The organism is Pseudomonas sp. Teo4, from assembly GCF_034387475.1.
Taxonomy (GTDB): Bacteria; Pseudomonadota; Gammaproteobacteria; order Pseudomonadales; family Pseudomonadaceae; genus Aquipseudomonas.
In genome coordinates, this window is record NZ_JAXCIL010000001.1 from 2,283,112 (window position 1) to 2,513,797 (window position 230,686).

Annotated in this window: 183 protein-coding genes and 7 pseudogenes (1 of these 190 cut by a window edge); 96 read left to right on the forward strand and 94 right to left on the reverse strand. The window is 59.2% G+C overall.

Features of this window, described 5'->3' with window-relative positions; all coding sequences use genetic code 11:
* From PspTeo4_RS10335 to PspTeo4_RS10375, 9 genes are all read left to right on the forward strand, one after another.
* Positions 1–584, forward strand: the 3' portion of a protein-coding gene (locus PspTeo4_RS10335; protein ID WP_322363632.1) for a class II aldolase/adducin family protein. 172 nt of this gene lie to the left of the window's left edge; 584 of the gene's 756 nt are visible here — the last part of the coding sequence; its start codon lies beyond the left edge, outside the window; its stop codon occupies positions 582–584.
* Entirely contained in the window at positions 581–1,546 is a 966-nt protein-coding gene (locus tag PspTeo4_RS10340; RefSeq protein ID WP_322363633.1) for a glyoxylate/hydroxypyruvate reductase A, read from the forward strand. The genes PspTeo4_RS10335 and PspTeo4_RS10340 overlap by 4 nt, the downstream gene beginning before the upstream one ends.
* A gap of 16 nt (positions 1,547–1,562) precedes the next feature.
* The gene (locus PspTeo4_RS10345; RefSeq protein WP_322363634.1) at positions 1,563–2,894 is read left to right on the forward strand and encodes an amidohydrolase; all 1,332 of its coding nucleotides are present in this window, start codon (positions 1,563–1,565) and stop codon (positions 2,892–2,894) included.
* A 77-nt stretch (positions 2,895–2,971) separates the two neighbouring features.
* Positions 2,972–4,501, forward strand: a complete 1,530-nt coding sequence (locus PspTeo4_RS10350; RefSeq protein WP_416196949.1) for a flavin monoamine oxidase family protein — start codon at positions 2,972–2,974, stop codon at positions 4,499–4,501.
* On the forward strand, positions 4,498–4,902 hold the full coding sequence (locus tag PspTeo4_RS10355) for a cytochrome c (protein WP_322363637.1): 405 nt from the start codon (positions 4,498–4,500) through the stop codon (positions 4,900–4,902). The genes PspTeo4_RS10350 and PspTeo4_RS10355 overlap by 4 nt, the downstream gene beginning before the upstream one ends.
* Before the next feature lie 15 nt (positions 4,903–4,917).
* A complete protein-coding gene (locus PspTeo4_RS10360; protein ID WP_322363638.1) occupies positions 4,918–5,418 on the forward strand; it encodes a RidA family protein in 501 nt (166 codons plus the stop codon).
* Between the two features lie 58 nt (positions 5,419–5,476).
* Positions 5,477–6,364 carry a LysR family transcriptional regulator gene (locus PspTeo4_RS10365; protein WP_322363639.1) on the forward strand — a complete coding sequence of 296 codons (888 nt, stop codon included), beginning with the start codon at positions 5,477–5,479 and terminating at the stop codon, positions 6,362–6,364.
* Between the two features lie 202 nt (positions 6,365–6,566).
* Positions 6,567–7,430 carry a hypothetical protein gene (locus tag PspTeo4_RS10370; protein ID WP_322363640.1) on the forward strand — a complete coding sequence of 288 codons (864 nt, stop codon included), beginning with the start codon at positions 6,567–6,569 and terminating at the stop codon, positions 7,428–7,430.
* Between the two features lie 718 nt (positions 7,431–8,148).
* Positions 8,149–9,411, forward strand: a complete 1,263-nt coding sequence (locus tag PspTeo4_RS10375; protein ID WP_322363641.1) for a hypothetical protein — start codon at positions 8,149–8,151, stop codon at positions 9,409–9,411.
* 401 nt (positions 9,412–9,812) lie between these two features.
* Here the strand turns inward: PspTeo4_RS10375 and PspTeo4_RS10380 are convergent, their stop codons facing one another.
* The 11 genes from PspTeo4_RS10380 to PspTeo4_RS10430 all read right to left on the reverse strand — a co-directional run bounded on the left by PspTeo4_RS10380 (position 9,813) and on the right by PspTeo4_RS10430 (position 20,226).
* A complete protein-coding gene (locus PspTeo4_RS10380; protein ID WP_322363642.1) occupies positions 9,813–10,211 on the reverse strand; it encodes a GIY-YIG nuclease family protein in 399 nt (132 codons plus the stop codon).
* A gap of 359 nt (positions 10,212–10,570) precedes the next feature.
* On the reverse strand, positions 10,571–11,125 hold the full coding sequence (locus PspTeo4_RS10385; RefSeq protein WP_322363643.1) for an XRE family transcriptional regulator: 555 nt from the start codon (positions 11,123–11,125) through the stop codon (positions 10,571–10,573).
* Between the two features lie 125 nt (positions 11,126–11,250).
* Positions 11,251–12,609 carry an aspartate aminotransferase family protein gene (locus PspTeo4_RS10390; protein WP_322363644.1) on the reverse strand — a complete coding sequence of 453 codons (1,359 nt, stop codon included), beginning with the start codon at positions 12,607–12,609 and terminating at the stop codon, positions 11,251–11,253.
* Positions 12,610–12,677: 68 nt separating this feature from the next.
* Positions 12,678–13,451, reverse strand: coding sequence for a gamma-glutamyl-gamma-aminobutyrate hydrolase family protein (locus PspTeo4_RS10395; RefSeq protein WP_322363645.1), 774 nt, complete (start codon positions 13,449–13,451; stop codon positions 12,678–12,680).
* Positions 13,452–13,535: 84 nt separating this feature from the next.
* Positions 13,536–14,882, reverse strand: coding sequence for a glutamine synthetase family protein (locus tag PspTeo4_RS10400; RefSeq protein WP_322363646.1), 1,347 nt, complete (start codon positions 14,880–14,882; stop codon positions 13,536–13,538).
* Positions 14,883–14,909: 27 nt separating this feature from the next.
* On the reverse strand, positions 14,910–15,464 hold the full coding sequence (locus PspTeo4_RS10405) for an XRE family transcriptional regulator (protein ID WP_322363647.1): 555 nt from the start codon (positions 15,462–15,464) through the stop codon (positions 14,910–14,912).
* Between the two features lie 67 nt (positions 15,465–15,531).
* Positions 15,532–15,711 carry a hypothetical protein gene (locus PspTeo4_RS10410; RefSeq protein WP_322363648.1) on the reverse strand — a complete coding sequence of 60 codons (180 nt, stop codon included), beginning with the start codon at positions 15,709–15,711 and terminating at the stop codon, positions 15,532–15,534.
* Positions 15,712–16,093: 382 nt separating this feature from the next.
* Positions 16,094–16,498, reverse strand: coding sequence for a DUF6632 domain-containing protein (locus PspTeo4_RS10415; RefSeq protein ID WP_322363649.1), 405 nt, complete (start codon positions 16,496–16,498; stop codon positions 16,094–16,096).
* Between the two features lie 92 nt (positions 16,499–16,590).
* Positions 16,591–17,949, reverse strand: a complete 1,359-nt coding sequence (locus PspTeo4_RS10420) for an MFS transporter (RefSeq protein WP_322363650.1) — start codon at positions 17,947–17,949, stop codon at positions 16,591–16,593.
* A gap of 54 nt (positions 17,950–18,003) precedes the next feature.
* Complete coding sequence (locus PspTeo4_RS10425; RefSeq protein WP_322363651.1) at positions 18,004–19,074, reverse strand: C45 family peptidase; 1,071 nt, start codon at positions 19,072–19,074, stop codon at positions 18,004–18,006.
* 240 nt (positions 19,075–19,314) lie between these two features.
* Positions 19,315–20,226 carry a LysR family transcriptional regulator gene (locus PspTeo4_RS10430; RefSeq protein WP_322363652.1) on the reverse strand — a complete coding sequence of 304 codons (912 nt, stop codon included), beginning with the start codon at positions 20,224–20,226 and terminating at the stop codon, positions 19,315–19,317.
* 243 nt (positions 20,227–20,469) lie between these two features.
* On the opposite strand from PspTeo4_RS10430, the gene PspTeo4_RS10435 reads away from it, so the two are divergent.
* Together PspTeo4_RS10435 and PspTeo4_RS10440 are read left to right on the forward strand one after the other, a co-directional pair.
* Complete coding sequence (locus tag PspTeo4_RS10435; RefSeq protein ID WP_322363654.1) at positions 20,470–22,191, forward strand: amidohydrolase; 1,722 nt, start codon at positions 20,470–20,472, stop codon at positions 22,189–22,191.
* 117 nt (positions 22,192–22,308) lie between these two features.
* A complete protein-coding gene (locus tag PspTeo4_RS10440; protein WP_322363656.1) occupies positions 22,309–23,034 on the forward strand; it encodes a TorF family putative porin in 726 nt (241 codons plus the stop codon).
* Between the two features lie 308 nt (positions 23,035–23,342).
* Here the strand turns inward: PspTeo4_RS10440 and PspTeo4_RS10445 are convergent, their stop codons facing one another.
* From PspTeo4_RS10445 to PspTeo4_RS10465, 5 genes are all read right to left on the reverse strand, one after another.
* Positions 23,343–24,650, reverse strand: coding sequence for an NAD(P)/FAD-dependent oxidoreductase (locus tag PspTeo4_RS10445; protein ID WP_322363657.1), 1,308 nt, complete (start codon positions 24,648–24,650; stop codon positions 23,343–23,345).
* Positions 24,651–24,668: 18 nt separating this feature from the next.
* Positions 24,669–25,499 carry an S-formylglutathione hydrolase gene (fghA, locus tag PspTeo4_RS10450; protein WP_322363658.1) on the reverse strand — a complete coding sequence of 277 codons (831 nt, stop codon included), beginning with the start codon at positions 25,497–25,499 and terminating at the stop codon, positions 24,669–24,671.
* Between the two features lie 58 nt (positions 25,500–25,557).
* The gene (locus PspTeo4_RS10455; protein WP_322363659.1) at positions 25,558–26,892 is read right to left on the reverse strand and encodes a DUF3422 family protein; all 1,335 of its coding nucleotides are present in this window, start codon (positions 26,890–26,892) and stop codon (positions 25,558–25,560) included.
* A gap of 157 nt (positions 26,893–27,049) precedes the next feature.
* Positions 27,050–27,448 (reverse strand): VOC family protein, encoded by a 399-nt coding sequence (locus tag PspTeo4_RS10460; RefSeq protein WP_322363660.1) that lies wholly within the window; start codon positions 27,446–27,448, stop codon positions 27,050–27,052.
* Between the two features lie 43 nt (positions 27,449–27,491).
* Positions 27,492–28,601, reverse strand: coding sequence for an S-(hydroxymethyl)glutathione dehydrogenase/class III alcohol dehydrogenase (locus PspTeo4_RS10465; RefSeq protein WP_322363661.1), 1,110 nt, complete (start codon positions 28,599–28,601; stop codon positions 27,492–27,494).
* A gap of 156 nt (positions 28,602–28,757) precedes the next feature.
* On the opposite strand from PspTeo4_RS10465, the gene PspTeo4_RS10470 reads away from it, so the two are divergent.
* Both PspTeo4_RS10470 and PspTeo4_RS10475 read left to right on the forward strand, forming a co-directional pair.
* A complete protein-coding gene (locus PspTeo4_RS10470) occupies positions 28,758–29,663 on the forward strand; it encodes a LysR family transcriptional regulator (protein WP_322363662.1) in 906 nt (301 codons plus the stop codon).
* Positions 29,664–30,240: 577 nt separating this feature from the next.
* The gene (locus tag PspTeo4_RS10475) at positions 30,241–31,062 is read left to right on the forward strand and encodes an SDR family oxidoreductase (RefSeq protein ID WP_322363663.1); all 822 of its coding nucleotides are present in this window, start codon (positions 30,241–30,243) and stop codon (positions 31,060–31,062) included.
* Between the two features lie 27 nt (positions 31,063–31,089).
* On the opposite strand, the gene PspTeo4_RS10480 is transcribed toward PspTeo4_RS10475, so the two are convergent.
* A complete protein-coding gene (locus tag PspTeo4_RS10480; RefSeq protein WP_322363664.1) occupies positions 31,090–32,097 on the reverse strand; it encodes an aldo/keto reductase in 1,008 nt (335 codons plus the stop codon).
* A gap of 94 nt (positions 32,098–32,191) precedes the next feature.
* On the reverse strand, positions 32,192–33,094 hold the full coding sequence (locus PspTeo4_RS10485) for a LysR family transcriptional regulator (RefSeq protein ID WP_322364838.1): 903 nt from the start codon (positions 33,092–33,094) through the stop codon (positions 32,192–32,194).
* Between the two features lie 221 nt (positions 33,095–33,315).
* Here PspTeo4_RS10485 and PspTeo4_RS10490 point away from each other — a divergent pair, with 221 nt between their 5' ends.
* Positions 33,316–34,098, forward strand: a complete 783-nt coding sequence (locus PspTeo4_RS10490; RefSeq protein WP_322363665.1) for a carboxymuconolactone decarboxylase family protein — start codon at positions 33,316–33,318, stop codon at positions 34,096–34,098.
* Here PspTeo4_RS10490 and PspTeo4_RS10495 read toward each other — a convergent pair.
* From PspTeo4_RS10495 to PspTeo4_RS10510, 4 genes are read right to left on the reverse strand one after another with little or no spacing between them, the layout of a single operon-like run.
* Positions 34,073–35,668 carry an MFS transporter gene (locus PspTeo4_RS10495; protein WP_322363666.1) on the reverse strand — a complete coding sequence of 532 codons (1,596 nt, stop codon included), beginning with the start codon at positions 35,666–35,668 and terminating at the stop codon, positions 34,073–34,075. The genes PspTeo4_RS10490 and PspTeo4_RS10495 overlap by 26 nt on opposite strands.
* Positions 35,665–36,738, reverse strand: a complete 1,074-nt coding sequence (locus tag PspTeo4_RS10500; protein WP_322363667.1) for an HlyD family secretion protein — start codon at positions 36,736–36,738, stop codon at positions 35,665–35,667. The genes PspTeo4_RS10495 and PspTeo4_RS10500 overlap by 4 nt, the downstream gene beginning before the upstream one ends.
* A gap of 56 nt (positions 36,739–36,794) precedes the next feature.
* On the reverse strand, positions 36,795–37,208 hold the full coding sequence (locus PspTeo4_RS10505; protein ID WP_322363668.1) for a cupin domain-containing protein: 414 nt from the start codon (positions 37,206–37,208) through the stop codon (positions 36,795–36,797).
* A 37-nt stretch (positions 37,209–37,245) separates the two neighbouring features.
* The gene (locus PspTeo4_RS10510; protein WP_322363669.1) at positions 37,246–37,989 is read right to left on the reverse strand and encodes an SDR family oxidoreductase; all 744 of its coding nucleotides are present in this window, start codon (positions 37,987–37,989) and stop codon (positions 37,246–37,248) included.
* Between the two features lie 241 nt (positions 37,990–38,230).
* Between PspTeo4_RS10510 and PspTeo4_RS10515 the strand changes: the two genes are divergently transcribed.
* The gene (locus PspTeo4_RS10515) at positions 38,231–39,790 is read left to right on the forward strand and encodes a winged helix-turn-helix domain-containing tetratricopeptide repeat protein (protein WP_322363670.1); all 1,560 of its coding nucleotides are present in this window, start codon (positions 38,231–38,233) and stop codon (positions 39,788–39,790) included.
* A 38-nt stretch (positions 39,791–39,828) separates the two neighbouring features.
* Here the strand turns inward: PspTeo4_RS10515 and PspTeo4_RS10520 are convergent, their stop codons facing one another.
* The 3 genes from PspTeo4_RS10520 to PspTeo4_RS10530 are packed head-to-tail and all read right to left on the reverse strand — an operon-like array spanning position 39,829 to position 43,236.
* Positions 39,829–40,965, reverse strand: coding sequence for a carboxylate-amine ligase (locus tag PspTeo4_RS10520; protein ID WP_322363671.1), 1,137 nt, complete (start codon positions 40,963–40,965; stop codon positions 39,829–39,831).
* Positions 40,958–41,911 (reverse strand): class I SAM-dependent methyltransferase, encoded by a 954-nt coding sequence (locus PspTeo4_RS10525; protein WP_322363672.1) that lies wholly within the window; start codon positions 41,909–41,911, stop codon positions 40,958–40,960. Before PspTeo4_RS10525 ends, PspTeo4_RS10520 begins: the two co-directional genes overlap by 8 nt.
* Positions 41,911–43,236 (reverse strand): iron-containing redox enzyme family protein, encoded by a 1,326-nt coding sequence (locus PspTeo4_RS10530; RefSeq protein WP_322364839.1) that lies wholly within the window; start codon positions 43,234–43,236, stop codon positions 41,911–41,913. The genes PspTeo4_RS10525 and PspTeo4_RS10530 overlap by 1 nt, the downstream gene beginning before the upstream one ends.
* A 277-nt stretch (positions 43,237–43,513) precedes the next feature.
* Here PspTeo4_RS10530 and PspTeo4_RS10535 point away from each other — a divergent pair, with 277 nt between their 5' ends.
* From PspTeo4_RS10535 to ligD, 4 genes are read left to right on the forward strand one after another with little or no spacing between them, the layout of a single operon-like run.
* On the forward strand, positions 43,514–44,287 hold the full coding sequence (locus tag PspTeo4_RS10535; RefSeq protein WP_322363673.1) for an endonuclease/exonuclease/phosphatase family protein: 774 nt from the start codon (positions 43,514–43,516) through the stop codon (positions 44,285–44,287).
* Complete coding sequence (clsB, locus tag PspTeo4_RS10540) at positions 44,284–45,486, forward strand: cardiolipin synthase ClsB (RefSeq protein ID WP_322363674.1); 1,203 nt, start codon at positions 44,284–44,286, stop codon at positions 45,484–45,486. The genes PspTeo4_RS10535 and clsB overlap by 4 nt, the downstream gene beginning before the upstream one ends.
* Complete coding sequence (locus tag PspTeo4_RS10545) at positions 45,486–46,439, forward strand: lysylphosphatidylglycerol synthase domain-containing protein (protein WP_322363675.1); 954 nt, start codon at positions 45,486–45,488, stop codon at positions 46,437–46,439. The genes clsB and PspTeo4_RS10545 overlap by 1 nt, the downstream gene beginning before the upstream one ends.
* A 14-nt stretch (positions 46,440–46,453) precedes the next feature.
* Complete coding sequence (ligD, locus tag PspTeo4_RS10550) at positions 46,454–48,928, forward strand: DNA ligase D (protein WP_322363677.1); 2,475 nt, start codon at positions 46,454–46,456, stop codon at positions 48,926–48,928.
* 33 nt (positions 48,929–48,961) lie between these two features.
* Here the strand turns inward: ligD and PspTeo4_RS10555 are convergent, their stop codons facing one another.
* Positions 48,962–49,801 carry a Ku protein gene (locus PspTeo4_RS10555; protein WP_322363678.1) on the reverse strand — a complete coding sequence of 280 codons (840 nt, stop codon included), beginning with the start codon at positions 49,799–49,801 and terminating at the stop codon, positions 48,962–48,964.
* Positions 49,802–50,091: 290 nt separating this feature from the next.
* On the opposite strand from PspTeo4_RS10555, the gene PspTeo4_RS10560 reads away from it, so the two are divergent.
* The 3 genes from PspTeo4_RS10560 to PspTeo4_RS10570 all read left to right on the forward strand — a co-directional run bounded on the left by PspTeo4_RS10560 (position 50,092) and on the right by PspTeo4_RS10570 (position 54,051).
* Positions 50,092–50,607 carry a sigma-70 family RNA polymerase sigma factor gene (locus PspTeo4_RS10560; protein ID WP_322363679.1) on the forward strand — a complete coding sequence of 172 codons (516 nt, stop codon included), beginning with the start codon at positions 50,092–50,094 and terminating at the stop codon, positions 50,605–50,607.
* Positions 50,604–51,527 carry a FecR domain-containing protein gene (locus PspTeo4_RS10565; RefSeq protein WP_322363680.1) on the forward strand — a complete coding sequence of 308 codons (924 nt, stop codon included), beginning with the start codon at positions 50,604–50,606 and terminating at the stop codon, positions 51,525–51,527. Before PspTeo4_RS10560 ends, PspTeo4_RS10565 begins: the two co-directional genes overlap by 4 nt.
* Before the next feature lie 112 nt (positions 51,528–51,639).
* Entirely contained in the window at positions 51,640–54,051 is a 2,412-nt protein-coding gene (locus PspTeo4_RS10570; protein WP_322363681.1) for a TonB-dependent siderophore receptor, read from the forward strand.
* A gap of 65 nt (positions 54,052–54,116) precedes the next feature.
* On the opposite strand, the gene PspTeo4_RS10575 is transcribed toward PspTeo4_RS10570, so the two are convergent.
* From PspTeo4_RS10575 to PspTeo4_RS10635, 13 genes are all read right to left on the reverse strand, one after another.
* The gene (locus PspTeo4_RS10575; protein ID WP_322363682.1) at positions 54,117–54,920 is read right to left on the reverse strand and encodes a cyclase family protein; all 804 of its coding nucleotides are present in this window, start codon (positions 54,918–54,920) and stop codon (positions 54,117–54,119) included.
* Positions 54,917–55,903 (reverse strand): NAD-dependent epimerase/dehydratase family protein, encoded by a 987-nt coding sequence (locus PspTeo4_RS10580; protein WP_322363683.1) that lies wholly within the window; start codon positions 55,901–55,903, stop codon positions 54,917–54,919. The genes PspTeo4_RS10575 and PspTeo4_RS10580 overlap by 4 nt, the downstream gene beginning before the upstream one ends.
* Positions 55,894–56,886 carry a fumarylacetoacetate hydrolase family protein gene (locus PspTeo4_RS10585; protein WP_322363685.1) on the reverse strand — a complete coding sequence of 331 codons (993 nt, stop codon included), beginning with the start codon at positions 56,884–56,886 and terminating at the stop codon, positions 55,894–55,896. The genes PspTeo4_RS10580 and PspTeo4_RS10585 overlap by 10 nt, the downstream gene beginning before the upstream one ends.
* Positions 56,883–57,455, reverse strand: coding sequence for a cupin domain-containing protein (locus PspTeo4_RS10590; RefSeq protein WP_322363686.1), 573 nt, complete (start codon positions 57,453–57,455; stop codon positions 56,883–56,885). Before PspTeo4_RS10590 ends, PspTeo4_RS10585 begins: the two co-directional genes overlap by 4 nt.
* An 11-nt stretch (positions 57,456–57,466) precedes the next feature.
* Entirely contained in the window at positions 57,467–58,243 is a 777-nt protein-coding gene (locus tag PspTeo4_RS10595; RefSeq protein WP_322363687.1) for an SDR family oxidoreductase, read from the reverse strand.
* Positions 58,240–59,427, reverse strand: coding sequence for an MFS transporter (locus PspTeo4_RS10600; RefSeq protein WP_322363688.1), 1,188 nt, complete (start codon positions 59,425–59,427; stop codon positions 58,240–58,242). The genes PspTeo4_RS10595 and PspTeo4_RS10600 overlap by 4 nt, the downstream gene beginning before the upstream one ends.
* Positions 59,417–61,882, reverse strand: a complete 2,466-nt coding sequence (locus PspTeo4_RS10605) for an efflux RND transporter permease subunit (protein WP_322363689.1) — start codon at positions 61,880–61,882, stop codon at positions 59,417–59,419. Before PspTeo4_RS10605 ends, PspTeo4_RS10600 begins: the two co-directional genes overlap by 11 nt.
* 3 nt (positions 61,883–61,885) lie before the next feature.
* Positions 61,886–62,947 carry a WD40/YVTN/BNR-like repeat-containing protein gene (locus tag PspTeo4_RS10610; protein WP_322363690.1) on the reverse strand — a complete coding sequence of 354 codons (1,062 nt, stop codon included), beginning with the start codon at positions 62,945–62,947 and terminating at the stop codon, positions 61,886–61,888.
* Positions 62,948–63,000: 53 nt separating this feature from the next.
* Positions 63,001–64,368 (reverse strand): DUF1329 domain-containing protein, encoded by a 1,368-nt coding sequence (locus PspTeo4_RS10615; protein WP_322363691.1) that lies wholly within the window; start codon positions 64,366–64,368, stop codon positions 63,001–63,003.
* Positions 64,369–64,382: 14 nt separating this feature from the next.
* Positions 64,383–66,053 carry a DUF1302 domain-containing protein gene (locus tag PspTeo4_RS10620; protein ID WP_322363692.1) on the reverse strand — a complete coding sequence of 557 codons (1,671 nt, stop codon included), beginning with the start codon at positions 66,051–66,053 and terminating at the stop codon, positions 64,383–64,385.
* An 87-nt stretch (positions 66,054–66,140) separates the two neighbouring features.
* Positions 66,141–67,265: an FAD-dependent oxidoreductase gene (locus PspTeo4_RS10625; protein ID WP_322363694.1), complete on the reverse strand. Its 1,125-nt coding sequence runs from the start codon at positions 67,263–67,265 to the stop codon at positions 66,141–66,143.
* A 139-nt stretch (positions 67,266–67,404) separates the two neighbouring features.
* Positions 67,405–67,752 (reverse strand): Rieske (2Fe-2S) protein, encoded by a 348-nt coding sequence (locus PspTeo4_RS10630; protein WP_322363695.1) that lies wholly within the window; start codon positions 67,750–67,752, stop codon positions 67,405–67,407.
* A gap of 3 nt (positions 67,753–67,755) precedes the next feature.
* Positions 67,756–68,697 (reverse strand): VOC family protein, encoded by a 942-nt coding sequence (locus PspTeo4_RS10635; RefSeq protein WP_322363696.1) that lies wholly within the window; start codon positions 68,695–68,697, stop codon positions 67,756–67,758.
* Positions 68,698–68,974: 277 nt separating this feature from the next.
* On the opposite strand from PspTeo4_RS10635, the gene PspTeo4_RS10640 reads away from it, so the two are divergent.
* The 4 genes from PspTeo4_RS10640 (at position 68,975) to PspTeo4_RS10655 (ending at position 73,108) form a co-directional block, all read left to right on the forward strand.
* Positions 68,975–69,913 (forward strand): LysR family transcriptional regulator, encoded by a 939-nt coding sequence (locus PspTeo4_RS10640; protein WP_322363697.1) that lies wholly within the window; start codon positions 68,975–68,977, stop codon positions 69,911–69,913.
* 182 nt (positions 69,914–70,095) lie between these two features.
* Positions 70,096–71,253: an alpha/beta hydrolase family protein gene (locus tag PspTeo4_RS10645; RefSeq protein WP_322363698.1), complete on the forward strand. Its 1,158-nt coding sequence runs from the start codon at positions 70,096–70,098 to the stop codon at positions 71,251–71,253.
* A 65-nt stretch (positions 71,254–71,318) separates the two neighbouring features.
* Positions 71,319–72,662, forward strand: a complete 1,344-nt coding sequence (locus PspTeo4_RS10650; RefSeq protein WP_322363700.1) for an amidohydrolase family protein — start codon at positions 71,319–71,321, stop codon at positions 72,660–72,662.
* 2 nt (positions 72,663–72,664) lie between these two features.
* A complete protein-coding gene (locus PspTeo4_RS10655; RefSeq protein WP_322363701.1) occupies positions 72,665–73,108 on the forward strand; it encodes a heme-binding protein in 444 nt (147 codons plus the stop codon).
* Positions 73,109–73,146: 38 nt separating this feature from the next.
* Here PspTeo4_RS10655 and PspTeo4_RS10660 read toward each other — a convergent pair whose 3' ends face one another.
* The gene (locus PspTeo4_RS10660) at positions 73,147–74,313 is read right to left on the reverse strand and encodes a PLP-dependent aminotransferase family protein (RefSeq protein WP_322363702.1); all 1,167 of its coding nucleotides are present in this window, start codon (positions 74,311–74,313) and stop codon (positions 73,147–73,149) included.
* Positions 74,314–74,394: 81 nt separating this feature from the next.
* On the opposite strand from PspTeo4_RS10660, the gene PspTeo4_RS10665 reads away from it, so the two are divergent.
* Positions 74,395–74,847: a MarR family transcriptional regulator gene (locus PspTeo4_RS10665; RefSeq protein ID WP_322363703.1), complete on the forward strand. Its 453-nt coding sequence runs from the start codon at positions 74,395–74,397 to the stop codon at positions 74,845–74,847.
* 59 nt (positions 74,848–74,906) lie between these two features.
* Here PspTeo4_RS10665 and PspTeo4_RS10670 read toward each other — a convergent pair whose 3' ends face one another.
* Together PspTeo4_RS10670 and PspTeo4_RS10675 are read right to left on the reverse strand one after the other, a co-directional pair.
* Positions 74,907–75,851, reverse strand: a complete 945-nt coding sequence (locus PspTeo4_RS10670; protein ID WP_322363704.1) for a malate dehydrogenase — start codon at positions 75,849–75,851, stop codon at positions 74,907–74,909.
* Positions 75,852–75,999: 148 nt separating this feature from the next.
* A complete protein-coding gene (locus tag PspTeo4_RS10675) occupies positions 76,000–76,995 on the reverse strand; it encodes an SLAC1 anion channel family protein (RefSeq protein WP_322363705.1) in 996 nt (331 codons plus the stop codon).
* Between the two features lie 116 nt (positions 76,996–77,111).
* On the opposite strand from PspTeo4_RS10675, the gene PspTeo4_RS10680 reads away from it, so the two are divergent.
* Complete coding sequence (locus PspTeo4_RS10680) at positions 77,112–78,068, forward strand: GlxA family transcriptional regulator (protein WP_322364840.1); 957 nt, start codon at positions 77,112–77,114, stop codon at positions 78,066–78,068.
* A 31-nt stretch (positions 78,069–78,099) separates the two neighbouring features.
* On the opposite strand, the gene PspTeo4_RS10685 is transcribed toward PspTeo4_RS10680, so the two are convergent.
* Both PspTeo4_RS10685 and PspTeo4_RS10690 read right to left on the reverse strand, forming a co-directional pair.
* Complete coding sequence (locus tag PspTeo4_RS10685; RefSeq protein ID WP_322363706.1) at positions 78,100–78,420, reverse strand: multidrug efflux SMR transporter; 321 nt, start codon at positions 78,418–78,420, stop codon at positions 78,100–78,102.
* 79 nt (positions 78,421–78,499) lie between these two features.
* The gene (locus tag PspTeo4_RS10690) at positions 78,500–78,955 is read right to left on the reverse strand and encodes a carboxymuconolactone decarboxylase family protein (protein ID WP_322363707.1); all 456 of its coding nucleotides are present in this window, start codon (positions 78,953–78,955) and stop codon (positions 78,500–78,502) included.
* Between the two features lie 223 nt (positions 78,956–79,178).
* Here PspTeo4_RS10690 and PspTeo4_RS10695 point away from each other — a divergent pair, with 223 nt between their 5' ends.
* The 9 genes from PspTeo4_RS10695 to PspTeo4_RS10735 all read left to right on the forward strand — a co-directional run bounded on the left by PspTeo4_RS10695 (position 79,179) and on the right by PspTeo4_RS10735 (position 94,208).
* Complete coding sequence (locus tag PspTeo4_RS10695) at positions 79,179–80,597, forward strand: PLP-dependent aminotransferase family protein (protein ID WP_322363708.1); 1,419 nt, start codon at positions 79,179–79,181, stop codon at positions 80,595–80,597.
* Between the two features lie 206 nt (positions 80,598–80,803).
* Positions 80,804–81,409, forward strand: a complete 606-nt coding sequence (locus PspTeo4_RS10700; protein ID WP_322363709.1) for a TIGR00730 family Rossman fold protein — start codon at positions 80,804–80,806, stop codon at positions 81,407–81,409.
* Positions 81,410–82,075: 666 nt separating this feature from the next.
* On the forward strand, positions 82,076–83,635 hold the full coding sequence (glgA, locus tag PspTeo4_RS10705; protein ID WP_322363710.1) for a glycogen synthase GlgA: 1,560 nt from the start codon (positions 82,076–82,078) through the stop codon (positions 83,633–83,635).
* A 13-nt stretch (positions 83,636–83,648) separates the two neighbouring features.
* The gene (treZ, locus tag PspTeo4_RS10710) at positions 83,649–85,391 is read left to right on the forward strand and encodes a malto-oligosyltrehalose trehalohydrolase (protein ID WP_322363711.1); all 1,743 of its coding nucleotides are present in this window, start codon (positions 83,649–83,651) and stop codon (positions 85,389–85,391) included.
* Positions 85,388–87,457 (forward strand): 4-alpha-glucanotransferase, encoded by a 2,070-nt coding sequence (gene malQ, locus PspTeo4_RS10715; protein WP_322363712.1) that lies wholly within the window; start codon positions 85,388–85,390, stop codon positions 87,455–87,457. Before treZ ends, malQ begins: the two co-directional genes overlap by 4 nt.
* A complete protein-coding gene (locus PspTeo4_RS10720; protein WP_322363713.1) occupies positions 87,454–90,228 on the forward strand; it encodes a malto-oligosyltrehalose synthase in 2,775 nt (924 codons plus the stop codon). The genes malQ and PspTeo4_RS10720 overlap by 4 nt, the downstream gene beginning before the upstream one ends.
* A 14-nt stretch (positions 90,229–90,242) precedes the next feature.
* Positions 90,243–90,491, forward strand: coding sequence for a DUF2934 domain-containing protein (locus tag PspTeo4_RS10725; RefSeq protein WP_322363714.1), 249 nt, complete (start codon positions 90,243–90,245; stop codon positions 90,489–90,491).
* 117 nt (positions 90,492–90,608) lie between these two features.
* Positions 90,609–92,762, forward strand: a complete 2,154-nt coding sequence (gene glgX / locus PspTeo4_RS10730) for a glycogen debranching protein GlgX (protein WP_322363715.1) — start codon at positions 90,609–90,611, stop codon at positions 92,760–92,762.
* A gap of 369 nt (positions 92,763–93,131) precedes the next feature.
* The gene (locus PspTeo4_RS10735; RefSeq protein ID WP_322363716.1) at positions 93,132–94,208 is read left to right on the forward strand and encodes an autotransporter outer membrane beta-barrel domain-containing protein; all 1,077 of its coding nucleotides are present in this window, start codon (positions 93,132–93,134) and stop codon (positions 94,206–94,208) included.
* Positions 94,209–94,265: 57 nt separating this feature from the next.
* Here PspTeo4_RS10735 and tssM read toward each other — a convergent pair whose 3' ends face one another.
* Genes tssM through vasI form a run of 3 tightly spaced genes read right to left on the reverse strand, consistent with a single transcriptional unit; the run spans position 94,266 to position 99,970 of the window.
* On the reverse strand, positions 94,266–97,862 hold the full coding sequence (tssM, locus tag PspTeo4_RS10740; RefSeq protein ID WP_322363717.1) for a type VI secretion system membrane subunit TssM: 3,597 nt from the start codon (positions 97,860–97,862) through the stop codon (positions 94,266–94,268).
* Positions 97,863–97,871: 9 nt separating this feature from the next.
* Positions 97,872–99,326 (reverse strand): type VI secretion system protein TssA, encoded by a 1,455-nt coding sequence (gene tssA / locus PspTeo4_RS10745; protein ID WP_322363718.1) that lies wholly within the window; start codon positions 99,324–99,326, stop codon positions 97,872–97,874.
* Positions 99,314–99,970 carry a type VI secretion system-associated protein VasI gene (gene vasI, locus PspTeo4_RS10750; protein ID WP_322364841.1) on the reverse strand — a complete coding sequence of 219 codons (657 nt, stop codon included), beginning with the start codon at positions 99,968–99,970 and terminating at the stop codon, positions 99,314–99,316. Before vasI ends, tssA begins: the two co-directional genes overlap by 13 nt.
* A 356-nt stretch (positions 99,971–100,326) precedes the next feature.
* On the opposite strand from vasI, the gene tssB reads away from it, so the two are divergent.
* The 15 genes from tssB (at position 100,327) to PspTeo4_RS10825 (ending at position 117,053) form a co-directional block, all read left to right on the forward strand.
* Positions 100,327–100,830: a type VI secretion system contractile sheath small subunit gene (gene tssB, locus PspTeo4_RS10755; protein ID WP_322363719.1), complete on the forward strand. Its 504-nt coding sequence runs from the start codon at positions 100,327–100,329 to the stop codon at positions 100,828–100,830.
* A gap of 60 nt (positions 100,831–100,890) precedes the next feature.
* Positions 100,891–102,381, forward strand: a complete 1,491-nt coding sequence (gene tssC, locus PspTeo4_RS10760; protein ID WP_322363720.1) for a type VI secretion system contractile sheath large subunit — start codon at positions 100,891–100,893, stop codon at positions 102,379–102,381.
* Positions 102,378–102,788 carry a type VI secretion system baseplate subunit TssE gene (tssE, locus tag PspTeo4_RS10765; RefSeq protein ID WP_322363721.1) on the forward strand — a complete coding sequence of 137 codons (411 nt, stop codon included), beginning with the start codon at positions 102,378–102,380 and terminating at the stop codon, positions 102,786–102,788. Before tssC ends, tssE begins: the two co-directional genes overlap by 4 nt.
* Before the next feature lie 3 nt (positions 102,789–102,791).
* The gene (tssF, locus tag PspTeo4_RS10770) at positions 102,792–104,558 is read left to right on the forward strand and encodes a type VI secretion system baseplate subunit TssF (protein WP_322363722.1); all 1,767 of its coding nucleotides are present in this window, start codon (positions 102,792–102,794) and stop codon (positions 104,556–104,558) included.
* Positions 104,522–105,550: a type VI secretion system baseplate subunit TssG gene (gene tssG / locus PspTeo4_RS10775; RefSeq protein ID WP_322363723.1), complete on the forward strand. Its 1,029-nt coding sequence runs from the start codon at positions 104,522–104,524 to the stop codon at positions 105,548–105,550. Before tssF ends, tssG begins: the two co-directional genes overlap by 37 nt.
* A complete protein-coding gene (locus tag PspTeo4_RS10780; protein WP_322363725.1) occupies positions 105,547–106,104 on the forward strand; it encodes an FHA domain-containing protein in 558 nt (185 codons plus the stop codon). The genes tssG and PspTeo4_RS10780 overlap by 4 nt, the downstream gene beginning before the upstream one ends.
* Complete coding sequence (gene tssJ, locus PspTeo4_RS10785; protein WP_322363726.1) at positions 106,101–106,889, forward strand: type VI secretion system lipoprotein TssJ; 789 nt, start codon at positions 106,101–106,103, stop codon at positions 106,887–106,889. Before PspTeo4_RS10780 ends, tssJ begins: the two co-directional genes overlap by 4 nt.
* Positions 106,890–106,940: 51 nt before the next feature.
* Positions 106,941–108,278: a type VI secretion system baseplate subunit TssK gene (gene tssK, locus PspTeo4_RS10790; protein WP_322363727.1), complete on the forward strand. Its 1,338-nt coding sequence runs from the start codon at positions 106,941–106,943 to the stop codon at positions 108,276–108,278.
* A 1-nt stretch (position 108,279) separates the two neighbouring features.
* Positions 108,280–109,092, forward strand: a complete 813-nt coding sequence (gene icmH / locus PspTeo4_RS10795) for a type IVB secretion system protein IcmH/DotU (protein WP_416196917.1) — start codon at positions 108,280–108,282, stop codon at positions 109,090–109,092.
* A gap of 99 nt (positions 109,093–109,191) precedes the next feature.
* On the forward strand, positions 109,192–109,707 hold the full coding sequence (locus tag PspTeo4_RS10800) for an Hcp family type VI secretion system effector (protein WP_322363728.1): 516 nt from the start codon (positions 109,192–109,194) through the stop codon (positions 109,705–109,707).
* Positions 109,708–109,779: 72 nt separating this feature from the next.
* Positions 109,780–111,954: a type VI secretion system Vgr family protein gene (locus tag PspTeo4_RS10805; protein ID WP_322363729.1), complete on the forward strand. Its 2,175-nt coding sequence runs from the start codon at positions 109,780–109,782 to the stop codon at positions 111,952–111,954.
* Entirely contained in the window at positions 111,951–112,889 is a 939-nt protein-coding gene (locus PspTeo4_RS10810; protein ID WP_416196918.1) for a DUF4123 domain-containing protein, read from the forward strand. Before PspTeo4_RS10805 ends, PspTeo4_RS10810 begins: the two co-directional genes overlap by 4 nt.
* Complete coding sequence (locus PspTeo4_RS10815; RefSeq protein WP_322363730.1) at positions 112,882–115,872, forward strand: T6SS effector BTH_I2691 family protein; 2,991 nt, start codon at positions 112,882–112,884, stop codon at positions 115,870–115,872. The genes PspTeo4_RS10810 and PspTeo4_RS10815 overlap by 8 nt, the downstream gene beginning before the upstream one ends.
* 4 nt (positions 115,873–115,876) lie before the next feature.
* On the forward strand, positions 115,877–116,758 hold the full coding sequence (locus tag PspTeo4_RS10820; RefSeq protein WP_322363731.1) for a DUF6708 domain-containing protein: 882 nt from the start codon (positions 115,877–115,879) through the stop codon (positions 116,756–116,758).
* Between the two features lie 37 nt (positions 116,759–116,795).
* The gene (locus PspTeo4_RS10825; protein WP_322363732.1) at positions 116,796–117,053 is read left to right on the forward strand and encodes a PAAR domain-containing protein; all 258 of its coding nucleotides are present in this window, start codon (positions 116,796–116,798) and stop codon (positions 117,051–117,053) included.
* A gap of 59 nt (positions 117,054–117,112) precedes the next feature.
* Here PspTeo4_RS10825 and glgB read toward each other — a convergent pair whose 3' ends face one another.
* From glgB to PspTeo4_RS10840, 3 genes are all read right to left on the reverse strand, one after another.
* Entirely contained in the window at positions 117,113–119,323 is a 2,211-nt protein-coding gene (glgB, locus tag PspTeo4_RS10830; protein ID WP_322363734.1) for a 1,4-alpha-glucan branching protein GlgB, read from the reverse strand.
* Positions 119,324–122,635: a maltose alpha-D-glucosyltransferase gene (treS, locus tag PspTeo4_RS10835; RefSeq protein WP_322363735.1), complete on the reverse strand. Its 3,312-nt coding sequence runs from the start codon at positions 122,633–122,635 to the stop codon at positions 119,324–119,326.
* Between the two features lie 162 nt (positions 122,636–122,797).
* Complete coding sequence (locus PspTeo4_RS10840; RefSeq protein ID WP_322363736.1) at positions 122,798–124,816, reverse strand: alpha-1,4-glucan--maltose-1-phosphate maltosyltransferase; 2,019 nt, start codon at positions 124,814–124,816, stop codon at positions 122,798–122,800.
* 138 nt (positions 124,817–124,954) lie between these two features.
* Here PspTeo4_RS10840 and PspTeo4_RS10845 point away from each other — a divergent pair, with 138 nt between their 5' ends.
* A complete protein-coding gene (locus PspTeo4_RS10845) occupies positions 124,955–125,116 on the forward strand; it encodes a hypothetical protein (RefSeq protein ID WP_322363737.1) in 162 nt (53 codons plus the stop codon).
* 172 nt (positions 125,117–125,288) lie between these two features.
* On the opposite strand, the gene PspTeo4_RS10850 is transcribed toward PspTeo4_RS10845, so the two are convergent.
* Entirely contained in the window at positions 125,289–126,971 is a 1,683-nt protein-coding gene (locus PspTeo4_RS10850) for an AMP-binding protein (RefSeq protein ID WP_322363738.1), read from the reverse strand.
* A 343-nt stretch (positions 126,972–127,314) separates the two neighbouring features.
* On the opposite strand from PspTeo4_RS10850, the gene PspTeo4_RS10855 reads away from it, so the two are divergent.
* Genes PspTeo4_RS10855 through PspTeo4_RS10870 form a run of 4 tightly spaced genes read left to right on the forward strand, consistent with a single transcriptional unit; the run spans position 127,315 to position 132,873 of the window.
* A complete protein-coding gene (locus PspTeo4_RS10855) occupies positions 127,315–128,478 on the forward strand; it encodes an isovaleryl-CoA dehydrogenase (protein WP_322363739.1) in 1,164 nt (387 codons plus the stop codon).
* A gap of 19 nt (positions 128,479–128,497) precedes the next feature.
* Positions 128,498–130,105, forward strand: a complete 1,608-nt coding sequence (locus PspTeo4_RS10860) for a carboxyl transferase domain-containing protein (protein ID WP_322363740.1) — start codon at positions 128,498–128,500, stop codon at positions 130,103–130,105.
* 3 nt (positions 130,106–130,108) lie between these two features.
* Positions 130,109–130,924, forward strand: coding sequence for a gamma-carboxygeranoyl-CoA hydratase (locus PspTeo4_RS10865; RefSeq protein WP_322363742.1), 816 nt, complete (start codon positions 130,109–130,111; stop codon positions 130,922–130,924).
* On the forward strand, positions 130,921–132,873 hold the full coding sequence (locus PspTeo4_RS10870) for an acetyl/propionyl/methylcrotonyl-CoA carboxylase subunit alpha (protein WP_322363743.1): 1,953 nt from the start codon (positions 130,921–130,923) through the stop codon (positions 132,871–132,873). Before PspTeo4_RS10865 ends, PspTeo4_RS10870 begins: the two co-directional genes overlap by 4 nt.
* Before the next feature lie 364 nt (positions 132,874–133,237).
* Here PspTeo4_RS10870 and PspTeo4_RS10875 read toward each other — a convergent pair whose 3' ends face one another.
* Entirely contained in the window at positions 133,238–133,891 is a 654-nt protein-coding gene (locus PspTeo4_RS10875) for an XRE family transcriptional regulator (RefSeq protein ID WP_322363744.1), read from the reverse strand.
* A 130-nt stretch (positions 133,892–134,021) separates the two neighbouring features.
* Here PspTeo4_RS10875 and PspTeo4_RS10880 point away from each other — a divergent pair, with 130 nt between their 5' ends.
* Both PspTeo4_RS10880 and PspTeo4_RS10885 read left to right on the forward strand, forming a co-directional pair.
* A complete protein-coding gene (locus PspTeo4_RS10880) occupies positions 134,022–134,333 on the forward strand; it encodes a DUF6124 family protein (protein WP_322363745.1) in 312 nt (103 codons plus the stop codon).
* 438 nt (positions 134,334–134,771) lie between these two features.
* On the forward strand, positions 134,772–135,287 hold the full coding sequence (locus tag PspTeo4_RS10885; RefSeq protein ID WP_322363746.1) for a DUF4880 domain-containing protein: 516 nt from the start codon (positions 134,772–134,774) through the stop codon (positions 135,285–135,287).
* 81 nt (positions 135,288–135,368) lie between these two features.
* Here PspTeo4_RS10885 and PspTeo4_RS10890 read toward each other — a convergent pair whose 3' ends face one another.
* The 11 genes from PspTeo4_RS10890 to PspTeo4_RS10940 form a co-directional block, all read right to left on the reverse strand.
* Positions 135,369–136,409, reverse strand: a complete 1,041-nt coding sequence (locus tag PspTeo4_RS10890) for an ABC transporter permease (protein ID WP_322363747.1) — start codon at positions 136,407–136,409, stop codon at positions 135,369–135,371.
* A complete protein-coding gene (locus PspTeo4_RS10895) occupies positions 136,402–137,913 on the reverse strand; it encodes a sugar ABC transporter ATP-binding protein (protein WP_322363748.1) in 1,512 nt (503 codons plus the stop codon). The genes PspTeo4_RS10890 and PspTeo4_RS10895 overlap by 8 nt, the downstream gene beginning before the upstream one ends.
* A 56-nt stretch (positions 137,914–137,969) precedes the next feature.
* Entirely contained in the window at positions 137,970–139,211 is a 1,242-nt protein-coding gene (locus tag PspTeo4_RS10900; RefSeq protein WP_322363749.1) for a sugar ABC transporter substrate-binding protein, read from the reverse strand.
* 33 nt (positions 139,212–139,244) lie between these two features.
* Positions 139,245–140,753, reverse strand: a complete 1,509-nt coding sequence (locus tag PspTeo4_RS10905; RefSeq protein ID WP_322363751.1) for an aldehyde dehydrogenase — start codon at positions 140,751–140,753, stop codon at positions 139,245–139,247.
* A 70-nt stretch (positions 140,754–140,823) separates the two neighbouring features.
* A complete protein-coding gene (locus tag PspTeo4_RS10910) occupies positions 140,824–142,098 on the reverse strand; it encodes a carbohydrate porin (RefSeq protein ID WP_322363752.1) in 1,275 nt (424 codons plus the stop codon).
* A gap of 151 nt (positions 142,099–142,249) precedes the next feature.
* Positions 142,250–143,422 (reverse strand): iron-containing alcohol dehydrogenase, encoded by a 1,173-nt coding sequence (locus PspTeo4_RS10915; RefSeq protein WP_322363753.1) that lies wholly within the window; start codon positions 143,420–143,422, stop codon positions 142,250–142,252.
* A gap of 5 nt (positions 143,423–143,427) precedes the next feature.
* Entirely contained in the window at positions 143,428–144,618 is a 1,191-nt protein-coding gene (locus tag PspTeo4_RS10920; protein ID WP_322363754.1) for a glycerol dehydrogenase, read from the reverse strand.
* Positions 144,619–144,894: 276 nt separating this feature from the next.
* Positions 144,895–146,271: an efflux transporter outer membrane subunit gene (locus PspTeo4_RS10925; protein WP_322363755.1), complete on the reverse strand. Its 1,377-nt coding sequence runs from the start codon at positions 146,269–146,271 to the stop codon at positions 144,895–144,897.
* Positions 146,268–149,423 (reverse strand): multidrug efflux RND transporter permease subunit, encoded by a 3,156-nt coding sequence (locus PspTeo4_RS10930; protein WP_322363756.1) that lies wholly within the window; start codon positions 149,421–149,423, stop codon positions 146,268–146,270. The genes PspTeo4_RS10925 and PspTeo4_RS10930 overlap by 4 nt, the downstream gene beginning before the upstream one ends.
* Positions 149,420–150,586, reverse strand: coding sequence for an efflux RND transporter periplasmic adaptor subunit (locus tag PspTeo4_RS10935; RefSeq protein WP_322363757.1), 1,167 nt, complete (start codon positions 150,584–150,586; stop codon positions 149,420–149,422). Before PspTeo4_RS10935 ends, PspTeo4_RS10930 begins: the two co-directional genes overlap by 4 nt.
* Positions 150,583–150,729, reverse strand: coding sequence for a hypothetical protein (locus PspTeo4_RS10940; RefSeq protein ID WP_322363758.1), 147 nt, complete (start codon positions 150,727–150,729; stop codon positions 150,583–150,585). Before PspTeo4_RS10940 ends, PspTeo4_RS10935 begins: the two co-directional genes overlap by 4 nt.
* Positions 150,730–151,045: 316 nt before the next feature.
* Here PspTeo4_RS10940 and PspTeo4_RS10945 point away from each other — a divergent pair, with 316 nt between their 5' ends.
* The 3 genes from PspTeo4_RS10945 to PspTeo4_RS10955 all read left to right on the forward strand — a co-directional run bounded on the left by PspTeo4_RS10945 (position 151,046) and on the right by PspTeo4_RS10955 (position 155,219).
* Positions 151,046–152,416, forward strand: coding sequence for a sigma-54 interaction domain-containing protein (locus PspTeo4_RS10945; protein ID WP_322363759.1), 1,371 nt, complete (start codon positions 151,046–151,048; stop codon positions 152,414–152,416).
* A 169-nt stretch (positions 152,417–152,585) separates the two neighbouring features.
* Positions 152,586–153,734 carry an iron-containing alcohol dehydrogenase gene (locus PspTeo4_RS10950; RefSeq protein WP_322363760.1) on the forward strand — a complete coding sequence of 383 codons (1,149 nt, stop codon included), beginning with the start codon at positions 152,586–152,588 and terminating at the stop codon, positions 153,732–153,734.
* A 48-nt stretch (positions 153,735–153,782) separates the two neighbouring features.
* Positions 153,783–155,219, forward strand: a complete 1,437-nt coding sequence (locus tag PspTeo4_RS10955) for a hypothetical protein (protein ID WP_322363761.1) — start codon at positions 153,783–153,785, stop codon at positions 155,217–155,219.
* A gap of 168 nt (positions 155,220–155,387) precedes the next feature.
* Here PspTeo4_RS10955 and PspTeo4_RS10960 read toward each other — a convergent pair whose 3' ends face one another.
* The 5 genes from PspTeo4_RS10960 to PspTeo4_RS10980 form a co-directional block, all read right to left on the reverse strand.
* Positions 155,388–156,908, reverse strand: coding sequence for an S-type pyocin domain-containing protein (locus PspTeo4_RS10960; RefSeq protein ID WP_322363762.1), 1,521 nt, complete (start codon positions 156,906–156,908; stop codon positions 155,388–155,390).
* A complete protein-coding gene (locus tag PspTeo4_RS10965; RefSeq protein ID WP_322363763.1) occupies positions 156,898–157,359 on the reverse strand; it encodes a hypothetical protein in 462 nt (153 codons plus the stop codon). The genes PspTeo4_RS10960 and PspTeo4_RS10965 overlap by 11 nt, the downstream gene beginning before the upstream one ends.
* 19 nt (positions 157,360–157,378) lie before the next feature.
* On the reverse strand, positions 157,379–159,958 hold the full coding sequence (locus tag PspTeo4_RS10970) for an S-type pyocin domain-containing protein (RefSeq protein ID WP_322363764.1): 2,580 nt from the start codon (positions 159,956–159,958) through the stop codon (positions 157,379–157,381).
* A gap of 653 nt (positions 159,959–160,611) precedes the next feature.
* Positions 160,612–161,451 carry a c-type cytochrome gene (locus PspTeo4_RS10975; protein WP_322363765.1) on the reverse strand — a complete coding sequence of 280 codons (840 nt, stop codon included), beginning with the start codon at positions 161,449–161,451 and terminating at the stop codon, positions 160,612–160,614.
* 46 nt (positions 161,452–161,497) lie between these two features.
* Positions 161,498–161,656 (reverse strand): hypothetical protein, encoded by a 159-nt coding sequence (locus PspTeo4_RS10980; protein WP_322363766.1) that lies wholly within the window; start codon positions 161,654–161,656, stop codon positions 161,498–161,500.
* Positions 161,657–161,923: 267 nt separating this feature from the next.
* Between PspTeo4_RS10980 and PspTeo4_RS10985 the strand changes: the two genes are divergently transcribed.
* On the forward strand, positions 161,924–162,319 hold the full coding sequence (locus PspTeo4_RS10985; RefSeq protein ID WP_322363767.1) for a helix-turn-helix transcriptional regulator: 396 nt from the start codon (positions 161,924–161,926) through the stop codon (positions 162,317–162,319).
* A 242-nt stretch (positions 162,320–162,561) separates the two neighbouring features.
* The gene (locus tag PspTeo4_RS10990) at positions 162,562–163,167 is read left to right on the forward strand and encodes a hypothetical protein (RefSeq protein WP_322363768.1); all 606 of its coding nucleotides are present in this window, start codon (positions 162,562–162,564) and stop codon (positions 163,165–163,167) included.
* A gap of 55 nt (positions 163,168–163,222) precedes the next feature.
* Here PspTeo4_RS10990 and PspTeo4_RS10995 read toward each other — a convergent pair whose 3' ends face one another.
* From PspTeo4_RS10995 to PspTeo4_RS11030, 8 genes are all read right to left on the reverse strand, one after another.
* Positions 163,223–163,588: a histone-like nucleoid-structuring protein, MvaT/MvaU family gene (locus tag PspTeo4_RS10995; RefSeq protein ID WP_322363769.1), complete on the reverse strand. Its 366-nt coding sequence runs from the start codon at positions 163,586–163,588 to the stop codon at positions 163,223–163,225.
* 155 nt (positions 163,589–163,743) lie between these two features.
* Complete coding sequence (locus PspTeo4_RS11000; RefSeq protein WP_322363770.1) at positions 163,744–164,703, reverse strand: helix-turn-helix domain-containing protein; 960 nt, start codon at positions 164,701–164,703, stop codon at positions 163,744–163,746.
* 352 nt (positions 164,704–165,055) lie between these two features.
* Complete coding sequence (locus tag PspTeo4_RS11005) at positions 165,056–165,817, reverse strand: SDR family NAD(P)-dependent oxidoreductase (protein WP_322363771.1); 762 nt, start codon at positions 165,815–165,817, stop codon at positions 165,056–165,058.
* Positions 165,818–165,851: 34 nt separating this feature from the next.
* The gene (locus PspTeo4_RS11010) at positions 165,852–166,595 is read right to left on the reverse strand and encodes an SDR family oxidoreductase (RefSeq protein WP_322363773.1); all 744 of its coding nucleotides are present in this window, start codon (positions 166,593–166,595) and stop codon (positions 165,852–165,854) included.
* A gap of 11 nt (positions 166,596–166,606) precedes the next feature.
* Entirely contained in the window at positions 166,607–167,290 is a 684-nt protein-coding gene (locus tag PspTeo4_RS11015) for a type 1 glutamine amidotransferase domain-containing protein (protein WP_322363774.1), read from the reverse strand.
* 65 nt (positions 167,291–167,355) lie between these two features.
* Positions 167,356–167,799, reverse strand: a complete 444-nt coding sequence (locus PspTeo4_RS11020) for a cupin domain-containing protein (protein ID WP_322363775.1) — start codon at positions 167,797–167,799, stop codon at positions 167,356–167,358.
* A gap of 186 nt (positions 167,800–167,985) precedes the next feature.
* A complete protein-coding gene (locus PspTeo4_RS11025; RefSeq protein WP_322363776.1) occupies positions 167,986–168,876 on the reverse strand; it encodes an alpha/beta hydrolase in 891 nt (296 codons plus the stop codon).
* 13 nt (positions 168,877–168,889) lie between these two features.
* The gene (locus tag PspTeo4_RS11030) at positions 168,890–169,762 is read right to left on the reverse strand and encodes a phytanoyl-CoA dioxygenase family protein (protein ID WP_322363777.1); all 873 of its coding nucleotides are present in this window, start codon (positions 169,760–169,762) and stop codon (positions 168,890–168,892) included.
* A 335-nt stretch (positions 169,763–170,097) separates the two neighbouring features.
* On the opposite strand from PspTeo4_RS11030, the pseudogene putA reads away from it, so the two are divergent.
* The 5 genes and pseudogenes from putA to PspTeo4_RS11050 all read left to right on the forward strand — a co-directional run.
* A pseudogene (gene putA, locus PspTeo4_RS11035) lies at positions 170,098–173,784 on the forward strand (trifunctional transcriptional regulator/proline dehydrogenase/L-glutamate gamma-semialdehyde dehydrogenase); the annotation flags it as partial.
* Between the two features lie 1,138 nt (positions 173,785–174,922).
* Positions 174,923–175,123, forward strand: a pseudogene (locus PspTeo4_RS29870) (HAMP domain-containing protein); the annotation flags it as partial.
* Between the two features lie 129 nt (positions 175,124–175,252).
* Entirely contained in the window at positions 175,253–175,981 is a 729-nt protein-coding gene (locus tag PspTeo4_RS29875; RefSeq protein WP_416196950.1) for a methyl-accepting chemotaxis protein, read from the forward strand.
* Between the two features lie 28 nt (positions 175,982–176,009).
* Entirely contained in the window at positions 176,010–177,242 is a 1,233-nt protein-coding gene (locus PspTeo4_RS11045) for an ethanolamine utilization protein EutH (RefSeq protein WP_322363780.1), read from the forward strand.
* Positions 177,243–177,460: 218 nt separating this feature from the next.
* Positions 177,461–178,339, forward strand: a complete 879-nt coding sequence (locus tag PspTeo4_RS11050; RefSeq protein WP_322363781.1) for an NAD(P)-binding domain-containing protein — start codon at positions 177,461–177,463, stop codon at positions 178,337–178,339.
* Positions 178,340–179,227: 888 nt separating this feature from the next.
* On the opposite strand, the gene PspTeo4_RS11055 is transcribed toward PspTeo4_RS11050, so the two are convergent.
* Entirely contained in the window at positions 179,228–180,523 is a 1,296-nt protein-coding gene (locus PspTeo4_RS11055) for an alginate export family protein (protein ID WP_322363782.1), read from the reverse strand.
* Between the two features lie 601 nt (positions 180,524–181,124).
* Between PspTeo4_RS11055 and PspTeo4_RS11060 the strand changes: the two genes are divergently transcribed.
* The 3 genes from PspTeo4_RS11060 (at position 181,125) to PspTeo4_RS11070 (ending at position 183,752) form a co-directional block, all read left to right on the forward strand.
* The gene (locus PspTeo4_RS11060) at positions 181,125–181,337 is read left to right on the forward strand and encodes a hypothetical protein (protein ID WP_322363783.1); all 213 of its coding nucleotides are present in this window, start codon (positions 181,125–181,127) and stop codon (positions 181,335–181,337) included.
* Positions 181,338–181,347: 10 nt separating this feature from the next.
* On the forward strand, positions 181,348–182,856 hold the full coding sequence (locus PspTeo4_RS11065) for a cytosine permease (protein ID WP_322363784.1): 1,509 nt from the start codon (positions 181,348–181,350) through the stop codon (positions 182,854–182,856).
* Positions 182,857–182,969: 113 nt separating this feature from the next.
* Positions 182,970–183,752: an acetoacetate decarboxylase family protein gene (locus tag PspTeo4_RS11070; protein WP_322363785.1), complete on the forward strand. Its 783-nt coding sequence runs from the start codon at positions 182,970–182,972 to the stop codon at positions 183,750–183,752.
* 138 nt (positions 183,753–183,890) lie between these two features.
* On the opposite strand, the pseudogene PspTeo4_RS11075 reads toward PspTeo4_RS11070, so the two are convergent.
* The 4 genes and pseudogenes from PspTeo4_RS11075 to PspTeo4_RS11090 form a co-directional block, all read right to left on the reverse strand.
* Positions 183,891–184,112: pseudogene (locus PspTeo4_RS11075) on the reverse strand (DNA polymerase V subunit UmuC); the annotation flags it as partial.
* Positions 184,111–184,227, reverse strand: a pseudogene (locus PspTeo4_RS11080) (LexA family protein); the annotation flags it as partial. The pseudogenes PspTeo4_RS11075 and PspTeo4_RS11080, both read right to left, overlap by 2 nt.
* A gap of 176 nt (positions 184,228–184,403) precedes the next feature.
* Positions 184,404–185,444, reverse strand: a complete 1,041-nt coding sequence (locus PspTeo4_RS11085; protein ID WP_322363786.1) for an ABC transporter substrate-binding protein — start codon at positions 185,442–185,444, stop codon at positions 184,404–184,406.
* Between the two features lie 481 nt (positions 185,445–185,925).
* A pseudogene (locus PspTeo4_RS11090) lies at positions 185,926–186,213 on the reverse strand (transposase); the annotation flags it as partial.
* 607 nt (positions 186,214–186,820) lie between these two features.
* Between PspTeo4_RS11090 and PspTeo4_RS29880 the strand changes: the two are divergent.
* Both PspTeo4_RS29880 and PspTeo4_RS29885 read left to right on the forward strand, forming a co-directional pair.
* A pseudogene (locus PspTeo4_RS29880) lies at positions 186,821–187,753 on the forward strand (HAMP domain-containing protein); the annotation flags it as partial.
* 342 nt (positions 187,754–188,095) lie between these two features.
* A pseudogene (locus tag PspTeo4_RS29885) lies at positions 188,096–188,611 on the forward strand (methyl-accepting chemotaxis protein); the annotation flags it as partial.
* A gap of 464 nt (positions 188,612–189,075) precedes the next feature.
* Here the strand turns inward: PspTeo4_RS29885 and PspTeo4_RS11100 are convergent.
* The 4 genes from PspTeo4_RS11100 to PspTeo4_RS11115 form a co-directional block, all read right to left on the reverse strand.
* Positions 189,076–190,554: an APC family permease gene (locus PspTeo4_RS11100; RefSeq protein WP_322363788.1), complete on the reverse strand. Its 1,479-nt coding sequence runs from the start codon at positions 190,552–190,554 to the stop codon at positions 189,076–189,078.
* Positions 190,555–190,854: 300 nt separating this feature from the next.
* Entirely contained in the window at positions 190,855–191,397 is a 543-nt protein-coding gene (locus PspTeo4_RS11105; protein ID WP_322363789.1) for a hypothetical protein, read from the reverse strand.
* A 162-nt stretch (positions 191,398–191,559) separates the two neighbouring features.
* Positions 191,560–192,798, reverse strand: coding sequence for a cytochrome P450 (locus PspTeo4_RS11110; RefSeq protein ID WP_322363790.1), 1,239 nt, complete (start codon positions 192,796–192,798; stop codon positions 191,560–191,562).
* A gap of 185 nt (positions 192,799–192,983) precedes the next feature.
* On the reverse strand, positions 192,984–193,376 hold the full coding sequence (locus tag PspTeo4_RS11115; protein WP_322363791.1) for a hypothetical protein: 393 nt from the start codon (positions 193,374–193,376) through the stop codon (positions 192,984–192,986).
* 588 nt (positions 193,377–193,964) lie between these two features.
* Between PspTeo4_RS11115 and PspTeo4_RS11120 the strand changes: the two genes are divergently transcribed.
* The 3 genes from PspTeo4_RS11120 to PspTeo4_RS11130 all read left to right on the forward strand — a co-directional run bounded on the left by PspTeo4_RS11120 (position 193,965) and on the right by PspTeo4_RS11130 (position 197,468).
* Positions 193,965–194,627, forward strand: coding sequence for a TetR/AcrR family transcriptional regulator (locus PspTeo4_RS11120; RefSeq protein WP_322363792.1), 663 nt, complete (start codon positions 193,965–193,967; stop codon positions 194,625–194,627).
* Between the two features lie 453 nt (positions 194,628–195,080).
* Entirely contained in the window at positions 195,081–196,460 is a 1,380-nt protein-coding gene (locus tag PspTeo4_RS11125) for an aminotransferase (RefSeq protein WP_322363794.1), read from the forward strand.
* A gap of 237 nt (positions 196,461–196,697) precedes the next feature.
* Complete coding sequence (locus tag PspTeo4_RS11130) at positions 196,698–197,468, forward strand: SDR family oxidoreductase (RefSeq protein WP_322363795.1); 771 nt, start codon at positions 196,698–196,700, stop codon at positions 197,466–197,468.
* A 164-nt stretch (positions 197,469–197,632) separates the two neighbouring features.
* Here PspTeo4_RS11130 and PspTeo4_RS11135 read toward each other — a convergent pair whose 3' ends face one another.
* The 4 genes from PspTeo4_RS11135 to PspTeo4_RS11150 form a co-directional block, all read right to left on the reverse strand.
* Entirely contained in the window at positions 197,633–198,646 is a 1,014-nt protein-coding gene (locus PspTeo4_RS11135; protein WP_322363797.1) for a 3-keto-5-aminohexanoate cleavage protein, read from the reverse strand.
* Positions 198,647–198,828: 182 nt separating this feature from the next.
* Positions 198,829–199,662 (reverse strand): 5'/3'-nucleotidase SurE, encoded by an 834-nt coding sequence (gene surE / locus PspTeo4_RS11140; protein WP_322363798.1) that lies wholly within the window; start codon positions 199,660–199,662, stop codon positions 198,829–198,831.
* Between the two features lie 96 nt (positions 199,663–199,758).
* Entirely contained in the window at positions 199,759–200,175 is a 417-nt protein-coding gene (locus PspTeo4_RS11145) for a nuclear transport factor 2 family protein (protein WP_322363799.1), read from the reverse strand.
* A 74-nt stretch (positions 200,176–200,249) separates the two neighbouring features.
* Positions 200,250–201,167: an alpha/beta hydrolase gene (locus PspTeo4_RS11150; protein WP_322363800.1), complete on the reverse strand. Its 918-nt coding sequence runs from the start codon at positions 201,165–201,167 to the stop codon at positions 200,250–200,252.
* Positions 201,168–201,598: 431 nt separating this feature from the next.
* Between PspTeo4_RS11150 and PspTeo4_RS11155 the strand changes: the two genes are divergently transcribed.
* The 16 genes from PspTeo4_RS11155 (at position 201,599) to PspTeo4_RS11230 (ending at position 219,613) form a co-directional block, all read left to right on the forward strand.
* A complete protein-coding gene (locus tag PspTeo4_RS11155; protein WP_322363801.1) occupies positions 201,599–202,387 on the forward strand; it encodes a helix-turn-helix transcriptional regulator in 789 nt (262 codons plus the stop codon).
* Between the two features lie 387 nt (positions 202,388–202,774).
* Positions 202,775–204,472, forward strand: coding sequence for a class I adenylate-forming enzyme family protein (locus tag PspTeo4_RS11160; protein ID WP_322363802.1), 1,698 nt, complete (start codon positions 202,775–202,777; stop codon positions 204,470–204,472).
* A 50-nt stretch (positions 204,473–204,522) separates the two neighbouring features.
* The gene (locus PspTeo4_RS11165; protein ID WP_322363803.1) at positions 204,523–205,311 is read left to right on the forward strand and encodes a glucose 1-dehydrogenase; all 789 of its coding nucleotides are present in this window, start codon (positions 204,523–204,525) and stop codon (positions 205,309–205,311) included.
* A gap of 420 nt (positions 205,312–205,731) precedes the next feature.
* On the forward strand, positions 205,732–206,403 hold the full coding sequence (locus PspTeo4_RS11170) for a GlxA family transcriptional regulator (RefSeq protein WP_322363804.1): 672 nt from the start codon (positions 205,732–205,734) through the stop codon (positions 206,401–206,403).
* 451 nt (positions 206,404–206,854) lie between these two features.
* Positions 206,855–208,165 (forward strand): oxidoreductase, encoded by a 1,311-nt coding sequence (locus PspTeo4_RS11175; RefSeq protein WP_322363805.1) that lies wholly within the window; start codon positions 206,855–206,857, stop codon positions 208,163–208,165.
* A 15-nt stretch (positions 208,166–208,180) separates the two neighbouring features.
* Complete coding sequence (locus PspTeo4_RS11180) at positions 208,181–208,630, forward strand: flavodoxin domain-containing protein (protein WP_322363806.1); 450 nt, start codon at positions 208,181–208,183, stop codon at positions 208,628–208,630.
* 280 nt (positions 208,631–208,910) lie between these two features.
* Entirely contained in the window at positions 208,911–210,110 is a 1,200-nt protein-coding gene (locus PspTeo4_RS11185; RefSeq protein ID WP_322363807.1) for a cytochrome P450, read from the forward strand.
* A 143-nt stretch (positions 210,111–210,253) separates the two neighbouring features.
* Entirely contained in the window at positions 210,254–211,771 is a 1,518-nt protein-coding gene (locus tag PspTeo4_RS11190; protein ID WP_322363808.1) for an APC family permease, read from the forward strand.
* Positions 211,772–211,934: 163 nt separating this feature from the next.
* Positions 211,935–213,056 (forward strand): Re/Si-specific NAD(P)(+) transhydrogenase subunit alpha, encoded by a 1,122-nt coding sequence (locus PspTeo4_RS11195; RefSeq protein ID WP_322363810.1) that lies wholly within the window; start codon positions 211,935–211,937, stop codon positions 213,054–213,056.
* An 11-nt stretch (positions 213,057–213,067) separates the two neighbouring features.
* A complete protein-coding gene (locus tag PspTeo4_RS11200; protein WP_322363811.1) occupies positions 213,068–213,379 on the forward strand; it encodes an NAD(P) transhydrogenase subunit alpha in 312 nt (103 codons plus the stop codon).
* Between the two features lie 2 nt (positions 213,380–213,381).
* The gene (locus tag PspTeo4_RS11205; protein WP_322363812.1) at positions 213,382–214,818 is read left to right on the forward strand and encodes an NAD(P)(+) transhydrogenase (Re/Si-specific) subunit beta; all 1,437 of its coding nucleotides are present in this window, start codon (positions 213,382–213,384) and stop codon (positions 214,816–214,818) included.
* 222 nt (positions 214,819–215,040) lie between these two features.
* A complete protein-coding gene (locus tag PspTeo4_RS11210; RefSeq protein ID WP_322363813.1) occupies positions 215,041–216,153 on the forward strand; it encodes an S-(hydroxymethyl)glutathione dehydrogenase/class III alcohol dehydrogenase in 1,113 nt (370 codons plus the stop codon).
* A gap of 67 nt (positions 216,154–216,220) precedes the next feature.
* Positions 216,221–216,604 (forward strand): VOC family protein, encoded by a 384-nt coding sequence (locus PspTeo4_RS11215; RefSeq protein WP_322363814.1) that lies wholly within the window; start codon positions 216,221–216,223, stop codon positions 216,602–216,604.
* A 124-nt stretch (positions 216,605–216,728) separates the two neighbouring features.
* Entirely contained in the window at positions 216,729–217,520 is a 792-nt protein-coding gene (locus tag PspTeo4_RS11220; RefSeq protein WP_322363815.1) for a helix-turn-helix transcriptional regulator, read from the forward strand.
* 89 nt (positions 217,521–217,609) lie between these two features.
* On the forward strand, positions 217,610–218,503 hold the full coding sequence (locus PspTeo4_RS11225; RefSeq protein ID WP_322363816.1) for an alpha/beta hydrolase: 894 nt from the start codon (positions 217,610–217,612) through the stop codon (positions 218,501–218,503).
* A 381-nt stretch (positions 218,504–218,884) separates the two neighbouring features.
* The gene (locus PspTeo4_RS11230; RefSeq protein WP_322363817.1) at positions 218,885–219,613 is read left to right on the forward strand and encodes an SDR family oxidoreductase; all 729 of its coding nucleotides are present in this window, start codon (positions 218,885–218,887) and stop codon (positions 219,611–219,613) included.
* Positions 219,614–220,607: 994 nt separating this feature from the next.
* On the opposite strand, the gene PspTeo4_RS11235 is transcribed toward PspTeo4_RS11230, so the two are convergent.
* Complete coding sequence (locus PspTeo4_RS11235) at positions 220,608–221,342, reverse strand: TorF family putative porin (protein ID WP_322363818.1); 735 nt, start codon at positions 221,340–221,342, stop codon at positions 220,608–220,610.
* 658 nt (positions 221,343–222,000) lie between these two features.
* Here PspTeo4_RS11235 and iolG point away from each other — a divergent pair.
* On the forward strand, positions 222,001–222,993 hold the full coding sequence (gene iolG / locus PspTeo4_RS11240) for an inositol 2-dehydrogenase (protein ID WP_322363819.1): 993 nt from the start codon (positions 222,001–222,003) through the stop codon (positions 222,991–222,993).
* 9 nt (positions 222,994–223,002) lie between these two features.
* Positions 223,003–223,965 carry a Gfo/Idh/MocA family oxidoreductase gene (locus PspTeo4_RS11245; protein ID WP_322363820.1) on the forward strand — a complete coding sequence of 321 codons (963 nt, stop codon included), beginning with the start codon at positions 223,003–223,005 and terminating at the stop codon, positions 223,963–223,965.
* A 123-nt stretch (positions 223,966–224,088) separates the two neighbouring features.
* Here PspTeo4_RS11245 and PspTeo4_RS11250 read toward each other — a convergent pair whose 3' ends face one another.
* Positions 224,089–225,363 (reverse strand): NAD(P)/FAD-dependent oxidoreductase, encoded by a 1,275-nt coding sequence (locus PspTeo4_RS11250; protein ID WP_322363821.1) that lies wholly within the window; start codon positions 225,361–225,363, stop codon positions 224,089–224,091.
* A gap of 458 nt (positions 225,364–225,821) precedes the next feature.
* Between PspTeo4_RS11250 and PspTeo4_RS11255 the strand changes: the two genes are divergently transcribed.
* Complete coding sequence (locus tag PspTeo4_RS11255) at positions 225,822–226,082, forward strand: hypothetical protein (protein WP_322363822.1); 261 nt, start codon at positions 225,822–225,824, stop codon at positions 226,080–226,082.
* Positions 226,083–226,132: 50 nt separating this feature from the next.
* Here PspTeo4_RS11255 and PspTeo4_RS11260 read toward each other — a convergent pair whose 3' ends face one another.
* From PspTeo4_RS11260 to PspTeo4_RS11270, 3 genes are all read right to left on the reverse strand, one after another.
* Positions 226,133–226,888 carry an SDR family oxidoreductase gene (locus PspTeo4_RS11260; RefSeq protein ID WP_322363824.1) on the reverse strand — a complete coding sequence of 252 codons (756 nt, stop codon included), beginning with the start codon at positions 226,886–226,888 and terminating at the stop codon, positions 226,133–226,135.
* Entirely contained in the window at positions 226,885–228,417 is a 1,533-nt protein-coding gene (locus PspTeo4_RS11265; protein ID WP_322363825.1) for an APC family permease, read from the reverse strand. The genes PspTeo4_RS11260 and PspTeo4_RS11265 overlap by 4 nt, the downstream gene beginning before the upstream one ends.
* A 446-nt stretch (positions 228,418–228,863) precedes the next feature.
* A complete protein-coding gene (locus PspTeo4_RS11270) occupies positions 228,864–230,459 on the reverse strand; it encodes an allantoin permease (RefSeq protein WP_322363826.1) in 1,596 nt (531 codons plus the stop codon).
* Positions 230,460–230,686 lie beyond the last annotated feature (227 nt).

Sequence of the window (230,686 nt, forward strand, 5' to 3'; positions counted from 1 at the left end):
GCAACCTGGTGAAGATCAATTTGCACGGCAACCCCGTGGAGCCCACCGAACACCTGGTCAACCCGGCAGGCTTCGTGATCCACAGCGCCATCCACCGCGCCCGTGAAGACGCCCAGTGCGTGCTGCACACCCACACCCGCGCCGGCTGCGCGGTGGCCGCCCAAGCCCAGGGCCTGCTGCCGCTGAACCAGATGTCGCTGAGCGTGTACGGCAAGGTCGCCTACCACACCTATGAAGGTGTGGCACTGAACATGGACGAGCAGCAGCGGCTGGTGGCGGACCTTGGCAACAACGATGTGATGATTCTGCGCAACCACGGTTTGCTGTCGGTGGGGGCCAGCGTCGCCCAGGCGTTCATCCGCATGTTCTACCTGGAGAAAGCCTGCGAGATCCAGCTCAGCGCCCAAACCGGTACCGAGCTGGTGCTGCCGCCTGCCGAGATCTGCGAACACGCCTACCGACAGCTCAATGACCCAGGCCGGGCACGGGTCGAAGGCGAGCTGGGCAACCCTGACGGCATCCAGTTGGCCTGGCACGCGCTGCTGCGCCAGCTCGAACGCATTGCACCGGACTACAAACTGTGAGCGCCGCCTTGAACCCGCGGCCTCGGGCCATCGCGTTTCTCAGCGACTGCGCCGACATGGTGCCGCTCGCCAGTGTATTCAAACGCCTGTACCCGACGCTTGAGGTGCGCTGGGGGGACGACCTGGGCAGACGGGAGGACATCGAAGTTGCTGTTTGCTGGTTCCCGCCAGCCGGTGAACTCGCCAGCTTGCCCAACCTGCGCTGCATCCAGTCGGTGGGGGCGGGTATCGAGCACATTCTGGCCGACCCACAGCTGCCTGACGCGCTGCCGCTGTTCCGCATTCTCGACCCGCACATGGCGGCGGGCATGTCTGCGTATGTCAGTTGGGCGGTGATCCACCGTCAGCGTGACCTGCCGGCGTTTCTCGAAGCACAGGCACAAGCGCACTGGCGCGAACCGCAAGTCACGCCGCCACAGTTGCACCGGGTTGGCATCGCCGGCTATGGCACCCTCGGCCAAGCCTGCGCCCGTGTGCTGGTCGCGTTGGGTTATCAGGTGCGTGGCTGGAGCCGGTCCGCCAAGGATGACCCGGTGCCAGGGGTCGAACAGTTCGTGGGTGCCGACCGCCTCGACGATTTCCTGGCAGGCTGCCAGACCTTGGTTTGCCTGCTGCCGCTGACCGAACAGACGCGAGGCTTTCTTGGCCGCGATACTTTCGCCCGGCTGCCCCAGGGCGCCCATGTGATCAACGTCGGGCGTGGCGACCACCTGGTCGAGGCCGACCTGTTGCAAGCCCTGGACAGCGGCCACCTGGGAGCGGCGACTCTGGATGCCTTCAGCGTCGAGCCGCTACCGGCCGACAGCCCGCTGTGGCGTCACCCGCGCATCAGCATCACCCCGCACATCGCCACCCGCACTTCGTTTGCAACCATCGCCACGCAGACCCTTGAGAACTTCGCCCAAGTGGTCGCCGGCAGCCCACCGTCTGCGCGTCAGGTTTCGGCACAACGCGGCTACTGAACAGAGGAAACGTTCCATGAAAACCATGAAGAAGCTGTTCGTCGGCGCCCTGCTGGTCGCTGGCGGTAGTGCCGCCAGTGCGGCCGAGCAGGATGCCTGGGTCAAGGACGCTGCGCTCAAGGTGCAGGACGAAGTGGTGCAACTGCGTCGGCAGTTCCACCAGTACCCGGAACTGGGCAACCAGGAGTTCGCCACGGCCAAACGGGTGGCCGACTACCTGCGCCAGCACGGTATCGAGGTGCGTACCGGTGTCGCCCGTACAGGCGTGGTGGGCATTTTGAAAGGCGGTAAACCGGGGCCTGTCATGGCCCTGCGCGCCGACATGGACGCGCTGCCAGTGGCGGAAAACACCGGCTTGCCGTTCGCCAGTACCGTCACCGCCGACTACCAGGGCAAGCCATCGCCAGTGATGCATGCCTGCGGCCACGACACCCACACCGCCATGCTGCTGGGCGCTGCGCGGCTGCTTGCCGAGCATCGCCAGGACATTGCCGGTACCGTGGTGTTCGTGTTTCAGCCTGCCGAGGAAGGCGCTGCCGACCTCGACAACTTCACCCAAGGCGCCGAGGTGGGTGCGCGCAAGATGATCGCCGAAGGCGTGCTGGACAATCCCAAGGTGCAGGTGATGTTCGGCCTGCATGTGGTCGCGGGTATTCCCAGTGGCGAGCTTCGCTACCGCCCCGGCGCGCTGATGAACAGCGCCGACGGCCTGCGCATTGACCTGCAGGGTACCCAGGCCCATGGCTCGATGCCGTGGAAAGGCCACGACCCGGTCGTGGCCGGGGCACAGATCATCAACGGCTTGCAGACCCTGGTCAGCCGCCGCGCCGACTTGAGCCAGGGCATGGGTGTGGTGTCCATCGGCAGCCTGCACGCCGGCATCGCGCCCAATGTCATCCCCGACAGCCTGAATATGCTGGGCACCATTCGCACCAGCGACGACGGCATTCGCAAGACCCTACTCGACGACTTGCCAGGCATGGTCGAACACCTGGCATCCGCCAACGGCGTCCAGGCCAAGGTGCAGTTGTCCGAGTATGCCCCGGTGCTGATGAACGCACCGAAGCTGACCAAAGCAATGATTCCGGCGCTGCAACGGGCATCGGATGGCAAGGCGGCCCTGCTGCCACAGTCGTTCGCCGCCAGCGAAGACTTCGCCCATTACGCCAACCGCGTCCCCAGCCTGTTCGTGCTGTTGGGGGCGACTACGCCGGGTACGGACATGGCCAAGGCGCCGATCAACCACAGCCCATTTTTTACGGTTGACGAAAGCACCTTCAGCACGGGCGTGCGCGCCCATGTCGAGTTCGTCCTCAACTACCCCGCCCTTGCGAGCAAAGCCGGATGAGCAACCTGATCAACCCCAACCCGGTCACCCGCCGCACCTTGCTGCGCTGGATCGGCAACACGGCGGGCGCAGCCGCGATGTACCAGGCCATGTCGGCCTTGAGCTTTGCCGGCGAGTCGCCCGGGCGCGGCGGCTTCACCCTGGATGCCGCACCCAAGGGCGCCAGCGTGGTGGTGCTGGGCGCGGGCCTGGCCGGCATGACCGCAGCCTTCGAGCTGCGCAAGGCCGGCTACAAGGTGCGGGTGCTGGAGTACAGCCCCAAGGCGGGCGGACGTTGCTGGACGCTGCGCGGTGGCGATCGCTTCACCGAGTTGGGCGGCGCCACACAACACTGCACCTTCGACAAAGGCCAGTATTTCAACCCAGGGCCGTGGCGCATTCCGTATCACCACTACGCCATTCTCGATTACTGCCGCCAGTTCAAGGTGCCGCTGGAGCCGTTCATCCAGACCAACTACAACGCCCTGTTGCACAGCAGCTCGGCGTTCGGTGGCAAGCCGCAGCGCTACCGGGCAGTACAGGCCGACTACCAGGGTCATGTGGCCGAATTGTTGGGCAAGTCGGTCAACCAGGGCTCGCTGGACCAGGCGGTTACCCGCGAAGACCGCGAAAAACTGCTGGAAAGCCTGCGCACCTGGGCCGGGCTGGGCAAGGACATGGGGTACCGCACCTCGCTGGACAGCAGCATGCGCCGAGGCTTTGCCGTGGATGCCGGCGGCGGTCTGATGCCTGCCGCCCAGTTCTCGTCCCCTATGGAACGGGATCAACTGCTGCACTCCGGGCTCTGGCTATACCTGATGGTCGGCCAGCTGTACGAGTTCCAGAGCAGCATCTTTCAGCCGGCCGGCGGCATGGATGCCATCGCCTCGGCATTTGCCGGGCAGTTGCAAGGCCTGATCCGTCTCAACGCCAAGGTCACCCGCCTACAGCAAGACGCCAACGGCGTCACGGTGACCTACGACGATCTCGGCAACGGCCAGACACTCCAGGAAAAAGCCGACTGGTGTGTGTGCACCCTGCCCTTGTCGATTCTCAGCCAGATCCCGTGCGATTTCGCCGCGCCGATGCAGGCAGCGGTGCGCGCCGTGCCCTACGGCGCGTCGGTGAAAGTCGGCCTGCAATTCAAGCGCCGCTTCTGGGAACAGGACGAACACATCTACGGCGGTATCAGCTACACAGACACACCGATCGGCCAAATCGGCTATCCGAACTGCGACTTCGGCAGCGACGGCAAAGGGGTGCTGCTGGGGGGCTACATGTTCGAGAACAACAACGCGTTCGAGTTTACCGCCATGAGCCCCGAGCAACGAATCGCCAAGGCTTTGGAATACGGCAACCAGTTGCATCCGCAATACCGCGAGTGCTTCGACAGCGGTATCGCCGTGGGTTGGCATCGGGTGCCGACCAGCCTGGGCTGCTTTGGCGTGTGGACCGAAGAAACACGTGCACAGCACTACGACAACCTCTGCGCCATCGATGGTCGCGTGGTGCTGGCTGGCGAGCACGCCTCGCAACTGCCGGCCTGGCAGGAAGGTGCGATTCTCTCAGCGCAGAACGCCATTACCCGGCTACACACCCATGCGCTGGGCAGGCAGGTGCGGGTATGAAGACAACACTGCTAAACGGCCTGAGCCTGGCTGCGCTGCTCATCGGGGTAACTGCCAACGCCAGTGCCGCCGACGCCCCGGTGTCGCGTCCTGGGCAAACCTTCGACGAACGCGACGGCCAGGCCCTGTTCCAGGCGATCTGCCAGGGCTGCCACATGGACCATGGCCAGGGCGCACAAGGCGCCGGACACTACCCGGCACTGGCGCAGAACCCGAAGCTTGCCGCCTCGGCTTACGCAATCTTCATGGTCGGCAAGGGCCAGGGCGGTATGCCCGCCTTCGCCAGCCGCCTGGACGATGAACAGATTGCCGCGGTGGTGAGCTACATCCGCACCCATAACGGCAATGCCTTCGACACCCCGGTCAGCGCTGCTGAAGTACGCGCCACGCTCGGCCGCTGACACCAAGGACTACCTATGACATCCAAATACGTTCCCCCTGTACTCTCGGCCGGGCTTGGCCTGGTCATGGCCGGTGCTGCCAGCGCCGAGGTGCTGCGCCACCCCATTCCCGGCAGCGATTTCCCGGTGGCGTTGGCCATCGAGATCCCAGCGTCCACGACCTTGGTCAACTTCAGCGGTGCCGTACCACGGGTGACCGCGCCGGAAAACCCACGCGACAGCATCGCCGCATACGGCGACACCGAACGCCAGACCGTGGATACTCTGGAGCAGTTGCGCCAGTCACTGGAAAAGCTCGGCCTTGGCATGGGTGATATCGTGCGCATGCAGGTGTTTCTGGTGGGCGACCCGGCACTGAACGGGCGCATGGACTTCGCCGGTTTCATGCGCGGGTACCAGCGTTTCTTTGGCAACGCCTCGCAACCGCTGCTGCCAACGCGCTCGGTGGTGCAGGTCGCCGGCCTGGCCAACCCGGGTTTCCTGGTAGAGATCGAAATCAGCGCGGCACGGCGCTGATCGGCGACGGCGGCTTGGGCAGCTGCATGCCCAGGCCGCCTTGGGATATGCTGCCACCATGAATATAAGACGAATCGAATGTTTTCTTGCGGTGGTCGACCTGGGTACCGTCACCGCCGCTGCGCAAAGCCTGTTTCTGGCCCAGCCGGCTCTCAGCCGTCAGTTGCAGACACTGGAGCAAGAGCTGGACCTGAAGCTGTTCGATCACCAGCGCAACCGCCTGAGCCTGACCCCCGCCGGACGCGAGCTGGTGCCGCTGGCCCGTCAGTTGCTGAGCAATGCTCGCTCGGTCAAGGCGGCCGCCAGCAGTTGGAAGGACGGGCGCATCAAGCGCCTGTACATTTCCGCCACGGCGGCCACCATCAACGAACTCATCGCCCCGTTCATCACCACCCTGCCCGACAGCGACCCGCTGCTCCTCACCGTCGAGGCGCCACACTTCAACATGCTGCACCTGCTGCACGACGGCATCGACATGGTCGTCAGCCCGACCGCCATCGAAGGCGACGTGGCGAGCCTGTACCTGGGCCAGGCACCCCTGCGCGCTTACGTTTCGCCCGATCACCCCTGGGCACGGGCGCAACGCCAGACCATCGCCCTAGACGAACTGGTGCAACACGAACTGATCTTGCCGGGCCGGCAAAGCGTCAGCCGCCTACAGCTGGACTTGGCGGTGGCCCGTGCCGGTCTCGCTTACCAGTCCATCATCGAGTGCGGCCAAGCCGCCACCATTCAGGCGCTGGCCGTGAGTGGCCGGGGCATTGGCATCGTGACCGACCTGCCCCGCTACGGCGCTTACGACCTGCACATACTCGATGCGCCGGGCAGCCCGAATACCTATCTGGGCGTCGATCTTTACGCGGCCTGGAGCCACGAGCACTACAGCACGCCAGTGCTGGGTGGGATTGCCGCGCGGATGAGGGATTATCTGCTGCGCAGGTTCTGAGGGTGTCTGCGACGTATCCAGCCGTGTGGGCCATCTTCCATGGCGCTGTGCCCCAGTACCTACTGAGCGTCTGTGCCGTCATCACGATGTGGAGGTAACGTCGTGATTGGCCCTTCGCTAAGGCAGTATTTACCGGTTTGAACACTGAGATCCCAATAATCATCTACTCTCGGAATGTTCAATGCGTGATAAGGAGTCGTCTGTGGGCACCTTCCGCATATCGCATGGATTTACGCTCACCCTCTGCTGGGTGGTCTTTATATGCTTTGTCGACATCACCAACGCGCTGGCCGACAAGCCAACGGCAGAGAGGGTTGAGAGAACCGCGCAAGTGACGCGCTTGACCCTGACGTCAGACACGCCGTTGACCGTTACCTTTTCTCCTTGCCCGGGCTCCGGTGCGGACTGTTCTGTAAATGCCGACTCTGCAGACGCTGAGAACCAAGCAACTCAGTCAGAAGGACCAGAAGCCCCCATCACCAAGCTGCAGCGTATCGCCCGAGCATTGGGGTCGATTCCGGACACACAGGTATGGATCCAGGCGCTCACTGTTTGCCTTGTAATATTCTCGGCTTACCTGTCGTTGCGAACGGCGCGAATTTCAAGACTCAATGTTCAGGTCGACGCCTTTCAGAAACTCCGCGCCGAATTTCTCTCGTTCAGCACCAAATTGCCCATACATTTCTGGACCCAGCAAGAATTGCCCGAGGGCGATTGTGAATCCTACGATGAGCTTCGCGCCATGGAGCGATACTGGTTTCAATCATTCGATGAGTGGTATATCACGCAGGTTCTTCACCCAAACACCTTAGGCCACCTTTGGGATACCTACTATCGGAATGCAATTTTGAAAAATCGTGAGAGTGCAGCGATGATCGCGGCTCTTATTCATACGAAGAAACATACCGGAGCGACACTCTACAAGCGATTTTATCGGATGGTCGTGTACCAGGGCTGGTGGCGAATCAGCACATATCGTAGAGCTGAGGAGCTTGCTAATACGTGGGAAGCACACATAGCTACGCAAAAGAAACTTCGCGACGCAGCGCTCAAGGACACCACGTGAACACTGTCCTCGAGAAGCTTTGGATCCCGACCCGAATGCGTCCTGGGACCAAATTGCTTCCGAAATGGAGGAACACGCGGCAAAGCAGGAACCAATTACCTAAAAACTCGACGGCCATTTTTGGCCGTTAGCCGCCCTCTGCGAAGAGTGGCTAAGGATCGACTCAGTCTCTGACCACTGGCAACGGGCGACTCTCCACCGATCATGATGATGAGCTTGATGGTCGAGTGGAGTGCAATGTCGCAACACCCAAATTCATGATTTTTTGCATCCAGCCTTGGCGGAAATCACCCAGAAATCTGCCGCCCGATAATTAATGGGCCTTAGCGAAACGACGTGATAGTGCATCGATAGGATCGGGCCTTGACGCCATCCCCATGCCCGCGCCGTCAATGGCTAGCTGCTCTAGGCGAGCTGCGGCATAGGGTGAATCGCGAATGGGTAAAAATGCTCCTTCCAATCAGAAGTACTCCTAGGCCAGAATCTGCGAAACGGCTCCATTTAGTAATAGCGCCCGCTAAGTGGGGACAGCCCCAAAGCGAGATGAGCCTCTGCTTTTCTCGGGATGCTAAAATATCAACCCCTTACGCAGAAACGTAAAGCTCGCACTCAAACTGCCGACTACATGGCGAGAGAAACGAGCCTAGTCGCCCCCTCCCTCTCATTCAAGACGCCCTGCTCCGGGTTATCAAGATAATCTATCCGAAGGAACAATTACTTGAACCAATCTGCATCCAAGTTACCAGAAAGTCCTTACCAGCCCTCTGATTCAACAATATTGGTGCGAAAGTTTTTCCGGAAAGCACCGAAGTATTGGAAGGTCATCGCCGGTGCGATTTCCCTTTATGCTGTAGGCGCAGCAATCCTCGCGCTATATGTCTATCTTTACACGATCCAACGGGTTGATTTATTCATGCCATCCGTTGCGGTAAGCCCGGCTCTGTTCGCTTGGTTAGTCTGTGGGGCCCTCATTCTCCTCGCCTCATTACTCTGCATCATCACACCAGCCATTGTATTCACTGGGCTGATATCGCTATTCAGCCTGCGAGCCAAAGACGCAGTCAGATTAACACCTCGACTAGCTATTCTCATGGCTGGCGGCTTCGGAATCATGATCTTGGGCGCATATAAACTTAAATCAGACGATTTCGCTTGGTCATTCTTGGTGGTATGGCTCCTTGGACTATCAGGTATATGGCTGATAGTAGCAGCAACAAAATCGCAGCGATCAAATTACTTTAATAAAATAGAAGGAAAAAATTGGTACAAAGCCAGAATAGCGGTGACAATCTTGGTCGCATCAATAATCTACTTATGTACCGTAGCGGTGGGGATATATCCTACAACATTCATATCTTGGTCTCACCCTGAAGGCTCAACGGAATCTGGAGAGTTTCTGGTCATGGGAATCTCTATTGCCTGGATGGTACTTATCTGCATCCCAACAATTACCTACTACAACACGGAAGGAGATCTTTCCAAAAAGGTTTTCAACACTTTAAAAGCAGTTTGCATCGTGATCCTTGCATTTCTTTTAATGTCGCCATCCTTATTTGGCCTGGTAGCTTACTCCGCTGCATCAGCGGTGCAACTAAGAAACTCACAAGTATCCGAATATATTGTTAGCAAAAAGTATCCAAAAGAAACCTTGGACAAAGAAACTTGGAAGGTCAAAGAGATAAATAATAAAGAAAAAAATGTCACCATACAAGCCTTCCCCTTGTTCAAATTCGGCGAGACCCTGCTGCTTTGCCCCGCCAAATACGCAAGCCTCGATAAAAACCACATTGCTGAGTTTTCCAAATATTGCTTTGCAACAACGAATTCTGAAATGACTCTGGCCCCACCCGCTCAATCGGAGCGAATTTTTTACCTTAAAGAAACCTACTGTGGCCGAGTATTCACAAATCCCCCTTTGAAATTAAGCCAGAAACAGCAATGCGTGTTTGCTCCTCCAAAGAGCAACCCTATGGCAAGGTAGCTTCTAGCCATCATACGAAATTTTGGATTTATCACCTATTATTTTATTTGCGTCGAAATTAAGGAAATGCAGCCGTGAGTGAATCCTGCCGCGCGTTGGGTTAACCCAGGTTCTCACAACTGAGGGCGGCAGCCCTTTAGTCACGAGAAAGTGTTAAAGGCAGAGGCCGCCACACCAAGAATATAGATGGTATTTATCGAGTAAATATTTAACTATCTTTGAATGGCCTTTTTTGGCCAACACCCCCTGACGGGACTGGTGCAGAAAGGCCAAAAACGGACATTAAGAGCCTAATAAACTAGGAGCGATTCATGGAGCAATCATTCGCGATTCGCGGCAATTTACCAGAAATCGCCATTGAGAACGGGAGGTATTCTACGTTTCCGAACATGCCTAATTACTTAACTAGAGAACATGGCCTGAATTTCTCGCGCCCCTGGCTTTGAGTTGTACGGGGGCTTAAGTGCGATAATAAGAAGGTACTCGAGAGCAATCCTATCGGTTTCGTTGCTGACCTGTATGAAGCGAACAGTTTCCCAAGCCCCCCACCAAGGCTTGCTCTTATGTGGCGAAGTCTGGTCATGTTGTCTTAGCTTAATACGTCGGCCGGCTTGCCCAACGTAGAGAGCTTTCCCGTCTTCACTGAAATAGGCATATACCGCACCTTTCCCATTGTCCCCTAGCTTACCTTTCTCGAAATAAGTTTTGCGATCCTTAGGCTCTGTATTCGAATAAAATAAATTTTCGGCCTCGTTTGAAGCGTCTTCAATTGCTTGCCGAAGTTTTTCGAAAGCTGGCATTAATACGGCCACCTAAAGTGAGCAACACAATTTTAAATGAGCACGCTCGGAGTGGCTCAAACGGCCAGTTGCGAACCCTTTATCCAAACGCATATATACACGGATTCGAGCTTTCATCGCAAATAATTTTAGGCAAAATTTGACACAGTGCCAGAAGTTTGGGCAATGCCCGATCTGGGTCGAAAGCAACGAAAGCCGAGAGGCTGCTTTTGGTCGTTAGCTGACCTCCACGAAGGGCGGCCAAGGCTCGGGAGCTGCCATTCGCGACAGACCGCTATCGGCCGATTACTGCCGTTGGTACAAGGCAGATACTGACCAATAGCCGTCAGCTACGATTGCCACACCGGCCGGTTGCCCCCTCAATTAAATACCCAAAGCACACGGGTCGGCTTGTCCGTCAAATTGGCATACCGAAAACGTGCGTGGGATTGCAGCTGAAAACTGTCACTGGCGTAAAGCGTCACAGGCTCGCCATCACCCAGCCACACGGTCAGCTCGCCTTCAAGCACGAAGCAGCCCTGCTCGGAACTGTCATCCAGGTACTCTTCGCCACTGGTGGCCCCTGGTTCAAGGTGGCTGTCGAGCATGGCAAAACCGCCCGTAATCGTAGGTGATGCCAGCACATCGGTAATACCACCGCCCAGATGCAGGGTACGACGCTCATTGGGACGGCTTACCCAATCAAGGCCACGGGGTTTGTCCAGGTTGTAGAAATACGCCGTCGATACACCGAGTGATTCGCTGATAGCCGTCAAGTCCGCCACAGTCGGGCGCGACACGCCCCGCTCGACCTGGGAAAGAAAGCCAACCGAGCGACCAATGCGTTGAGCCAGCTCGCCCAGTGTCAGACCTTTGAACTTGCGCAGATCGCGAATGAGCACTGCCAGCTCTTCGACTTCTTCGTGAACCTTCATGCTTCAACCTTAAAACAAAAAATACCGTATACCCTGCAAAGCCCGGCACGGCAATTGGCCGTAGCGACTGTCTGAGCACACGAAACCCACGGCAGGGGGAGCTGCCCCTGCCGTGGGCTACATCCTCAACGAATGGCCTGGTACGTCAGGTCCAGGCACTTGCGGGCCTTTTCCACCAGTTCGTCGATCTCTTCAATGCTGATGACCAGCGGCGGCGCGATGATCATGGTGTCACCCACTGCGCGCATGATCAGGCCGTTGTCGAAGCAGTGCTGACGGCAGATCATGCCGACACCCAGGCCTTCGTAACGGGCCCGTGTGGCCTTGTCTTTCACCAGCTCGATGGCACCCAGCATGCCCAAACCGCGCACTTCGCCCACCAGCGGGTGGTCGGCCAGCTCGCGCAGACGCTTTTGCAGGTAGGGTGCGGTTTGTTCGCGAACCTGCTCGATGATTTTTTCATCGCGCAGGATGCGCAGGTTTTCCAGGCCTACAGCAGCCGCCACCGGGTGGCCGGAATAGGTGAAGCCGTGGTTGAAGTCACCGCCTTCGCCAAGCACTTTGGCCACTTCGTCACGCACGATCACACCGCCCATGGGGATGTAGCCGGAGGTGAGGCCCTTGGCGATGGTCATCAGGTCGGGCTTGAGGTCGTAGTAGTCGGTACCGAACCACTGGCCGGTACGGCCAAAGCCGCAGATCACTTCGTCAGCGACGAACAGGATGTCGTACTTGGCCAGGATCTCCTTGACCTTCGGCCAGTAGGTCTGTGACGGGATGATCACCCCACCCGCGCCCTGGATCGGTTCGGCGATGAAGGCGGCGACATTGTCCACGCCAACCTGCAGGATCTTCGCCTCCAGCTGTTCGGCGGCCCACACGCCGAATTCGGCTTCGGTCATGTCGCCACCTTCGCCATACCAGTACGGCTGCGGGATGTGCACGATATCCGGGATCAAACCGCCTTGCTGGTGCATGCCGCTCATGCCGCCCAGGCCCGCACCCGCCACGGTGGAACCGTGGTAGCCGTTGATACGGCCAATGATGACCTTCTTGTCCTTCTTGCCTTTGATCGCCCAGTAATGGCGAACCATGCGCAGCACGGTGTCGTTGCCTTCCGAGCCGGAGCCGGTGAAGAACACATGGCTCATGCCTTGCGGGGCCACGTCGGCAATCGCCTTGGCCAACTCCAGCGCTGGCGGGTGGGCAGTCTGGAAGAACAGGTTGTAGTACGGCAGTTCCTTCATCTGCTTGCTGGCCACCTCGGCCAACTCGTCACGGCCATAGCCAACTGCCACGCACCACAGGCCAGCCATGCCATCGAGGATCTTGTTGCCTTCGCTGTCCCACAAGTACACGCCCTTGGCCGAGGTGATGATACGCGGGCCTTTCTCGGCAAGTTGTTTGACATCGCTGAACGGTGCCAGGTGATGGTCACGGCTCATGGCTTGCCAGGCAAGCGTCTGCGAATTCTTTTCACTCATCGACTTCTCTCCATCAACATACGCAGCCGGGCTGCGGGAATATTGTTTTATTCAAAAACGGCCAATAATCAGGCGGACTTCAACATCAGCTGGCGCAATACCGAACGTTGCCGGCAGGCTTTTCCAAATGACTGGAAGATCGTCAGGTAATGTGGGTTTTCAAGTACCTGAAACTCCGGGTGCCATTGCACGGCCAGGGCAAAACCCTTGCTGCCTTCCACCGAAATCGCTTCTACCAATCCGTCCGGCGCCAGCGCTTCAACCCTCAGCCCTGGCGCCAGTACATCGATGCCCTGGCCATGGATGGAATTGACGTCGATGACCGGCGGCAAGCCCATGCGGTCCATCATGCCGCCCGGCTGAATGTGCATCTTGTGGCGCGGGCCATATTGCTTTTCCAGGGGTTCATCCTTGCCTTCACGGTGGTCCATGAATGCACCGGTCTCGTGAACTTTCTGGTGCAGGGTCCCTCCCAGCGCCACGTTCATTTCCTGAAACCCACGGCAAATGCCGAGCACCGGAACACCAGCAGCAATAGCCGCACGCATCAGCGGCAAGGTCGTGGCATCACGCAGGGGGTCGTGATGGGTACCCGGCGCACTGGCCGGGCCGTTGTAATGGAACGGTTCTATATTCGACGGCGAGCCGGTAAAGATCAGCCCATCCACCGTGTCAATTATGTCGGCGGGATCCATCAAGTCAGCGAGACTGGGAATCACGATAGGCAAACCACACGCCGCCTTTGCCGCCGCGCGCGCATACTTCTCGCTGATAGTCTGGGTTGCATGCAGTTCAATCATGCTCGTGCATGCAGTGATGCCGATAACTGGCACACGTGGCATATCATCCTCCGGCAAATCAATATTGCGAGTTATATTCAAACTTTGTGAGTAGAGGGTGCAGCGCAATTACTTGAATATTAAAACTTACAAGAACCAGCGATATTCGCGCGCATTGATTTCATTCAGAAAGTCCAATTGCTCCTGGTATTTGTTTTCGCAGTAGACCATCACGAACTCACTGCCCAGCCCCTCGTTGACCACGGGGTGGTGGCGCATGGCGGCCACGGCGCTCAGCGCGTCCTTGGGGAAGTCGATGCCACTCTTGCGGTTGTCGTTCAGCGGCGCGATGGGTTCGATGCCGCGCTCCAGGCCATGCTCCATGCCGGTCAGGATGGCAGCCAGTACCAGGTACGGGTTGGCGTCGGCGCCGGCGAGCCGGTGTTCGATACGCAGGTTGCGTGAGTCGGACTCGGGAATGCGGATGCACGCATCGCGGTCTTCGAAGCCCCAGCTCGCAACGCTGGCAGCATTGACCATGGCGCCATAGCGGCGATAGGCATTGTGGTTGGGGGCGAAGATCGGCATGCAATGGGGCAGCAGATCCAGGCAGCCCGCCACCGCATGGCGCAGGTTGCGCTGCTCACGGCCGGCCAGGATGTTGTTGCCGGCATCGTCGTACAGGCTTACATGCACATGCATGCCGCTGCCCGGGGCGTCGAGGTAAGGCTTGCTCATGAAGCTTGCGCGGTAGCCGTGTTTCATCGCCACACCGCGGGTACTGCGACAGAACAGCGCCGACCAATCCGCCGCACTCAGCGCATCGTCACTGTGGGAGAAGTTGATTTCGAATTGGCCCGGGCCCAGTTCTGCCGTGATGACGTTTGCCGGTACACCCTGCTCATTGGCGACATCGACCATCTCATGCAGCACGGACGAGAATCGCGACAGCCGTTCGATATGCATGTTCGGCTGGTCATCTTCATCATCGGTCGCAGTGTCGCGTGGGAACTGCGGCAGGCCGTCCTTGAGCTTGCGATCGAACAGGTAGAACTCAAGCTCGAACGCCACCACCGGGCGGATACCGCGCTTGGCCAGGCGTTGCACCACACGGGCCAAAACTTCACGGGGTTCGAACTCGATAGGCTTATCGGTGCCATCCGAGGTCATCAGCATCTGCGCGATCACTTCCTTTTCCCAGCGTACCGGCTTCAACGTACCGGGCACCAGGCGCCGAGCCGCATCCGGGTCGCCATCGGCGAAGCAATAGTCACCAATTGGGTAGAGGCCACCCTGGGTGCCCAGCAACACACAGTTCTGAGGCACCTTCAGCGGCGCCCCCGCGGCCACTTTTTCAAGCATGTCCAGCGGGTAGCGCTTGCCATAGAAGTGCCCGGGAATATCCAGTGCAATCAGGTCGACATAACGTACTTCTGGATGTTTCGCGCGGAAAGAGCGCACTTCAGTCAACAGATCCGGAAAGATGAGACTCATCTTCTTATCCTTGTGATGTGAACGAATTCAATTGAATACCCAGAGCACGCGGCAGGGCTTGTCCGTCAGGTTGGCGTAACGCAAGTGCGCGTGGGGCTGCAGCTGGAAGCTGTCGTCGGCATGGAGTGTCACGGCGTCGCTGTCGTCCAGCCACACCGTCAGTTCGCCCTCGAGCACGAAACAGCCCTGCTCCGAACGGTCGCTCAGGTACTGATCACCACTGGTCGCGCCCGGCTCAAGACGGCTGTCGAGCATGGAGAAGGCACCGGCGATGGTGGGTGACGCCAGCACATCGGTAATGCCCGAGCCGAAGTACAACGTGCGCCGCTCATGAGGGCGAGTCACCCAACTGACTGCGCGCGGCTTGCTCAGGTTGTAGAAGTAGGCGGTCGATACGCCCAGTGCTTCGCTGATGGCGGTGAGGTCCGCCACGGTTGGGCGCGAAACACCCTGTTCGACCTGGGAAAGATAGCCAACCGATCGATCGGCGCGCTCAGCCAGCTCGTCCAACGTCAGGTGCTTGAACTTGCGCAGATCGTGAATAAGGATCGCGAGGGCTTCAACCTCTTCGTGCATCTTCATCGCTCAGGGCTGCCGTGAAATTATTTGATTTATTTTTCATGAAAAAATACATGAAAAATTTCACGAGTCAAGCCAGGTGCGATTTTCTGTCTCCGTGACCGGCAGGTGGAGATGCCTTGGAGCAGGTTTGCTCAGCCATGGCCGCCACGAATACCAGTGCAATTTCAAACGAGCCGGTAGCCTGGAGAATCAAGCCGACGATGATCAGCGTGGAGATCCCGACAGTATTGCCAAAGCCGTTGAACACGCCCCCGCACGGGCCGGAATTAGTGGCGGCGATCCAGGATCATGTTCAGCGAGCTTGAACTGCTCGGTGTAGTTGCCCATAGATCCCCCCAAGGGTTGAATTTGTGTCCAACTTCTTGGGGGCAGTCCACTCTGTGGAGGCGGGTCTACCCGCGAAGCAGGCAACGTGGAGGATGGCACGGGCTACGCCCGTGTTCGCGGGTAAACCCGCTCCCACAGGGATCGCGCAGCTTTTTAGAAACTGAGCAAGACAGTTGCGCCCACAGAACTGTCTCCAGCCTCCAGGCTTGTGCGGTAACTGTGGGAGCCGGGCTTGCCGGCGATGGGCCGCGAGCGGCCCCACATCCAGGTGGCCGCCCCGACCCTGACAGTCAAACCTGCTCTTAGGCCCGATTGTGTGTCCCCGCCCGATCGGCCGATTGCGAGCGGGGCGTCAAGATGGCCAAAGCAACCGCCACGATCAAGAGCGCCGGCACGTCACCCACCAAATGCCCCATTTGCCCCGGCTGGGTGACCGCCTGGACGGCCATGACTCCTCCGTGTACAGCGCTGGACCAAGCGGTAAACCAGATCAGGCTCAGATTGGCCAATGGATCAGGTGCGGCCAGCATCAAGAACACGCCAAGGGTGGCGTAGATGCCAACGATCATCATCGGGTAGTCCGAGTGACCAGCGTGCCAGGCCCAGCCGGAGGGCCAGGCCAACATAAGTGGGTAGAGAGCAAGGCACGCGAGGCCAGCTAAAACTAGAACAACGCGCAAATACCTGAGGCGATCGGCTTCGGTCATGGCGGACTCCTCTTTGGGTCCAACTCCAAGTTGCCCCCAGTGTGGTAATAATACCTTCTGGATCCACTGAAAACCGCAATGTGCAACGACTTCTATTTTTTGCCGCCAATGCCCATTAGCGCCGTAGCAACTTCACCTCCACCCGCAACCCCATCAGGTTCTTCATCGATTTCCGCCATGCTCAACCGCGATGTCTCACGTAGCTTCAACGAGCACACTGCGACTAATGTAAGCGCCCCTGCTCCATACAACGCCACACCCAGCGGGTTGTGGTCAGTGAGGATAAGGATCGCCGTGGCGATACTCGATGCGGTACCCCCACCCAACGCCGCGCCGATCTGGTAACTGGCCGAGATCCCCGAGTAGCGCATGCTGCGTGGGAACTGCTCGCCCAGAAACGCTGGGATCGGCCCTTGGGTCGCGCCCATCAGCAGGCCGGTCAGGCTGTAGGCGCACAGCGCAATGCCAAAGCTCTTCATGCCGACCAGCTCGAAGAAGGCAAACAACCCCAAAGCCATAACCACGGAGCCGAACGTCATAACCATACGCCGGCCCAGGCGGTCGGACAGGTAGCCGAATAGAGGTGCGGAAAACACGATAGCGATCGACAACGTCAGGTCGAACATCAGTGCCTCGGTGCTGCCATAACCCACCTGGGTGGCGTACGTCAGGAAGAACGTGCTGCCAATGTAGGCAATGGTGCAGTAGCCGAAGGCGATGCCGGTGCACAACAGCAGCTGCCGTGGGCGCTGGCGCAGGGCCTCGGCCAGTGGCGCGCGTACCGGCTTGACCGCTGGGATGGCAACGGGTGTCGGCGATTTGAGGCGGGCGTACAGGCCGACCAGCACCAAGGTGCCACCGAGCCAGAACGGGATGCGCCAAGCAAAGTCCACCAGGTTGTCGTCGAAGGCGGCACTGACGATGGCGAAGACCGCCGCACCGAAGATGCCGCCAACGCCAATGCCCATGCTCGTGAAGCTACCCCATAGCCCTCGCCTGCCCGGCGGTGCGGATTCGATGCCGAACAGCGCGGCACCGCCCCACTCCCCGCCCGCGGCGAAGCCCTGGACCAGGCGCAGCACCACCAGCAGGATCGGCGCTGCCACACCGATACTGGCGTGGGTTGGCAAGCAACCGATGAGGAAGGTGCTAAGGCCCATCAGCAGCAAGGTCGCGACCAGCACTTTCTGCCGGCCGATACGGTCGCCGAAGTGACCGAACACCAGCCCGCCCAGTGGCCGGGCGAAGAAGCCGGCGCCAAAGGCGCTGAAGGCCACCAGGGTGGCCGTCAGGTGGTCCATCTGGGGGAAGAACACCTGAGGAAACACCAGCGCGGCGGCGGTGCCGTAGATGATGAAGTCGTAGAACTCCAGCGCCGTGCCCATGCCAGAGACGCAGAAGGTCCGGAAGGCGGAGCGGGAAGACGCCGAGTGGGAATGGTCCGCATACATTGTTGTTGTTCTCGTTCAGCGGGTGCCGCCCGAGGCAGGCGGCACCGGGTGGGCTCAGAAACGTTCGAAGCCGGCCTTGGCCAGTTGCAGCGGTGTGCCCGCCACGTATTCCAACAGGCAACGCTCAGTGTCGATGCCCACGCTCAGCAGGGTCTCCCAGCGCTCGGTGTCGGGCATGGACATGTCGGGATGGAAGCAAATCGGCGCGCTGTCGCCTTGCGCACCGCACATGGCTTCGGCGCGGGCACGCAGGTCGGCGCTGTCCATCTGGCCGATCACCTGTTGCAGATGGCCCAGGCGGCTTTGGGTGTCGGCGCGGTCGGCCACCTGCTCCCCCTGGCTCAGGTGCGGGTCGAGGAAGTGGTTGGTATGCAGCAACCAGCCGTCTTCGCGCGGTAGCACCAGCGCCGTGCGCTCGGGGCTCAGCTCGATGCTGACCGCACGCGGGCTGCTGTCCTGGCGGGAGAACACGGTCAGCACGGTAGAGGCACTGACCCGCGCCGAACGTGCAAGCTCGATGGCCTCATCGACGCTGCTTGCTTCTTCCAGCAGGCGACGGGCAATGGCATGCACCGGCACGCCGCCGCTGTCGTTGTCGCTGGCGTGGTGCAGGATATTGAAGTGCAGGCCCAGCCCTGCGCTGTTGACGCCCAGCTTGGCAAGCATGCCGAATTCGCAAAACAGTTTGACGTGCATGCCCCGCTCGGTGTGCAGCGCCAGCATCAGCCCGTGCGGGCAGAGGCTGTCGTGCCAATCCCAGGTCTGCAAGGTTTGCGGCGCGCGCGGGCCACGGGGAGCATGCACGGTGGTGGAGCACTCGCTGTGGCGGGTGCGTGCGGCCAGGACCTCGGTGCGCGCGTTCAGGCTTGCCAGTTGCCACAATGGCAGCTCGGCGCCGCTGGCGACACCGGCTACCTCGGCCGCCAGGTTCGGGCTCCAGGCCTCAAGGGCTGCCAGGCTGTTCTCGCCGATACGCTGCGCCTCGCGCAGGGGCACTCCGACCCGCGGGAAGAAGTCCAGGTAGAGGGCGGTGGTTTGACGGATCTGCTCGGCGAAGCGCTCGCCGATCTGGCGACCCCGCTCGGCGGGCGTGCGGATATCGGTGGCTAAGGTATGAATCTTCACTGCGGGGCAACTCCTGGTACAGCAGGCTCGGGGCATCGTTGCTGTTTTGGAAAGAAGAGACCGCTTCGTTCCCCCTGTTGCACTCACCTCCCGTGAGAGTGACAAGGCAATGGATCGGGCACGAAGAGGCCGCTGTGTTCAGGCAACCACCGCTAGCCTAGCGAGCCGTCCCCGGTCGATCATCGCCACAACCCGCACAACTTTTGTGCCTGAGCGGAACAATTGCGCCGCGCAGCCCGATTAAAGCCCCTGGCTGCGCAGTTGCTCGTGCAACAAGGCGATGAAGGCCTGCACCTTGCGCGTGTTGCGCCGATGGGGCAGGTACAGCACGTGCACCCAGGGCCCGAAGGCACTCAACGCCCGCCAGTAGTCTGGTAGCACTTCCACCAGCTGCCCGCTGGCCAGATAGGGCGCGGCGCACCAGGTGGGCACGAACTGCAGGCCATGGCCATCAAGCAGGCAGGACAGCAAGAAGTCGAAATTGTCGCTCACCAGCCGGGGCGTGGGCTGGCGTACGCGCAGGGTCTGGCCCTCGTGCTCGACCCACCAGAAGCTGCGGTTCAGCAGGGGATGGCGCAGCAGCAGCCAGTCGTGCTGGGCGTAGTTTTCCAGGGTGATGGCCTCGCCACGCCGGGCCAGGTAGTCGGGGCTTGCGCAGAGCACTACGCGGTTCTCGATCAACGGCTGGGCGATCAGTTCGGGCTGGTCGGTGGGGCCGTCGCGCAGCGACAGGTCGTAGCCACCGTCGATCAGGTCTTCATTGGCGTCATTGAGGTTCACCTCCAGACGCACCTGCGGGTGTTCGCGCATGAAGCGAAAGCACACCTGATTGAGAAACGCCGGGCCGAACGAAGGCGGTGCGGTGATGCGCAAGGTGCCACGCAGCTCATGCTGCAACTGCTCGACCTCCTCGGTCACCAGTTGCAGGTGCATCAAGGCCTGACGTGCGCCCTCCAGGTATACCGTCCCGGCCTCGGTCAGGGCCATGCGCCGGGTGGTGCGCTCGAACAGGCGCACGCCTAGCTCGCCCTCCAGATGGGCGACGGCCTTGGTGACGGCCGAAGGCGTCTTGCCCAACTGATCGGCCGCACGGCTGAAGCTGCCGTGTTCGGCGGCGGCGACGAAAATGGTCAGGGCCGTCATTTTGTCCATGGTTTCTTCCTGTTCGGCACAAGCGAGGCAATGAAGGGAACGCGCGAGTATCCACGCCTTTTCATCTAGCCCGCAAATTGCGGGGATTTGAATAGGCGTCACGCGGCCGGTGGCTTGCATCAAGGCAATCTTGAGGCAGGGATTTTTTCCAGATCGCGAACAAAGTTGTGCCTTCCGTCGCATTTAACCGGCCGCGCGCGTTGGCTAGGCTGCGGCGCAATCACAACAAGAACGAGGCACCGAATGAAGCACCTTCTCCAGATGGCGATCAGCGCGGGCCTGGCCTGCACCTCCCTGCACAGCTTCGCGGCAGTGGACGTGATCTTTCACAACGCCAAGGTCTACACCGCCGAGCCAGGCCAGCCACTGCAGCAAGCGGTGGCGGTCGAGGGTGAGAAGATCGTCGCCGTGGGCTCGGACCTGGCCGTACTGCGCCTGAAGGCCGGCGGAACGCGGGTCATCGACCTGGGCGGCAAGGTGCTGATGCCGGGCTTGCTCGATTCTCACTCCCATGCCATCAAGGGCGGCCTGCAGCTGGAGCTGGCCAACCTGATGGGCGAGCAGATCCCGCTCGATGAACTTGAACAACGCCTGCATCAGTGGCGCAAAGATGGCAAGGCCGTGCGTGGCGAGTTCTTGGTCGTCGGTGGCGTGCCGGGGACCTACTGGGATGACATCCCAGCCCTGGAGCAACGCTTCAACCAGGGCGAATGGGCCGCACAGCCGATCCTTCTGGCCGCCAACGATATGCATACCGGTTGGGCCAACCAGGCCCTGCTCAAGCGCGCCAAGATCGATGCCAAGACCATCGCCGCCCTGCCTGCCGAAGCACGCAGCACCATTGGCCAGCATGCGGACGGCACGCCCAACGGGTTTCTGGCCGACGCCAGCTACTACCCAGTGACCGACCTGCTGCCGCCGCTGTCCCATGACACCCTGATGACTGCCGGGCGCATGGCCCTGGACTACTCCAGGCAGCTTGGCATCACCGGCTGGATGGACCCACTGGCCAATGAACTGCCCGGCTCGGATGTGAAGAACGACTCGCTGGGCGTGCTACCGGTGTACAAGGACCTCTCCGAGCGGGGCGAGCTGACGGCCCACGTCGCCGCGCTGCTGATGGCCGACTCCAAGGCCCGCCCGGCCGACCTGGATGAACTGGACAAGGTGCGCCAGCAGTTCCTCGGCGTGCGCAACCTCACCCTGCCCGGCATCAAGGTCTTCGCCGACGGCGTCGCCGAAATGCCGGCACAGAGCGCGGCGATGCTCAAGCCCTACAAGAACTCCGGCCAACGCGGCGAACTGCTGCTGGACCCGAAGCACTTCGGTGAACTGGTCGACGCCGCCGACGCCCGTGGCTGGCTGGTGCACGTGCATGCCATCGGTGATCGCGCCGTGCGCGAGGCACTCAACGGCGTGCAACAGGCTCGGCGCGCACGTCACAGCGGCGTCCCCCATTCGATCACCCACTTGCAGATTGTCAGCGATCAGGACTATCCACGCTTCAAGCAGCTCGATGTGATCGCCTCGATGCAGTTGTACTGGGCCAGTGCCGACGAGACCAACCTCGACCTGGTCAAGCCGTATGTTGACGAGCATGCCTTCGCCCACAGCTACCCGGCCCATTCACTGTACAAGGCCGGTGCGACCATCGCCGGAGCCAGCGACTGGCCGATCACCACGCCAGAGCCGTGGAAGGCGATCTACCAGGCAGTGAGCCGCAAGGGCCCCAAAGGTGTCCTCAATGCTGACGAGGCCATCGACCGGGAAACCATGTTCCAGGCCTACACCCTCAATGCCGCCCGCGCCATGCGCCTGGAGCAGCAGGTCGGCTCGCTGAAGGTCGGCAAGCAGGCCGACATGATCGTACTCGACCGCGACGTGCTCAGCGTCGACGCCGAGACGCTGCGTGACACCCAGGTGCTGCAGACCTGGTTCGCCGGCAAGCAGATCTACCAGCGCTGACTGCTTCGCGGTTAAACCCGCTCCCACAGGCGCAACACAACTCCCTGTGGGGCGGGTTTGCCCGCGAAAGCCACACCCGCTTCACCGTGCATAACAACAATAATTGGAAAGCATCGAATGACCGTACGCATCCTCATCGCAGGCGGCCTGCTCGCCTGCACCCCGCTGGCCCATGCCCTCTACCTCGACGACGACTTCAGCCTCGAGGCCAAGGCTGGCCTGTTCAGCGACTACCGCACCCGCGGCATCTCCCAGACCCAGAACGATCCGGCCCTGCAGGGCTCGTTGACCCTGGCACACTCCAGCGGCCTGTACGCAGGCGTATGGAGCTCGAACGTCGACTTCGGTTTCGGCAGCAGCACGCGCCAGGAGCTGGACTACTACGCCGGCTACTTCTGGCAGATCAACGACGATGTCACCCTCGATACCTCGTACATCAAGTACGTGTACCCGCGCCAGGGCAACTTCAACTACGGCGAATACCATGCCGAACTGCGCGCCTGGGGTGTACTGCTCGGCGGCAATTATTCGGACAACTTCAACGGCGACCAGTCGATGCTCTACAGCTACGTGGGTTACACCACGCTGCTGCCGTCCGACACCGACCTGCTGGTGCGCTACGGGCGCAACGACTACAAGGACCCGAGCTGGTTCACCAATGATGGCGCCAGCCGCGACGACTACCATGAATGGGAAGTGAAGCTGACCCGCACGATGCTGTCGCTTGATTGGTCGGTCAGCTACATCGACACCGACCTTTCCGAGAGCGAATGCGCCAGCTATCTGGGCTTCAAGGATGTCTGCTCGGCCACCGTGGTGGCCTCGGTCAGCAAGACTTTCTGAAGCTGCGAATTGCCAATAGATGTCGCGCCTTTTTCTAAGGTACAAGCGTCAGCTTGGACGCTTGTTTATTGTTTTGAGGTCTTGCGACCTGAAGTTGAAACTACCGAACCTTTGGCGAATGGCCGTTATCGACCCGAAGCAGCCATTCGGGAAAGCGTGCTGTTGGCCAAAAAACCAGCGTGCGCATGTTGTGCTCGCTCATCACCACGGCAGTTAAGCTTGGGCCTTGTCTATGGCTTCCCGATGTCCTGCACCAAGGCCCGAAGAGGATTAATGAGTGCAACTTGCCCGTATCGAACGCGAGACGCTCAATCAATGGAGCCGGATTTATCCACTACCGTGGGCGCTTTTTCGGTAAGCGCATGCATGATGATGCGAGAGCCGCGGTAGCCGATGCTGTGGTTCCATACCCAACTCATCGCGACGCTTAGACGATTTCGCGTACCGATCAAAAAGTAGATGTGCGCGAGTTTCCAGATCCACCACGCGAAGGCACCACGCAGCTTCACCCGCCCCATGTCAATGACTGCCAGGCTGCGGCCGATGGTGGCCAGGTTCCCCTGGTGCCGGTATTCGAAAGGCCCGTCAGCGGGCTTACCCTTCAGACGCCGGCCAATCAGGTTGGCGACGTACTTCCCTTGCTGCTTGGCAGCCGGGGCGATGCCTGGTACGGGCTTCCCATCGGCCGTGGTGCACGAGGCTGTATCGCCAATGACGAAGACCTCCGGGTGACCGGCCACCGTCAGGTCGGGATCAACTACCACTCGACCAGCACGATCAGACGCAGCGCCCAACCAGCGAGCCGCAGGAGACGCCTGAACTCCGGCCGCCCATACGATGGTCTTGGCCGAAAGGCGCTGGCCGGCATGCACCACGCCTTCAACCGAGCATTCGGTGACTGGCGAACCCAGCACGACCTCGACCCCGAGTTTTTCGAGCGCCCGACGCGTATAGGCCGACAGATCCTCTGGGAAGACCGACAACAGGCGCGGGCCCGCCTCGATCAGTACCACACGCGATGTGCTCGGGTCGATTGAGCGGAAGTCACGGGTCAGCGTGTCTCGTGCAAGCTCGGCGATGGTTCCGGCCAATTCAACCCCGGTGGGGCCACCACCGATGATGACGAACGTTTGCAGCGCGGCACGGCGTTGCGGGTCGCTCGTGCGCTCTGCCTCCTCGAAGGCCGCGAGAATTCGACCTCGAATGGTCGTGGCATCTTCCAGCGTTTTCAAACCCGGTGCGAAAGCCCCCCATTCGTCGTGTCCGAAGTAGGCATGGGTGGCACCTGTCGCGAGCACGAGTGTGTCGTAGGTTTGCCGCGATCCGTTGTTGAGAATGACCTGGCGCGCGTTCTGGTCGATACCTTCTACTTCCGCCATCAAGGTGTTCACTTCCGGGCGATTGCGGAAGAGATGGCGAATAGGCCAGGCGATCTCCGATGTCGAGAGTGACGCCCCTGCAACCTGGTAAAGCAAGGGTTGGAACAGGTGATGATTGCGCCGATCGATGATCGTCACATCGACCTCGGCACCCGCAAGCCGGTTGGCAACCTCGATCCCGCCGAAGCCCGCTCCGATGATGACGACGTGATGTCGGTTTTCAGAGGTCTTTTTCATGACCTGGTCTCCTGTCTCTCAGCGTTTCAGCGCCGATGCGTGATGTGCCATATGCTCGCTAATGAAACTGGCAATGAAGTAGTAGCTGTGGTCATGGCCTGGGCGCAGATTCAACGTGAGCGGGTGCCCCGTTTCGTCGCAGGCTTTGCGCAGCAGCTCGGGCTGAAGCTGGCTCTCCAGGAACTCGTCTGCCAAGCCCTGATCCACCAACAACGGCAAACGCTCCTGCACAGTGCGAATCAGCTCCACGGTGTCGTACTGCTTCCAGGCTTCCCAGTCGCTGCCCAGGTACGCCTCGAAGGCTTTTTGCCCCCAGGGAACCTGGGTCGGAGCGACGATGGGCGAGAAGGCCGAGACGCTTCGATAACGGCCTGGATTGCGCAGGGCGATGACCAGGGCGCCATGCCCGCCCATGGAGTGGCCGCTGATGCTCCGCTGTGCTGTCACGGGAAAGTGGGCCTCGATCAGCGCCGGTAGTTCCTGCACGACGTAGTCATACATCCGATAGTTCGCAGCCCAGGATTGCTGTGTGGCATTGACGTAGAAACCCGCGCCCTGTCCAAGGTCATAGGCAGGATCGTCGGCAATGCCTTCGCCGCGAGGGCTGCTATCGGGCGCGACGACGGCAATGCCATGTTCGGCCGCGTAGCGCTGGACGGCGGACTTGGTGATGAAGTTCTGCTCGGTGCAGGTCAGGCCTGAAAGCCAGTACAGCACCGGCACCTTGCCATGCTGCGCTTGCGCCGGCAGATAGACGCCAACTTTCATCGTGCAACCGAGCGTCGTGGATGCGTGTTGATAGACGTCCTGCCAACCATCAAAGCTGGCGTGATGTTCGAGGCGTTCCATGTTGTTCTCCAATGTTCAAACGAGCGGCACAGCGATCGCGTGCCAGGACGGCGGCTCGTCAGGAAGATTGCTCGTTGATTGCCGTGTCGCCGTGGGCGTGCCTGATCCTGCGCACCACCCACCAGATCGACAGCATCACCATAGGCACCAGAGCCGCCGTCACCGGCGCCACAACGTTGTGGATCATCGCAATGCCCTTGAGCAGATAGCCGAGAAGACTCACGACGTAGTATGAAATTGCCGCGACCGACAGGCCTTCGACGGTTTGCTGAAGGCGCAATTGCATCTTGGCCCGGTTATTCATCGAAGCCAGCAAATCGCGGTTCTGGCGTTCGAGTTCGACGTCGACCCAGGAACGCAGCAGCGCGATGGCCCGGGTAAGCTTGTCGGAGAGCTTGGCCTGACGTTCCTTTACGGATTGGCATGTCCGCATGGCGGGAGCGATGCGACGCTGCAGGAAGTCCGTCCAGGTGCAGTACCCGGCCACGGCCTCTTCCGAAAGCGCAGCCAGCCTTTCTTCGACTATCTCGTAGTAGGCACGGCTGGCGCCGAAGCGATAGAGATTCGCCGCAACACCAGCTTCCAGCTCGGCAGCCAGGCCAGTCAGCTCGGACAACAGCTCGTCGTTGTCGCGCCGCTCTACCAAGCTCGAACGCATCTCGTCGGTGATCGCTGCAAGGCGCGACTCCATGTGTCGCAGTTGCGACGTCATCGATCGTGTCAGTGGCAGGGACAGCAACGCCAAAGTACGGTAGTTTTCGATCTCCAGCAGACGTTGAGCCAGTGCTCCCGCCCGTGCCGGAGTCAAATCGCGGGTAAGGACGAGGATCTGCGTCAGGCCATCCTCATCCTGTCTGAAGTCGGTCAGGATGGCGGCAGAGCCGTTCTCCACCAGCGAGTAGCACAGGCTGGCAGGATCGAAGCGCTCGACCTCCTTCTCCGTATCCAGCGTCCATGGCAGAAGTTTCAAACGGATGCCGGATATGACCGGGCCCGGAGCAATAAATCCATGCTTGAACGGATTTTCGCTGCACGGCTCTCCCGTGTCGGAATCCAGCGAAGCGCACCAGAGATACGTCGAGAACTCGGTGTGTTTTTCGCAGTGCAGGTCTCCCTCATCCCATGTCATGCCGTGAAGCGGCGTAGCGTAGTCCGGTTCGCCAGTACTGAAACGGTGAGATAACGTGCTCGTCGCCATTTGATCCTTGACCGTGTCGCCTTCAGTCATGAAAGCGAGCTGCAATATGCCGCGAGGGGCCTGAAGCAACAGATGCGGTCGCGCGTGCACTTCGCCCACGGCTGCGGCACGATCAGCAAAGGCCGGCATGCCATACACGGTGGCGCTCGGGGAGAAGTATGCGGTCGTCATATTGATGTGCACCGGCTCTTTCATAACGACCTCATCTCAGATTGGTTGAAAACACACTTAAAGGCTTATGCCCGCAGCTATGCGTTTCGCACATGGCTGCGGGCCGTTCTTCAGGAGCTGGCACCGTCGCTGTACAGCGGTTTCTGCTGACCCTTTAAGAACGCCCTCAGCCTTGTTGCTTTCAGACGAAGGTGTACGAACAGATCTTGTTGCCTGCCGGATCACGCAGGTAGGCCGCATAGGCACCCGGCAGGTGACCACGTGCGCCAGGCTGCCCCTCATCGGTGCCGCCTGCGGCAAGGCCGGCGGCGTGGAAGGCATCCACTTCGGCGGGAGTGGCGGCCGCAAAGCCGATCGTCACGCCGTTGCTGGAGGGTGCTTCACCATTACCCGGACGAGCGATGATGAACGCCGGCTTTTCTCGACCGAAAAGCACCCACCCACTGCCGAAAGGGCCAAGGTTGTTGATGCCGAGGGCACCCAGCGCGGCATCGTAGAATGCGGCCGACTTCTGCACGTCGGCGGCACCGATAAAGACGTGCGAGAAGATGCCGTCGCCGGAAATGACAGGATTGGACATGGTTGATTTCCTTGATAGTTGGTGTTGAGTGGATTGTGAGTGATCAGTAGTGGATAACTGTGCGAATCGACTTGCCTTCATGCATCAGGTCGAAGGCCTTGTTGATGTCGTCAAGGCCCATGGTGTGGGTGACGAACGGGGCGAGATCGATCTCGCCTTTCATGGCGTCTTCCACCATCCCCGGGAGTTGGGTACGCCCCTTGACGCCGCCGAAAGCCGAGCCCTTCCACGTCCGGCCGGTGACCAACTGGAACGGACGGGTAGAAATTTCCTTGCCTGCACCGGCGACACCAATGACGATCGATTGGCCCCAACCACGGTGGGCAGCTTCCAGGGCCGAACGCATCACATTGACGTTACCGATGCACTCGAAGGTGTGATCGACACCCCAGCCGGTCATCTCGATGAGCACCTCGTGGATCGGCTTGTCGAAGTCCTTCGGATTAAGGCATTCGGTGGCGCCGAAGGTACGAGCCAGCTCGAACTTCGCCGGATTGGTGTCGATGGCGATGATGCGACCCGCCTTGGCCTGGCGTGCACCTTGAATGGCAGCGAGACCGATGCCGCCGAGGCCGAAGATGGCCACCGAGTCGCCCGGCTGTACTTTGGCCGTGTTGTGAACGGCGCCGATGCCGGTGGTCACACCGCAACCCAGCAGGCAGACATGCTCGGGATTGGCGTTTGGGTTGATCTTGGCCAGCGAGACTTCGGCGACCACCGTGTATTCGCTGAAAGTCGAGCAGCCCATGTAGTGGTAAAGCGGCTGGCCGTTATACGAGAAGCGGGTCGTACCATCGGGCATCAACCCCTTGCCCTGAGTGGCGCGAACCGCAACACACAGGTTGGTCTTGCCGGACTTGCAGAACAGGCACTCGCCGCATTCGGCGGTATAGAGCGGAATGACGTGATCGCCAGGTTTTACGCTGGTCACGCCTTCACCTACCTCCACAACGATGCCTGCACCTTCGTGGCCCAGTACCACCGGGAACAGACCTTCGGGGTCGTCGCCCGACAGGGTGAAGGCGTCGGTATGACAAACTCCAGTATTGGTGATCCTGACGAGCACTTCGCCCTTGCGAGGGGGCTCGACGTCGATCTCGACGATCTCCAACGGCTTTCCAGGCCCGAAGGCAACTGCTGCACGTGATTTCATGATGTCGTTTCCTAATCAGGTGGTTCAGGAGCGGAGCATTCCGCTGTGTTGTCAGTTTGGGAAATGACTCAGCTGCTGTATATGGAATTGTTTTGATTTTATAATTCCAAAATATGGAATTAATGACGAAAAAGGCTGCCTAGAGAGGTCTGGAGAATGAACAAGGAAATCGAGTTGCTGCGCATATTCCGGGTGGCGGCCGAAAGCAGCAGTTTTCGCGACGCAGCCGTCCGCTTGGGGACATCCCCTCAAGGCGTTACGCGGGCCATTCAGCAACTGGAGCGGCACTACGGCGAGGTGTTGTTCCATCGCAGCACACGCCAGGTGCGCATTACCGCGTTTGCCGAAGGCCTGCTGGAACAGGTGCGCCCTGTGCTGGAGCGGTTCGAAGACCTATTGCGGCCACCTGTTACCGACCAGCAGGATGCCCTGTCGGGCACCGTGCGCATCACCGCACCGCACAGTCTGGGCACCCGAGCAGTCATGCCTGCGCTGGAGCGCGTTGCCGAGCGGCATCCCGGGATCACCCTGGATGTGCGCCTGTCCGACCGACTCAGCAATACGGTTGACGATGGGATCGATGTTGGCATCAGGGTCGGTTTCATGCGCGATAGCCGCTTCGTCGCGCGCAAGGCAGCCGACATGAGGCTGCCCATCGTTGCCGCTCCACGGCTTATCGAGAAAGTGGGCGCACCTGGCGATATCGATGCGCTGGCCGGCCTGCCGATCGCCGCAGCCCTGGATACCAATACTGGCCGCCCCTGGCCTTGGCACTTCAAAGCGGGACAGCAGTGGACACCCCCGGCTCCCACTCTTATCGCCGACAATGCCGACATGGAAATAGGGGCCGCACTGGCCGGGGTTGCCTTCGCCCAACTGGCGGACTACATGGCGGCTCCCTACATTGCCAGCGGGAAGCTCGTGCAGGTGCTTCAAGACGAGGAGCCTCCCGCATGGGGGTTGTACGTCTATCGGCCTCAGCGTGGCCCTGTTCCAGGAAGGGTTCGAGTGGTATTTGATGAAATGCTGGCCGCCGTTGGGGCGCTGCCAGCTTTGCGCTGACACGCAACTTGGCGTTACAGGACTTACATCGTGGAAAGCACGGTACTTAACCTCGGTGGCTTGCTCTTTCGGCTGAATTATTACACGGTCTCGGTGAAGCTTTTACGAGCCTGATGGAGGTGGTTGCAGTCGCTGCCTGCCGTCCAGGCAATGGGTAGAGTTTTCTTGACCATGGATAACGCGGAGTTGGTGATAGGACTACCAGGTGAGGGTTGACCGACGCGCCTCGCACGTACGAGCAAGGATTCCAGTTTAATTTTGGGAGCGCCTGACTAAGCGAGTGGGGCAAGGAGATCACTCGCCTTAGAGGCGAGCCGCTTCTGGCTAATAACTGTCGTCGTGAAGGGCAGCTATGGGTCGAAAGCGGGCGGTCCGCTCTTGCCATGAAGTCGCCAGCCCCCATGATCTCAAACGCCATCCATACGCCGTTCCTGGCCTTCGTCAAAAATCGCTATTGCTGCGTGTGCACAGCCCCAATTGATGAATAGATCTCATAGTGGCACTCAGATTTCCCCCTCTAATCACTGCCCAAGACTTGACCTACAGTGGTGCTCTCACTCTTATTTGGGAGCCCCCCATGACAGACGTAACCGTTGTAATCGGCGCCGGCTCAATCGGCCAGGCCATCGCTCGCAGAGTCAGCGCAGGCAAGCATGTGCTGTTGGCAGACCTGCGCAAGGAAACCGCTGACGCCGCCGCCAAGGTTCTGAACGACGCCGGTTTCGAGGTCAGCACGGCAGTGGTTGATGTCGCCTCCCGAGCCTCCGTTCAAGCATTGGTCGATACCGCGTCCGCCCTCGGCGATATCACCGGGGTGATTCATGCCGCAGGCGTGTCCCCCTCCCAAGCGCCACCGGCGACCATCCTGCGTGTGGACTTGTACGGCACCGCGCTGGTGCTGGAGCTTTTCGGCAACGTCATTGCCAAAGGTGGCTCTGCCATCGTCATCGCTTCGCAGTCTGGTCATCGCCTACCGGCACTGACGCCTGAGCAGAACAAAGCCTTGGCCCTGACACCCGTCGAAGAACTGCTTGCACTGCCGATGTTGCAGCCCGACCAGGTGACCGACCCGCTGAATGCCTACCAGATCTCCAAACGCGGCAACTCCCTGCGCGTAGCCGCAGAAGCGGTTCGTTGGGGTAAGCGCGGCGCTCGCGTCAACACCATCAGCCCGGGCATCATTTTCACCCCGCTGGCGCGAGATGAACTCAATGGCCCACGCGGTGCTGGATACCGAAGCATGATCGATTCCTGCGCAGCCAAACGGGGTGGCACACCAGATGAAGTAGGCGCCGTCGCCGCTCTACTCATGGGCCCGGAAGGTACTTTCATTACAGGCAGCGACTTCCTCATGGATGGCGGCGTGACCGCACAATACTGGTGGGGTGAAAGCCAGTAGCGCGTGCTTCACGCAAGCCCCCTACTCTCACACCTTGCGGCCTTCGACCGGGTAGCCAGGGTCGGTAAAACCGTGAGTGGAAGCGTGGCCCGGCACCACCAGGCTATCAACCAGTTGCTCGTCATCCGGGCCCAGTTCCAGCTGCAAGGCATCCATGTAGCTATCCCAGTGTGCTTCGGTGCGAGGGCCCGCAACAGCGGCACTGACCAACGAGTTCCTCAGTACCCAGGCAATGGCGAAAGCGATGGGGGTAGTTCCACGCTCGGCCGCGTAACGAGCGATCGTTTGAGCCACCTGCAACGACTCGGGGCGCCATTCCGTCTGCTGGATTCGCTTGTCACCTCGACCTGCTCGAGTGTCTGCCGCCGGAGCTGCATTGACCGCATACTTTCCACTGAGCACGCCCCTGGCCAATGGGCTGTAGGGCACAACCCCAATGCCGTAGTGCCCGGCGACAGGCAACTGCTCGACTTCGGCAATCCGGTTCACGATGTTGTACAGCGGTTGGCTGACGGTTGGCCGCGGCATGCCGAGCGCGTCGGCAAGCCTGACCATTTCAGCGATCCGCCAGCCGTGGAAATTGGAAACACCGTAGTAGCGGATCTTGCCTTGACGGATCAAGTCGTCAATCGCGCGCATCCCCTCCTCCATCGGTGCGTCGGTCAAGGCGCGATGGAAGTACAGAACATCGATGAAGTCGGTACCCAGGCGCTTCAGGCTGTCCTCGACGTTCTGGATGATCCATTTACGCGACTGTCCCTGTCGATTGGGGCCAGCGTCTGCGGATGATGGATAGCCAAACTTGGTAGCCACAATCCAGTCATGCCGGGAGGCGGCAATGGCACGACCGACCACCTCTTCAGAACGGCCTGCGTGGTAGGCGTCTGCGGTGTCGATGAAATTGATGCCCGCTGCAGCGGCTTTGTCGATGATGCGCCGGGAGGTGGCTTCATCGGTCTCGCCGCCAAACATCATTGCGCCGAGACACAGTGGAGATACTTTCAAGGCACTGCGGCCCAGATAACGGTAGTTCATGACAGACCCTTGATTGCTTGAAAAACGAGACCACCCTAAGCCAGGACGGGCGGGTGATTAAGTTGCAAAAAAGGGAAACGCTCATGAATCCATTTCATGAATCTAGATCAGTGAAACGAAGCGCCTCCACGACAAGGTTCAATACGCGCGACGACTGTCGTCGACTGGGGTAGTAAACGTGCAGGCCTGGAAAGGTGGGGAACCACTTTTCAAGCACCCAGACCAGCCGACCGGCAGCGACATGCTCCCGGACCAGATCCTCTGGCAGATAAGCGATTCCGCAGCCATCCATGGCAGCTGCAAGCATCGGATAGGTCCCATTGAAGGTCAGCTGGCCGTTCACCCTGATCTGTACTTCGCGCTGACCATCGCTCAGCTCCCACGGGTAGCAGCCGCCATGGGTGGGCAATCTGAGATTGATGCAATTTTGTTGCCCCAACTCTTCTGGTGACTGCGGCATGGCCCGCCCGTTGAAGTAGTCGGGAGAAGCCACCATCGCCATCCGTAAATCCGGGCCGATGCGTACCGCGATCATGTCCTGCGCAATCTGATCCCCCAGACGAACGCCGAGGTCATAGCGCTGCGCGACGATGTCTGTCAGACCGTAGTCAGTGGTGATCTCGATCTTGATGTCTGGATACTGCAGCATCAGCGTTTTCAAGCGCGGCCACAGCACAGCATTGGCGGCGTAGTCCGTTGCAGAAATGCGCAAGCTGCCACGCGGAGCATCCCCAAGCTCGATGACCTCTGCGATCTCGGCATCGACCTCGGCAAAGAGCGAGGAAAGCTTCTCGAACAATTGCTCCCCTGCCTCGGTAGGCGTGACGCTTCGCGTTGTGCGAGTCAGCAGCCTTACCCCCAGGCGAGCCTCCAGCGTGCGGATGGTGTGGCTCAGCGCCGATTGCGAAACCCCAAGCTGAGAAGCGGCCCTGGTGAAACTTCGCTCACGGGCAATCGCGAGAAAAGCCTGAAAATCGCCGTAACCGTCACGTGCCATTGATACACCCGCTGCTGAGTTCAACCACAACAGGATACCGGCGTGGTGAGCGCCGGTCGCTGAAAAATTCATGAACCTGATTCATGAGAGCATGCAGCTTATGCGCCTTAATCTGTGTTTCGAAGTTATCTACCCTTTGCCCAGCTACTCATTCGTTTCAACTTCGCGGGCCGTAGGTGAATGGCCCGTGGAAGCTTCGACTCTTCCCAAAGGAATGTCCGATGAAGCTGCTTGCCGCTACCACTTTCGCAACCCTTCTGCTTTCCGCCGTTGTGGACGCTGATGAAGCTCAGCCACGCCAAGATCCAAAGCCCTCGCCGGACGTGCTTGAGGTCACCCCGCAACTCTACAAGTACACGACCGAGCTGCTCTTCGGTGAAGTGTGGAAGCGTGAGGCGCTGGTGCCACGCGACCGCAGCCTGATCACCCTGGCGGCGCTGATTGCAAGCGGTCAAGTGCCGCAACTCACCAGCCACATCCGACTGGGGCTGGATAACGGACTCAAGCCCAGTGAGATCAGCGCCGAAATCACCCACCTGGCGTTCTATTCAGGTTGGCCCAACGCCATGTCGGCAGCCGGCGTAGCCAAACAGATCTTCAACGAGCGCAACTTACCTGCAGAGCAGATTGTGCCGCCAGCGAGTGAGCCCATATCGCTCGATCCAGAGAGCGAAGAGAAACGCCGGGCCGCGGTAGAGGCCGGCGTCGGTGATGTCGCACCTGAGCTGGGCCGTTATACCAACGACGTTTTGTTCGGTGACCTGTGGCGGCAAAGCAGTCTCAGCCCCCGAGACCGCAGTTTGGTCACGGTCGCAGCGCTGATCGCCCAGGGGCAGGCAGCGCAGCTGCCCTTCCACCTCAACCGCGCCATGGACAACGGGCTCAGCCAGGCCCAAGCCGCCGAAGTAGTCACTCACCTTGCCTTCTATGTGGGTTGGCCAAAGGCGATGTCTGCTGTCCCGGTGCTCAAGCAGGTCTTCACTTCGCGTGAGCAGAACGGGTAGGTCTGTGAGGGAGATTGGCCCTGCGCGCCAGCAGCAACTTGATGCACACCAGCAGCGGCGCCGCTACGGCAAACAGCAACGCCACGGCATTGAACGCCGTATCGAACGCGATGACCGACCCTTGCCCCACCACTGCCCGCCCCAGCAGGCTCATGGCCGCCCGCCCAGCTGCCAGCGGATCCATACCCTCGAGCCTTAGCATTGCCGTGGTCGATTCCAGCCGTTCAATCACGGCCGCCGTCCCTGCACTGACATGCGCGCCGAGCGCCTGGGCATTGAGCACGCCGTGCTGGTCCAGCAGCGTCTGCAGCCCTGCCACGCCCAGCAAGCCACCCAACTGCCGCCCGGTATTGAACAGGCCGATACCGCTGGCCAGGCGATACCGGCGAAGCTTGCCGAAGGCGATCAGGGTCAGCGACAGGAACAACAGCCCCAGGCCAGCGCCGCGCAGCATGACCGCAACCATCATGTCGTCCATGCCGCTCTCGCGGGTCGAGCCCGAAAGCATCCACATCGCAATCATGATCGTCAGGATGCCGAACGGCACCGTGGCAAAAGGCGCGAGACCACGCACCTGGATCAAATAGGCCACGCCCAGCAGCACAGCGATGAACACTGCGCCACTGGGCAGCAGCAACAGGCCAGCATCGGTCGCCGTGAAGGCCAGCACCGACAAGGCAAAAGCCGGAATCACGAACGCGCTGCCGAACAACGCCGCGCCAGCGACGAAGCTGACGATGAAGGCGAAGGTGAAGTCGCTCGATTGGAACAGGCGCAAGTCCAGCACGCCCTGTCCTTTGCCCACCAGTTGCTGGCCAAGGAACAGCAGCAGCGCTGCCACACCGACCACACTGGCCCAGCGCAGGTGCGATGCTTCGAACCAATCCCAGCGGCTGCCCTGGCTCAGGACGTAGCTCAGGCACAGCAATGCGGTGGCTGCCAGCACGCAGCCCGGCCAATCGAAACGGCGCCGCCCTGGCTGAGCGCCCGCAGGCAGCTCGACAAACAGCAATAACCCAGTCGCCGCCAAGGTCAAAGGCACGACACTGAGGAAAATCCAGGTCCAGTCCTGCCGGTCGATCAGCCAGCCCTGCATGGCGGGGGTGAGCGCCGCCGGTGCGACCACTGCACCGATGGCGAACAGGCCTTGCAGCACCGGTTGCTGCCTGCGCGGGCAAGCCAGGAAGATCAGCGTCTGCCCCGCCACCAGCAGCACACCCCCCGCCATGCCCTGACAGGCGCGCAAGGCCACCAGCACATCGACGCTCACCACCCACGCGGCAGCGGCGCAGGCAAACCCCATGAGCTGGGTCGCGCCGATGATCACCAGGCGCGGTGGCAGGCGCCCCAACAGCCACGGCGCGATCAGGAACCCCATCAATTTGCAGGCGGTGTAAGCAACATCCAGCCAGGCGAACTCATCCGGTGTGGCATGGATATCGCCCAGGATGTCGTTGCGCCCGAATGCCAGAACGCTGCTGGCGATGGCGTCGGTGAGGGCCGCCAGCACGATGCCAGCCACCAGCAGCCAACCGGTGGGCCGGCTGCTGCCCGCCCGGACGATGTTCACGAACCACCCCCAACCTCGATCTGCACCCGCGCCGACAACCCCGGCACGATGCGCCCAGGCAATGGGTTGTGGGCCAGACGGATCTTTACCGGCACCCGCTGCACCACGCGCACGAAGTTGCCGGTGGCGTTGTCCGGCGGCAACAGGCTGAACGCCGCACCACTGCCAGGCGCGAAGCTGTCGACGACGCCATCGAGCGTGTCAGATGGGTAGCCGTCAAGGGTAACCCTCGCCCGCTGCCCAGGCTGGATATGCTCCAGCTGGGTTTCCTTGAAGTTGGCCACGATCCACACGCCCTCGACCGGCACCAGGTCGAGCAAGGCACCGCCCTGCGTGACGAAGCGCCCTACCCGCACCTGCCGATTGCCAATCACTCCAGCCACCGGTGCCCGCACCACGGTGTGCTCCAGCTCGATCAGCGACAGGTCGCGTGCGGCCTCGGCCTGGGCGATGGCCGCTACAGCGGCCTCACGTTGGGCATCCAGCACGGCGATACGCTGGCGCTGGGCATCGAGTGTCGCCGCCGCAGCCGTGAGCGCCGCCTCGGCACTGCTGCGGGCGGCGTCGGTCTGATCGACCAGGGCCTGGCTGACCGCGCTGAACTGGATCAGCTTGCGGCTGCGCTCATGGGTCTTGTTGGCAAGTTGTCGCTCGGCCATGGCCGCCTGGCGCTGTGCCTCGGCCTGGCGAATCTGCGCCTGCTGCAGGCGGGTCTGGGCATCGACATCGGTCAGGCGAGCCTCGGCAGCCTTTAGATTGGCCTCGGCCTGGGCCAGGTGCGCGCGGTAGTCGCGGTCATCGATGCGGAACAACACATCGCCGGCCTTGACCTGCTGATTGTCCTCGACCTCTACCGCCGTCACGTAACCTGACACCTTGGCCGCCATCGACGTGACATCGCCACGCACGTAGGCGTTGTCGGTAAAGGCGGCATCACTGGAACGAAACGCCAGCCAACCAACCGCCAGCACCAGCACGGCCGCTACGCACAGGACGATGCCCAGTTTCTTCATTCTGGCCGGCCGCGCCGCCACGGCCTGGTCGGCCTGCTCAGGTTCATGTGTGTTCATGATGCGTTGTCCTGTTTTCGGCCCCGCCAGCATGTACTGCCAACAGGGCCGAAGGCTTACTTCTCGCTCGGCGTGACCAGTACCGTCTCATTGCTGTCGAGCACGAACACGGCCATCAGCTTGGCGGGCTTGCTGTCGCTGGCATTGGCGCTGACGCCGTGGAACGCACCCGGTGCCTCGTACCAGTTCTCGCCGGGCTTGTAGACCTTGGCCGGCTCGCCATTGACGCTGCTGCGCACTTCGCCTTCGAGCACGGTGGCATAGATGAAGGCTGATTTCGGGTGGCGGTGCGCAGGCGATGCGGCGCCTGGGGCGTAGTCGACGATCACCCCGCGCATGCTCTTGCCCGGTACGTTGGGCAGTGGGCGGTCGAAGACCACGGTGACCTTGCTGACCGGACGCTCGGCGGCCACTACCGGGGTGATGGCCAGCGCGGCGAACGCGGCGGCCAGGAGAGTGCGGCTGAACATGACGTTACTCCTTCTGTTCGGGTTGGGTTTGACTGACTTACTGGCGAGCCAGCCAGTCTTCGAAACGGGTCGTGCCAAGTCGTGCACCGCTGCCAGGGGTCAACGCCTTGTCATCGAGCTCGGCGCCGAAATAGCGCGCATGCACATCCGCCACCACCTTGCGCGGATCGCCGCTCAGGCGCAGGAAGCGGCGCACCAGCTCATCCAGCGGCGTGGCCTCTGGCCCGGCGACCTCCAACGTGCCGTTGACCGGTGGCGCCAGCACCACGTCGGTGAGCGCCGCGACCACATCGTCCGAGGCCATGGGCTGGAACAGCGCCGGCGACAGGTGAATTTCCTCACCCACCGCGCCCGCCTGGGCAATGCCCTCGACGAACTCGAAAAACTGCGTGGCACGCAGCACGGTGTAGGGCACCCCGGAGCGCTTGATCAGCGCCTCCTGGGCGACCTTGGCCCGGAAATAGCCGTTTTCCGGCAGCCGCTCACTGCCGACGATCGACAGCGCGACATGATGTTTCACACCTGCCGCCTTCTCGGCCGCCAGCAGGTTGCGGGTGGACGTCTCGAAGAATTCAAGCACGGCCTGGTCCTCCCAGGACGGCGCATTGGCCACATCCACCACCACATCCGCACCGTTCATCGCCTCGGCCAAGCCCTCGCGGGTGATGCTGTTCACCCCCGTGCTCGGCGCCGCCGGGACGGCATGGTGCCCGCGCTCGCGCAAACCGTTGACAAGCTTCGAACCAATGAGGCCAGTGCCTCCGATCACCACGATTTTCATGGGGCTCTCTCCGCTTACTCGACCGCAACCATTGCCGTCGTCATGGTTCCAGCGTGCGCCGAGGCCTGAGCAGAGTCCTTGCCCACTGGCTGGATTTGCCTCCAGGCAAGCTTGAATTTGCGTCCAAACTGTTCAATCCGCGCCCTGCCGTGTGCAGCCGCCAATAGGCTGCCGTATCATCGACCCACACCCATGAACAGTCGCCTCGGACACGAAGCCTAAGGCGTGCGAGGGACACTACGTGCCATTCGAGTTTGACGACTATGTGCTCGACGAACAGCGCAGGGAGCTGACCCAGCGCGGGCAGGCCGTGACCATCGGTCCGCAGGTGTTCGACCTGCTTTTGCAACTGGTCAGCAACCATGACCGGGTATTGGGCCGCGACGAGCTGCTGGCCCGCGTGTGGAACGGCAAGATCGTCTCCGAGTCGACCATCACCAGCCATATCAATGCCGTGCGCAAAGCCATCGGCGACTCAGGCGAGGAACAGCGCCTGCTCCGCACGGTGGCACGCAAGGGCTATCGCTTTGTAGGCCAGGTTCGCGAACCCGCCAACGTTGAAGCCCCCGCCGAACCTGCCAGCGCCAGCCTCGGGCTGGCGTTGCCCGACAAACCTTCGATCACCGTGCTGCCCTTCCAGAACCTCAGCGGCGACCCGGAGCAGGACTATTTCGCCGACGGCATGGTCGAGGACATCATCGCGGCCCTGTCACGCATCCGCTGGCTGTTCGTCATTGCCCGCAATTCCAGTTTCACCTTCAAGGGCCAACGTATCGACGTGCAGCAGGTCGGCCAGACGCTGGGCGTGCGCTATGTGCTTGAAGGCAGCGTGCGCAAGGCGGGCAAACGGGTGCGCATTACCGGCCAGCTGATCGACGCCACCACCGGTGAGCACCTGTGGGCCGAGCGTTTCGAAGGGCAGCTCGATGACCTGTTCGAGCTGCAGGACCAGGTGGCTGAAAGTGTGGTGGGCGCCATTGCCCCACAGCTCGAACGGGCCGAGATCGAACGGGCCAAGCGCAAACCCACCGACAGCCTGTGCGCCTACGATTACTACCTGCGCGGCACCGCAAAGCTGCATAACGGTACCCGCGAAGCCATCGCCCAGGCGTTGCCGCTGTTCTACCAGGCTATCGAACTCGACCCGGAGTTCGCCTCGGCCTATGGCATGGCGGCATGGTGCTACTTCTGGCGCAAGCTCAATGGCTGGATGGACGATCGTGATCAGGAAATCGCCGAGGGTGCCCGTCTGGCGCGCCTGGCCGTTGAGCTGGGGCGTGACGATGCCGTGGCGTTGACCCGCGGCGGGCATGCCCTCGGGCATCTGGCGGGCGACCTCGACGGTGGTATCGCCCTGCTCGACCGGGCGCGCCTGCTCAACCCCAACCTGGCGCCCGCCTGGTACCTGGGCGGAATCTTGCGGGCGCTGCGGGGCGAGACACAGACCGCCATCGACAATCTCAAGCACGCCGCACGGCTGAGCCCGCTGGACCCGGAGATGTTTCGCATGCAGGTGGGCATGGCATTGGCGCACTTCTTTGCCGGGCGGCTGGACGAAGCTATCGAGTGGGCGGAAAAGGCGCTGGGCAATCTGCCCAGCCTGCTCGCGGCGGTGGCCCTGTTGGCGGCCAGCCATGCGCTAAGCGGGCGGATGGATAACGCACACCAGGCGATGCAACGCTTGCGTGCGCTGGACCCAGAGTTGCGGTTGTCTGCATTGAGGCAATGGTTGCCGATTTATCGCGATGAGGACTTGGCCCGGCTTGCCGAGGGGTTGAGGTTGGCGGGATTGCCGGAGTAATCGGTGATGCATTGATGATTTGCGCAGCAAAGGGTCTCTCAACCGGCACTTTGGCACACCTCGCCCAGCACTTGCTCGACCACGGCCTTCAGTGCCAGACGCTGTTCCCAACCTTGCTCCAGGGCACCCGCAAGCATTGCCAGCTGGCGCTCGGCACTGGTGCCTTGACTCAGGATGCGTCTGGCCTGGTAGAACGCCTGCTCGGCATCCTGCGTATCCGGGGGCATCAAGGACTGCAGTTGCGCCAGCCAGCCTTCGGCACTTACCGGATGCCTGTCCTGCACGCCGATGAACGTGCCCTTGCAGCCATAACGGTAAGCCCGCCAGTAGTTTTCCTGGGTTATCCAACGCAGTTCATTGCTGATCGGCTGCCAGCGCTGGCTGAGCAACAGGGTCTGTTCGACCAGATGGCGAAACAGCCCGGCAATCGCCAAGCCATCCTCCAACCTCGGGCAGGCATCGCAGATCCGCAGTTCTACCGTGGGAAAGCGCCGCGACGGACGTATCGCCCACCAAAAGTCCCCATCCGCCGCAAGCCCACCGACGTCTTGCAGCAGCCTTCTGTAGCGCTGGTAGTCATGCCAATTGTCCAGCGGTTCGGGCATGCCCATGTGCGGCCACTCGGCGCACACCACGCGACGGTAGCTACGGTAGCCTGTAACCAAACCACTCCACAGAGGTGACGACGTGCTGAGGGCCAGAAACAACGGCAACCAGTAGAGCAGCTGATTGATCAGTTGCATCCGATCAATGCCATGGGGCACGCCCACATGGATGTGCAGCCCGGACAGCAGGCTACGTCGGGCGACGATCTGGTAGTCGTCGAACACCTGGCGATAATGGGGCAGGTTTCGCGCGTGCTGACGCCGCCATTGCGCGCCAGGGTGGCTGGCAGCGCAGTAAAGCCCTACGCCTTCATCCAACAGCACGTTACGCAGTGTGTGACGGCTTTGCGTGAAGAAACTGCGCGCCTCATGCAAATTGCCGAATACCGGCGAGGCCACCTCGATCTGGCTGCAGAACATTTCTTCGGCGAAATGCTCACCCATCGTTTCCTGACAACGACGAGTCACCGCTCGCGAAGGCCTGGCCAGGACCTGTCCACTGTCAAGGTCCACCAGCAGGTATTCTTCCTCGATGCCGAACCCGCACACCGAGCCCGTGCCGTTAGACATTGCGGGTCACGTTCAGCGCCACGGCGGCGATGCGTTCAACCTGCTCGTAGCCCGGTTCGGGCAATTGCTCACCAAACACATCTGGGTCCAGTTCACGGTAGTGCCAACTGAATGCAGGCCCGGCAAGGCGCAGGCGCACGGCTTCGAGCAAGGCGTCGCGGCCTTCGACGATGGCTACCCCGGTGTACAGCAACAAAGTGCCGCCGACTGCCAGGCGTTCGCGAGCCTGTTCGACAATACGCAAGGAAAGCTGCGCACCGAGCGCCCCACCGCCATGACGATAGGCCCGCTGCCGGGCATCCAGCATATAGGGTGGATTGGCAACGATCAGGTCGAACGAGCCACAGACACCCTCGAGCAGGTCGCTGAGTGCTGTCGAAACGTTGGTCACGCCAGCCAAGGCAGCATTGATGGCGGTGAATCGTAGCGCCAATGGATTGATGTCCACCGCGCAGACCCGGGCATGCGGAGCGGCCCGGGCTATCAGCAGCGCACCAATGCCGCTGCCACAGCCAATGTCTACAGCCTGTTCCACAGGTTTGGGGTTGTGCTGCAGAAAGCCCTGGATCACCTGGGCGAAGCGGTAGCTGTCGGGGCCGAAGAACACGGCGTCACGGCTATCGGTAGGCCATGCCGAATGAACCACCAGCAGGTCGTCGAGACTCGACCAACGTACCAGGCTGCGCAGCAATTCATCCTGCTCTTGAACCAAGCCCGCCGCTTTCAGCTGCGCCAGTTCATCGCTGCCGATCAGCGCTGCTGGGAACGGCCTGCTCCAGCCAAACACATCGCGCAAGTCACGTGCCTCACGCGCAGTTGCTCGGCCGTTGACGTGGGCGTGAGTGTTCGGCGTGACGCACGTGAAACGATAACCGTCGGCACTCAGGCGCCTGCCCAGTTGCAATAGCGCCCGGTCGGCGTGCTCGTGGTTCTGATCAAGCAGCATCAGTTCGGCCCTGCGCGGGTCAACCCGGTGGCATGGATAAAGTCACGAGTCGCGCGCAGGCCATTGGGCGTGGCATGGCGATTACCCCACATCCGTTCGATCATGCGATCTACGCAAACCTCGCCTTGCGCCACTGGTGCGTCTTGCTCCAAGGCCAGGTCCCGCTCCCACTGCCCGGGTCGGACGCGTCGACAGTCCTCAGCTGCCGTGTCACCGACAATCCAGTCATGCAACAGCTGCTTCTCATAGGCTGTAAATACACCGAACATCGCGGCCTGCGGCCCGTCGATCAAGGTCCAGAACCGGCTATGCGAAGGAGCTTCGCCCCGGCGCACCCACTGTTGCGCTTCAAGGGCACGCAGAAAGCCTGGCATTGCCTCTGCATCGGCCAGCCATTGGTTGATGGTGCGCCCTTGCAGACGGCAGCGATCACTGTGCATGAACTGCCCGTAGGGCCGCTTGCGCTGCAATGCAGCCAGCAGTTCGTCTTCCAAGTCAAAGCTCACGATCATCGACGGGGTATCGATGCCGAGGTCATTGAGTCGATAGCCCTGCCGAACGCGGTCATAGAAGGCTTTTGCGCATTGGCCAGGCATCAGCAGACGCAGGCTTTGCAGCGCGCGACGGGCGTGGCCACAAGCGGCATTGTCGATGGTGACATGCAGTTGAAAATAGTGCGCGTCGATGCCCAGTTCGGCCAGTTCATGGGTGGTGATCAGCAGGTGCAAGGGGGGCTGCTCGTAGCCCAGGTTGTAACCGATCACCTCGGGCAGAAAATGTTCGGCGTGGCGACCCAATGCCAATTGCACCACCCCCTGCAAATACCGCGACGGATCGAGCGGCAGGCCTTGGTCACATCCCAGACGGCTGAGTAATCGCTGGTAGATCAATACATGGTTGCAGCGTGGATCACCGTCGCCAAGTTCTTCGAGGAACGTTCGAATCAGCCCGTGAAAACGGAAATCACGCCAGTGCCTGAGCACTCCATGCAGCCAGGCGCCATCGACAACTTTGGTCGGCGCGACTTGCTGGAGAAACCACAGGGCATGAGCGCGATTGGCGAAGTAATGCCTTGGAGCACCCTGGTGACGCCGTGTCAGATAACGCGTGTGATCGGTGGCCACCTGCGCGGCATGGTTGGCAGCCCAACTCTCCAGTTGCGCCGGGTCATCCGGCAGATCGTCAGCCATGCTCGCCGTGCGTCGAAGCTGAGTGGACAGCCACTCCCTCGCGTCGTGTTCGCCATCCTGCAGCATCGCCAAGTAAAGACGTTGCGGATCCTCCACCCCCCTATAGCTTGCCTGCCGTACGTTTTCAGGCTGCATGAATGCCATGGTCGACAGCTCTGCTGTCGGTAGCAGGTGCTTTCTCATGAAGGGCTCCCGTTTGCTCTGCGAGGTCTTCATAACAATGAGTGCAGCGCGCCCGACAGCATTCCTTTTCATTGCTGCGCAGCTGATGAGTGGCGCTAATTGCCGGGCCGATGCTGACGCGACCACTCGTCCAGTCTCCGGCACTTTGGCGCCTTGCTGGCCTCCACCCTGTACCCACTGCACACGGAGTGAGCACGATGCCAAGCGCAGATAAAGACCCATGTCCATCATGAACACGATGCTCCCCGCCCCAACTGGCCTGATCGAACCGTTGACCGCAGTGCATCGCCTCACGGTGCTGACGCTCAACGTGCACAAGGGCTTCACCCTGTTCAACCGCCGGTTCATCCTGCCGGAGCTGCGCGAAGCGGTGCGCTCCACCGGTGCCGACCTGGTGTTCCTTCAGGAGGTGCACGGCAGTCATCAATGGCATGCCAAGCACCACCCAGCGTGGCCGCAGCAACCTCAGTACGAGTTTCTCGCCGACAGCATGTGGCCGCAATTCGCCTATGGACGCAATGCGGTCTACCCCCATGGCGACCATGGCAATGCCCTGCTGTCGAAGTTTCCGATCGGTGCCTGGAACAATCTGGACGTTTCCATACATGGCAACGAGCAGCGCGGCCTGTTGCACTGCCAGCTGGCAGTGCCAGGCCATGAGCAGGTACATGCCATCTGCGTGCATCTGGGCTTGCGCGAGGATCATCGCCAGCGCCAGGTCGGCCTGCTCCTGGCATTGCTCGACAGCCTGCCAGCGGGAGAGCCGGTGATCGTCGCCGGTGACTTCAATGACTGGCGCCTGAAGGCCAACGCGCGGCTGTCCGACCATCTGATCGAAGCTTTCGACAAACCGGCACGCAGCTTCCCCGCGCGCCTGCCCCTGTTGCGCCTGGACCGCATCTACCTGCGCAATGCGCGGCCCATCGGGGCGCAGGTGCTTTCCAGATATCCATGGTCGCACCTCTCTGATCATGCCCCCTTGGTGGCGCAGGTGTCCTTGTGAACCAGGCCTGGAGTGACGGCAACCACGTCGAACTGCTGATCAATGGTGAGCAGTACTACCCGCGCGTGTTCGAGGCCATGGCCCAGGCGCGGGACGAGATCCTTCTGGAAACCTTCATCATCTACGACGACAAGGTCGGCCAACCCTTGCGCCAGGTGCTGATCGACGCGGCCCGGCGAGGCGTACGAGTCGAGGTGGCGGTGGACGGCTATGGCACCGCTGACCTGCCCGGCGATTTCATTTCCTCCATGACCGATGCCGGAGTGCGCTTCCACTCGTTCGACCCACAGCCGCGACTGGCCGGCATGCGCACCAACCTGTTTCGCCGCCTGCATCGCAAGATCGTGGTGATTGACGGTCAGCGCGCCTTCATTGGCGGTATCAACTACAGCGCCGACCACTTGGGCGACTTCGGGCCACAGGCCAAGCAGGACTACGCCGTCGAGGTCGTGGGCCCCGTGGTAAGCCAGATCCACGCGTCCACTTGCCGGATGCTCGCCCCCGTCATGGATACCGTAAGTCAGGTCGCGTCGGCCAGCACCGCTGCCGGCACAGCCAGCGCCCTGCTGGTTGAGCGCGACAACCACCGCCATCGCAACGACATCGAGCTGTGCTACCTGCAGGCCTTGCGCGAAGCCAAGCGACGCATCGTCGTCGCCAACGCCTATTTCTTCCCTGGATATCGCCTGCTGCGCGAGCTACGCAATGCCGCTCGGCGGGGCGTGGAGGTGACCCTGATCCTTCAGGGGCAACCGGACATGCGCTGGGTCAGGGCCCTCTCGCGACTGCTCTACAACTATCTGTTGCGAGACAACGTACGCATCCATGAGTACCGCCGGCGCCCCCTCCACGGCAAGGTGGCGCTGGTGGATGACGACTGGTCCACCGTGGGTTCGAGCAATCTCGACCCGCTGAGCCTGTCGTTCAACCTCGAAGCCAACCTGCTGATCCGCGACCGCACCTTCAACCACGGCCTGCACCAGCATCTGAGCGAACTGACCCGCGAACACTGCAAGGCGGTAACGCTGGAGCGCATGGTGCGTGGCTACTGGTGGCGCGCACCGCTGATCTTCCTGGGCTTTCACATCACCCGCTACTTCCCACGCATCGCCGGCTGGTTTCCGGCGCATCGGCAGCGGCTGCAATCGCTACAAACGGACATCGAGACTTCGGTCGACTACCGCGGGGGCAAAACCTGATGAGCGGGCAAGGCTGGAAGACCTGGGGCAAGCATCTGCTGACCCTGCTGTTCCTGATACTGATCCCGGTGCTGTTGTTCACTTTGGCGCGCAATCTGGACTGGCGCGAGGTGCGCCAGTCCCTGCTCGCCTACCAACCTTCCACCCTGGTACTGGGCCTGCTGCTGGCCTTGTGCAGTTACCTGGTGTTCGCCAGTTACGACCTGCTCGCCCGCGCCTACACCGGCCACCGACTACCGGCACGCCAGGTACTACCCGTGGCGTTCGTCTGCTACGCGTTCAACCTCAACTTCACCACCTGGGTCGGTGGCGTCGCCCTGCGCTATCGTCTGTACAGCCGTCTTGGGCTGGATACCGCAACCATTACCCGCATCCTCACCCTGGGCCTGCTGACCAACTGGATGGGCTACCTGCTGCTGGCCGGCACGGTGTTCAGCCTGAACCTTGTCAAATTGCCCGAAAGCTGGGCGGTGGGTGCGAACGGCCTGCGCCTGATCGGTTCGCTGATGGTGGCGGTCGCGGTGGCCTACCTGCTTGCCTGCGCCTTCGCCAAACGGCGGACATGGCAGCTGCGTGGGCATGAAGTCACCTTGCCGAGCCTGCGCCTGGCGGTGTGCCAGATGGTGCTCGGTGCCAGCAACTGGGCACTGATGGCGGCGCTGATCCATCTGCTGTTGCCGCATGATCTGTTCTACCCATCGGTGTTGGGGGTATTGCTGATCAGTTGCGTGGCCGGCGTGGTGGCACATATTCCCGCCGGACTGGGCGTGCTGGAGGCCGTGTTCCTCGCCATGCTTCATGGTCAACTCGGCCAAGGCACCCTGATCGCTGCATTGCTGGGCTATCGAACGTTGTACTACCTGATTCCGCTGGTGCTGGCGGTAATCACCTACCTGACCCTGGAAAAGCGCGCCAAGGCCCTGCGCCAGCAGGCTCGGCCAGGCACGCAGTGATCGCGAGCACAACCATGGCCAAGTCCCTGCAGGAGTACCAGCGCAAACGCGACTTCAACGCCACACCCGAGCCGACCGGCAAACGCGCTCGCCAACGGCCGGCCCACGCGCTGCAATACTGCATTCAGAAGCACGACGCCAGCCATCTGCACTACGACTTGCGCCTGGAGCTGGATGGCACCCTGAAAAGCTGGGCGATTCCCAAAGGCCCGTCGCTCGACCCAAGAATCCGTCGGCTGGCCGTGCAGGTGGAGGACCACCCGCTGGACTATGCCGGCTTCGAAGGCCATATCCCCGAAGGTCATTACGGCGCTGGCGACGTGATCGTCTGGGACCGGGGCATCTGGGAGCCCGAAGGCGACCCCCGCGAGGCCTATGCCAAGGGCAAGCTGCGTTTTCGCCTGCAAGGTGAAAAGCTTGCGGGTATCTGGAACCTGTTCCGAACCGGCCTGGCTGGCAAGAAAGCGCAATGGATCCTGGTCAAATCCCGGGATGAACAGGCTCGCAGCGAAGCGCAATACTGCATCGTCGAAGCACAACCGGACAGCGTACTGAGCGACCGCACCCTGCTACCCCGTCAGGCCACGAGAACCACCAACCCACCACGCAAACGCGGCGCCAGCGGCAAGCCCGCCGCCCTGCCAGTCAACCTGCAACCGCAGCTGGCCACCCTGGTCGACTCGCCCCCCAGCGGTGACTGGCGCTACGAGATCAAGTTCGACGGCTACCGTATGCTGGCCCGCATCGACGGGGACGACGTACGCCTGTTCACCCGCAATGGCCATGACTGGAGTGCGAAGATGCCAAGCCAGATCGCGGCGCTCAGGGCGCTGGGGCTCACTTCGGCATGGCTCGATGGCGAGATGGTCGTCGTCAACCAGCATGGAGCCGTCGACTTCCAGGCCCTGCAGAATGCCTTCGATACCGACCACGACGAACACATCACCTACTACCTGTTCGACGTGCCCTATCTAAACGGCCAGGACCTGCGCACATTGCCGTTACAGGCGCGGCGGTCAACCCTGGCCCAGTTGCTCGAGCGTTTTCCGTCGGACACCCTTGCGTTCTCTGCCGACTTCGACCAGCCGGTTGCCTCGTTGCTCGACAGCGCCTGCCGCCTGAAGCTGGAAGGCCTGATCGGCAAGCGCGCCGACAGCCCTTACGTGGGCGGGCGCAGCAGCGACTGGATCAAGCTCAAGTGCAAGCAGCGCCAGGAGTTCGTGATCGTCGGCTACACAGAACCCAAAGGCAGCCGCAATGCCTTCGGCGCCCTGCTGCTGGCATTGCACGACCGCGACAGTGGCCAGCTTCGCTATGCCGGCAAGGTGGGTACGGGGTTCAGCGCAAGCACACTGGACCACCTACTTGCCCGCCTCGAACCCCTGCAAGTGAACAAGCCCGCCTTGTCGAACCCACCGACAGGCGCCGAGGCCCGTGGCGTGCATTGGCTCAAGCCGCAGTTGCTGGCCGAGGTTGCCTTCGCACAGATAACCCGCGAAGGCATCGTGCGACACGCGGTCTTCCACGGTCTGCGCGACGACAAGCCCGCCACCGCCATCGACCTGGAGCGCGCCATGCCCGGCTACATTGTTTCGAGGCAGATGTCCGAGCCCTTGGGCAACCTGCGCCTGACTCACCCCGACCGCATCATCGATGCCACCAGCGGCACCAGCAAACGTCAGGTCGCCGAGTACTACGCTCAGGTCGCCAGCTGGCTGCTGCCGCAACTCAAGGGCCGGCCCGTGTCGCTGGTGCGCGCACCGGACGGGCTGGGGGGCGAGCTGTTCTTTCAGAAGCACGCCGGCCAGTTGCACATTCCCAAACTGGTCAGCTACACCAAGGCTCAGGCCGGACAGGCCGCCATGTCGCTCAACCACGCCGAAAGCCTGCTGGGCGCGGTGCAGATGAACATGCTCGAACTGCATACCTGGAACGCCACCGACAAGGACTTCAACAAGCCCGACCGCTTCGTGCTCGACCTCGACCCCGACCCCGCGTTGCCCTGGAAGGCAATGCTCGAAGCCACCCAGCTCACCCTCACCCTGCTCGACGAGCTGGGCCTGAAGGCGTTCCTCAAGACCAGCGGCGGCAAAGGCATGCACCTGGTGGTGCCCCTCACCCGGCGCGCTGGCTGGGATGAAGTGAAAGACTTCAGCCACGCCATCGTCGTGCACATGGCCAGGCTGTTCCCCGATCGGTTGAGCGCTGTTTCCGGCCCGAAGAACCGAGTCGGGCGAATCTTCATCGACTACCTGCGTAACGGCAAAGGCGCCACCACTGTCGCCGCCTACTCGCTGCGCGCCCGTGAGGGGCTGCCGGTGTCGGTGCCGATCTGGCGCGAGGAGTTGCTCCAGCTCAAGGGCGCCAATCAATGGAACATCGACAACCTGCACGAGCGCTTGGCGGTGGTCGATGATCCTTGGCACGACCTGTCCAGGACGCGGCAGTCGATCACCGCGCGCATGCGCAAGCAGCTGGGGATTGCTTGACAAGGCTGCTGGCCGGTCGGATGCATCAGCCGTTCAAGACGCCTTGCGTGGCCGTTTGGGCGCTGGTTTCTTGCTCTTGGCCTTGCCGCCAAGGCTGCGCTTGAGCAGCTCGGTAAGGTCGATGATGTCCGCGCCCTTCTGCGCACTGGCGGCGTCCGCGGCTTTATCCACCGTCTCGATCTTGCCTTTACTGGCCTTCTCTTCCACCAGGTCGAGAATGGTCTGGCGAAACGCGTCGTGATACGTATCCGGAGCCCACGGCCCACTCATGTCCTCGACCAAACGTTTGGCCATGTCCAGTTCGCGCTTGTCGACCTTGGCATCGGTCACGCTCTTGTCCAACTCCAGCGTTTCAACGCTGCGCACCTCTTCGGGCCAGCGCAGGGTGATCATCACCAAGGCTTCGTCCAGCGGCCGCAGCAGCGCCAGGTGCTGGCGGGTATGCAGCACCACGGTGGCCAAGGCCACCTTGCCGGTGCTTTGCAGCGTTTCGCGCAGCAGTGCGTAGACCTTGCCACCGCGGCGGTCGGGGCTCAGGTAGTAGGGCGTGTCGAAGTGCTGCAGCGGAATATCACCCGCCTCGACGAAGGAGAATATGTCGATGGACTGGGTTGCCTCGGGGCGCGCGGTGCGGATCTCGTCCTCGCTGAGCACTACGTAGCGGCCCTTCTCGTACTCCACGCCCTTGACGATGTTGTCCTTGTCGATCTCCTTGCCGGTGACCTTGTTTACTCGCTTGTAGCCCACCGGCTCCATGCTGCGTTTATCGAGCCAGTCGAAATCCACCCGCTCTGAACGCACCGCCGAGTTGAGCGAAACGGGGATGTGCACCAAGCCGAAACTGATCGCGCCTTTCCAGATGGCCCGCGCCATGGCGACCTCCTACACATTGAACGGTTCTGCCACCTCTCTGGACCTCACCCAACGAAGTCCCCTACTGCAAGTGACTGCCCCCTGACGCGAAGGTTTAATTCAAAGGCAGCGACGGCAAATTACCATCACCTTGGGCGACCTACCCAGGATGTCCAAGCCCCCGCAAAGGCCTGCAACAGATTGCAATCCATTGAAATACTTTTCAAATGCCACCATTCCCAATCCCGCCATCGCCAAGTACACTTGAGACACATTCTTATTTGCATTTGGCGATTTGGGGGAGGCGCATGATGTCCACCGTTGTTCTCGACGGAGCTGCGCACAGGGGGCTGGAAACACTGTACCGCGAGCACAACGGCTGGTTGCACGGCTGGTTGCGTCAGCGCCTGAACAATTTCGCCGATGCTGCGGACCTGGCCCAGGACACCTTCATTCGGGTAATGCTGGCGCGCACCGCAGGCACGCTCAACGAGCCGCGTCACTACCTGGCAACCATCGCCCGCGGTCTGGTCATCGACCTCTACCGTCGCCGCAGCCTGGAAAACGCCTACCTCGAAGCCCTGGCACTGCAGCCGGAACACTACGCGCCATCTGCCGAAATCCGTGCGGCGATCCTCGATACGCTAATGGCCATTGACCGAATGCTCGATGGCCTGGGCCCGCGCACGCGCGCGATCTTTCTCGCCGTACAACTTGATGGCCTGAGTTACGAAAAAGCCGCCGAACGGCTCGGCGTTTCGGTGAGCACCGTGCGTAAGCACCTGGCGCGTGCGCTGATGCACTGCTTGCTGATCGAAGACGCATGAAGGCCATTCTCGCAGACGCCGTGGACTGGTACGTGCGCTTGAACGACAGCAACGTCGATGATTCCACCCGTTCGGCCTGGCAAGCCTGGGTCGCCGCCGACCATCGCCACGCCGAGGCCTGGGCGCGCCTTGAGCAGCTGCAGTGCCGCCTGGGCAACGCACCCCGCGGTGCAGCACAGACACTGACAAACGCGAGGCGCGATCGACGCCATGCCGTGAAGGCATTGGCGCTGATGCTCGGGGTCGGGGTGGTCGGTTGGCAGGGCTATCGGGCCTCGCCCTGGAGTGCCGATTACTCGACACGGATCGGCGAGCGGCGGCACCTGACGCTTGCCGACGGCACGCGCCTGGACCTGAACACTGACAGCCGTGTGGATATCAGCTTCGACGCGGGCCAGCGCCTGATCCATCTGCGCCAGGGCGAGATCCTGGTGGAAACCGCCAAGGACCCCCGCCCACTCAGCGTGCGCACCGCTGAAGGCGACATCCTTGCGCTCGGCACTCGATTCAGCGTGCGCCAGGACGCCGCCTCGACACATGTGGCGGTGACCGCCCATGCCGTGCAAGTGCAACCAAGCCGATCACCTCAGCAGGTACGCATCGACAGTGGGTGCAGCCTGGACTTCAGCACCCACAGCGTGGGGCCGTTGCGTCCCCTGCCCCCCGATGCGCTGGCCTGGGCGCATGGCATGCTGGTCAGCGTCGATTGGAGTCTGGGCGATGTGGTCCATGAGCTGGCGCGCTACCGCCCTGGTTATCTTGGGTGTGCCGGGCAAGTCGCCGGGCTGCGCCTGTCCGGCGCATTCAACCTCGACGACACCGACCTCGCCTTGGTCAGTCTGGAAGACGCCCTGCCGATCCGCGCACGTCGCATGACACGCTATTGGGTACGTCTGGAGCCACTCAGGCTTCATTCGTAGACTCACTGAAAATATTTCTCATTTAGGGGTAGCAGATTTCCCTCGCTGCTTCGGCTCTTGAGGACGCGTGCATTCGACGCGCCCAAACCAACCAGAACAGGAGCCCCAATTCATGTCCGCAAGCCGTTCCTCGCTAGCCTGCAGTATTCGCAAGGCGGCCCTCGCGCTAAGCCTTTGCAGTGGCGTGCTGGCGACCTCGACTGCCTGGGCTGCGCCGCAGCGCTACGATATCCCGGCAGGCAGCCTGGCCTCTGCGATCAGCCAGTTCGCGGCTGCCAGTGGTGTGACCATCAGTTTCAGCAACGACGAAACGGCTGGGTTGCAGTCATCCGGGCTGCACGGCAGTTTCGAGCTGGAGCAAGGTTTCGCCACGTTGCTGCAGGGCACTGGGCTGCAGGTGCTGCAGGCGGGGGAAAAACGGTATGTGCTGAGCAAGGCGGACACCAGCGGTGCCCTCGAGCTGGGAGCGACCAGTGTCAATGCTGCAGGCCTGGGTAGCACGACCGAAGGCACCGGCAGTTACACCACAGGCTCGGTCAACACCGCGACCGGCCTACGCCTCTCGGCGCGCGAGACACCGCAATCGGTCAGCGTGGTCACCCGCCAGCAGATCGAGGACCAGAACCTGACGGACGTGGCCCAGGTGCTGGAACAGACGCCTGGTGTGGTCGTTGACAGCATGGGGCCGGCCGGTAGCGACGCCAACCATATCTATGTGCGCGGCTTCTCGGTCGGCAGCATCCAGGTCGATGGCATCAACCGCCCCGATACCTATGGCTTTCGCGACGACCTCGCCGACATGGTCAGCTACGACCGGGTGGAGGTGGTTCGCGGGGCCACGGGGCTGATGTCGGGAACCGGCGACCCCGGCGCGACGATCAACCTGATCCGCAAGAAACCAACGCTTGAAACCAAGCGCACGCTGACACTCAAGGCCGGCTCCTGGGACAACTACCGCACCGAGCTGGACGTATCCGGAAAGCTGACCGAAAGCGGCAATGTACGCGGGCGCTTCGTCGCATCGACCACCGACAGCGGCAGCCATATCGACCGCCAGACCCTGGAGAAAGAGGTGGCCTACGGCGTGGTGGAGTGGGACCTCACCGACAGCACGATGCTGACCGTGGGGGCCGAATACCAGGAGATGGACAGCGATGGGGCCGGCAACCATGGCTTCACCATGTACAAGTCCGATGGCAGTCACTTCAGCCCTTCCCGCTCGTTCAACTCGGCCTCGGACTGGAGCTACCACAAACGCAGGACCAAGACGGTGTTCTCCACCCTGGAACATCAGCTGGACAATGGCTGGCAGCTCAAATTCAATGCCGAACACAGCCGCCGCAGCTATGACGACGCCTTCGCCACAGCGGCCAGCGGCACCGTCAACCCTGATGGCAGCGGCGTCAGCACCTGGTCCGGACGCTGGGCCGGCGAGCCGCGGCAGACGTCGTTCGATCTGTCGGCTTCCGGGCCGTTTGAGCTGTTCTCGCGCGAGCACCAGGCCTACTTCGGGGCCAGTCACTACAAAGCCTACTACCGTAACCCCGGTTACCCGCTATGGACCATCCAGAGCATCGACAACATCTACACCTGGGACGGTTCGCTGCCGATCCCGGATGCCATCCACACCAAGTCCTCGGAAGATTCGCTGGATGAAACCCAGGACGGCCTGGTGGCTTCGGTCCGCTGGAGCCTGGCCGATGACCTGTCGCTGATTACCGGTGCACGGGTGATCGACTGGCACCGTGACGAAACCTCGACCACGCTGTCGTCCGGCGATACCAGCCGCACTTCACGCAGCGAAACCGGGGTGGTCACGCCTTACCTCGGGCTGGTGTATGACCTCAACGAAAACTGGTCGGCCTACGCCAGCTACACCACCATCTTCAAGCCGCAAAGCAACAAGGATGTCAGTGGTGCCTACCTGGACCCCGAAGAAGGTGTGAACTACGAGCTGGGTATCAAGAGCGAGTTCTGGGACAAACGCCTGACCACCGCGTTCAGTGTCTTCGAGGTGCGCCAGGACAACCTTGCCGTGGCTGACGGCAGCAACCTGGCGCCGGACGGCAACCAGGCCTACCGCGCCGAATCCGGCACCAAGACCCGTGGTTTCGAGATGGAAATGGCGGGCGAGATCCTGCCTGATTGGCAAGTGTCCGCCAGCTACACCTATGCCGTGATCAAGGACTCGGATAACGATCGCCTGCTCACCGAAGTACCGCGCGATACCTTCAAACTGTTCACCAGCTATCGCCTGCAGTCCCTGCCGCAGTTGAAGGTGGGTGGCGGTGTGCGTTGGCAAGGTACGGAATACTACAAAGGTGCCGGCCCGAACGACGAGACGTTCACTCAAGACCCCTACAGCGTGGTCGACCTGATGGCGCAATATGCGTTCACGCCGCAAACCAGCGTCTCGCTGAACGTCAACAACGTGTTCGACGAGAAGTATTACACCGCGATCGGCTCACGTGGTTGGTATGGCACTCCGCGTAGCGCAACGGCCACCCTGGTGTACGCGTTCTGACGCAGAGGCGTTGACATTGATGGCTCCCATGCGTGGGAGCCATCGACTCGGATACACAAGTCAAACTACTTGCCCGAGACTCCCCACTCGTTGAAGATTGCGACCGCCCGAACAAAACCGGCAGAGGCATGGCGGATCTTGTAAGGGAAACAGCTGACCATGAACCCAAACGCCGGCAGCTGTTCCAGATTGGCCAGCTTCTCCATCTGCCCATAACCAATGTCGCGCCCGGCCTTGTGCCCCTCCCAGATGATTGATGCATCGCCTGTGGCACCAAAGCGTTCGCGGGTGTATTTGAACGGTGCATCCCAACTCCAGGCATCCGTCCCGACCACCCTCACCCCCCGCTCCAACAGGTACAGCGTGGCCTCACGCCCCATGCCCACTCCAGCCTCAAGGTAGCCAGGCTGGCCGAACAGTCTGCCGGCACGGGTGTTGACCAGGACGATGTCCAGCGGTTGCAGCTCATGGCCGATGCGTGCCAGCTCATTTTCGACCTGCGCCGCCGTGACCACATGACCATCCGGCAGATGACGAAAATCCAGTTTCACACCCGGCTGCAGGCACCATTCCAGTGGCAGCTCGTCGATACCGAAGGCCGGCTTGCCGCCGTCGGTGGTCGATGCGTAATGCCACGGCGCATCCATGTGCGTGCCGCTGTGGGTGGTGATCTGCAGCCGCTCAGCCGCCCATGACTCGTTACCCGGCAAGTCCTCCTTGCGCAGGCCAGGGAACATCGCAGCCATTTCCGGCCAGCCCTGCTGGTGGTCCATGTATTCGACCTTCGGCAACAGTGGCGGTGGGTCGGTATGAGGGTTGTTGTCCAGGGTCACTGAAAGGTCCACCAGGCGACGCGTGCTCACGTTCATGCAAGAAACCCTTTGCGAATGGCCGCACGGCTGCTTCGCCGCGCCGGCAGGTTGAGGGTGTTGCGCAGCAGCCCGGCCACCGAACCGTCGTGGCAGAAACCCAGCTCCCGAGCCAGGGGGCTGCGCAACGGTGGGTAGCGGCCGAACAGCGCTTCAAGTTGCGGGTCGGGCTCGAAGGCGATGCGCTCGCGGTTGGCCTCGCCAAAACTGTCCGCCAGGCCGGCCAGCACCTGGTCGATGGAAAGGTGCAGCACCGGTAGCTGCCAGATGCGCTGGCTGCCGGGGTTATCCAATTCGGCGGCGAGCAGCAGGTTGTCCACGCAGCAACGGGCAGACATCCACCAGGCGCACGCATCGGGCGACACGGGGCAGGTGTAGGCCTCCCCTGCAGCATAGGCATGCAACAGGTCGCTCATGAACGCCGAGCGCAAACCGTTCGGCTCACGTGGCCGGGCAACGATGCCGGGTAGCCGTAACGCACGCCCGTCCACCTCGCCGCGACGGGCCAGGTCCTGCAAAGCGATTTCCACCATGCGCTTGTGTGCCGCATAAGACAGCTGCGGCGAAGGCGGTTGGTCTTCACCCATGCGCGTTGGCAGCTCGCCGCCGTACACCGCGACACTGCTGGCATACACCAGCACCGGGGGGCACCAGGGGTTGCGCAGTTGGTTGAGCAACTCCAGGCTGGCCTGCAGGTTCACCTGGTAACCCAGCTCGTACTGCGCCTCGGCGGCACCACCCGGCACACTGACCAGGTGGAAGACGACGTCGACACCATCGGCCAGCACCCGGCGCAATAAAGCCGGGTCGGTGACACTGCCGTAGTGGCGGCGCACGCGCGCATCCTCGGGCAAGCCATCCAGCGTCTGGTCCAGCAGCAGCAACGCTTCGATGCGCTGCCCCCGCACCTCGCCAGTTTCCAGCAGGCGTTGCACCAGCTGACGACCGACGAAACCGTTGGCACCCGTGACCATCACACGCATGGCCAGCCTCCCCGCACCACGCGCTGGTCAATCGCGCCGAACAGCACTTCGCCTTCGCAATCACGCGCCTCCATGCGCACGCGGTCGCCAAAGCGCATGAAGGCCGTGCGCGGCGCGCCGAAAGCGATGATCTCGATGGCGCGGCGCTCGGCGATACAAGCCGACCCGACGCTGCGGTCGGCATTGGAAACGGTGCCGGAACCCACCAGCGTGCCAGCGCTCAAGCGCCGCGTCAGCGCCGCATGGGCAATCAACTGGTGAAAGCCGAAATGCATGGCACCACCGTGGGGATGCCCGAACCACTCGCCGTTCCACTCGACCTGCAGCGGCAAGTGCACCCGGCCATTGCGCCAGGCATCGCCAAGTTCGTCCGGGGTTACTGCGACCGGCGCGAAGCTGCTGGCGGGTTTGGCCTGAAGAAAGCCAAAACCGGTCTTCATTTCCCGAGGGGCCAAGGCACGCAAGCTGACATCGTTCAGTTGCAGCAACAGGCGCACATGCTGCAATGCCTGCTCCGGCGGGCAACCCATGGGGACGTCATCCAGCAGCACCGCGAACTCGCCTTCGAAGTCGATGCCGTGGGCTTCGCTGGGCAACGGAATGTCCATGCGCGCACCCAGAAAGTCATCGCTGGCGCCCTGGTAGATCAGCGGCGTGTGCTCGACGCCATCGATCGGCTCCAGGTCGAAAGCCTTCTGCATCAGCTCGCCATGGCTGAGGAAGCAGGAGCCGTCCAACCACTGGCTGGCACGCGGCAGGGGCGCGGCGAGTTGTGCCAGGTCGAGATCGAAGGCACCCTGCGCCTCGTTGGCATTGAGCCGATGATAAAGGGCCTGCAAGCGCGCCTCGACCTGGGGCCAGTTTTCCAGCGCAGCCTGCAGGGTGACGGCAATGTCGCTGGCATCGACCGCCCGCCCCAGGTCACGCGCCACCACCAGCAGACAACCATCGCGACTGCCGTCGTTGAACGTGGCAAGCTTCATGGCAGCAGCTCCTTCAGGCCGTCGGCGTACCGGCCGTCGAGCAGGATGAAGACCATGCGCGCCATCTGCTCGCTGCGGTTGCTCCAGGCGTGGTTGGTGCCGCGCTGTACCACAATGTCGCCGCGTTTGAGATGGACTTCGCCGTCGTCCAGCACCAACCAGACCTCACCCTCGGTGACGATGCCGTAGTCCAGGGTCTGAGTGCGGTGCATCAACTTGTGCCTGGAGTCGGCCTTGCCAGTGCCTGCGCTGGCCTCGCCGATCTCGGCGAAGGCTGCCGCGGCCGCTTCGGCGCTGACCTGGTTCTGCACGCTGTCCGGTGGAATATCCACCACGCGGATCACGCTGCCCAGCGGACCGGGGCTAAGTTGCAGCGGCTGGGCTGTCGGATCGTCGCCGTTATCCAGCAACGCCGGGCTACCGACGCTGTTCCACACCTCGTAGAACAGGGTGCCGGGTACCGCCTTCAGCGGGAAATTGTTAGGCGTCGCGCCACACGTGGCCACGACCGCCTGCCCCTGGGCATCGTGGCCAGTGACCACGCGTTTGAATACAGGAAGCGATTGCATGTTGTCTCCTTTCAATTGCCGTCGCCGATGGTGGTGCCACCGTCGACAATAAGGTTCTGTCCGCTAATGAACGCGCCGCCGGGCGCAGCCAGCAGCAATGCCAAGGCCGCCACCTCTTCAGGGCGGCCAACCCGACGCAACGGGGTCAATGCCAGGCGCCGCTGCAGCACGTCAGGCTTGTCGGTCAGCGGGCGGGCGAACTCGGTATGGATGACGCCGGGGCTGATGGCGTTGACGCGGATGTTCGCCGGCCCCCATTCCACGGCCAGGTTGCGCGCCAACTGCGCCAGGCCGGCCTTCGACAGCCCATAGAGGCCCAGGCCCTGGTTGCCACGCACACCGGCGATGCTTGCCATGAGCACCACACTGCCGCCGCCCCCCTCGGCCATGGCCGGCAACAACGCGCTGGTCAACCAGACGGCGCTGCGCAGGTTGACGGTGAAGGTCAGCTCCCAGTCGGCGTCGCTGGCCGTGGCCAGCGGCCCTAGGTGCGGTGCGACACCGGCGTTGCACACCAGCGCGTCGAGCCGCCCAAAAAGCTCCAGGCAGCGGCCCGCCAAGGCCTGCACGGCCTCGGGGTCGCTCAGGTCGGCGACCAGGGCGATGGCCTCGACCCCCTCCTGCGCCAGTTGCGCCACGGCCTGCGCACAGCCCTCAGCGCTCTCGCTGCTGATGGCGATGCGAGCACCGGCGCGCCCGTATTCGCGAGCAATGGCCAAGCCGATGCCACGGGTGGAGCCAGTGATGAGTGCAGTCTTGCCCGCCAGGGAAAACAGTTCGCTGATCATGCCCCTACCCCCACTGCCGAGCGCTCATGCCGTATCAGCCGCAGGCACACAGGCGCCAGTGCCAACTGGCCGAAGGCGACCAGCAACAGTGCGGGTGGCAATTGCGAGATCACACCGTCAGTCAGTGCCAACACCAGCAGCGGGCTGATGAACTCACCGGCAAAAATGGCCGCGGTGAACCCACCTGTGGCACGGCCGCGCTGGTCGAAACCGACCTGCTGCATCACCAGGTTGATGAGCGTCGGCAGCAACAGGCCGACCCCCAGGCCGTTGACCAGAACCGCCAGTACCACCAGCGCATGGCCGGTCGACAGCGCCATCAGGCCGCCACCAAGCCCCGCCGTGGCAAACCCCAGAGCCAGCAGCCGGCAGGCCGACAGACGCGTCAGCAGGCGGAAGACCAGCGCGCCGGCCAGCACGCCGAGCTGGTTGGCGCCCATGGTCAGGCCTACCTGCTGCGGCGCATCAATGTGCAACAGTTGCAGCAGGTAGCCGGCTTGAACCGGGACGATGAACAGGCTGACCCCGGCCAACGTGGTGAGCAGGTACAACGGCGCCAGGGCCGCCCATGGGAAACGTGAAACAGCCGTCGCTTCGGACGTGATGCGGACGGCCCGAGGTTCCCAGAGCAGCAGCGCCATCAACGGCAGGCACAGCACACCCACTGCGTAGAGTGAGAACGGAGTGCGCCAGTCGCTTTCACCCAGCGCGCCTCCCACGCCCATGAACAACGCGGCCGACAGCGAGGTAACCACCATCTGCTGGGCGAACAACCGCGAGCGGCGCTGGCCGTCGAAATAGTCGCCCATGAGCGTGGTGCAGCAGGTCATGATCCCGGCTTCAGCCAGGCCGATGCCGGCGCGGCTGGCGACGATCAGGCCCAGTGAATCCAGCCACAGCGGCAACACCCCACAGAGGCTGTACAGCAGCATGCTCGCCAGCAACAACGGTCGGCGCCCGACACGGTCGGCCAGCACACCCGCCAGCGGCGCCAGCAAGGCGATCACCAGGGCCGGCAGCGTCAGCGCAACCGGTACCAGCACGGCAACGCCCGGCGTCTCGGCGAAATGCGCGTGCATGCGTGGCAGCACCGGTGCGATAAGCACCGCGCCCAGCACGGGTAGACAGCTACCGAACAGCAACAGCATGGCCTGGGCACGACCGGCGATGCGTTCAACGGCCATGGCTCACCTCCTTGAGCGGGTTGAAGCGGGCACCCTGCTCGCATTGCCGGGGCTTGGGCTCATCCGCCTGCAGCGCCGCACGGGCCTGGTGTTGTGGCAAGAGGAAGTAGGCCAGCGCCGGCAGCAGGATCAGTGCACCGACCATGTTCCAGACGAACATGAAGGCCAGCAGCACGCCCATGTCGGCCTGGAACTTGATCGGCGAGAAGATCCAGGTTCCGACGCCAATGGCCAGGGTGATGCCAGTGAGCATCACCACCTTGCCGGTGAACAACAGTGCGCGGTAGTACGCCTGGGACAGGCTCGCGCCTTGGCGCAGTTGGGCCAGCACGATGCTCATCACGTACAGCGCGTAATCCACGCCGATACCGACACCCAGGGCGATCACCGGCAGGGTCGCCACCTTCACGCCAATGCCCAGCGCGACCATCAGTGCCTCGCAAAGTATCGAGGTGAGCACCAGCGGCAGCACTGCGCAAAGCACAGCGCGCCAGGAACGGAAGGTCACCAGGCACAGCAGGATCACCGCGCCATACACCCACCACAGCATGTCGCGGTTGGCCTGTTTAACCACCTGATTGGTGGCCGCCTCGATGCCGGCGCTGCCGGCGGCCATCAGGAAGCTGGCCTGCTCGCTGTCATTGGCCTGGGCAAAGCCCTGGACGCTGTCCACCACCCGCGCCAGGGTGTCGGCCTTGTGGTCGGTGAGGTAGGCGTAGAGCGTCAGCAGGCTGCAGTCGTCGTTGTACAGCCCACGTGGAGCGTTGGCGGTGACCATGTTCAGGGTCGCCTGGTTGTTGACCAGGTCGTACCACTTCGGGCTGCCTTCGGAGAGGCCAACCAGCACACGGCGGTTGAGCAGTGCCAGCGAGTTGGTCGAGTCCACCCCCTGCAGGCCGCGCAACTGCCAGTCCAGATCATCCACGCGTTTCAAGGTGTCGTAGGCCGAACAACCACCGGGGGCGGTGCGCACCATCACCGCGAACACATCACTGCTGGCGCCGTAGTGCCGGGTGACGAAGGCGTTGTCGCGGTTGTAGCGTGAATCGGCGCGCAACTCGGGGGCGCCGGCGTCGAGGTCGCCTACCTTCAGGTGCAGGCTCACGGCGTAGCCGCCGGCGGCCATCAGTGCGGCCACGGCGATGCACCACGCGGCCCAGCGACGCTGGGTGAACAGGTCGAGAAAACGCCACAGCGCATGCTTGCGCGCCCCGCTCGCCTCGGCCTCTTCGGCACGCAGGCTGCGCCGCGCCGCACGAGCACTGACGCCCACATAGGAGAGCAGCACGGGCAGCAGGATCAGGTTGGTGAAGATCAACACCGCCACGCCCAGGCTGGCGATGACCGCCAGGTCCTGGATCACCTGGATCTGGATGATCATCAGCACGGCGAAGCCCACGGCATCGCACAGCAGCGCGGTGAGCCCGGCCAGGAACAGCCGACGGAAAGTGAAGCGCGCCGCCACCAGGCGATGCATGCCGCGGCCGATGTCCTGCATGATGCCGTTCATCTTCTGCGCGCCGTGGCTCATACCGATGGCGAACACCAGAAACGGCACCAGCACCGAGTATGGGTCGAGCTCGTAGCCCAGCAGCGGCAGCAAGCCAAGTTGCCAGATCACCGCCACCAGCGAGCACACCACCACCAGCGCGGTGCTGCGCACACAGCGGGTGTACCAATAGAGCACCACGGCGGTGATGGTGATGGCAGCGGCGAAGAACAGCAGGATCTGCCTGAGGCCGTCGATCAGGTCGCCCACCACCTTGGCAAAGCCAGTGATGTGGATCTGCACGCCCTGCGCCTGGAAGCGCTCGCGCAGGGTCTCCAGTTCATGGGCGAAGGCGGTGTAGTCCAGGGTTTGGCCGTCCGGCGTGTTCTCCAGCAGCGGCACGTAGATGATGCTTGAACGCTGGTCGAAGGCCACCAGCTGGCCGATCTCGTTAGAACGCTCGACGTTGCGCTTGAGCGCTTTGAGGCTCGCGTCACCACCATCGTAGCCGTCGGGAATGACCGGGCCGCCTTCCAGGCCATCCTCGGTCACGCCGGTCCAGCGGGTGGACGGGGTCCAGAGTGACTTCATTGCCGCACGGTCGACGCCCGGTAGCAGATAAACAGCGTCGTTGAGTTGCTGCAAGCTGTGCAGGTAGCCCTTGTCGTAGATGCTGCCGTGCGGGTTGACCACGGCGATGCGCACCGCGTTGCCCAACCCGGCCAATTCCTGGCGGTGCTCCAGGTAGTTGTGAACGAACGGATGATCACGGGGGATCATCTTCTCGAAGCTGGCGTTGAGCGTCAGGCGCGAGGCCTGCCAGCCGAGCAACAGGGTCGCTGCCAGGCACAGCAGCAGGACCAGAGCGCGGTGGTTGAACAGCGCACGTTCAAGCAGCGAACCGGATGTGCTGTCGAAGTCATCGAGGCGGCCGCTGGACGGCGCAGGTGAATTCATGGCGTGCATGGCTCAGTCCGTCGTGGTGGAAAGGGAAGATGGCGCCAGGCGGCGGGCACCGGCCATGCCGACGGCAACGATGGCGCCGTCGGCGGCGATGGTGGCGGCGGCCAGCGGCAAGCCATCGGTCACTGGCAAGGGCTGGGCGGCGAAGTCGTCAAGGCCGCTGCGCAACAGCATCCCCGCCTGGTTGGCGAGCAACAGCTGGTTACCGGCGACGCGGATGCCATTGAGCGAAGCGGGTATCGGGTTGGCCAGTGCTCGGAAACTGTCACCGCCGTCATCAGAGGCGAACAGCGAGCCACGCAACCCGCCGACCAGCAGTCGCCCGCTGGGCAGTACGCTGGCGGCGAAGTAGCTGCCGTCGTAGGGGCCTTGCAGCGCAACGAAGTGGGCACCGCCATCACGCGAGCGCAACAGCAGCCCCTGTTCACCGGCGACGTACAGCTCTGCACCTTGGCGCGCCAGCGCATAAAGATGCAGCCCACGCCGATTCGGCAACAACCCCATGCTGGACTGCCAGGAGCGCCCACCGTCGGTGGTCGCCAAGGCCAAACCATAGGCGCCCACGACCAAGCCGTGGCGCGCATCGGCAAAGCTCAGGGCCAGCAGCGGTTTGTCGGCGCCGTCAGCTTGCAGCCGCTGCGCCGCCGCGATGCGACTGGCATCGCCATCAGCCTCGCCAGCCTGCAGCTCAAGGGCGGCGGCGCGCTTGCCGTCAAGCTGCAAGGCCCAGTGTTCACCGCCATCTTCGCTGTGCAACACCACGCCAGCGTGGCCGACTGCCCAGCCGTTGCGCTCGTCAACGAACTGCACGGCGGTCAGGCTGACACTCACCGGTACGGCCGTGGCCTGGCGCCAGGTGGCGCCATTGTCATCGGAGAGCAGCACTACACCACGCTCGCCCACCGACACCAGGCGCGTACCGGCACGGGCCACATCCTGCAGCACCGCGTGCAAGGCTTGAGGGCCATGCACGGCGGGCTGCGAAAGTACATCCACGTCACTTCCGGCGAATGCCGGGGGCAGCCCGCAACAGGCTGCCAGCAGCCAGCCATAGAGCATCTTGTTCATCGCACGCAGCCTTTTCTTGTTGTATTCGGCACAGCACAGCGCAGTGCGTCCGTTCAGCGCACACCCTCGCCCGCCATGGCATCGGCGGTGAACACCGAGTCCTTGTAGGGCGGCACGATGCGGTATTGCTCGTTCTTGCCGGCGAACAGGTCACCGGCAAACCAGGCGCCAGAGAGCAGGTCGTAGAAGCCGTTGGTCAGGGTCACTACGCCAGGCAGGTCAGGCAGCACCACCGGCGAGGTCCAGACCACCTTGGCCAGCTGGTCGCGGGCGTCGTAACGCTCACCCAGCACGGCGGCCCAGGTGTCCTCGTCGAGGTAGTAGGTGCTCTTGGGCATGACGTGGCGCTGGCCGTTTTTCAGGGTCGCCTGCACCACCCAGACACGGTGCAATTCCCAGCGGATGGCTTGCGGCTTCAGGTGATGCGGGTCGAGCAGCGCTTCGGCGTTGGCGGCGGTGAAGACCTGGTTGGCGTTGTAGGGGATGTACATCTCCTGCTTGCCCACCAGTTTCCAGTCGAAACGGTCGAGGCGGCCGTTGAACACATACAGTTCATCGAAGCTCATGACCCCGGCGGTGGCCGGTGTCGGCGTATCGCAACAGGCATTGGGCAGGCGGCGCACGCGACGCTGGCCAGGCAGGTAGGTCCATACCGCAGCTTTGTCGGCGTTGAGGTTCTCAAGGCCGGTGATGGCCTCGCCGGCACGCAATGGCGGGCCATCGTTGGTCATGCGGATAGACCAGAACACGCCCTTGTCGCCACCGCCACCAGGCAAGTACCAAGGCATCTGCAGGTCGGCACGCGAGTCGTTGGTCAGTACGTGCTTGCCGTCGGCGGTGGTCAGGTACTGATTGAAGCTGGCGTGCCAGGAAGCACCACGCCAGCGCAACAGGTGGTTCCACATGGCTTCGACGCCGTTGGCGGGAATCGGAAACGGAATGCCCCCGGCGGCGCCTTCTGGCATCGGGCCGGCAGGGCCGTCGAGCAACTTGCCACTGGTGGCATTGGCGAAGGTGGCGTCGTACACCGATTGTGGTGCGGCGGCGCTGCGGTGGGTCGGGTAGATGTCCAACCGGTAGCTGTCCGGGTACTTTTTCAACATCGCCTGGATGCCCGGCGTCAGCTTGTCGGCGTACTGCGCCATGTTCTGCGCGGTGATGGTCAGCAGTGGTTTGTCGTTGGCGAAGGGGTCGCCACGCTTGCCGCCCTCCTTGTAGGCAGGGTCGATCTTGGTATAGCCACCGGTCCAGGCTGGAATGCTGCCGTCGGCATTGCCGGCACGTTCGCCACCGAGCGGGGTCAAGGTTGTCTTGAGGGTGGCTGCCTGCTCGGCAGTCACTGCGGCGCAGGCGCCGTGGGCGAACAGCAGCGAAGCACTCAGGGCAGTGAGCAGGGAAACGACTTTCTTGTTGTGTCTCATCGGGTAGTCCTCGGTCAGAAGGTGCGGCTGACGGTGAAGGCGATGAAGTCGCGGTCTTTGAGCGACTGTTCGAAGGTGTAGTGGTTGTCGGCGTCGAGGAAGGTGTTCTCCGGGCCGTAGTAGTGCGTGTAGGTCAGGCCCAGGCTCCAGGTATTTAGGTAGTTGCCCTTCAGGCCGATGTTCAGGTCGCCGCCGTGGTCGCTGCCAAAGCCGGTGCCCAGTGCCATGGATGCGCCGTTGGTGTAGCTCGCGCCGATCGGCACCGACAGGTCGAGGCCGGGAATGATCTGCCGGTACATCGGCTCGAAGACCAGGCGCAGGCTGGTGGCGTCGCGGTCGGCGTTGGGGTCGACGGCATCGGCGTTCTTGCTCACGCTCATCACCCGGTTCCAGGCGATTTCGCCCAGAAAGCTCGATTCGGCGGCGATGAAGTTCGGCTCCAGGCTGGCCAGCCAGGAGAAGTTGGCGTGCAACGTGCGACCGGTGGCGTACACCGGGTCATCGTCGTTGTCGATCGCCTCGTCCGTGGCAAGCGCGTGCTGGTTGGTCGAGGCCAGCGGCTGGTTCCAGCGCGTGGACAGTTCGCCAGCGATGTTGAAGTTGCCCAGGGTCGTGGAGAAGCTGGCGCCCAGGGCCTCGATGCCTTCGGGGTAGACCCAGTAGAACTCGCCGGCTTTGCCGCTGACCGGGTCGAGGTTGGCGAAGTCCGGGCGCACGTTGAGTTGCGGCGACTTGTCATGGAAGCGAATGGCGTACACGCCCCAGTCCACCGTCTCGGTGCGCCAGCGCAGTTGCACGCCGCCCTGCCCCGAGTCCTTGGCCTCCTTGTCATTGCCACGGAAGAATGCCAACGGCTGTCCGCCGGGGAACACCGGCGTGCCGACGAACATGCGTTCGCCACCGTCGCCAAAGAAGTCGTCGCTGGAGAAGTAGCTGCCGGCCGCCGGCAGGCGGTTGGCCTCCCACTCGAACTGGTAGTACGCCCCCACGGACACATCCGGCGTCAGCTGCAATTGGCCGGAAATCTGCTGCACCGGCCGGATCAGCTCCTTGAACTGGGTGTTGGGCACCGACAGGCCCTTGACCACGTCAACCGGCGCCATGCCGCCGGCGATGCCGTTCATACCGTAGAACAAGCTCTCGCCCCACTGCATGGCGTAGCGGCCCAGGCGGCCGGACACTGGCAGGTCGCCGATCTCGGTCTTGCCGAAGATGAAGGCATCGAGCAGCTCACCCTTGCGCCCGTGCAGCTTGCGGGTGTCATCGGTGAATTCGTCGTAGTCGACCGAGTAGCTGTTGGCGCGGCTGGGGTCGTTGTTGTCGGTGCCCTGGTTGTAGACATCGTCGTACCAGGCCGCGCCACTGACCCGCGCACCGACGTTTCCATAGGTGATGTCCAGTTCGGACAGCAGGTCGAGGCGGTTGGAGATCAGCCCCTTGTCGAAGTTGCGGTCACCGTCGTCCAGGTTCAGCGCGGTCTGCCCTTCGGTCAGCTTGCTGCTGGCGTCCTGGGTACGCCAGGCGGCGCTGTACTTCAGGGTATTGTCCCAGCGCACCCGCAGGTCGGGGTTGCCGGTGTCGAGTTCGAAGGCCTGGGCCTGGCTGGTAGCCAGCGCAAGAAGCGCCAGGCTGATGGGTTTGAGCGCCGGCAACGGCCGTACGATTGCACCTTTGCGAGTCAACATCGGGGTTTCCTCTTTCTTGTTCTTGTGCGTCGGTGTTGGCGTGGCACCCGGCGCGCCAGCAAGGCAGGGTGCGCCGGGTACGGGGAATCAGATCGGCCGTGCGGTGACCTCCAGCATCTGCTTGACCAGGCCGATGCGGTCGAAGGACGGGTCACGCTGGACTTCCTTCTCGCCGGCCAGCAGGGACATGTCGCTGATGAACTTGCAGCGTTCGAAACGCCGCGCCATGAAGCGCTTCAACTGCACATCCAGGCTGCCACCGGCGGTGAGTTCCTCGGCCAGCACCACGGCATCCTCGATGGCCATGCCGGCGCCCTGCCCCAGGTGTGGCGTGGTGGCATGGGCGGCATCGCCGATCAGCAATACGCGGCCGCGATACCAGGGTTCATCGACGAACACCGCTTCCAGCGGCTTGTAGACAACTTCGGCACTGTCGACGATTCGCGAGCGCAACTCGCCGATCAGCCCGCCGAAACCGGCCAGGCGCTGGCGCAGGCCATCCGCCAGGGTGGCCGGTTCCATCCAGGGGTTGCCTGGCTCGTGGGAGGTGGTGAACAGGTACATCAGGTCATCGGCCAGCGGCACCAGGCCGGCATTGCCGGACGGCCCCTGGTAGTTGGCCAGGTGGTCGATGCCCTCGGCACGCGGGAAGTTGTAGCGCCATACCGACTGCCCGGTGAAGCGCGGCTGGTAGCGGTCGCCGAACAACAAACCGCGCACCTTCGAGAACAACCCATCGGCACCGACCATCAGCCCATAGCGGCCCTCACTGCCATCAGTGAACAGCACGTCAACCCCGCTGTCGTCCTGTTCGAAGCGCTCCACCGAGGTGCCCAGGCGCACCTGGGTGCCGAGTTCGATGGCGGTTTCGCTCAGTACCTTGTGCAAGGCTCGGCGAGAGATGCCGACGTTGGCTGGATACCGAGGGCCAGCCAGGCGCTGGCCGGGAATGCGCGCAAGCTGCTGGCCCTGGGTCGTATAGATGGCGACGTCCTCGAAGGCGTAAGCCGCGTCCAGGTAGGCCTCCAGAAGGCCCAGTCGGTGCATCTCGCGCACCACGTTGCTCTGCTGGATGATGCCGACGCCATAGACGGTCCATTCGGTTTTTAGCTCGACCAGGTCGACAGCGATACCCTTGCGGCGCAGGGCAATGGCGGCACAAAGCCCGCCAATTCCGCCACCCACGATCAGCACGTTGTTCACAGTATTCATGGCATGTCTCACGTCTTGTTCTTGTTGTCCGCCGCGCCATGCGAGGCGGCCGTTTCCTGTGCCTGGGCACAGCTTCCCGGCAGCGCCGGGCTTTGACCAATCGAGTCCCGGGATGCGAGCTATCGCGTGGCGCGATAGCTCAGGTATTGAGTTGTTCCAGCGGCAATAGCAGCCAGCCGTGTGCCTCGCGGTGCTGAAGCGTCTGCAACGTCTCACCCCGGCATGGGCCATGGACGCAGGCGCCGTCGTCGGGCCTGAAGCGAGCGCCGTGGGCGTAGCAGATGACCCACTGGCCATCGGCGCTGAGGAATCGATCCTTGCGATACTCCAGCGGCACCAGCAGGTGCGGGCAGCGGTTGCGGTAGACCCGTACTTCGCCTCGGTACCGGAGCGCGAACAGGCTGTCTGCTCCACTGCCCTGCGGGTCAAAGCCTCGCGCCTGGCCCTCGCCCAGCTCATCGAGCCGGCACAGCACGGCACAGTCCACGGCTCAGCCCTGCTTGGGCGGTGGGCCACCAGGTGCCCATTTCTCCCGTGAGCTGAACAGGAACAGCTGCGAGTTGTCGGCCGACATCGGCGCCTGACGCGCCGCCCACTCGTCGTCATGCTTGTCCATGTCGGCGTCGTATTCGATGTGGCAGCCAAGCGGGCTGTTGAAGTACCAGAACCAGTTGGAGCCCAGCAGATGCCGACCGGGGCCCCAGAAACTGGTCCAGCCGTTCTGCTGGAAGCGTGTGCCAGCCAGCAGCACCTCCGTGCCGCTGCCCATGTGGAAGGTGAAGTGCTCGCAGCCCTGCATGTGCGGTGGCGTCTGGATCATGAACAGGCAATGGTGGTCGTCCATGCCGGCGGTGCGCATGAACGGGCCTACGCCGATGAAACTGTCGGTGGTGACGAAACCCAGGCGGTCACGGTAAAAGGCTTCGCCCTTGGCCGCGTCGGGCACGAAGTACACCACGTGGGACAAGGTGCGTGGCACCGCCGGCATGTCCAGGGTAATGCCCAGCTGGTTGAGCGGGCGCTGCGGCGCGCTGCCGGGAGCGTTGGTCAGGTCGGCGGGTGCCTCGAAGGCGCGACGGCAGGAAACCTGGAAGGCGATGGCGAAACCCAGGTCGTCGACGGTGTGCAGCGCACCGTGCTCGTCACGGCGCACTTCACGGTCTCGCCCCAGTTCATCGGCGATGGCCTCCAGGTCTGCCGTCGAAGCGACGCCGTAGACCGTCTCGCGCAGTGACGGAGTTGGGCCCAGCGCGGGCGGCAGGCTGCTGTCGTCGCCGTGGCGAATGATGATCGCGGTGCCGTCCAACGCCTCGAAACGGCCTCCGTCGGCGTCCAGTTGGGCGGCCACAAGGCCGTAGTCACGCAGGCAATTGCTACAGGCCTGGATATCGTCGACGCCAAAGACCAACGCGTCGAGTCCAAGAATGTTCATGGCTACCACTCCATTGAAATTGTTATTCGGCGAGGCAGGGTCACCGGACATGGGTCGTGGCGACTCGGCGGCCGCTCGACTGGAGTTCAGGTTGCTCGGTGGGGAGGCGGCGTGACCAATCGCGAGTCAGGATGCGAGGCATCGGCAATCGCGATACCTGTGCGCCAGCCCATGGCGCCTGGCGTTGGCTCGGCTGGACAGCGGATTGGCCTTGACGTATCGGCAATGCAGCGGGAAGGTATCGCGAAAATAACTACAAGAACCGTGAGCTATCACCATGCGCTTCCATCACCTGGATCTGAACCTGCTGGTGGCACTGGATGTCCTGCTCGAGGAGCAGAACATCACCCGAGCCGCCGAACGCCTGCACATGACCCAATCGGCCACCAGCGGCGTACTGGGCCGTTTGCGAAACTTTTTCGAGGACGAGTTGCTGGTACAGGTCGGCCGCAAGATGCAGCCAACCCCTTATGCCCTTGAGCTGGCCAACCCGGTGCGTGAGGTACTGCTGACCATCCGTTCCTCGATCACCGCCAAGCCGGTGTTCGAGCCTGCAAGCAGCAAGCGGCACTTTCGCCTGGTGACCTCGGACTACCTGATCAGTGTGCTGTTCGCCCAGGTCATCCAGAAAATCCACCAGCAGGCACCACACATCACCTTCGAGATGATCAGCCCGGGTGACGGCAGCGCCGAGCTGCTGATGCGTGGCGAGGTCGACATGATGATCGTGCCCGAGCGCTACCTGATCGACGGCCACCCGGCGCAACTGCTGTTCGAAGAAGAACATGTCTGCGTGGTCTGGCGCGACAACCCCCAGGTCGGCGAACACCTGACCCTGGAACAGTACATGGAGATGGGGCACATTTCGGTGGGCTTTGGCCGCAACCGGCACTTGAGCATCGAGGACTGGTTCATGAGCCAGTACGGTTTCAACCGCCGCCTGGAAGTGATCACCAACGACTTCAATACCCTGCCGCAGCTGCTGGTAGGCACGCCGCGCGTCGCCACCATGCACCGGCGCCTGGCCGAACTCTACGCGGGCTATCTGCCCCTGCGCATCCTGCCGCCCCCAGTGAAGATCCCAGTGATGCGCGAATTCATGCTCTGGCATCGCAGCATGGACGGTGACCCCATGCACCGCTGGCTGCGCGAGCGCATCAGTGACTTCATCCGGCACGCCGACCAACAGCCGAACATCCTGCGCGCCACCGCCTGAGCAACACACATCGCCCCGGCCGCCGCAACGGCGTCGGGGCATCGCGTTTCGCGATACCTTGCATCCCCACACTCGATTGGCCCCGCCCCGTCCTGCCTGCGTACCTTGCCTTCGAACCGCGCCTTGCGTGCCTGTCGCAACTTGAAGGCGCCGGACTCAACGACCGCAGAAGGACAACAACAATGTTCCGTTACTTCCCCACCAATTACGTCTGGAATCTCTCGGTGGACCTGGCCATCGAAATGGGTGCCCGCATGGGTGAGATCGAAGCGATGTGCGCCCCCCTGCAGGAGGCCGCCAAGCAGCCAGACGCTGCCGGCACCCAGGCATTCCGAGAAACCTGGGCGAAGATGGCCGACAAGCTCTGCGCCCTGGCCGAAGAAGACCAAGCCGCCGGCAGGCACCTCTCTGCCGGCGAGAAGTACAACCGCGCCGCCACCTACTACCTCACCTGCGAGCGCCTGCAGGCCCATGGCGCGCCAGGTCGTGCGGCGCTGTACCAGCGCTTTCTGGACACCTTCGCCCGCGGCATCGACCTGTCCGGGGAAAACTGCGAACGGGTGGAAATCCCCTACGAAGGCAAGTGCCTGTCGGGCCTGCTAGTACGCGCCGAGGGCGTCACTGGCCCTGCACCGCTGCTGGTGCAGGTCAACGGCCTGGACTCGACCAAGGAGATGAAGTACCGCGTCGGCCTGCCTGCATGGCTGGCCAAGCGAGGCGTGTCCTCACTGATCATCGACCAGCCCGGCACCGGCGAAGCACTGCGCCTGCACGGCCTGACCGCACGCTACGACAGCGAGCACTGGGCCAGCCGCGTGGTGGACTGGCTGGAAACCCGCGCTGACGTCAACCCCAAGCGCATCGGCCTTGAAGGCGTATCCCTGGGCGGCTACTACTGCCCCCGTGCGGTGGCCTTCGAGCCACGCTTCGCCTGCGGCGTGGTGTGGGGCGCCAACCACGACTGGCGCGACGTGCAGAAGCGGCGCCTGGAGAAAGAAGGCGACTTCCCGGTGCCACACTACTGGGCCCACGTGCGCTGGGTCTGGGGCGCGAACGACATGGACGATTTCATGCGCATCGCCGAGAACGTGCACCTCGACGGCGTGCTGGACCGCATCCGCGTGCCGTTCCTGGTCACCCACGGCGAGAAGGACTCGCAGATCCCGCTCAAATGGGCGCATCGCACCTATGAGCAACTGGTGAACAGCCCCAAGCGCGAGCTGAAGATCTTCACCGACCGCGAAGGCGGTGTGCAGCACTCAAGCTTCGACAACAGCATCAATGCCGGCCACTACATCGCCGACTGGGTCGCCGAGACACTGGGCGGCCACACCGCCTGATACCCTTCGCGCCGGCGCTGCCGGCCTTGCCCTGAGGCAAACAACAAGACGAGGAGAGTCCATCCATGGGCGCCCTGCACCTGCACTGTTCCACCCTGTTCGATGGCACCGGCCTGCAAGCCCGCCAGCAGCAGACGCTGATTATTGAAGGCGGCGTTATCCGCCATGTCGGACCCACCTCCGAGGCCCCCCGCCCACGGCCCGGCGACCGCGAGGCCCACGGCAACTTCGTCATGCCTGGGCTGGTGGATGTCCACACCCATCTGGCATTCGGCAATGCCCAGAGCGAAGAGGACATCGACATCTGGACCAGCGACGAATTCCGCGCCCTGCGCGGGCTGTTCTTCGCCCAGCACGTGTTGGCCGCCGGTGTGACCTCGATGGTCTGCCCAGGCGACAGCGGCCAGCTCAGCATCGCCGTACGCAACACAGTCAACGCCGGGTTGTTCGAAGGCCCACGCATTGCCGCCAGCAGCCGTGTGATCACCAACCGGCAGAGCCTCAACGATTGGTTCCCCAGCCGCGTCGGCGCCCCGGAATACTTCACCGCCGCGTTGGTCACCAGCCGTACCGAAGCCATAGCGCAGATCCGCAAGCAGGCCAAGGACGGCGTGGACCTGATCAAGATCGCCATGGACGGCACCCATCGTCGCCCCAACGGCGAAATCATCGCCGCCTTCACCGCCGACGAAACCCGCGAAATGGTCGATGAAGCCCATCGCCTCGGCTGCCGCGTCGCCACCCACGCTTACGGACGCGAGGCGGTGATGTACGCCGCCAAGGCCGGTGTCGACCTGGTGTTCCACGCCTTTTACATGGACGACGCCTGCATCGAGGCGCTGCTTGAGGCCGGTAGCGTGCTGGCCCCGACCATGACCTTTCCACAGAACACCGTGGACTTCTGTCAGCCTCACGACCCTGCGATCAGCACCGGCTATGCCGGCTACTGCGCACGGACCCTGGAGCTCGGCACGCCAATACTCAAGCGTGCCAAGGCCGCAGGTGTGCCCTTCGCCTGCGGCAGCGACAGCGGTTTTGCCGTCACGCCTTACGGTGAATGGCACGCCCGCGAGCTGGAACTGCTGGTGCGACGCCTGGACTTCACCCCGGCCGAGGCGCTGTATGCCGCGACCAACGTCGGCGCACGGCTGATGCCGCGGGGCGAAACCCTCGGCACGCTGGAACCGGGCAAGCAGGCTGATCTGCTGGTACTCGATGGCTCGCCACTGGACGACATCCGCATCCTCCAGGACCGCAACCGTCTGCAGGCCGTGTACAAGGCCGGCGAACCGGTACGCCTGCAACGCACTGCCTACAACCCCAAGCAGGTGTCGGACTTCAACTCGCTGAAATGGACCGACCTGTATACCCGCGACCGCGTGGCCGAACTTGGCAAATGGAGCCTGTGAACATGACAACGCTGGACTTCGAACGGGCCGCGCAACTGGCCGCCAACACCCTACGCCACGCCCGCGCCCTGGGCGTGCGGCCGTTGGCGGCCGCGGTACTCGACAGCGCGGGCAACCCACTGGCGATCCTGCGTGACGAGCAGGCCAGCTTCCTGCGCCCGCAAATCGCCACCGGCAAGGCACGCGGCTGCCTGGGCATGGGCTTCGGCGGCCGCGAACTGGCCCGCCGCGCCCAGGCGATGCCCGCATTCTTCGACGCCATCAACAGCCTCACAGGTGGCGAAGTGATCCCGGTGCCCGGCGGTATTCTGCTGCGCGATGCCGAGGGCCGCGTGCTGGGTGCCATCGGCGTCAGTGGCGATACCTCGGACAACGACGAACGCTGTGCCCTGCTGGCCATCGAAGCGCTCGGCCTGATCGGCGATACCGGCGACCTTCAGCCCTGATCCAGACGTCGATAGCGCCTGCCTCGGTGTTGGCAGCCTCAGGCCGCCTCTGCACACTGAGCCTGGCGCACGACGGCCGCCAACCGCTTGAGGCCTTCATCCAGTTTTTCGGGTTCGACGTGGCTGAAATTCAACCGCAGATGCCCCAGGTGCTTGTCGGGCTCGGGGAAAAATGGCTCTCCCGGCATGAAGGCGACATCGACCGCCAGTGCTGACTCAAGCAATGTGCGGGTGTCCAGCGGACGCTTGAGCGTCAGCCAGAAGAACAACCCGCCCTCGGGCACTTTCCAATCCGCCAGGTCGCAAAAGTGCGTTTCCAGTGCAACCTGAAACGCATCCCGACGGCGCCGGTAGTAGTCGCGCAGCGCTTCCAAATGGCGCTCCAGCTTTTCCGTACCCAGCCACTGCAACGCCTGCCACTGGCTCACCCGGTTGGTGTGCAAATCGGCCGACTGCTTGAGCCGCAGCAAGTGCGGGAACAAGTCCGGGCTGGCGATCAGGTAGCCCACCCGCAGCCCTGGAAGCAAGGTTTTCGACAACGTGCCGGTGTAGATCCAGCTGGCCTTGCGCAGGTGGCTGACCAGAGGCTTTGCGGTGCCGCCGTCAAAGGTCAGTTCGCGATATGGCTCGTCTTCGATCAGCGTCACGCCGAACTCATCCAGCAATGCAGCGACCGCAGCTCGCTTGGCTTCGCTGTAGCGCAGCCCCGAGGGGTTCTGGAAGGTCGGAATCAAATAGATGAATGCTGGACGATGCTGCTCCAGACGGCTGCGCAACGAAGCGAGGTCTGGGCCATCCGCGGCCATTTGTACGGGGAGGCAATCGGCGCCGAAGAACTGAAACGTTTGCAGGGCTGCCAGATACGTTGGCGCCTCCAGCAACACCTCAGTGCCCTGGTCGATGTAAAGCTTCGCCGCGAGGTCAAGGGCCTGCTGAGAACCGCTGAGGACCAGAACCTGATTGGCCTGGCACTCGATACCCAGTGCACGGGCCTCGGCGGCCAATGCCTCACGCAGGGCGGGTTCACCTTCGCTCATGCCGTACTGCCCCATCGCCACGGGCATATCGGCCCACTCGACAGTCGGCAACATCGCTTCGGCAGGCAGCCCGCCAGCGAACGACATCACGCCTGGCTTCTGCGCCGCAGCCAGGATTTCACGAATCAGGGAGCTTTTAAGACGCGAGACACGTTCGGAGAAAGCCATGGGATCACCGGTAGCGAAGCGTGGGAGAAATAAGTCAAACTGCTTGACCGAAATTACGACGCCCCTGGCGGATATGTCAACATGATTGACCTAAAAAACTGCAGCACCCAGCAACAGGCCATGGAGGCATTTTTCTTTGGTTACCAGGCGTTCACTGCCAAGGCAGACGCGATTCTGGAACGCAGAGGCTTGAGCCGGGTGCATCAACGCATCGTGTTTTTCATCGCCCGCTATCCAGGCCTCAGCGTCAAGGAACTGCTGACATTGCTCGGGGTGAGCAAACAGGCGCTGAACATTCCGCTGCGTCAATTGATGGAAATGCGCCTTGTCGACAGCGCTGCATCGCCGAACGACAAGCGCATGCGCCTGCTTGAGCTGACCGATGATGGCGCTAATCTGGAGCAGACGTTGCGGCGTGAGCAGGTGAAGTTGCTGGAGCGAGCGTTCGCAGAAGCCGGAGAGACCGCCGTGAACGGCTGGTTGGCGGTCAATCAGGCATTGGGGAAAAACCAAGGGCTGAACGAAGAGCTCTGACAGGCAAGATCAAATCCAGGGAGCGCCAGCGACCGGCGCTCCGCTCCCCTTCGTTTCCCTCATGCTCCCCCGCCCACCAGCGCATTCATCTCGGCAATATCACGCGCCACCTGATCTGCGGATTGATCGAACATCGCCTGCTCCTGCGCATCCAGCGACAACTCGATCACCCGCTCGATCCCCTCCCCGGCCAATACACAGGGGACACCCATGGCAATGCCGGTGCGCCCGTACTCGCCCTCAAGAATCGCGACCGTCGGCAAAATGCTGTTTCGCCAGTGGGCGATGGCGTCCACCATCTGCGCAATGGCCACGCCCGGCGCATCGCAGGCGCTGCCCATCTTCTTCAGCCCGAGAATCTCGCCGCCACCTTGACGCGTGCGCTGCACGATCCGCTCTATCTGCTCATTGGACAGGAAGTGCGAAAGCGGCACCGAACTGACCGCGCAGTAGCGCATCAGCGGCACCATGCTATCGCCATGCCCGCCCAGCACCAGCGCGGTAATGTCTCGAGCCGAAAACCCGGTTTCCTCGGCAATGAAACACTTCATGCGCGCGGTATCCAGCACCCCCGCCTGCCCGAACACCTTGTTGCGCCCGAGTTTGCTGAGCGACCAGGCCCGATAGGTCAGCACATCGACCGGGTTCGACACCACCAGCACCGTGGCCGTCGGCGCATGCTGGTTGATATCGCGCATGATGCCATCGATGATGGGCAGGTTGATGCTCAATACATCCTGGCGCGATTGGCCAGGCTTGCGCGGCACACCCGCCGTGATCACCACCAGCTCGGAGTCGTGCAGCAATTGCGCATCGGCCCCGCCATGAACCCGGGTATCGGAACCGGACTCAACTGCCGCCTGCCACACATCCAGCGCCTTGCCCTTCGCCAACTCGCCCTGGACATCGATCAACGTCAATTCGCGACACAACTCTTCCCGGGCGATGATCTGGGCCGCCGCCTCGCCCACCATTCCGGCACCTACGATTGAGAGTTTGTTCACCTGTCACCTCCCGCGGCGCGCCATCGGCAGCACGCCTGCTTGTAGAGAGAAGTATTGACTGCCGGGGCTAAATGGCCACTCGCAGGTGCTGACTTGCTGCTGAGCAAAAAAAGCGAGCCGATGAGGCTCGCCAAAGGGGAGGTAAAAGTCAGTTAGCCAGCAACTTTCCACTGAACAGGCTGCCGAGGGTTTTGGGCAGCAGCACAGTCAGCGCCACCGTGAGAAACAGCAGGATCACCGCCGCGATAACCATCAGCACAGTGCTGCCCTGCGCGTGGGCATATTTGAGCGCCGCATTGCTCAGCGCTGCGATGGGGAAGCTGATGGCCCACCACGCAGGGCTGAAAGGCACATCACGACGGAACACTTTGAAGCTCAGTACCACGAACAGGAACAGGGCGAAATAGAACAACACGCTGGCAAACCGGTCGATTTCCCCGAACAGGTTGGTGTACGCCAGGAAACCTACGGCGAACGGCGCGATCAGCACCATCAGCGAAGGCACCATGCCTTTGGCCAAGGCGGGTTGATGCACCAGCCGCGCAAAAATCCGGGTGTAGAAGATCAATGCCAGCGTTGCCCCCACCGCCAGTGCGAACATATTGAACTGCGCGGCCCAGGCCATAGGCATATGCGCGCCGGTTACCGGGATATCCAGGGTGGCAACGCCCGGGATGAGCCACACCGGCACGGCATTGGCAGCTTCGTGCCCGCCTGCCAGCAACCGGGAAACCACCAGGCCGGCCAGCAATACAGTCAACAGACTGCCCAGAACCCACAACGCCTGCCCAAGCCATTGGCTGTGCGGCGCAGCCACCGCCGAAAGCAGCAGCATGGCGATGGTGACGGTGCCGAAGAAGTTGCTGGCGATCGGATGATTGAACTCCGCCTTTACCGCCTCAGGGTGTTTCACCCACTTGGCCAGATACCCCACCGCCAACACCACGAAAACCAGGCCGGCAAGTGCACCAATCGCTTCACCCAGCGCGCCGCCCATACCGAAGTATTGCCCACTCAAGCGCCAGGCCAGGGCCAGCCCGGCCAGGCCCATCACCGCCCCAAACAGATTGATGGGCAGGTTCCTCATGGATGGCGTGCGCACTGGTCGCGCTGCAGCGCCAGTGGAGGCGTATACAGTGTTCATGGTTGTCTCCCGTTTGACCGAATTTGCTGGTGAAGCTATTTTCAGCCAAACACTAGATGGCCGAAACCGTCGCATTACGACGTATTCAGCCAATGATTCGACGAGAGCAGACAATCATGCGCATCACACTGCTGGCATTCCCTCGTGTGCAGTTGCTGGATGTCGTTGGCCCCGCTGACGTGTTCGCGGAGGCGTCGCGCCAACTTGGCAACCCCCGTGCTTATCGGGTTGAAGTGATCGGCACGCAGAAGGGCCTGGTAAAAGGCTCGAACGGCTTGAAAATCGCCATCGACGAGACATTCGAAACCTATAAAGGAAGAATCGACACCCTGCTGGTGGCCGGCAGCCCGCACGTAGACGCCATCGCCTCGAATCCTGTGTTGCAGGCGTGGCTTCGCCAGCAAGCGAAGACAGTACGGCGTTTGTGCTCGGTTTGCAGTGGTGCTTTCCTGCTCGCCTCAGCGGGCTTGCTCGATGGACGACGCGTCACGACCCACTGGAACTCCAGCGCCAGGCTGGCCAAGGAACACCCGCAAGCCGAGGTGGAACCTGACAGCATCTTCATCAAGGACGGCAATCTCTATACCTCCGCCGGGGTCACGGCGTGCATGGACCTGGCCCTGGCGCTGGTGGAGGAAGACCACGGCCGGGAACTGGCGCTCAGCGTTGCCCGCGAAATGGTGATGTTCTTCAAGCGCCCTGGCGGGCAATCGCAGTTCAGCGCACAGCTGGCAGCCCAAACCGCCGAACGCAGTGTGATCAGTGATGTACAGAGTTATGTGTTGAACCACCTCAAGGCCGACCTGAGCATCCCCACGCTGGCCGCCCGCGCAGGAATGAGCGAACGCAACTTTGCTCGTACGTTCAAGCAGGAGGCCGGATTCACACCAGGAGAGTTTGTCGAACTGGCCCGCATCGATGCGGCCAGACGCCTGATCGAGGATTCGGATGTATCCCTCAAACGCTTGGCCGACACCGTGGGTTATGCGAATGCGGACGGCTTCAGACGGGCGTTCATGCGGCGGCTCGGGGTTGGGCCGAGTGATTATCGAAAGCGGTTTTCGTCTGGGTGATGTGGAAAGGAGTTCTTCTGGGTGAGTCGTTTCAGTTTCCTGATACCAACTTCAGCCCGATAACACCGGCCAAGATCATCACAATGCAGAGCACTCTCAACGGCGCCATCGCGTCGCCCAATACCGCCATCCCGAGCACTGCGGTGCCTGCTGCTCCGATGCCGGTCCAGACCGCGTAGCCAGTGCCAACGGGCAATGTTCGCAGCGACAGCGAAAGTAGAAACACGCTCGACAGGCCGGCGCCAACAGCAAGCAGTCCAGGTATCAAACGTGTGAAACCCTCAGACCCCTTCAAGTAATAGGCGAATGCAATTTCAAGAACCCCGGCTACTCCCAGAAGGGCCCATGCCATAAGTGGTAACTCCGTAACATGTCTCGCCAGGCGATGTGCGCCAGGCGAGGCTTGGTGAGGGGATTGCCATGCAGGCCGTTCAAGCCCGATTAACGGCATCTGGGGACGAGCGGAAGGCAACACCGAATCGATTGAAGGCGTTCATCAAGCCGATGGCGTAGGTAAGGTCCGTCAGTTCCTTGTCGTTGAATTCGGCAGTTGCTTCAACGTAGTCGTCATCGGGAATACCTGTCTCGCAAACCCTGGTGACGGACTCCGCCCAGGCAAGCGCAGCGCGTTGCCGAGAGCTGAACAATTCCCCGGCGTCACGCCATACCGGCACCATTACCAGTCTTTCGACTGCAATTCCGAGCTTGAGCAGGTCACGCGAATGCATGTCGATGCAGAATGCGCAGCCATTGATTTGCGAAACCCGCAGGTAAACCAGATCGATCAGTTCGGTGGGTAGATCAGTCTTGAGCAGGTAGCCATAAACGTTGCCGAAAGCCTTGTAACCTTCCGGGGCAGCACTAGCGTAGTCGATACGTTGAGTCATGATGAATCCTCGGGTTTGCTGTTTGGAGGACTGCATCCTGGGCCTGCTTGGCCTATGGTTGAAGAGCCATGTTCTGGCTTGTGAACTGGGCCATAGGGCGACCGACAAGGCATGCTCATGGCCCAGTCGCCAAGGTCAATCATGGCCCTTGGAGCAAGACCGTGAAGGCTTGTAGGCTGCTTTTTTCCTGCCTGCGGCAAGGGCAGTTTCCCTGAGTGCATCCATGACCAGTCCCTTCAATAGCCAGTCGCCCCTCGACCCCACCTCGACGGAACCGATCTACCGGCAAATCTACTGGCGTTTTCGCGGGGCAATCACCGATGGCGTGCTCGCGCCGGGCGAACGCATTCCTGCAGCCCGGTCGCTGGCCAAGGAGCTTGGGCTGGCCCGGGGCACCGTCGACAGCGCATATTCGCTGCTGGCGGCAGAGGGCTATATCCAACCGCGCGGTCAGGCCGGCACCGTGGTGGCCGCCGGGCTGAACGTGCGGCCGCGACAGGCGCACACCGATCACCCATCGACTCCAGCGCCCGGCGCGTCGGTGCGGCACAAGGCGGCGGTACTGCCCTTCCAGATGGCCTTGCCTGCGCTGGATGAGTTTCCACGAAAAATCTGGGCGCAGATCGGTGCCCGTTGCGTGCGCGCCACAGGGGTTGCGGACATGGCCAATCCGTCGGCCCAAGGTTTGGAATCTCTGCGCAACGCGATTGCCAGTTACCTGCAACTGGCGCGTGGCATCAATTGCCTGCCTTCCCAGGTGTTCGTGACCTCGGGCTACCGCAATACCCTGACGCTGATCGTTCACGCCTTGCTGCAAGCGGGTGATCGGGCCCTCGTGGAAAACCCCGGCTACCCCCCTACCCGCCAGTTGCTGGAGTATTTGCAGATCGGGGTACAACCTGTGGACGTGGACCAGGATGGCCTGCAAGTCACCCAGGGCATTGATCAATGTCCCACCGCCCGCGCGGTAGTGGTTACGCCAGCACATCAGAGTCCGTTGTGCGTGTCGCTGTCTTTGCCGCGGCGCCTGCAACTGCTGGAGTGGGCAGCCCGCGAGCAGGCGTGGATCATCGAAGATGACTACGACGGCGAATACCGCTACGTCAGCCGCCCGCTGCCGGCCCTGAAAAGCCTCGATCGCGAGGGTCGCGTGCTGTACGCCGGCACATTCAGCAAGGTGCTGTTTCCCGGTATCCGGATCGCCTATCTGGTGGTGCCGCCATCTCAGGTCGAACGTTTCCAGCAGGTCGCCCGGACGTTCCTTGGCGGCGTCCCGGAGCTGACCCAGGCCATCGTCAGCACTTTCGTCACCGAGGGACATTTCGCCCGGCATATCCAGCGCATGCGCAAGCTCTATGGCGAACGCCGGGTAGCGGCGGTCAACGGCCTGAGCAAGGTCCTCGGCGAACACATCCAGATCGATGCACAGCCCGGCGGCATGCACTTGATCCTGCGCCTGACCCGTGCGCAGTCCGACCGCGAGCTGGTCGAACGCCTGCTGAATGCGGGGATCTACGCCGAAGCCTTGAGCGAGTGCTATATCGGTCCCGAAAGCCAGTGCGGCCTGATGCTGGGCTTTGCCAACATCGATTCGCAAGCCAGCGCCGAACGGTTGGGCGAGCGCATCGTGGCGCTGCTCTGAAGCAGGCTCATGGTCCACTCACGCGGACAATTCTTGGCTCTTTGTCACTGGCCCAAGCGGCTGCACCATGCACCCGCTACTTACCACCAACAGCCCCATCAAACGCCAAGGTCCAATGAAAATTCTGCGTGTGATCCGGACTTCTGTTGTCGCCCTGGCTCATGACCGTGCGGGCCTGAATCAGTCCCCCTTCCAGGAACAACTCGATGACCAACAGCCATCCATTGCGCAGCATTGCCGTGTTCTGCGGTTCCAACCATGGCTTTAACCCTGACTATGTGGAAGGCGCTCGCGCCCTAGGCCGGGAAATTGCCCGACGCGGTTTGCGCCTGGTGTACGGTGGTACCGACAAAGGCCTGATGGGCGTCATGGCTGACACCGTGCTCGCCGAAGGTGGCGAAGTCGTCGGTATCATTACGAAGTTACTGTTCAACCGCGGGCACATGCACCAGCAGCTGACCCGCTACGAGGTGACCGAAGACATGCGCGGGCGCAAGGCACGCATGAGCGAATGCGCCGATGCGTTCATTGCCTTGCCCGGCGGCCTGGGAACTTTTGAAGAGCTGTTTGAGGTGGCAACGCTGACCCAATTGGGCGAGCACCACAAAGGCGTGGCTTGCATGAACATCGGTGGCTTTTTCGAGCCGGTACGCAGCCTGTTCAAGCACGCCGTGACTGAAGGGTTCATGAAAGTGGAACACAGCGATATGTTGATTTATCACACCGATCCATCGGTGCTGATCGATACGCTGAAACAGTGGCAAGAGCCGATGGTCGACAAATGGATCGAGCCTCCACACAGGCCTGCTTGAGTTCTGGAGAGTCTGCGTTGATCCAGGTGCAGATACCGACTGAACAGCGGACGCTGCACCCACTCGGCCGATTTGGGTTGTCTGGTCGGGCCTCATCGCCGGCAAGCCGGCTCCCACATGAGCCGCACCAACCTTGAGACCACCGCGGTACCTGTAGGAGCCGGCTTGCCGGCGATGAGGCCGGCACAGGCAGCAAGGCACCAAATTAGTGCACTGACTGCCCACCCGCCACAACAAGACGCACGCCTTCCACCCCCTGCCCCACCCTCGAACACCCCGATTCACATCCTGTGACACACGCCAACGTTTGCGTCTATTGCGCGTCATAACGAAAGTGACCGACGGGTCACCTTTTTATCTCCGCGTCTCCTACACTCTGTTTTCGGCCCGCGATTTGCTCTGTAGAAAAGCGACGGAAAAAAGTCGAACTTTCTGAAAAGGCGGCGGGTCATGGAGTAAATAGGCCATTGCAAAGGGACTTCCCACGCTAAGGCTCGCCCACCCCATTCAGTCAAACGCTTTCGGCCGGAATGCCGATCGCGCAGTGCCTGCGCGCACGACTCAGGGGCAAGGACTGCACTACGAAGTTACGCATTCAGAGAGAACCAGCACGATATATCGCAACGGGTGCCAGCACCCGACCAGAACATAGGGACGGAGAGAAGTATGATCAGTGCCGCTGTCGAACCTCATGTAGATTCATTCCAACCGGACAATCGCGAACCGCTCACCCCGGACTTCGCCACGACAGCCAAGGCACCTGGCGCCCAGCGCCAGCACAACCCCAACAAGCGCAAGATCCTGTTCGTCACCTCGGAAATCGCCGACCTGGTCAAGACCGGCGGCCTGGGCGATGTGTCCGCGGCGCTGCCGCGCGCACTGGCACATCTGCACGATGTCCGGGTACTGATCCCCGGCTACCGCCAGGTGATGGAGAGCGATAACCCGATTCACATCGTCGGCGAACTGGGCGGCCACGCAGCCCTGCCGCCCTGCAAGATCGGACGCATGGACCTGGCCGACGGGCTGGTCATCTATGTACTGATCTGCCCTGAGCTGTACCAGCGCGATGGCACTCCCTATGGTGCCAACAACGGTCGCGACTGGCCCGACAACCACATCCGCTTCGCACGCCTGGGCCTGGCCGCTGCTGAAATCGCTGCTGGCGAAGGCATGATTCACTGGAAACCCGAGGTGGTGCACGCCCACGACTGGCCGGCAGGCCTCGCCCCGGCCTATATGCACTGGCGTGGGCTCAACACGCCGACCCTGTTCACCATCCACAACCTGGCCTACCAGGGCGTGTACAGCCGCGCCTGCAGCCCGGAGCTGGCGATTCCCGAACACGCCATGCAGCAGGAAGGCATGGAGTTCTACGGCAAGCTGTCGTTCCTCAAGGCAGGCCTGGCCTACTCCAGCCACATCACCACGGTCAGCGCCACCTATGCCCGGGAAATCACCACCCCCGAGTTCGGTTGCGGCCTCGATGGCTTCCTGGCCAGCAAGGCCCAGCAAGGCCTGCTCGGCGGCATTCCCAATGGCATCGACGAAAGCTGGGACTCGGCCACCGACAAGTACCTGCAGCACAACTTCAGCATCAATGACTGGGAAGGCAAGGCACGCAATACCCACGAGGTACGTGAGCTGTTCGAACTGGAACCGTCCGAAGGCCCGCTGTTCGCCGTGGTTTCGCGGCTGGTGTACCAGAAGGGCCTGGACCTGACCCTGGGAGTGGCCGACTACATCGTCGAACAAGGTGGGCAGATCGCGATCATCGGCCGTGGCGAGCCGGAAGAAGAGCAAGCCATGCGCGAGTTGGCCCTGCGCCACCCCGGCCGTATCGGCGTGCGCATCGGCTTCAACGAAACCGATGCACGGCGCATGTTCGCCGGTAGCGACTTCCTGCTCATGCCGTCGCGCTACGAGCCGTGCGGCCTGAGCCAGATGTACGCCCAGCGCTTCGGCTCGCTGCCGGTGGCGCGCAATACCGGCGGGCTGGCCGACACCATCGAGAACGGCGTCACCGGGTTCCTGTTCGATGAGTCGACCGTGGACAGCTACCGCGAAGCCTTGAGCCGGGCCTTCTATGTCTACAGCAAGCCCAACCTGCTCAACGCCATGCGCTGCCTGTCGATGACCCAGCCGTTCAACTGGTGCCAGGCGGTGGAACCCTACGCCCGCCTCTACGAGGACCTGGTCAAGCAGGCGCAGTTCAGCCACTACTGAGCGGGGGCCGAAGATGCACAGACATGGCGCACACCTGCTGGACGCCACGTCGGCGCGCTTCGCCCTGTGGGCGCCGGATGCGCGCAGCGTGAGCCTGGAACTGGAGCAGCAGCCCGCGATCGGGCTGCTGCCCGAGGCCAACGGCTGGTTCACCGGGGTTGCCCAGTGCCAGGCCGGTGACCGTTATCGCTACCGTATCGACGGCGAGCTGTTGGTGGCCGACCCGGCTTCACGCTACCAGCCCGAGGGGGTCGATGGCCCCAGCCAAGTCGTCGATACAAACGCCTATGCCTGGCAACACCCCTGGCAGGGCCGGCCATGGCACGAGGCGGTGATCCAGGAGCTGCACGTGGGCCTGCTCGACGGTTATGCCGGGGTCGCCCGGCAACTGCCGCGCCTGGCACACCTGGGCATCAGCGCCATCGAGCTGATGCCCCTCGGGCAGTTCCCTGGCACGCGCAACTGGGGCTACGACGGCGTGCTGCCCTTCGCCCCGCAGCACAGCTACGGCAGCCCGGAACAACTGTGCGCGCTGGTCGACCAGGCCCACGGCCAAGGGCTGATGGTGCTGGTGGATGTGGTGTACAACCACTTCGGGCCACACGGCAATTACCTGCACCAGTACGCCGGCCCATTCTTCCGTGAAGACAAACACACGCCCTGGGGCGCGGCCATCGATTTTCGCCGCCCCGAGGTGCGCGAATTCTTCATCCAGAACGCACTGATGTGGCTATGCGACTACCGCTGCGACGGCCTGCGCCTGGATGCCGTGCACGCCATCGACCAGCCCGATTTCCTGCTGGAGCTGGCACAACGGGTGCGCGCCGCCGTGGCGCCCGGCCGGCAGGTGTGGCTGGTGCTGGAAAACGAACACAACCAGGCCTTCCTGCTGGAGCAAGGCTTCGATGCGCAGTGGAACGATGACGGCCACAATGCCCTGCATGTGCTGCTGACCGGAGAAACCGAAGGCTACTACGCCGACTACCAGCACCGCCCAATCGACCAGCTGGCGCGCTGCCTTGCCCAAGGTTTCGTGTTCCAGGGCCAGGCCAACCGCCACGGCACTCCACGCGGCGAGCCCAGCGGGCACCTGGCACCCACCGCGTTCGTGCTGTTTTTGCAGAACCACGATCAGGTCGGCAATCGCGCCCTGGGCGAGCGCCTGACCCGACTCTGCCCGCCTGCAGCCCTGCGCGCCGCCACCGCGCTGTTGCTGCTGGCACCGATGATTCCGCTGCTGTTCATGGGCGAGGACGACGGCAGTTGCCGCCCGTTCCTGTTCTTCACCGATTTCCACGACGAACTGGCCGATGCCGTGCGTGAAGGCCGGCGCAACGAGTTCGCCCACTTTGCCGCCTTTACCCGGCCTGAATCACGCGAGCAGATCCCCGACCCCAACGCGCCGCACACCTTCGAGGCTTCACGGCCGCAAGCCAGGGAAGTGCTCGCCGGCTGGCACGGCCTTTACCAGCAACTGCTCGACCTGCGCCACCAGCATGTCATCCCGCACCTGCCCGGTTGCCGCGCGCTGGGCACCGAGGTGCTGGGCGACAAGGCCCTCAGCGCCCGGTGGCGGCTGGGCAATGGCAACACCCTGCGTATCGACCTGAACCTGGCCGACACCGCCCAGGCGGTCGAACTGCCCAGCGTCGAACAGCGCCTGTACGACACCGCCGACAACGCACACCCCGACTCTTGCCTGGCCGCCTACAGCTGCGTGGTCAGCCTGCTCACCCCTGGCCAGGAGCGCCCATGAGCGAAACCCCACTGCACCGTCTGGCCGAACGCGTTGGCCTGGCCCGCGACTGGATCGACGCCAACGCCAGGCCCCAGCAGGTCAGCGACGACGTGCTGCGCAAAGTCCTCGAAGCACTCGGCCACCCTGCAATGGACGACGCAGCCATCCATGCCAGCCTGCGCGTTGTCGAGGCAGCCGAAGACAGCGAACACTTGCCACCCCTGCTTACCGCCGACCTTGGCCAGCCACTGCCGCTGCAGCGCTATTTCAGCGCCGATACCCAAGCCCGCTGCACCCTGGAAGACGGCAGCCAGCGCCAGCTGACGCTGGACGCGCAGGCCCAACTGCCCGGTGACCTGCCCATCGGCTATCACACCGTGGACATCGACGGGCGCAGCTTCATCCTGGCCGTGGCGCCGCTGCGCTGCCACAGCCTGGACGACGCGGTGACGCAACCACCTGCGCGCTGCTGGGGCCTGTCAGTGCAACTGTACAGCCTGCGCCGCAACGGCGACGGTGGTTACGGCGACTGCCTGGCCCTGGAGCAGCTGGCCCGCAGCGCCGCCGAACGCGGTGCCGATGCCTTGGCCATCAGCCCGGTTCACGCGCTCTCTGCCATCGACCAGCAACACTACAGCCCCTATTCACCGTCCAGCCGACTGTTGCTCAATACCCTCTACGCCAGCCCCGCCGCCGTGCTCGGCGAGCGTGCCGTGCGCATGGCCATCGAGGCCTGCGGCCTGGAGCAAATGCTCGAAGACCTGGAGCAACGCCCCCTGGTCGATTGGCCGCGTGCCGCCGATGCCCGCCAGCGCTTGCTACAGGCGCTGTACCAGGACTTCAGCCAGGGCGACCACCCGCTGCGCGAGGACTTCGACAGTTTCCGCGCCGCAGGCGGCCAGGCGCTGGAGCACCACTGCCGCTTTGAAGTGCTACAGGCCCAGGCCATGGAGCACGGCCTGGGCGCCGACTGGCGCAACTGGCCGAGCGCCTGGCACGACCCCTACCACCCAGAAGTCGAAGCAGTCGCCCACGCCTACCCGGCCAAGGTCGAGTTCCAAGCCTTCTGCCAATGGCTTACCGAGCGCGGCCTGCAGCGGGCCCAGGCCGCGGCCTGCGGCAACGGCATGAGCATCGGTTTGATCGCTGACCTGGCGGTGGGCGCCGACGGTGCCGGCAGCCAGGCCTGGAGCCGCCAGGACGAGCTGCTGGCCGACCTCAAGGTGGGCGCCCCGCCCGACATTCTCAACCGCTCGGGGCAGGACTGGGGCATCTGCGCCTTCTCCCCCGAAGGCCTCAAACGCAATGGCTACCGTGCCTTCATCGAAATGCTGCGGGCCAACCTGGCGCACGCTGGCGGCCTGCGTATCGACCATGTGATGGGGCTGCGCCGCTTGTGGCTGATTCCACGAGGCTGCAAGGCAACCGAAGGGGCTTACCTGAATTATCCGCTGGACGACCTGCTGCGCCTGCTGGCCCTGGAGTCGGTGCGCCACCGGGCCATCATTCTCGGCGAAGACCTCGGCACCGTGCCTGACGGCCTGCGCGAACGGCTGGCCGACAAAGCCATCCTCGGCATGCGCGTGCTGCCGTTCGAGCAGACCTCGCCAGGGCACTTCAAACCGATTCTCGACTGGCCCGACAATGCCCTGGCCACCACCGGCACCCACGACCTGGCGCCACTGGCCGGCTGGCTGGAAAGCCGTGACATCGACTGGAACCACCGCCTGCAGTTGATCGACGCCGCCACCGAACTGCACTGGCGCCATGAGCGGCAGAAGGAACAAGCCGGCCTGCGTCACACCCTGGAGGGCAACTACGGGCCACTGAAAGACCACGCCGCCATCATCGACGCCGCGATCCGTTACGTCGGCCACACCCGAGCACCTCTGGTGCTGGTGCCCCTTGAAGACTTGCTTGGCAGCGACGAGCAGCCCAACCTGCCAGGCACCACCCAAGGCCACCCCAACTGGCGTCGACGTTTTGCTCAGCCCGCGCGCGAATTGCTCGACGACGAAGACGCCTCCCGCCGCCTGGAGCTACTGGCCCAGGCGCGCGAACAAGCCTGGGAGCGCGACCGATGAAGCCGTTGACCGCGACCCTGCGCCTGCAGTTTCACAGCGACTTCACCCTCGACCACGCAATGCCGCTGGTGCCGTACTTCGCCCAGCTGGGCATCAGCCACCTGTATGCCTCGCCCCTGCTCAAGGCCCGCGCCGGTTCGCGCCACGGCTACGACGTGGTCGACCCTTCCTGCGTCAACCCCGAGTTGGGTGGCGAGGCCGCCCTCGAACGCTTGGTGAGCGCGTTGCGCCAGCACGGCATGGGGCTGATCGTCGACACCGTGTCCAACCACATGGCCGTGGGCGGGGCCGACAACCCCTGGTGGCAAAGCCTGCTGGCCTGGGGACGGCGCAGCCCCTACGCCGAGTTCTTTGACATTCAGTGGCATTCGAGCGACCCGCTGCTGGCCGGGCAACTGTTGCTGCCTTTTCTCGGCAGCGACTATGGCGTGGCGCTGAAGCACGGCGAAATCCCATTGACCTTCGACGACCAGCAAGGCGTGCTGCACATTGCCCACTACGACCACCGTTTCCCGATCTGCCCGGTGGACTACGGCTGGGTGCTGTCCCAGAGCCCTGATCCGCTGCTGCAGGCCATGGCCCCTCGTTTCGCGGCCCTGCAACAGGCCACCGAACCGCTGGAAGCCGCCCGCCCCCTGCAGGCGGAACTGGCTCGAAGCGTGGCTGACGGCGCCGACCTCGAGTCCGCCCTGCTGGCCTTCGACAGCCGCAGCGAAGCCGGTTTCAAGCGCCTGCATACCCTGCTGGAACGCCAGACCTACCGCCTGGCCAGCTGGCGCACCGCCGCCGACGACATCAACTGGCGGCGCTTTTTCGACATCAATGAACTGGGCGGCCTGAGGGTCGAGCGTGCCGTGGTGTTCGAGGCCACCCACGCCAAGCTGTTCGAGCTGATCGAGCGCGGGCTGGTCGATGGCCTGCGCATCGACCATATCGACGGCCTGGCCGACCCACGTCACTACTGCCGCAAGCTGCGCAGGCGAGTCGACCGACTATTGGCGCAGCGCCCCTTGAACGCGGCAGTCGAACACTTCCCGATCTACGTGGAAAAAATCCTCGGCGCAGGCGAACACCTGCACCGCGACTGGCTGACCGACGGCACCACCGGCTACGAGTTCATGAACCAGGTGTCGCTGCTGCAACATGACCCGGCAGGCGAGGCCGCGCTGACCGAATTGTGGTCAAGCTTCAGCGAGCGTCCCGACTTTGCCGAAGAAGTTCGCCAGGCACGTCACCTGGTCCTCAACGCCAGCCTGGCCGGCGACTGCGAGTCGGTGGCCCAAGCCCTGCTGCAGGTCGCCCGCGACGACCTGATGACCCGCGACCTGACTTTGGGCGCAATCCGCCGGGCTGTGCAGGCGCTGGTGGCGCACTACCCGGTTTACCGCACCTACTTCAACGCTTGCGGGCGCCCGGCCGAAGACGAGGGCTTCTTCCAGCAGGCCCTGGCCGATGCCCGCCAGAGCCTGGCCGAAGCGGACTGGCCTCTGCTGGCCCAGCTCGAACAATGGCTCGGCGGCCAGCCGTGGCGGCGCTTGCCTGCCGGCCGGCCACGCAAGCATTTGCGCCATGCCTGCGTGCGCTTCCAGCAGCTCACCGCGCCCAGTGCCGCCAAGGCTGTAGAAGACACCGCGTTCTACCGCAGCGCCCGCCTGCTGTCGCGCAACGATGTCGGCTTCGAGGCCAGCCGGTTCAGTGCTGACGTCGCTGAATTCCACAACGAAGCGCAACGCCGCCTGCGCGACTACCCCGACAATCTGCTGGCCACCGCCACCCACGACCACAAGCGCGGCGAAGACTGCCGTGCACGCCTGGCCGTGCTCAGCGAACGCGCCCCATGGCTGGCCAGCCGCGTCGAGCACTGGCGCGAACTGGCAGCCCCGCTGCGCGAGTCGCTCGAAGACGGCCAGGCCCCAAGCCCCGGCGATGAGTTGCTGCTGTTCCAGACCCTGCTGGGCAGCTGGCCGCTGGAGATCGACCTGCACGACGATGCCGCCCTGCGCGCCTATGCCGAACGCATCCGCCAGTGGCAGCAGAAGGCCCTGCGCGAAGCCAAGTTGCGCAGCAGCTGGAGTGCGCCGAACGCAGCTTACGAAGCAGCCTGCGCGGCCTACGTCGACGGCCTGCTGCTGGACCGTGAGAACCAGCAACTGCGCCAGTCACTGGCCGACGCAGTGCGCCTGATCGCCTGCCCAGGGGCCCTGAACAGCCTGGTGCAAACCCTGCTACGCATGACCGTGCCCGGTGTGCCCGACCTGTACCAGGGCAACGAGTACTGGGATTTCAGCCTGGTCGACCCGGACAACCGCCGCGCCGTGGACTACGCTTGCAGACGCCGCACCCTGGACGATGCCGCAACGCCCGCCGAGCTGCTCGCGCACTGGCGCGACGGGCGTATCAAGCAGGCGCTGGTGTCGCGGGTGCTGGACTGCCGCCAGGCCCACCCCGAGCTATTCCGTCGCGGGGCCTACCTGCCCCTGACCGTTCAGGGCCGGCATGCCGACAAGGTCGTGGCCTTCGCCCGCCTGGGCGAGGATGAACGCGCCATCGTCGTTGCCCCGCGCTTGGCCAGCAGCCTGCTTGGCGGCGCCCCTACACCGTTGATCCCGGCACAGAACTGGGACGACACCCGGCTGATCCTGCCGTTTGCCTTGTCGCCTGCCAATACGACGGGACTTTTCACCGCCAGTGCGGTCAGCCCTTGTAAGGAGCTGATGTTGAACAGCGTACTGGCGGAGTTTCCAGTCAATCTGTTGCTACAACAATCTTGAACATCAGGAGCGTCATGATGAGCGTCGATGAAAAGCGTATTCGCGAATTTGCCTACCAAATCTGGGAGTCGGAAGGTAAGCCCCTCGGCCAGGAGATTCGCCATTGGGACATGGCGCGCAAACTTGCAGAAGCCGAGTCCCTGGCGCCCAAGGCCGCACCACGCAAGCGGGCGCCGGCCAAACCGAAGGCTGCAGCTGCGGCGGCTGAGAAGCCGGCACCGGTGAAAAAGCCACGGGCAGTGAAGAAGCCCACTGCTGGGTGAGTCTTCAGCGGCCTCATCGCCGGCAAGCCAGCCCCTACACGTAACCTGTAGGAGCCGGCTTGCCGGCGATAAAGCCAACACACCATTTCCCTCCACACAGGCCATTCGAGGACAGCCATGAGCCCCCGCACCCCAAAGAAAACCCGCTCGGTCGCCCCATCGCGCATCCGCGAAGGCCTACCCTTCCCCCTCGGCGCCACCTGGGACGGGCTGGGGGTCAACTTCGCGCTGTTCTCGGCCAACGCCAGCAAAGTCGAGTTGTGCCTGTTCGACTCCAGCGGCGAGGAGGAACTGGAGCGCATCGAACTCCCCGAATACACCGACGAGATCTACCACGGCTACCTGCCCGACGCGCACCCTGGGCTGGTCTACGGCTACCGCGTCCACGGCCCCTACGAACCGGAGAACGGCCACCGGTTCAACCCCAACAAACTGCTGATCGACCCCTATGCCAAACAGCTGGTCGGCAGCCTGAAGTGGTCCGAAGCCCTGTTCGGCTACACCATCGGCCACCCCGACGGCGACTTGTCGTTCGATGAGCGCGACAGCGCACCCTTCGTGCCCAAGTGCAAAGTGATCGACCCGGCCTTCACCTGGGGCCGCGACCAGCGCGTGCTGGTGCCCTGGGAGCGCACCATCGTCTACGAGGCCCACACCAAAGGCATCAGCATGCGCCACCCGGCGGTGCCGGAAAAACTGCGCGGCACCTTCGCCGGCCTTGCCAATGACGAGCTGCTCAAGCACATCAAGGATCTGGGGGTGTCGAGTATCGAGCTGTTGCCGATCCATGCCTTCGTCAACGACCAGCACCTGCTGCAAAAAGGCCTCAACAACTACTGGGGCTACAACAGCATCGCCTTCTTCGCGCCGCACCCCAAGTACCTGGCCAGCGGCAAGATCGCCGAGTTCAAGGAGATGGTCGCGCACCTGCACGATGCGGGCCTCGAGGTGATTCTGGATGTGGTCTACAACCACACCGCCGAGGGCAACGAACTGGGCCCGACCCTGTCGATGCGCGGCATCGACAACGCCTCGTACTACCGCTTGCGGCGCGACGACAAACGCTACTACATCAACGATTCCGGCACCGGCAACACCCTGGACCTGAGCCACCCCTGCGTGCTGCAACTGGTGACCGATTCGCTGCGCTACTGGGCGGGCGAAATGCATGTGGACGGTTTTCGCTTCGACCTGGCGACCATCCTCGGGCGCTACCACGACGGTTACAACGAACGCCACAGCTTCCTCGTCGCCTGCCGCCAGGACCCGCTGCTGAGCCAGGTGAAGCTCATCGCCGAGCCCTGGGACTGCGGCCCCGGCGGCTACCAGGTAGGCAACTTCGCACCAGGCTGGGCGGAATGGAACGATCGCTTTCGCGACACCGTGCGCGCGTTCTGGAAAGGTGACGAAGGCCAGTTGGCCGATTTCGCCTCACGCATGACCGCCTCGGGCGACCTGTTCAACAACCGTGGTCGACGGCCTTATGCCTCGGTCAACTTCGTCACCGCCCATGATGGTTTCACCCTGCGCGACCTGGTGTCGTACAACCACAAGCACAACGAAGACAACGACGAAAACAATCAGGACGGTACCGACAACAACCTGTCCTGGAACTGCGGCGTCGAAGGCCCCACCGACGACCCAGTCGTCAATGCCCTGCGCACCCGCCAGATGCGCAACTACTTCGCCACCTTGCTGCTGGCCCAGGGCACACCAATGATCGTCGCCGGTGATGAGTTCAGCCGTACCCAGCATGGCAACAACAACGCCTATTGCCAGGACAGCGAGATCGGTTGGGTGAACTGGGAGCTGGACGAGGAAGGCGAAGCGCTGTTGGCCTTCGTCCAACGACTGACCCGCCTGCGCCTGGCCTACCCGGTTTTGCGCCGCTCACGTTTTCTGGTGGGTGACTACAACGAAGCGATTGGGGTGAAGGACGTCACCTGGCTGGCACCGGATGGCAGCGAGATGAGCGTTGAGCAATGGGAAGACCCCCATGGCCGCTGCCTGGGCATGCTCATGGACGGTCGCGCCCAGGTCAGCGGCATTGCCCGGCCCGGTTCGGAGGCCACCCTGCTGCTGATCGTCAACGCCCACCACGATACCGTGCCGTTTCTGCTGCCCGCCGTCCCCGAGGGCGATTACTGGAGCTGCCTGATCGACACCGACCGGCCAGAAATGCGCAAACCGCAGCACCTGAAGTTTGAAACGACCTTTGAAGTCAAAGGCCGTTCGCTACTGCTGATGGTGCTGCAACGCGAAGATGAATAGGCCTTTGGGGCAACCGCCGCCCAAGGGCGGTGGAGCTCCAGCTCTAGCCCTAACAATGATTCGGCATAGCCACAGTTTGGCAAATAGCGAACATCGCTATAGCCATCTTTTTTATCTTCAAATTCAATTGGTTGAACCAATCAGCAGGTCTTCCACAGTACTTTCACGCTTTCTTGACGCAAGCGCTGACCTCTCCTTAGCTGAACAATATCACTAGACGTGAAATTTCACGCCGGGCCTCTAGCTCGCGCCTTCGTGCGCGCATGCGAAAGCTGGCGTGCTGGTTTGGGTCGCCCACTGTTTTGCCGTACAGCTCGTGACAACAGGCCAGGTCCTTGGGCTGTACAACAAAAACAGAGGAGATCCGCCATGAAAAGAACCTCGAATCCCTTGCGTTTCGACAGCATTTTCTACGCGGTTTCCACGTCGCTGCTTCTGGCAACCCCGGTGGAAACCTTCGCACTCGAACTGCAGGACGACCCGGCCTTCAACCACCTGCTTCAGCAACCCGCAATACCACAGCTGTCGCTCGACCCGGTGAGCGCCGCCGGCCTGAGCATCAGCACACTGACCGAGTTTTCCGACCGTATGAGCGAGCGTCATGGGCAGGCGGCACCGGACCTGGCCCCCAGCCAATGGGCGCAGTTCTTCCCCAGCGTGCACCGCCCGGGCGCGCTGCCGCCAGACCAGCTCGAGGCACCCAGCCAACAATTGCTGATCGGCCCGGACCTGTTCGTGCGTGAATCCTCGGCAGGCAATGTGCACCGCGCGGGGATCTTCGTTGGCCACAACAACCTGCAGAGTACCTTCAACGGCATGCGCCCGCTGCTTGGCGACAAGCAGCGTAACGCGGTCAACCTCAGCGGCGAGAGCCTGGGGGTGTACTGGAGCATGACCCACGACCAGGGCTGGCACCTGGATGCCGTGGCCATGGGCTCGCGCATCGACGTCAATGGCCGTGGTGAAAGCGGCCAGCGCCTGGACGACAGCGGCCACGCGATGACCTTCTCGGTGGAAGGCGGTTACCCGATCAAACTGGGGGGCAACTGGGTGATCGAGCCGCAGGCGCAGTTGATCAACCAGCAGTTCTTCCCCGGCAGCCGAGTGCAGGAAGAAACCTTGCAAGCCTTCGACAGCCAGCCCAGCTGGAGCGGCCGAGTCGGTGCCAAGTTGTCCGGCCGCTACGCCGTGCGGGGCATGCCGATCGAACCCTATGTGCGGACCAACGTGTGGTACGACTTCAGCGACGCCGACGCCGTGAAGCTCGACCAGGTCGACAAGATCTCCAGCTCGCGCTACTCGACCACGGTGGAGTTGGGCTTGGGGCTGGTGGCCAGGGTAACGCCGTCCGTGGCGCTGTTTGTCAGTGCCGATTACAGCAGTGATGTGGATGGGAATGATTTGAATGGGTTGATTGGCAGTTTGGGGGTGAAGATGCGGTGGTAGTGATGAGCGATGTCCCGAGGCGCGCCGCTTCGTTACAGGCAGCGCGCCGTTGGACATTCATGAGGAGGTTTGTGCTGCCTCTGGTGTGGCCTGCTGCAGCAACGTACGCGGCAAATCGAACCCTTTGAAAGGCTGCTGAGTGATGGGGTTGAACGCTTTTTCCGAACTCAGCTGATAGCGCATCATGCCCTCCCCGGTCCTGAAGCTCAGGTCTACGCTCGTCGGAGTACGCCCATTGAGCGTGCCACGGCTGAGCAATCGGAACATTGACCAAGGGCCACGGTATTCCAAGCTGCTGCTGGTGCCATTTAGCCTGAGCAATGTCAGGTTGCTGCGTACTTGAGACCCTGCCGTGTTGGGCCATATGACACCTGCAATGTGGCGTGGGCCGTGGGTGTAGGAAATGAGCTGGCCATCCAGGTCAAGTACACTGGTGCGCTGGTTGGCACTCAGCCCCAAAGGTTCGATGCTGAACTGGACACTGAGGTTACCGCGCGGGTCGAAGAACGTCTCACGTATACGATCGGCTGCCGCCAGCTGCTCGATCAGCTCTGGGCGGATGAGCTGGCCACCTTGGCCATCGGCATACAGTGCCTCACGGTTGTCTTCCAGAAAAACCTTGAGGTACTGCTGCTGAAACTGCTGCAACCGCCCTTTAGGCCCAAAAAACGCCTCGAAATCATCCAGAGAAGCATCAGGTGCCCGCACGACGAAAGGGTAGCGACCGGCCAAGCGCTGCTGGAAGAAGCTGTAGACATCTGCATCCCAACGCCGGTCGAGTTCACGCAGCGCCTCCACCACCAGCACTTGAGCCGTTTGCTCGGCCACCTTTCTGACCTGATGCCTGATAGGCTCTGGCAGGCCTGTCGCCACACGCTGCAACGTTAGGATTGGGTCTTGGCCCGTCATTGAAAAACGCTGAAGCACCGCCTGCAAAGCTGCTTTGCCTTGGTCCGGGCTGTCCTGCACAGTCTTGGCGTACTCATGAACGGCCATCATCGCCGTCATGGTTTCCTCGTAGGCACTGGGGTGCTCTCCCTTGGCTGTCAGCAGCTCATTCAACTGCACAAACGCACGCCGAATGTCCGAGGCTTGCGACGGACCCGCAGCGGGGCTTACAGGCTCGATGGGGCCGGCCAGGCCTTGCTCGTGCCCCTCGGGCACTGGTTGGTAAAAAGCGGTGTTGTCTCGCACTGTTTCTAGCAATCGACGCAAGGGCGCGGCGGGCCCTGTCAGTTGCTCAAGCACCGAGACTGCATGGCGCAAATCGTGAAAATCGGCTACCGAGAACGCACTCAACGCGTGTTGCCAGCTGTTGATGTAGTCCGCGCTGTACAAATTGCGAATACGGGCCGTCAGCGCATCACGGTCAGCCTCCGAGTAAGCCAGCAACTGGCGCTCTCCCAGCGCCCACTGGTCGATCATCGCCAGTTGGGTGGCCTCCAGGCTGCGTGGTTCGAAATATGTCTTGAACCCTTGCGCCGTGACCAGCGGAGCCAGTGACAATGCATCAGGATACTGGTTACCTTCCGCCCGGGTTCGATAGACAACATCGAACGCAGGCCCAACCTCACGCCGCAGGTCCAGACCAGTCTCCAACTGCTCCAGGGCCTGTTGCTTGAGTGCTGCGTAAACCCGTTGCGACAGCGGAATACTGCGCAGCTTCTGCTGAACCTCGGCGATGCGTTCACGGAACTGCGGTAAATCGGTATCGGCGTAGGCCAAAGCGTATTTCAGATGTCGCATCAGATCTTCCTGTACCCGCCCCTGGCCAGGAAATGCCGATTGCCAGTGCTGTGCCATCCACGACTCAACCCAAGGTGTCTGCCGGCTTTGTCGGTCTTCGATCATTCGATAAACCCGAAGTGCCGCCATCTGCTGCTCACTCCCCTCGGGCGCTGCAGTCATGGCGTCGACTACACCACTGGCGATGGCGGGCAAAAACCGTTGTGACAGCAGGTTGAGGTACGCTTCATCCAGTTTCGGACCAATGACCCACCCTGAGTACAAACCGAAATCGGCCACTATTGGCCAAGCCGAGCGGTAATCACCAAACACGGAAACCGCATCTCGGAGCTGGCCCAGGGGGTCCAGCAGGTTGCGGCCGGTGGGGTCAAGTCGATCATCGACCTGCCCCTGGTTGAGAGCCTTGCTTTTGCTCAACACCGTGGATGATTTGTCCTGGTTGAGCGCGAAGTAGCGATGCCAGGTTGCACCCGCCACCGCGAAAGCCAGCATGCCTACACCGACACTGAGCCAGCGTAGGCGACGCTTCTCGCGCGCAACGTTTGCATTGTCACCGCACAGCCCGGCCTCGGGGTACACCACGCGCTGAAACAGCTGTTGGGCAAAATAAACGTGGGCCGTGCCTGTTGGCTTCCCCTCGCTCAAAGGCGGCTTGCGGGTATAGGGCTGAGCCGCCTCACGAATGAACGCGTTGGTCATTTGCCCCTGTTGATGAACAGACGACAAATACAGCCCGCGTACCTGGGCCGGCGCGGTGAAGCGGTCAATCGTCAATGCCTCTTGAAAAAAGTGCTTCAACACCGAGCGCATGCCGACCAGTTGAGCCTGTAACGATACGAGTCGCTGGCTCTGGTCGACGCTGTAACCTTTGCTCATCGCATCCAGGATGTACTCATCCTGAATGCTGATCAGCCGATCGAATCCTGTGTCCAGTTCGGCAAGCCATTTATCGGATGCGCCCCGGGAATCCAAGGCAAAGGTGAAGCCGAACAGTTGCTCGCGCTGGGAAGCGGACAACCGCGAGAACATCTGGTCAAAACCATCAAGCAAGTCAAATTTGCTCAGCACCACATAGAGGGGCAAGCAGGTGCCAAGCCGAGCGCTTAACTCATGTAGCCTGGTCCTCAGCACCCGTGCCAATTCGGCACGCTGCGTAGGTGTGTCGTGCAAAAGCGATGCGATGTCAATTACCAGCACTACACCGTTCAAGGCCTTGCGACTGCGCGTGCGAGCAAGCCAGTCCAGCAGGTGTTCCCATCTCCTTGCCATGGCCCCAGCAGGCGTTGTCGCTGCACCGTTGCCGGGCGTATGTTCCTGGTGGCTGATGAGTTCTCCGGGCGGATCGAGGATCACCGCCTCATCGCTGATCCACCAGCCCACCGCAGCCCCATGCTCTGCTTGCTGATGGCCTCGACCCTGAACCTCGCCGATGCGTGACAATGCAAAACGTTGCTCCGAGCCATCTATCAAACTGCTCTTGCCCGCACCTTCTACGCCTACGACCATGTACCAAGGCAACTGGTAAATCACCCGACGACTATCGGCATTGTCGAACAGGTTCGTCAATTGCCGGTTCAGTGCCTGCTCCTGAGCCTGGACAACGGGCAGGCAGGGGTCGGCCTCGGTGGCGGCCTGAAGTTCATGCTTGGCTCTCAGCTGTCGAATGCGCGAGCGCAACGTCACCAGCCAGAACCCCATGGGCACCAGCACAAGCAGCAGACTGGCGACTGCGCGTTGCGACACGCTGGCCAGCGGCTGTTGCTGACGCCAGCTCCATTGCGGGCCCAGCCACCAGATCGCGACCAGCAACAGCACCACGCCGACGCCTATTAAAACCGGCATGACCACACCGACACGGGCAACCAGTGGCAGCCCCCAACGCTTGAAAGACTTCCAGAAATACCTCATCGAGAGCCTCTACTCCTTGTTCTGATCAACCGACTCCGCCACAGCGCCGTAACGCTTGAGCTTCTGATACACCTCAGGCTCCCAAACGTGCGCAGCGGTGGATTCCATGGTTTGGGCAACGCTGGCGCACAGGTCTTGGGCAAGCCAGGACACTCCACGTGCAGCCAGCAGATCGGCCGCAATCGCCGTGGTGTGACAACGTTCACGCGCGGAGCGGCAGCCCGACTGCAAACCCTGCAGCCTCAACAGCACCGGTTCGATGCCAGCGCTGCTCAGCTCTTCGAGCAACTCTTCATGTAGGCCGCTGAACGCTTGAGCACTAGCGGCCTGGCCTGACTGGGCATGCGCCCCACTCAGCCAGGCAAGCGTTTGCTCGTCGACAAACGCGGTGCCGTCACTGAAGCGCAGTTGCTGCAAAGCGGGAAAGCGGCGCACGAAACGGGCCGTGGCACAGCGAATGGCTTCGGCCACCTCGTCCATCGCCAATCGAGCAGCCATGCTGGCTGCCAGAAAACTGCCACGGATCCAGTAAGGTGCAGCTGCAACGCTTTTTTCGACCCTCAGAAGTAACGATGAGTCGATGCCGCTGCTGCCGATGGCCTCCTCATAAGCCCCCGCTATATCGGCCGGCACTGCCATGAGTTCGGTTCGATGCTCCTGCCCGGCAATGGGCATTGACTGGATATGGGCCCAAAGCCCGAAGCGTCGTAGCTGGTAGCCCGTTGGGTCATACACATCTTGTTGGTTGACGAACTCGGCCATGCACAGCACCGCACGCCGCGTTTCGCGCTCGTTGCCGAGCGCAACACGTGCTTGGGGTGGTGTGAGTGTTTCAACCACTGGATTGCCACTGGTTGCAGAGCCAGACGCTTGCGCGGGCGAAACGGTTTGGGCACCGACTAGGGCCTCGGTTTGCGCGAGAAACTCTCGCTCCAGCGCTGTCAGGGCTGCCAAGTCGATCTGGGAGCAAGGCTGCCCCTGCAGCAGATCGGCAATCGCTTGTTGTGCAGACGCCTGACACGCCGCGCTGTAACTGAAGCGATCCAGTTGTGGCAACGCATCGGTCAAGCGCTTGAGCAGCAGCGCCACCATTTTGCGCTTGGCCAGAAAACCTGTCGGCCCAGGTTTCGGGTGAGCTGTTTCCCAATAGCGCCCTACCATGCCAGCCAGTAACTCAAGTGTGGCACTCCACCGCTTCCAGCACCGGCTACGCAACCAGACCACACTCAAATGCCCAACGATGCGCAAGTGCTTGCACTGAAGCGCCAGATACTGCTGGGAGGCTTCCTCGATGTAGGGCCAATCAATGGCACTTTCATGCAAGCCGCCCAGTTTTACCATCTCCTGATCGATGGCTTGATAGGTCTCGTCTTCGATGTCGAAAAGCCCTGCTGCGAGTTCAGACTCGATGGGGGCAAGCAGCCGGGCAATATCCGGCGTCGGTCCGTTGTTTACCAGTGACATGCCATTCGCGCCTGCTCGATCAGTGGGTCCAGGCCCTGAGCGTCAAAGCTGAGCCCGCTCAGTGCAGGGTGAGCACTGACAACACGAATTCGGTGTGCGCCTTTGAGCACCTTGATCTGTTCAATGGCTGCCAAGCCGCGCCCGGCATCCAGTACCTGGCCGTTGTCCATGACCTGCCAAGGCAAGTTGTTGGTTGCCCCTTTCTCGGTCAGCAATTGCACCTGGACTCGGTTGCCCACTACGGGCTGCCCCATGAGCAATTGCAGCCTGGAGATATTCTGCACACAACTGATCACCAACCAGGGTCGCGGCTCAGCGGCCACGATGGCAGGTGCCGAAATGCTCAGGCGTCGTTGCCCAGGCGGCCCATCGGCCTGGGTGTGGATGTGGAACGTGAAATCATCTGGCGTCCGCACGACTTCATCGGCCATGACCGGCGCCAGGTCCACAACACCAAGCTCTGGGTTTGACCACTTTCTGGAAGTTGCATGGACACGCGAGGGCGTCCCGGCGGCCTTGTCAAAACAGGCCAGCCGCTCCAGGTTCGAGACAATCCGCGTGCAGTCACTTGCAGGGTTTGCCCATCCGCGCTCCAGCACTGAAAAGAGTGCAAGGCCCAGCACAAAAGTCCCTTTTCTGACCATCGTCAAGGCTCCCTTAGCCTGTAACAAACAACGTACCCGATACAACTTTCCATCGCCTACCAATCCTATCTGGCAAGCTTCGAAGCCAAGAGACTAAACACATACCCAGCGGCATACAAATAAATATTAACTTACATTTTTAAACTCGACCGGACAGCACTTCTCGAGGCATACCTTAAAAACAAGAGCACACCAGCCAAGTATCAGCCACATGCAATCATACCTATAAAACGGAAACCTCCTACAAACCAACCACAACATTAAACAGCAGGCACGAAATTTCCCACAAACAAGTAACTCCTAAGACATTTATGTAGGAACCACCCTACAAAAATAAACATAAGGACATGTAGTCAATGAGTAAAAGCACAGGTTCCGTCGCGCCCAAAGAACGCATAAACATCAAATATGTGCCTGCCACTGGGGGCGAACAGGCAGAAATCGAATTGCCCCACAAGATGCTGATCATGGGTGACTTCGGGCTTGACGAGCCGAGCCCTCTGGAGGACCGTCAGCTCCTGGGCATCGACAAGCACAGCTTCAACAACGTGCTTCGCGATGCCGATGTCGCCCTGAATCTGTCAGTCCCCTCGTCACTCGATGCAGCCCCGGAAGCCGAGCTGACTGTGAACCTGCAATTCAAATCGGTCAACGATTTCAGCCCGGATCAGGTTGCACGCCAAGTACCTGAATTAAGCAAGCTGCTCGACTTGCGCGAGGCGTTGGTGGCGCTCAAGAGCCCACTGGGCAACGTTCCGGCTTTTCGCAAGCAATTGCAGCAGCTGCTCAACAATGAGCAAGCCCGAGCGCAGCTCGCCCAAGAGCTGGGGCTGGCGATCGAGGCTAACCCAACAGATTGAGGTCTCACGAACACTGAGATCGCGCTAATAAAAAACCAGGCAGACAGCGGAGCGTCATATATGCCAAGCGAGAACCGCACAACACAGTTATCCGAAACAACCACCGACACCATCGGTGACGCTAACCTGCTCGACCAGATAATGGCCGAGACCATGCTGAGGCCCCACCAGGAAGGTTATCTTGTCGCCCGACAAGGCGTAGCTGCGTTCATTTCGGAATTGCTCAAGAACGGCGATCAGGCTCCCGTTATCAACAAGCACCGAGTTGACCAGATGATTTCAGAGATAGACCGAATTCTCAGCAAGCAGATGGATGCCATCCTGCATCATCCCGACTACCAGCAGCTTGAATCGGCCTGGCGTAGTCTGAAACTTCTGGTGGACCGGACTGACTTTCGCGAAAACATCAAACTTGAAGTGCTGCACGTGAGCAAGACCGACTTGCTCGAAGATTTTGAGAACGCAGCGGACATTACCAGCAGTGGGCTCTACAAGCATGTCTACACGGCCGGCTATGGCCAGTTTGGTGGAGAACCGGTTGCTGCGATGGTTGGCAACTACCACTTCGGCCCCTCTTCCCCGGATATAAAACTGCTGAGTTATGTGGCCTCGGTGGGTGCCATGGCCCATGCCCCCTTCATCGCTGCACCCGCGCCCGAATTTTTCAATCTGAGCAGTTTTGAAGACCTGCCCAATCTGAAGGAGATCAAGGATATCTTCGCTGGCCCACGCCATGCCAAGTGGCGCGCATTCCGCGACAGTGAAGATGCACGCCATACCGCTCTGGTCGCCCCCCGCTTCATGCTGCGTCCGGTTTACCACCCTCAGGAGCAACCGATCTGCAGCTTCAACTATGAAGAAGGGATCGACGGCCAACATCGCAATTACCTCTGGGGCAATGCCGCGTTTCTGATGGCCAGCTGCATCAACGACAGCTTTGCCCGCTACCGCTGGTGCCCCAACATCATTGGTCCCCAATCCGGCGGTGCGATCGAGGACCTGCCTGTCCACCTGTATGAATCCCTTGGGCAGTTGCAAGCCAAGATCCCCACCGAGGTGCTGATTTCCGACCGCAAGGAATTCGAGCTGGCCGAAGAAGGCTTCATCGCCCTCACCATGCGCAAAGGCGCGGATAACGCGGCGTTTTTCTCGGCCAACTCCGTGCAAAAACCGAAGTCGTTCCCCAGAACACCGGAAGGCCAGCAGGCGCAGACCAACTACAAGCTCGGAACCCAGTTGCCTTATCTGTTCATCGTCAACCGTCTGGCCCACTACATCAAGGTGCTGCAGCGTGAACAGATCGGTAGCTGGAAAGAGCGTAGCGACCTGCAGAACGAACTCAACAAGTGGATCAAGCAGTACATCGCAGACCAGGAAAACCCTTCAGCCGATGTGCGCAGCCGCCGACCGTTGCGCGCAGCGAAGGTAGAGGTGTCCGATGTTGCGGGGGATCCCGGCTGGTACCAGGTGTCGCTCGCCGTGCGCCCTCACTTCAAGTACATGGGGGCGAACTTCGAGATCTCTCTGGTCGGTCGGCTCGACACGCAATGAGTGGGCTATTTCATCGACTTCAGATGCAAGCGCCCCCCAGTAGGCAGCACTCCCGGCGAGAAAACCTGCCACTCAAGGCAGAGGCCATCAAGCGCCATGTCGAAACGTTGCTCAACGCCCGCATGGGTTGCTCGCAAAGCAGCCCCGACCTGGGACTCAGCGACTTCAACGGGCACGCCTCGAACAGCGACGACCTGCTCAAGCAGGTGAGCAGGGATGTTCGCCGCATCATTCGCCGCTACGAACCGCGGATACAGGTGCAGTCATTACACAGTTTGCCGGATGCCAATGCTCCGCTGGAGCTGCATATGCGACTCGACTGCTTGATCACCGTCAACAACCACGCGGAGCAGTTGCAAATCGAGCTGCTGATCAACGGCCACAACCGCTACACCCGAGTGAGGTAACCCATGTCGTTAAAAGACCGCTTTAGCGAAGAGCTACGCTATTTGCGCCAACTGGGTGCTGACTTCGCACGGGACAACCCTCGGCTCGCACGTTTTCTGGGCGAGCAAAGTTGTGACCCCGACATTGAGCGCCTGTTGGAAGGTTTTGCCTTTCTGACCGCAAAACTGCGGCTGAAGCTTGAAGACGATTTGCCGGAGCTGACGCACTCGATCTTGCAACTGCTCTGGCCTAACTACCTTCGCCCTCTGCCAAGCGCCACGATCATTCAGTTCACTGCACTGGAGCAGTCGCTCAGTGAGTCGCACAGTGTGCCCAAAGGCTCGCGTCTGTTCTCGCACCCGGTAGACGGCATCAGCTGCGAGTACCAGACCTGTACCGAGGTGAAACTGCACCCGTTCAAGATCACGGCGGCGAGCGCTAACCAAACACTTGAGCGCTCAAACATTCGCCTCGACCTCATGCCTCTGGTTGACCGCCCCCTGAACACGCTGGGCTGCGACAGCGTAGAGTTCCATCTCAGTGGCGACGACCACAGTGCGCAGACCCTTTACCTGTGGCTGTCGCAATACCTCGAGCAAATCAGCGTGACCATCAATGGCAAGGCGCAGCGGCTCCCAGCCAGTGCCATTGTGTTTCCCGGTTTCAGCCCGCAGGAAGCCCTGCTGCCCTACCCACCCAATGTGTTCGATGGTTACAGGATCATTCAGGAGTACTTTGCCTTTGCGCAACGCTTTCACTTTTTCAGCCTGACTGGGTTGGCGCAATGTTGGCCGGACGAGGCTAGCCATCTTGTGCGTATCGAGTTCACTTTCAGTCGTTCGCTACCCGAGTCGATCCGCGTCAACCAGAACCACTTCCGCTTGTTCTGCACACCAGCAGTCAATTTGTTCAAGCACAGCGCGGAGCCTATCGACCTGTCTGGCCGCACCGGCCTCGTGCCGCTGAAACCCTGCGGTCGGCAGCCGGATGCCTACGAAATCTTCAGCATCGACCAGGTAACCAGTGCACGAACCTCGGCAGACCGCAGCGACACTGAGCAATTGCGGGTATTTCAGCCTTTTGAGTCTTTTGCCCATGAAATTGAACATGTTCAGGGGCGCACGGCCTTGTACTACCGTTGCCGGGTCGAAGCGTCAATGCGCGATGACGGCGTCAACCACCGCATAGGCTTCGTACGCGCGGATGAGAGTGAGTACATCGGCCAGCTGGAGGTCGCCTCCGTTGACCTGACCTGCACCAACCGGGACTTGCCGATGGGGTTGGGCATCGGCGATATCAGCCTGCTGACCGAAGCGACCCCGCCACTGGCCACCTACCGCAATATCTGCCAACCAACCCGCCCTTATCGGCCGGTGCTGGACGGCCAGTTGCAATGGACCCTGATCTCCAACCTGTCACTCAATTACCTGTCGCTGCTCTCAGCCGAACCGCTCAAAGCAGTCATCCGCGCGTACGACTTCGCCGCCCTGCATGACCTTCAACATGCACGGGCCACTCGCAAACGCCTCGATGGCATCGGTGAAGCACACACCGAACCACTGGACTGGACCATCAAAGGCCTGCCTATCCGCGGCCTGCGGACTCGCTTGAAACTGGATCAGGACGCCTTTCTTTGCGAAGGCGACCTTTACCTGTTCGGTTGTGTGCTTTCCCACTTCTTCGCCCTCTACGCCAGCACCAACTCTTTCCATCAGTTGGAAGTCATCAACACCACCAATAACGAGCGATACACATGGCCATTGCTGACCGGCAGACAACCACTGATCTAGCCGACACTTTGCTCGCCGAAGCCCATCAGCACGGCTTTTTCCCGTTACTGGAACGGCTTCATGGCTTGCACGGTGACGACCTGGAGCCGAGGTGGCCCAACGATGCCACCCGCTTGCGCTTGCGGCTGGCCAGCGACCCAAGCCTGGCATTTCCAGTGGCTGACGTTTTGAACGCAGAGCGCTTCGCATCACCGACAGGTAGCGAAGCGATCTTGCGCTACCGCGTCTGCACCACGTTCCTGGGGCTGCATGGCACGGACTCACCATTGCCCAACTATTACCTGGAACAACTGGCCTACGAACACGCGCAAGGCATCGGGTTGCGCCCGGCATTCTTCGATTTTTTCAACCACTACCTGCTGAGTCTGTTGCACCGCATCTGGCGCAAATACCGCTATTACATCCGCTTCCAAACCCTGGCTGAAGATCAGTTTTCACGCTACGTATTTGCATTGCTCGGCCTCAACAACGAACAACTGCGCGGTGAAACCGCCCTGCCCTGGAGCCGTTTGCTCAGCTTTGCCGGCGTCATCGCCAGCCGTAGCCGCGCGCCAGGTACAGTGGCCGGGATCATCGCCCATTGCTTTGACCTCGGGTCCGTCCAGATCCGTGAGTTCGAAAGACGCTCCGTACCCCTGGCCAGGCGACAACGGTTTTGCCTTGGGCGCTGTAACGGTCAGTTGGGTACTGACTTTGTGCTGGGTGAACGCACATTCACCCGCAGTAGCAAGTTCACCATCCTGATCAGTGACCTCGAACTCTCGCAACTGCAAACGCTGTTGCCCTGCGGCGTGAACTTCAGCCGATTGCGCGCCCTGATCGACTTCCTCTTGCGCGATGGCCTGGCCTACGACCTGGAACTGCGCCTCAAACCTCACGCACTCACGCCACTTTGCTTGCAGCGCACCCAGGGTGCTCAATTGGGCTGGACCAGCTTCATTGACAACGCTCAAGGCAGCAGCCCTGTGGTGCGGATCAGGGGGCGCGCATGACCCTGTTGACCCTGAATATCGTAAACACCAGGCACGTTTTAGCGGCTGAGGCTGTCAGCCATCAGTTCGACAAACGCGGCGGCACCATCGGAAGCCTGGGGGCCGATTGGCTGCTTCAGGACCGCGAACACCAGATACAGCCCGTTCACTGCGAGATCCGCTGGATTGAGAACACCTACTGCCTGATCGATCGCTGTGGCCAGACATCGCTCAACGGCAGCCGGCTCACGCTAGCGCCATTTTCCCCGGTGCGGTTGCGCGAAGGTGATTGCCTTGGCGTCGGGGCTGTCTGGCTCTGCGTACACGCGCAGACAACCCGGCTGGAGCACTCGCTCGATGAGCTGTTCAAACCCCATCAGGGCGCCCTCGACACGCTCCTTGCGCAAGTACCCGTCAGTCACGGGCAAGACACACGTAAAACACCGTCGGCTCCTGTCGCAGACATCTGCGAAATGTTCGCACACGCCGACATCACGGACCCACTGGCGGCCATGGACGCACTATCGCAAACGCCCGTAGGCCAAGAACGCCGCCTTCAAGGAGAAAGGCCATGAAGCTGCACCCACTGCTTGTCGTGCCGGTGCTGATGGCACTGGCCGGGATTGCAGGCTGCACCACAGCGAGTAAGTTGGGCCAGGTGCTGATGGACCCTTCAGTGCCCGTCGGGGCACTCCGAGACCAACCCAGCCAGATCGCCTTCAGCCTGCATGCCAGCCCTACCCAAAACAGCAATGCGCACACCCTCGATGCCGAAAAATACAACGGCGGCGCGACACCTGCCCCATACGCCATCAGCCTGAATGCTGGCGATATTCTTGAACTGACCGGAAAAGTCGAAACCCTGCTGGAGTACCTTCACGACCAATTCCCAAGTCCGCCCCTGGTGGCCGCGGACGACGAGCAAGCAACCGTCCGCGCCATCACCGAGGAAAGCAGCCCCGGCAGTTACGGCAATCCAGCCTTGCCGCCCGAACTTCCCGGCCCGATGCCTGAATCGGCGGAGCAGCTCGCCACACCTGTAGCCATCAAAATTCTGCAACTGCGTGACGATTCGCTGTTGCAGAACAGTGGCTATGAGCTTCTGGACGAAGACCCCGCCAAGGCGTTGCGCAGCACCTTCATACGCGCCGATGACTACGTGCTCGCGCCAGGTCAATTCAAGTTCGTAGGGTTCACAGCCATCGAGCCGGATACCCGTTTCATCGCCGTCATTGCCAACTACCGCGACAAAGAAAACGCCATCTGGCGACAGTCACTGCGTATAGCGCCTCGTGGCCACCAGATCGTGCTCGCCGTACTGCTCAACGACTCGCACGTGTTGCTCAAGGAGGAAAGCTGATGCACCTGCCCTTTGTCCTCCACACCTTTGCCCACCTGATCAGGAGCCCCCATGAGCTCACGTAACCCCGTACTCTGGCCTGAGGGCTTGTTCGTCAAACCCCAGCATTTCCAGCAACTGGTGAGGGCCGGCGAAGCGGCTGTGCATCAGCGTCTGAGTAGCCTCGACAGTGCATTCTTCGGCTTCAGCGAATTGCAATTGAACGACGAGTACCTGAGCCTGGGCAAAGTGGCGATCACGCGGGCACGGGGCATCATGCCGGACGGTACAACGTTCGATATTCCCGGAGACTTGCCGCCGCCACCACCGCTGGAATTTCATGAAGAAGCGAGCCAGGGCAACGAAGTCTACCTGTGCCTGCCGCTGCGCACCGAGGGAGGCCGAGAGGTGAGCTGGCCTGAAAGCGCCGCCAACTACCGCTATATCGCCCAATCCCATGAAATCAAGGACACCCACAGCACCGACGGTGACCTGGTGATGGTGGACCTGGCAATTCCCAACTTTCAACTCAAACGCCAGAGCGCGGACAACAGTGCCTACACCCGCCTTGCCGTTGCACGGGTATTGGAAAAACGCCCGGATGGCGGCCTGCTGCTTGACGAGGCGCTGTACCCCACCAGTGTCTCGGTTCAGGCAGTGCCGGCGCTCAAACGCTTCCTCGATGAAATCACCCATACGCTGCGCGAACGTGCGCGTAACCTTGCGATGCGTATCGGCGCCTCCGGACAGTCGGGCATTGCCGACATACGGGACTTCAACCTGCTACAGGCCATGAATCGCTGGTGGCCCTGTTTCCAGCATCTGGCACGCCAACCCCACACCCACCCTGAGCAACTGTTCATCGCCATGAGCCAAGCCTGTGGCGAACTGGTGACCTTTACCGATGAGTCTCGGCTACCGCAGGAACATCCGGCCTATCAACACACGGCCTTGCGTGAATCATTCAAGCCGCTGGAAGACACGCTGCGCCGCACCCTGAGCATCGTGTTGCAACCCAGAGCCATTTCGCTACCGCTTCAACGCCAGGCATACGGCAAATTGAGCGCGATGCTGGAAGACCGTCGCTTACTCGAAGAGGCGGAGTTCATTCTGGCGGTGCGTGCCAACCTGCCACCCGACACCTTGCGCCAGCAGTTCCTGCAATTGGCCAAGGTCACCGCGCTGGACGCTTTACCTGACCTCGTGCGCCTGCAACTGCCGGGTATCGCGCTACGACCGCTACCTGTGGCGCCCCGCGAACTGCCTTTCCATGCCGGTTACAGCTACTTCGAACTCGACCGGCGCGACGCCGCCTGGAGCGTGATGAAGGGCAGTAGCGGGTTCGGCTTGCACTTTGCCGGTGAGTTCCCAGGGCTCGAGCTTGAGCTATGGGCCATCAGGAGCGAATGACATGAGTGCACAGAACACGCAGGAGACGGGCTTGGCCGCTCAGGTCGGCAGCGGCGGCATGCATGCCCACGGCAGCGCCAAGCACACCGCCGACGGTGAAACCGGGTACCCCGCCGACGCGCAATTCGAACTGCGCAACACCTTCATAAACCCCATGGTCGGTGCTGCCATGCCCTTGTTCGGCATGGCCATGCGCCTGCAACAACTGGAGTCCCATCACGATATCCAAGGCTTGTACAAAAAGGTGCACAACCAAGTCCTGCTGCTGGTGGAGGACATGCGCCAACGCGGATACGACCCCGCCCACGTACAGGCCTATTCGTATGGCTTGTGTCTTTTCCTCGATGAAACCGTGATGCGCACGCCTTGGGGCAATCACTCCTGTTGGAGCCAGCGTCCGCTGCTGAGCGACTTCCATCAGGAAACCTGGGGCGGAGAAAAGTTCTTCACCGTGCTGTCGCGCATGATGCTCGAACCCCAGCGCTTCCAGCAGGTGCTGGAGTTCATGTACGTCTGCCTGAGCCTTGGCCTGAAAGGCAAGTACGCCATCGAGCCGAGGGGAGACGACGCCCTGCAGGCAATCATCGTCAGCCTGCATAAGACCATCCGAGATTTGCGCGGCCCCACCCCGGATTTTCCAGACGCGCTGGAGAACGTCGCCCCCCGCAACTTCCGCATGCCCCGAGAGTGGCCATGGTGGACACCGCTAGCGGCCTCTGTAGCGGCCATGGCCGTGGCCTACGGCATCTACCGCTATCGCTTGGACCTCATCACCGAACAGGTTTTGCAGTCACTCAACGGCATTTTGCATTAACGGCAGGGCTCACGCCTTGCCAACAAGTCCATCGATCTTCGATGGCCACGCCACCGGTGGTGTGCGTGTTTATCCACATGGACGCAGGAGAAATCTGCCATGCCAACACCCGCTTACATCAAAATCGAAGGCCAGACCCAAGGCAACATCACCGCAGGGGCCTTTACCGCTGACTCGGTTGGGAACGTGTTTGTCGAAGGGCACGAGGATGAGATTCTGGTGCAGGAAATCAAGCATCAGGTCACCGTCCCGACCGACCCGCAGAGCGGCCAGCCCAGCGGTCAACGGGTACACAAACCCCTCATCTTCACCAGTTCGCTGAACAAGGCCACCCCGCTGATGTATCAGGCGCTGACCACTGGTGAAAGGCTCCCGAAAGTCGAAATCTGCTGGTACCGCACTTCGGTGGAAGGCAAGCAGGAGCACTTCTTCACTACCAGCCTTGAAGACGCCACCATCGTTGAAATCAACACCGTGCTGCCCCACGCACAGAACAAGGAGCACGAGAACTTCACCCAGTTGATTGAAGTGTCGTTGTCGTATCGCAAGATCACCTGGACCCACACCATCGCAGGCACAGAAGGTTCCGACGACTGGCGTCAACCTGTCGTCTAACCCCACCGCTTCGACCCGGGCAGTATTGCCTGCCCGGCGTTCACCCTTACAGACGGCGGACAAGGAATTCACATGCCTACCCAATCCGATCTGCGTTACAGCTTCCAGCCCTTGGTCGGCGATGCTTACTTCGAGGTGGTGTCCTTCATCCTCGAAGAAGCCTTGAGCACGCCATTCGCGTTGACGTTGGAGCTGGTCAGCGAAGATGACGACGTCGACTTCGGCCACCTCCTGGACAAACCCGTGCTGTTCACCATGTGGCGCAACGAGCGCCCGGTGCGCTATGTCCATGGCCTGGTCAGCACGTTCAGCCAGGGCGACAGCGGCTTCTGCCGGACCCATTACCATGCGGTGGTAGAACCCGGACTGGCCCGCGCCCGGCTGCGTTCCAACTGGCGAATTTTCCAGCACAAAACCGTGCCGGACATTCTCGAATTGATGATCAAAGCACTGGGCATTACCGAGGCCAAGGTGATCACCTGCTTCGCTCATCAGCCCCGGGAGTTCTGTGTCCAGGCGGGCGAAACCGACCTTGACTTCATCGCCCGCCTGGCCGCTGAGGAAGGGTTCGTCTACCGCTTCGAGCATACCGCCAACGGCCACAACCTGCTGATCTCCGACCAGCTGCTGGCACTGGGCTTGATCAGCCGCGACCCCATCAAACCGGAGAACGACGACGAAGGCTTCTACGAAGCCGACGAACCGGAAAAAGCTATAGCCGTTCTTTACCACACCAACAGTGGTGGCCAACAGCAGCAACCGTGCCTGCGCCGCTTCCGTTACAGCGAACAGGTGCGCACCTCACGCCAAGTGCAGCGCGACTACACCTTCACCCACCCGGCCTATCGCCAGGAGCACGTGGCGATCGTGTCCAGCAACGATGCGCAGCACCAGCCTGTCGACTACGAACGTTTCGACTACCCAGGCCGCTACAAGCGCGACCTGGTCGGCAAACCCTTCACCCAGACCCGCCTTGCTGGCCTGCGCCATGATGCTCGCATCGCCGACGTGGAAGGCGACGACGAACGCCTGCAACCCGGCCTGAGCTTCAACCTCGAAGGCCACCCCCGCGAAGCGCACAACACCCACTGGCGCGTCACCCGCGTACGACATGAAGGCCAGCAGTTCACCAGCCTGCAAGAACACGCCGCCGACGCAACCAAAGGGACTCGCTACGCTCAAACGGCCGTGCTGGTGCCCGGCCTCATCGAATGGCGCCCTGAGCCCCTGCCCAAGCCCCGCATCGACGGCCCGCACATGGCCACGGTGGTCGGCCCGCCCGGAGAAGAGATCTATTGCGACCAGTGGGGCCGGGTCAAGGTCAGCTTCCCCTGGGACCGTGAGAGCAAGAACAACGAGTTCAGCTCCTGCTGGGTGCGGGTCTCACAGGGCTGGGCCGGCGGCAGCTGGGGCGCGATGGCCATCCCCCGCATCGGCCAGGACGTGATCATCCAGTACGTCAATGCCGACCCCGACCAGCCGATGATCACCGGGCGCACCTACTGCGGCAACCAGCTGCCCCCTTACGAGCTGCCCAAACACAAGACCCGCATGACCATCAAGAGCCAGACCCACAAGGGCGACGGCTTCAACGAACTGCGCTTCGAGGATGAGCTGGGGCGTGAGGAAGTGTTCATTCATGCGCAGCGGGATCAGAACAATGTGGTGAAGCGTGATGAGAGTACTTGGGTTGGGAATGATCGGCATGAACAGGTCGAGCACGATGAGCACATCAGCATTGGCCATGATCGCATCGAGACTGTGGGTAACGATGAGCGCGTCACCATTGGCCAAGATGCCTACTCCGACGTGGGACGTAATCAGACGCTCAATATCACCAAAGACCGCATAGAAACCATCGGCAATCATCGTATCGATCAGATAGTCGCCAACCACCATATGACCATCGGCGGGAACCTGGAACAACAGGTCGAAGGCCATGCCGAGCTGGAAGCCAAGGCGCAGATTCGCAGGCGTACTCGGCTCTACAACCTTCAGGCAGCTGAGTCGTTGCTCATCCAAGGGCCTGGGGGTTCAATTCGAATCGATGACGCAGGCATCACTCTGGACAGCCCGAATGTCCGCATCAGAGGCCAGCTACTGCAAAAGACCGGGGGAGAAACGAACCCCTTCTCCATCAGTAGCACACCTGCCAAAGGCAACCCTCTCGACCGTCAATGCGGGCGTCGCCCAGATGGCACATGTGCGCTTCCCGACTGCCGCTGTCTCGGAGGCCGAACTTTATGAATGAAGCATCGACACTCCTGGAAACTCAGCAGACACCACCCAGCGAGTTATCCGCAAATGCATTTCGCTATCTGCTGGTGATGACCCGCGAACTCGAATACTGGGCTTACAGACCCATTTCATTTGATGGCGACATCATCCCGGCCTACGCCCCTTCGGTACTCGATCTCATCAACGAAGTCACCTGCTGTGTCCAGTACGCCTGGATATGGAAAGACACCGCCCTCGACGAAGAACATGAGTTTGGTCCTTTGCTGGTGGACGCCTCCGAGGCTCCAGAACTGATTCGACATGCCATCACTACCTGGATGCCCATAGGGTGCGCCATTGCGCTGGATGCTGAGGTGAGCCTTGCCGAGCTCGCAGACCACTTCACCAGCCTCGTGCAGCTCAAACTCCCGGACCAGAGCTTGGCCACCCATCAGTTTGAGCCCAATCACCTCTGGGCCTGGCTGGAAGCATTGGATGACGAACACCGTGCGGCCTGGCTCGGTCCTGTGTCCCGAATGGGGTGGCGAATCAATTGGGGACCGGCCCATGAGTGGAAGCATCTTGAACATTCACCCACTGCTGCTCGCTTGAGGTCGGAACAGCCCCTGAACCTCCAGCAGCATGAGTTGGACCGGTTGCTAGCCGGCTTACACGACCACTTTGTCCTGAGCCTGGCTCATGAAGTACAGGCGATGCCGCAGCATGCTCCCAATTCTTTGACCAGCATCCGTCAATGGATTGAATCGTTACTCCCGCAGTTGATAGAGCTCAATTTCCGGGATGAAGAGGTGGCGGGGGCGCTTTTGCGCCTGTTTGCCAGGCACACCTGGCTTTTCGACGATGACCAAGCCACCGCCATCTACACCAACCTCAAAGAATCGCCTCAAGGTCGCCTCCGCGAGTTGGAGGCACTGATCCAGAGCAAGGAAAACCCTCATGACTGACGCCACCGTGAGCCGCGCCGTCTCCCACCCTGCCTGCAGCGCACGCGTTCCCATCCTGCCGGTGCGCTATGCCATCGTCCCGCGCGGGGCCGATGCCCCACCCTGCTGTTACGCCGACTCCGGCTTCAACCTGGAACAAGGCTTCCCCCCGCTGCAGCACTCGGCCTACACCTTGCGCGCCCTGCGCCCAGGGTATGTCTATGTGTTCATGAGGGGCACCGAAGGCGAAAAGCTGGTCATCCATGAATACGACGGCGAAGGCCGTTACAAGGAACTGCGCTACCGCGGCCTGGAGTGCTACCACCGCCGCGATGCCTACCTGTCCCGCCGGACCATGGGCTGGGTCTGGGCCGACACCTGCACTGACACCGCCAGTGAAGTCTGGATTGGCTACAGCCCGCACCTGTGGACCAACGCCATGACCGCCCGCATCACCACTTCGGCCGCAGTGCGCAAACGGCATATGCGCCAGCTGGACATGGCCGAACTGATTGCCAACAACCAGGCCCCGTCCACCCAGCCCCACGTATTGCCGGTCAGCGCCCTGACCACTTGGGTTGAGGACTTCAAGCAGGAAGACCGGCGCATGTCGCTGACCTGGAGCAGCCACCCGCGCCACGACTTGCTGCCCATTGGCAACCTCAGCGCCATGGCAAAACACTACCCCAGCACCCAGCCGAAAATTCCGGCGGTGGTAGCACTGGCCGACGCCGAAGGCATGGCGCTGGACCTGGCCCTGTCCGCTTCGGCCTACCAGCACCAGATGCGCGACTTGATGCCGTCCGAACAACTGGAGCACACCCGCCCCGCGCAGAGCCCCGCACAGCAATGCCTGCCCGCCTGCTACCGCCTGGATGCCGAACGGCTAAGCGCACAAAGCCAGGATTTTCACCACCGAAACCTGGTGGCCATGCTGCTGAACAAGACGCTGGAGAGCCTGTACCCCGCCGATGTGCCCACCCCGGAGATCGTTGCACGAGACCTTTTGCCAGACTCGCCGGTCAGCTCGCTGGCCAAGGCGCAGGCCCGTTACCAAGCGCTGACCCACCCCGACTATTCTCCCGGCGGCGCACGCCTGGCCCAGCGTATCGATACCGCGAAGTACCAGCGGTTCCTGGCCGAACGCGACGAACTGGAACAGCGCATCGACGGCTTGCGCACCCTCGCGATGCAGGCCATCAGCGATCACGACCTGTGGCTGGCCACCGCCGAAGCGCAGCACATCGATGATCCGTACAGCTTGGCAGCAGCGCTGGCCTGCTACGACCGCAACGAGATAGTTTCCGCCCGAGGCCTGGAAATCGCCCTGGCCTTGCTGATCCACCCCATGAGCCAACCGGTGCCGGGCACCGAAGACTACGACCAGCGTTTCCGGCGCCTGGAGCGCTGGCTGGATCAGCACGACAGCCCGCTGTACATGGCCCTGGCGCCGTTCAACCCGTTCAAGGACAAAGCCGACGCCGTCGGCACCCTGCTGGGCGGCAGCGACAACGTCATCGAAGGCCTCGTTGGCCGCTTTCCGGCGATTGCCGACATCACCGACCTCACCGCCCAGTCCGTCAATGCCGTGGTGCTCAAACGCATGCGCGGCCAGACCCGCTGGGATGCCAGTCACACACTGCGCCAACAGGTGCTGGCCGCCGCCCAGGAAGCCAATGCCGAAAAGGCCCTGGGGTTGTTGGCCGCGCGTTACGGGATCACCGACCAGCTGATACGGGAAAACCCGTTCAGTCAGGAGGTGGAACGCTACCTGAAGACCGGGATGGCGCAGGTCGAAGAGATGAAGCGACTACGGGTCACGGGTAGCCGGATGGTCACGGTCGAGCTGACCACCACCGCACGGGTCAAGCCGAACTTCATCGGGTTGCTGACGTCGAGCGCGGGGACGGGTTTGAACGCGGGGATGCTCTGGTTCAATGTGGTGGCGTTGAAGGCGGCGTACAACAGCTTGCAGAGCAACGAAGCACCGGAATACACCACCGGGTTTGCGGCCTCCATCTTCGGTGTGATCGGCGCAGCGGCGGCAACACTGGTGAGTGTGCGGGCCACGCAAAAGGCGGTGATGTTGCGTTTGAGCAAAACGGTGCCGGGCATGGCGTTTGGAAATGGACTTCTAAGTTTTCTAGGGAGCAACCTATTTGCGCGGATATCTGGTTATCCCGCAATCCTATTGGGACTTTATTCAGACGTTGAAAAATCCTCTCGACAAAAAGATCAAGGGGACAGGATAGCTAGTAACTATACACTCTCCGGCGGAGCCACCATCGCCATAGGATCCGCCTTGGTACTTGAAGGCAGCATTGCTATTGCCGCTCCGACATTTTTCATTCCATTTGCGGGTTGGGCTGCGGCTGGTATCGTATTGTTAGGTGCAACAATCATAGCCGGTGGACTTTACCTGCACTCTAAAGCTAACGAACGGCTTCACAGCCCTATAGAACTATGGGCGGCTCGATGCACGTTCGGCTCTCGTCTAAACGACGGCGAAATTCGTAAAAATCTAACGTTAGATTTTAAAAAAAGGCTACCGCATTACACCAGCCTCAGCGAGGAGATTAGTGCATGGCAGGCTGAGCACTATGCGCCAATCCCAATATCAAGCGAAACCGCAAAAATACTCGGACTTGAGGGTCTTTCAACTGAATTGGTCGAAAATGAATTCTGGTCACCTCCTAGTTGGGCGACGATTTTTTACCAGAACGAACCTCGGTCATCACCAACAGCAAAATTCACAATATTATTGCGAGAGTTCATTATTGGACAGAGTTACTGGATCATTAGTCTAACCAGTCAAGACAGCAAGGGAACACTTGAAAAAATTCAAGCAAAACCCGACTGCTACGTAACATCAGCGGGCTTAGTTATTCACTTAAAAAACAAGATTGCACTCGCAAAAAAAGTAATTTTGCGCTTAACCTACCATCCAAATCAAGGCCTAGATGGCAGCTTCAAATCTTCCATAAAACTTGAGCTAGAGAGATAAATCAATGTCAGTAGCCTGGATTTTCAACCAAAAAAATAAAAACATTGCGAGAGCGAAAATTTCAAACCAGCAACTCAGCATCTCAAACAAAGTACTATGCCTACGAAACCCCTGGGTGACTGACTCAGTGTTCATGGGAAAGCTTTATACAGCCATGACAGTAGTGCTAATCTTGTTCATTTATCCAGACGCAATTTTCGAAACCACAAACACCTACCCCCATGGCGACTATACATTTACAATCATGCTACTATCCACGCCGCTCCTCTTCACCCCATTTTTAGCTTATCGTATTCTTTACATAAAAAAACTATCCAGTATTTACTTAAATCGGTCCACCCAAAAACTCTATTATCAACGCTTTTCCAAGTCATTTTCCTTCGACTGGGCCGCATTCGAGGGAGGCATATTAAAGCGCACTGAATTTGGCGGCTCATCCTTTAGTACAAATTACGCACTTGCATTCGCCCCTCGTAGGTCCGATGGAACTATTCATCAAAGGGATTCTTTCTGGATCGAGAGTAACGAACCCACCGAGTCAGACAACAAATACGTCGCCGAAGTGTGGGCGTACCTATGCCATTTCATGGACCACGGCCCAGACAAATTACCGCCACCCGGTGAGCCCAACTGGTGGTACAGGCCACTCCATGCAATTTGTCTAACCCCGGCAGAAGCTTGGCGCCACTACGCCCCCTGGCGGACCGGCGAGCCTGGTGAAATGCAAGGCAAGAAACTCTGGCAACTGCCTTTCTGGGCCGTGCTGTTCCCCTACAACCTGTCACTGGCAATCTGCTGGTATGGCGTTTGTCGTCTGTTCAATGTCCGAGCAGCACCACCGCCGCCTGGAGCTTTCGAAGTGTCGGATGAGAAATCAACCAAATGAGGCTCACGCCGCTACCTCCAAACACTAGGACCATTACATGAAACCCATCATCCTCGTAGGCCACCCCCACATCTGCCCTATCCACGGCGAAGGTGTCGTCACCTCCGGCGCAAGCTCGGCTTCGGTCAACGGTATACCCATCGCCCGGGTAGGCGACTCAATCAGCTGCGGCGCCGTCATCGAAACAGGCTCAGCCATCACCCTCATCGAAGGCCGCGCCGCCGCCCGGGAAGGTGATACCACCAGCCATGGCGGCACGCTCATCGAGGGCGAGCCGGGATGGCTGATCGAATAAAGGATGTCTGGCAACCGCGCGGTACGAGCAGGCAAGCCCACTCGTACCGCGCTGCTTCTTCAGGCCGGTTTCATCACCAATACCCCCAACGGCGGCAGGTTCAACGACAGCGACAGCGGCTGCCCATGGCTGGCCACCTGTTCGCAGTCCACCGCCCCAAGGTTGCCCACGTTCGACCCGGCATACAGCCCGGCGTCGCTGTTGAGCAGTTCCTGCCAGCGCTCTCCGAACGGCACACCAATGCGATACCCCTCACGCGGCACTGGAGTGAAGTTGGCCACCACCAGCAACGGCTCGCCCTGGCTGCTCCAGCGCAGCCAGGCATAGACGCTGTTGTGCGCGTCATCGCCAATCAGCCACTGGAAGCCCTGGGGTTGGCAGTCCTGCTCATGCAGCGCTGGCAGTTCGCGGTACAGCCGGTTGAGGTCACTCACCAGGCGCTGTACGCCCTGGTGCTCGGGGTACTGCAGCAGGTACCAGTCCAGCTCGTGGTCGTGGTTCCACTCCCGCCACTGGCCGAACTCGCAGCCCATGAACAGCAACTTCTTGCCGGGATGGGTCCACATGAAGGTGAGGTAGGCGCGCAGGTTGGCGAACTTCTGCCAGCGGTCGCCTGGCATCTTGTCGATCAGCGAGTGCTTGCCGTGCACCACTTCGTCGTGGGATATCGGCAGGATGAAATGCTCGGAGTACGCGTAGATCAGCCCGAAACTCATCTCGTTGTGGTGATACGTGCGGTGTACCGGGTCGTTCTGGATGTAATGCAGCGTGTCGTGCATCCAGCCCATGTTCCACTTGTAGGCGAAACCCAGGCCGCCTTGTTGCGTGGGCTGGCTGACGCCAGGCCAGGCGGTGGATTCCTCGGCGATGATCAGGGCACCAGGAGCTTCATGGGCAGCGACGCCATTGAGGTGGCGGATGAAGTCGATGGCTTCGAGGTTCTCGCGCCCGCCATGGCGGTTGGGCACCCATTCGCCCGACTTGCGCGAGTAGTCGCGGTACAGCATCGAAGCCACCGCATCGACCCTCAGGCCGTCGATGTGGAAGTGTTTCAGCCAGTGCAGCGCCGAGGCCATCATGAAGCCGCGCACTTCGTTGCGGCCCAGGTTGTAGATCAGCGTGTTCCAGTCCTGGTGGAAGCCTTCCAGAGGGTTGTCGTACTCGTACAGCGCCGTGCCGTCGAAGCGCGCCAGGCCGTGTTCGTCGGTGGGGAAATGCGCGGGTACCCAGTCGAGGATCACGCCGATACCGCCCTGGTGGCAGGCATCGACGAACGCTGCGAAGTCTTCGGCGCTGCCGTAGCGCGAGGTGGGGGCGAACAGCGACAGTGGCTGGTAGCCCCAGGAGCCACCAAACGGGTGCTCCATGATCGGCATCAGTTCGATGTGGGTGAAGCCAAGTTCCTGCACATAGGGCACCAGGCGTTCGGCCAGTTCACGCCAGTTGTAGTACCGGGCGATTTCGCCAGCATCGTCCAGCTCGCAGCGCCAGGAACCCGCGTGCAGCTCGTAGATCGACAGCGGTGCACTGTAGGCATGGCGCTGGGCACGGTGCGTCATCCAGTCCTGGTCTGCCCACGTGTGGCTGAGCGCATTGGCCACTTTGGAAGCGGTACTGGGCGGTAGTTCGGTGGCGCGGGCCAACGGGTCGGCTTTCAATGGCAGCACGCCGTCTTTGCCCAACACCTCGAACTTGTACGTCTCGCCTACGCCCACACGGGGCACGAACAGTTCCCAGACCCCTGCGCTGTGGCGCAGGCGCATGGGGTGGCGGCGCCCGTCCCAATTGTTGAAGTCGCCCACCACCGACACGCGACGGGCGTTCGGCGCCCATACAGAGAAGCAAACGCCGGCAACACCATCGACCTGCGTAGGCTGGGCACCGAAACGCCCGGACAAATCCCGGTGGTTACCCTCGGCGAACAGGTACAAGTCCATGTCGCCCAATTGCGGACCAAAGCTGTAAGGGTCTTCGGTCACCTGTTCGCCTGCCGCCCAGCCGATGTGCAACAGGTAGGGTTGTGCTTCATTCAGGTGCGCGGTGAACAGGCCTGGCAGGCTGCCCTGCTCCATTTCGGCGAGCACACGTCCATCGTGACGCGACAGCACGCGCGCATTGAGTGCGCCGGGCAGCAGCGCGCGGATGGTCGAACCGCCCGCGCCATCGTTGTGGGGGCCTAGCACTGCAAAAGGATCGGCGTGCTCGGCGCGGGCCAGGGCATCCAGGTCCCGTTGCCGAAGGCCGCCGTTTTCACGCGTGGTTGCATTCATCTATGACTCTCCCCAGGTACTGATCAGTCCATGCAAGCCATGCAAAGGCACGGCCAGCCAGCTTGGACGGTTTTCGGCTTCATACGTGATCTCGTAGGCGGCTTTTTCCAGGCAGAACAGCTCCAAGGCGGCGCGCTCGCCCTCAGCCTGTTGCCAGGTGTGGGGCATGGCGGCTGTGGCCAGGCCGTAGGCTTCGACGAAGGCGTGGCGCGACTGGTGCAGGTACTGCCGGGCAACCCGCTGACGAGCCTGGCGCGCCGCGTCGGAGAGGTCTACCGCCGAGGCGCTGCGCAGGATCATGGCAGCAGCATAGTCGAAGGATCGCAACACGCCGGTTACATCCTTGTATGGGCTGTGTTTGGCTCGCCGTTCGTCCAGGGGACGAGCGGGTTCACCCTCGAAGTCGATCAGGTAGGCATCGCCCTGCACCACCAGCACCTGGCCCAGGTGCAGGTCGCCGTGCACGCGCATCAGCAGCCCGCCCTGGGCCTGGTGGGCCAGGGCGTCAATGTGCTGAACGAGGCCATCGCGCTGTTGCTGCAGGTCATCGACCAGGGCTTGGCTATCGGCGTCGAGCTTGCCTCGATGGTGTGCCAGCAGATCGAGGGCGCGGCCCAGCTCGGCGCTGATCTGCTGGCTCCAGCGCTTGCTGTCCTGGGCAGTGCTGGCCTGGGGCTTGAATGCTGGGTCATCCGTGGGGGCGGCCAGCAGCACGTGCATTTCGCCCAGGCGCTGGCCTAGCAAGGCGGCAAACCCGTTCAATTCGGCCAGGGCATCGGCGTGGGCATCGGCAGCCTTGTTCTGCGGCTGCATCTCGTCGCGGATGGCGCGTTCAAGGGTGTTCTGGGTCCAGGCCCAGGCATCGCCCTGGTTGCTCAAATAGCCCTGGGCAATCATCAACAGGTGTGGCGTGCCCTGCTCGTCCACCCGGCTGACCCAGGCCAGCAGCGGCGAGATATTGGCAAAACCGGCAGCAGTCAGGTACGCGCTCATTTCCAGCTCCGGGTGCACGCCCGGGTTTACCCGGCGAATCAGCTTTAGCACGACCCGATCGGCCACCACCACCGAGCTGTTGGACTGCTCGGCACTCAGGTAGCGCACTTCGCTGTCTTCGTTGAGCCCGGCAGCGGCTAGCAGTTCAGTGCTTTCAAAGCGCAACTCGCCCGCGTCGCTGGGCAGCCGTGTGCCGTCCTGGCATGCATGCAGCACTGCGCGGACGAAGGGTTCGAGCACGAAGGCGTCGGTAATCAGCCCAACCTGGCGGCCCCGCCGCACGCGGGAAAACGCCAGTTGCTGGGGCAGCGCAGTGGTGATCTGCTCTTCAGGCAATAGGCCGAAGGGTAACTGATAGTGGCTGGTAACGCCTTCGCTGCTGACCTCGATTTCGCTCAGCAGTACCGGAGTGGTGGCCGTGGCAAAACGTACGCCGTAGCTCAGGCGTACCTGCTCCACCGGCCCCTCCTTGCCAGCGAACCAGCGGCGTTTGGGCAAATACTGCGGCAGGATCGAGGTTTGCAAGGTGTCGCGGCTGGGCGCATCGAGCAGTTCCTCCATGCGCTTGCGCAACACCAGGGTAGTGAGTTCAGGCAACCCTTCCGCGGGCTGGTGATGCCAGCTGGGCATGCGGTCGTGGGTGGCCAGCAGGAACCAGTAGAAGGCGTAAGGCGGCAAGGTAAGTAGAAACGGTAACTGCCCGATGGGTGGGAATGCGCTGCCACCGAGCATTTCCACAGGCACCTTGCCCGCATACTGCGACAGCTCGAGCTCGGCGGCCTGGGCGGCGCGGGACACGTTGGCGACACAGAGAATGACCTCGGTGTGGCCATCGGCATCGGTGTACTCGCGGATGTAAGCCAGAATGCGCCGATTGCTCGGAGTGAGCATCTTGAAGGTGCCGCGCCCGAAGGCTTTCTGCTGGTTGCGTACCGCCAGCAGGCGACGGTTCCAGTTGAGCAACGAATGTGGGTCGTGGGCTTGGGCTTCGACATTGACGGTCTGGTAGCCGTACAGCGGGTCCATGATCGGTGGCAGCACCAGGCGCTGGGGGTCGGCACGGGAGAAACCGCCGTTACGATCCGGCGACCACTGCATCGGCGTGCGCACGCCGTCGCGGTCACCCAGGTAGATATTGTCGCCCATGCCCAGTTCGTCGCCGTAGTACAGGGTGGGCGTGCCAGGCATCGACAGCAGCAGGCTGGTGAGCAGTTCGATACGCCGCCGGTCACGCTGCAGCAGTGGCCCGAGCCGGCGGCGAATACCCAGGTTGATGCGCGCGCGGCGGTCCTCGGCGTAGTAGTTCCACAGGTAGTCACGCTCGCGATCGGTGACCATCTCCAGGGTCAGTTCATCGTGATTGCGCAGGAAGATCGCCCACTGGCAGTTGGCTGGGATCTCCGGCGTCTGGCGCAGGATGTCGGTGATCGGGAAACGGTCTTCCATGGCCAGGGCCATGTACATGCGCGGCATCAGCGGGAAGTGGAACGCCATGTGGCATTCGTCGCCATCGCCTTCGCCGAAGTACGGGTAAGTGTCTTCGGGCCACTGGTTGGCTTCGGCCAGCAGCATGCGGTCGGGGTAGTTGGCGTCGATTTCGGCGCGAATCGCCTTGAGTACCTGGTGGGTTTCGGGAAGGTTCTCGTTGTTGGTGCCATCGCGCTCGATCAGGTACGGGATGGCGTCCAGGCGCAGGCCGTCGACGCCGATATCCAGCCAGAAACGCATGACGTCGATCACCGCCTTCAAGACTTGCGGGTTGTCGAAGTTGAGGTCGGGCTGGTGCGAATAGAAGCGGTGCCAGAAGTACTGGCCGGCCACCGGGTCCCAGGTCCAGTTGGACTTTTCGGTGTCGAGGAAGATGATCCGCGTGCCGTCGTATTTCTGGTCGTCATCGGACCATACGTAGAAGTCCCGCGCCTTGCTGCCGCGCTTGGCATGGCGGGCGCGCTGGAACCAGGGGTGCTGGTCGGAGGTGTGGTTGATGACCAACTCGGTGATCACCCGCAGGCCGCGCTTGTGTGCCTCGGCGATGAAGCGCTTGGCGTCGGCCATGCTGCCGTAGTCGGGGTGCACGGCCTTGTATTCGGCGATGTCGTAGCCGTCGTCGCGCCGTGGCGAGGGGTAGAACGGCAGCAGCCAAAGGGTGTTGACGCCCAGTTCGGCGATATAGTCGAGCTTGCTGATCAGCCCTGGGAAATCGCCGATGCCGTCGTTGTTGGCGTCGAAGAACGACTTGACGTGCAATTGGTAGATGACGGCGTCCTTGTACCACAGTGGGTCGTCGATGAAGGTTGCAGGGCGGGAACGCTTGGCCATGTGCGACTCCTTTCATTGCCGTGGGGCGGTGTCGCCTGGTTCAGGGCTGCTTTGCAGCCCATCGCCGGCAAGCCGGCTCCCACAGGTTTCGTGCAAATTTCACAGCCGACACCGCCCCCTGCAGGAGCCGGCTTGCCGGCGATGGGGCGCGCAGCGGCCCTCTTATCCGGCTTTTTCGATACGCCAGATGCCGAACGGCAAGTGCCAGGGTTCGATGCGCATGAACTGGGTCTTGCCATGCCAGGTCCAGCGGTGGCCGGTCATCAGGTCCTCGCCGAGGGTTTCAGCGTTGTCGTCCAGGCCCAGCTCCCACAGCGGAAGTTCAAAGTTCGCCTCCTGGGCGTTGTGCGGGTCGAGGCTGACCGCCACCAGGATGTAGTTGTCGCGCTCGGGCGTGCGCTTGGCGAAATACAGGATGTTGTCGTTCCAGCAATTGAAGAAGGCCACGCCCAGATGAGTCTGCAAGGCGCGGTTCTGCCTGCGGATACGGTTGAGCTGGGCGATCTCGGCGATGATGTTGCCAGGCTGGGTGAAGTCCCGTGGGCGGATCTCGTACTTTTCCGAGTCCAGGTATTCTTCCTTGCCCGGCAGCGGCGTGCTTTCGCACAGCTCATAGCCTGAGTACATCCCCCACAACCCGGACCCCATGGTCGCCAGCGCGGCGCGGATCAGAAAGCCGGCCCGGCCAGAGGTGTGCAGGAAGTACGGGTTGATGTCCGGCGTGTTGACGAAGAAGTTGGGGCGGTAGCACTGGCTCCAGGGCGGCTGATTGAGCTGCTCGAAGTACTCGCGCAGCTCTTGCTTGCTGTTGCGCCAGGTGAAGTAGGTGTAGCTCTGGGCGTAGCCGACCTTGCCCAGGCGCGCCATCATCGCCGGCCGGGTAAAGGCCTCGGCCAGGAAAATCACCTCGGGGTACTGGCTGCGCACATCAGCGATCAGCCATTGCCAGAATGGCAGTGGTTTGGTGTGGGGGTTGTCGACGCGGAAAGTCTTCACCCCCTCCTCGACCCAGCCGACCACCACATCGCGCAGCGCCAACCACAATGACGGCACCGCCTCGGGAGCATAGAAGTCGACGTTGACGATGTCCTGGTACTTCTTGGGCGGGTTCTCGGCATAGCGGATCGTACCGTCGGGCCGCCAACTGAACCAGCCGGGGTGTTCCCTGAGCCAAGGGTGGTCCTGGGAGCACTGGATGGCGAAGTCCAGGGCAATCTCCAGCCCATGTTCGGCGGCAGCGGCAACCAGGCGGCGAAAATCTTCGCGGCTGCCCAATTGCGGGTGGATAGCGTCATGGCCGCCTTCGGGGCTACCAATGGCGTAGGGGCTGCCGGGGTCGTCCGGGGCGGCCTGCAGGGCATTGTTGCGGCCTTTGCGATGCTTCATGCCAATCGGGTGGATGGGCGGGAAGTACAGCACGTCGAAGCCCATGTCGCGGATCATTGGCAACCGTGCATGCACATCGTTGAAGGTGCCATGGCGCTCCGGGCTGTCGGTGATCGAGCGCGGGAACAGCTCGTACCAACTGGCGAACAACGCGGCTTCGCGGTCCACGTCCACGGGGAATTCGGCGCTACGGGCCAGGTAGCTGCGGTGCTCGGCCTCGCTCATCAAGCGTGCCGCATCGGCGTGCAGCAGCAGGGCCACCTGGTCGTCCGTCGGCAGGGAGGGCAAACGTTCCTGTAGCGCCTGAAGCTCTTCGCGCAGCGCGCCATCGCTGCGTTCGATGCCCTTGCCCAGCAGCAGCCTGCCCTCTTCCAGCTCCAGCGAAACCTCCACGCCCGCGTGGTATTTCTTTTCCAGGTCGTGGCAAAAAGTGGCGAACGGGTCGATCCAGGCCTCGATGCTGAACAGGTGCAAACCCAGCTCGGTGGGAGTGAATTCACCCAGCCACAGGTCGTTGCCGGGGGAATGCATGGGCGCGCAGTGCCAGCGCCGGCTGTTGGCCTGGCGCCAGAGCAGCATCACCGCCAGGCGGTCGTGGCCGTCGCCGTACACTTTGCTGGCGACCGCAACGGGCTGGCCGCGGATGGCCTTGGCGGCGAAGGTACCGCCGTCGAGCACGGGGCTGGTGTCTTCGATCACGATGCGTGGCGCCAGCAGCGCCTGGGCCAGGCTGGTGGCCTGCTCGGGGTGATCGTTCGCCATCGGTACGCTTTCGAAGGGCTCGTTACGCGTCATCGGTCCTGGCTCCCTGTTGGCATTGGCGCTAAGGGTTCAGAGCCGTCGACCGGCAGGGGGTTCAAAAAAATTGAGCGATTGGCGCTGGCACGCGTCAAAGCCTGCACCACCCTCTCATTCACCCTGCGAGGTCAGGCCATGAACATTCCCATTCCACCGGAGACACCCGACCCGAACATCGACGACCCCAGCCTGCCGCCGCCAGTGCCGGAAGAAGACCCGGACGAGCTGCCGATCAGGCCGACCGTGCCGCCGACGGTGGGCGACCCGCCGAGTGAGGAGCCGCCGGTGAAGGTTTAAGGATAGCCAAGGATTGTGGCGGGGTTGAGCCGTGTCATGGCAGGCGGTTTTGAAAGCCCAGCGGCCCATTCGCGGGTAAACCCGCTCCCACAGATACCCCCGCTGCCCTCAGGCACTGCGGGGCACCTGTGGGAGCGGGTTTACCCGCGAAGAAGCCGGCACGTTCAGCCCATCACCCGACCGCCACCAATGAAATCTCCGCCACGCTGATCTCGCGCATCCGAAACTTCTGCACCTTCCCGGTCACCGTCATCGGAAACTCATCAACGAACCGGAAATGCCGCGGAACCTTGTAGTGCGCGATGCGCGCCTTGCACCAAGCCTGCAGCTCTTCGATGGTCGCGCTATGCCCCGGGTGCAGCTTGATCCAGGCCACCACTTCCTCACCATACTTGCTGCACGGAATGCCGATCACCTGGGCATCGGCCACCGCCGGGTGGGTGTAGAAGAACTCCTCCAGCTCACGCGGGTAGATGTTCTCGCCGCCGCGAATGATCATGTCCTTGTTGCGCCCGACGATGCGCACATAACCCGCCTCGTCCATTACCGCCAGGTCGCCGGTGTGCATCCAGCCGGCCGGGTCGATGGCATCGACGGTAGCCTGGGGGTTGTCCCAGTAACCCAGCATCACGCTGTAGCCACGGGTGCACAGCTCACCGATCTCGCCGCGCGGGACGATGCAGCCATCCTGATCGACCAGTTTGGTCTCCAGTTGCGGCTGGGTGCGGCCGACGGTGGTCACGCGCAATTCCAGCTCATCGTCAGGGCCGGTCTGCAGCGACACCGGGCTGGTTTCAGTCATGCCGTAGGCGATCTGCACTTCGGCCATGTGCATCTGGTCGATGACACGACGCATCACTTCGATCGGGCAGGTGGCGCCAGCCATGATTCCACTGCGCAGGGTCGACAGATCCAGGCCGGGGCGTGACGGGTGGTCGAGCATGGCAATGAACATGGTCGGCACGCCATAAAGGATGCTGGCGCGTTCCTCGGCCACGGCGCGCAAGGTGAGCTCGGCGTCGAAGGCGTCGTTGGGGTAGATCATGGTGCTGCCGTGGGTGATGCAGCCGAGGTTGGCCATGACCATGCCGAAACAATGGTACAGCGGCACCGGAATCACCATGCGATCGGCTTCGCTCAGGCCAAGGCTTTCACCGACCATGAAACCGTTGTTGAGGATGTTGTAGTGGCTCAGCGTCGCGCCTTTCGGGGCGCCGGTGGTGCCCGAGGTGTACTGGATGTTCACCGGCTGGTCGAACTGCAGGCTATTTTGACGGGCCTGATAGGCCTCGGCATCGACCTGCCCTGCCCGTTCGGCCAGTGCATGCCAGGGCAGGAAGCCGGCAGGTGGGTTGGCCGCGAGGCTGATCACACCACGCAGCGCCGGCAGGCACACGCTGGCCAGCTCGCCGGGGGCGTGGTCGACCAGTTCCGGCACCAGCTCCTGAATCATCGCGTGGTAGTTGGATGTCTTGAACGCATCGGCACACACCAGCCAGCTGCAGCCGGACTGGCGTAATACGTATTCCAATTCGGCCACCCGGTAAGCCGGGTTGATGTTGACCAGAATCGCGCCAACCTTGGCGCTGGCCAACTGCAGGATGCACCACTGGGCGCAATTGGGTGACCAGATGCCGACCCGATCGCCAGTGTTCACACCCAAGGCCATCAGCGCACGGGCGTGCACGTTCACCTGCTCGGCCAACTGTCGCCAGGTGTAGCGCAGCCCCTGGTGGCGCACCACCAAGGCTTCACGTTCGGCGAAGCGCGCCACGGTGTCATCGAAGGTCTGGCCGATGGTTTGGGTCAGTAATGGGCGGTCCTGAGGGCCGCGGGTGTAGCTTGGTTGACTCATGGGTGTCCCTTCTTGTGTTTGTTCTGGGCACGACTGAAGCAAGCGCCAAATACTCTGGCGCAGATTTACGTTTACGTAAAGGTGATGATTGGATTGACAGTGACGAGAGGCAGGTTTACGTTAACGTAAAGGTGACAGCGACACCGAGAGAATGGGCTTTACTTTCGGACGCAACAGCCGGGACCGCTCCTTCGCAGGCTTCGCCAGCTCCCACAGGGATCCGATGAAGCGCTGTGGGAGCTGGCGAAGCCTGCGAAGGAGCGCGCAGCGGCCCCGGCAATGCTGACGACATGCGCCATAGCTCCTGGTGAACTCCAATTTCAAGAACAAGAAGGTGCCCCCAATGCATTACCCCTCCCTGAACTTCGCCCTGGGCGAAACCATCGACATGCTGCGCGACCAGGTTCGCACGTTCGTCGCCGCCGAACTGGCACCACGCGCCGCGCAGATCGACCACGACAACCTGTTCCCCGCTGACATGTGGCGCAAGTTCGGTGACATGGGGCTGCTGGGCATCACCGTACCGGAAGAATACGGCGGCGCCGGCCTGGGCTACCTGGCCCACGTGGTGTCGATGGAGGAAATCAGCCGTGGCTCGGCCTCGGTGGCACTCTCTTATGGCGCCCACTCCAACCTGTGCGTCAACCAGATCAACCGCAACGGCAGCCACGAACAGAAACTGAAGTACCTGCCCAAGCTGATCAGCGGCGAGCACATCGGCGCCCTGGCCATGAGCGAGCCCAACGCCGGCTCCGACGTGGTGTCGATGAAGCTGCGCGCGGAAAAACGCGGTGACCGTTATGTGCTCAACGGCAGCAAGACCTGGATCACCAACGGCCCCGACGCCAACACCTACGTGATCTACGCCAAGACCGACCTGGACAAGGGCCCCCACGGCATCACCGCGTTCATCGTCGAGCGTGACTGGAAAGGCTTCAGCCGCAGCAACAAGTTCGACAAACTGGGCATGCGCGGCTCCAACACGTGCGAGCTGTTCTTTGACGACGTCGAAGTGCCGGAAGAAAACATCCTCGGCCAGCTCAACGGTGGCGTGCGCGTGCTGATGAGCGGCCTGGACTACGAACGCGTGGTGCTGTCCGGTGGCCCCACCGGTATCATGCAAAGCTGCATGGACCTGGTCGTGCCCTACATTCACGACCGCAAGCAGTTCGGCCAGAGCATCGGCGAGTTCCAGCTGATCCAGGGCAAGATTGCCGACATGTACACCCAGCTCAACGCCAGCCGCGCCTACCTGTATGCCGTGGCCCAGGCCTGCGACCGTGGCGAGACCACCCGCAAGGACGCCGCCGGGGTCATCCTTTATACCGCCGAGCGTGCCACCCAGATGGCCCTGGAAGCGATCCAGATTCTCGGCGGCAACGGCTATATCAACGAGTTCCCGGCCGGCCGCCTCCTGCGCGATGCCAAGCTGTACGAGATCGGCGCCGGCACCAGCGAAATCCGCCGGATGCTGATTGGCCGCGAACTGTTCAACGAAACCCGCTGAGCATAAGGAACGGGCGTCCATGGCTACCCTGCATACCCAGATCAACCCGCGCTCGGCGGAATTCGCCGGCAATAGCGCGGCCATGCTAGAACAGGTCCAGGCCCTGCGCAGCCTGCTTGCCCAGGTCAGCCAGGGCGGCGGGCCGAAGGCCCAGGAGCGCCACACCTCGCGGGGCAAGCTGCTGCCACGCGAGCGCATCGACCGCCTGCTCGACAGCGGCTCGCCATTCCTCGAAATCGGCCAGCTGGCCGCCCATGAGGTGTATGGCGAGGACGTGCCCGCCGCGGGCGTGATCGCCGGCATCGGCCGTGTCGAAGGTGTCGAGTGCATGATCGTGGCCAACGACGCCACGGTCAAAGGCGGCTCCTACTACCCGCTGACGGTGAAAAAGCACCTGCGTGCCCAGACCATCGCCCTGCAGAACCGCCTGCCGTGCATCTACCTGGTGGACTCGGGCGGGGCCAACCTGCCGCGCCAGGACGAAGTGTTCCCCGACCGCGAGCATTTCGGCCGCATCTTCTTCAACCAGGCCAACATGAGCGCCCTGGGCATTCCGCAGATCGCCGTGGTGATGGGCTCGTGCACCGCCGGTGGCGCCTACGTGCCGGCCATGGCCGACGAAGCGATCATGGTGCGCCAACAGGCCACCATTTTCCTGGCCGGCCCGCCGTTGGTGAAAGCCGCCACCGGCGAGGTGGTGAGCGCCGAGGATCTGGGCGGCGCCGACGTACACTGCCGCACCAGCGGCGTGGCCGACCACTATGCCGACAACGACGAACACGCCCTGGCCCTGGCCCGGCGCAGCGTGGCCAACCTCAACTGGCACAAGCTGGGCAAACTGCAACGCCAGGCCCCCATCGCCCCACTGTATGCCGCCGACGAGCTGTACGGCGTGGTGCCGGCCGACGCCAAGCAGCCGTTCGATGTACGCGAAGTCATCGCCCGCCTGGTCGACGGCTCGGTGTTCGATGAGTTCAAGGCGCTGTTCGGCACCACCCTGGTGTGCGGTTTCGCTCACCTGCATGGCTACCCGGTGGCGATTTTGGCCAACAACGGCATCCTTTTCGCCGAAGCCGCGCAAAAAGGCGCGCACTTCATCGAACTGGCCTGCCAGCGCGGCATCCCGTTGCTGTTCCTGCAGAACATCACCGGCTTCATGGTCGGCAAGAAGTACGAAGAAGGCGGTATCGCCAAGCACGGCGCCAAGCTGGTGACTGCGGTGGCCTGTGCCCAGGTGCCGAAGTTCACGGTGATCATTGGCGGCAGCTTCGGTGCCGGCAACTACGGCATGTGCGGTCGTGCCTACGACCCACGCTTCCTGTGGATGTGGCCCAACGCACGCATCGGCGTGATGGGCGCCGAACAGGCCGCCGGGGTGTTGGCGCAGGTCAAGCGCGAGCAGAGCGAACGCAGCGGCCAGCCCTTCAGCGCCGAGGATGAGGCACGCCTCAAGCAGCCGATTCTCGACCAGTACGAACACCAGGGCCACCCTTACTATTCCAGCGCCCGGCTGTGGGACGACGGCGTCATCGACCCGGCACAAACCCGCGACGTGCTCGGCCTGGCGTTGTCCGCCGCGCTGAACGCCCCGATCGAACAGAGCCGCTTCGGCATTTTCCGGATGTGACCCATGAGCGATTTCAGCACCCTCGAACTGGTCAAGGACCCGCGCGGCTTCGCCACCCTGTGGCTGAGCCGCGCGGACAAGAACAATGCCTTCAACGCGCAGATGATTGGCGAGCTGATCATCGCCCTGGACCAGCTCGGCGAAGACCCGGGCCTGCGTTTCCTGCTGCTGCGCGGTCGTGGCCGGCATTTCAGCGCCGGCGCCGACCTGGCCTGGATGCAACAATCGGCGCAGTTGGACTTCAATGCCAACCTCAACGATGCCCATGAACTGGGCGAACTGATGTATGCCCTGCACCGGCTCAAGGCCCCAACCCTGGCCGTGGTGCAAGGCGCGGCCTTTGGCGGCGCGCTCGGCCTGATCAGCTGCTGCGACATGGCCATCGGCGCCGAAGACGCCCAGCTGTGCCTGTCGGAAGTCCGTATCGGCCTGGCGCCGGGCGTCATCAGCCCGTTCGTGGTCAAGGCCATCGGCGAGCGCGCCGCGCGCCGCTATGCCCTGACCGCCGAGCGCTTCAGTGGCGTACGTGCCCGTGAACTGGGCCTGTTGGCCGAGGTGTACCCGGCGGCCGAGCTTGATCAGCAGGTCGAGGCCTGGGTCGACAACCTGCTGCAGAACAGCCCGCAAGCACTGCGCACCACCAAGGACCTGCTGCAAGAGGTCGACGCTGGCGAGCTCAGCCCTGCCCTGCGTCGCTACTGCGAGAACACCATTGCCCGCATCCGCGTCAGCCCCGAAGGCCAGGAAGGCCTGCGCGCCTTCCTGGAAAAACGCCGACCCGCCTGGCAAACCGACGACAAGAAGGAGTCGCGCCCATGAGCCGCCCCACATTGACCACCCTGCTGGTCGCCAACCGCGGCGAAATCGCCTGCCGGGTGATGCGCACCGCCAAGGCCATGGGCCTGACCACCGTCGCCGTGCACAGCGCCACCGACCGCGACGCCCGCCACAGCCGTGAAGCGGATATCCGCGTCGACCTGGGCGGCACCAAGGCCGCCGAGAGCTACCTGGTGATCGACAAGCTGCTGGCTGCCGCCAAGGCCAGCGGCGCCCAGGCCATCCACCCGGGCTACGGTTTCCTGTCCGAAAACGCCACCTTCGCCCGGGCCATCGAACAAGCCGGGCTGATCTTCCTCGGCCCACCGGCCAGCGCCATCGATGCCATGGGCAGCAAGTCGGCGGCCAAGGCATTGATGGAAGCCGCTGGTGTGCCGCTGGTGCCCGGCTACCATGGCGAAGCCCAGGACCTGGAAACCTTCCGCGCCGCCGCCGAACGCATCGGCTACCCGGTGCTGCTCAAAGCCAGCGCGGGCGGCGGTGGCAAGGGCATGAAAGTGGTCGAGGACGAGAGCCAGCTGGCCGACTCCCTGGCTTCGGCCCAGCGCGAAGCACAATCGTCGTTCGGCGACTCGCGCATGCTGGTTGAAAAGTACGTGCTCAAGCCGCGCCATGTGGAAATCCAGGTGTTCGCCGACCAGCACGGCAACTGCCTGTACTTGAACGAACGTGATTGCTCGATCCAACGTCGCCACCAGAAAGTAGTCGAGGAAGCCCCTGCGCCGGGCCTCTCCCCGCAGCTGCGCCAAGCCATGGGCGAGGCCGCTGTGCGTGCGGCCCAGGCCATCGGCTACGTGGGCGCAGGCACCGTGGAGTTCCTGCTCGATGCCCGTGGCGAGTTCTTCTTCATGGAGATGAACACCCGCCTGCAGGTGGAACACCCGGTCACCGAAGCCATCACCGGCCTGGACCTGGTGGCCTGGCAGATCCGCGTGGCGTGCGGTGAGCCGCTGCCCATCACCCAGGCCGAAGTGCCGCTGGTGGGCCATGCCATCGAAGTGCGCCTGTACGCCGAGGACCCGGCCAACGAGTTCCTGCCGGCCACCGGCACCCTTGCGCTTTACCGCGAGTCGGCACCGGGCGAAGGGCGCCGGGTGGACAGCGGCGTCAGCGAAGGCGATGTGGTTTCGCCGTTCTACGACCCGATGCTGGGCAAGCTGATTGCCTGGGGCCAGGACCGCGAACAGGCGCGCCTGCGTTTGCTGGCGATGCTCGACGAGTTCGCCATCGGCGGCCTGAAAACCAACATCGCCTTCCTGCGGCGCATTCTCGCGCACCCGGCGTTCGCCGAGGCCGAGCTCGATACCGGGTTCATCCCTCGCCATCAAGATGTATTGCTACCTGCGCCACAGCCATTGCCCGCCACGTTCTGGGAAGCTGCGGCCGAGGCCTGGTTGCAAGGCCAGGCGCCGAACGAGCGCGCCGATGATGCCGGTTCGCCCTGGCGTGAACACAACGGCCTGCGCCTGGGGCTGCCGGCCCGCAGCAGCCTGCACCTGGTGAGTGGCGGACAGGACCAGGCCGTCGCCCTGGAGCGCAACGCTGCATCGGCCTGGCAGTTGGATGGCGAGCAGTTGTGCCAAGACCGCGATGGCATGCGCCGCCTGCACCTGGCGGTGCGCAAAGGTGGCACGCTGTACCTGCGCTGGGACGGTGAAGTGCATGCCGTCGAGGCCTTCGACCCGATCGCCGAGGCCGAAGCCAGCCATAGCCACCAAGGTGGTCTGGGTGCACCCATGAACGGCAGCATCGTGCGCGTGCTGGTCGAACCGGGCCAGGTGGTGGAGACAGGCACTGCCCTGGTGGTGCTGGAGGCGATGAAGATGGAACACAGCATCCGCGCCCCGCACGCTGGGACGGTGAAGGCACTGTTCTGTCAGGAAGGGGATATGGTCAGCGAAGGGACCGTGCTGGTCGAGCTGACGGAGTGAAGTAAGGGGTGTTGTAAGCGTTCGCCATTACATTTTTGGCGTTTTCGAGATCGAGCGCCGCCCGCGCGGCGCATCGCGAGCAAGGCTCGCTCCTACGTTTGTTTACGGCCAATAACGCCTGTGACAGGCGCGCGCGACCGCCTTGTGCGTACGACGCGATATCAAGCCATGCGCCAAGGCGTTCGCGCGCAAATTCCACAGGCATAACTGGCCCGAAACAAACGTAGGAGCGAGCCTTGCTCGCGATGCGCCGCGCGGGCGGCGCTCGATTTGCGCCCCACCTCAAAACCCAAGTCAGGCCACTTCTGCAAAATTGCGTAAAGAACCCGAAGTAAGCGCGGACTTCTGTACGCCCCCCGGCAACCTAGAAGGCCCCGTGCACCCGCACGACCACCCCCAGAAACTCGCAGCCGTCTTCGCACAGAACGGTCGGATAACGCGTATTCAGGGGCCTCAACATGCGCTCCCCGCCTTCCTCGATCAATTGTCGGAACACCGGCGAACGCCCCGGCTGGCGCGCAATCACCAACCTGCCAGGCTCTGCCTTCAAGCCCGTATCCACCAGCACGCGCATGCCCTCAGGCACACTCTTGCCACTGGCCGCATTCATCGAATCGTTTTCCACCGCCAGCCAGAACGCATTGCCTGCTGGCATGTAATCCGTCTGCTCGTGGGATTCGCCCGTCTCAGGCAAGGGCCCCTGCAAGTCAGCCCACGTCAGCACCGGAAAGCGAAAGCTTGCATAAAGCAACGCTTCGCCCGACACCGGCTGTTCAACCGCATAGCTCCCAGGGGCTTCACACACAATGTCACGCTCAACCACCATGACTTGCGCTTCCAGAAACACCAGCCCAAGTTTTTCGAGTTTCTCGTTGATGGTTTCCAGCGTCGGCCGCCGCGTGCCACGCAGCCAATGACCCACACCGCCCTGCGTCATGCCCAGGCGTTCGGCCAGCTTGAGCTGGCTGAGGTTGTGTTCGCGCTTGTAGCGCTTGAGAAATGCGTTCCAGTTTTCCATGAGCGGCAACAATACGGACTGTATTATTCGCAGCAATACACAATCTGAATTATTTATTTGAGCATAGCCAATACAGATTGACCTATCCTGTGATTTCAGTGTGTTTGAAGGGAAATCAAAAGGTATCGCGATGAAACCAACGAAAAAAGACGAAACAGATCTCGACAGCGAAGCCGCCCGTCGTGCGCTCGACTACTACCTGAATCCCAACCCCACGCGCCCTAGTGCCCAGAACAAGATCTGGACCTTGCACGAGGGCGTCACGGGCGAACAGGCACAGGAACACGCCATCGCCCTGCTGCGCTGCGCAGCGGCCACGGCTCAGGAAACCGCCCAGCACCAGCAAGGCACCCAGCGGGAGTTGACGTTCGCATTGATGCACATGATGGACATGGCCAGGGCGCTGCTAGAACACAAGCGCGCGGTGCAGACAGGCCTTTAGCCTCGGATGAGGTAGGGAGAAACGTGATAGCCACGTCACGGCAAAGGCCCCGATTGCCGGGACCAGGAGCGCACCGGTAAAACTTTTTTACCGGATAAGTGAAAATTCATTTGACTGGCAAATGATAACGATTATTATTGCACTCAGCTGATCGCGAGATCTGCTGGATAACCTGGAGCTTAGGTCGCTCTCAGATTATCTCCTCATCAGGCTAATCACGGTTTTTGACCCGGCTTTTTGCCGGGTCTTTTTTTTGGCTCTTCAGGCTAATGAAGATCGTTGAATGGCCGGCATGATAGCAAAAATGTTTCAGACCGTGAACGCTCATTACAAAAGTTTGCGGAATCAGCACTTGAGAATCAATCTCGTTTCGAATACTCTGATTTCGCATCAAGGAAGATGCCCCCACCCCTTCCCCTCTTGAGCAAGGAGCCGTCCATGAGCCGTTTGCTGCTGCCCCTTGAACACGGCCCACACGCCGTCGATGCGCCCGCCGACGATGCCCTTCTGCATGGCCTGAAGCGCCTGCCGCGACGCGTGCAACAAGTCTTCCTGCTCAATCGTCTCGACCAGCTCGATTTCGCCGGCATCGCCGCCCGCCTCGGCCTGCCACTGACCAGCGTCGAGCGACACATGAAGCAGGCACTGCAGACCGCACGTCCCCAGGGCGACGAACTGGCAAGCATTGCTGGGCACTGGTATGTGCGCCTGCAGACCCCACAGGTAAGCGCCTGCGAACGCATTGATTTCCGCCGTTGGCTCGACGCCGACCCTGCACATTTGCAGGCCTTCCACGATACCGAACTGTGCTGGCGCAGCCTTTTGGCACCGGCGCGTGAACTCGGGCATGACGGCTGGTATCGGCAAGGTCGCGCGGCGCTCTCGCTGGGCGGGTGTTCGATAGCGCTTGGCCTTGGCGTGGCTGCGTTGCTGCTGTTCGGCTTTGCTGCCTGAGCAGCATCGTCACAGCCCAGACACGCAATCGAACGGGCGTGCTCGCGGCACCCCCGCCTCCGTTCAATTCGCGCCTGCCCCTCAAATACGCGCATCGCGCCGGCCGATGCCCTGCAACAGCACCGCAACCACGATGATCGCGCCCTTGATGACCTGCTGCGGGTAGGCCGGCACGCTGAGCAGGTTCATGATATTGCCGATCAACCCCAGCACCAGGACGCCTACCACGGTGTAAAACAGGCTGCCCTTGCCGCCCGACAACAGCGCCCCGCCAATCACACAGGCGGCGATGGCGTCCAGTTCGAGGGCCAACCCGGCGTTGGGCGTGGCCACCCCGGATCGCGAGGCAATCACCACCCCGGCCAGGGCGCTGAGGCCGCCGCAGAGGGCATAGGCCGCCAGTTTGTAGCGCTCCACGGCAATACCGGCCAGACGCACGGCGGTCTCGTTGCTGCCGCTGGCCACGATCAAACGGCCAAAGGCGTTGTAGCGCAGCACCAGGGCGAACCCGACGACCACCCACAGCGCCAGCCACACCGGCCATGGCACCCCGAACAACGGGTCGGCCAAGCGCCCAAAATCGCGCAACAAGGCGGCAGCGGGCTGGTCATCGGCCAACCGTTGTGGCTGCCCGTTGGACAGCATGAACGCCAGCCCACGTGCCATGGTCATCATCGCCAGGGTGGCAATGAACGGCGCCATGCGCAGGTAGGCAACGAAAGTGCCGGTCACCAGCCCCATGAGTACGCCTGACGCCACTGCGATGGCCAGCGCCAGCAGCAGGCCGCCCGTGCCTGTGACCGGCAGCACGTTCAGGCTCATGGCCACGACGATGCCGCCCACCGCCGCCACGGAAGCCACCGACAGGTCGATGCCAGCGGTGAGGATGACGATGAGCATGCCGATACTCACCAGCATCAGCGGGGTCAGTTGGCGCAGCAGGTTGCCCAGGTTCTGCCAGGTGAAGAAGTCCGCCGACAGGCTGCTGGCCACCACGACCAGCACCAGCAGCATGACCAGTGCGTTATGCCGCAAAAATGCCCGGCGCCAATCCAGACGCCTGTCCTTGCCAGGTTCGCCGGGCAAATTTTCGACCGTGAGCTTACTCAGGTTGTCATGCATGTTGTTCCACTCCCATCGCCAGACAGATCATTGCGTGTTCTTCGATCGCGGCGCCGCGCAGCTCGCCGGCAACAGCGCCATCGCGCATCACCAGGACCCGGTCGCACATGCCGATCAATTCGGTCATTTCCGAGGACACCAGCACGATCGCCACGCCTGCCTCGGCCAGTTCATTGATTACCCGGTAGATCTCGATACGCGCACCGATGTCCACACCCCGGGTCGGCTCGTCGAGAATCAGCACCCTGCAGCCAGCGTCGACCCATTTCATCAGTGCCACCTTCTGCTGGTTGCCACCGGACAGGTCCCCCACCGCCTGTTCGATCGAGCCGGTTTTCAGCCGCAGCTGTCGGCGCAGCGCTTCGACCCCGGCCCGCTCGCGAGCGCCGTCGATCCAGCCGCCACGGCCGATGTAGGGCGAGCCGGGACGCAGCGCGGCGTTGACGCGAATCGACATCTCCAGCAAGACGCCTTGCTGCTTGCGATCTTCGGGCAGCAGGCCGATGCCGTTGCCGATCGCCTCGCGCGGGCTGCGGTTGCGCAATGCCCGGCCATCCAGGCGGATGCTGCCCGCACTGGCCGGGTCGGCGCCAAACAGGGCGCGCATGGTCTCGGTACGCCCGGAACCGACCAAACCGCCAAAACCCAGTACCTCACCCGCCCGCACGGTAAAGCCCACGTCACGCACCAGGGCCCCCGCGCACAACCCCTCCACCTGCAAACGCACCTCACCCAGGCTGGCCTGCCGTGGCGGAAACAGGTCGGACAGCTCACGGCCGATCATCATCCGCACCAGCCCCCGCTGGTCGATGTCCGCCAGGGCTACGGTGCCGACGGTGCGCCCGTCCTTGAGTACGGTGGCGCGGTCGCAGATGCGGAAGATTTCGTCCATGCGGTGTGACACGTAGATGATGCAGACCCCCTTGCGCCGCAGCTCTTCAAGAATGCGGAACAGTTGCTCGGTCTCATGGGCAGTCAGCACTGCGGTCGGTTCGTCGAACACCAGCACCGAAGCGTTGCGCGACAGTGCCTTGGCAATTTCCACCGCTTGCTGGTGGGCGACCGGCAGGTTTCCCACCGGCTGCGCCACGTCGATCTCGCCGAAGCCAAGTTCGGCCAGCACCGCCCGCGCCTTGTCGCGCAGCGCCGTGCGGCGCACCCAGCCACGGCCGTGGCCGAGGTCATCGATACAGATGTTCTCGGCCACCGACAAATGCGGGGCCAGGGCAAACTCCTGGTAGATCACCGATACGCCCAGGCTCAGGGCATCGGCCGGGCGCTCGATGCTCACCGGGCGCTCATCGAGCAGCACTTGGCCGGCATCACGCAGGTAAGCACCCGCCAGCACCTTCATCAGCGTCGATTTACCCGCGCCGTTCTCCCCCATCAGCGCGTGCACCTCACCGCGACGCGCACTGAAACTTGCACCGCTGAGCGCACTGATGCCACCGAAGGCCTTGTGGATGTCACGCAACTCCACGGCGGTCTTGTTGGATGCATTCATGAATAATCCCTCTGCAAGGCGGCGCCCCCTGGACGGGCGGCGCCGCTACGGCTGGCTCAGCGCACAGCGGCCTTGAGCTGCTCGATGGAGCGGAATGGCGGCACCCGGTCGGCGCTGGCGGGGGCGCCTTCCAAAGCAACGAAGTGCTCGACATTGGCCGGGGTGATCAGCTCCACCGGGAAGTACGAAGCCAACGGCAGGTTGTTGGCCTCAAGCCCCTGGTCGACGATCTGGTGAATCAGCTCCACCGCAGCCAGGCCGGTCTGCGAGCCACTGTTGGCGGTGCTGACCATCAGCTTGCCCTGGCGGATCAAGTCGAGGGCGACCTTGAAGCTGCCGGCCCCGGACGCCACCCTTATCTGCTGGGTTTTGCCGGCATTCTCCAAGGCGTTGATGGCCCCGATGGCAATGAAGTCGTTCTCCGCCAGAATCAGGTTCAAACGCTCACCATGGGCCGAGAGGATGTCCTCGGTGGCGGCCAGGCCACCTTCCTCGGTCCAATCGCCGCGCCCCCAGGCCAGTACGTTGAAGCCGCCTTCCGGCCAGTTGAAGCTGCCTTTGGCCTTGACCTGCTGGAACAGCTCGAAGCCCTTGAGCCAGGCATCTTCCTTCGACAACCCCAGCTTGCGCTGCTCAGCACGAGCCTGAACGATCCCGGAAATCATGCCGTTGAGCCGGCTTTCGGAAGTGGAATTGCCCATCACACCAATGACCATGGCGGCGTTGATCTCGCTGCCTGGGTCGGTGTGTTCGACAATGTAGCGCCCCGCCTCCACCCCGCTGCCGTAGGGGTTGCCCGTGCTGGTGGTCACCACCGGTGCACGGGCGTCGGGGGCGGTACCGACGGTGATCACCGGAATCCCGGCGGCCACCGCGCGCTCCACGTCGGCGACGGTACCGAGAATGTCGGTGGGGTCGATAACGATCACATCCACGCCCATGGTGATGAAGTTGTCGACCTGTGCGCTTTGCCGGGCCACGTCGCTGTCAGCCACTTGCACCTGCAGGTCATAACCATAGCGGTCGGCCAGGGTGCGGGCATCATCGATCATCGACACGAACCATGGGTTGCCAAGGGTGATCTCGCTCCAGCCGATGCGCAGGCGTTGGCCCTTCTTCTTCATCGGCAGGGCCTTGTCGATGGCCGCTCGGTCGGGCATCTGCGGGTCGACCAGGCCGGACAGCGCCGTGTTGGGAATCAACTGGTACAGCGGATGACGCGCCTCGGCGTTAGCCGTGCCGGCGAGCAGGCAGGCCAGCGCGGCGGCGCAGAGGCGACGGGCAACAATGTTTTTCATGTTGTTGTTCTCCAGGTTGCCGGGGTGCGGGGGTCAGAGTTCGATCCAGGTGGACTTGAGCTCGGAGTACTTGTCCAGCGCATGCAGCGAGCGGTCACGGCCATTGCCGGACTGCTTGAAGCCGCCGAAGGGCATGCTGATGTCGCCGCCATCGAAGCAGTTGACCCACACGCTGCCCGCCCGCAGGCCGCGCGCCATCTGGTGGGCACGGGACAGGTCACGGGTCCACAGGCTGGCCGCCAGGCCATAGTGTGTGTCGTTGGCAATACGCAGCGCATCGAGGTGGTCGCGGGCGGTGATCACCGACAGCACCGGGCCGAAGATTTCTTCGCGGGCGATGGTCATGTCGTTGCTGACCTCGTCGAAGATGGTGGGCGGCAGGTAGAAGCCCTCCGCGCCCAGGCCATGGCTGACCCGCTCGCCACCGAGAATCAACCGAGCGCCTTCCTGAACACCTTTGTCGATGTAGCCAAGCACCCGTTCAAGCTGGCCATGGTCGACCATCGCCCCCAACTGCGTGGTCGGGTCCAGTGGGTCGCCGGTGGTGATACCACGCGCCACCTTGAGCACTTCGGCGACGAACTCGCCGCGAATGCCAGCCTCGACAATCAGTCGGGACGGCGCCACGCAAACCTCGCCCTGGTTGAAGAACATCGAACGCGCTGCGGTGGTGGCGGCTTTCTCCAGGTCACGGCAGTCGTCGAGGATGATGTTCGGCGTCTTGCCACCGCACTCCAGCCAGACTCGTTTCATGTTGGACTGGCCGGCGTACTGCAGGAACAATTTGCCCACCTCGCCAGAGCCGGTGAACACCAGCGTGTCGACGTCCATGTGCAGGCCCAGCGCCTTGCCGGCAGTGGGCCCGAACCCCGGAAGCACGTTGAACACCCCGGCCGGAATGCCGGCCTCGGCGGCCAGTGCTGCCAGGCGCAAGGCAGTCAACGGCGACTGTTCAGCAGGCTTGAGCACCACCGAGTTGCCCATGGCCAAGGCCGGGGCGACCTTCCACATGGCCATCAACATGGGGAAGTTCCACGGCGTCACCGCGCCAACCACCCCGATGGCTTCACGGGTTACCAGGCCCAGCGCCGAAGGGCCGGAGGGCGCGACTTCGTCGTAAAGCTTGTCGCAGCTTTCGGCGTACCACTGCAGGCAGTCGTGCACGGCATGCACATCGAAGCCTGCGCTTTCGCTGATCGGCTTGCCCATGTCGAGGGTTTCCAGCAGCGCCAGTTCATCCATGTGTTGCTCGAACAGCGCGGCGAAACGCAGCATCACCTGCTTGCGCTCCTTGGGTGTGCGGCGCGACCAGACACCATCGTCGAACGCCCGACGCGCGGCCTTTACCGCCAGGTCAACGTCCTCGGCCTGGCACGAAGCAACCTGGTTCAGCACCCGACCGTCACGAGGCGAGACATTGGCGAAGGTCTGCCCGCTCAGGGCATCGACGAAACGCCCGTCGACGAAGGCCTGGCTCGGCAAGGCGAGCTTGGCTACCTGTTGCTGAACAGCGCTGAGGTCTACAAAGTTGGCAAGGCTCATGAATAGCTCCTTCATACATGATGCATCATTAAAATGACGACACGTCGGCCCGAAGGCACCGGCATCGCCGCTAGAAACTCACCTCGGTCTTCAAGCCCCACACCACCACGCTGCGGTCGTGGTCGAAGCCGCCAGGGTTGCGGGTGTATTGCACGTTCGGCCGCACGGTCAGCGCCGGGGTCAGGCGCACCCCGTAATACACTTCGAGCGGATACTCGACGTCGGCACGCTGGTCGGTGGTGCCGGATTGCTGGGCACGCCGCGCCGAGCGCGGGTTGACTTCAAGGCGCCCAAGCGCCACGCCGATTTCATCCTGCGGGCGAGCGGCGAATGGGCCGCTGATAAATGCCCCCAGGTGCCAGACCCGTTCAATGGCCGAGACATCACGGTCGGACTGGATGAAGTTGGCGAACAGGGTCAGGCCCCGCGCCGGGTCGGCCGCGGCCGAATAGACCCGCTGCTGGGCCATGGCGTACCAGCCGTGGGCCTGGTCGTGATGCTCGGGTGCATTGCCGGTCAGGCCGATCGGCTGTCCATCGACGTCCTGGTAGATATCGTCGAAATCACCGGTGTTGCGCCACACACCCACCCGGTAACTGCCCGGCAACCCGGCCAGCAGCGGTTTCCAGGCCAGCTCGCCGACGGCCAGGTGCCCTGTCGTGCCCGAAGGGCTGCCAAAATTCAGGCCTTGGCTGTTCTCGGTGAAACGCGGGTTGACCTGATAGATCGCAGTGTTCAGCCACCAGTCATCGGCCAGTTGCGCCTGCAACGCCGCTCCCCACTGGCTGACAGGCCAGGTGAACCAGTTGGGGGTGATGTACCCGGGCACCGTGCCGCAGAAGGTCAGGTTCTGGAAGGTGCAGGAAAACGGGAACACTTCCCCGCTCATGGGCAACCTGCCGACCTTGAGCAACAGACGCTCGTCGAGCAGGGCCTGTTGGTAATACAACTGCACCAGCCGCGTGACGCTGCCGTAGCCGTAGATTTCCTGGGCCGCCAGGAGTGTGCCGGTGTTGGCCTCCTGGGTCAGGCTCTGGCCGTTGCGATTGCTGAAGGTGATACGAAACGCCGCGCCTTGCCAGCCGAACAGACGCTGCAGGTCGAAGCGCGCGTCGGCCATCAACTGGTCGCTGTAGGTGCCCTTGTGGCTATCGCCGCCTTGGGTGTTGTAAGCCAGTTCGTTGACGTAGGTGAACTGAAAGTCCACGCCCTGCTCATGCAGGCGGGTGCGCTCACCGCTCCAGTCGCCGAGCAGGAATTGGTCGGGCGAATAACTCTGGGCGTGGGCACAGGGCAAGGCACAGGCGCCCAGCAGGCTGAGCCCAAGCAAAGTGGTTCTTGGCATGTTGAGGTGTTCCCGAAACTGTTTTTTGTGGTTGTTGTTCAGTGATTCGAGGGGCGGATTGGGCTTGCCAGAGGCCGCTGCGCGGGCCATCGCAGGCCCGCAGCTTTCACAGCTTCAACGCTGAACCTGTGAAAGCCACTGGGGCAGCGCGCTACAGGCACTGCCTGACGATTTCGGCTACCTCCTGCTGGTCGCGAATGGGTTTGGGGTGGCAGGCCAGGTCCTGGTTGAAGCTGGTCCACACCAGCTGGGCGAAAGCGTCGACCTGTTCGGGCTTGAGGCCATAGCTGCCGAAGGTGTCGCGAATGCCCAGGCGGGCGAAACGAGCACTGACGATATCGGGCAGGCGGGCGGCGCGCTCGGCCACCGACAGGGCCAGGGTGTCCGGGTCGAGGATCGCGGCGACGCGGGCGAACTTGTCTTCGGCCACCGGCAGGGTCCAGCGGATCACCTGGGGCGTGCTGGCCGCCACGGTGCCGCCGTGCGGCGCATCGGTCATCGCCCCGAGCGGCTGGCCGAGGGCGTGGGACACGGTCACCCCAGCACCGGCAATCGCCATGCCGCCCAGGGTCGAGGCAAAGGCCATGCGCGCCCTCGCCTCCAGGTTGCCCCCCTGCTCGACGCAGCACAGGGCGTTGTCGGCGAACAGGCGGATGGACTCCAGCGCAACCATTTCCACCCAGGGCGTGGCGTGAATGCTGATGAACGCCTCCAGCGCATGGCAGAAGGTGTCGACGGCGGTCAACGCGGTCAGGCGTGGTGGTTTGGACACCAGAACCTGCGGGTCGATCAACGCCACATCGGGGTAGATGTTGGGGTTGACGATGGCGCATTTGAGGCCCAACTCGGGGTTGTTGATGACCGCGAACGGCGTGGCCTCGGTGCCAGTGCCGGAGGTGGTCGGTACCACCAGCAGCGGCAAGCCGCGAGTTTGCGGGCGTGTCACCGCCTCACCCAGGCGCTCGGTGTAGTCCCAGCACTTGCCACCGTGCACGGCGACGAAAGCCACCGCCTTGGCCGAGTCGATGGCGCTGCCGCCGCCAATGGCCACCACGGCCTGGCAGCCGGTGTCGTGCACCAGCGTCACGGCACGGTCGATGGTGGTGTGCCGAGGGTTAGGGACGATGTCATGGAACGTTACCGCTTCGATTCCGTACTCGGCCAGGCTGCCAAGCACCTGCGCCTCCAGCGCACTGCCCTGCAGAAACGGGTCGATCATCAACAGCACTTTGTTGCCATAGGGCGCCACCCGCTCACCCATGCGCCGGATCGCGCCAACCTCGAAATCCAGTTTGACCGGCAGGCTTGCCTGAAATGCTTTCATCCCACTCATCCTCTGCTCGTGGCCGATGCGGGACACTGGCCACCCGATGTGGTCAGGACCGATCCGCCTTTCTTGTAGAATTCGCCCAGGTCGCTGGCCGCCAGCAGGGCAGCCCGCATTTCCCAAGTGGTCACCTCGAAGGGTTCGACACGGCTGGTCTGCTGCGGCGAAGCGGCGACTTCGGCCACCCGCTGCAACTCGTGGTCGCTGATGTCGGCCAGGCCAAGGTCGGCCAGGCACACCGGCAGGCCAACCGCCAGGCACAGGCGCAGCAATGCGTCCAGTTCCTGGGCCGGTGCGCCTTCGAGCACCAGCATCACTACGGTGCCGAAGGCCACATACTCACCATGGAACGCCGTGGCCCGTACGCCCAGTTCGCTGAAGCCGCAATACACGGCATGGGCGCTGGCCACGCCATTGCTTTCGAAACCGATGCCGCTCATCAAGGCGTTGGCCTCGATCACCCGGTTCAAGGCTTTGGTCACCACGTTGCGTTCGCAGGCTCGCACGGCCTGTACTGCGTCCTCGCACAACACGCGGTGGCATAGCTCGGCGATGGCCATGGACGTCAGGGTCGGCTTGCCGCCACCTGCGGTCGATTGCAGGCCGCCGCCCGCCAAGCCAAGGAAGTTGTCGTGCTGGCCTTGCACACAAGTGCGTGCTTCGTAGTAGGTGGCCAGGGCATCGCCGATGCCGGCCACCAGCAGGCGTACCGGCGCCTGGGCAATGACATGGGTGTCGACCACCACCACATCGGGGCTGCGTTCATGGAACAGAACATCATCGAAGCCACCCTCGGCGTGGTAGAGCACCGACAACGCGCTGGTCGGCGCGTCGTTGGAAACAACCGTGGGCACGATGCACAACGGCAGCCGGGCGCGGGCGGCCACCGCCTTGGCGGCGTCGAGCACTTTGCCGCCGCCGACGCCGATCACCCCGTCGCACGCCAACGTCTGCTGCAACTGATGCAGACGCTGGACTTCGGCACGGGTGACCTCACCGTCGAAGACGGCGTAATGCAGGCTCAGGTCGGGGCTGTCGAAACTCAGGGCCAGGGTCTGACGCAGGCTTTCCAGGCGGCCCTGCGTGGTGATCACCAGAAAGCGTTGGCCGAACCAGGCGATATGCCGGTACAGGCGCTGCAGCTCCTGGTAACCCTGAATGTAACGGCCGGGGGCGGCGAAGATCTGGGTCATCCTCGCCTCCGGCAATGGCATGGCAATACGCATAGCACTGCTTGCATGGGAATCATCCTCGCCCTGTGTTCAGGGCTTTTTTTGTTGTTGCTTTCAGGACGGCTCAGCGGGTCGAACAGCTCGGTTCCGCTGCGGAAGCATGATATATCATATTTATTTTTTCTTTGCTAAGCATCCGTTAACAGGCAATTAGCCTTATTAAACAAGGATTCATGCAAAATATATGATGTATAAAGCTGTCAGTTTTGCGACCCAGGCAACAATCGACATAGCCGCTCACCCACCCAGTGCACTCACCAGCACAGCCTGGTTCTGCCACTGCGCGGTCCTCACTCGCGCCAGCGCATCCTGCGCATCGAGGTGGCTGCGCTGGGCCTCCAGCACGTCGAGGAACGGCGCCTCGCCGGCTTGCCATGAACGGCGGATCTGCTGCAGCGCCAAATCGGCCTGCTGCGCGGCCCGTACGAGCAACACCTGACGCTCGCCATTGCGCCGGGCCGCAGCCAATGACGACTCCACCTCCGCCACGGCCTCCAGCACCGTCCGCCGATACGCCAGCAACGCTTCCTGGGCCTGGGCGTCACGCAGGGCCACCTGGGCCTTGCGCCGCCCACCATCGAACAGAGGCGCACTGGCATTCACGCCCGCCAGCCAGAAGGTCGAGCTGGCAAGGTTCGCCGCACTCATGCCGTCGATCAGCGAACCCAGTGCCGCCGACAGGCTCAGGCGTGGCATCAGCTCGGCCTTGGCCACGCCCAGGCGCGCATAGGCGGCAATCACCCGCGCCTCTACCGCCCGGACGTCCGGGCGACGGCGCAGCAGGTCTGCCGGGGTGCCGGCATCCTGCAGCGCCACCTCGGCCACTGCCGCCGGGCTTTCGCGCAACAGGCCGTACAGCGTCTCGCCGGGCATCGCCAGCACCACCGACAGCCGGTGCACGGCACGCTGCCATTGCAACTGCAACTCCGGTACCCGCGCCGAGGTGCTGTCGGCCTGGGTACGCGCACGCAGCAGGTCCGCTTCAGGGCTGCTGCCAGCGGCATACAACTGCTCGGTCAATTGCACGGTCTCGGTCTGGCTGGCGGCGCTCTCACGCACCAGCGCCAGGCGTTGCTCAAGGCCACGCGCCTGGGCATAGGCCTGTACCACCTCGCCCACCAGTGCCACGCGCACGGCGCGGGCCTGTTCTTCGCTGGCCAGCAGCGCCGCATCGCCTGCACGCACCCCTTCGCGTATACGGCCGAACAAATCGACCTCCCAGCTAGCGCCCAGGCCAAGCGAGACCGGCTCGTCGATCACCGCCTCGGTAAAGCCGGTCTGGTACGCCGACGTGCGCTGGCGAGCCGCGCCGGCTTGAAGGTCGAGCGTGGGGCTGCCGGCGGCACCGGCAACATCGCGCAGGGCGCGGGCGGCGTCGATTCGCGTCAGCGCGATGCGCAGGTCGAGGTTCTCGGCCAGGGCACGCTGGACCAGGCGGTCCAGCACAGGGTCCTGATAGCCACGCCACCACTGCTCCGTGACCGCATGGGTACCACCCGGCAGTGCGTTGACGAACTGCGCGGGCGGCTCGTCGCTGGGCGGTGGCAGGGTGGGCGCGGCACACGCGGCGAGCAGCGCGGCGCTGAACGCCAACACAGGTAGACGAAGGTTCATTGCAGTTGCTCCTGTACCGCAGAGGCCTGCCGAGCACCGGCCAACCGGCGCATCAGCACATAGAAAACCGGCGTGAACATCAGGCCGAACAGGGTCACGCCGATCATTCCGAAGAACACCCCCGAACCCACTGCCAGGCGCATCTCCGAACCCGCCCCTTCCGACAGCACCAGCGGCAGTACACCGAGGATGAAGGCCAGCGAGGTCATCAGGATCGGCCGCAGGCGCAGACGACAAGCCTCCACCACCGCCTCGACGATGCCCTGCCCTTCTTTCTCCAGCTGGCGAGCCACCTCGACGATCAAAATGGCGTTCTTCGCCGCCAGGCCCACCAGCACGATGAAGCCGATCTGCGTCAGGATGTTGATGTCCTGCCCCATCAGCCGCACACCGCCGACTGCGGCCAGCAGACACATCGGCACAATCAGCAGGATTGCCAGCGGAAGGCTCCAGCTGCCGTACTGCGCCGCCAGCACCAGGTAGACGAACACCACGCACAACGGGAAGACCAGCAGGCCCACATTCCCGGCAGTGGTCTGCTGGTAGCTCAGGTCGGTCCACTGGTACCCGATACCCGCTGGCAGGTGCTCCTGCGCCAGGCGCTCCATGGTCTCGATGGCATAGGTCGAGCCCAGCCCCGGCAAGGTGTCGCCGTTGATTTCAGCGGTCGGGTACAGGTTGTAGCGCGGGAAGCGCTCGACCCCGAGGCTTTCACGCAACTGGGTGACGCTGGCCAGCGGCACCATCTGCCCGTCAGCGTTGCGCACCTTGACCCTGGCCAGGTCCTGCGGCGTGACGCGATAGGGCAAGTCGGCCTGGGCCGTCACCCGGTAAGTACGCCCGACCAGGTTGAAGTCGTTGATGTAAGTGGAGCCGAAGTAGGTTTCGATGGCCTGGTTGATCTGGCTGTTGGACACCCCAAGCATTTCGGCGCGCTCGCGGTCCAGCTCGACGAATACCTGTGGCGTGTCGGCGGAAAACGGCGAGTAGACCCCGGTCATGCCAGGCGTGGCATTGGCGGCGGCGATCAGTTCGGCGGTCGCCTTGGCCAGTACTTCGCTGCCCAGCCCGGCGCGGTCTTGCAGGCGCATGGAAAAACCACCCGTGCTGCCCAGGCCCTGAACCGGTGGTGGCATGGCAACAATTACCGAGGCACCGCTGACCACCTTCAACCGCTCACGCAGGTCGGCGGCGATGCGCTCGGCGGTCAGCCCCTGCAACTTGCGCTTGGACCATGGCTCGAACACCGGGGCCAAGCCCGCCGAGTTCGATGAGTTGCTGCCGGTGACCATGGAGAAGCCCGAGAACGTCGGTACCCGATCCACCCCCGGCACTTGCAGGGCAATGGCCTCGATCTGCTGGGAGATGGCATTGGTGCGCTCAAGCGAAGCACCGTCAGGCAGCTGCACGATCACCACCAGGTAACCGCGGTCCTGGGCGGGAATGAAACCCTTGGGCGTGGACACCAGCAAGTAAGCAGTGGCAGCGATCAGCACGGCGTACACCGCCAGCATCAGCGGGGTTCTGGCCACCAGCACGCGAACGCTGCGGGCATAGCCCGCCGACAGCTGGGCGAAGCCGCGGTTGAACCCATCGGCGGCACGCCGGGGCAGTGCCATCAGTCCGTGAGGCTGGGGGGCGTGGCCGCCATGACGACGCAGGATCATCGCCGCCAGGGCCGGCGACAGGGTCAGGGAGTTGAACAGCGAGATCGCCGTGGCCACTGCGATGGTCACACCGAACTGGCGGAAGAACGCCCCGGAAATGCCCGGAATGAACGCGGTGGGAATGAACACCGCGCAAAGCACCAAGGTGATTGCCACCAGCGCACCGCCGATTTCCTGCATGGTGACGATGGTCGCCTGCAGCGGGGTCTTGCCTTCGGCCAGATGGCGCTCGACGTTCTCCACCACCACGATGGCGTTGTCGACCACGATGCCGACCGCCAGCACCAGGCCGAACAGGGTCAGGTTGTTGATCGAGTAGCCCAGCAGCGCCATCACCGCGAAGGTGCCCACCAGCGATACCGGAATGGCCAGGATCGGAATGATCGACGGCCGCCAGCCTTGTAGAAACACCAGCACCACCAGCACCACCAACACCACCGCTTCATAGATGGTCTTGCCCAGCTCGCCGATGCTGTCGGCGATGAATGCAGTGGGGTTGTAACCGATGCTGTATTCGATGCCCTCAGGAAACTCCTTGCTCAGCGCCTGCAGGGTCTTTTCCACCGTCTGCATGGTCGCCAGGGCGTTGGCGCCGGGACGCTGCAGCACCTGCAAGCCGATGGCCGGGTGCCGCAGGTAGTAGGTGTTGTTGACATAGGCCAGGCCGGCAATCTCCGTGCGCGCCACATCCTTCAGGCGAACCAGACGACCACCCTCGCCCGACTTGAGCACGATGTTGTCGAAATCTGCCGGTTCCTTCAGGCGGCCTTCGAAGATCAGGTTCGGCTGGAACGCCTGCGACGCCACCGGTGGCTGGGCGATGACACCGCCGGCAACCTGGGTGTTCTGCGAGCGCACGGCGGCAATGATGTCGGCGGGTGTCAGGTTGAAGGCGGCCACACGCTCAGGGTCGAGCCATATGCGCATGGAGTATTCACGGGCGCCCAGCGGGTTGATGTCACCCACGCCATCGATGCGCTTGAGCGTATCGGCAACGGTGCGGATGGCGAAGTTCGACACATAGAGTTGGTCGTAGGTGCCCTTGGGCGAGGAGATGAAGATGGTCGACAGCTGGGTGGGCGACGACTTGCGCACAGATACACCGCTGCGCTGCACAGGTTCCGGCAGGCGTGGCGTGGCCAGGGCGACCCGGTTCTGCACCAGCACCTGGGCCTTGTCGACGTCGGTACCGCTCTTGAAGGTCACGGTCAGGTTCAGACTGCCATCGGAGGTGGCCTGGCTGTACATGTAGAGCATGTCCTCAACGCCGTTGACCTCCTGCTCAAGCGGAATCGCCAGGGTCTCGGCCACGGTCTGCGCCGACGCCCCCGGATAGGTCGCCTGCACCACCACCGTTGGCGGCGCGATATCTGGGTACTCGGATGTCGGCAGCACCAGGTAGGCCAGGCCACCGACGATCAGCATCACCACCGAAAGCACTATCGCCAGCACCGGTTGTTCGATCGAAACTCGGCCAAGGTTCATAGCGCCGCCTCCCCTGCCTGCCGGGTGTCGGCCACCCGGGTCAGCTCATGCGACTCAGCAAGGGCGGTGTCACCGGGACGCACCCGCTGCAGGCCATCGACGATCACCCGATCCTCAGGCTGCAGGCCGCTGACGATTTCGCGCAGGCCGTCATGCAGCTTGCCCAGCTGTACCGGGCGCAGCTCCACACGGTTCTGCACATTGAGCACATGCAGCACCTTGCGCGTGGCATCCATGCCTACCGCGGTGTCCGGCACCAACAGCGCTTGGTAGGCGGGGCGCGCAGAGAACTGCACACGGCCGAACTGGCCAGGGCTCAGGGCGAAGTCCGGGTTGGCCACTCTGGCACGCTGACGCAAGGTGCCGGTGGAGGGATCGAGGCGGTTGTCGATGAAGTCCATGCGCCCGGCCAGCGAGGGTTGCGCCTGGCCAGGCAAAGCGATACGCACCTGGCTGCCGACAAGGCCGGCACTTGCCTGCTGGCGGTACTTCAAGTAGCTCTGCTCGTCGATGTCGAAGTAGATATCGATGGGGTCGAGCGAAACAATCGTGGTCAGCAGCGTGGCATTGCTGCTACCACCATTGACCAGGTTGCCTTCACTGATCAGCTTGCGGCTGATGCGCCCGCTCATGGGCGCGGTGATACGGGTGAACTCCAGGTCCAGCCGCGCGTTGGCCAGCACGCCCTCGGCGCTGAGCACCTGTGCCCGCGCCGCCTCCCGCGCCTGTTGACGCTGGTCGTAGAGGCTCTGGGCGATGGCCTTGGTGGCAATCAACGTCTTGGCCCGCGCGTACTCCTGTTCAGCCAGCGCCAGTTGCGAGCGGGCCTGGGCCAATTGGCCCTGGGCCTGGGTGACGGCAGCCTGGAAGCTGCGCGAGTCAATGACGAACAGCAGGTCGCCTTTTCTGACTATGGCGCCGTCCTGGAACGCAACCTTTTCGAGGTAGCCGCTGACACGCGAGCGCACTTGCACGGTGTCGGTGGCGTCGAAACGGCCGGTGAACGTGTCCCAGTCACTGACGGTCGATTTCAGCGGTGTGCTGACCGTCACATGGGGCGCGTCAGGCACCGCGCTCGCTGGTGCCTGGGGGCCGCAGCCGACCAGAATGGCAGCCAGCGTCAAGGCGAATGCCGAGGCGATGACGGATCGTGAGTGTTTCACTTGGAGTCCCCCGTCGGTGCCACACCTTGCGACTGCGCATGAGTACGGTTGACGAAGGCCGACGACTCTTCAGCCTGCACGCTCAGGGTAGCCAGGGTGGTCAGGGCAACGAACATCAGAAGGAAACGTTTGAAAGTGGTCATGGGACACGCCTCGGGTGTTGGACAGTGAGGCGGATTCTTGGCAAGCGCGCAGGGCGGAAAAATAGCCAGGGCAGCAAATGTTTTTTGTACGCCGGTCACGAATGCGAACGGGTCAACGGCAGTACCCGCAGGGCGGTCGATACAGCCTGCTCAGCCCTCTTTGCGCCAGGGTCAAAACTGCTTTTCCGCACGCATTGATAGCGCCGGGTGCCGGCCCTGCGGGCAAACGCAATAAGTGGCACACTGGCCGCCTGCCCGGTCATGCCCCTGGAGGCTTGACCACCATTGCCTGTATTCGCGCTCGATGGCCCCGCCGATGAATGTCAACGACAACAACTTCGAAGAACTGCTGAACGCTCTGCACGACGGTGTCTACATCACCGATGGCGAGGGCGTGACCTTGCTGGTCAACCGCGCCTATGAACGGCTCACCGGCCTTGAGAGCGCGCAACTGGTAGGCCGGCGCATGGATGACCTGGTCCGCGACGGGGTGATCTCACAGTCCGCCTCTTTGCGTGTGTTGCAGCAAGGCATGCCGATCTCGGTCATGCAGAGCCTGGGCAACGGCAAGAAACTGCTGGTGAGTGCGACGCCGATTTTCGCCAACAAACGGGTGAGCTACGTGGTCAGCGCCGTGCGCGACATGACCGAACTGCTGCGCATGAAGCACGAGCGTGACGAGCTGCAGCACTTGCGGCAATTGCGCAGCAGCACCGCACGTTTGCATGCCGGGCAGAACGATGCGCTGTTGCAGTCACCATTGGTGGCAGACCAGGCCGCCTCCGGGCGTGTCTTCGCCCAGGCCCGCCAAGTGGCGGACAGCCCGGTCAAGGTGCTGCTGCAAGGCGAGACCGGCGTCGGCAAATCGCTGGTCGCCCAGTACATTCACAACGCCAGCCCCCGCGCCAAAGAGCCCTTCATTGCACTCAACTGCGGCGCCATGCCGGAGAACCTCATCGAGGCCGAGCTGTTCGGCTATGCGCCCGGCGCCTTTACCGGCGCGGCGGCCAAGGGCAAGCGCGGGCTGCTGGAGCTGGCCAACCATGGCACCTTGTTCCTCGACGAAATCGGCGACCTGCCGCTGCCGCTGCAGGTAAAGCTGCTCAAGGTCATCGAGGAAAACCGCTTCATTGCCGTGGGCGGGCTGGAGCTCAAGGAAGTCGATGTGCGCATCATCAGCGCCACCCATCACGACCTGCGCCAGCGCGTCGCCGACGGGCTGTTCCGCGCCGACCTGTACTACCGACTCAACGTGGTGCCCATTCATATCCCCGCCCTTCGCGAGCGCAGCGAAGAAATCGCCCCGCTGCTGCAGCACTACCTCGCCCGCTTCAATCAGCAGTACCGGCGCCAGGTGCAACTGAGCCTGGAAGCCCTCGACCTGATGGTCGACTACAGCTGGCCAGGCAACATCCGCGAGTTGATGAACGTGATCGAGCGCCTGGTGGTGACCTGCCCCGGGGACACCATTGAAACCCTGCAACTGCCTGCGGAAATTCTCGACTTGCCCACCAGCAGCACCGACGACAGCCGCCTGACGCTGCGCCAGGTCATCGAGAATGCCGAGCGCAAGGCGATACGCCGCGCCATGCAGGTCCACCGCACCACTCGCCTGGCCGCCAAGGCACTCGGGGTCAGCCAGGCAACGATTGTGCAGAAGATGAAACGCTGGGAGCGGTCTGATTAGATTTCTGATCGGTTACGGCATTTCTGATTGAAATACTGATCGCCACTTAAGCAGAAAATCCGCAAAATCTTAGTCAAACCCCTCTATCATGGGCCTTTCACGAATCTGGCACGCCTTTTGTTGATACCTGGGCATCCCCAGCTCACAACAACCATAAAAGGATGAGCCGATGAGCATTTCTGCCTTCAAGATTGCCAGCAAACTTCTCACCGGGCCGGCGGCCATCGAGCAACTGGCCGCCGAACTTCGCCGCCTTCAGGTGCGCAACCCGCTGATCGTCACCGATGCCGTACTGGTTGCTTCAGGCACCGTGGCGCTGGCAGTGGAGCGACTCGACGGGCTGGCGCACGGTATCTACGACAAAGTCCAGCCAGAACCCGAAATCGCCATCGTCGAAGACTGCACCCGCGCCTTCCGCGAAGGCGGCCATGACGGCCTGATCGGCCTGGGTGGCGGCAGCGCCATCGACATCGCCAAAGGTGTGGCCGCCTTCGCCGGCCACGATGGCCCGCTGGCAGAACTGTTCGGTGTCGACCTGGTACCGCGCAAAGGGCCAGCCCTGGTGGTCATCCCCACCACCGCCGGCACCGGTTCGGAAGTCACCAACGTGGCGATTTTCTCCGACAAGCAAGCGCAACTTAAAAAGGGCATCGTCAGCGACTACCTGCTGCCAGATGTAGCCCTGGTCAGCCCACTGATGACCCGCACCTGCCCGCGTTCCGTGACCGCTGCCAGCGGTGTCGATGCGCTCGTGCATGCAATCGAGGCCTATCTGTCGGTGAACCGTTCGCCGATCACCGACGCCATCGCCCTGGGCGCGATCAAGCTGATCGCCCGCGCCCTGCCCAAGGCCTATGCCAACCCCGACGACCTGCAGGCCCGCGAAGACATGGCCACCGCCAGCCTGATGGGCGGGATGGCTTTCGGCAACGCCGGTGTCGGCGCCGTACATGCGCTGGCCTACCCGCTGGGTGGGCGCTTCAACATCGCCCACGGGGTGAGCAACGCCCTGCTGCTGCCCCATGTGATGCAGTGGAACAAGATGGCCTGCGTCGAACGCATGCGGGATATCGCCGAGGCCATGGGCGTGCGCGTTGCCCACCTGAGCGACAAGGACGCCGCCGATGCCGCGGTCCGGGCCATGGCTGAACTGTGCGAGGCCGTGGACATTCCCAAAGGCCTGCGCAGCTTCGATGTCCCGGAAGACGCCATCTGCACGATGGCCGAGGAAGCCAGCAAGATCGAGCGCCTGATGCGCAACAACCCACGCAAGCTCAGCGCCCGCGACATCGAACAGATCTACCGCGCAGCACTGTGACCCAGCCTGCTTACCACGACCTACAAGACCAACAAGACAGGTACTCCCATGTCCACAAACCACGATGCGCGGCAGGAAAGCCCGTACATACCGCTCGGCCCGTTCAAGGTCCGCCTGCCCTTCATCCACTACCGTTTCGAACTGCCCGATTACCTGCAAGGCCTGCTGATGTGCGCAGTGGACCTGGCCGCCATTCCACTGATGACCGAACTGTTGGGCATGCCCTTCGAAGTGGCGCTGGCCGTGGTGATGCTCAACGGCCTGCTGTACCTCACCCATCACCTGCTCGGCGACCCCACGGTGCCCGGCTGGATCACCCCGGCGGTGCCGCTGCTGATGGCCTACTGCGCTACCTTCCCGGAGGGCCCGGAGCGGGTGCATGCGCTAATTGCCTTCCAGCTGATGCTCGGGGTGTTCTCCATCGCGCTCGGGGCCACTGGCATGGCGAAGAAGGTATTCACCTACGTGCCCTCGGCGATCAAGTCGGGAATCATCGTCGGTGCCGGCCTTAGCGCGGTGATCTCGGTGTTCCAGGTAGGCGGTAAGTTCGACGTGCTGCCCTGGACCATTTCCATCACCATCGGCCTTGCGTTCTACCTGATCTTTTCCCAGCACTTCGCCCGGCTCAAGCAAAGCAACGCGTTCTGGTGGAACTTCGCCAAACTGGGGATCCTGCCGATCGTCCTGCTGGCGGTGGTGGTCGCCCCGCTGTTCAACGAAGCGCCATGGCCAACCATCCAATGGGGCATCAGCAAGCCGGACTTCGTCGGCCTGTGGAACAACTACACCGTGTTCGGCCTGGGGATGCCACCGCTATCGATGTTCATCTCGGCGATTCCGACCGTGCTGGCGGTGTACATCATCGTCTTCGGCGACGTGCTCAGCGCCAAGGTGCTGCTGGATGAGGCCGAGCAGATCCGTACCGACGAGCGCGTGGATTACAACCCCGACCGCGCGCACCTGATCTTCGGCGGACGCAACGCCTTCATGAGCATCTTCGGCCCGGACGTGGCCATGTGCGGGCCGAAGTGGGCGGCGATGCTGGTGGTCGTCATCGAACGCTTCAAGGGCGGGCCACGGGCGATGAAGTCGATCATCGGTGGTGTTGGTTCGTTCCGCTGGGGTACCAACACGGGGCTGCTGTTGCTGCCCGTGGTCACCCTGGTGCAGCCGATTCTCGGAGTGGCGCTGGCGCTTACCTTGCTGATCCAGGGTTATGTGAGCGTGCGTCTGGGTGTGCTCGAAGCGCGCAGCCAGCGTGACCTGGGTATCGCCGGCATCATCGGCGCGGTGCTGGCGATCAAGGGCGCCAGCTGGGCATTCGCCATCGGCGTGGTGCTGTGCCTGCTGATCTACGGCAAGAACTTCTTCCGTGGCGAGAACGACGGGACCTTCGCCAATGCCGTCGATCATCCGGTGCCTGAGCCATCGCCTGAGCCTGCCGAGGCAAAGCCGCTGGCTGGTAATGTCGCGGCCAGAACCTGATTCGAAGGTGGCTGTTCTGGCCCTATCGCGCTGCCTGTACCGGCCTCATCGCCGGCAAGCCAGCTCCCACAGGTACTGCAGTGATCTGAAGATCTGCGCGGTCCATGTGGGAGCCGGCTTGTCGTGGCGACGAACCGCGGCGATAGGGCCAGTAATACCAACCCACCCTCACAGTTCACGGCGATCCCTGAACATGATGTACAAGGGCGCCAGGCCAGACTCTGGCGCAAACACCACGATGTAGTCGTCAAACTGCACCTGTGCCAAGGTCGGGAAGCGCTCTATCTTCGGCACCTTCGGCATGCTCAGGAACCCTATGCTCGAGGGCCGCGAGAGATCCTTCCGTGCGTAGGGCACGCCACCTTTCTGCCACACCACCGTCACCGGCGCCCTGCCCTCGCTGGTGAACAAAAACGCTTGCCGCGCGTTGTCCCAGCGTGCCGCCCGCACCCGCACAGGCGAAGGGACGATGGCCCCCTGAGTCGAAGTCATGACGACGTGCAAGTAGCGCGTAAATGGCTTGACGCCCGTTACACTGCCTGCGCCAGCACCCCGGACCTGAGAACACAGACGCACCGGCAGGCTTACTTCGGCGCGCGCTTTTGCCAAGGCTGCCCAGTCCATAGGCTCGCTGTCGAACATTTCATACAGCGGCACCGTTACGGCAAACCGTGGATCATCGCTTGGGGTGCTCAGCACGAACTCAGCGACATCGGCATAGGTGCCTGGGTGGTCGCCTTGCAACGAGGTTGCCTGCCACGCCAACTCCGCCGTGGCGGAACGGAAGGTCTGGATCAAATGATGCTGTTGCTCGGCAACCTCACGGCTCAGGCCCTGGGCCGTCAGCAAAGCCGGATGCAGACTCGCCGTATGGGCCGAAGCCATCAACGTCAGCGGACCATGGCCTGGGCCGGCGGCGGTGGCCTTGGCCAACTGGGCAACACGCGCTTCCAGGCCTTCGATCAGCTTCACGCCTCGCCCGTACAATGCGGGGTGGCGCGCCTGCGCTGCAGCCAGGGCAGCAGCATGTCGCTGGCTGCCTGCAGTGATTTCCCGCAGCACAATGGCCTGGGTCGCGGCGTTCAGAAATGGGCTGGTGGCATCGCGCTTGGCGGCATCCAATGACAACTTGACCGACATCTGCAAGCGCTTGAGCTGATCGACTGCACGCTTGGCCTGGTGCTGAGCCAATTCCAGAGCACGCAACGCAGCAAGGCTGGCGGCCAATTGCTGTGCTGGCGTGCCGCTGGCGGCGGGGTTGCGGGCCAATTGCTGCTCCAGCGCAGCGAGTTTTTGCTTGGTTTCTTGCTCTGACACCTGGATGTCGGCGACCAGTTTGCGCACTTTCTCGAGGTTGCGCGTGGAAGACTGGCTAGCCCGCTGCGCAGGGGTGAGGGTTTGCCTGGCTGGTGGCGGTTGCAGGGTCTGGCCTTTGAAGGCCGCACGGCCTTGTTTCTGGTGCCAGGATTTTATCGTGGCGACTATGTATTCCGGGGAGTTGGTGCTGCCGTTTTCATCGGCGTGTGAGTAGAACAGAAGATCACTGCCGGCAGGGTGGCCGGCTATCTTATCGAAATGGGCGATGAGCTGACTGTGTTCATTTTTATCAGACTCTACATCCCAGATTTTCTGTACAAAAGCCAAGAAAGATCGTTCATCATAATCAAACAGTTTATTTTCAAGCTTCATCGTCCCTAGCCCTCAAAACAACACCGGAAACACTTAACTCCGAAGTGTATTGAAATACGAGTTCGAGATTATCAAACCCTTGCGAGGTAAGTTCATATAGATCCCACCCCCCAGTTTTACCTATTGGCTGTGGCATCATCGATGGTCCCTTGGCGTTCAAGGGATTCCCCCATACCTCCCGAACCGCATTTTTTGTCAGGCAACCATAGGGTTGCGAAAGAGTTCCCTTGAACTCAGGCTGTGACTCGACCCGCTTGACGATGCTCACTATCACCGCATTCAGCACTTTGGTTTTCGCGTAAAACCTGTAACTCAACCCAGCTTCCGGCTCAAGGTAAAGCTCTGTTGCACCTGGATACAACCTTACAAGACGAAGATCAGGATCAAGCCCAAGCTCAACCAGTACAGCATGGGTCTTACCTATACTTTCCAGCCAACTTTCTACTTTCACAGCATCTCTCATATATCACCTATAAAATATACTGCTTGAGCAAACCTACAAGCTCTGCCTTTATTTCTTCGACCCTTTCAGTCGTAACACCATTCTCAATCAACCCCGGCCTCAACGCCTCAACATTGCTGGCTACGGCCGCTACCAAATCCGCAGCATCCCGAGCTTGCCTGGCCTTGGTGTTTCGCCCTCCGTATGTTTCACTATACTTCCGGTGAACTTTTGTGGGTATCACCACAGCGGGCGCACGCTTAATTAACGCGCTAATCTCATAAGGTGAAAGATCAGTGTAGTTCTTCTCAAACCACCGCTTAAGGGCCGCCTGCGCAGGTATATGGTCAACATCCATATCATCCTTGATGCTGCGGCGCTCTAAGTCATAATAACTTCCCGTTTCTCCATTCTCCGCTGGTTCATTATTGACTAGACCCGGTGCTGGTAAATCGCCCGAGCCACCAAACCCAGGAATTATGGCCCCTGTCCCGCCAGGGTTCTCCCCAGGAAGTATTTCAGAACTTGGCAGCACCGGATCTGCCGGCGCACCGGGCAGGATGCCGGGCAGCGGCGGTGCTTCCGGCAAACGCGTCGGCCCGAGCAACTCGGCGCCAGGTGCCGACAGCGGTGTCCATGTGCGCGGAGGCTGGCCCTGCACGATCGACGCATCGAATTCCAAGGCCACGCTGCTGGCGAACCAGGGTTTGAACGGCTGAACGACCGTCAAGACGCCCTGGGTGTTCGCAGGCTTGTGGATACGCAGTTGATCGAGGTTGTACAGCCCAGAACCGACACCGGCTGGTGCTGCATGGCGCAATTCGAACTCGCGTCGTGCTCCGCGCCAGCTCGCCTTGGGGGCGATGGGTGGGAAACCGCTGAGGATGCGTCGCTGATTCAGCTCGTCGAACTGCCCGAGCAGCCCCAGATCTGCCCCCACTGCCCGCCATACCGCACTTTCGAAGGCGGGCAAGCCCGTGAACACGCGGCCACGTAACTGGTTGCCGACCTGAGCGGGCACTGCCACACCCGTTGCGGCAGCGCTGGCGGACCACCACTTGGAATCGGCTACCTGGCCTTTGCCGCTGACGATGCCAGTACCCGCCGGCGGTACCGTGAACGAGAAGTACTGGGGTGGCTGGCCGGGGATACAGACAATGCAGTCATCGAAGCGCAGGTCGACACCGGCGCCAATGGCGGTCGCTTCCGGCACCAGCGCCAGCATCCTGCCGCCCGCCGGAGCCTCCCCCGGCACAGCGGCGCTGCCCAGCACGATGGATTTACCGGTGGGGGTTTCGGCTGCGACCCGGTAGGTCTCGGTGACCGGGTCGAAAATGCCATTCCTGACCCGGACTTCGGGTTTGACCTCTTCCCCGGTGCTGGTTACCGCGATCGCACTGCCGCCCGGCAGGTGCTCGATCTTGATGCGATGGCTGAGACGGGCCGAACCACCTGCGTTCGCGATTGCCTGCAAATTCTGGCCCGGCGCCACGCCCAGCAGATCGGCACGAACGCCCAGGCCTTCGAGGTGTCGCCTGCGCTGTGCGTCAGTCAACTCGCCATTGCCGAGGATGGGCGAGTACAGCATCGCATTGACAGTGATGCCACCTCGCCGCAGCGCAAGCAACCTGGCCCTCAACGACGCATTGAAAGCATCGGTAATGGCTTGCCCTATGACAGCCGCCAGGTCCACAGCAACCTGCGCACCCGCCTGGCTGAGCAGAACCCCACCCGCCGGCGCGGCCGCCACCGGTGCTGCAAGCGTGGCGGTCTCCTTCAGCCGTTGCAGACGCCGATCTTCGTCCGCCTGCTGCTTGAAGCGAACCCGCGCCTCCCGTTGCTCGGCGTACTGACGCTCACGCGCCCACCTGGCCTCTGTGGCGCGCCATTGCGCCCCCTGTTGCACATGCTCGGCAGCCAGTGCGGCAGCGCGCTGGGTCAACTGCTCGATTGCCGTGCCCAGCAGCCGCGCATCCTGGGCCGCCACGTAGGCCGCTTCCCAATCGCGATGCAGTTGCTGCATCTGTTCAGTGGAGGTGAGACTCGCCAGGCGCTTGGCGTAGGCATCCGCCGCCATGCCAACGTCGGCGAAGGCATTGGCCAGGGCCTGACGCTGCGCCCGTTCGAGCTGCTTCGCGGCAATCAGGCCGAGGGTTTCGTTACGCGCCTTGGTGATCTGGTAGAGCTGCCAGCGCTCGCTGCCGTCGTAATTCGGAACTTTGCGCGCGGCATTGATTTCGTTCTGAAGTGCCTGCGCCAAGCCTTTGGCCTGGCCGGTGAAGTGCGCGTCAAGCTGCGTGCGCCGACCCTCACGGGCCTGACTGTAGGCATCGACACGCTGCCGATGCGCCTGCGCCATCGCTTCGGCACGCGCCGCTGCAGCGGCGGCCTGACGTGCCTGCTCTGCAGCCTTTGCCTGCGCCAGAGCGGCGGCTCGCGCCCTGGCACGCTTCTTCCGGCGGCGTTGGCTGGAACTTCCGAAGCCTCCGCCAAAGCCGCCACCGCCGCCAATACTGAAAAATCCTCCTCCGCCACCGCTTGAACCGGAAGAGCCTGGAGTGATGACAACATCACCTGTGGAATTATCGCCAAGTATATTTTTAGCCATACAGATTCTCCTTTCTGTATGGCTCAGGCTGACGTGCAGGCAGCAACTAACTGCGCTATATATTTATTTGAGCGAGCGCCTGTTTTTTCAATATGTTTCAAATAGACAAAGAGAAATAATTCCAGGTAAGTAAGTTCAGCGCGGCACGCCAATTAGTTGATTTAACCCAACACGGGCGAGCAGATATTTTTATTTGGATAGTTTGGAGCGCATTAGGGCGGCAAGGTGCTCGCCATGGCATCTTCAGCGCTTACCAGATCGAGCGCCGCCCGCGCGGCGCATCGCGAGCAAGGCTCGCTCCTACGTTTGTTTCGGGCCAATTATGTCTGTGGCAGATGCGCGCGACCGCCTTGTTTGTACGACTTGATATCCCGCCATGCACAAAAGCGTTCGCGCGCAAATTTCACAGGAAAAACTGGCCCGAAACAAACGTAGGAGCGAGCCTTGCTCGCGATGCGCCGCGCGGGCGGCGCTCGATATACGCCACCCCTCAATAACCAAGACAGGCACCCATCAGCCCTCCCCCAATCTTCCTGCAGGTGCACCACAACTTCCGACCGATTAAACCTGCAAAAAACAACCCCATAATCTTTTCAGCCAACAAAAGAAAAGGCGCCTAAGCGCCTTTTCCATTTCATGCAACTACCCGCTGATCAATGAGCATGCCCCATCGACCCGCGCACTGCCTGCACCTGCGCAGCCGTCACCGCAGCCGCATGGTTCGACCATCCCTTACGCAGGAACGTAGCCAACTCGGCAACTTCCGCATCGTCCATGCGTTCGGCAAAGCCTGGCATCGGCAACACCGACGGCGCTCGCTCGGTAGAAGGTGTCTGCGCGCCGGCCAGGATCACGTGGATCAACGCCGCCGGGTTATCGGCATTGATCACCGAGGCACCGTCCAGACGCGGGAACACCTGCGCCGCACCTTCACCGGAAACGAAGTGGCACGCCCCGCAGTTGTCCACGTACAGGCGCTCACCCAAGGTCAGGTCCTTGGCCGCGGTCAGCTTGGCGGTGGTGGCTTCGCTGCCCTGCGACTTGGCCGCTGGCGCCTTGCCCCCATCCAGTGACTTGAGAAAAGCCGCCATGGCCTGCAGGTCGGTGATACGCGCATTCCGGAATGAAGCGCCATTGAGGTTGACCAAGGCTGCGGCGTCCCGAATCTCTTGCTCAAGCTTGCCGTGGTTATCGGATTTGGAGCGAGAGAGGATGGAGTCGACCTTGTCGTTGACGGCATCCACCACGAATCGCACTGCAGTGTCACGACGGTTTGCTTCCACGTAATCGCATGTCGCAGCCCTACCCGCCTTGACCATGAAGCGCGTGTAATCCCGAGCTGCTTTGAGCTTCTGGCCAGCTTCAGTGAAACCGAATTCTTCTGCGAGGTCATCCAGGAGGTTGTAGGTAGGCACGATGTACGCGTCGCCGTACCCTTCCACAACGTTTTTCATGGCCTGGGCGGCGTCAGCGAAGTGCTTGGCTTTGCCCATTGCAGCCAGGGTATCCCCAGCCAGCTGCTCAGCACGCCCCTGGGCTTCAGCAACAATCTTCGCGGAATCTGCAATGGCTTGCTTGAGTCGGGTTCTCACGGCTGACGGTCAGCTCCTCACCCATCACAGCAAGCTCGTTTTCGAGCAACAAGCACTGCTGCTCCAGCAACTCTTCCCGAGAAGCGATCATCAGCGATGTGTTCATGGTGAGCTTGCAAACAAGGAGGAGTACAAATGTTCTCCTTTCAAATTTAGCGGTATATACTGTATGCACCAACAGTATTTCAATGCATTGAAGCCCTCCGAATTGAGATATCTGAGTAGCCACTTAAGGTGCAAGCCCAAGGCCTGAAGGCCCCGTGATAGAGTGCTACCTGTCTAACACGCGCATGCGGGTATCGTCTCGCGGAGGTTGAGCCGACACGTGGAAATCACTGAGGGCAAGACAATTGAATAAGCACAGGTACTGCACATGACGCTGAAAACGTCGTTCGCCACAGTCCTCAAAGCTATTCGAAGCAAGCGAAATATTTCGCAGCGCGACTTCGGAGATACGAGTCGCACCTATCTGTCCAAGCTCGAAGGCGCTCGTAGCAGCATTACCTTGGACAAGCTAGAGCAGGTCAGTCAGCGGCTCGGCTTGAGTCCGCTGACGTTGATGACACTCACCCTATGTGCGGAAACAGGAAAACCGGCAATAGACCTCATCAGTCACCTTCGTGCAGAGATCGAAAGCCTGGAACGTGATGGGGGTTTGCCAGGACTGGAAATGGCGATGCAGGGCATCATTGCTCGAGCACCTCTTAAGCCGCAGGCGACTCAAACCCCGCCGGTTCAACAGACAGAACTCTCCTTCGCGGTGTCATAACCGCCGGCTGTAGTGCGCATGCTAGAGCCAGTAAGTGATGATCTATATGCGCAAGAAGACGCAATAAGGCATCGGCGATGCCAGCACCGCTCAAAACCTGAGCAATGAAAAGCAATTCTTAACCCATTAAGCGAAACGAGCTGAAGCATCGAACGCCCCCGAATGGAGTCATGATAATGGCTAGGCGAAAGCTGACGAGTCGACACCCCCTCGCGAAGCGATTCCCCCTGCTGGGAAAAGCAGTGCAACTGCTTCCGAAGACCTTGAGCTGGGCATCTGTAGCGACAACCCTCTTCATGGCTCCAGTTGCCTTCTATATGATCGGGCCAGATGATGTTTCCCGCTTTTTCAAGACGAGAGATACCTCTATGGAGGAGGTGATTCGCGCAGCTGAGGCAGATAGCATCAACTACCCTATTGTAAGCAGTGAAGGCGCTGTAGTTAAGGTGATGCATGGGGCAGCATTGAATGGTGATGTCCCGATCAGGGATCGAAACTTCCTGTTCTCCCTGGTCAGCCCATTCCGCCCGGCCACAATGAACACCATATTTCGAGGAGGCGACCGCTGCCGTTTCCTAGGCAAGGGGCAAGGTGTCTCAGAGAGCGCAAATGAAGGCTACATCGATATTGTAGGCATCAGCTGTGTAGACGATAGGGGCATGGCGTTCGAGATGTTCGCCAAGAGTGGAAGACGCCTTGGCTATGTCACCAATGTTGGCGACTTGGCTAGTACAGGGGTAAAAACTTCGAGCGAAGACGGTTTCCGCGTATTGCGCCAGTACGACAACGTCGCCATTCGCTTCGATGAGCCCATCATGGCGTTAGCAGAACAGGGCGCAGTTCGCTAGGTCACCAAAGCCAAAAACGGCCCCTTGGGCCGTTTTTGATAGTAAAGAGAAATGCTCAGGAAACCCAAGACTCAACCTCTTCAGCGCCGTACTGAGCTTTCCATGCTTTCAGACCGCTGTGATTGCCACCCTTGGTCTCGATAATTTCGCCGTTGTGTGGATTACGATAAGTCTTCACTTGACGTGGACGACGCGCCTGTTTTTCAGCGGCGACTGGTGCGCCAGCGCGACGGCCTGATTGTGGGTCGAGCAGGTTGATCACATCGCGCAGACTGTAGCCGTACTTGGCCAGCAGGTCACGCAGTTTGGTCTCAAACTCAATTTCTTTCTGCAGCTCAGAGCTGCCCTTTAGTGCTTCGAGCTCGGCGAGCTGTGCGGCTAGCTGCTGTTCGAGCTGACGGAATTCTGCCAAACGAGACATTGATTTTCCTCAGGGTAACAATGTAGATGAAGCGTCTATCTTACATCATCACCTTCCCCGAGATAAATCAATCTAGGAATGGAAACTTTCGCTGAGATGGCACTAACTACGCCGGCACCTCAGCATGGGCGTAGAGCGCTCCAAGGATAGCCAAGCTAGTGAGGTACCCGATTCGTCACCCGACCTACCGTCTGAGAAGGAAGCTCGCCGAAAAACTCCTGATAGTATTTCGAGAACCGCCCCAGATGACTGAACCCAGCATCCAATGCGGCTCCTTGAATTTTGTCATGCGGAGAAAGAAGCAAAAGTTTTCGCGCAATATTCAAACGTACCGTACGAACATAGTTCGACGGAGACATCCCCATAATCGACTCAAAACTATACTGAAGAGTTCGTCGGCTCACCTTAAGATGATTACACATCTCCAGCACACCAAACTCCTCATTAGAGAAGTTCTCAAACAACAACTCACAGCTTCGATCAACGATGTAGGCACGGGTACTAGGAGGCAACACCTGAAGACCTGCATCAGTCTCGCTTAGAGAAATCTCTTGAATAGACCCCATTAAACGCGCAACATCTGAGAGACCGACATCCAAGCCACGACCTTCAGTTAAACTTTGCAAAATTGTTTTTTGAAAGTCCAACACCGAGCCTTGGGACGGAGTTATGAATGCTTCAAAAGCCCCCTTGAAAGATGAAATCTTGGCACCTTCAGCTAGGTGTTCGTAAAAGAACCCCCTATCCAAAGTCACTATATAAGCGCATATAGTACTTTTCGAGACCGCGTGAATAGGCTTGCCTGATGAAAAATGAAAACTTCCCGAATTCACATATCGGCCATTTAAGAGAATATCACTATCACCCTGAATATTTATCAGCATGACCCTATCAGATGGCACATAGCCGATTTGCTCAACCAGTGGAGTATCGATTATCTCCTTGGTGATGCGCACCCGCTTGTCCAACAGAACGTCAGTGAGACTACCATGGAATCTCGCCTTCTTCTCCAATTGGTGGTAACGGTTATCGAGCCACTGGTCTAGGCCATTTGCGTGCTCGCAAACATCGTTGGAGACAGATACACGTACAGGGGAGGTACCAACAGCATTCATGATCGTTCACATCCAGGCACGGGAGCAACATCATTTGTCAGGCAATTAATGTGCCATCACAGGGGTGAAGCCACCACGTTTCACAATATATAATAACAATATACCAAAACCTGACAGGCGGGGAAAATCTTGAACGGATTCGATGAGTGGAGTAATAACTAGCCACCTTAATAATGATTTAGCTAACAAACAATCACCAAAATAACCAATTGGAATATGAAAGCAGCATAATTAAGCACCGTTTTCGCTCCTGCTTGCGAGAAAATGAGGCAGGAACAGAATGCTGTTACCGCGGCGTTACCGTTTAACACAAAAAGGGCGCCTTGGGCGCCCTTTTTTGTTACGGAAGCTTTTACTCAAAATGGCCAGCAGTAACGCCACCATCAATCGCGTAGATGATACCGTTAGTATATCCTGCATCCTCGGAAGACAAATGTTGAATTACCTTACCTACCTCTTCCGGGGCAGCGAAGCGACCAAGAGGAATTTCTTTCATATAGGAGAGCTTCTCCTCTTCCGGATTAGCCGACTCAGCAAATAACTGATCCATCATTTGGGTCTGGACAAAACCTGGGCAGACCGCGTTGGAACGAATTCCAAATTTTCCATAATCCAGTGCCAAACAACGAACCAAACCAATGACGCCATGTTTTGAGGCACAATACGCTGCGTAGCCCGAAGCACCGCGAACACCTGCGTCGGAGCTCACGGCAACGAAGCTACCACCCTTCTGCTCCATGAATACTTCCATGGCACTTTTTGCAAGAAGGTAGGTTCCAGTGAGGTTGACGGAGATCTGTAAATCCCAATCGCCTCGTGGCATTTGATCAATCCGACCTGTGCGAGCCACACCCGCACACGAAACAACAGCCGACACCCACCCGAAGCGCTCTTTGGTATAAGCTACTAGAGCACTGACTTCAGATTCGTTGGCGGCATCGACGGCACGATAATCAAAAACACCACCGATGGACTTGATTTTCTCAGCCGTTTGCTCCAGGCCCGCTAGGTCGCGGTCAGCACCCACAACTACGTATCCACGCTTGGCAAATACAAGCGATGTAGCCTGCCCGATACCGGAAGCTGCGCCAGTGATGATTGCTACGTTTTTCATGATTCTCTCCAATTTCTGACTCAGTTGCTTCGGCTTACTGAGCGAGGAAACCACCATCGATCACAAACTCAGCACCGGTAGCAAACTTAGACTCATCGGAGGCGAGGAACAGTGCCATATTGGCGATATCGATGGGCTCTCCCAAATGACCAATTGGGTGGAGTTTGGCCAAGCGCGCAAGTTCCACTGGGTCATCCCCTACCATCGGGGTTTTGATATAGCCCGGGTGGATACTGTTGACCCTGACCTTGTAGCCTTTGCGCCCGGCGTGAAGCGCGGCGGATTTCGTGAGGTTGCGAACACCAGCCTTCCCGGCGCTGTATGCGGCATAGGTATCGATACCAACGATACCCTCGATTGAGGACAAGTTGATGATCGATCCACCTAGTGCCTTCAGGGCTTTCATGCCGTGCTTGGTGCCGAAGAAGGTGCCATTGAGGTTAACGTCGAGCTCACGCTTCCAGTCCTCGAAGCTAACGTCCTCGACATTGCCAGGAACTGCAATGCCCGCACTGTTCATTACCACATCAACTTTGCCAAAACGGGCATGCGCCTGTTCGAACAGATCAACCCAGTTAGACTCCTCTCGGACGTCGAGCCGGACGAAAATGGCTTCACTACCTGCGGCAACAACCTCACCAATCAGCGAGGCGGCAGCTTGCTCGTTGATATCACCGAGGACGAGCTTGGCGCCCTCCTGAGCAAAGCGAAGTGCGGTTGCCCTTCCAAGTCCCGAGCATGCTCCGGAGATGACGGCGATTTTTCCTTCAAGGCGCATACCCGACCCCCTTACTTCTTGTTGATCTGCGCGAGGAATCTCTGCGCGACTGCTGCCGAAGAGGCGGGGTTCTGACCCGTAATGACCAAGCCATCCTGAACAGAGTAATCGCCCCAATCCGACGTTTTGGTGTAGTGGGCACCGAGCGCCTTCAGGTCGGTTTCAACGAGATACGGAACGTGCTCGACCATTGCTACAGCCGCCTCTTCGCTGTCGCTGAACGCGGTCACATTGAGACCCTTAACAAGCGGGCTGCCATCTGCCTTCTTGACCTCAAGCAGCGCGCAACCGGCATGGCAGATGGTGGCGACAGGTTTACCGGAGGCTAGCAATGACTCGATCAGGCGAATCGATGCCTGGTCATGACGCAGATCCCAGAGCGGGCCATGACCACCTGGGTAGATCGCACCGGCAACCGCTGCGGCGCTCACGCTCGACAGCTCGGCGGTGCTTTCCAAGTCATGGTGCAGCTCAGCATCCTTGGCAAAGCGAGCGTAAATCTCACTGCCCTTGAGAGCCTCGACCGACGCTGGGTCGATGGGCGCGTTACCACCCTTGGGCGTGGCCAGGAGAGTTGGCTGACCGGCGTCTTTCAACGCGTAGTAGGGAGCCAGGAACTCTTCGAGCCACAGGCCAGTGCTACGACCAGTATCACCGAGTACAGTGTGGGAAGTCAGGACGAATACGACGCTCATGTTTCAGCCTCAGGTAGTGAGAAAATGACAAGAACAAGGGCGAGCAATGGCCCACCCTTGTCGGCTTACTGGGTCTGCTCGCTCCAAAGTTTCTGGGCGTCGTAGCAGGTCTGGTTGAGCTGCGAGCCGTCCTTCAGCAGCCAGCTGATCGGGCCAACCATTTGAAGGATGAACGTGGTGTCGGCGAGCATTTTGGTTTCTTCATGCTCGGCACCCGTGGCCTCATACAGGTAGCCATCCTTGATGCACAGAGCGCCGCCATTCTCAGGGCCGCCGCGCAGCTCCAGGATGCCGTCGAAGACATAGCCCTCGGCTGGGCCGTGATGGATGTGGGGTGCCAGAATCGAGCCATTCGGGCAGAAGAACATGACCGTCCAGATACCGAATTCTGGGGCCACGTGCAGGAGCTTCCATTTAACGCCACCGGAGTGGAATTGCTCGGGGAAGTCTTGCCATTGGACTTCGTTGACTTGGACGTATGCGTCTTGTGGTTTTTGGACTTGCATCATCAGGCCTCGCTCTGGTCGTGCATTGAATTTCTGATGACCTCAAGCTAACACCCACCTCTGGAGCCCCCTATCCGGTTTTGGCAACCCATCACTGGCGAAGCAATGTCCTTTCCTGAGGGCAAAAAAATGCCGGCAACACCTTCCCAGCGCTGCCGGCCAACCAAAGAAATTAGGGCTGTAGAGGGATCACAGATGCTTCGCAAACCACTCGATAGCGTACTGGGAGGACTTGTCGAAGCCCGAGAGGTAAGGGTCGAAATGACCACCTTCCAGCAGTTCCAGGCGCTTAGGCTGCAGCGCCTGCTCGTAGGCTTTCAACGCAAGGTCGGTAACCGTCAGAGCGTCGTGTTTGGCCACCAGCATTAGCAACGGCGTTGGACTGATCCGGTCAATCACACTACCTGGCTCGTACTCATTGAGCATCTCGACACTGCGTAAGGTGACCTCATTGCGCCAGGCCGGTGCCCTCTCCTTCTGACTACCTACAAAGAAGTCGTAGGAGTCTTGGCCAGGCAGCGCGCAGTCACTTTTCGGGTCTTCGTTCACCACTTCAAGCATCACAGGTTCAGCACCTTGATACCGGGCGGCACGATCCTCTTCGAAGGCAGCAAACAGGCCAGGCAGAAGATCAGGCCGAACAGCCAGACGAAGATCCATAGAGCCACTAATGTCTGGAACCTGAGCCACCACGCATTTCACGCGTCGGTCGAAAGCGGCCACCTGCAGCACATGACCGCCACTGTAACTCGACCCCCAGACGCCAATGCGAGAAGGGTCTACCTGCTGTAGCGTGGCCGCAAAGGTAATCGCATCACGATAGTCACGGATCTGCAGGACAGGGTCGACTTCTTGACGAGGAAAGCCCTCGCTGGCACCGAAATTGCGATTGTCATAGATCAGAACCGCGAAACCAGCATCGGCGAACGCTTCGCCGTACTTGTCCAGGTACTGCTCTTTGACCGCAGTGAAGCCGTGAGCCATCACGATGGCAGGGAAGCGACCACTGCTACCAGGACTGAAGAGCCAGCCCGCCAGAGTCAAACCATCCTGTGTTTTGAACGCAATATCAGTACGCACCTGGAATTTCTCCTTAGAGGATGTCTTCAGCTTTGGTGTTCAGGACATCCGAGGCCACCAAATAATTGGGGTCACGCATTTCGATCCAGCCGCAGAATGGAGGGTTAGTGCTCCAGCCCAGCATGCGCTGAATGCGCTCTGGATACTCACGCACCCGGTCACGCGGCACTGCGATGTAGGCGTTCTCCTCCTGGCGCAGATAGCCGAGAACCAAGGTGGTTGCGATGGCAGTCCGAGGACGGTCAACAGTCGTGTTCTGACCGCCACCGTGGTAGGTCGAGCCCAGATAGATCAGGCCGTCGCCGGGGTTCATCTCAGCCGGCACAGACTCTTCATACGTAGGGGCCCGGTCATCGTCCCACTTATGGCTACCAGGGATGACACGGGTGGCACCATTGGCTTCGCTGTATTCGCTCAGTGCGTAGAGCACCTGGACTTGGCTGTCAGGGCCCGGGTGGCGGCGGTGGTGAGCAATATCGTCGCGATGCAAAGGCTGCAGCCCCTGCCCCGGCATGATCATGATCGCCTGGGTCAGCGAAACCTGCAGGGCGGGCAACGACTCGTACTGCTTGTCGTTCAGCCAGTACTTGAACGGCTTGCACAGCCAGCGCTCCGCTGAATCGTAGAAGTGCGGTTGGGTAACCAAGTCCTGCATGTGCTTCGAACGACTGAACAACCCCGATACACGTCGCGTCTGGTTACCGACGAAGTACCCCTCGCCGTTTGGTGTCACGTCCAGCTCAGCCCGCAGATCTTCCCAAAGACCGTCGAGGGTGGATTTCTGCAGCATGTTCTCGACGATGCAACCACCGTCGCGCTCAAAGCACTCCAGCACGTCATCGATGGTCGCCGTGTTGGGCAGCTTCGTCAGGCCTTTCTTGCTCATGGGGTACTCCGGGGGAATCAAATTTCGATTCCGTTATACAAGTGCCTCCCCGGAGCCCTTAGCCAGAATCGGCAACTCACAGCCGCATAGCCCCTTTCGAGTCAGGTTGCCAATTCTGGCTACGGGGAAACGCCCTACTTGCGTACTTTCCACCTAGGCCAATGGATCGGCCAACGTTCTCCTTCTCGCCAAAAAAAATGAAGGTCATGGCCGGCATACCGCCTGCTCCATTTTCGTAACTGCCTAGCCCTGCCAGAGGTGATCAATTGAGCATGCCCCAACGAGACCCAGTCGCCGTTTCCACTCAGCCCCCGATGAACCAACGGGCTACGTCTCGCGCGTGCCTGTACACCCCTATCACATCGGCGTACAGGCTGGATGAGTCCGCTGCTGTCGGAAGCTTGCTGTCCCAAGCCCAGCACCTGGAAGCGAGCAAAGCAGAGACCTATGGCCTGGCGCATCGAATCGCCTCGGCACTACGAAACCAAAAATCTTCGGGTGGAAAATCCGGAGTAGTTCAAGAGCTTCTTCAGGAATTCTCGCTGTCTTCCAAGGAAGGCATTGCACTGATGTGCCTGGCGGAAGCGTTGCTACGAATTCCAGACAACAAAACGCGCGATGCACTTATCCGCGACAAGGTGGCCGCTGGCGATTGGCAGCTGCACACCGGCAATGGCTCCTCTCTGTTCGTCAACGCTGCTTCCTGGGGGTTGCTGATCACTGGTCGCCTGACCGCTACGCGCAACGAGGCCGGATTGGGTGCAAGCCTTACCCGACTCATTGCCAAGGGTGGTGAGCCTCTGATCCGCAAAGGCGTGGATATGGCCATGCGCGTCATGGGTGGCCAATTCGTGACGGGTGAAACCATTTCCGAGGCGCTCAAAAACGCAGAGCGCCTGGAAAAAGAAGGTTTTCGCTACTCCTACGACATGCTCGGTGAAGCCGCTCTCACCGAGGAAGATGCCGTTCGCTACCTGAAGTCTTATGAGGATGCGATTCACACCATTGGCAAACGATCGGCTGGGCGCGGTATCTACGAGGGCCCAGGCATCTCGATCAAATTGTCGGCCCTGCACCCGCGCTATAACCGAGCCAAAATCGATCGTGTCGAAGACGAGCTCTACCCTCGCCTCTTTGCGCTCGTCATGCTGGCCAAGCACTACGATATCGGCCTGAACATCGACGCCGAGGAAGCTGACCGGCTGGAGATTTCTCTCGAACTGCTCGAACGCCTCTGCAATGAACCGAAGCTCTCTGGATGGAACGGTATCGGCTTCGTCATTCAGGCCTATCAGAAACGCTGCCCATTCGTGATTGACCTGGTCATCGACATTGCTCGCAAGACACAGCATCGCCTCATGATACGTTTGGTTAAAGGTGCGTACTGGGACAGCGAGATCAAACGCGCACAGGTAGACGGTCTTGAGGACTATCCGGTTTACACCCGGAAGGTGCACACCGACCTGGCCTACCTGGTATGCGCCAAGAAACTGCTTGATGCCCCCGATGCCATTTACCCGCAGTTCGCCACCCATAATGCCCACTCCCTGGCCGCCATCTACAAAATGGCTGGCAACAACTACTTCCCAGGGCAGTACGAGTTCCAGTGCCTCCACGGCATGGGTGAGCCTCTGTATCGTCAAGTCGTTGGCCCGGTGGCACAAGGTAAGCTGGATCGCCCGTGCCGTATTTACGCCCCCGTAGGCTCGCACGAAACACTTCTGGCCTACCTGGTTCGCCGTCTGTTGGAAAACGGTGCTAACACTTCATTCGTGAACCGCATCGCCGACGAAAGCCTCACCATCGACTCCCTGATCGAGGAGCCTATCGAGACCATTCGCAAGGCAGCCGATCAGGAAGGGATCCTGGGGCTTCCGCATCCGCAGATCGGTCTCCCAGCCACCATGTTTGGTCAGCACCGAGAGAACTCTCAGGGCTTGGATCTCAGCAATGAGTTCGTGCTGACCCGCCTCGAAGATAGCCGTATCGCAGCCGATTCGAAGACGTGGGCTGCCGGCCCAATTATCAGCGGTGAACGCCGCACCATGGCCACACGTTCGGTATTCAACCCCTCAACTCGGCAGACAGTCATCGGCCAGGTAGCTGAGGCGGGGCAACTAGAGGTCAGCGATGCCGTTACCGCCGCTGTTGAGTCCTTCGCCAGTTGGTCGGCCACAGCTCCTTCGATGCGTGCAGAGATCCTGAACAGAGCTGCCGATCTGATGGAAGATGAAATGGTCTCCTTGATCAGCTTGCTGACCAGGGAAGCCGGCAAAACCTACGCCAACGCCATTGCTGAAGTGCGGGAAGCCGTTGACTTCCTGCGCTATTACAGCACTCAAGTAGAAGAAGGTTTCAGCAACGATCAGCACAAGCCGCTGGGTGCGATTGTGTGCATCAGCCCATGGAACTTCCCGCTGGCGATCTTCACCGGCCAGGTGGCAGCAGCTCTGGCATCGGGTAACACCGTCCTGGCCAAGCCGGCAGAGCAGACGCCACTGATTGCATGTCGAGCCGTGCGAATTCTGCATGAGGCTGGCGTACCGGGTGCCGTCTTGCACCTGTTGCCTGGCCGAGGCGAGCTGACCGGCGCTGCATTGATCGCCGATCGCCGCATCAAGGGCGTTATGTTCACGGGCTCTACGGAAGTGGCCAAGCTCATTGCGGCCCAGATCGCTGGCCGTACCGATGCATCCGGGCAATTCATCCCACTGATCGCGGAAACTGGCGGCCAGAACGCTATGCTGGTGGATTCCTCTGCGCTGCCTGAGCAGGTCGTCAATGACGTGGTTGCATCCGCCTTCGACAGCGCAGGACAACGCTGCTCCGCACTGCGGATTCTGTGTGTACAGGAAGATATCGCTGACACTGTCATCCATATGCTGAAGGGAGCGATGAACGAGCTATCCATTGGTGATCCGAGCTTGCTCTCCACTGACATCGGCCCCGTGATTGACGAGGATGCCAAACAGATCATCGTTAATCACATCGTTAAGCTCAGCGCCGAAGGATGCCCGGTATTTCAGGCCGTACCTCAACCGGCGCTGGATAAATTGGGCGGCTCGTTCGTTGCCCCTACGTTGATCGAGCTCCGTCAGCTTTCCCAGCTCAAGCGCGAGGTGTTTGGCCCAGTCCTGCACGTCGTGCGTTATGCCCGCAAGGATCTGAAATCACTCCTGCGCCAAATCAACGAGCTGGGTTACGGCCTCACCATGGGCCTGCATACCCGGATTGATGAAACCATCAACCAGGTCATCGACTTGGCCAGGGTCGGTAACCTGTACGTGAACCGGAACATCGTCGGCGCCGTGGTCGGAGTGCAGCCCTTTGGTGGCGAGGGCCTCTCGGGCACCGGGCCAAAAGCAGGCGGCCCTCTGTACGCTTACCGGCTGCTGGCGGAGAAGCCATCAGTGGCCCCCTACGCCGGGATCAAGTCATCAAGCATCGCCGTTGCCGTAGATGAATCCGTGCGAGCTCGATTCACGGCTGATTTGGCTGACCTGCAAAACTGGGGTAAGCACCACAACCAGATCCATTTGAACGCCATCTGCCAGGACTTCGCAAAAACCACTCCCAGCGGCATGACTTGCACACTGCCAGGCCCAACCGGGGAACGTAACCTCTACTCCGTCCTGCCCCGCGAACTCGTGCTTTGCTTCGCGGAATCCGAGCAAGACTTGGCAACGCAATTGGCAGCAACAATCGCAGTGGGCAGCAACGCGGTGGTGCCTCGCCGATTCCAGTCGATGGTGGACTCATTGCCCATCAACCTGCGCGAGCGCATCAGCACGTTCGAGGAATGGCAAAACTTCCACTTCGATGCCGTCATCTACCACGGTCAGCGCTCCCAGGCTGAAGAGCTGGCGCAGCAAGTCATCAAGTGTCGTGACGAGATCATCTCTGTGATCTACCTGCCGAGCGGAAGCACCGATGTCCCCCTGGAACGCCTTGTGATCGAGCGCTCTATCAGCATCAACACCACCGCCGCTGGCGGCAACGCCAGCTTGATGACCATCGACTGATCAACCTCCGTGCTTGGGCGCCCTATGGGCGCCCTTTTTTTGGAGCATCTCCAGCGTGAAGTTCAAATCCGTACAGAGCTTTTTCGTCGTTCAAGCGGGATGCGCGATGCTTGTAGTCAGCGCAACGCTTCTTGGCATCAACTATTCATCGAGTGAGCGCAGCAATGGGTTTGTACGTGAATCGACCAATATCCAAGCGTCTGAAGGGGTAAAGGCTGAGTTGACGAGCCTCGCGCAGGCAAAGGCAGCCGAGATTGGAGCAAAGCTTAAGTCAGCACTTCAGATTGCCGAGCAGTTGGCTGTCGTCAACGCCTCAATCGGTAAACTCGGTGCCGATGGAAAGCCTCTTGTTAACCTACCACGGGAACAGCTCTCTAACCTGGCTCGCGAAACCCTCCTGGCCACACCCGACCTCCTGAGTGTCTACATCACTTGGGAGCCAAATGCTTTTGAGTCATCGGACAGTCATTACGCCGGCATTCAAACCAATGGCTATGACGGTACTGGCCGCTTCATTCCAACATGGTACCGTGGAACTGCTAAGGAAATTCTCCTGATGCCGTCTCCGAGCATAGAGAGCCAAAAGCGCCTTCCTACAGGGGTTCGTGAAGGTGAGTACTACCTTTGCGCACGTGAAACCCATAAGGCGTGTGCAACCGACCCCGCGCCGTATGATCTGGAAGGAGGAGGCCGAACGCTGCTTACCTCCTTTACTGCCCCAATCTTGGTTGACGGCAAGTTCCAAGGTATCGTTGGCGTCGACTACCCGCTGCGCTTTATTCAGCAGCTGTTAGAGACCAGCAATCGAAGCCTTTACTCTGGGGCAGGCAGCATGAGCCTGCTTTCAAGCAATGAACGGTACGTAGCCAGCACCCAAGCGCCTACTGAGCTGGGCGAACTGGCTTCGACCTCTCTCACTCCAGCAGACATGGCCCTGGTGCGCTCCACAGGGGATCGATCCTCAAAATATGAGGTCGATGAGGCCAACGACACAGTGCGTCTGGTGATTCCTATCAACATCGCCGGCACGGGCGTGTTCTGGAACCTGTTGGTGAAGGTGCCGTTGAGCACCGTGATGAGCCAGGCAAAGGAGTTTCAGGCCTCTCTCACGTCCAACAGCGAAACCAGTCTCCGATTCATGGGTATCGCGGGCGCCGCAGTAACCGCTATAGGCGTGCTCCTCTTGTGGCTCATCAGCTTCGGTGTCGGGAGGCCTTTGAAGCAGACAGCCAACCGTTTGCGCGACATCGCCGAAGGTGAAGGCGACCTGACGCGAGAGTTGAGCATTGGTCGTTCGGATGAGCTGGGCGCTATCGGCGCCGGCTTCAACAGTTTCCTCGGTAAGCTGCGCCTGCTGGTCAGCCAAATTGCATCGCTGTCTGGGGATATCGCTGAGGCCTCCGAAAAGACGCGCACGATCTCGACTCTCACGGAGACCAAAGTTCAACGTCAATTGTCTGCAATTGAGTTGATCGCCACAGCGGCCCAGGAGATGACCTCAACAGCCCAAGAGGTCTCTCGCAGTGCAGCAAAGGCCGCTGAAGCAGCCACCGAGGCTGACCGCTCTGTACAGTCCGGACAATCCGTCGTTCAGGCCAGCACCAAAACCACCCAGATGCTCCATGGCGACTTGATGCACGCCTCCGAGATGGTTCAAGCCCTCGCTTCTGACAGTGAAGACATCAACCAGATCCTGAACACCATCCGCTCCATCGCTGAGCAGACCAACCTCTTAGCCCTGAACGCTGCAATCGAGGCTGCTCGAGCCGGTGAGCAAGGGCGTGGCTTCGCCGTGGTCGCTGATGAAGTTCGAAATCTTGCGATGAAGACCCAGAGCTCGACCCTGGAAATCCACACAATGATCGAGAAGCTCAACGGAGGTATCCAGGAGGTTGTACAGGCCATGGATCGCAGTAGCAACCGCATGAGAGAAAGCGTTGAACACGCCGAAGGCACCACCAATGCGTTGAGCGCCATTACCGATGCCGTACTGCTGATTTCCGACATGAACATCCAAATCGCCAGTGCTGCAGAAGAACAAAGCATGGTTGCAGAAGACATCAGCAGGAACATCGAGAACATCAGTCTCGCTGCCGCTGAGGTGGCCAAGGAAGCGGAGCATACCGCTGCGGCAAGCGAGGCAATGACCCAGCTGAGTGCTCAGCAAAAAGAGCTGGTTCAGCAGTTCAAATACTAAGCGTGCAAAACAAAAACGGTGATTTTCAATGCAGGATCTAGGGAACTACGTTATCTACGTCATCATGTTTTTCGTTGGGGTTGGGGCCCTGGCGGCAATACGTGATGACAGACAGGGATTGGGGGCAGAGTTTGTAGCCGGCATTCACACCATAGGCCAACTGTTCATCCCTATCGCTGGAGTCATGGCTGCGGTGCCGTTTTTGACTGTGCTAATCGAAAAAACAGCAGGCCCTCTCTTCGGTGCAATGGGGGCTGATCCTGCCATGGCGGTAACGACCATGCTTTCTGTGGACATGGGCGGCTATCAGCTGACCCACGCCTTAGCGAATAGCAATGAATCCTGGATCATGGCTTCGATCAACGGCTTCATGCTCGGCCCGAATGTAGTGTTCACCATTCCAGTGGCGCTGGCGCTGCTGCCTAAGTCAGAACATAAGTACCTCGCGCTTGGAATGATGGCTGGCATCATCTCGATTCCGGTGGGCGTGCTTGCCGTTGTCTTCCTGATCGATGCCATGGGCACCCCTATTCGCGCGGAGATCTCCACAACCGCCGCATCGGATCTCCAGTTGCATTTCGACCTGGGCACGGTTGCAACCAACATCGCGCCACTGGTTATCGTTGTGCTGCTGCTCGCTGCGGGCCTGCGCTTTGCGCCGAATCTAATGATCAAGGGATTCATGGTTTTCGGACGCTGTGCCGATGCGGCCATGAAAATCGTACTGGCACTGTCGATCATCCAGCTATCGACGGGCGCATTCACGTCTCTGCTCGGCCAATGGGGCTTCGATCCGATCATTGCAGACGCCAAGGATCAGTTCCGAGCCTTGGAGATTTGCGGCTACATCGCCTTTATGCTGGCAGGCGCATTTCCCATGGTCTATTGCATACAGAAGTACCTCAGCAAACCGCTTGAGGTCGTGGGTTCGAAGCTTGGCCTCAGCGCCATCGGGAGCGCAGGCATCGTCGCAACTACTGCCAATCCGCTTGCCCTGCTCCGGCTGATTCCTGACATGAGCCCTCGCGACAAGGTCATGACCATTGCCTACACATGCTGCGGGGCTTGGGTTTTGGGTGACGCTTTGGCTTACATTGCGAACTTCCAGCCGACACTGATCGTCCCGCTCATGCTGGGCAAAATCTTCGGCGCGGTGGTCGGTCTAGGCCTGGCCACCTGGCTCTCTGTACCTCGTGCGATTGAGCTCGCTCAGGAAGATATGCCAGCCCGAGCAGAACCAGTGATGCTCGCCACAAGCTGATCACCGCATCAACTGGAAGGCTCCCTACAGGAGCCTTCTTCATTTTCCAGGGCCGAAAAATCCGGGCTCAGGTACTGCCTCAGCTTTGCCGAAATTGGCTAGGGGCCACCGTAAACCACTCTGATAATCGACTCGTAACTCGACGATTGAAACTAGGCACCAAATGCTTTGTTCGAGGTCGGGACGGGCCACAACTTTACTAATCAGAGGCTAATAAAATGAGTAAAACAGTTACCGTCATCGGTACCGGCCTGATGGGCTCCGCGTTCGCCAACACCCTGCTCAAAGCCGGCACCAAGGTGACCGTATGGGATGGCCGCCCAGCCACAGCTGCAGGTGTCGTAGCCAATGGCGCAACCCTGGCCTCCTCCTTCGCCGATGCTGTCAACGCCAGTGACGTCGTGCTGTCCATCATCAGCAGTGCTTCGGGTGGCGCCGCTCTGTTCCAGGAAAACGCCAGCAAGCTCGACCTGAGCAATCGCTATGTGATCAACCTGAGCACCGCAATGCCTGAAGATGGCGAGCTGTTCCGCTCGGTCGTAGAAGGCAACGGCGGCAACTTCATCAACGGTGCCATCACCTCTTACCCTGATCTCATCGGCGGCCCGTACACCATCGTCCAATACGCCGGTAATCCTGACGTATGGACACAGGTCGAGCAGACCATGAAGCCTGTTGCCCCGGAAGGCACCCTCTACACCGGCGAAGACCTGGCCGTCCCATGCACCGTCGACGCCGCCATGACTGGCAGCTTCTACGCAGTAGGCCTGGCCGGGTTCCTGGAGGCTGCAGCCTACGCCAAGACCCATGGTGTGAATGCCAGCCAGCTGGGTGATTTTGCCGACAAATGCATCGACCTGCTGCGTTACAAGGTCAAGAAAAGCATCAAGGAAATCGAGTCCAACGACTTCAGCACCATCCAGGCAACTGTCGACGTTTACCTCGATGCGGTTATTCAGTGGCGTGACGCTCTCCGTGCGTCCGGCCTGCGTGCAAGCCTGATTGCAGCGGTGGCTGATGACCTGACCGAGACCCAAAAGGCTGGCCACGGCGACCTGGGCTTCTGCGCCCAATACCTGACTGCCAAGAACCAATAATCAGCGTTGCTCAAGCCCCGGTACGTGCTGCATAGGCGTACCGGGGCTTTTTCGTTCGTATGCAGACCATTTGATCTTGCCACCAGACTTCAACAGTTACGTTGCCGATTTCGAAAAGTGCTACTAGCGCGGCCGAAGCGACCACATAATCGCCTCGCATCATCCTGATACTGCCCGATGTCCAAGCAACGTCGGATCTGCTCTTCAATCCGAATACAGCTCCTGCCCTGAGTGGGACATGCCTGCGGCAGGCGTTCTGAAGTGAATGTCACCGTCTACCCGGATCCGGTGAGAGGCCGGGAGGGACACTTCAACCCGGCTGCTATTTCAGAAGATGAGCCCGCCTGGAGGGCAATGTTCGAAAAGCTGGGCAAGCACGCGAACAACGTTGGGCCCGTTGGTAACGCACCATTGCCCGAGTCAGCAGCATGGTTGAGCTACATGTTCCATGCCGTGTCAGCTACTTATTCTGCAGCCGCATTTGAAAATGCTCGGTCTTCCATCCGGTGCACTGCTGTCGGCACTGACCGATATCCCCATGCTGCGCGTTACCGGTGCCGATGACATGCTCCCGCAAGAGGCTGATCGATGAAATACACGAACCGTTCTCCCAGGCCTCCCAGCTTGGGTATGGCTTCTCAGATGTTTCAGCCGTTAATGGACTCTCAGCATTGAGTTCTCGTGCCGAACTGGCCTTGCAAGTCCGGCATATTTGTTCAAAAGAGCCGATCTAAAGGCTGCTCACTCCCCAGACCAGCAAAAAAAGCCGCCCAGGAGGGCGGCGCAATGTTCGGCTGGTGAAACCGTAGACCAGTAAAAAGCGGGGCTAGATTAGGGCCAGCCCCCTGGATTACCTATCCAAAATGCGAAACCCGTATGGCGGGGAGATCAGAAGCTATATACCGCATACGCCTGGAATAGATGAGAGGTATCACGACTGCCGAATAGATCCTCTGCACCCTGCCCAGGCTTCGCGACACCAATCAGCCCGCCCACAATCCAATGAGCGTCCGGAGCCCAATCGACGTAGAGGTCAAGCTCCTTGGCGAAGTCCTTGCTGTTGACCCCGTCAGGCTTGTCTTTGAAATCGAACTTGTACAGCACGGCCCCCGCCGTCACAGTCTCAACCGGGTGGAGGGTGAGCTTGAACTGACTGGTGGTTTGGTTGTTATTGAACAACATGTACTCACCCACCACCTCGCCCTGAACCCACGTCCCCCACTCCCCTGAGGAGCCATAGAACAATGGGTCGTACCCGCGGGAAAACTCAGAGTACTTGTAGGCCACCTTCGGCTGCCAAGGGACTTGACTGAAGGTATAGCTAGCGCCGGCATACCAGCCGTGAGCCCGGGCATCGTCATTCTTTTGCCAGACGTATTCCGAAGAGAGCTTCAGGTCTGAGATACCAGGAACAGGCAGCCCAATCACCCGCACATCATCAACCTCCAGACCATCTCGGAGCTCAGAGGCATTGTCCGTTACGCGCATGTGCATGTAGCCAACTTGACCACCGCTCTCAAGGTTGTATTGGAGGTTTCCGCCCTTGATCTCCACACGCTCCTTGTAGTCGATCACGTCCACATCAGCTCGTGTACGCAGCGAGAATGCGTCAAAGTGGAAAGCACCATGATCAGCACTCAATACCAAGGTGTTATCGTAGGCTTTCCGGGCTCCGAACCAGTAGCCACCTTCATGCCCCTGCTCCGGATGTCCATCCGCGAGCAGAAAACCATCGCCAACGATAAAGTTCTGCCGGCCGTAGCTAATACCGACTTGATCCAGCCAACCAAGTTCCTTGGCTGTTAGCTTAAGATAACCGTCCTCCCAATCCGTGTACTCCGGATCATCACGCGTGGCCCCAAGACCATCAGTGTCGCCTCGACTGAGAGAAGAAATCGCGCTGACTTTCCCACTGAGCGTCAACTGCTCGGTCAGTGGGATAGAAAGCTCAACTCCGTATTTACCGTAGCCCTCGTATCGTTCGGCATCGCGATCAACTGGAAAGCCGAAGCTGCTTGTAGTGCCACCGAAAGCCTGGTTCTTGTGGGAAAACGCCGCTGCTCCGATTTCTAAGCTGGGCGTAAATGATACCGCCCCTACTTGAATGGGCTCTAACGCATAAGCGGAAACAGATAAGAGCGACACGATGGAACCCACCAAGCCAGTCACTTTTATTTTATTCAACTTCTTCTGCTCCTAATGTCTGGATTTACAGCTTGGATTTTTTATTTAGACAGGACACCCGAGCGAGAACACGCAAGAATACAAGCTGAGCCGTAGCCACTCACTGCTGCGCAGGAGTAAGTCAGCACTAGAAAGCATCCATGATTTCAAGACTTATATTGGGGATGCCTAGCAAAAACCTAGCACCGTGAAACTTTCGCCCCTATCCAAAATCGGCAACCCACTGGTGAGACCTGACAACGGCTGGCTACCTGGGATGCTGGTCACGACAGACAGAAGCGCCGGAGGACATCGGCGCTACCTCTCAGGGGCCTTGAGCCACACACGGCCACGCGCAAATACGCGTGCTTGAGAGCCTTAATTGAGATTGCCAATTCTGGATATTGGAGCAACCAAGGCGGGAGTAGCCTAGCTATCAAGGCCCGGATCCGACCATCCGACGCCCCCGTCCTAAACTTGAAAGCTGTGCACAATAAAGATTGGACTTTGCGTGTGAGGGATGATTGAAGGCACCTGCCTATCGAGCTACCCCTGAGTTTTCTGCCTCTCTATAACAAACACTACTGGCATACCTCCAAGAGCTGCCTAGAAGAGGGTCAAAATGAGCAAAACCGAAGTCGACGCTAGCTCAGGGATGATGCTGACTAGCCAAAGCCTGAACCAGGACTTGGTTCGCCAACTAAGCGCTTTGGCCACGGAAGAACACACTTCCTCCGATTGCTGGAGGTCAGCTCACCCGATGATCGTTGAAGCGACCGTGTGGATTCTGATCGCAGCGATCCTCTGGATCGGCACCTTGATGATCGTTGTGTAGGAGGCCAACCATGACCAAATCCAGTATCGAATTCAAAAACCATGTAGAGCAGGAGGCACTTGCAGGACGCCTTCCCGTGCTCGCCCGTGACCGTGTGTATAAGACATATGGCTCGTTTCTTTGGACATGCTGTGCATTCAGCGCAGCGACCTGGGCATTTCTGATCGGGAGCTACCTCCCATACGTTGGAGACTGGCGCCTTGGTGTGATGGGCTACGTAATCGGTCTTATGATCGGCATGGCCATTGTCACACTCGCCTCCGGCGTACCAAGCCACAAGTACGGCACCGATGTCATCGACAATGCCAAGTCATCTTTTGGCTATCGTGGAATTGTCGTTCCATTGTTCGGCCTGCTCGCCACGTTGGTTGGCTGGTCGTATGTCGTTGAAGCGCTTACCGCTCGCGGCGCAGCGAACATTGCCGCAACCATCACAGGAACCGAGGTAACCGGAACCTCTCATGAGCACCTGGTCATCGGTGTTGCTTTGGCAGCCTTGGTGCTGGTCTGGTTGATTGCAAGCAAAGGGCCCAAGCTCTTCGAGCGGCTCAATGGCTACATCGGCCCACTGCACATGTTCATCACCCTGGTGATGCTGGGCATTCTGATCCACAAGTTCGGCCTGCAGCACCTTTGGACGACACAGCTGCCTGCCGACCAGATGCTGAGCAAAGACCCTGTACAAGGGTTTGCCCTGGCGGTTGAGTTCGGCGTCTCGAACTCGATGACCTGGTGGCCCGTGATGGGTGGCCTGACCCGCCTCGTAGCGAAGCGCAAGCACGTAGTTGGCCCTTCCGTGGTTGGCGTTGGTGTCCTAGGCGCAGCGTTTGTGTCCACCGTCGCCGCCTTGGCAGCTATCAGTGCTGGCACCTATGACCCCACGATCTGGATGATCGCTGTAGGTGGCCCAATCTTCGGTTCGATCGTCATGGCAATTGTGCTGACTGCAAACATCGCAACCATGGTGGTCATGATCTACCTGGCCGGTGTGTCGGTTCAGCAGATCAAGATTTTCGCCCGACTGAAGTGGGAGCTCCTGCTGGCTGTGCTTTTGCTGCCAGGCGTCTACTTCGCCTTCAAAACCGAGTGGCTGCTCTCAGTAGTGATGAGCTGGCTGTCATACAACGGCGTCATGTTCGTCGGCATCACCGGCATCACACTCGTTGACTACTTCCTGCTTCGCCGCGAGAAGATCGATGTCACCAGCCTCTTCGCCCAAAAGGGTGGCAAGTACGAGTTCTGGGGGGGGGTGAACTGGATCGCAGTCATCATCACTATCGCCTCAACCTTCGGTTACCTGTGGCTCTACAACCCCGTCACCGTGGCCATGGCTGAACCCTTCCGCTACTTGGGCGCCTCGCTGCCAGTGATCCTGCTCTCCGGCGCGGCTTACTACCTCTGCGTTCGTCTGCTGATCGCTCCACTGCGCAAAGGTGATTACCAAGCAACCTCGGGCGCCATCAGTCGACCAAGCCTGGCCAGCCAGCAGGAAGCAGGCACCGTTCCGGTAAGCCTCTGAAGCAATCTTGAGGGGAGCTCCAACTCCCCTCTTCTCCCACCAACCGCGTTGCTAACTCGCGCTCATTTCAGGCGCACGATATTCATCGCCCATAGAAAATAAGGAGAAATACCGTGGGATTCGTTAAAACTGCCGAAGAAGTCAAAGAAATCCAGAAGCTCCTCGCCGATGGCAAGTTCACCACTGAAGGTGTGACAGTGGAGTTCGAGACAACGCCTGAATTCGTGCGCAGCGTCCTGGCTCCCTGCTTCGAACCCAGTGACACGCCTACCGCTTACGTGAACATTTCAAAATGGCAGAGCGCGATGTGCGGCGAGTTCGACTGCGCCATCGTCTTCCTGAAATGCCGCTACAAGGAGCACGAAGGCACCACCATGCTGTGGATCATCGTCAGCGGCGACATGCCCGTGACGATCGGACGCGAAATGTGGGGAGAGCCAAAGAAAACCGGCACTACCCAAGTCTACATGGACGGCCATCAGTTCTACGGCTTCGCTGAGCGGAACGGCCAGCGCCTGGTCGAGATCAGCGCCGAGTTTGGCGAAGACCAGGGCCCTGTCAGCTTCGAAGGCCTGGACTTCGAACTGAAAGCAAGCCCTCATGTGAAAGGCATCGGCCTGCAGGATAAGGTAATCCTCACCTGCATGAAGAATATGGAAAACTACCGGGTTCGCCGTGAAGGCACCGCCACACTGAAGCTGACCGGCAACGAGTTTGACCCACTGGATACCATCCCGGTCGTGTCGGTCGGTAAGGCCTACTACTCCCAGGGTGAATCGTCTTGGGTCGTCCCATGGTTTGACACGCTGGAAGATCCGGACGCCTACGTGCCTTTCATCTACGGCCAGAAATTCGACGACTTCCGGCACTTCCACAAGGCCAAGCGCTTCAAATAGAACCTGATCTAGCATGGGGCGCCGCGAGGCGCCTCACCTGCCAACTCCCCTCATCAAAAAGGGTTGAGGCTAGTGACTCAAACTGGCTCTTTGCCATTCGCTGCGAGAGGGCAGGTGTGGCATCAAGCAATCTTTCCGTCACTTACAGTAAACAGTCCAGAGCTCATCTACCCGCGTAGTGAGGCTTTGGCTCATCATCTCCCGGCGCATTGTCGCCCTGCCCCACCGACCGTTGACCGCATCGAGCACACTCATGAGCATTTCACTGGCCACCGGCTGGGTAGCTGCGAACAGGCCACCCGTGATCTCGCTCCGCTGGCTGAGGTCGAACAGAAGCACTTCAGCCTTGCTGTAGCGGAATGTGGCCGGGCTCCGCCTCAATGGAGCGGTCGATAATCACAAGGTCGCCTAGGTAGATGCCGGCGCCGATCATGCTGTCCCCTTCCACTCGCACCAGATAAATGTGAGGGGCCCTATCCGATACCCGGGATCCCAGCGGATCAACATGATGGCAAGGGTGTCGAGAGTACGTCTGTGACAGACCGTTTTGCAGACTGTCTCTAAAGCACTCGCTGTAGAGGGAAAGCGTCTGCGCCACTCCCTTCGATGCTGGAGGGGCGACTGAAAGCAGCCGCCCTGCTGCTGGACAGATTACTGCTTTGCAGCCCAAGAGTTAAAGCGCTGCTCCAGCTGATCTCCATGATCTGCCCAAAAGGATGCGCTGATAGCAACTTGGTGCGCCAGGTTCGCTTCGTCCGTTGGCATATTGCTTCGACGATTGGCATCCACCATGGACACAGCTGCACGGTTCACTGGGCCGTAGGCGATTTGCTGGGCATAGGCCTTCTGAGCCTCAGGCTGGAGAACCGACTGGATAAAGCGGAGACCCTCTTCGCGGTTCTTGGCACCCTTAGGAATGGTAAACGCGTCCATGTCATAGATCCCGCCATTCCACACAATGCGAAGATTGCTCTCCTTCTGCACCGCTGCGATGCGGCCATTGTAGGCAGAGCTCATGACGACATCGCCAGAGGCGAGAAATTGAGGTGGCTGGGCGCCCGCCTCCCACCACTGAATGTACGGTTTCAGTTTATCCAGCTTAGCGAACGCCCGATCTTGCCCCGCTTTACTTTCCAGTACGGAGTACACGTCCTTGGGCTCTACGCCATCGGCCATCAAAGCGAATTCCAGGGTGTATTTCGCACCCTTGCGCAGGCCACGCTTCCCTGGAATTTTTCCAACGTCCCAGAAGTCGGCCCACCCTTGAGGTGCTGTCTTGAGCTTTTCTGCGTTATAGGCGAGCACGGTCGACCATACAAAGAAGCCAACCCCGCAGGGCTGTACTGCCCCGTCGAGCAGATCTGGCGCCAGCCTGGAGATCGCGGGATCCTCGCCAACTTCCTCGAGCATTCCCTCATCGCAAGCGCGGGTCAGCTCAGGCATCTCCATTTCAACAACGTCCCACGCAACGTTCTTGGTATCGACCTGAACCTTAACCTTCGCCATTTCGCCATTGAACTCGTCGGCGATGATTTTCGTGCCTGTCGTTGCGGTATAGGGCTCGTAGAAGGCTTTGACTTGAGCAGCCTTATTGGCGCCGCCATGCGAGACCACAGTCAAATCAGCGTGCGCCTGCACTGCAATAGCAGAGCTGAAGACGAGTGTGAGACCGGTACTGAGGATTTTGGACATTATTATTGCCTCGGCTGGACATCGAAGTTTTAGACGATGGGAAACCCTAGGACTGCGGAAGCAGTGTCCACAGGCACCTAGGCATGTTTTAGAGTCTCCTCAAGACAGCGACAATCGGCCTTTCGCACAAATTGGCCAAAATGATTCATACAGAAGAATGAACGATTTCTGCCCCCCTTCACTAAACAGCACAAACACCTCAGCAAACCCCATTCCATAAGCTTCCCTGCGTCTCCCTTCCCCGCCCAGAATGCACACCGCCTGTTCCTCAAACGGCTAGAACGGAATCCAAAGGTGGTGCGTAGATGAAGGTGGTCACAGTCAAAGAAAACCCCTAGACCTGAGCTACTCAGTCCTTGCCCAAGGCGAGTACCGAGAGCAGTTCCTTGCCCAGCCTGAAGGCAAGAACCCGACAGTAAAGGTCACAGGGTGCGTATTGTTGGGGAGTGAAGAGCAGCTACAGCCAAGCGTTGTAACCTCAAAGATGCACCTTTAGGGTTTGCGCAAGGCGACGCGCCGTGTGATCCGTCGAGTGCTTCTTGATGAAGGCGTACCTCAGCCGCACTCCTTAGCAAAGTACGCGTCGGCCTGTTTTGAGATGTCTCGCTCTTCCGTCACGCGCTTGAATTCAGCACTTAGCTTGCGCTACTCGGCCTGCTGATAACAGCTCTTGAGTCCTGCTTTAGAGCTTGATCCAGGCGTAGAGGCTATGAACGGACATACCCAAGCGCTGGGAAGCATAGGCAACAGGTTTGCCGTTCTCGGTCACTTGCTAGACCAATTCGACCTTGAATTCTCTGGGGCACCGCTGACGACTCATGGCCCCTTCAAGCCTCGTTGTGAGGCTTAGAGGTAGCAACGAAAGCAGAAGTGGTTCATTGATTGGGTTACTCGTGATTTTGTAAAAAATCTAGTGATGCAGTGCAACCATCAACCTGCTCGACAAGTGACCTGTTGCAGGGAGAAAAGCTCAACGCCGACTAGCTAACGACCGTTCGTACGTCGTACCATGCAGTCAAACCGTAGTCATTGCCCATCCGCCTTGGAGAGTCATCGTGTACTTCTTAAGAAATTGGTCAATTAATGCGCGCATTGTGGTGCTTTCGGGCCTATGCATGAGCCTCATCGTCCTCCTGTTAGTCGGAGGCTCACAATACTCAGCGGAGCGGTCTTCCAGCTTAGCCGGGAATGTAGGAGCAGAACTTCTAGAGATTGGGGCAAATCGGCATTTGACTACTGTTGCCGAATCTACTGCTAGGCAAGCATCAGATTTTTTTATGAAAACTGTAAGCGCAGGAGAAAACCTCTCAAATCAACTAGTTTTACAGATTGTAGATCGGCGTACCCATCAAGATTCAGAAAGTCGGCTGCGCTCTATGCTCACTCAATCGATCGCAAAGCATGTTCAAAGTAACCCATCACTGTTTGGGGTTGGCCTTGCACTTGAGCAGGTTCCAGAAATAGATGCTCCCTTTCGAGATATGAGCTTCAAGGGAAATGAAAGTGGAAGATTCGCAATATACCAATCCAATAATATTTCCAGCTATACAATGCCAGAAAAAGAAATTATCTATAACGGAACTGCTGCAACGTTTTGGTATAAATGTGCGACAACCAATAAACGTACCTGTTTGGTAAACCCATTTTCGTACACTGACTTATCAGGGGGCACAACCCTGATGTCGACGGTGGCATTCCCCCTATTATCGGGAGAAAATGCTATCGGCAGCCTAAGCATAGATATAAGCCTTGCTGAACTCCAAACGCAAGCCAAGAAATCCTCTCAAAATATTTATAACGGACAAGCCAAAGTAATACTTGTGAGTGAGGATGGGACTATCGCAGCCAACAGCAGCGACTCAAATAGCCTTGGAAAAAAACTCGAAAAACTTGATCCAGCACTGAGTAAAATCCTGGCTACTAGAACACAGGACAAAACCACTGAAATAGTTAACTCAGATGGCAATACCATTGCAATTGCACAACTTAAAACTGGAGGTGGCGGTGAGTGGATGACGCTAATCTCTGTGCCGAGTTATATTGTCACAAAGCCAGCCGTAGAGTTAAACAGTCAGCTTGAGGAGCTTTATCGCGAGGGAAGACGTGATCAGTTGATTGTAGCAAGCGTAGTGTTTGCAATAGCCATCGCAGCGATTGCTCTGCTGGGCAGATCCATCACGACTCCGATAAACCGTGTATCGCTCTTGCTCAAGGAGATGGTGAGCGGAAATGGCGACCTAACTAAACGTCTGGTTCATCACCACAAGGATGAAGTAGGCACTCTGGTGGTTGGATTCAACCAATTTTTAGACAAGCTGCAACCAATTATTGGTGAAATTTCCCTATCAGTAGAGGAAACGAGACAGACCGCAGCAGACGCTGCAGCTATTGCTGAGTCTGGAAATGTTGGTATGCAACAGCAATTCAACGAGCTTGAACAGGTAGCCTCAGCATCACAAGAAATGAGTGCTACGTCCCATGACGTCGCACAAAATGCTGTGCGTGCAGCACAGGCCGCTGGGCTTGCAGAAAAAGCGACACAGAATGGCATGAGTTCTGTAAACGGAGCCTCTAAGTGTATTAATACTCTGGCTGAGCATATCGAAAAAGCCATGGAGGATGCGAGCCAATTAGCGGAAAGTAGTAAAAAAATAGGTGGAGTTCTAGATGTCATCAGATCCGTAGCAGATCAAACCAACCTTTTGGCTTTAAATGCCGCTATCGAAGCTGCTCGCGCAGGAGAGTCAGGTAGAGGCTTTGCGGTAGTAGCTGATGAAGTTCGGCATCTAGCTCAGCGCACTCAAAAATCTGTTGATGAAATCCGTATCGTAATTGAGCAACTACATCGTGACACTAAGTCGGTGCAGGAAGCAATGAACAGTAGCCATGACCAGATGACCAACAGTGTTGTCCAAGTGAGTGAGACCGCCGATTTACTTGGATCAATCAACCAGGCCGTTGAGGTCATCAATGAAATGAACATTCAGATTGCCAGCGCTGCCGAAGAGCAAAGTGTTGTTTCTGAAGAGGTGAGTAAAAATGTAGTGGCGATACGGGACGTGACGAGGCATTTAGCAGAAACATCTGAGCGATCGGCTAAGATTGCAGCAGACCTTAATAAGCTTGCCAACCACCAGCAACTTTTAATGTCCGAATTCACGATTTAGTTAATACAACAAATGAATGTATCCCTGCCAGGTTGTAGACCAACAGGGATACAGATTAGACTTAACAACCCCCTTAAGACATTAAAAGCATGAGTAACACACGCCAGATAGTCAAATGCCATCATATAACCAAGCCAACAAACGCCCGCAAACCAATAAAATTCAAAACTTTTTAAAATCGGCCAAGCGCCTACAAAAACACTGAAACTGACTACAAAACAACAACCTACTATTGACTAAAAATTTTACCTACCCCCAAAAAATCTCGATTAACTATTGGCGTGAGCAGAGAATTCACTCATCAATGAATGAGTGACTTTCTCCTTGGTAAGTTAAATCGAATAGTCGCGTCTGGCCACGCTTGCCCCCATGAGGCATCGGCACTCAGCGCGGTAAAAAAATCTGTTTTTTCTAGGGGGCGGGATTTCAGGTTGAGTGGGACATCCATGTCCTACGCTTATACGCTAAACTGCATTATCTATTACGTCCACCGCACTACCAAGAGCCGTATAATTAGATGGCTTGAAGCATCTGAAGTACGTCGCGATTATAACACCTAGCATAAACACACCAGCCATCATGACAATAACCCAGTCATTCTGCGATGGCTCTCCCCCTAAAATGACCTCTAGATGCACGCAAGCGAATATTGTAGTACCTATCAACATAATTGCGGAAAACCCTGGAGCCCAAAAAGTTTTAAACTTTGACACCCCTTTTGGTGTTCCATTTATCAAGAACCACGCCACGACTGCACAGCTAACCAAGCCCATTAAAAATATAACAGCAATAGCTCCGATGCCAGTGACAACACCATACAGCACCTCGCCCGGAATGCTACCCAGCCCAGGAATCATAGCGAGACCGACCACAACAGAAACCACTAGAGAAGCAATATATGGGGAGCAATGTTTTTTGTGAATTTTAGCTAACGACCTTGGAAGTACTTTGTCTACTGCCAAGCTGAAAACATAACGTGAAATGACGTTATGAATAGCGAGCACCGCTGCAAAAATTGATATAACCACCGATACATATGCTATTTGGGTAAACACAGGAGCAACGAAATGCCCTGCCGCCTGAGCAAACATCTCGGTAGGCCTATTTTTCGCCACCTCCCAAGCATCAACCCCGTATGCCGAAACTAATGAATACGTTGAAAATGTATAAAGGACGCCAATGAACAGGACGGCACCGTAGGTCGCCCTAGGAATCGTTTTATTAGGCTCCCTTACCTCATCCCTAAATAGAGCTGTCGCTTCAAAGCCCATAAAAACTAAAATTGCAAAAAGCAAAGTTGTCGCCATATTTCCTTGACTAAACGCAGACGGCGTAAATGGAGAAATCTGCAAACCTTCCGCTCCGCCTTTGCCCAGTACAAAGCAGTTAAAAATGACAACAATTAAAACTTCAAAAACCATCGCAACAGATAGAATCTTGGCAGATAGCTCAATATGAAAATAACCAAGCACCCCGACGACAGCCCATCCGAAAACGGCCCAAAAAACCCAAGAAGAATGGATTCCAACCATGCTCTCAATTAGATTTTCGATATTCAGCCCTAGAAAAATAAACGAACCACCAATTACACACATATACCCAAATACAGCTAGGAATGCCGCACCGAGGCCTGTAATCTTCCCAAGACCAGCGCTTATAAAGGCATAGAACGCCCCCGGCTTTGGAACATGTCTAGCCATCGTTACATATCCTGACGCAAATAGCAGCAGGACGATAGTTGTTATAAGTACAGCGAACACTGCTCCAGGCCCACCAAAGCCAATCGCTAGAGGAAGAAAGCCTTCGACGACAGACATAGGCGCCGAAAATGCCAGCACGGTGAGTACCAACGCAGGTACTCCCATAGATCCTATCAGCCTAACGTTTCGCGATTTTTCGCTCGCAGATCGATCTACATCATTACCAGTATCTACCTCTGACATTTGACACCTCATTATTTTGGCCTGCATCACAAGTAATGGCGACAACAAAAAAGTGCATCATTGCCTATCAAACGGAAAGCCTAACCAGAGCAAAACAAATAGAACCATGACATATGTTCACACAGCAAGTTCAAACCCCACCAGCAAAGCGCTCATAGGAAACGCTAAGCAATGAGACCCAAATCAAGTTAACAGCCATGAACACCAGCTAAGCTTTTTCCAACCCACTATAACCAGCCACACAACAATAAAACCCTTGAAAACAATTAAGCCATATCGTGCTACTCATAGCAAAAAGCATCAAACCCCTAAGCCCTGACCATAACGTAGCAAATGTTTCTCCAACGGCTTAATGGCTTTTCCGAACCCCTCACCGAGCCCCCGCCAAGCAGATGCGAACGCAGCTTCGTGCTCAAAAAGCTCAATACTCAACTCACTTCGCCCCAACAGTTCTTTTAATAGATTAAAATCGGACAACGCGATAAGGATTTGAGGAGCGACCCATTCACAATATGCAAAGTGAGGAGCACCGGAAAAAACACGAGCAGTCATCTGCCCTAGCACTTCATAGGTTTGCTCATCAGGTTGACTTAGTCCTATTTCAGCAACATAAGCCCTAAGTTTCTTGAGAGTCAGAAGTTCCACATCCCGAGAAGCTTCCCAAAATCGCTTCTCGTCAAAGTCTAAAGAGTCTGCGGCCAGACAATCAAATGAAGCCGAACCATATACCTCTCCTGCCAGAGCGTAACCTATACCCCCTTCAAATGTGCTCTTATCAAAAATCTTAAATGCCTGCTTAATAGCTGAGTCTAACTCCACAATCTTATGAGCATCATCGGACATAGTTATCGACCATCCATTAAGCGCGTTGAACACACCTTAGATTTATGGCAATCAAGAGATAATAAAATTCACACATTACACCTCTGCAGCCAAGAGCTAGCACGTACCTGTCATTCGCCCCATAACAATAGGGCAAAAGCCGCCACCTAGCTCTTTACAGCTTCAGTACAATGTCATTTTAAGTGGAAGGCGCACATAGGATGCTGCTCGATCACTATTTGCATAAACAGGCGAGCCGATTAACTCTATTTTCCTAACTCTTTCGGCTATAGTATTGAAAACTGCGTACACCTCAGCTTTTGATATTATCATTCCTGGGCACTGGTGAGCTCCGATGCCAAAGGTAAGATTTCCTGCCGAGTCGACTTCCCGTGTCAAATCAAAGCAATCTGGATTAGGAAAGACATCAGGATCTCTATTGGCAGATGCGATCATGAACCTAATCATTTTATTAGCAGGAATCTCGACACCAGATATTTCTAAAGGCTCTTTGGTAAAACGAGTGAAAGAAATTTCTGGATTATAGAGCCTTGCCAACTCATTTAAGATTGATTGATGTGCGTTTTTATCAGACTTCCAGAGTTCAAAGACCTCAGGATTCCGGGCAAATGTTTCAAGCCCACCGCTGATCAGATACGCTGCATTAGGAGTACCCGTAGCCCAAAAAAGCAAAACCCCCTCAAATAGCTCTTGCTCCGTCATTTCTCCATGTATCACGTCATCAATCCAAGACGATACCATTCCAGGCTCAGGGTAGTCTCTCCGGAGTTGAAGATGGCGCTTCACCCGATCCGTAAGGTACAAGAAAGCGGTCTTACAGCGTTCTTCCTCTGCATCTGTAACCGCTGCTCCTAAGCCAACCATCGCATCGTGCATCCAGGCAGATGCCGAATCGTATCCGTCATTAGGTAGTCCGAGGGCGGCGCACATTGCGTAGTGTGCAGGGAGCAACGCTAAGTTTCGATAGGCCTCAATTACACCATCAGGGCCCATGTCGTTGAGAGCGTAATTCACCGCCGCTGCCGTGTGCTGCGCATACTGGTTCGCGAGTTTTGGAGTAAACCACTTGTTAGACCTACGCCTTAGGGCTACATGCTCTTCACCGTCTTTGACAATCATACTAGCCTTGAAAAGACTCCACGGCCCTTTAGGTACCCAATCCGGAACAACTGATGATAGAGAATGATGTTTTCCATACTTAATCACATCTGCATATCGAGATATTACATAAGAATTTTCCTGGAGTGGATCCAAATAAACAGGTGAGTCTCGGCGGAGCACATCGTACCATGGATGCGGATTAGCACGAAAATCCTCGTCCGCCCAAGGCAAAAGTATCGAGGACTGCTGACTTGTATTCCCTTGACTATTAATGCTCACGTCGACTTCACAAACTGTCATTAAATATACTCCTACCAGAAACGATGAACAGGCATCCACCTCGCAAAACTCACCAATTGTAAAACTCTTCCACAGTACTGTTTACGAGGCAGATGCCACATCATAATCTCAAGAAAATTGATTATGGCTTTACTTAAATAAGTTAATAACTAAGGCCATCACTCACAACTTGATATTGAGGTGCCTTATGCTGGATCGAAGGTAGTGCCTGACGCGAAAAATTGAGATACACAACGCCACTGGTCATTGACCTTCTGCCAGACTAGTTGAATTTTGTACGAAAGCGTTTCACCACCTTTGACGGGTACGATACGACCGATCAGGAACTCGCTGATGCTGCCGTCGCTGAGTTGCACGAGATGCTTACGCTCAGTCTCCCACTCGTAAACCCCGACAACGGTTTCATAAAGAGCCAGAACCTCCCCGCGCCCCTTCCAGACCGCGCTCTCAGGGCCAACAACCCATGCGTCTTGGGAATAAAACTGATCGGCAATCATCACGGCATCGCCATTGGTATAGCCGACTTTCATGACCTCATGCAGTGCATCCAAGGCGCTGTTAACGTGTGCTGCTGTCATCACGAGCTCCAATTATCGGGTAACACATCGTTACCGCTCAGGTCTGAATGTGCGTTAATGCACCAATGCCCTCACTACGATACGCTCAGGGCCACCTTAGCGAACGTTAGTTAGGAAGCGTGATTTTCAAAGCATGCACCGTGCCAGGTTTTATAAGCCATTGAAATATATGAGCACTGGCAGAAATCAGGCCGAGATGTCGCACCATTTTAGTGGTAAAAAGTAACCTAACGCACAATAGGGTTGCGAAACCCGCTAATAGCTGAGGCATCCATACGTCCGTGGAACGCGTCTATCGCAGCCTCTATCGATTGATTTGACCAGTCCGAACGACGGCAGACGGTCTTAACCATACTGTAACTATGGGTAACCCCTAGGGGTGGCCAAGGGTGTCTTCAGCATCTTGATTGACCTCTAACCCCTTGAGTTCAAGGAAGCTTTCCCTTCACCGCGGGCCAAGTGATTTGGTATCGTTGTGCAAAATGGCATGCTCTGGAGAGGGGCGCTTCAGCATTTGCTGTCTCGCAGGTGGTACCTAGCGGCCTCCTCAAGGGCAGAGAATGCCGACTGATGTAGCAAGGAGAATTTATGGCGCTTTCAGTAGGGCTGCTCTTGGTACGACAAGAGCTTGAAAGACATCTAAACCAGTTCGATTGGACTGCCCTGACGCCTGGGCGCAAGAACATTCTGGGAGCTTTCTTACAGGTGGCGACCGCCGAGGGATACGCTGCTGTCACCATGCGCACTTTGGGCAATGCGCTCAACATCAAGCCTCCTAGCCTATATTCCCATTTCCCCGGTGGGCGGGATGAAATCGTCACAGAGAGCCTGAGGTGGCATTACTACAATTTCGGTATTTCGGTGCTCGAAGCCATCGAGTCCGCCACCACTGCCGAAGAGTTCCTGGATGCGTACATCATCGTCCACATCACTCATCAGATTCAACGGCCAGAAAACAACCTTTGGGACATTTTGATCGCGAGTGATCGGATCGGGAATTTCCTGCAGCCCGACATCCGCAATGAGGTGAACTACTGGATTTCCCTGTGTGCAAAGCTCTATCAGGCCGCTGCAGAAGCGTTTGGCGTCAAGGACAGCGTAGTCAAATCCAGAATGGCCTTAGCGTTCCTGGACAGTGCGTCATCCTGGAGTGACTGGAACGGCACGGCTAGCGACATGCCCAGGGTCTGTGAGCTCGCCAAGAAATCAGTGATGGCCCTTTTCAATATGGATATACATTCGCGCGTCTGATCAACCTAGACCACCCAATATCTCCCGCCCTCTTCAGCTTGGACGGCGGGCATCGCCCTTCCCTGCTCGCCACCCTCCTACCCCCTACTAGCACGCTAGTGCCCCCTGCTGGCCGCTTCAGATCGTACGTATCGTGCCACTGAGCTCTCCCCTGGCTTTGAAAGCGACCTATAAGAAGGGCCTACGAAGGCTATAGACATGCTAACGTCCGTTAGTTAGCATTGAGTTGCACCGACCACCACCACCTGGAGGGAAAGGGCCATTTCGATAGCAGAGGTCTATAGATCATGCCTGCTAGCACTTCAAGCTGCCGTTAAGGGTAATCCCTTATAACAAAAACTGCAGACCGGTAAGGAAGATCTACGTAAATCTCTTATTAAGGATTTGCTGGATTTTAGAACAACAACAATTTCTACGCCAAGGGTCTTGGTAAGCGAATATCGGAGAACGACCTTGAATAATTATTCAGATAAAGAAACGATGGAGAGCCGCGACATTAACTATGTCCTGCACTGCCATACCAACCATATCAAACACAAGGAAGTTGGGCCCATCATCATCGAGAAAGGTGATGGCGTTTTCGTTATCGATAACTACGGCAACCGCTACCTTGAAGGCATGTCCGGGATGTGGTCTGCAGGCCTTGGCTTCAGCGAGAAGCGATTAGGCGAAGCCGCGAAACGTCAATACGACACGCTACCCTTCTATCACGTGTTCTACCATCGCTCGACTCCGCCCACGATTGACCTGGCAGCCAAGCTCGTAGAAATGGCTCCGGTGCCGATGAGCAAAGCGTTCTTCAACGCTTCTGGTTCCGAAGCGATCGATACCGTGATTAAGTTTCTGTGGCATCGTTCAAACGCTCAAGGCGAACCGCAGCGTAAGAAGATCATTGCCCGCAAACGCGCATACCACGGAGCAACCATCGCGACAAACAATCTGACCGGATTGGACGGCAACCACCAGGGCCATGATTTGCTCATGCCCGTTGTCCGCGTGGGATGCCCCCACTTCTACCGTGAAGGCCGCCCAGGAGAGACCGAGGAGCAGTTCGCTACCCGTCTAGCGACCGAACTGGAAGATGCGATCCTGAGTGAGGGGCCTGAAACCATCTGCTGCTTCTTGGCCGAGCCGGTCAACGGCGGTGGTGGCGTTGTCGTGCCACCTGCGACCTACTGGGAAAAAATTCAGGCCGTCCTGAAAAAGTACGACATCCTCTTCGTTGCTGACGAAGTCATCACCGGCTTCGGTCGTACGGGGCAGATGTTTGGGTCGCAGACCTATAATCTGCAGCCAGACGTACTGGTTTACTCCAAGCAGCTCACCTCATCCTATATTCCCTTTGCCGCCTTCCTCATGAACGAAAAGGTTCTCGGCCCATTGGATGAAGCGTCGAAGAAATATGGTGGCCTGTGGCACGGTTTCACAACCTGCGGCCACCCGGTGGCTTCCGCTATTGCATTGGAAACCATTCGTATCATCGAGGAAGAAAACCTTCCCCAAAATACCCAAAAGATGGGTGAGCGCCTTCGCGAAGGCTTCCGCAAGCTTCTGGATCACCCCCTTGTCGGGGAGGTTCGAGGTGTTGGCTTGCTAGCCGGCGTTGAGCTGGTGATTGATAAAAAACAGAAGACAGCTCTGCCAGAGGTCGGCAAGCTAGGCAGCATGGCTGCCGAACGCATGCGAGCCAACGGCGTCATCACTCGACCAACCGATGACGCGCTGCTCTTTGCTCCCCCCATGATCATCAATGAACAGGAAGTCGATATGATCGTGGCAGCTCTGGCCAAGTCGCTTGATGAAGTGATGGCCGAACTGGAAGCCGAGAAGTAAGAACATAGGGGGCAGATTTTTCTGCTCCCTTTCTTTTTATCCAGACACTCTGGATTTAGCCATCCCCCTCTCGCAATGCATCACTACTAGGGTTTGCGCTTCCACCAAGAACTACTGGTCTGCCAGGCCGATAGCCTTTTGCTGAGCCACCGTGCGCACTCCCTGCATCTACCTCACGAGGATGTCTAATCCTCAGATCTCTCCATAACAAAAACGATGTATATACCGGAGATTAAAATGGATTACTCAAAAAAAGTTGTCATTATTACTGGAGCCGGCTCAGGCATGGGCCGCGCAATGGCAAAGGAATTCGTAAGTAGAGGCGCTTGCGTCGCTGCTGTTGGTCGCAATCTGGCAAAGCTCGCTGAGACCAGAGCAGGCGCAACAGGGCCCGGTGAGTGCAGAATTTACGCGAAGAACATCTCGTCGGAGACCGACGTAACTACTTTGATTTCCGAAGTGATGGCGGACTTTGGCAGAATCGACGTTCTAGTCAACAATGCAGGTGTACTAGATACCTACGAGACCGCACACAACGTCAGCCTTGAAGATTGGAATTCAGTACTGGCCATAAACCTGACTGGCCCGTTCCTGATGGCCAAGTACAGCATTCCGCACATGCTTTGCCAGAACAAGGGTGCGATCATCAACATCGCGTCTGTTTCAGCCTTCAGCGCGGCAGGTGGAGGTGCGGCTTACACTGCCTCCAAACACGGTCTCCAAGGCCTGACTCGCCAGCTCTGCTTTGAGTATGGCTCCAAGGGTATTCGCGTCAACACCATCTGCCCTGGTGCTACTGCCACTCCGATGGCAATACCCGAGACCAAGGGTGAACACTCTCCTGATATGGATGCGGCAGTTGAGAAAGTTCCTGCCAAGCGCTGGTGCGCACCTGAGGAAATCGCTAAGCTGACCGCCTTCTTGGCAAGTGATGATGCCGACTACATCCACGGGAGTGCTTACGTCATCGACGGTGGTTGGCTGACAGCGGCCAGGGATGCATTCTAAGCCTCTCCTGTACAACCAAGAAATTTATCTACCACTTGTGTAGATGCAGTCGTGTAGGCGACGGGGTTGCCCCCGTCGTCCTACCCAGAACCTTAATACAAAGGTACATAAAAAAACCCCGACCATCATCGATGACCGGGGCTCCGTCAAAACCTAATTGCCACTTACAGCGTGTTTTGGGCGCATGCCTTCAACATGTTGGTGTACTCTTGGCGCGTTGCTACGCGACGGCCCAACACGTCGGCGAGCTTAGCACCCAGCTGGAACGTTTGAACGTTCGACTGGATGCGATCGTCGCGGTGAGGCCACAGCCAGTAGGTGTCTTCCATGCCGACGCGGATGTGCAGGCCCATGGCAGCTGCCAAGGTAGCAACGTACATCGACGCCCGACCAGCTGCACAGACCATGATGGTGCCATCAGGATCTATGTCACGAATGGTGGTAACTGTCCGGGTCAGACCCTCAATCATTTGACGCGGGTTTTCCATCGGGCTGCAGCCAGGCAACGCCGGCAGGATCAGCCAGAACAGAGGGCCCTTGAGCAGTCCGCTCTTGATCAGGAAGCGATCTGCGTTGCCCACGTCCGCGTCGGTGTATACGGCAATCTCAGGGATGCCACCGGCTTCAACGATCAGACGCACCTTTTCAATCATGATCGGCGCAGGCTTGCTGAACAGAGAATCGCCAATGTAAGTGGTAGTGGTATTGATAGGCGCGCCATCAAGCAGGCCAGAACCCAGTACACGCTTCATTGCATCCCACTCGCCTTCCAAAGCCGGCACAAGGCAACCGTCAACGGAAAGATCAGGATAGTCTTTCTTCAGGGGCAGAATAACTTCTTCGAAGCGCTCCTGGGAGAGAACGTTGTAACCCTCATCATCACGGACATGGATATGCACGGTACTTGCACCGGCCTCCAGGCACTCACGTGCAGAGTTACGAATCTCAGTCGGGGTGATCGGCTGATTCGGGTTCTGGTTCTTGCGGAAGAATGCACCAGTGATAGCAACAGAGATCGCAATGGACTCTGGGATATCCCAAGGCACCGAGATAGGTGCATCATGGAATGCAGAATGCTCCAGATCCAGGACAGTAGGAGCCCCATAAGGACGCCAAATCATGCGACCCTTTTCACGCTCGACACCTTTACTTACTCGTTCCCAATCAATCTTAGCCATTCTATAACTCCTTCCTCAATACTCATTTTTATTGAACACATCTTGCATGATGAAAAAGCGGTCGCCACCAGTAACACTCAGCAGCTGGATTGAAAAATAAAAAGTCCGTTAGATAAGATCTCTAAGTGCGATCTACCTCGCGACCAAGCTGGGCACCCTAACTAACGGCAAGTGAAGTTTTGTTAACCGCAGCAACCGGATTGACACGCTTGCGGTGTTGCACCGATCCTTACATTTACATTCTTTATAACTTCTTCCAGCCGCTCACGCACGGGGTGCTCCGTTGAGTTAACCACGTCGCACTCAAGCTGAGTAACAGAGGCATGACCAGTGGCAACAGCAGTAGCATCTGTATTTGTTTGCATCTCAAACTGAGGAGCTTGGAGCGCGCTTCTTATAAACGTCACTCGCCCGGTCACCTCATCAACCGTGGACTGCCCGAGTTCAGCAGGATCCCAAACCCTTAAGGCCGGCTGAGTCAGTTTGAGACTTCGACTCTGCAAAATTGCAGGCACGTTGATGCTTATCGCACAACACATTGGCGGGGAACTCGCACCTAACCACGCGGCGATCTCTGCTGCCACCGTGCTGCACCAATCAAAGCCGACTGAGGCCCCCTCAATTACCTGCTGGAATACGGCCAGCGATGGATAACCCAAGCTCGTAGCCTCTCGAGCAGCAGCTGAGGTTCCGGAATACAACGATTGCTCACCCAAGCACAGCTGCCCGTAGATACCAGAAACAACCACCGAAACATCTCGGGCGAGGCCCGATAGCATTGCAATTCGAACACAATCGACAGGTGTCCCGTCGACCTGGTAGATAGGGTTCTTATCATCCCCTCCCACTTGCACGATTGAAATCGCGACATTGGGAGAAATCGAACACGCGACGTGTTCACTTTCGGTTTCCGGCACAACTGTAAGCACGTTAAAACCCGAAATGATCAAAGCCTGCCGCATAGCCATAAGACCTGGCGCTGTATGCTCAGCACCACCTGTGAGAAGCACATTCATAGTTACCGTCCTGTGTACTACTCAAGAGCAGACAATGGGCTTAAACAAAGCGACAGAAGCCTTTTGGCTCTGAAAGACCCCACGCCGTGCAAAAACTTAAAATGGAGCGTCGAGGGTGACGTCCAACTTACGAATACGCCAAACACCACCTTCCTGTTTGGCCACGATATCCAAGCGACCAACACTCAAAACCCGCGCCTGGCCATCAGAACCCATAAGAGTCAGGTAGGCCGACAGCGCCGCCTCGCCCTGGGTATTTGAACGGAAAAAAACATTGGTGATGCAATGGCGTGGCTGATGAGGAGCCATGCGCATATCCTTTAAGCCGGAGACGATCTGGTCACGACCGATCATTGGCCCCCAATGCGCTTCAGTATTAGAGATCTTCCCGCCGCTGGTAGCATCTTTACAAAAAGCATCAGCCAGCAAAACGAAGTCAGCCTCATCGTATCCCAACGCATACTTATTGACGGCATCTACAATCTGCTGACGATCTTCAAGAGAAAGGGTCATTTTAAAATTCCGAGAAGTGAGTTCAGTATGCTAATTGCTCGGCGGCGAAACCCGCCGAGCAATCTTTCACTGGCTTACAGTTCGACCAGAACTTTCTTGAGCCACTCCGCCGAAGCTTTGCCAATCTTGGCCAAATCTTCTGGCTTGGTGTAGAGACTCATGTGGTCTACACCACCAACAGACACGAAGGTCTTGTTTGGGCTCGGGATCGCATTGAACATGTCGATCTCAAGGTCGGACGAGGTGATGTTGTCACCCTTGGCAATTGCCACGAGAACAGGTTTCTCGTAGATACGAGCGGCATAAGGAATGGCCTGGTAACGCAGCAACCACTCAACCGACTCGATGGTCGTCCAGTGCTCGTGGGTCGGGGCTTCTTTCTCTTTAATAGACATGAAGCCGGAGTAGATGTGCGGGAACGGCCAGGCGGTCATTTCCTTGATCGGATCTGCCTTCGGCGATTGCGGGATGATGCCGCTCGGCTTGCCGCTGTAGCGCGCCTTGCGATCCGCCTCGACCACTTCCTGCAGCTGGGCGAATCGAGTTTCACCGTGGCAGCGGCGAGCAGTCTGCCATCCGTCAACCACTGGAACGGTGGAGATGATGAAGGCCAGCCGAGGTTCGATAGCGCCGGTGATGATCGCATGACCACCAGCGTACGAAATGCCCATCAGGCCGATACGTGCTGGATCAATGCCCTCTACAGTCTCGGCGAACGAGACGGCGTTACGGATGTCTTCGATCTGCTCCCAAGGATTCAGGTCTTGACGCGGCTCGCCCGAGCTCTCACCAAATTTACGATAGTCGAATGCCAGGGTCGCAACACCAATCTCGTGGAAAGCCTTGCCGTAGTGAGGCATCACGATTTCTTTGGTGTAGCACCAGCCACCTGCCATCACGACGAGAGGAATGTTTCCCTTAGCACCGTCTGGGATGGTGAGCACGCCCTTGAGCGAATAACCGCTGCTGTTGAATTCCACTTGTTTTTGCACGCCGATTCCTCCGCCGGTCAGTAAAAAAACGATGAAGCACCAAGCTATGGGGTGTTTCGCGAGCGCTACGAGTTACACCGGCTGATGCTCGTCTCGCCGAGCAAAACGTTACGCACACCTCCCCTGAGTCGCAGTCGCCAAGGGGCCAAAAAGTATGCGGAATGAGCCAACGTCACTCGAACCAAGCAGATCGCGCCCCACCCGACCAACGACGCTCCAGGTGCTTGCACAATCAGTCAATGCGTACTAATGTTCGTTAGGCGGAGTGAGGCAAAACCCCGTATTGGCAAGGCTCAATGCTCAGAGGGCCTGAGCGAGACTGTTTGGGAACAACAATAAGATCCGACAGCTCACGTAAGCCGGCTTGACACAAGCCAGATCGTTGCTGCGGGCAAACATAAATAAAACCTCCACGTACGAAGGGGGAGCCTATGCAAAATAATGAGATCGTGCATCACCGCGTAAAAATCACGCCTATTACATACTTTCCTGGCCAAACCACTGAGATGCATTGCCATCGACGCGGGCAGCTGGTTTATGCAGTCAGTGGCATCATGGATGTGAGTGCGCACAATAAATTGTGGCGCATCCCTCCGCAGCGCGCTGTATGGATCCCCCCACAAACGGCACATAGCATGATGGCCCACGGAACAGTGGAGCTGCGCACACTGTACACAGACCCTGAAACTGTATCTGAACGTTTTTGTATATCCCCTATCATGATTTCTGTCAGCCCACTACTGCGCGAGCTGGTATTGCGCGGAATAGACGGAGACAGTCAAATCGATAGAATTAAAGAGCAAGTTTCCGCCTTGGCATTAACAGAGCTTGAGCTATTGCTACAAGAAAGCCAAGGATCGCTCGATTACACCCTCCCGCTCCCAAGCGGAAACGATAAGCGCCTGGCCCAAATATGCAGTGCTATTCTCCGAGATCCTGGCCATCCGTATGGCTTGGAAGAATGGGCGCAAAAAGTATTTACCTCCCGGCGAACTTTAGCCAGGCGCTTCCAAGCCGAGTTCGGCATGTCATTCTTAAACTGGCGACAGCAAGTTAGGCTCGTAGCAGCATTAAGCAGATTGGATCAAGGCGATCCAGTCACAGTGATAGCCAACGACCTGGGCTACGAAACACCAGCTTCATTCTCTTTAATGTTCAGAAAGCTGACAGGGCGCTCCCCAAGCAGCTATGCGTCGGTCGCCCATAGCCACCACCACTAAGTTAAAAGCCCACATTTATTGTGTGCAGCAACACCTATCAAAACCTACTCAGCCAGGACTCAAGACAGAGCCCTGGCGTAGGGCCGTATTGTCTCGACACCATGGATAAGGCTAAAAAAATGTCCCATTCTGCATAGAGGTTGTCCCACTGCATCAGGGCGCAAGGATCCTCCAAAGAGTACCTTAAGGTTAGCCGCGTGCGACATTGAAGCGCTCTAAAAAATCGATTTAGCCTGGCGAGAATTGATTATCGAGAATCCGCAAGTATCTGGAATAAAACAGGTTGGCTAGCACACTAGTTCACCTAGCTGCCCGTCAGGTCAATTTTAATAACCTGGTTGCAGGCTCCTTTGCGAAATTCGACCGTGTGACCTAAGGGAAAGAATCATGAATTTCAAAGTAAACCCGGCGGATGGCATCCCAGCCGAGGGCGCGTTTAATAATTCCCCACGCGAGGAGAAAACTAAAAAGCCACTCGGTGAACACCGGGATGGCAGGTGGGTGACCCCAAGTCACCTCAATTCGACTTATGTAAGCCCCGTGCACCCGTTCCGAGCCTATCGTGAGCGCCCGGAGAATTACGACGCTTTTATCCGCCGTTCAGCCGCTCTTTACCCGAACAGAGAGGCGGTAGTTTGTGGCGAACGACGGGTCACCTGGGCCGAGTTCGACCTGCTCATTGAGAGAACTGCGTGCGGCTATACGCAAGCCGGCCTGACCCCTCAAGATCGCGTTGCCGTGATGCTCGACAACCGCCTGGAATACCTTGTAGCCATGATGGCCGCCATCCGCGCGGGCGCTATTGCTATTCCCCTGGGTACGCGCCTAGGTGCGATGGATGTTGATCACATTCTCAAAGACGCCCAGCCGAAAATTGCGGTCACCGCAGTTGAATGGCTGGAAAAATTCAAAACGGCTTCCTGCCCCGACCATCTTTACATCGTTGGTGAGGCCACCCCGGGCCAGCTCAGCTTTGAAAATCTACAAAAATCAACTTCACAGTCATTGCCAAAGCTCAACGTCAGCGATATAGCGATGATTGTCTACACCTCGGGTACCACAGGCAAACCCAAAGGTGCATGCCTCACTCATCTGAACTTTATTCATACCTGCCTGCACTATTTGTATGCGCTGGGCATTGATCAGCCGCTTAAAAGTCTTCTCGTAGTGCCGGGAACCCATATCGCGGGATTCGGCCCTCTAGTTTCAGTAACGATGGCCTCTGGTGGAACCGTTGTACTAAGCAAAGAGTTCAAGCCTACCGAAACTCTCGACCTCATCGTAAAGGAAAACGTGAATTACGCAGTTCTGGTACCAGCCATGTACCAACTGCTCGCCATGAAGGCGCCGGTCGAAGATTACGACCTGAGCTCTTGGGTATACGGTGTCTACGGCGGCGCGATAATGCCTCCAGCCACTATTGAGCGCTTCAGCCAAGTAGCTCCAGGCCTGCGCATGATCAACGCGTATGGCGCAACTGAGACCTGCGCCGTATGCACCATCATGCCTCCAGAACTGACGCGACTGTATCCTGCCAGTGTAGGGCTATCGTTGGAGTGTGATGATATTGAGATCATGGATGAAAATGGGGTTCCAGTCGCTCCAGGCGTAAGTGGTGAGTTGTGGATTCGCGGCCCAAATGTAAGCCCGGGTTACTGGAATAATACCCAAGCAACCGAACGTGAATTCCAGAACGGTTACTGGAAGAGTGGTGACGTAGGCCATCGAGATGAAAATGGTCTTATTTATGTAAGCGATCGTCTGAAAGACATGATCAACCGCGGCGGCTTCAAAGTCTTCAGTGCAGAGGTTGAAAATTCATTGATGTCCCACGAGGACATTGATGACTGCGCAGTTATTGGCGTTCCTGATTCAGTACTTGGTGAAAAAACATATGCCAAAATTTCAACACGTAATGACTCGCTCCGAGGTGAGGCGCTAAAAGCCTATCTGCTTGCACGTATTGCAGACTACAAAGTTCCAGACTTCTGGTCGATCTCTAGCGACCCCATTCCTAGAAACCAGAACGGAAAAGTACAAAAAGCCATCATCCGCGAAATAGCGAATATGGCGCTACAGAAGTAAAAGCAAAACCAATTATCCCCTTCAACAAGTACGACAATTAAGGTGGAATCATGAGTGGTATCGTAGAAGGCAAAGTAATCATTGTCACCGGCGCTGGCCGAGGCCTGGGTGCGAGCATGGCTCAGGATCTGGCCGAGAACGGAGCCTTGGTGGTAGTGGGCGACGTCAACAAAGACGGTGCTAACGAAGTGGCTGCTGCAATCCGTGACGCTGGTGGCCAGGCACTGAGCGTGGGTGTGGACGTCTCTGATCGTGCTGCCGTTAAATCGATGATCGCTGAGACAGTCAAAGCCTTTGGCCGACTGGATGTCCTGTTCAACAACGCTGGCATCAGCCAGACCTGCCCCTTCATGGAGGTTACGGAAGAGGACTTTAACCGCATCGTTAAAATCAACACTCTGGGTGTGCTGATCGGCACCCAGGAGGCCGCCAAGCAATTCATCGCTCAAGGAAACGGCGGTAAAGTCATCAATACTGCGTCCATCGCAGGTAAACAAGGCTGGCCTGACTACGCTCACTACTGTGTGTCGAAGTTTGGCGTGGTTTCGCTGACTCAGTCTGCAGCTCGATCGCTGGCCTCGCACAAAATCACCGTGAACTGCTTCGCCCCAGGCGTGGTTGCCACTGAACTGTGGAAAGCACTGGATGATGATGCTCGCCGCTACGGCGTCACCAAAAATCCTGATGACCTGATCAACAGCTTCACTCAGAACATTTTGCTGGGTCGTGCAGCCCTCCCAGATGACCTGGTAGGTGTCACTCGCTTCTTGGCGTCCGATGCGGCGTCTTACATCACCGGCCAAACCATTATGGTTGACGGCGGCATGGTGCTGATCTGATATCACCGAGTGGCCCGGTCTTCCGGGCCGCTCGGCTTTATCTGAGCCATTTTCCATCGACGAAATGCGAGCATAACCAGGAAGGCAGATACTCAGATAACAGGCAAACCAGTGCGATGATTACAAGATCCACAAGCATCAGCCTTATCGTACACACTGGCTTCAAGTCCTTTGAAGCGGTAGGCCTCATTACGGTGTTCGACTGTGCAAACCGGTACTGCAAGTCGAAAGGGATCGACCACCACTACGAGTTAACAACGCATTCAGAAAATGGCGGACTCATAAAATCTGATTCGATCGTCACATTGGATACTCAGCCACTTTCATCTTCCATACCAGACACTTGCCTGATTATCGGCTCCCCAGAAATTTCAGAGTCACTGGCTCATAATGCACAAACCGTCAACTGGCTCAGGCGGCATGCCGCTAAAGTCCGAAGATGTGCCGGCCTATGCACCGGGGCATTTTTTTCTGGCAGAAGCCGCACTGCTCAAGAATCAAAAGGCAACCACGCATTGGCGTTACGCGCCTGTCATGGAAGAACGCTATCCAGAAATCGCCGTCCTACCGGATTCAATTTTTATCCAGGCCGAAAATCTTTGGACGTCTGCCGGGGTCAGCGCCGTGATCGACCTATGCCTAGCCTTTGTCGAGCAGGACTGCGGACACGAGGTTGCACTCTACGTGGCCCGAGAACTGGTTATCTACCTCAGAAGACCTGGCGGACAGTCCCAGTTCGCTGGTGAGCTTACAGCCAAACCATCGAGCAAAAAAAACATCCTAGATACTCAGGCATGGATTCTGAACAATCTGGACAAAAAGCTGACGATTGATGACCTGTCCTCGATGTGCACTATGAGCGCGAGAACATTTCGCAGAACCTTTCAAAAAGAGGTCGGAAAATGTCCGACTGAATTTATCAGACAGGCGCGAATGGACAAAGCAAGAGCGCTACTGCGCGACAGCACATTGCCGATAAAAAGGATCGCATTCAATTGCGGATTTCCTTCAGACGATCAAACGCGCTCAACTTTCAAAGAGCTTTTAAAAATCACGCCAAGGGAGTACCGCGATCGTTTTAGCCGATACTAATTGATTTGGAAAATGACGGTGAGCTCCCTAATTAAATCAACGGTTTGTAGTGCAGGAGTCAATGAGCCTAGCCCTGTTACCATCAGTAGAGTTTTATATTCCAAGGTAACGATCGGTAACACTGAAAAGTGCAAGGTGACCAAGCTGAACGATTCCATGAGAGTTATCTATGTTGACTCAACGGGCAGCTTTCATATCCCATCATGTGCAGAACCGTAAGTAAAGAGACTACATCGAGTGCGATGACCCGCGCTAATCCGCAGGCTTCGGCCAAGCAGGCCATTTACTCTTCCGAGTATCGATCTGGTGCGTCGATCGTCAGCTTGCCCAGAGATGGAGCGCTTTAGCACCTCAGCACCCACGTAAGCCGGGGCAATGGACATTGGCATAAGACGTGCATTCATTTCAGCACAAGGCTAACGTTCGTTAGTTAGCAAGGGAGGAAGGAAGAATGGCTATAGCAAATCCCACCATCGCTGTTCTGGGCAGTGGCCCATCGGGCTGCTACACAGCCCAATTCTTGCGGAAGAAATGGCCAGACGCAGAGATTACCATTTTGGAAGCGCTTCCCGTGCCTTATGGACTCCTCCGCTATGGAGTGGCCACCGATCACCAGGGCACCAAAGCCATTGAGGCCCAGTTTGATCGCCTGTTCGAGCGAGACGGTGTCCAATTTGCTGGGAACGTCCATGTCGGACATGACATCAGTTTTGAGAGAATTGCCGACAGCTTTGACATCGTCGTACGTGCTACCGGATTGCGACATGACCGTAAGCTTTCAGTCGAGGCTGATGCTTGCTGCAATGTGATCGGCGCCGGCGCACTACTCAAGGCGTTGAACGGCTATCCAGCACTTGAACTGCCACTGACTGAGACAGGAGATCTGGCTCCTCTTGGAAGACACGTGGCGGTCATAGGTAACGGTAACGTTGCCATGGACGTTATCAGGCTGCTGTGCAAATCAGAGCCGGGCATGATCGGTTCTGACGTAGACGACCGACGCTTGTCTGCGCTCCGTGCAGACGGTGTGGAAAGCATTGAGGTCTTTGGACGCTCGCCTGCCGGGCAGGCCAAATTTGATCTATCGATGCTTAAAGAAGTCGTTGCGCTTGGAGGAGTTAGAATTGAGCTCACCGGAATTACTGAGTCCGACACCGGTAAGATCGTGGAAACTTTGCTGGAGGCCTCGAACTCTCGGGCCAGCGACAGCCAAATTATTGTCCGATTCCATTTTGGCGCAACGCCTAAAGCGATAGCGAATAACGGCTCGTCATTGCAACTTTCAATGAAAAGGGCAGAAACATCTGACCCTTCAGAGTTTTATGTTGACTCAATTATCTCAGCCACCGGCTTCACCAATGAAAGTCCCTGCGGAAGCCCCTGCACTGAATCAAACTGGATCGGGAAAAATGTTTTCAAGGTCGGTTGGTTAAACCGCGATGGAAAAGGTGCCATCGCTGAAAACAGAAAAGATGCAAAGCAAGTAGCTGAATTAATCTGTGAAATGTTCGATGCTGGCCGTCTATCATCCTCCAAACCTGGATTCAATGCCATCCGCAACGAACTGGCCAACCCAATGGTTGATTTCTCAGGCTGGAAGAAAATTGACAACTACGAAAAAGCGCTAGCGCCTGAGAGCCGCTGTCGGAAAAAAGTAACCGATATCGAAACTATGCTGGCAATCGCTAACGACCTGCATGCTCTGAACGAGTCGAGCTTCATTAAAAAAACAGATGAACTCGTTTTCCAAACCCAGCCTTGATAAGGGTGAAACACAATGATTAGTATCACTTTTGGCACTGAAAGCGGCAACTCCGAGATGGCAGCTGATGACATGGCAGCGTATATCCAGGAACGAGGCATTAACGCTGAAATTATTCCAATGGAAGATTTCAGCGTTAGCGACCTGCCAAACGCTCATAAATTGATTGTCATCACTTCAACTTATGGCGAGGGCGAGCTACCGGAAACGACGGCTCCATTTTATGCCGCGCTTCTTTCCGACTCACCTGACCTCTCGGCTGTTCAATTCGCTGCTTTTGGCCTGGGTGATAGCACCTATGAAACTTACGGCAACGGGATTGACTTGGTCGCGGCAAAATTGTCCGAATTGGGTGCACGCCAAGTTGGTGATACGGGCCGACATGATGCTGCAAAAGGTGAAGCGCTGTCGGACGTGGCGACGAATTGGATCGAGTGCATTCTCCCTCTACTTAATAAAGCTTGAAGGTTCGCTCGCAGCGAAATCGTCAAGCGCCGGGTAGTGGTTTAGAAATGTAATAGTATTCCATGAGCCACAATCCGCCTCTGACATGGCTGTATATGCTGAACGTCTCTACAGCACACTTGAGGAACAATGCCATGGACATTACCACTACCCAAGCTTTGCGTGATTTTAAGAGCTACCTTAACGAAGCAATCAATGGCTGCATGGTTTGGCTTGCGTCGATAACGGATAACGTTGGATAGCCCAAACTGTCTCCCGTGAAGTTATTTGGAGGTTTGTAATGAGCAAGGTTGTGCCCGAAACCGGTGATTTCTTACCCTGGAACGATCCGGCGTACATTGCCAATCCGTTCCCGTGGTACGAGGATGCACGCAAGAACCACCCTATCTACAGAAGCAGCGACGGCACTTACATCGTCACTCGCTACGAAGATATTGTTAAATACGGAAAACTGCCATCTTTAAGCATCGTGGATCCTGAATGGGTACCACCGGGGCCATGGAAGGTATTGTCGAAGACCGTCTTGTTCATGGATCCGCCCAAGCATACAGAAGTTCGACGCCGCACCAACAAATGGTTCACGCCAAAATTGGTGAACCGATGGGTGGAAGCCTCAAAAGACTTCGTGAATGATCGGCTGAATGAACTCCGTTCTGGGGAGACTTTTGATGCCAACATGCTATTAGGCGTCGGCCCCACCCATGCCGCGATGTGCAGTGCGCTCCAAGTGCCTCCTCATGGGTTTGAGCCCGTTATCTTCTCGATGCACAAAACCATGGCAGCTCTTGCTGCCAATGCCAGCGAGCGAGTGAATTTCGAAGCTGCTGAGGCGTTTGAGTACATGAGCAATCGTGTCTCGGAAATCATTGCCTACAAACGTGCCAATCCAGGGGATGGCATGGTCGATGCCCTGATCAAAGCGCAAGATGAAGGCGAAATCTCTGAAGACGAACTTTTCCAGTCACTCGTTCTGTTCTGGGGATCGGGGGGGCACAACCCTTCCTACATCGTAAGCTCAGGCATCGAATATTTCGCACGCCATCCAGAGGTGTACGAGATGTACCGAAGCCAACCAGAGCAGCGAACCGCGATCATTAACGAACTGTTCAGGCTGTATCCGCCCGAGTTGTCGTTCGCCCGCTACGCGACTGAGCCTTTCGAAATGCTCGGTGTGCAGATCAATCCTGGTGAACGGATTCGGTTCATCATCGATTCGGCAAATCGCGATGATGAGGTTTTCCCGAATCCGGAGGCGCTCGATCCAACCCGTCCGCCACAGGCGGCACAGAACATTTCGTTCGGGATGGGTGCGCATCAGTGCGCGGGTCAGGTGATCAGCCGGGCTGAAGTGGAGACCATTTTCAGAGTACTGACTGAGCGTGTCGCAAGCTTCAAGCTGGAGGGCACCCCTCTGATGGATAACTCTGACCGCTCCCGCGCCTATGTAAATCTTCCTGTATCCGTACAAAAGCTGTCCTGAAATCGGTTAGCCCACGCAGCTCGCCAATCGTCACACCCCCACCCTATCGGATGTTTTTCGATAGGGTGGATTTTTAAAGTACTGCCTGTCCGAAAGTCTTGACGCATTCGATCGACTTTTCGGTCGCCCTAGATCTAGCCATAATGCTTAGCTATGAGGTAACAGCGGTGACGCCAACAATAAATCAAGCCAACTATGCAGCCTTGCACAACAGTGTTTCACCGAATATCGGTGAGTCTGCACCAACCCTACACGGCAACATGGGTGTTTCATCACTCACGTTATCTGTACTTGCGTTCTCCGCCCCCATTGCGGTAGTCACAGGCTTCCTACCTCTGACCATTTCTTTCGGTGGACGAGGCACACCTGTCGCTTACTTTCTTGGCATCTTGATGGTTTTGGTATTTGCTATCGGATATATGGCCATGACACGCAATATGCCTAAGCCTGGTAGCTTTTACGTGTTCATCAGCAATGGGCTAGGCAATATTATGGGGCTTGGCGCAGCTTACCTGGCGACCTTCTCTTACCTTCTGTTGCTTTGCGGAAGCTATATATTCCTAGGCGTCTGTGCGAACGAACTCTACACCAGCCTCACCGGCATGGAGTCACCATGGTGGGTGTGGACTGCGCTTGTATGGGGCATTGTGACTACGTTCGGCTTCTTGCACATCGAATTTTCGGCTAAAGCGCTGAGTATCGCGATGGTTGGCGAAGTTCTAATCATCATGATTTTCAACGCAGCCGTTTTGTTTAAGAACGGCTTCTCGACGATGCCCATTGACCCGCTGATGCCCCAAACTCTCGTAGCCGGTAACATTCCAGTAGCTGTACTATTTGTGATTCTGGTGTTCATTGGCTTTGAAGCGACCGCACTTTACCGAGAAGAAGTTAAATCACCAGAAAAGACCATTCCACGCGCCACTTATACGTCGGTGTTGGCCATCGGTCTATTTTATGGCTTTACCTGCTACATGATGATCGCGGCTTACGGTGATAGCGCAGTTGACATTGCTACCAAAGAGCCTAGCATCATGTTCTCAAATGCGATTCACGCGTACCTTGGTCAGACCTTCACTCAAATCAAAAACTGCTTCGTCGTTTTCTCTCTTATCGCAGCCCTGATTTCAATTCATAACGTGCTTACACGTTACGTACTGAATATGGCGGTAGATGGCACGCTGCCTAAATCTCTGTCGAAAATTCACAAACAGCATCGCTCCCCTTACCGCTCCTCCTTTGCGGTGTCGCTTGTGGCTGCTGTCTTCCTCATCATTGCCATGGTGGCACCTAATGTCGATCCAATCGTCATCTATGGCCTGACTGGCGGGTTAGGTGCAGTGGGTATCATTTTCCTCATGGCATTGGTAAGTCTTGCAATCGTGGTTTGGTTCCTCAAATTGAAAAGACGTCGCCTCGAAAACCCTTGGAACAAGTACATATTCCCAACGCTCGCTGCGACTTCCTTTATGCTGACTGCAGTTTATTCAATTAAAAACTTTGAGATCGTTGCGGGCGGCGAAAAGGGTGAAAATATGATCTGGCTTGGGAGCCTGGCCGGCGTGTTTGCCTTGGGTGTTATGCTTGCGATTTACTTTAGGCTAGCCAAGCCTCAAATTTATAAGAGCATTGGCCGGTCAGAGACCATCTTCAACGAATAAACATCCGGCAGTGTGGAGTGCGCCACCATTATAAGCGCATTCTCTAACTCGCCTTAAAACATGGCGAAGCGCCTGCTTCGTCATGTCCAAATAGAACGACTTTTCGTTCTAATATTTTCTCGACATGCTAGAAGTCCATCCAGCACTGCCTAGGAGGTTTGACGTGCATATTGGTGTTCCTTTGGAATCACGTCTGGGAGAGACTAGGGTTTCTGCAACTCCGGAAACCGTCAAAAGGCTAATCGGCCAGGGACATAAAGTTACCGTCCAGTGTGGCGCCGGCATCCTTGCCAGTATTACTGATGCCGCCTACGAGTCTGTGGGGGCGACGATTGGAACCTTGGCAGATGCTTTCTCAGCCGAAGTCGTTCTCAAGGTTGTCGCTCCCGATAAGAATGAAATTGCCTTGCTCAAACCAGGCACTGCAGTGATTGGTATGTTGAACCCTTTCGACAATACATTGATCGAAACCTTAGCTAAGCAGCGCATTACGGCTTTTGCACTTGAAGCTGCTCCTCGGACATCCAGGGCTCAGAGCCTGGATGTGCTCTCATCCCAAGCCAACATTGCCGGCTATAAAGCAGTGCTTCTAGCTACAGAACATTATCCACGCTTCATGCCGATGCTGATGACGGCTGCTGGAACAGTGAAAGCTGCCCGTGTGCTTGTCTTGGGAGCAGGCGTTGCTGGTCTGCAAGCCATTGCGACAGCTAAACGACTGGGCGCGGTGATCGAGGCATCCGATGTACGTCCGGCAGTTAAAGAGCAGATCGAATCACTCGGGGCAAAATTCATCGATGTTCCGTATGAAACAGACGAGGAACGTGAATGCGCGCAGGGCGTCGGTGGCTATGCTCGCCCAATGCCTGCCAGCTGGATGAAACGGCAGGCGGAGGCCGTTCATGAGCGTGCAAGGCAGGCAGATATTGTGATTACTACGGCTTTGATACCTGGTCGCAAAGCACCAACACTGCTCAGCGCTGAAACTGTAGCCGAGATGAAACCTGGTTCTGTTGTCGTAGATTTGGCTGCAGCTCAAGGCGGCAACTGCCCGTTTACGGTAATAGACAGCGTCGTAGTCAAGCACGGCGTTACGATCATTGGAGAAACTAACCTTCCTGCCCTTCTCCCTGCAGATGCTTCAGCTCTGTACGCCCGTAACGTCCTGGATTTCATGAAGCTCATTGTCAACGACAAGAACGAGCTCACTGTAAATCTTGATGATGACATCGTTGCCGCATGCCTGATGTGCCTTGACGGCAAAATCTACCGTAAGAACGGATAAGGACTGAGAAGATGGAAGACATGATCACCTCCGGGGTGTACAACTTAATCATTTTTGTGTTGGCCATCTACGTCGGCTACCACGTTGTTTGGAACGTTACCCCTGCCCTGCACACTCCACTAATGGCGGTCACCAACGCGATTTCCGCCATTGTTATCGTTGGTGCAATGCTTGCAGCTGCACTTACTGTAACGCCCGCAGGCAAAGTCATGGGCACCCTCGCTGTCACACTCGCAGCTGTTAACGTATTCGGCGGCTTTTTGGTGACACGCCGTATGCTGGAAATGTTCAAGAAGAAAAATAAAAACGAGGGGCGTAACTAATCATGAGCATGAACTTCGTAACGCTGTCCTATTTGGTTGCCTCAATATGTTTTATCCAGGCACTTAAAGGGCTGTCGCATCCGACAACCTCACGCCGAGGCAACGTTTTCGGTATGCTGGGTATGACCATCGCCGTCGCAACCACTGTAGGGCTGATCTACAAGCTCGGCGCTGACCTGGCAACAGCCGGCATTGGCTATGTTGTGCTTGGTCTGCTCGTTGGTGGCACCGCTGGTTCGATCATGGCAAAGCGGGTAGAGATGACCAAGATGCCCGAATTGGTTGCCTTCATGCACAGCATGATTGGTATGGCAGCCGTCTTTATTGCCATCGCTGCGGTGCTTGAACCCCAGTCGCTGGGCATCGTCAGCTCCATCGGCATACCAATTCCGACGGGCAATCGCCTGGAGCTTTTCCTGGGCGCAGCGATCGGTGCAATCACCTTCTCTGGCTCCGTCATCGCTTTTGGCAAGCTCTCCGGGAAGTACAAATTCCGCCTCTTCCAAGGGGCACCCGTCCAGTTTCCTGGCCAGCACAAGCTCAACCTGCTCCTCGGCGTGTCTGCAGCCTTGCTCGGATTGTGGTTCACATTCACGGGCAACTACACCGCATTCGCAGTGATGGTCGCAATTGCCTTCGCATTGGGTGTGTTGATCATCATCCCGATTGGTGGGGCGGATATGCCGGTGGTAGTGTCCATGCTGAATAGCTATTCCGGCTGGGCCGCAGCGGGAATCGGTTTCTCGCTCAACAACTCGATGCTGATCATTGCTGGCTCTCTGGTTGGCTCGTCCGGTGCCATCCTCTCCTACATCATGTGTAAAGCGATGAACCGATCGTTCTTCAACGTGATCCTGGGGGGGTTCGGCTCGGAACCAGATGCCGGCGCTGCTTCGGGCTCCCAGGAACAACGGCCAGTGAAATCGGGCTCTGCTGATGACGCCACCTTCCTGCTGAGCAACGCTGACAATGTAATCATCGTACCGGGCTATGGCCTGGCAGTCGCGCGGGCTCAGCATGCTCTCAAAGAACTGACAGAGAAACTCACGGAAAACGGGGTCACCGTCAAATACGCCATTCACCCAGTGGCAGGACGTATGCCTGGGCACATGAACGTACTGCTGGCGGAAGCCGAGGTGCCCTACGACCATGTCTTCGAGATGGAGGACATTAACGCTGAGTTCGGTCAGGCGGATGTTGTACTGGTGCTGGGTGCCAACGACGTGGTCAACCCTGCGGCGAAAAACGATCCGAAGTCGCCGATCGCCGGCATGCCGATTCTTGAAGCATTCAAGGCGAAAACCATCATCGTCAACAAACGCTCCATGGCCAGCGGCTATGCAGGCCTCGACAATGAGTTGTTCTACCTAGACAAGACCATGATGGTATTCGGTGACGCCAAGAAAGTGGTGGAAGATATGGTCAAAGCCGTAGCCTAAATCCATCTCCCAGAACACGGCTAGCTGCCTTCGGTAGCTAGCCGTTTTTTATTTTTCTAAGACCACTGTTCGGCCTATGCACTTCAGGCCGCTGCGTTCCCATTGCGTGCTTTTTGCTTGGCCGATTAGCACGGTTTGATGGCCGATAATCATGGTCAAACAGCGCCTGCCCTGATGCCGAGACTAGTAAGGTAGAACCACGCTTTCAAACGGCAGGCCAATATGATCAAGTCCAGGGCAGCTGTAGCCTTCGGCCCAGAAAAGCCATTGCAAATCTTCGAAGTTGATGTTGAGCCCCCCAAGGCTGGCGAAGTCCTCGTCAAAATCGTGGCAAGTGGCGTCTGCCATACCGATGTCTATACCTTATCAGGCAACGCCCCTGAAGGCCTCTTCCCTGCCATTCTTGGCCATGAAGGCGGTGGCGTTGTCGCAGCTATCGGAGAAGGTGTCACGTCGGTATCTGTGGGCGATCACGTTATTCCGCTGTACACAGCGGAATGTGGAAAGTGCAAGTTCTGCACATCGGGAAAAACCAATCTGTGCCAAGCCGTCCGAGCGACGCAAGGCAAGGGGCTGATGCCAGATGGAACAAGTCGTTTTTCCTATCAGGGTCAACCCATTCACCACTACATGGGTACCTCGACCTTCTCAGAGTACACAGTTGTCCCTGATATTTCCCTGGCCAAGATCCCAAAAGAAGCGCCTCTAGAAAAGGTGTGCTTGCTAGGCTGCGGTGTGACCACCGGCATCGGCGCAGTACTCAACACTGCAAAGGTTGAAGAAGGTGCGACTGTCGCGATCTTTGGCTTAGGGGGAATCGGCTTGTCCGCCGTCATTGGAGCCAAGATGGCTAAAGCGAGCCGGATCATCGCCATCGACATCAACCCTGCGAAATTCGACATTGCACGTGAACTGGGCGCCACCGACTTCATCAATCCCAAGCAGCATGATCGTCCAATTCAGGAGGTCATTGTTGATCTGACTGATGGCGGTGTCGACTACTCGTTCGAATGCATCGGCAACGTGCAATTGATGCGTGCGGCACTGGAGTGCTGCCACAAGGGCTGGGGTGAATCGATCATCATCGGCGTCGCAGCAGCAGGCCAGGAAATCAGCACCCGCCCCTTCCAGCTAGTAACAGGCCGCGTCTGGAAAGGCAGCGCATTCGGCGGAGTCAAAGGGCGGACTGAACTGCCGAGCTATGTCGCAAAGGCTCAGCATGGCGAGATCCCCTTGGACAAGTTCGTCACACACACCATGGGACTGGATGATATTTATGAAGCTTTCGAACTTATGCGTAAAGGCGAAAGCATTCGCACAGTTATTAAGTTCTGAATTGAAGTCCATATCGGCATGCGCTGGACAAGCGCATGTTCTCTACTGCAAACCGAAGGAGGTTGAAATGTCTGTATTTACTCATGTGACCGTAGGTACTCAAGATCTGGCTCAAGCTCGGCAGTTCTACGACAAGGTGCTCGGCACCATCGGCCTGAAACGCGTAGCCGATCTTGGTGAAAATGGCTCGATCTGGGGTGAAGACAAACCGTCGTTCTTCGTTCTGAAACCTGCCAACGGCCAGCCTGCCTCTGTAGGTAACGTTGTGACCATCAGCTTCCAGGCGCCTAACCGTGCCGCTGTAAAAGCGTTCCATGAAGCTGCTCTGGCCCTCGGCGCCAAGGATGAAGGCGCAGTAGGCGAACGCGGCTGGGCACCTAACGCCTTTGCTGCGTATGCACGTGACTTAGACGGCAACAAGCTCGCCGTGTACAGCTTCACTGCTGAGTGAGGTGAGAGCTCCACGGTGCGCAGAGCACCGTGGAGCTGCTAGATCGCAGCGAAAAAAGTGTGGCGAAGAGGGCTAGAATAGCATTGATAGACGCTGCTAACGCTTACCGTTACAGTGTCACCCCATGATCGAAACAGTCTCCCCCTCCTGCTATGTTCCTGCGTTCAAAGCACCAGAGGAACGCCTCAGATCAGTCGCTCGCGACTACGCAGACAGCTATCGACTTCATGAGCACTGGCACGACGGAGCACAGCTCATCTACGCAACATCAGGCGTAATGGAGCTCACATGTGACGAGGGCTTCTGGATGATCTCCCCCCAGCAAGCTTTGTGGGTGCCGCCGGTGGTACAACATCAGCTCAAGGCACGTGGAAACGTTCACTTACGCACGGTCTACCTGCATGAATCGCTCCTCACTTCCGACTTCCCATCTGCACCACAAAGCTTGGTCGTAAGCCCTCTGCTTCGTGAACTCATTTTGCGGGCAGAACCAATATCCAGCTCTACCCTCCCGACAAGTCGCGAGTTTCATCACATGCAACTGCTATTGGATGAGATACGTTGGGTGTATGAGATCCCCCTCAAGCTACAGATGCCTAAGGATGGCCGCCTTCAAAAAATCTGCCTTTCGCTACTACAAAATCCAGGTGATCCGCGCAGCTTGGACGATTGGGGGCAATGGGTAGGAGCATCGACGCGGACTTTATCCCGCTTGTTCCAAGCGGAGCTCGGCATGTCTTTTCTTCTGTGGCGTCAGCGGGCCAGAGTATTCTCAGCCTTACCTCGCCTAAATCAGGGCGAGGCCATCATTCAAATTGCTGCAGACCTTGGGTATGACTCTGCAGGCGCTTTCTCCACGGCCTTCAGACGGCTGATGGGCAGCTCCCCGCGCGACTTCAAATCCACGCTTGGCTGATTGGCGAAAGAAGCTGGCTTACCTCAGGGAGAAGCCGTCTCGAGACGGATTTACGATCCTAGCCATATCCCAAGCTAGAGATCTTCATCATGCACAGCTACATCCGCCAGTCTCACAAAATTCCCGTCCATGACGTGGAGCTCGATGGATGGCTCTACCTGCCACAGACCGAAACACTGTCACCTGCCATCCTGATGAGCCACGGTTTCGCGGCAGTCAAGGAGCTTTATATCGATAAATTCGCAGAGACGTTCGCCGAAGCTGGCTATGTCGTAGTTCTCTACGATCACCGAAACTTTGGCAAGAGCGGCGGTCAGGTGCGCGGGGAAATCATCCCTCAGCAGCAGATTGAGGACATGAGGGAAGTGCTGACCTGGTTGACGCAGCGTCCCGAAGTCGATGCCTCTCGAATCGGCGTCTGGGGCTCCAGCTTCAGTGGCGGCCATGCCATCACAATGGGGGCTTTGGATCGCCGAGTGGGTTGTGTCGTATCTCAGGTGCCCACAATCAGCGGTTACCAAAACCTGTTACGACGTGCAGGAGTAAACATCCACTCGGTATTCCAAGCGTTCCAAGCCGATCGAGCGGCCCGCTATCAAGGCAAGGAGCCAAGATATCGCAAGGTCATTGCCCAGAACGGCGAACCAGGCATCTTTTCCAGTGATGGCGCGGAAGACTTCTTCAGCGCAGCATGGACGCTTGCAGAGGGCTGGGATAACCGCGTTACGCTGAGATCCAGCGAAAAAGCGAGTGAATACGAACCCGGTCAACTCATCGATCGAATCAGCCCTACTCCGTTGCTGATGCTGGTCGCAGAAAAGGACTCTGTCACCCCAACAGACTTGGCGATTGCAGCCTATAGCAGAGCCCTTGAACCCAAAAAGCTGGTCATGCTTCCCGATGCCCACTTCGACCCCTATGTAAAACATGCCGCGCAAGCGAAACGCGAGGCATTGGGCTGGTTCAATCAGCACCTTATGTAATCATACCGGACACCAGTATTCAGCACGTTGCAAATGAGAGACGCATACCACCGTATGCATCTCTCATTGCCCCTTTCGCTCAAGCTACTGTTGCAGATCTTCCCACCACGCACTATCAGGCACCATCTGTAACAAGCTGCCATTTCGCATACCACCCCAACAATACGACACGATCATCGGTCTATGGCAAAAAGCTGACCTGAGGTGTCTACACCGGCCGTCCCATGCATCCCACCACTAAATTGCGAGCGCTCTTCTGATTGGCACGATAAATGCCTTTTTAGATTGCTAACGCACATTTGTTAGGCGAGCGATGAGTTCAGCGTTTATACCCTGCCTATCGCTCAAACTTGCACACCATTCCAATATGAGGCAGTACCAATGCCAGGTAGACTCGAAGGGAAGAATATCATCGTTATAGGTGGGACAAGTGGTATGGGCGCTGCACAAGTTTCACGCTTTGTGCAGGAAGGTGCGAAAGTGATAGCCGCCAGTCGAAACGTCACCCGTGGGCAAGAGTTCGTCAATCAATTTGGCTCTGCAGCAAAGTATGTCGAACTCGATGTGGCTAACGAGCAAGGGTGGCGTCACCTCATCTCAGAAGCAGAGATTTTTTTTGAGGGCCCCGTGCATGGCTTGGTCAACAATGCGGGCGTTTTGCTTGAGATGGGAATTGAAGAGACGTCACTGCAGGCATTCCAAGAGCTCGTTGACATCATGCAAACCGGTGCATTTTTGGGCATGAAGAGTGTGAACCCTTCCATGAGACGCAATGGAGGGGGATCAATCATTACGGTTTCCTCCACAGCGGGGATCGTGGGGTACGCTAATTTCTTTGCCTACACGACCACCAAATTTGCAGTACGTGGCATGACGAAGGCCGCCGCCCTCGATTTGGCAAAGTATAAAATCCGAGTGAACAGTGTTCACCCTGGTGATACCGAAACACCAATGATAGCCGATAAGGGATATTCAGCGGACTCTGTACCACTTAAGCGGTTCGCGCAACCGGAAGAGATCGCATCACTCGTTCTCTTTCTACTTTCAGACGAGGCGGCTTACATTACAGGTGCCGAACACATAATTGATGGCGGATTCACTGCTCAATAGAGCAGATTCGACCTGCAACCATCCCCCAGTTAGCGGGGATGGTCTTACAGACCTCCCAAAAGGTCAAGGATACTAAAATACGCTATTAGATTAATCACTTAATTTGCCGATAGCCACACTAGGGTTGCTATCCCAGATCAGGCTTATAATCAAACATGGAATATACCTGACGGGACAAAAATTTACCTTTACCCATTAAAGGGGTATAACGGAGCGAGGGTAACGAAAGGTAACCTTCAATATTTTCAATGAAATAAATAACTGCATGAATAGTCCCAGTAGTTTGAATCGACAAATAATAGCTAGCTATCTATACAAAACACACTTGTAGTTTCTTGGGAATTAGACGGCCTGGGTGTCACGAGGTGATTATGCTTTTAGCTCTATCTATTGACAGTCACCCACGCTACGCGTCGTATTCTTTGTACCTTATCACAGACATCGGGCTGTCCAACTGGCTGTCTCGCACCCCGGCGATAAAAAGCGCCCAGAGTTTGACCATAGGCAATGTCGGCATGGTTCTATTAAGTTTTTTTCAGCGGGCGCTTTGCTAAGAATTTTAACTAACGGGAAATTGGCAGGAACCTATAAATTAGGTAGCGCTGCCCTTGCGGGACTTGTTCCTCTATGCTTTGGGGGGTTGTCTCTAGTTTCTGTAAGTGGCGCACTTGTAAATTCAACCTGAAATCCGGCATATTAACGAAAGCCATAAAATTTTGGCGCAGAACTCTAACAGAAAATACATACCCAGTTAAAAATAAAAGTCCGAATACTATTGATGCCAAAACAGGATCGCCTTCATCCACCTGCCCCAGCCGCAATGATCTTTAGGTCGGCACGTCCCTTAATATAATAGCAACGAGGACTTAGATGCCCGTTACGGTGAAGCAGCCAAGAAAAGCGTGTCGGCGCTTGAAAGGAGGCGACCACCTGCCTCCTTTCTCGAAGTAGACTGAGGAAATCAGCTAAGAGGCTGCTGAACACCTCATGATCCTTAGAAAGATTTGCTAACCCCGGCAACCACTGTGGCAGAGCAAATGTCATCAAACCCAGCGAAATTCATACACTCCGCTTTAGACAAATCGCTATCAGCGTAGCTGATCGACCACTTAACTCCTAGGAATTCCTTGTTGAATTCGACCTGCCACTCATTGTACTTATTGCGAGCGCTACCATCTCCAGAGACAAACACTGGATCCTTATAATCAGCCAGGCCATACCGAGACTTGAAGCCAACATCACCCGGCAACGTAGTCTCATACCCAACGAAACTATAGAGCATGCTCTGGTTGCTCCATAGGTCATCAGAGTAGTAACCACCAGCGATGAATCCATAAGCATTGAGCTTTGCATAATACTCGCTGTAATTCAGATCACCTTGCTTAGGATATTCGTACTCCAGATAAGTCAAATCCAAAGTCACTTTATCAGCAATTTGCCACGAATACCCCAGATAGTAGTCAATCTCCTGCCGGGCTTTGCTACCGTGCCCAAAATCAACATTGGAACTCCAAACCCCTGCATATAAGCCACTGGAATGAATCAGAGTAACTGCCCCTTGGATAGCGGGATCCCCCAGGGTCTGAGACATACCGCGAGACCAGTACTGGCTGTACAACCCAGCATCAACCGCTAGCGTGAAATCCTTGCTCAACTCAATCGCATTGCCTTCCGACCATGGCGCAACTGCCGCCAAAATAATAGACGCCATCTTAAAAGCATGCTTCATACATATCTCCAACTATAATTTTTGTTAGTTTTCAGAGAGCAATTACAACCACAGAAGCGACAACGCAAGCAAACAGACCAACTCCGAACCGACAGTTAATCCATCAGCAGTGGCCTTGAGCACCTAATCAGTGAATTGCTAAATGAGAGGCAAAAGACTCAAATAGTTTCTATTTTTATTTATACCAACTCCACAACCGAGGCATGAGGCCCAGCCAGGTCTGCATTATGACTACTTAGCTCTCGTGTTCTAACGCTTAGCCAAGGGAGCTGCCTACCGAATCGATAGACTATCCCCACATAGCGGACGTAACTGTGCCAAACTGAGACAGTGATCCCTCAAAACGTGCCAGCATGACCTGATTTCCGGTTCAGAGCATTGACCAGATCAGCAACGGGTTAAAAAACACGAGCGCCACAGTGAAAATGTGTCATACGGGATGACTGCCACGGCTCCTTATGAACCACGACCATCTTGTGCACTCTAGATGGCCCTGACTAGAGCTTTAAATATAGATAATATCCAGGACAAACATTCCAAGCTGATAACTTTTAGTTTTCACGACTTATAGAAAAATACGATTCGCCCGTGATAGTGCTCGCTGCCACTCTTCTTTCGCCGTCTTCAAATCAACAATCTACAAGACAGAGATAGCGATATGCTCAGAGTAGGTATTCTAGGATGCGGTCGAATCGGAAATGTCCACGCGGCAAGCCTAATGCAGATTGCATCCGCCAAGCTTGTAGCGGTAGCTGACGCCATCCCCGCAGCAGCTGACACATGTGCCAGCCGCTTCAATGTTGAAGCCAGGACAATCGAAGGAATCATTCGGGCAGAAGACATAGATGCGGTTGTGATAGCGACATCCTCCCCGACTCACTTCGATCTTATCCATGCTCTGGCAGACGCAGGAAAGTCTATTTTCTGTGAAAAGCCTATCGACATGTCTTCGGATCGGGTTCGTCAGTGCATCGCAAAGGTCTCAAGCACCGGCGTGCCGTTTATGACCGCATTCAATCAACGGTTCGATCCGCACTTTGGCGCATTGCAGAAACGCCTAGCTGCGGGTGAAATCGGCCAGCTGGAAACTGTCACCATCACGTCCCGCGACCCAGCTCCACCTCCGGTCGAGTACCTGAAAGGCTCTGGTGGGATCTTCAGAGACATGATGATCCATGATTTTGACCTGGCGCGTTTCTTATTAAGTGAAAATCCTACCAGGGTGTTTGCCACAGGATCAGCGCTGGTAGATCCAGCGGTTAAAGACGTGGGTGACGTTGACACCGCTGTAGCAATACTTATGACCAAGTCTGGAAAAATCTGTCAAATCTCCAACTCGAGACGTGCTAGCTATGGCTATGACCAAAGACTCGAAGCACATGGTTCCAAAGGTATGCTGAGAGTTACAAACATTCATGAAAGCCCAGTTGAAAGTGCGACAAGTGTAGGTTTCACCATGCCTGTCGCCAAGCCATTTTTCCTGGAGAGATTTGGCCCTGCATACCTCGCAGAAATGGAGCACTTTGTTCACTGCACGTCCACTGGTACATCGCCTACCCCGAACGCTGCTGATGGATTATTTGCTCAACTGATCGCGGATGCTGCCGCTGAATCTCTAGTATCTGACCAACCTGTCGACATCAAGTATTGAGAATAACAGATGAAAATCGGCATTATCGGTTTAGGCAACGTCGCAGAACTTCATGTCACTGCGCTGAAGGAAATTGACCCCACCGCCTACGTCGGCGGATGGGGTAGAACGCCCAGTAAAGCAGCTGTGTTCAAAGAGCGGTTTGGAGGTGTGCTTTACCCGACTCCGGAAGCCTTGCTTGATGATTCTGGCATCGATGCGGTTGTGATCTGTACCAACGCAGAAACGCACTTTCACTTCGCCAAGGAAGCTCTATTCGCGAGAAAGCATGTACTGATCGAAAAACCAATTTGCACGAATACTAATCAAATCCGCGAGCTGGAGATACTTTCGCGCAGCGTCAACCGCCTGTGCATACCGTCGCATAACTATGTCTATGCCGAAACAATGCAGCGTGTTCGCGCCCACATAGATGCCGGGCACCTCGGAGAAATCGTTAATTTCTGGGCAATCTATAACAAGCGTCATCCTGCTGAAATTGGCGCACCTGACTTGACCATGAGCGAACTCATGGTTCATCACATCTATTGTATGCTGTATTTCCTGGGACGACCGGAGCGAGTATTTGCCACAGGCTCTAATGTCCATTTCGATGACCCGCAAGCACACGATCAATTAATGATCATCGCAGAGTATCCAAATGGCAACATCGCGAATCTTTGGGGCAGCTTTTCAGCCGATGACTGTAGCCGTGACCCTTGGTCTGTATACTTCAAGATTATCGGCAAAAATGGTTCTTCAGTAGTGCCATGGGATACGACAAAATTTGTGAATGCAAGACTTCCGTTCTGGGATGACGGCACGTATTGGGATAGTTTCTACCAAATCCAAAAGTTCTTTATTGAGGAGTGCCTCACTGGCAAACGTGCACCGCTCTCGTCCCTGAGCGATGCTTATGACGCAGCTGTAATTATGGATGCAGCGCGCAAGTCCATTGAGGAGAGACGATCTATCGAACCCGAATACAGCTGACAATTAAACGAAACACCCCGAAGCAATTGGCCAACTAAACGTTTGCCGCAGTAGCACTCACACTACTGCAGCAAACTCATACATCATCTGCAACCAACACTTACGCTACACTCAATCTCTATTTCAGTGCAGCTTGAGCCTCGGCCGGGTCTTCCGCTGCAACAATTCAGAGAATGCCTTTAGCAGCATCCTTGGCGCACCAAACAGCGCTACCTGATGAAGCCGATAAAGTGACATATATAACATCCTTGCAAAAAGACCTTTGGTGAGCTTTTTCCGACCAAGCAGTCCAGTCAGCGTTCCTACTGCATTGAAGGACGCCATTGATATCAATGTCCCTCGGTCTTCATATCTGAATTTGAGCAGCGATTTGCCAGCAATCCGGAGGGCCAGGCTTCTGCTCAGCATCTCGGCTTGTTGATGGGCAGCCTGTGCTCGAGGAGGCACAGTGCCTGCTCCCTCATCGGATAATGGACAGGACGCACAATCACCTATGGCGAAGATTGAGTCATCCTCGGTTGTCTGGAGCGTACGCCGAACCAAAAGCTGGTTGATCCGATTCGTCTCAAGCCCGCTTAACTCCTTCAGAAATGCAGGTGCTTTGATACCGGCAGCCCAGATCGTCATGTCGGAGGCAATAGCTCCACCGTCCGCCAGCACTACACCATCAGCCTTCACCTCCTTTACCGCCGTGTTCACACGGACGTCAATCCCCAGCTGGGCTAGGCCTGAGTGAACAGTCTCGCTCACATCTTGATTCAAAACAGGCAGAATCCTCGGGCCAGCTTCTACCAGGGTCACTTGCAGGATGTCCGGGGATGCATGACGAAGCCCATATCCCTCAATGACACGGACGGCATGCTGCAGCTCTGCGCACAGCTCAACCCCGGTAGCACCGGCCCCTACAATAGCGATTCGGAGGGGGTTAGATGCATCTTCAGCATGCGCACGCATATAGCGTGCGAGAAGTTGTTTCTGAAGCTTTTCTGCTTGGATACGGCTATCCAGGAATTGGCAATGTTCTTGAACACCCACAGTGCCAAAATCATTGCACTGGCTACCAACAGCCATAACAAGCGTATCGTAAGGTACTTCCCGCAAGTCTCCGCCGGTGGACTTGAGCATCACTACTTTCCGCACACGATCCAGACCCACCATGCGACCATACTGAAATGAAAAATAATTCCATTTAGCTTGCGCGAAATAATTCACTTCATCAACACTGGGATCCAACGAACCCGCTGCAACTTCGTGAAGCAGCGGTTTCCAAATATGCGTTAAATTTGCATCTACTAATGTAATCGTCGCCTTCTTGCGCTTTCCGAGCACCTTACCAAGCCGAGTCGCCAACTCAATCCCGCCTGCGCCACCACCCACAATCAAAACCCTATGCTTCATTATTTCACCCCAGACTTAATACAAGCGGCACACACACGATAGCGGACTAGCGCAATCGAGCAAAAAAGGCAGGCAGCGACAAACCAAAGAACAATCAAATTTTTATTTAGCTTCACTACCAACCCTTTACTGAACCGCAGGGTTATCTAGCAATATTGAAACAATGAGCTTGATCAGTAATAAATCAAACCTGACCCAGGCTGTCGGCTCAAAAACTCGGATCCCGCCCTCACAGACGTCAAGAATATTTTGTTTTACTAGCACAACCAGCACATATAACCTGCTGGCTAACAGAGGGATCTGCATCCATTTCGATGGCACTATAAAAACGCTAACGAACATGTCGCTCTATCTGAGGAAACCATACATCAGGCGCCACATCCCTCGGATCTCGCAGCCGCACATCGGCCGTCACCTAACAAATTGAGTAATAAGCCAAAAGCTAGGAACCGCAGCAAATGAGACAAGCAGTGGGGCAAAATCCGCATTCCAGACGCCTCAAGATCACGCCGACGATCCTAAAGCAGTTAACAAGCCAATTTCTGCCCCATTTTGGTACACTCGACACAACTTCTCAGACAATCTGCGACCGCGCCTGCCCCATTCCCATATCTATTTTTAACCTTGTTGCGCACTGTCGAACGCCCGTTGCTCTTTTACCAACGGGCGAGAACCAAGCGGTTATTGGAATTGATGAAGCCAACGGATTGGCGCGCTAAGCGAGGTAGATGAAAGGAGCCTCTCATTTGAGAGGCTCATTCTTCTAGAATTACTTCAAGCGATCAAAGCCATGTTCAGCATTGGCAGCCGTTATCCCGCCATCAACGACCCAGAGCGCGCCGTCAACAAAACTCGCTAAATCACTGCACAAGAATGCGATGACGTTTGCAATTTCGCGCGGTTCTCCCAGACGCCCCACTGGGTACAAACTGGCCATCCGGCGCTCGCCATCACCATGATCAATCTCGGCATCCCAGGCCGCAGTCCCCATAGGCGTTCGTATAGAACCTGGGCATACGCCATTAACTCGAATCCGTCCTTCGAACTCTAGTGCGGCAGCACGCGTATAGTTAGCAATCGCAGCCTTGGTCGCTGCGTAGATCCCGGTGGATTTTTCAGCTGTAAAGCTCAAGATAGAGCCAACATTTACAATCGCGCCACCATGACCGCGCCTTGCAAACTCGGTGGTCAGTAACATCGGCGCAAAGAAATTCACTTCGAACACTTTGCGAGACATCTCTTCACTTGTCTCGGACAACGTTTTCTGCAGTACTATTCCCGCGTTATTCACCAAGATGGACTTCTTGGCTGCCTGTCCAAGCCGATCAAATACATCCTTCTGAACGGTAGAGTCAGTTATATCCCCACGGACGAATTCGTCGGCAGCAGCTACCTTCTCTGCAGCTAGATCAACACCGATAACGTAGGCACCGGCCTCTTTTAGAGCTGCGACCGTTGCCGCCCCAATACCCGAAGCAGCCCCTGTGACGATTGCTCGGTAACCTTGAAGATCAATAGCTATCATACGACACTCCCAGCATGGTTCTCGGAAACGGTTACCTCATCGACCTCGTTTGTATCTACCTGAGTGACGGTTAGGGTATTACGCCTAAACGCATACAGCCACCATCCCCAACCGCAGCCAATGAGTACAGAAATGACAGCGACACCGAATATCACAGCGGTGACAGGCCCAGGGCTTGGAGAACCTTGAGCATCCACCTCCCCTACCAACACCGGAAAGTTGACGATGATCAGGCCGACTAGAACAGCGAGAACCACCACCGATGTGAGTGGAGCAATCAACCTCACGATAATGCCGATTTTGTCGTGCAGAACCTTATTTTTGGCAAAAAACATCAATGTCGAGATCGAAACCACGAACATCATGAACACTACGCCGATAACGCCTACCGCTGAGAACCAGGAATACACCTGGCCGTAGGGGTCGAGGCCTGTTATCAACACCACGAGCGTCAGCAATGCAATCACCAACGAAGTAGCAAGAGACGCAACGCCTGGAGACCGGTGCTTCATGTGTTGGCGGCCCAGGAACTGTGGAAGCGCACCACTCCGACCATTGGTAAACAAATACCGTGCCGTCACGTTATGCCAGGAGAGGATGCACGCCAGAAGACTGGTAACCAACAGAACGTTGATAACGAGAGCCAACCAATCTCCGACATAGCGTGCAGCAGTCATTTGGTACATGTTGCCGGCTGACATTGATTCCAGCGCAGTAGAAACCGCGCGCGAGCCCCACCCCTCAACGAACGCCCAGGTAGCAAGCGTATACACGACGGTAACGATGAGCACTGCACCATAGGTGGCGCGAGGAATGGTTTTCGCGGGATCCTTGGCCTCGTCACGATACACAGCAGTCGACTCGAACCCCATAAAAGACGAGACGGCAAATGTCAATCCGAGTGCAAAATTTCCGGAAAACACGGCGTCGAAAGTAAACGGCTTAAGAGTCAGCCCCTCTTCTCCGCCCTGCCCTACAATCGCGACGCTCACAATCGTAACGACCACCAGTTCGGCAATCAGCAATACAGCGAGTACCTTTGCACTGAAGTCGATATTACGGTACCCAAGGTAACCGATCGTCGCGATCAATACTCCGGAGATCACCCACCAAGGAACACTGAGACCAAACACGCCGAGAAAATTGGAAATCAGCAGTCCCGCGAAAGGGTACATGCCGACTTGCATGGCGACATAGGCATAAACAGCCATGAACGTTGCGCCAACCCCGGCGGGGAATCCAAGTCCAGCCTGAATGTAGCTATAGAACCCGCCAGACTCTCGGACATAGGGCGTCATCGCCGTAAACCCAATGGAGAAAATCAAGAGAATCAGAGCGATTAAGATGAAGGTCGATGGAAAACCGATCCCGTTTCCCGTCGCGATGCCTACCGGCCCCAGGCCAGCCACCACTGACAACGGCGCCGCCGCAGCGAGAACCATAAAGATGATCGAACTAACACCTAACTGCGCAGACAGCGGTGCCTGCGATGAAACTTTATCTCTCGACGAACTTCCTACTGTAGTCATTTCGCCACGCCTCTGATTAATTATTGTTAAGGGGTGCTCACTAGCAGATCTAGCATTCACCAAACATAAAGGCAGATTACAACCAAGACACCCAAGACAGGTGCCAACTCAAAAGATTTAATAAATGACCGCAAGATCTCCATTACCCGCCTGCATTCTATCCAGCAGCAAATAGGGAGAAAAACCATAGTCGCTATTACCTTGGCAGCCACTCACACAGCAATGCCTTTTAACGGCCGATAATGAAACCAACTGATTGCCGGTTTTCGGGATAAAATATTCTTTTGGTAACATTTTGAACTGAAAGATTGATAATATCCAATTTCGATTGCAGATCGCCTAAGATAAAAAATCTTATCACCTGCTCACGCAGCGAGTGTCGGGGCTTCAAAATCAGCCCCGATAATCCAACGCGATCAATTGGAAGAGGCGCTTAGCACTTGACCTTAAGCGATGCTTGACTCAGTTCGACTCGACAGCGCCTGAGACTCCTGCTTGACCGCTTGCAGGAACGCATGATTGCCTTCTGCGCATCCTGTGCAGATAGCCTGCTGGCCAGCGGAGGGATCGCAATCCATTTCAATCGCAGTGTAAGACCGATCACAAACGTGGCATTTGATGTGCTGGCTCCATACGTCCACCACTTCACTTCTAGGATCTTCGGCACGGCGAATTGGCCGACCATGAACGGATTTGGCAATCAACCAGTAGCTCAATGCTGCGATTGCAGAAATGATGATGGGGGCGAACTCGACATACCACCCCCCCTTAGCGCCGAACTCGATGATGGAAATACCTACCGCCGTAGAGAACAAAATTGCCCACGCACCCGGCATGATTGCTTTGACCCTACCTGGACGGAACTCAGAATGCTGGGTGTCCTGATACAGCGCATAATGAGTCATCAGGATCGCGACCCAAGAAGTAACGGCTACGCCCTGCCAAGCTAGCGCTTTCAACAAATAACTGAACACGTTGGTGAGCATCAAAGAATAAACGCACGCCCCAACAAAGAGAACCCACACGGCCCGGGGCAACCGCAAACCAAAACCTCTAGCCGCGAAACCAGCCATATTCAACGAAGCCATATAGTAGTTGGCAGTGTTGATACGTGTTTGGCTGACGATGATGAACAACAGGCCGACCACACCTGACGACTTCAGCACGGCTTCCGCGATACCCTGCTCACTGGCCTTCAAACCAGGAAAAACAGTTTCCATGATAAAGATACCCGCTACGCCATTGATGACATAAAGGGCAAAATAGAAAAGCGGCCCAAAGGTAACGATACCATGAAATTTCGCATCCTGCGGTTTACCGAAGCGCGAAAATTCAGCGGTCACCATCATGTTGACGCAAATGCCCATGTACACAATAAATGCCCACAGCCAGCCTGGCATGGAAGTTTCAATGGATGGCTGAATAGACAAAAATCCAGCGGAAAAGCCAAACCGGTTACCGGCCATCAAGACAATCAGCAGCAGGCCGCCGATGTACAATGGCAACAACGCTCCATTGAGCTTATCCATCCATGCCTGGATGCCACCTACAACAAGCGGCATTGCATACAGGACTACCAATAAATACCACCAGCGGATGTCACTCTCAGGTGAAAAATACTGCTGCAGCGCGACAGCAATAATAGAGCCTTCGAATACCGCGTAGTACGTAGCGGTAACGGCGAAAAGTAAAGACGAGATAATTGCACCAACGTTGCCGAATATCCCTCTGGATAGCAATGCCACGGAGAGACCACTTTTGATAGATCGCTGACTAATGATGTAGTTTATCACTCCATAGAATACTACTGACAATCCGATACCGATGAGTGCACTACGTGAGCCTACCGCCTGCGCGACAGCAACACTGATGTAGAGATAAAACAATGCGCTCAGCACAGACCAGGATGCCATCGCCAGACTCCACCGACTGGAACGAGCGGCCAAAGGCACTACATGCCTTGAATAATCCTCGGCAGACTGCTCCTGTAATACGCGGGGATCATCCTTAGAACTGATTTCAAACTGACCTACATCTGCCATAGCCTTCTCTCTTATCTGTCTATCAGCCTTTACGCTGAGGCAGTCGCCCCGTTGCACTTGCCACCCTAGCCGCCAACTACTGACGAGATTCAACGCCCTTATTTAACACAACTAACAATCGGGCCAAATCGATGAAACGCTCTAATCTCCCGCACCAAAATTATGCAAAATGAAGGGCCTTGTCCTCTTTACGACCCAATTTCTACCACAAAAAAAAGCCAGGAGCC

Bases quoted from the DNA above. Each gene is read 5' to 3' on its own strand.
- PspTeo4_RS10625 (WP_322363694.1), bottom strand. From the start codon at position 67,265: ATGAATACTGTGAACAACGTGCTGATCGTGGGTGGCGGAATTGGCGGG.
- PspTeo4_RS10980 (WP_322363766.1), bottom strand. From the start codon at position 161,656: ATGAACACATCGCTGATGATCGCTTCTCGGGAAGAGTTGCTGGAGCAG.
- PspTeo4_RS11015 (WP_322363774.1), bottom strand. From the start codon at position 167,290: ATGAGCGTCGTATTCGTCCTGACTTCCCACACTGTACTCGGTGATACT.
- PspTeo4_RS10465 (WP_322363661.1), bottom strand. From the start codon at position 28,601: ATGAAATCACGTGCAGCAGTTGCCTTCGGGCCTGGAAAGCCGTTGGAG.
- PspTeo4_RS10650 (WP_322363700.1), top strand. From the start codon at position 71,319: ATGGGCGCCCTGCACCTGCACTGTTCCACCCTGTTCGATGGCACCGGC.
- PspTeo4_RS10920 (WP_322363754.1), bottom strand. From the start codon at position 144,618: ATGACCCAGATCTTCGCCGCCCCCGGCCGTTACATTCAGGGTTACCAG.
- fghA (WP_322363658.1), bottom strand. From the start codon at position 25,499: ATGGAACGCCTCGAACATCACGCCAGCTTTGATGGTTGGCAGGACGTC.
- PspTeo4_RS10870 (WP_322363743.1), top strand. From the start codon at position 130,921: ATGAGCCGCCCCACATTGACCACCCTGCTGGTCGCCAACCGCGGCGAA.
- PspTeo4_RS11215 (WP_322363814.1), top strand. From the start codon at position 216,221: ATGTCTGTATTTACTCATGTGACCGTAGGTACTCAAGATCTGGCTCAA.
- PspTeo4_RS10995 (WP_322363769.1), bottom strand. From the start codon at position 163,588: ATGTCTCGTTTGGCAGAATTCCGTCAGCTCGAACAGCAGCTAGCCGCA.
- PspTeo4_RS10590 (WP_322363686.1), bottom strand. From the start codon at position 57,455: ATGCAATCGCTTCCTGTATTCAAACGCGTGGTCACTGGCCACGATGCC.
- PspTeo4_RS10405 (WP_322363647.1), bottom strand. From the start codon at position 15,464: ATGAAGATGCACGAAGAGGTTGAAGCCCTCGCGATCCTTATTCACGAT.
- PspTeo4_RS10535 (WP_322363673.1), top strand. From the start codon at position 43,514: ATGAACACGATGCTCCCCGCCCCAACTGGCCTGATCGAACCGTTGACC.
- PspTeo4_RS11060 (WP_322363783.1), top strand. From the start codon at position 181,125: ATGAGCAAAACCGAAGTCGACGCTAGCTCAGGGATGATGCTGACTAGC.
- PspTeo4_RS11185 (WP_322363807.1), top strand. From the start codon at position 208,911: ATGAGCAAGGTTGTGCCCGAAACCGGTGATTTCTTACCCTGGAACGAT.
- PspTeo4_RS10555 (WP_322363678.1), bottom strand. From the start codon at position 49,801: ATGGCGCGGGCCATCTGGAAAGGCGCGATCAGTTTCGGCTTGGTGCAC.
- PspTeo4_RS10500 (WP_322363667.1), bottom strand. From the start codon at position 36,738: ATGAACACACATGAACCTGAGCAGGCCGACCAGGCCGTGGCGGCGCGG.
- PspTeo4_RS10480 (WP_322363664.1), bottom strand. From the start codon at position 32,097: ATGAACTACCGTTATCTGGGCCGCAGTGCCTTGAAAGTATCTCCACTG.
- PspTeo4_RS11020 (WP_322363775.1), bottom strand. From the start codon at position 167,799: ATGATGCAAGTCCAAAAACCACAAGACGCATACGTCCAAGTCAACGAA.
- PspTeo4_RS10975 (WP_322363765.1), bottom strand. From the start codon at position 161,451: ATGGGCAAAGCCAAGCACTTCGCTGACGCCGCCCAGGCCATGAAAAAC.
- PspTeo4_RS10570 (WP_322363681.1), top strand. From the start codon at position 51,640: ATGTCCGCAAGCCGTTCCTCGCTAGCCTGCAGTATTCGCAAGGCGGCC.
- PspTeo4_RS10860 (WP_322363740.1), top strand. From the start codon at position 128,498: ATGGCTACCCTGCATACCCAGATCAACCCGCGCTCGGCGGAATTCGCC.
- PspTeo4_RS10485 (WP_322364838.1), bottom strand. From the start codon at position 33,094: ATGGCACGTGACGGTTACGGCGATTTTCAGGCTTTTCTCGCGATTGCC.
- PspTeo4_RS10440 (WP_322363656.1), top strand. From the start codon at position 22,309: ATGACCGTACGCATCCTCATCGCAGGCGGCCTGCTCGCCTGCACCCCG.
- tssM (WP_322363717.1), bottom strand. From the start codon at position 97,862: ATGAGGTATTTCTGGAAGTCTTTCAAGCGTTGGGGGCTGCCACTGGTT.
- PspTeo4_RS10720 (WP_322363713.1), top strand. From the start codon at position 87,454: ATGAAGCCGTTGACCGCGACCCTGCGCCTGCAGTTTCACAGCGACTTC.
- PspTeo4_RS10470 (WP_322363662.1), top strand. From the start codon at position 28,758: ATGAACAAGGAAATCGAGTTGCTGCGCATATTCCGGGTGGCGGCCGAA.
- tssK (WP_322363727.1), top strand. From the start codon at position 106,941: ATGAGCTCACGTAACCCCGTACTCTGGCCTGAGGGCTTGTTCGTCAAA.
- PspTeo4_RS11235 (WP_322363818.1), bottom strand. From the start codon at position 221,342: ATGAAGCATGCTTTTAAGATGGCGTCTATTATTTTGGCGGCAGTTGCG.
- PspTeo4_RS10645 (WP_322363698.1), top strand. From the start codon at position 70,096: ATGTTCCGTTACTTCCCCACCAATTACGTCTGGAATCTCTCGGTGGAC.
- PspTeo4_RS11160 (WP_322363802.1), top strand. From the start codon at position 202,775: ATGAATTTCAAAGTAAACCCGGCGGATGGCATCCCAGCCGAGGGCGCG.
- PspTeo4_RS11050 (WP_322363781.1), top strand. From the start codon at position 177,461: ATGAGTAAAACAGTTACCGTCATCGGTACCGGCCTGATGGGCTCCGCG.
- PspTeo4_RS10355 (WP_322363637.1), top strand. From the start codon at position 4,498: ATGAAGACAACACTGCTAAACGGCCTGAGCCTGGCTGCGCTGCTCATC.
- PspTeo4_RS11085 (WP_322363786.1), bottom strand. From the start codon at position 185,444: ATGTCCAAAATCCTCAGTACCGGTCTCACACTCGTCTTCAGCTCTGCT.
- ligD (WP_322363677.1), top strand. From the start codon at position 46,454: ATGGCCAAGTCCCTGCAGGAGTACCAGCGCAAACGCGACTTCAACGCC.
- PspTeo4_RS10525 (WP_322363672.1), bottom strand. From the start codon at position 41,911: ATGCTGCTTGATCAGAACCACGAGCACGCCGACCGGGCGCTATTGCAA.
- PspTeo4_RS11250 (WP_322363821.1), bottom strand. From the start codon at position 225,363: ATGAAGCATAGGGTTTTGATTGTGGGTGGTGGCGCAGGCGGGATTGAG.
- PspTeo4_RS11135 (WP_322363797.1), bottom strand. From the start codon at position 198,646: ATGGCTAAGATTGATTGGGAACGAGTAAGTAAAGGTGTCGAGCGTGAA.
- PspTeo4_RS10910 (WP_322363752.1), bottom strand. From the start codon at position 142,098: ATGCCAAGAACCACTTTGCTTGGGCTCAGCCTGCTGGGCGCCTGTGCC.
- icmH (WP_416196917.1), top strand. From the start codon at position 108,280: ATGAGTGCACAGAACACGCAGGAGACGGGCTTGGCCGCTCAGGTCGGC.
- PspTeo4_RS10505 (WP_322363668.1), bottom strand. From the start codon at position 37,208: ATGTTCAGCCGCACTCTCCTGGCCGCCGCGTTCGCCGCGCTGGCCATC.
- PspTeo4_RS11270 (WP_322363826.1), bottom strand. From the start codon at position 230,459: ATGGCAGATGTAGGTCAGTTTGAAATCAGTTCTAAGGATGATCCCCGC.
- PspTeo4_RS10680 (WP_322364840.1), top strand. From the start codon at position 77,112: ATGCGCATCACACTGCTGGCATTCCCTCGTGTGCAGTTGCTGGATGTC.
- PspTeo4_RS10600 (WP_322363688.1), bottom strand. From the start codon at position 59,427: ATGGCCGTTGAACGCATCGCCGGTCGTGCCCAGGCCATGCTGTTGCTG.
- PspTeo4_RS10780 (WP_322363725.1), top strand. From the start codon at position 105,547: ATGACCCTGTTGACCCTGAATATCGTAAACACCAGGCACGTTTTAGCG.
- tssA (WP_322363718.1), bottom strand. From the start codon at position 99,326: ATGTCACTGGTAAACAACGGACCGACGCCGGATATTGCCCGGCTGCTT.
- malQ (WP_322363712.1), top strand. From the start codon at position 85,388: ATGAGCGAAACCCCACTGCACCGTCTGGCCGAACGCGTTGGCCTGGCC.
- PspTeo4_RS10735 (WP_322363716.1), top strand. From the start codon at position 93,132: ATGAAAAGAACCTCGAATCCCTTGCGTTTCGACAGCATTTTCTACGCG.
- PspTeo4_RS10565 (WP_322363680.1), top strand. From the start codon at position 50,604: ATGAAGGCCATTCTCGCAGACGCCGTGGACTGGTACGTGCGCTTGAAC.
- PspTeo4_RS11255 (WP_322363822.1), top strand. From the start codon at position 225,822: ATGAGACAAGCAGTGGGGCAAAATCCGCATTCCAGACGCCTCAAGATC.
- PspTeo4_RS10575 (WP_322363682.1), bottom strand. From the start codon at position 54,920: ATGAACGTGAGCACGCGTCGCCTGGTGGACCTTTCAGTGACCCTGGAC.
- PspTeo4_RS11105 (WP_322363789.1), bottom strand. From the start codon at position 191,397: ATGTCCGATGATGCTCATAAGATTGTGGAGTTAGACTCAGCTATTAAG.
- PspTeo4_RS10610 (WP_322363690.1), bottom strand. From the start codon at position 62,947: ATGAACAAGATGCTCTATGGCTGGCTGCTGGCAGCCTGTTGCGGGCTG.
- PspTeo4_RS10800 (WP_322363728.1), top strand. From the start codon at position 109,192: ATGCCAACACCCGCTTACATCAAAATCGAAGGCCAGACCCAAGGCAAC.
- PspTeo4_RS11245 (WP_322363820.1), top strand. From the start codon at position 223,003: ATGAAAATCGGCATTATCGGTTTAGGCAACGTCGCAGAACTTCATGTC.
- PspTeo4_RS10970 (WP_322363764.1), bottom strand. From the start codon at position 159,958: ATGGCTAAAAATATACTTGGCGATAATTCCACAGGTGATGTTGTCATC.
- PspTeo4_RS10900 (WP_322363749.1), bottom strand. From the start codon at position 139,211: ATGAAAAACATTGTTGCCCGTCGCCTCTGCGCCGCCGCGCTGGCCTGC.
- PspTeo4_RS10510 (WP_322363669.1), bottom strand. From the start codon at position 37,989: ATGAAAATCGTGGTGATCGGAGGCACTGGCCTCATTGGTTCGAAGCTT.
- PspTeo4_RS10560 (WP_322363679.1), top strand. From the start codon at position 50,092: ATGTCCACCGTTGTTCTCGACGGAGCTGCGCACAGGGGGCTGGAAACA.
- tssB (WP_322363719.1), top strand. From the start codon at position 100,327: ATGAGTAAAAGCACAGGTTCCGTCGCGCCCAAAGAACGCATAAACATC.
- tssF (WP_322363722.1), top strand. From the start codon at position 102,792: ATGTCGTTAAAAGACCGCTTTAGCGAAGAGCTACGCTATTTGCGCCAA.
- PspTeo4_RS11000 (WP_322363770.1), bottom strand. From the start codon at position 164,703: ATGAATGCTGTTGGTACCTCCCCTGTACGTGTATCTGTCTCCAACGAT.
- PspTeo4_RS11010 (WP_322363773.1), bottom strand. From the start codon at position 166,595: ATGCGCCTTGAAGGAAAAATCGCCGTCATCTCCGGAGCATGCTCGGGA.
- PspTeo4_RS11180 (WP_322363806.1), top strand. From the start codon at position 208,181: ATGATTAGTATCACTTTTGGCACTGAAAGCGGCAACTCCGAGATGGCA.
- PspTeo4_RS10915 (WP_322363753.1), bottom strand. From the start codon at position 143,422: ATGAAAGCATTTCAGGCAAGCCTGCCGGTCAAACTGGATTTCGAGGTT.
- PspTeo4_RS11005 (WP_322363771.1), bottom strand. From the start codon at position 165,817: ATGAAAAACGTAGCAATCATCACTGGCGCAGCTTCCGGTATCGGGCAG.
- PspTeo4_RS10400 (WP_322363646.1), bottom strand. From the start codon at position 14,882: ATGAGTCTCATCTTTCCGGATCTGTTGACTGAAGTGCGCTCTTTCCGC.
- PspTeo4_RS10640 (WP_322363697.1), top strand. From the start codon at position 68,975: ATGCGCTTCCATCACCTGGATCTGAACCTGCTGGTGGCACTGGATGTC.
- PspTeo4_RS10875 (WP_322363744.1), bottom strand. From the start codon at position 133,891: ATGGAAAACTGGAACGCATTTCTCAAGCGCTACAAGCGCGAACACAAC.
- PspTeo4_RS10985 (WP_322363767.1), top strand. From the start codon at position 161,924: ATGACGCTGAAAACGTCGTTCGCCACAGTCCTCAAAGCTATTCGAAGC.
- PspTeo4_RS10820 (WP_322363731.1), top strand. From the start codon at position 115,877: ATGTCAGTAGCCTGGATTTTCAACCAAAAAAATAAAAACATTGCGAGA.
- PspTeo4_RS10700 (WP_322363709.1), top strand. From the start codon at position 80,804: ATGACCAACAGCCATCCATTGCGCAGCATTGCCGTGTTCTGCGGTTCC.
- PspTeo4_RS10520 (WP_322363671.1), bottom strand. From the start codon at position 40,965: ATGTCTAACGGCACGGGCTCGGTGTGCGGGTTCGGCATCGAGGAAGAA.
- PspTeo4_RS11220 (WP_322363815.1), top strand. From the start codon at position 216,729: ATGATCGAAACAGTCTCCCCCTCCTGCTATGTTCCTGCGTTCAAAGCA.
- PspTeo4_RS11205 (WP_322363812.1), top strand. From the start codon at position 213,382: ATGAGCATGAACTTCGTAACGCTGTCCTATTTGGTTGCCTCAATATGT.
- PspTeo4_RS10665 (WP_322363703.1), top strand. From the start codon at position 74,395: ATGATTGACCTAAAAAACTGCAGCACCCAGCAACAGGCCATGGAGGCA.
- PspTeo4_RS11145 (WP_322363799.1), bottom strand. From the start codon at position 200,175: ATGACCCTTTCTCTTGAAGATCGTCAGCAGATTGTAGATGCCGTCAAT.
- PspTeo4_RS10415 (WP_322363649.1), bottom strand. From the start codon at position 16,498: ATGACCGAAGCCGATCGCCTCAGGTATTTGCGCGTTGTTCTAGTTTTA.
- PspTeo4_RS10545 (WP_322363675.1), top strand. From the start codon at position 45,486: ATGAGCGGGCAAGGCTGGAAGACCTGGGGCAAGCATCTGCTGACCCTG.
- PspTeo4_RS10685 (WP_322363706.1), bottom strand. From the start codon at position 78,420: ATGGCATGGGCCCTTCTGGGAGTAGCCGGGGTTCTTGAAATTGCATTC.
- treS (WP_322363735.1), bottom strand. From the start codon at position 122,635: ATGGCCAAGCGTTCCCGCCCTGCAACCTTCATCGACGACCCACTGTGG.
- PspTeo4_RS10865 (WP_322363742.1), top strand. From the start codon at position 130,109: ATGAGCGATTTCAGCACCCTCGAACTGGTCAAGGACCCGCGCGGCTTC.
- PspTeo4_RS10950 (WP_322363760.1), top strand. From the start codon at position 152,586: ATGAGCATTTCTGCCTTCAAGATTGCCAGCAAACTTCTCACCGGGCCG.
- PspTeo4_RS10455 (WP_322363659.1), bottom strand. From the start codon at position 26,892: ATGAAAGAGCCGGTGCACATCAATATGACGACCGCATACTTCTCCCCG.
- PspTeo4_RS11120 (WP_322363792.1), top strand. From the start codon at position 193,965: ATGGCGCTTTCAGTAGGGCTGCTCTTGGTACGACAAGAGCTTGAAAGA.
- PspTeo4_RS10895 (WP_322363748.1), bottom strand. From the start codon at position 137,913: ATGAATGCATCCAACAAGACCGCCGTGGAGTTGCGTGACATCCACAAG.
- PspTeo4_RS10585 (WP_322363685.1), bottom strand. From the start codon at position 56,886: ATGAAGCTTGCCACGTTCAACGACGGCAGTCGCGATGGTTGTCTGCTG.
- glgB (WP_322363734.1), bottom strand. From the start codon at position 119,323: ATGAATGCAACCACGCGTGAAAACGGCGGCCTTCGGCAACGGGACCTG.
- PspTeo4_RS11130 (WP_322363795.1), top strand. From the start codon at position 196,698: ATGGATTACTCAAAAAAAGTTGTCATTATTACTGGAGCCGGCTCAGGC.
- PspTeo4_RS10475 (WP_322363663.1), top strand. From the start codon at position 30,241: ATGACAGACGTAACCGTTGTAATCGGCGCCGGCTCAATCGGCCAGGCC.
- PspTeo4_RS10815 (WP_322363730.1), top strand. From the start codon at position 112,882: ATGACTGACGCCACCGTGAGCCGCGCCGTCTCCCACCCTGCCTGCAGC.
- PspTeo4_RS11260 (WP_322363824.1), bottom strand. From the start codon at position 226,888: ATGATAGCTATTGATCTTCAAGGTTACCGAGCAATCGTCACAGGGGCT.
- PspTeo4_RS10490 (WP_322363665.1), top strand. From the start codon at position 33,316: ATGAAGCTGCTTGCCGCTACCACTTTCGCAACCCTTCTGCTTTCCGCC.
- PspTeo4_RS11210 (WP_322363813.1), top strand. From the start codon at position 215,041: ATGATCAAGTCCAGGGCAGCTGTAGCCTTCGGCCCAGAAAAGCCATTG.
- PspTeo4_RS10845 (WP_322363737.1), top strand. From the start codon at position 124,955: ATGAACATTCCCATTCCACCGGAGACACCCGACCCGAACATCGACGAC.
- PspTeo4_RS10605 (WP_322363689.1), bottom strand. From the start codon at position 61,882: ATGCACGCCATGAATTCACCTGCGCCGTCCAGCGGCCGCCTCGATGAC.
- PspTeo4_RS11030 (WP_322363777.1), bottom strand. From the start codon at position 169,762: ATGAGCAAGAAAGGCCTGACGAAGCTGCCCAACACGGCGACCATCGAT.
- PspTeo4_RS10385 (WP_322363643.1), bottom strand. From the start codon at position 11,125: ATGAAGGTTCACGAAGAAGTCGAAGAGCTGGCAGTGCTCATTCGCGAT.
- PspTeo4_RS10855 (WP_322363739.1), top strand. From the start codon at position 127,315: ATGCATTACCCCTCCCTGAACTTCGCCCTGGGCGAAACCATCGACATG.
- PspTeo4_RS11100 (WP_322363788.1), bottom strand. From the start codon at position 190,554: ATGTCAGAGGTAGATACTGGTAATGATGTAGATCGATCTGCGAGCGAA.
- PspTeo4_RS10945 (WP_322363759.1), top strand. From the start codon at position 151,046: ATGAATGTCAACGACAACAACTTCGAAGAACTGCTGAACGCTCTGCAC.
- PspTeo4_RS10620 (WP_322363692.1), bottom strand. From the start codon at position 66,053: ATGTTGACTCGCAAAGGTGCAATCGTACGGCCGTTGCCGGCGCTCAAA.
- PspTeo4_RS10890 (WP_322363747.1), bottom strand. From the start codon at position 136,409: ATGCATGACAACCTGAGTAAGCTCACGGTCGAAAATTTGCCCGGCGAA.
- PspTeo4_RS10395 (WP_322363645.1), bottom strand. From the start codon at position 13,451: ATGCCACGTGTGCCAGTTATCGGCATCACTGCATGCACGAGCATGATT.
- PspTeo4_RS10380 (WP_322363642.1), bottom strand. From the start codon at position 10,211: ATGCCAGCTTTCGAAAAACTTCGGCAAGCAATTGAAGACGCTTCAAAC.
- PspTeo4_RS10825 (WP_322363732.1), top strand. From the start codon at position 116,796: ATGAAACCCATCATCCTCGTAGGCCACCCCCACATCTGCCCTATCCAC.
- PspTeo4_RS10690 (WP_322363707.1), bottom strand. From the start codon at position 78,955: ATGACTCAACGTATCGACTACGCTAGTGCTGCCCCGGAAGGTTACAAG.
- PspTeo4_RS11110 (WP_322363790.1), bottom strand. From the start codon at position 192,798: ATGACAGTTTGTGAAGTCGACGTGAGCATTAATAGTCAAGGGAATACA.
- PspTeo4_RS11200 (WP_322363811.1), top strand. From the start codon at position 213,068: ATGGAAGACATGATCACCTCCGGGGTGTACAACTTAATCATTTTTGTG.
- PspTeo4_RS10615 (WP_322363691.1), bottom strand. From the start codon at position 64,368: ATGAGACACAACAAGAAAGTCGTTTCCCTGCTCACTGCCCTGAGTGCT.
- PspTeo4_RS10840 (WP_322363736.1), bottom strand. From the start codon at position 124,816: ATGACGCGTAACGAGCCCTTCGAAAGCGTACCGATGGCGAACGATCAC.
- PspTeo4_RS10390 (WP_322363644.1), bottom strand. From the start codon at position 12,609: ATGAGTGAAAAGAATTCGCAGACGCTTGCCTGGCAAGCCATGAGCCGT.
- PspTeo4_RS10885 (WP_322363746.1), top strand. From the start codon at position 134,772: ATGAGCCGTTTGCTGCTGCCCCTTGAACACGGCCCACACGCCGTCGAT.
- PspTeo4_RS10695 (WP_322363708.1), top strand. From the start codon at position 79,179: ATGACCAGTCCCTTCAATAGCCAGTCGCCCCTCGACCCCACCTCGACG.
- PspTeo4_RS10595 (WP_322363687.1), bottom strand. From the start codon at position 58,243: ATGATCAGCGAACTGTTTTCCCTGGCGGGCAAGACTGCACTCATCACT.
- PspTeo4_RS11230 (WP_322363817.1), top strand. From the start codon at position 218,885: ATGCCAGGTAGACTCGAAGGGAAGAATATCATCGTTATAGGTGGGACA.
- tssJ (WP_322363726.1), top strand. From the start codon at position 106,101: ATGAAGCTGCACCCACTGCTTGTCGTGCCGGTGCTGATGGCACTGGCC.
- PspTeo4_RS10435 (WP_322363654.1), top strand. From the start codon at position 20,470: ATGAAGCACCTTCTCCAGATGGCGATCAGCGCGGGCCTGGCCTGCACC.
- PspTeo4_RS10580 (WP_322363683.1), bottom strand. From the start codon at position 55,903: ATGCGTGTGATGGTCACGGGTGCCAACGGTTTCGTCGGTCGTCAGCTG.
- PspTeo4_RS10850 (WP_322363738.1), bottom strand. From the start codon at position 126,971: ATGAGTCAACCAAGCTACACCCGCGGCCCTCAGGACCGCCCATTACTG.
- PspTeo4_RS10805 (WP_322363729.1), top strand. From the start codon at position 109,780: ATGCCTACCCAATCCGATCTGCGTTACAGCTTCCAGCCCTTGGTCGGC.
- PspTeo4_RS10675 (WP_322363705.1), bottom strand. From the start codon at position 76,995: ATGAACACTGTATACGCCTCCACTGGCGCTGCAGCGCGACCAGTGCGC.
- PspTeo4_RS10530 (WP_322364839.1), bottom strand. From the start codon at position 43,236: ATGCAGCCTGAAAACGTACGGCAGGCAAGCTATAGGGGGGTGGAGGAT.
- PspTeo4_RS10360 (WP_322363638.1), top strand. From the start codon at position 4,918: ATGACATCCAAATACGTTCCCCCTGTACTCTCGGCCGGGCTTGGCCTG.
- PspTeo4_RS11065 (WP_322363784.1), top strand. From the start codon at position 181,348: ATGACCAAATCCAGTATCGAATTCAAAAACCATGTAGAGCAGGAGGCA.
- tssC (WP_322363720.1), top strand. From the start codon at position 100,891: ATGCCAAGCGAGAACCGCACAACACAGTTATCCGAAACAACCACCGAC.
- PspTeo4_RS10660 (WP_322363702.1), bottom strand. From the start codon at position 74,313: ATGGCTTTCTCCGAACGTGTCTCGCGTCTTAAAAGCTCCCTGATTCGT.
- treZ (WP_322363711.1), top strand. From the start codon at position 83,649: ATGCACAGACATGGCGCACACCTGCTGGACGCCACGTCGGCGCGCTTC.
- PspTeo4_RS10725 (WP_322363714.1), top strand. From the start codon at position 90,243: ATGATGAGCGTCGATGAAAAGCGTATTCGCGAATTTGCCTACCAAATC.
- PspTeo4_RS10365 (WP_322363639.1), top strand. From the start codon at position 5,477: ATGAATATAAGACGAATCGAATGTTTTCTTGCGGTGGTCGACCTGGGT.
- vasI (WP_322364841.1), bottom strand. From the start codon at position 99,970: ATGGTCAGAAAAGGGACTTTTGTGCTGGGCCTTGCACTCTTTTCAGTG.
- tssG (WP_322363723.1), top strand. From the start codon at position 104,522: ATGGCCATTGCTGACCGGCAGACAACCACTGATCTAGCCGACACTTTG.
- PspTeo4_RS10960 (WP_322363762.1), bottom strand. From the start codon at position 156,908: ATGAAGCTTGAAAATAAACTGTTTGATTATGATGAACGATCTTTCTTG.
- PspTeo4_RS10350 (WP_416196949.1), top strand. From the start codon at position 2,972: ATGTACCAGGCCATGTCGGCCTTGAGCTTTGCCGGCGAGTCGCCCGGG.
- tssE (WP_322363721.1), top strand. From the start codon at position 102,378: ATGAGTGGGCTATTTCATCGACTTCAGATGCAAGCGCCCCCCAGTAGG.
- PspTeo4_RS11265 (WP_322363825.1), bottom strand. From the start codon at position 228,417: ATGACTACAGTAGGAAGTTCGTCGAGAGATAAAGTTTCATCGCAGGCA.
- iolG (WP_322363819.1), top strand. From the start codon at position 222,001: ATGCTCAGAGTAGGTATTCTAGGATGCGGTCGAATCGGAAATGTCCAC.
- PspTeo4_RS11190 (WP_322363808.1), top strand. From the start codon at position 210,254: ATGCTTAGCTATGAGGTAACAGCGGTGACGCCAACAATAAATCAAGCC.
- PspTeo4_RS10635 (WP_322363696.1), bottom strand. From the start codon at position 68,697: ATGAACATTCTTGGACTCGACGCGTTGGTCTTTGGCGTCGACGATATC.
- PspTeo4_RS11165 (WP_322363803.1), top strand. From the start codon at position 204,523: ATGAGTGGTATCGTAGAAGGCAAAGTAATCATTGTCACCGGCGCTGGC.
- PspTeo4_RS10905 (WP_322363751.1), bottom strand. From the start codon at position 140,753: ATGAGCCTTGCCAACTTTGTAGACCTCAGCGCTGTTCAGCAACAGGTA.
- PspTeo4_RS11225 (WP_322363816.1), top strand. From the start codon at position 217,610: ATGCACAGCTACATCCGCCAGTCTCACAAAATTCCCGTCCATGACGTG.
- PspTeo4_RS11115 (WP_322363791.1), bottom strand. From the start codon at position 193,376: ATGACAGCAGCACACGTTAACAGCGCCTTGGATGCACTGCATGAGGTC.
- PspTeo4_RS11175 (WP_322363805.1), top strand. From the start codon at position 206,855: ATGGCTATAGCAAATCCCACCATCGCTGTTCTGGGCAGTGGCCCATCG.
- PspTeo4_RS11170 (WP_322363804.1), top strand. From the start codon at position 205,732: ATGCCGCTAAAGTCCGAAGATGTGCCGGCCTATGCACCGGGGCATTTT.
- PspTeo4_RS10930 (WP_322363756.1), bottom strand. From the start codon at position 149,423: ATGAACCTTGGCCGAGTTTCGATCGAACAACCGGTGCTGGCGATAGTG.
- PspTeo4_RS10430 (WP_322363652.1), bottom strand. From the start codon at position 20,226: ATGGACAAAATGACGGCCCTGACCATTTTCGTCGCCGCCGCCGAACAC.
- PspTeo4_RS10810 (WP_416196918.1), top strand. From the start codon at position 111,951: ATGAATGAAGCATCGACACTCCTGGAAACTCAGCAGACACCACCCAGC.
- surE (WP_322363798.1), bottom strand. From the start codon at position 199,662: ATGAATGTGCTTCTCACAGGTGGTGCTGAGCATACAGCGCCAGGTCTT.
- glgA (WP_322363710.1), top strand. From the start codon at position 82,076: ATGATCAGTGCCGCTGTCGAACCTCATGTAGATTCATTCCAACCGGAC.
- PspTeo4_RS10445 (WP_322363657.1), bottom strand. From the start codon at position 24,650: ATGAAAAAGACCTCTGAAAACCGACATCACGTCGTCATCATCGGAGCG.
- PspTeo4_RS10955 (WP_322363761.1), top strand. From the start codon at position 153,783: ATGTCCACAAACCACGATGCGCGGCAGGAAAGCCCGTACATACCGCTC.
- PspTeo4_RS10655 (WP_322363701.1), top strand. From the start codon at position 72,665: ATGACAACGCTGGACTTCGAACGGGCCGCGCAACTGGCCGCCAACACC.
- PspTeo4_RS10940 (WP_322363758.1), bottom strand. From the start codon at position 150,729: ATGACCACTTTCAAACGTTTCCTTCTGATGTTCGTTGCCCTGACCACC.
- PspTeo4_RS10880 (WP_322363745.1), top strand. From the start codon at position 134,022: ATGAAACCAACGAAAAAAGACGAAACAGATCTCGACAGCGAAGCCGCC.
- PspTeo4_RS10460 (WP_322363660.1), bottom strand. From the start codon at position 27,448: ATGTCCAATCCTGTCATTTCCGGCGACGGCATCTTCTCGCACGTCTTT.
- PspTeo4_RS10345 (WP_322363634.1), top strand. From the start codon at position 1,563: ATGAAAACCATGAAGAAGCTGTTCGTCGGCGCCCTGCTGGTCGCTGGC.
- PspTeo4_RS11045 (WP_322363780.1), top strand. From the start codon at position 176,010: ATGCAGGATCTAGGGAACTACGTTATCTACGTCATCATGTTTTTCGTT.
- glgX (WP_322363715.1), top strand. From the start codon at position 90,609: ATGAGCCCCCGCACCCCAAAGAAAACCCGCTCGGTCGCCCCATCGCGC.
- PspTeo4_RS11155 (WP_322363801.1), top strand. From the start codon at position 201,599: ATGCAAAATAATGAGATCGTGCATCACCGCGTAAAAATCACGCCTATT.
- PspTeo4_RS10925 (WP_322363755.1), bottom strand. From the start codon at position 146,271: ATGAACCTTCGTCTACCTGTGTTGGCGTTCAGCGCCGCGCTGCTCGCC.
- PspTeo4_RS10420 (WP_322363650.1), bottom strand. From the start codon at position 17,949: ATGTATGCGGACCATTCCCACTCGGCGTCTTCCCGCTCCGCCTTCCGG.